210 protein-coding genes, 3 rRNA genes and 2 pseudogenes (2 of these 215 cut by a window edge) are annotated in these 226897 nt (G+C 70.0%); 135 read left to right on the top strand and 80 right to left on the bottom strand.

What is annotated here, in order from left to right; all coding sequences use genetic code 11:
• The 3 genes in view from OHS70_RS16295 to OHS70_RS16285 are tightly spaced (at most 38 nt apart) and all read right to left on the bottom strand, a layout consistent with a single transcriptional unit that may run on beyond the window.
• On the bottom strand, positions 1-440 hold the 5' portion of the coding sequence (locus OHS70_RS16295; protein WP_328398105.1) for a nuclear transport factor 2 family protein. Its footprint begins 7 nt before the window's first position; 440 of the gene's 447 nt are visible here — the first part of the coding sequence; it begins with the start codon at positions 438-440; its stop codon lies beyond the left edge, outside the window.
• Positions 437-1294: a dihydropteroate synthase gene (folP, locus tag OHS70_RS16290; RefSeq protein WP_328398104.1), complete on the bottom strand. Its 858-nt coding sequence runs from the start codon at positions 1292-1294 to the stop codon at positions 437-439. The genes OHS70_RS16295 and folP overlap by 4 nt, the downstream gene beginning before the upstream one ends.
• Before the next feature lie 38 nt (positions 1295-1332).
• On the bottom strand, positions 1333-3171 hold the full coding sequence (locus tag OHS70_RS16285; RefSeq protein ID WP_328398102.1) for a phosphatidylglycerol lysyltransferase domain-containing protein: 1839 nt from the start codon (positions 3169-3171) through the stop codon (positions 1333-1335).
• Positions 3172-3315: 144 nt separating this feature from the next.
• Here OHS70_RS16285 and OHS70_RS16280 point away from each other — a divergent pair, with 144 nt between their 5' ends.
• Positions 3316-4425, top strand: coding sequence for an alpha/beta hydrolase (locus OHS70_RS16280; protein WP_328398100.1), 1110 nt, complete (start codon positions 3316-3318; stop codon positions 4423-4425).
• On the opposite strand, the gene OHS70_RS16275 is transcribed toward OHS70_RS16280, so the two are convergent.
• Positions 4422-5594 carry an ABC transporter ATP-binding protein gene (locus OHS70_RS16275; RefSeq protein ID WP_328398098.1) on the bottom strand — a complete coding sequence of 391 codons (1173 nt, stop codon included), beginning with the start codon at positions 5592-5594 and terminating at the stop codon, positions 4422-4424. The two genes, OHS70_RS16280 and OHS70_RS16275, sit on opposite strands and share 4 nt — an antisense overlap.
• A gap of 185 nt (positions 5595-5779) precedes the next feature.
• Here OHS70_RS16275 and OHS70_RS16270 point away from each other — a divergent pair, with 185 nt between their 5' ends.
• From OHS70_RS16270 to OHS70_RS16255, 4 genes are all read left to right on the top strand, one after another.
• Positions 5780-6457, top strand: a complete 678-nt coding sequence (locus OHS70_RS16270; RefSeq protein WP_328398096.1) for an ABC transporter permease — start codon at positions 5780-5782, stop codon at positions 6455-6457.
• Positions 6457-7125 (top strand): ABC transporter permease, encoded by a 669-nt coding sequence (locus OHS70_RS16265; RefSeq protein ID WP_328398094.1) that lies wholly within the window; start codon positions 6457-6459, stop codon positions 7123-7125. Before OHS70_RS16270 ends, OHS70_RS16265 begins: the two co-directional genes overlap by 1 nt.
• A gap of 28 nt (positions 7126-7153) precedes the next feature.
• Entirely contained in the window at positions 7154-8134 is a 981-nt protein-coding gene (locus OHS70_RS16260) for an ABC transporter substrate-binding protein (RefSeq protein WP_328398092.1), read from the top strand.
• An 83-nt stretch (positions 8135-8217) separates the two neighbouring features.
• Complete coding sequence (locus tag OHS70_RS16255; RefSeq protein ID WP_328398090.1) at positions 8218-9216, top strand: hypothetical protein; 999 nt, start codon at positions 8218-8220, stop codon at positions 9214-9216.
• Between the two features lie 89 nt (positions 9217-9305).
• Here the strand turns inward: OHS70_RS16255 and OHS70_RS16250 are convergent, their stop codons facing one another.
• Together OHS70_RS16250 and OHS70_RS16245 are read right to left on the bottom strand one after the other, a co-directional pair.
• Complete coding sequence (locus OHS70_RS16250) at positions 9306-10448, bottom strand: NADH-quinone oxidoreductase subunit D (protein WP_328398089.1); 1143 nt, start codon at positions 10446-10448, stop codon at positions 9306-9308.
• A gap of 131 nt (positions 10449-10579) precedes the next feature.
• On the bottom strand, positions 10580-11530 hold the full coding sequence (locus OHS70_RS16245) for an SAM-dependent methyltransferase (RefSeq protein WP_328405663.1): 951 nt from the start codon (positions 11528-11530) through the stop codon (positions 10580-10582).
• A 99-nt stretch (positions 11531-11629) separates the two neighbouring features.
• Between OHS70_RS16245 and OHS70_RS16240 the strand changes: the two genes are divergently transcribed.
• Positions 11630-12829 carry a sensor histidine kinase gene (locus OHS70_RS16240; RefSeq protein WP_328398087.1) on the top strand — a complete coding sequence of 400 codons (1200 nt, stop codon included), beginning with the start codon at positions 11630-11632 and terminating at the stop codon, positions 12827-12829.
• A gap of 20 nt (positions 12830-12849) precedes the next feature.
• Positions 12850-13524: a response regulator transcription factor gene (locus OHS70_RS16235; protein ID WP_328398085.1), complete on the top strand. Its 675-nt coding sequence runs from the start codon at positions 12850-12852 to the stop codon at positions 13522-13524.
• A gap of 9 nt (positions 13525-13533) precedes the next feature.
• Here the strand turns inward: OHS70_RS16235 and OHS70_RS16230 are convergent, their stop codons facing one another.
• Together OHS70_RS16230 and OHS70_RS16225 are read right to left on the bottom strand one after the other, a co-directional pair.
• Positions 13534-14652, bottom strand: coding sequence for a DUF5937 family protein (locus OHS70_RS16230; RefSeq protein ID WP_328398083.1), 1119 nt, complete (start codon positions 14650-14652; stop codon positions 13534-13536).
• A 311-nt stretch (positions 14653-14963) separates the two neighbouring features.
• Positions 14964-16133: a threonine aldolase family protein gene (locus OHS70_RS16225; RefSeq protein ID WP_328398081.1), complete on the bottom strand. Its 1170-nt coding sequence runs from the start codon at positions 16131-16133 to the stop codon at positions 14964-14966.
• A 100-nt stretch (positions 16134-16233) separates the two neighbouring features.
• Here OHS70_RS16225 and OHS70_RS16220 point away from each other — a divergent pair, with 100 nt between their 5' ends.
• From OHS70_RS16220 to OHS70_RS16175, 10 genes are all read left to right on the top strand, one after another.
• On the top strand, positions 16234-17151 hold the full coding sequence (locus tag OHS70_RS16220; RefSeq protein ID WP_328398079.1) for a Rossmann-like and DUF2520 domain-containing protein: 918 nt from the start codon (positions 16234-16236) through the stop codon (positions 17149-17151).
• Positions 17151-18191 (top strand): pantoate--beta-alanine ligase, encoded by a 1041-nt coding sequence (gene panC, locus OHS70_RS16215; protein ID WP_328398077.1) that lies wholly within the window; start codon positions 17151-17153, stop codon positions 18189-18191. The genes OHS70_RS16220 and panC overlap by 1 nt, the downstream gene beginning before the upstream one ends.
• The gene (locus tag OHS70_RS16210; protein WP_328398075.1) at positions 18188-19924 is read left to right on the top strand and encodes an L-aspartate oxidase; all 1737 of its coding nucleotides are present in this window, start codon (positions 18188-18190) and stop codon (positions 19922-19924) included. The genes panC and OHS70_RS16210 overlap by 4 nt, the downstream gene beginning before the upstream one ends.
• A 2-nt stretch (positions 19925-19926) precedes the next feature.
• Positions 19927-20937: a carboxylating nicotinate-nucleotide diphosphorylase gene (gene nadC / locus OHS70_RS16205; protein ID WP_328398073.1), complete on the top strand. Its 1011-nt coding sequence runs from the start codon at positions 19927-19929 to the stop codon at positions 20935-20937.
• Complete coding sequence (locus tag OHS70_RS16200) at positions 20937-21734, top strand: type III pantothenate kinase (protein WP_328398071.1); 798 nt, start codon at positions 20937-20939, stop codon at positions 21732-21734. Before nadC ends, OHS70_RS16200 begins: the two co-directional genes overlap by 1 nt.
• A 551-nt stretch (positions 21735-22285) precedes the next feature.
• Positions 22286-22870, top strand: a complete 585-nt coding sequence (locus tag OHS70_RS16195) for a hypothetical protein (protein WP_328405661.1) — start codon at positions 22286-22288, stop codon at positions 22868-22870.
• Positions 22871-22884: 14 nt separating this feature from the next.
• Positions 22885-23058 carry a hypothetical protein gene (locus tag OHS70_RS16190; protein ID WP_328398069.1) on the top strand — a complete coding sequence of 58 codons (174 nt, stop codon included), beginning with the start codon at positions 22885-22887 and terminating at the stop codon, positions 23056-23058.
• 100 nt (positions 23059-23158) lie between these two features.
• Positions 23159-23602 (top strand): BlaI/MecI/CopY family transcriptional regulator, encoded by a 444-nt coding sequence (locus OHS70_RS16185; RefSeq protein WP_328405659.1) that lies wholly within the window; start codon positions 23159-23161, stop codon positions 23600-23602.
• A 9-nt stretch (positions 23603-23611) separates the two neighbouring features.
• Positions 23612-24133 carry an amino-acid N-acetyltransferase gene (locus OHS70_RS16180; RefSeq protein WP_328398067.1) on the top strand — a complete coding sequence of 174 codons (522 nt, stop codon included), beginning with the start codon at positions 23612-23614 and terminating at the stop codon, positions 24131-24133.
• 144 nt (positions 24134-24277) lie between these two features.
• The gene (locus OHS70_RS16175) at positions 24278-24613 is read left to right on the top strand and encodes a histone-like nucleoid-structuring protein Lsr2 (protein WP_328398065.1); all 336 of its coding nucleotides are present in this window, start codon (positions 24278-24280) and stop codon (positions 24611-24613) included.
• Here the strand turns inward: OHS70_RS16175 and OHS70_RS16170 are convergent.
• Positions 24592-25182, bottom strand: a complete 591-nt coding sequence (locus OHS70_RS16170) for an SCO3374 family protein (protein ID WP_328398063.1) — start codon at positions 25180-25182, stop codon at positions 24592-24594. The two genes, OHS70_RS16175 and OHS70_RS16170, sit on opposite strands and share 22 nt — an antisense overlap.
• Before the next feature lie 432 nt (positions 25183-25614).
• Here OHS70_RS16170 and OHS70_RS16165 point away from each other — a divergent pair, with 432 nt between their 5' ends.
• Positions 25615-28140 carry an ATP-dependent Clp protease ATP-binding subunit gene (locus tag OHS70_RS16165; protein ID WP_328398061.1) on the top strand — a complete coding sequence of 842 codons (2526 nt, stop codon included), beginning with the start codon at positions 25615-25617 and terminating at the stop codon, positions 28138-28140.
• Between the two features lie 137 nt (positions 28141-28277).
• Here the strand turns inward: OHS70_RS16165 and dacB are convergent, their stop codons facing one another.
• Entirely contained in the window at positions 28278-29876 is a 1599-nt protein-coding gene (gene dacB / locus OHS70_RS16160; protein ID WP_328398059.1) for a D-alanyl-D-alanine carboxypeptidase/D-alanyl-D-alanine endopeptidase, read from the bottom strand.
• 590 nt (positions 29877-30466) lie between these two features.
• Between dacB and OHS70_RS16155 the strand changes: the two genes are divergently transcribed.
• On the top strand, positions 30467-31168 hold the full coding sequence (locus tag OHS70_RS16155) for a M23 family metallopeptidase (RefSeq protein WP_328398057.1): 702 nt from the start codon (positions 30467-30469) through the stop codon (positions 31166-31168).
• Between the two features lie 81 nt (positions 31169-31249).
• Here OHS70_RS16155 and OHS70_RS16150 read toward each other — a convergent pair whose 3' ends face one another.
• Positions 31250-31822, bottom strand: a complete 573-nt coding sequence (locus OHS70_RS16150; RefSeq protein WP_328398055.1) for a TetR/AcrR family transcriptional regulator — start codon at positions 31820-31822, stop codon at positions 31250-31252.
• A 153-nt stretch (positions 31823-31975) separates the two neighbouring features.
• On the opposite strand from OHS70_RS16150, the gene OHS70_RS16145 reads away from it, so the two are divergent.
• Positions 31976-33562: an MDR family MFS transporter gene (locus tag OHS70_RS16145; RefSeq protein WP_443062609.1), complete on the top strand. Its 1587-nt coding sequence runs from the start codon at positions 31976-31978 to the stop codon at positions 33560-33562.
• Positions 33563-33670: 108 nt separating this feature from the next.
• On the opposite strand, the gene cseC is transcribed toward OHS70_RS16145, so the two are convergent.
• From cseC to OHS70_RS16120, 5 genes are all read right to left on the bottom strand, one after another.
• Positions 33671-34987, bottom strand: coding sequence for a two-component system sensor histidine kinase CseC (gene cseC, locus OHS70_RS16140; RefSeq protein WP_328398053.1), 1317 nt, complete (start codon positions 34985-34987; stop codon positions 33671-33673).
• 10 nt (positions 34988-34997) lie between these two features.
• Positions 34998-35702 carry a two-component system response regulator CseB gene (cseB, locus tag OHS70_RS16135; protein WP_328398051.1) on the bottom strand — a complete coding sequence of 235 codons (705 nt, stop codon included), beginning with the start codon at positions 35700-35702 and terminating at the stop codon, positions 34998-35000.
• Between the two features lie 10 nt (positions 35703-35712).
• Positions 35713-36390 carry a hypothetical protein gene (locus tag OHS70_RS16130; protein ID WP_328398049.1) on the bottom strand — a complete coding sequence of 226 codons (678 nt, stop codon included), beginning with the start codon at positions 36388-36390 and terminating at the stop codon, positions 35713-35715.
• Positions 36378-36944, bottom strand: coding sequence for a SigE family RNA polymerase sigma factor (locus OHS70_RS16125; protein WP_328398047.1), 567 nt, complete (start codon positions 36942-36944; stop codon positions 36378-36380). Before OHS70_RS16125 ends, OHS70_RS16130 begins: the two co-directional genes overlap by 13 nt.
• A gap of 171 nt (positions 36945-37115) precedes the next feature.
• Positions 37116-38030, bottom strand: coding sequence for an A/G-specific adenine glycosylase (locus OHS70_RS16120; protein ID WP_328398045.1), 915 nt, complete (start codon positions 38028-38030; stop codon positions 37116-37118).
• Between the two features lie 298 nt (positions 38031-38328).
• Between OHS70_RS16120 and OHS70_RS16115 the strand changes: the two genes are divergently transcribed.
• Positions 38329-39126: a hypothetical protein gene (locus OHS70_RS16115; RefSeq protein WP_328398043.1), complete on the top strand. Its 798-nt coding sequence runs from the start codon at positions 38329-38331 to the stop codon at positions 39124-39126.
• Between the two features lie 63 nt (positions 39127-39189).
• Here OHS70_RS16115 and disA read toward each other — a convergent pair whose 3' ends face one another.
• From disA to OHS70_RS16100, 3 genes are read right to left on the bottom strand one after another with little or no spacing between them, the layout of a single operon-like run.
• Positions 39190-40341, bottom strand: a complete 1152-nt coding sequence (gene disA / locus OHS70_RS16110; RefSeq protein WP_328398041.1) for a DNA integrity scanning diadenylate cyclase DisA — start codon at positions 40339-40341, stop codon at positions 39190-39192.
• 45 nt (positions 40342-40386) lie between these two features.
• Positions 40387-41829, bottom strand: coding sequence for a DNA repair protein RadA (gene radA, locus OHS70_RS16105; RefSeq protein ID WP_328398039.1), 1443 nt, complete (start codon positions 41827-41829; stop codon positions 40387-40389).
• Positions 41830-41886: 57 nt separating this feature from the next.
• On the bottom strand, positions 41887-42468 hold the full coding sequence (locus tag OHS70_RS16100; protein ID WP_328398037.1) for a dihydrofolate reductase family protein: 582 nt from the start codon (positions 42466-42468) through the stop codon (positions 41887-41889).
• A gap of 196 nt (positions 42469-42664) precedes the next feature.
• Between OHS70_RS16100 and OHS70_RS16095 the strand changes: the two genes are divergently transcribed.
• Entirely contained in the window at positions 42665-44353 is a 1689-nt protein-coding gene (locus tag OHS70_RS16095; RefSeq protein WP_328398035.1) for a BACON domain-containing protein, read from the top strand.
• Between the two features lie 27 nt (positions 44354-44380).
• Here OHS70_RS16095 and OHS70_RS16090 read toward each other — a convergent pair whose 3' ends face one another.
• Positions 44381-45211, bottom strand: a complete 831-nt coding sequence (locus OHS70_RS16090; protein WP_328398033.1) for a hypothetical protein — start codon at positions 45209-45211, stop codon at positions 44381-44383.
• Between the two features lie 40 nt (positions 45212-45251).
• Between OHS70_RS16090 and OHS70_RS16085 the strand changes: the two genes are divergently transcribed.
• The 4 genes from OHS70_RS16085 (at position 45252) to ilvD (ending at position 49750) form a co-directional block, all read left to right on the top strand.
• Entirely contained in the window at positions 45252-46184 is a 933-nt protein-coding gene (locus OHS70_RS16085) for a Ppx/GppA phosphatase family protein (protein WP_328398031.1), read from the top strand.
• A 23-nt stretch (positions 46185-46207) separates the two neighbouring features.
• Positions 46208-47038 (top strand): sugar phosphate isomerase/epimerase family protein, encoded by an 831-nt coding sequence (locus OHS70_RS16080; protein WP_328398029.1) that lies wholly within the window; start codon positions 46208-46210, stop codon positions 47036-47038.
• 34 nt (positions 47039-47072) lie between these two features.
• The gene (locus OHS70_RS16075) at positions 47073-47681 is read left to right on the top strand and encodes a TetR/AcrR family transcriptional regulator (RefSeq protein ID WP_328398027.1); all 609 of its coding nucleotides are present in this window, start codon (positions 47073-47075) and stop codon (positions 47679-47681) included.
• 218 nt (positions 47682-47899) lie between these two features.
• A complete protein-coding gene (gene ilvD, locus OHS70_RS16070; RefSeq protein ID WP_328398025.1) occupies positions 47900-49750 on the top strand; it encodes a dihydroxy-acid dehydratase in 1851 nt (616 codons plus the stop codon).
• Positions 49751-49832: 82 nt separating this feature from the next.
• Here the strand turns inward: ilvD and OHS70_RS16065 are convergent, their stop codons facing one another.
• Positions 49833-52013, bottom strand: coding sequence for a serine/threonine-protein kinase (locus tag OHS70_RS16065; RefSeq protein WP_328398023.1), 2181 nt, complete (start codon positions 52011-52013; stop codon positions 49833-49835).
• 129 nt (positions 52014-52142) lie between these two features.
• Here OHS70_RS16065 and OHS70_RS16060 point away from each other — a divergent pair, with 129 nt between their 5' ends.
• The 7 genes from OHS70_RS16060 to proC all read left to right on the top strand — a co-directional run bounded on the left by OHS70_RS16060 (position 52143) and on the right by proC (position 57777).
• Positions 52143-52466, top strand: coding sequence for a peptidase (locus OHS70_RS16060; RefSeq protein ID WP_328398021.1), 324 nt, complete (start codon positions 52143-52145; stop codon positions 52464-52466).
• 33 nt (positions 52467-52499) lie between these two features.
• Complete coding sequence (locus OHS70_RS16055) at positions 52500-53021, top strand: hypothetical protein (RefSeq protein WP_328398019.1); 522 nt, start codon at positions 52500-52502, stop codon at positions 53019-53021.
• A 24-nt stretch (positions 53022-53045) separates the two neighbouring features.
• Positions 53046-53855 (top strand): class I SAM-dependent methyltransferase, encoded by an 810-nt coding sequence (locus tag OHS70_RS16050; RefSeq protein WP_328398017.1) that lies wholly within the window; start codon positions 53046-53048, stop codon positions 53853-53855.
• Between the two features lie 51 nt (positions 53856-53906).
• A complete protein-coding gene (gene sigJ / locus OHS70_RS16045) occupies positions 53907-54809 on the top strand; it encodes an RNA polymerase sigma factor SigJ (protein ID WP_328398014.1) in 903 nt (300 codons plus the stop codon).
• A gap of 439 nt (positions 54810-55248) precedes the next feature.
• Positions 55249-56016, top strand: coding sequence for an ABC transporter ATP-binding protein (locus OHS70_RS16040; protein ID WP_328398012.1), 768 nt, complete (start codon positions 55249-55251; stop codon positions 56014-56016).
• Positions 56013-56750, top strand: a complete 738-nt coding sequence (locus OHS70_RS16035; protein ID WP_328398010.1) for an ABC transporter permease — start codon at positions 56013-56015, stop codon at positions 56748-56750. The genes OHS70_RS16040 and OHS70_RS16035 overlap by 4 nt, the downstream gene beginning before the upstream one ends.
• Positions 56751-56967: 217 nt before the next feature.
• Positions 56968-57777, top strand: a complete 810-nt coding sequence (gene proC, locus OHS70_RS16030; protein WP_328398008.1) for a pyrroline-5-carboxylate reductase — start codon at positions 56968-56970, stop codon at positions 57775-57777.
• An 82-nt stretch (positions 57778-57859) separates the two neighbouring features.
• On the opposite strand, the gene trpS is transcribed toward proC, so the two are convergent.
• Complete coding sequence (trpS, locus tag OHS70_RS16025) at positions 57860-58855, bottom strand: tryptophan--tRNA ligase (RefSeq protein WP_328398006.1); 996 nt, start codon at positions 58853-58855, stop codon at positions 57860-57862.
• Between the two features lie 820 nt (positions 58856-59675).
• Between trpS and OHS70_RS16020 the strand changes: the two genes are divergently transcribed.
• The 11 genes from OHS70_RS16020 to OHS70_RS15970 all read left to right on the top strand — a co-directional run bounded on the left by OHS70_RS16020 (position 59676) and on the right by OHS70_RS15970 (position 71980).
• Positions 59676-61201 (top strand): 16S ribosomal RNA (locus tag OHS70_RS16020).
• Positions 61202-61514: 313 nt separating this feature from the next.
• Positions 61515-64635, top strand: a 23S ribosomal RNA gene (locus OHS70_RS16015).
• A 98-nt stretch (positions 64636-64733) separates the two neighbouring features.
• Positions 64734-64850, top strand: a 5S ribosomal RNA gene (gene rrf / locus OHS70_RS16010).
• Together the 16S, 23S and 5S rRNA genes form the textbook arrangement of a ribosomal RNA operon.
• A gap of 67 nt (positions 64851-64917) precedes the next feature.
• A complete protein-coding gene (locus OHS70_RS16005; RefSeq protein ID WP_328398004.1) occupies positions 64918-65562 on the top strand; it encodes an HAD family hydrolase in 645 nt (214 codons plus the stop codon).
• A 56-nt stretch (positions 65563-65618) separates the two neighbouring features.
• Positions 65619-66881 carry an MFS transporter gene (locus tag OHS70_RS16000; RefSeq protein WP_328398002.1) on the top strand — a complete coding sequence of 421 codons (1263 nt, stop codon included), beginning with the start codon at positions 65619-65621 and terminating at the stop codon, positions 66879-66881.
• Complete coding sequence (locus OHS70_RS15995) at positions 66832-68010, top strand: acetoin utilization protein AcuC (RefSeq protein ID WP_328398000.1); 1179 nt, start codon at positions 66832-66834, stop codon at positions 68008-68010. Before OHS70_RS16000 ends, OHS70_RS15995 begins: the two co-directional genes overlap by 50 nt.
• A gap of 231 nt (positions 68011-68241) precedes the next feature.
• Positions 68242-69057, top strand: a complete 816-nt coding sequence (locus OHS70_RS15990; RefSeq protein WP_328397998.1) for a phosphatase — start codon at positions 68242-68244, stop codon at positions 69055-69057.
• A gap of 128 nt (positions 69058-69185) precedes the next feature.
• The gene (locus OHS70_RS15985) at positions 69186-69398 is read left to right on the top strand and encodes a helix-turn-helix domain-containing protein (RefSeq protein ID WP_014046653.1); all 213 of its coding nucleotides are present in this window, start codon (positions 69186-69188) and stop codon (positions 69396-69398) included.
• A 122-nt stretch (positions 69399-69520) separates the two neighbouring features.
• Positions 69521-69619 carry a 30S ribosomal protein bS22 gene (locus OHS70_RS15980; protein ID WP_003948845.1) on the top strand — a complete coding sequence of 33 codons (99 nt, stop codon included), beginning with the start codon at positions 69521-69523 and terminating at the stop codon, positions 69617-69619.
• Positions 69620-69763: 144 nt separating this feature from the next.
• A complete protein-coding gene (locus OHS70_RS15975) occupies positions 69764-70849 on the top strand; it encodes an NAD-dependent epimerase/dehydratase family protein (protein WP_328397995.1) in 1086 nt (361 codons plus the stop codon).
• A 15-nt stretch (positions 70850-70864) separates the two neighbouring features.
• The gene (locus OHS70_RS15970; protein ID WP_328397993.1) at positions 70865-71980 is read left to right on the top strand and encodes a lysophospholipid acyltransferase family protein; all 1116 of its coding nucleotides are present in this window, start codon (positions 70865-70867) and stop codon (positions 71978-71980) included.
• An 83-nt stretch (positions 71981-72063) separates the two neighbouring features.
• On the opposite strand, the gene OHS70_RS15965 is transcribed toward OHS70_RS15970, so the two are convergent.
• The 3 genes from OHS70_RS15965 to OHS70_RS15955 all read right to left on the bottom strand — a co-directional run bounded on the left by OHS70_RS15965 (position 72064) and on the right by OHS70_RS15955 (position 75660).
• Positions 72064-73245 carry a DUF5667 domain-containing protein gene (locus tag OHS70_RS15965; protein ID WP_328397991.1) on the bottom strand — a complete coding sequence of 394 codons (1182 nt, stop codon included), beginning with the start codon at positions 73243-73245 and terminating at the stop codon, positions 72064-72066.
• A 271-nt stretch (positions 73246-73516) separates the two neighbouring features.
• Positions 73517-74311, bottom strand: a complete 795-nt coding sequence (locus OHS70_RS15960) for an ECF subfamily RNA polymerase sigma factor, BldN family (protein WP_328397989.1) — start codon at positions 74309-74311, stop codon at positions 73517-73519.
• A gap of 404 nt (positions 74312-74715) precedes the next feature.
• A complete protein-coding gene (locus tag OHS70_RS15955) occupies positions 74716-75660 on the bottom strand; it encodes an HAD family hydrolase (protein WP_328397987.1) in 945 nt (314 codons plus the stop codon).
• 136 nt (positions 75661-75796) lie between these two features.
• Here OHS70_RS15955 and OHS70_RS15950 point away from each other — a divergent pair, with 136 nt between their 5' ends.
• The 6 genes from OHS70_RS15950 (at position 75797) to hemB (ending at position 82706) form a co-directional block, all read left to right on the top strand.
• The gene (locus OHS70_RS15950; RefSeq protein WP_328397985.1) at positions 75797-76072 is read left to right on the top strand and encodes a glutaredoxin family protein; all 276 of its coding nucleotides are present in this window, start codon (positions 75797-75799) and stop codon (positions 76070-76072) included.
• Positions 76073-76414: 342 nt separating this feature from the next.
• Positions 76415-77140: a redox-sensing transcriptional repressor Rex gene (locus OHS70_RS15945; protein WP_328397983.1), complete on the top strand. Its 726-nt coding sequence runs from the start codon at positions 76415-76417 to the stop codon at positions 77138-77140.
• Positions 77137-78804, top strand: a complete 1668-nt coding sequence (locus tag OHS70_RS15940) for a glutamyl-tRNA reductase (protein ID WP_328397981.1) — start codon at positions 77137-77139, stop codon at positions 78802-78804. The genes OHS70_RS15945 and OHS70_RS15940 overlap by 4 nt, the downstream gene beginning before the upstream one ends.
• Positions 78801-79760 carry a hydroxymethylbilane synthase gene (gene hemC, locus OHS70_RS15935; RefSeq protein ID WP_328397979.1) on the top strand — a complete coding sequence of 320 codons (960 nt, stop codon included), beginning with the start codon at positions 78801-78803 and terminating at the stop codon, positions 79758-79760. Before OHS70_RS15940 ends, hemC begins: the two co-directional genes overlap by 4 nt.
• Positions 79757-81421, top strand: a complete 1665-nt coding sequence (locus tag OHS70_RS15930) for a bifunctional uroporphyrinogen-III C-methyltransferase/uroporphyrinogen-III synthase (protein ID WP_328397977.1) — start codon at positions 79757-79759, stop codon at positions 81419-81421. The genes hemC and OHS70_RS15930 overlap by 4 nt, the downstream gene beginning before the upstream one ends.
• A 295-nt stretch (positions 81422-81716) precedes the next feature.
• The gene (gene hemB, locus OHS70_RS15925) at positions 81717-82706 is read left to right on the top strand and encodes a porphobilinogen synthase (RefSeq protein WP_328397975.1); all 990 of its coding nucleotides are present in this window, start codon (positions 81717-81719) and stop codon (positions 82704-82706) included.
• 323 nt (positions 82707-83029) lie between these two features.
• On the opposite strand, the gene OHS70_RS15920 is transcribed toward hemB, so the two are convergent.
• From OHS70_RS15920 to OHS70_RS15900, 5 genes are all read right to left on the bottom strand, one after another.
• A complete protein-coding gene (locus tag OHS70_RS15920) occupies positions 83030-85804 on the bottom strand; it encodes a hypothetical protein (protein ID WP_328397973.1) in 2775 nt (924 codons plus the stop codon).
• Positions 85805-85976: 172 nt separating this feature from the next.
• Positions 85977-86870: a glycoside hydrolase family 19 protein gene (locus OHS70_RS15915; protein ID WP_328397971.1), complete on the bottom strand. Its 894-nt coding sequence runs from the start codon at positions 86868-86870 to the stop codon at positions 85977-85979.
• A gap of 138 nt (positions 86871-87008) precedes the next feature.
• A complete protein-coding gene (locus tag OHS70_RS15910) occupies positions 87009-87410 on the bottom strand; it encodes a carboxylesterase family protein (RefSeq protein ID WP_328405655.1) in 402 nt (133 codons plus the stop codon).
• A 381-nt stretch (positions 87411-87791) separates the two neighbouring features.
• Complete coding sequence (locus OHS70_RS15905; RefSeq protein ID WP_328397969.1) at positions 87792-88028, bottom strand: DUF397 domain-containing protein; 237 nt, start codon at positions 88026-88028, stop codon at positions 87792-87794.
• Positions 88025-88789: a helix-turn-helix domain-containing protein gene (locus tag OHS70_RS15900; protein ID WP_328397967.1), complete on the bottom strand. Its 765-nt coding sequence runs from the start codon at positions 88787-88789 to the stop codon at positions 88025-88027. Before OHS70_RS15900 ends, OHS70_RS15905 begins: the two co-directional genes overlap by 4 nt.
• 173 nt (positions 88790-88962) lie before the next feature.
• On the opposite strand from OHS70_RS15900, the gene OHS70_RS15895 reads away from it, so the two are divergent.
• Positions 88963-89364 (top strand): ATP-binding protein, encoded by a 402-nt coding sequence (locus tag OHS70_RS15895; RefSeq protein WP_328397965.1) that lies wholly within the window; start codon positions 88963-88965, stop codon positions 89362-89364.
• Here the strand turns inward: OHS70_RS15895 and OHS70_RS15890 are convergent.
• Complete coding sequence (locus tag OHS70_RS15890; protein WP_328397963.1) at positions 89354-89989, bottom strand: hypothetical protein; 636 nt, start codon at positions 89987-89989, stop codon at positions 89354-89356. The genes OHS70_RS15895 and OHS70_RS15890 overlap by 11 nt on opposite strands.
• Before the next feature lie 156 nt (positions 89990-90145).
• Here OHS70_RS15890 and OHS70_RS15885 point away from each other — a divergent pair, with 156 nt between their 5' ends.
• A complete protein-coding gene (locus tag OHS70_RS15885; RefSeq protein WP_328397961.1) occupies positions 90146-90415 on the top strand; it encodes a DUF1876 domain-containing protein in 270 nt (89 codons plus the stop codon).
• Positions 90416-90427: 12 nt separating this feature from the next.
• Here the strand turns inward: OHS70_RS15885 and argS are convergent, their stop codons facing one another.
• A complete protein-coding gene (gene argS, locus OHS70_RS15880; RefSeq protein ID WP_328397959.1) occupies positions 90428-92197 on the bottom strand; it encodes an arginine--tRNA ligase in 1770 nt (589 codons plus the stop codon).
• 159 nt (positions 92198-92356) lie between these two features.
• Here argS and lysS point away from each other — a divergent pair, with 159 nt between their 5' ends.
• Entirely contained in the window at positions 92357-94093 is a 1737-nt protein-coding gene (lysS, locus tag OHS70_RS15875; RefSeq protein WP_328397957.1) for a lysine--tRNA ligase, read from the top strand.
• 263 nt (positions 94094-94356) lie between these two features.
• Here lysS and pdxR (OHS70_RS15870) read toward each other — a convergent pair whose 3' ends face one another.
• A complete protein-coding gene (gene pdxR / locus OHS70_RS15870) occupies positions 94357-95769 on the bottom strand; it encodes a MocR-like pyridoxine biosynthesis transcription factor PdxR (RefSeq protein ID WP_328397955.1) in 1413 nt (470 codons plus the stop codon).
• A gap of 359 nt (positions 95770-96128) precedes the next feature.
• Between pdxR (OHS70_RS15870) and OHS70_RS15865 the strand changes: the two genes are divergently transcribed.
• The 14 genes from OHS70_RS15865 (at position 96129) to OHS70_RS15800 (ending at position 111011) form a co-directional block, all read left to right on the top strand.
• Positions 96129-97670, top strand: coding sequence for an anthranilate synthase component I family protein (locus tag OHS70_RS15865; RefSeq protein ID WP_328397953.1), 1542 nt, complete (start codon positions 96129-96131; stop codon positions 97668-97670).
• 41 nt (positions 97671-97711) lie between these two features.
• A complete protein-coding gene (locus OHS70_RS15860; protein WP_328405653.1) occupies positions 97712-98314 on the top strand; it encodes an anthranilate synthase component II in 603 nt (200 codons plus the stop codon).
• A gap of 227 nt (positions 98315-98541) precedes the next feature.
• Entirely contained in the window at positions 98542-99963 is a 1422-nt protein-coding gene (locus OHS70_RS15855) for a phenylacetate--CoA ligase family protein (RefSeq protein WP_328397951.1), read from the top strand.
• The gene (locus OHS70_RS15850) at positions 99947-100600 is read left to right on the top strand and encodes a hypothetical protein (RefSeq protein WP_328397949.1); all 654 of its coding nucleotides are present in this window, start codon (positions 99947-99949) and stop codon (positions 100598-100600) included. The genes OHS70_RS15855 and OHS70_RS15850 overlap by 17 nt, the downstream gene beginning before the upstream one ends.
• A 38-nt stretch (positions 100601-100638) precedes the next feature.
• A complete protein-coding gene (locus tag OHS70_RS15845) occupies positions 100639-101928 on the top strand; it encodes an amidohydrolase family protein (protein ID WP_328397947.1) in 1290 nt (429 codons plus the stop codon).
• Positions 101928-103175 carry an MFS transporter gene (locus tag OHS70_RS15840; RefSeq protein ID WP_328397944.1) on the top strand — a complete coding sequence of 416 codons (1248 nt, stop codon included), beginning with the start codon at positions 101928-101930 and terminating at the stop codon, positions 103173-103175. The genes OHS70_RS15845 and OHS70_RS15840 overlap by 1 nt, the downstream gene beginning before the upstream one ends.
• Positions 103176-103360: 185 nt before the next feature.
• On the top strand, positions 103361-104131 hold the full coding sequence (locus OHS70_RS15835) for a B3/B4 domain-containing protein (protein ID WP_328397942.1): 771 nt from the start codon (positions 103361-103363) through the stop codon (positions 104129-104131).
• Between the two features lie 29 nt (positions 104132-104160).
• Positions 104161-105378 (top strand): ATP-grasp domain-containing protein, encoded by a 1218-nt coding sequence (locus OHS70_RS15830; protein WP_328397940.1) that lies wholly within the window; start codon positions 104161-104163, stop codon positions 105376-105378.
• The gene (locus OHS70_RS15825) at positions 105378-106688 is read left to right on the top strand and encodes an MDR family MFS transporter (protein WP_328397938.1); all 1311 of its coding nucleotides are present in this window, start codon (positions 105378-105380) and stop codon (positions 106686-106688) included. The genes OHS70_RS15830 and OHS70_RS15825 overlap by 1 nt, the downstream gene beginning before the upstream one ends.
• Before the next feature lies 1 nt (position 106689).
• On the top strand, positions 106690-107994 hold the full coding sequence (locus OHS70_RS15820) for a TrpB-like pyridoxal phosphate-dependent enzyme (RefSeq protein WP_328397936.1): 1305 nt from the start codon (positions 106690-106692) through the stop codon (positions 107992-107994).
• 87 nt (positions 107995-108081) lie between these two features.
• Entirely contained in the window at positions 108082-108774 is a 693-nt protein-coding gene (locus tag OHS70_RS15815) for a flavodoxin family protein (RefSeq protein ID WP_328397934.1), read from the top strand.
• 82 nt (positions 108775-108856) lie between these two features.
• Positions 108857-109234 (top strand): cupin domain-containing protein, encoded by a 378-nt coding sequence (locus OHS70_RS15810; protein ID WP_328397932.1) that lies wholly within the window; start codon positions 108857-108859, stop codon positions 109232-109234.
• Positions 109231-109548: a chorismate mutase gene (locus tag OHS70_RS15805; protein ID WP_328397930.1), complete on the top strand. Its 318-nt coding sequence runs from the start codon at positions 109231-109233 to the stop codon at positions 109546-109548. Before OHS70_RS15810 ends, OHS70_RS15805 begins: the two co-directional genes overlap by 4 nt.
• The gene (locus tag OHS70_RS15800; RefSeq protein WP_328397928.1) at positions 109545-111011 is read left to right on the top strand and encodes a UbiD family decarboxylase; all 1467 of its coding nucleotides are present in this window, start codon (positions 109545-109547) and stop codon (positions 111009-111011) included. The genes OHS70_RS15805 and OHS70_RS15800 overlap by 4 nt, the downstream gene beginning before the upstream one ends.
• Here OHS70_RS15800 and pdxR (OHS70_RS15795) read toward each other — a convergent pair.
• From pdxR (OHS70_RS15795) to OHS70_RS15780, 4 genes are all read right to left on the bottom strand, one after another.
• The gene (gene pdxR / locus OHS70_RS15795; RefSeq protein ID WP_328397926.1) at positions 110947-112467 is read right to left on the bottom strand and encodes a MocR-like pyridoxine biosynthesis transcription factor PdxR; all 1521 of its coding nucleotides are present in this window, start codon (positions 112465-112467) and stop codon (positions 110947-110949) included. The two genes, OHS70_RS15800 and pdxR (OHS70_RS15795), sit on opposite strands and share 65 nt — an antisense overlap.
• 15 nt (positions 112468-112482) lie before the next feature.
• Positions 112483-113817 carry a DUF2637 domain-containing protein gene (locus tag OHS70_RS15790; protein WP_328397924.1) on the bottom strand — a complete coding sequence of 445 codons (1335 nt, stop codon included), beginning with the start codon at positions 113815-113817 and terminating at the stop codon, positions 112483-112485.
• A 159-nt stretch (positions 113818-113976) separates the two neighbouring features.
• The gene (locus OHS70_RS15785; RefSeq protein ID WP_328397922.1) at positions 113977-114693 is read right to left on the bottom strand and encodes a DUF3558 family protein; all 717 of its coding nucleotides are present in this window, start codon (positions 114691-114693) and stop codon (positions 113977-113979) included.
• Positions 114694-114816: 123 nt separating this feature from the next.
• On the bottom strand, positions 114817-115698 hold the full coding sequence (locus tag OHS70_RS15780; protein ID WP_328397920.1) for a DUF3558 domain-containing protein: 882 nt from the start codon (positions 115696-115698) through the stop codon (positions 114817-114819).
• A 195-nt stretch (positions 115699-115893) separates the two neighbouring features.
• Between OHS70_RS15780 and OHS70_RS15775 the strand changes: the two genes are divergently transcribed.
• The 5 genes from OHS70_RS15775 (at position 115894) to OHS70_RS15755 (ending at position 121427) form a co-directional block, all read left to right on the top strand.
• Positions 115894-117087 (top strand): RtcB family protein, encoded by a 1194-nt coding sequence (locus tag OHS70_RS15775; protein ID WP_328397918.1) that lies wholly within the window; start codon positions 115894-115896, stop codon positions 117085-117087.
• Between the two features lie 664 nt (positions 117088-117751).
• Positions 117752-118903 (top strand): hypothetical protein, encoded by a 1152-nt coding sequence (locus OHS70_RS15770; RefSeq protein WP_328397916.1) that lies wholly within the window; start codon positions 117752-117754, stop codon positions 118901-118903.
• A gap of 155 nt (positions 118904-119058) precedes the next feature.
• Entirely contained in the window at positions 119059-119343 is a 285-nt protein-coding gene (locus tag OHS70_RS15765; RefSeq protein WP_328397914.1) for a hypothetical protein, read from the top strand.
• A gap of 488 nt (positions 119344-119831) precedes the next feature.
• Entirely contained in the window at positions 119832-120749 is a 918-nt protein-coding gene (locus OHS70_RS15760; protein WP_328397912.1) for a DUF2637 domain-containing protein, read from the top strand.
• Between the two features lie 249 nt (positions 120750-120998).
• Positions 120999-121427 (top strand): nuclear transport factor 2 family protein, encoded by a 429-nt coding sequence (locus OHS70_RS15755; protein ID WP_328397910.1) that lies wholly within the window; start codon positions 120999-121001, stop codon positions 121425-121427.
• On the opposite strand, the gene OHS70_RS15750 is transcribed toward OHS70_RS15755, so the two are convergent.
• The gene (locus tag OHS70_RS15750) at positions 121414-122334 is read right to left on the bottom strand and encodes an oxidoreductase (RefSeq protein WP_328397908.1); all 921 of its coding nucleotides are present in this window, start codon (positions 122332-122334) and stop codon (positions 121414-121416) included. The genes OHS70_RS15755 and OHS70_RS15750 overlap by 14 nt on opposite strands.
• Positions 122335-122412: 78 nt before the next feature.
• Between OHS70_RS15750 and OHS70_RS15745 the strand changes: the two genes are divergently transcribed.
• Positions 122413-123087 carry a helix-turn-helix transcriptional regulator gene (locus OHS70_RS15745; RefSeq protein WP_328397906.1) on the top strand — a complete coding sequence of 225 codons (675 nt, stop codon included), beginning with the start codon at positions 122413-122415 and terminating at the stop codon, positions 123085-123087.
• Positions 123088-123131: 44 nt separating this feature from the next.
• Here the strand turns inward: OHS70_RS15745 and OHS70_RS15740 are convergent, their stop codons facing one another.
• From OHS70_RS15740 to OHS70_RS15730, 3 genes are all read right to left on the bottom strand, one after another.
• Entirely contained in the window at positions 123132-123896 is a 765-nt protein-coding gene (locus OHS70_RS15740; protein ID WP_328397904.1) for an SDR family oxidoreductase, read from the bottom strand.
• 83 nt (positions 123897-123979) lie between these two features.
• Positions 123980-124327: a YnfA family protein gene (locus tag OHS70_RS15735; protein WP_328397902.1), complete on the bottom strand. Its 348-nt coding sequence runs from the start codon at positions 124325-124327 to the stop codon at positions 123980-123982.
• Positions 124328-124418: 91 nt separating this feature from the next.
• The gene (locus tag OHS70_RS15730) at positions 124419-125915 is read right to left on the bottom strand and encodes an FAD-dependent monooxygenase (protein WP_443062608.1); all 1497 of its coding nucleotides are present in this window, start codon (positions 125913-125915) and stop codon (positions 124419-124421) included.
• Positions 125916-126015: 100 nt separating this feature from the next.
• Between OHS70_RS15730 and OHS70_RS15725 the strand changes: the two genes are divergently transcribed.
• Both OHS70_RS15725 and OHS70_RS15720 read left to right on the top strand, forming a co-directional pair.
• The gene (locus tag OHS70_RS15725) at positions 126016-126591 is read left to right on the top strand and encodes a TetR/AcrR family transcriptional regulator (RefSeq protein WP_328397900.1); all 576 of its coding nucleotides are present in this window, start codon (positions 126016-126018) and stop codon (positions 126589-126591) included.
• Between the two features lie 97 nt (positions 126592-126688).
• Entirely contained in the window at positions 126689-127177 is a 489-nt protein-coding gene (locus tag OHS70_RS15720; RefSeq protein WP_328397898.1) for a MarR family winged helix-turn-helix transcriptional regulator, read from the top strand.
• Between the two features lie 44 nt (positions 127178-127221).
• Here OHS70_RS15720 and OHS70_RS15715 read toward each other — a convergent pair whose 3' ends face one another.
• The 4 genes from OHS70_RS15715 to OHS70_RS15700 form a co-directional block, all read right to left on the bottom strand.
• Positions 127222-127947 (bottom strand): Mut7-C RNAse domain-containing protein, encoded by a 726-nt coding sequence (locus tag OHS70_RS15715; protein WP_328397896.1) that lies wholly within the window; start codon positions 127945-127947, stop codon positions 127222-127224.
• Between the two features lie 104 nt (positions 127948-128051).
• Positions 128052-128891 carry an NAD(P)H-binding protein gene (locus OHS70_RS15710; RefSeq protein WP_328397894.1) on the bottom strand — a complete coding sequence of 280 codons (840 nt, stop codon included), beginning with the start codon at positions 128889-128891 and terminating at the stop codon, positions 128052-128054.
• Positions 128892-129000: 109 nt separating this feature from the next.
• The gene (locus OHS70_RS15705) at positions 129001-129525 is read right to left on the bottom strand and encodes a GNAT family N-acetyltransferase (RefSeq protein ID WP_328397892.1); all 525 of its coding nucleotides are present in this window, start codon (positions 129523-129525) and stop codon (positions 129001-129003) included.
• Between the two features lie 39 nt (positions 129526-129564).
• On the bottom strand, positions 129565-130392 hold the full coding sequence (locus OHS70_RS15700; RefSeq protein ID WP_328397890.1) for a helix-turn-helix domain-containing protein: 828 nt from the start codon (positions 130390-130392) through the stop codon (positions 129565-129567).
• A gap of 63 nt (positions 130393-130455) precedes the next feature.
• Here OHS70_RS15700 and OHS70_RS15695 point away from each other — a divergent pair, with 63 nt between their 5' ends.
• The 4 genes from OHS70_RS15695 (at position 130456) to OHS70_RS15680 (ending at position 133924) form a co-directional block, all read left to right on the top strand.
• A complete protein-coding gene (locus OHS70_RS15695) occupies positions 130456-131031 on the top strand; it encodes a TIGR03086 family metal-binding protein (protein ID WP_328397888.1) in 576 nt (191 codons plus the stop codon).
• 119 nt (positions 131032-131150) lie between these two features.
• Positions 131151-131921, top strand: a complete 771-nt coding sequence (locus OHS70_RS15690; protein WP_328397886.1) for an SDR family oxidoreductase — start codon at positions 131151-131153, stop codon at positions 131919-131921.
• Positions 131918-132985, top strand: a complete 1068-nt coding sequence (sigJ, locus tag OHS70_RS15685; protein WP_328397884.1) for an RNA polymerase sigma factor SigJ — start codon at positions 131918-131920, stop codon at positions 132983-132985. The genes OHS70_RS15690 and sigJ (OHS70_RS15685) overlap by 4 nt, the downstream gene beginning before the upstream one ends.
• A 63-nt stretch (positions 132986-133048) precedes the next feature.
• Complete coding sequence (locus tag OHS70_RS15680) at positions 133049-133924, top strand: glycosyltransferase family 2 protein (RefSeq protein ID WP_328397882.1); 876 nt, start codon at positions 133049-133051, stop codon at positions 133922-133924.
• Positions 133925-134017: 93 nt separating this feature from the next.
• On the opposite strand, the gene OHS70_RS15675 is transcribed toward OHS70_RS15680, so the two are convergent.
• A complete protein-coding gene (locus tag OHS70_RS15675; protein ID WP_328397880.1) occupies positions 134018-134533 on the bottom strand; it encodes a hypothetical protein in 516 nt (171 codons plus the stop codon).
• Positions 134534-135180: 647 nt separating this feature from the next.
• Positions 135181-135789: a TetR/AcrR family transcriptional regulator gene (locus tag OHS70_RS15670; RefSeq protein WP_328397878.1), complete on the bottom strand. Its 609-nt coding sequence runs from the start codon at positions 135787-135789 to the stop codon at positions 135181-135183.
• A 129-nt stretch (positions 135790-135918) separates the two neighbouring features.
• Here OHS70_RS15670 and OHS70_RS15665 point away from each other — a divergent pair, with 129 nt between their 5' ends.
• The 3 genes from OHS70_RS15665 (at position 135919) to OHS70_RS15655 (ending at position 138448) form a co-directional block, all read left to right on the top strand.
• The gene (locus OHS70_RS15665; protein WP_328397876.1) at positions 135919-136668 is read left to right on the top strand and encodes an SDR family NAD(P)-dependent oxidoreductase; all 750 of its coding nucleotides are present in this window, start codon (positions 135919-135921) and stop codon (positions 136666-136668) included.
• Positions 136669-136771: 103 nt separating this feature from the next.
• A complete protein-coding gene (locus OHS70_RS15660; RefSeq protein ID WP_328397874.1) occupies positions 136772-137470 on the top strand; it encodes a type 1 glutamine amidotransferase domain-containing protein in 699 nt (232 codons plus the stop codon).
• A gap of 327 nt (positions 137471-137797) precedes the next feature.
• On the top strand, positions 137798-138448 hold the full coding sequence (locus OHS70_RS15655) for a class I SAM-dependent methyltransferase (protein WP_328397872.1): 651 nt from the start codon (positions 137798-137800) through the stop codon (positions 138446-138448).
• Between the two features lie 193 nt (positions 138449-138641).
• On the opposite strand, the gene OHS70_RS15650 is transcribed toward OHS70_RS15655, so the two are convergent.
• Entirely contained in the window at positions 138642-139196 is a 555-nt protein-coding gene (locus OHS70_RS15650; RefSeq protein ID WP_328405648.1) for a hypothetical protein, read from the bottom strand.
• Between the two features lie 116 nt (positions 139197-139312).
• Between OHS70_RS15650 and hemL the strand changes: the two genes are divergently transcribed.
• The 8 genes from hemL (at position 139313) to OHS70_RS15610 (ending at position 147546) form a co-directional block, all read left to right on the top strand.
• Positions 139313-140638 (top strand): glutamate-1-semialdehyde 2,1-aminomutase, encoded by a 1326-nt coding sequence (hemL, locus tag OHS70_RS15645; RefSeq protein WP_328397870.1) that lies wholly within the window; start codon positions 139313-139315, stop codon positions 140636-140638.
• Entirely contained in the window at positions 140635-141309 is a 675-nt protein-coding gene (locus OHS70_RS15640; protein ID WP_328397868.1) for a histidine phosphatase family protein, read from the top strand. The genes hemL and OHS70_RS15640 overlap by 4 nt, the downstream gene beginning before the upstream one ends.
• A 157-nt stretch (positions 141310-141466) precedes the next feature.
• The gene (locus OHS70_RS15635) at positions 141467-142711 is read left to right on the top strand and encodes a hypothetical protein (RefSeq protein ID WP_328397866.1); all 1245 of its coding nucleotides are present in this window, start codon (positions 141467-141469) and stop codon (positions 142709-142711) included.
• A gap of 131 nt (positions 142712-142842) precedes the next feature.
• On the top strand, positions 142843-143442 hold the full coding sequence (locus OHS70_RS15630; protein ID WP_328397864.1) for a TlpA disulfide reductase family protein: 600 nt from the start codon (positions 142843-142845) through the stop codon (positions 143440-143442).
• Between the two features lie 4 nt (positions 143443-143446).
• Entirely contained in the window at positions 143447-144211 is a 765-nt protein-coding gene (locus OHS70_RS15625; RefSeq protein ID WP_328397862.1) for a cytochrome c biogenesis CcdA family protein, read from the top strand.
• 5 nt (positions 144212-144216) lie between these two features.
• Entirely contained in the window at positions 144217-145905 is a 1689-nt protein-coding gene (gene resB, locus OHS70_RS15620; RefSeq protein ID WP_328397860.1) for a cytochrome c biogenesis protein ResB, read from the top strand.
• Positions 145902-146990, top strand: a complete 1089-nt coding sequence (gene ccsB / locus OHS70_RS15615; RefSeq protein ID WP_328397858.1) for a c-type cytochrome biogenesis protein CcsB — start codon at positions 145902-145904, stop codon at positions 146988-146990. Before resB ends, ccsB begins: the two co-directional genes overlap by 4 nt.
• A 37-nt stretch (positions 146991-147027) precedes the next feature.
• Positions 147028-147546, top strand: coding sequence for an SRPBCC domain-containing protein (locus OHS70_RS15610; RefSeq protein ID WP_328397856.1), 519 nt, complete (start codon positions 147028-147030; stop codon positions 147544-147546).
• Here OHS70_RS15610 and OHS70_RS15605 read toward each other — a convergent pair.
• The 3 genes from OHS70_RS15605 to OHS70_RS15595 all read right to left on the bottom strand — a co-directional run bounded on the left by OHS70_RS15605 (position 147543) and on the right by OHS70_RS15595 (position 149739).
• Entirely contained in the window at positions 147543-148511 is a 969-nt protein-coding gene (locus OHS70_RS15605; protein ID WP_328397854.1) for an isopenicillin N synthase family dioxygenase, read from the bottom strand. The genes OHS70_RS15610 and OHS70_RS15605 overlap by 4 nt on opposite strands.
• A gap of 189 nt (positions 148512-148700) precedes the next feature.
• On the bottom strand, positions 148701-149156 hold the full coding sequence (locus OHS70_RS15600) for a nucleoside deaminase (RefSeq protein WP_328397852.1): 456 nt from the start codon (positions 149154-149156) through the stop codon (positions 148701-148703).
• Positions 149157-149349: 193 nt separating this feature from the next.
• Positions 149350-149739, bottom strand: coding sequence for a PLD nuclease N-terminal domain-containing protein (locus OHS70_RS15595; protein ID WP_328397851.1), 390 nt, complete (start codon positions 149737-149739; stop codon positions 149350-149352).
• Positions 149740-149828: 89 nt separating this feature from the next.
• Between OHS70_RS15595 and OHS70_RS15590 the strand changes: the two genes are divergently transcribed.
• Both OHS70_RS15590 and mqnP read left to right on the top strand, forming a co-directional pair.
• On the top strand, positions 149829-151280 hold the full coding sequence (locus OHS70_RS15590; protein ID WP_328397849.1) for a menaquinone biosynthesis decarboxylase: 1452 nt from the start codon (positions 149829-149831) through the stop codon (positions 151278-151280).
• Complete coding sequence (gene mqnP, locus OHS70_RS15585; protein ID WP_328397847.1) at positions 151277-152179, top strand: menaquinone biosynthesis prenyltransferase MqnP; 903 nt, start codon at positions 151277-151279, stop codon at positions 152177-152179. Before OHS70_RS15590 ends, mqnP begins: the two co-directional genes overlap by 4 nt.
• 14 nt (positions 152180-152193) lie before the next feature.
• Here the strand turns inward: mqnP and OHS70_RS15580 are convergent, their stop codons facing one another.
• Positions 152194-152790, bottom strand: coding sequence for a rhomboid family intramembrane serine protease (locus OHS70_RS15580; RefSeq protein ID WP_328397845.1), 597 nt, complete (start codon positions 152788-152790; stop codon positions 152194-152196).
• Between the two features lie 94 nt (positions 152791-152884).
• Here OHS70_RS15580 and OHS70_RS15575 point away from each other — a divergent pair, with 94 nt between their 5' ends.
• Positions 152885-153586, top strand: coding sequence for a UbiX family flavin prenyltransferase (locus OHS70_RS15575; protein WP_328397843.1), 702 nt, complete (start codon positions 152885-152887; stop codon positions 153584-153586).
• Here the strand turns inward: OHS70_RS15575 and OHS70_RS15570 are convergent.
• Positions 153583-153729, bottom strand: a complete 147-nt coding sequence (locus OHS70_RS15570) for a hypothetical protein (protein WP_328397841.1) — start codon at positions 153727-153729, stop codon at positions 153583-153585. The genes OHS70_RS15575 and OHS70_RS15570 overlap by 4 nt on opposite strands.
• 122 nt (positions 153730-153851) lie before the next feature.
• On the opposite strand from OHS70_RS15570, the gene OHS70_RS15565 reads away from it, so the two are divergent.
• The 5 genes from OHS70_RS15565 to OHS70_RS15545 all read left to right on the top strand — a co-directional run bounded on the left by OHS70_RS15565 (position 153852) and on the right by OHS70_RS15545 (position 158168).
• The gene (locus tag OHS70_RS15565) at positions 153852-154307 is read left to right on the top strand and encodes an Lrp/AsnC family transcriptional regulator (protein ID WP_328397839.1); all 456 of its coding nucleotides are present in this window, start codon (positions 153852-153854) and stop codon (positions 154305-154307) included.
• Positions 154308-154353: 46 nt separating this feature from the next.
• The gene (gene mqnE, locus OHS70_RS15560) at positions 154354-155532 is read left to right on the top strand and encodes an aminofutalosine synthase MqnE (protein WP_328397837.1); all 1179 of its coding nucleotides are present in this window, start codon (positions 154354-154356) and stop codon (positions 155530-155532) included.
• 77 nt (positions 155533-155609) lie between these two features.
• Positions 155610-156134, top strand: a complete 525-nt coding sequence (locus OHS70_RS15555; protein ID WP_328397835.1) for a GNAT family N-acetyltransferase — start codon at positions 155610-155612, stop codon at positions 156132-156134.
• Positions 156135-156209: 75 nt separating this feature from the next.
• Positions 156210-156506: a DUF4229 domain-containing protein gene (locus OHS70_RS15550; RefSeq protein ID WP_328397833.1), complete on the top strand. Its 297-nt coding sequence runs from the start codon at positions 156210-156212 to the stop codon at positions 156504-156506.
• 291 nt (positions 156507-156797) lie between these two features.
• A complete protein-coding gene (locus OHS70_RS15545; protein ID WP_328397831.1) occupies positions 156798-158168 on the top strand; it encodes a dicarboxylate/amino acid:cation symporter in 1371 nt (456 codons plus the stop codon).
• Positions 158169-158211: 43 nt separating this feature from the next.
• Here the strand turns inward: OHS70_RS15545 and OHS70_RS15540 are convergent, their stop codons facing one another.
• Positions 158212-159318, bottom strand: coding sequence for a glycosyltransferase (locus OHS70_RS15540; protein WP_328397829.1), 1107 nt, complete (start codon positions 159316-159318; stop codon positions 158212-158214).
• A gap of 1117 nt (positions 159319-160435) precedes the next feature.
• On the opposite strand from OHS70_RS15540, the gene OHS70_RS15535 reads away from it, so the two are divergent.
• Both OHS70_RS15535 and OHS70_RS15530 read left to right on the top strand, forming a co-directional pair.
• Positions 160436-160927, top strand: a complete 492-nt coding sequence (locus OHS70_RS15535) for a hypothetical protein (protein ID WP_328397827.1) — start codon at positions 160436-160438, stop codon at positions 160925-160927.
• A 263-nt stretch (positions 160928-161190) separates the two neighbouring features.
• Positions 161191-161853, top strand: coding sequence for a TetR/AcrR family transcriptional regulator (locus OHS70_RS15530; RefSeq protein ID WP_328397825.1), 663 nt, complete (start codon positions 161191-161193; stop codon positions 161851-161853).
• A gap of 493 nt (positions 161854-162346) precedes the next feature.
• Here OHS70_RS15530 and OHS70_RS15525 read toward each other — a convergent pair whose 3' ends face one another.
• The gene (locus OHS70_RS15525; protein ID WP_003967102.1) at positions 162347-162550 is read right to left on the bottom strand and encodes a cold-shock protein; all 204 of its coding nucleotides are present in this window, start codon (positions 162548-162550) and stop codon (positions 162347-162349) included.
• 306 nt (positions 162551-162856) lie between these two features.
• On the opposite strand from OHS70_RS15525, the gene OHS70_RS15520 reads away from it, so the two are divergent.
• The 9 genes from OHS70_RS15520 (at position 162857) to OHS70_RS15480 (ending at position 173684) form a co-directional block, all read left to right on the top strand.
• Entirely contained in the window at positions 162857-163738 is an 882-nt protein-coding gene (locus tag OHS70_RS15520) for a menaquinone biosynthetic enzyme MqnA/MqnD family protein (protein WP_328397823.1), read from the top strand.
• A gap of 126 nt (positions 163739-163864) precedes the next feature.
• Complete coding sequence (locus tag OHS70_RS15515; protein WP_328397821.1) at positions 163865-165580, top strand: serine/threonine-protein kinase; 1716 nt, start codon at positions 163865-163867, stop codon at positions 165578-165580.
• A 214-nt stretch (positions 165581-165794) separates the two neighbouring features.
• A complete protein-coding gene (locus tag OHS70_RS15510) occupies positions 165795-168089 on the top strand; it encodes a serine/threonine-protein kinase (protein ID WP_328397819.1) in 2295 nt (764 codons plus the stop codon).
• A 78-nt stretch (positions 168090-168167) separates the two neighbouring features.
• Positions 168168-168839 (top strand): hypothetical protein, encoded by a 672-nt coding sequence (locus OHS70_RS15505; RefSeq protein WP_328397817.1) that lies wholly within the window; start codon positions 168168-168170, stop codon positions 168837-168839.
• A 50-nt stretch (positions 168840-168889) separates the two neighbouring features.
• Positions 168890-170104, top strand: coding sequence for a cyclic dehypoxanthinyl futalosine synthase (mqnC, locus tag OHS70_RS15500; protein ID WP_328397815.1), 1215 nt, complete (start codon positions 168890-168892; stop codon positions 170102-170104).
• 7 nt (positions 170105-170111) lie between these two features.
• On the top strand, positions 170112-170753 hold the full coding sequence (locus OHS70_RS15495) for a hypothetical protein (protein ID WP_328397813.1): 642 nt from the start codon (positions 170112-170114) through the stop codon (positions 170751-170753).
• Between the two features lie 95 nt (positions 170754-170848).
• A complete protein-coding gene (locus OHS70_RS15490; protein ID WP_328397811.1) occupies positions 170849-172321 on the top strand; it encodes a hypothetical protein in 1473 nt (490 codons plus the stop codon).
• Positions 172318-173043, top strand: a complete 726-nt coding sequence (locus OHS70_RS15485) for a hypothetical protein (RefSeq protein WP_328397809.1) — start codon at positions 172318-172320, stop codon at positions 173041-173043. The genes OHS70_RS15490 and OHS70_RS15485 overlap by 4 nt, the downstream gene beginning before the upstream one ends.
• On the top strand, positions 173040-173684 hold the full coding sequence (locus OHS70_RS15480; RefSeq protein ID WP_328397807.1) for a hypothetical protein: 645 nt from the start codon (positions 173040-173042) through the stop codon (positions 173682-173684). Before OHS70_RS15485 ends, OHS70_RS15480 begins: the two co-directional genes overlap by 4 nt.
• On the opposite strand, the gene OHS70_RS15475 is transcribed toward OHS70_RS15480, so the two are convergent.
• The 3 genes from OHS70_RS15475 to OHS70_RS15465 form a co-directional block, all read right to left on the bottom strand.
• Positions 173614-173958 carry a LuxR family transcriptional regulator gene (locus tag OHS70_RS15475; protein WP_328397805.1) on the bottom strand — a complete coding sequence of 115 codons (345 nt, stop codon included), beginning with the start codon at positions 173956-173958 and terminating at the stop codon, positions 173614-173616. The genes OHS70_RS15480 and OHS70_RS15475 overlap by 71 nt on opposite strands.
• A 165-nt stretch (positions 173959-174123) precedes the next feature.
• Positions 174124-175077 (bottom strand): hypothetical protein, encoded by a 954-nt coding sequence (locus OHS70_RS15470; RefSeq protein WP_328397803.1) that lies wholly within the window; start codon positions 175075-175077, stop codon positions 174124-174126.
• A 7-nt stretch (positions 175078-175084) separates the two neighbouring features.
• Positions 175085-175504, bottom strand: coding sequence for a peptidase inhibitor family I36 protein (locus OHS70_RS15465; protein WP_328397801.1), 420 nt, complete (start codon positions 175502-175504; stop codon positions 175085-175087).
• Positions 175505-175666: 162 nt separating this feature from the next.
• On the opposite strand from OHS70_RS15465, the gene OHS70_RS15460 reads away from it, so the two are divergent.
• Complete coding sequence (locus tag OHS70_RS15460) at positions 175667-176158, top strand: hypothetical protein (protein WP_328406199.1); 492 nt, start codon at positions 175667-175669, stop codon at positions 176156-176158.
• Between the two features lie 66 nt (positions 176159-176224).
• Here OHS70_RS15460 and OHS70_RS15455 read toward each other — a convergent pair.
• Positions 176225-176512 (bottom strand): annotated as a pseudogene (locus OHS70_RS15455) (sigma factor); the annotation flags it as partial.
• A gap of 150 nt (positions 176513-176662) precedes the next feature.
• Here OHS70_RS15455 and OHS70_RS15450 point away from each other — a divergent pair.
• The 3 genes from OHS70_RS15450 to OHS70_RS15440 all read left to right on the top strand — a co-directional run bounded on the left by OHS70_RS15450 (position 176663) and on the right by OHS70_RS15440 (position 181048).
• The gene (locus OHS70_RS15450) at positions 176663-177358 is read left to right on the top strand and encodes a demethylmenaquinone methyltransferase (RefSeq protein ID WP_328397799.1); all 696 of its coding nucleotides are present in this window, start codon (positions 176663-176665) and stop codon (positions 177356-177358) included.
• Between the two features lie 34 nt (positions 177359-177392).
• Positions 177393-178304, top strand: coding sequence for a glutaminase (locus tag OHS70_RS15445; protein ID WP_328405646.1), 912 nt, complete (start codon positions 177393-177395; stop codon positions 178302-178304).
• A 122-nt stretch (positions 178305-178426) separates the two neighbouring features.
• A complete protein-coding gene (locus tag OHS70_RS15440) occupies positions 178427-181048 on the top strand; it encodes a zinc-ribbon domain-containing protein (protein WP_328397797.1) in 2622 nt (873 codons plus the stop codon).
• On the opposite strand, the gene OHS70_RS15435 is transcribed toward OHS70_RS15440, so the two are convergent.
• The gene (locus OHS70_RS15435; RefSeq protein WP_328397795.1) at positions 181035-181556 is read right to left on the bottom strand and encodes a GNAT family N-acetyltransferase; all 522 of its coding nucleotides are present in this window, start codon (positions 181554-181556) and stop codon (positions 181035-181037) included. The two genes, OHS70_RS15440 and OHS70_RS15435, sit on opposite strands and share 14 nt — an antisense overlap.
• Positions 181557-181659: 103 nt before the next feature.
• On the opposite strand from OHS70_RS15435, the gene OHS70_RS15430 reads away from it, so the two are divergent.
• Positions 181660-182946 carry a geranylgeranyl reductase family protein gene (locus OHS70_RS15430; RefSeq protein WP_328397793.1) on the top strand — a complete coding sequence of 429 codons (1287 nt, stop codon included), beginning with the start codon at positions 181660-181662 and terminating at the stop codon, positions 182944-182946.
• Positions 182947-182976: 30 nt separating this feature from the next.
• On the opposite strand, the gene OHS70_RS15425 is transcribed toward OHS70_RS15430, so the two are convergent.
• Positions 182977-183765, bottom strand: a complete 789-nt coding sequence (locus OHS70_RS15425; protein ID WP_328397791.1) for a DUF5984 family protein — start codon at positions 183763-183765, stop codon at positions 182977-182979.
• An 85-nt stretch (positions 183766-183850) separates the two neighbouring features.
• A complete protein-coding gene (locus OHS70_RS15420; RefSeq protein WP_328397789.1) occupies positions 183851-184648 on the bottom strand; it encodes a C40 family peptidase in 798 nt (265 codons plus the stop codon).
• Positions 184649-185353: 705 nt separating this feature from the next.
• Between OHS70_RS15420 and OHS70_RS15415 the strand changes: the two genes are divergently transcribed.
• From OHS70_RS15415 to nuoN, 14 genes are all read left to right on the top strand, one after another.
• Complete coding sequence (locus OHS70_RS15415) at positions 185354-185713, top strand: NADH-quinone oxidoreductase subunit A (RefSeq protein ID WP_003992243.1); 360 nt, start codon at positions 185354-185356, stop codon at positions 185711-185713.
• Between the two features lie 17 nt (positions 185714-185730).
• On the top strand, positions 185731-186285 hold the full coding sequence (locus OHS70_RS15410; protein WP_328397787.1) for a NuoB/complex I 20 kDa subunit family protein: 555 nt from the start codon (positions 185731-185733) through the stop codon (positions 186283-186285).
• Between the two features lie 118 nt (positions 186286-186403).
• Positions 186404-187132, top strand: coding sequence for an NADH-quinone oxidoreductase subunit C (locus OHS70_RS15405; protein ID WP_328397785.1), 729 nt, complete (start codon positions 186404-186406; stop codon positions 187130-187132).
• Positions 187129-188451, top strand: a complete 1323-nt coding sequence (locus OHS70_RS15400; RefSeq protein WP_328397783.1) for an NADH-quinone oxidoreductase subunit D — start codon at positions 187129-187131, stop codon at positions 188449-188451. The genes OHS70_RS15405 and OHS70_RS15400 overlap by 4 nt, the downstream gene beginning before the upstream one ends.
• A gap of 17 nt (positions 188452-188468) precedes the next feature.
• A complete protein-coding gene (nuoE, locus tag OHS70_RS15395; RefSeq protein WP_443062744.1) occupies positions 188469-189290 on the top strand; it encodes an NADH-quinone oxidoreductase subunit NuoE in 822 nt (273 codons plus the stop codon).
• A complete protein-coding gene (gene nuoF / locus OHS70_RS15390; protein ID WP_328397779.1) occupies positions 189290-190675 on the top strand; it encodes an NADH-quinone oxidoreductase subunit NuoF in 1386 nt (461 codons plus the stop codon). Before nuoE ends, nuoF begins: the two co-directional genes overlap by 1 nt.
• Positions 190672-193185 carry an NADH-quinone oxidoreductase subunit G gene (locus tag OHS70_RS15385; RefSeq protein ID WP_328397777.1) on the top strand — a complete coding sequence of 838 codons (2514 nt, stop codon included), beginning with the start codon at positions 190672-190674 and terminating at the stop codon, positions 193183-193185. The genes nuoF and OHS70_RS15385 overlap by 4 nt, the downstream gene beginning before the upstream one ends.
• A 124-nt stretch (positions 193186-193309) precedes the next feature.
• On the top strand, positions 193310-194707 hold the full coding sequence (gene nuoH, locus OHS70_RS15380) for an NADH-quinone oxidoreductase subunit NuoH (RefSeq protein ID WP_328397775.1): 1398 nt from the start codon (positions 193310-193312) through the stop codon (positions 194705-194707).
• Entirely contained in the window at positions 194682-195287 is a 606-nt protein-coding gene (gene nuoI / locus OHS70_RS15375; protein ID WP_328397773.1) for an NADH-quinone oxidoreductase subunit NuoI, read from the top strand. Before nuoH ends, nuoI begins: the two co-directional genes overlap by 26 nt.
• Complete coding sequence (locus OHS70_RS15370) at positions 195284-196108, top strand: NADH-quinone oxidoreductase subunit J (protein WP_328397771.1); 825 nt, start codon at positions 195284-195286, stop codon at positions 196106-196108. Before nuoI ends, OHS70_RS15370 begins: the two co-directional genes overlap by 4 nt.
• A complete protein-coding gene (nuoK, locus tag OHS70_RS15365; RefSeq protein ID WP_242329220.1) occupies positions 196105-196404 on the top strand; it encodes an NADH-quinone oxidoreductase subunit NuoK in 300 nt (99 codons plus the stop codon). Before OHS70_RS15370 ends, nuoK begins: the two co-directional genes overlap by 4 nt.
• Before the next feature lie 15 nt (positions 196405-196419).
• Positions 196420-198315: an NADH-quinone oxidoreductase subunit L gene (gene nuoL / locus OHS70_RS15360; protein ID WP_328397766.1), complete on the top strand. Its 1896-nt coding sequence runs from the start codon at positions 196420-196422 to the stop codon at positions 198313-198315.
• A 1-nt stretch (position 198316) separates the two neighbouring features.
• Positions 198317-199888 carry an NADH-quinone oxidoreductase subunit M gene (locus OHS70_RS15355; RefSeq protein ID WP_328397764.1) on the top strand — a complete coding sequence of 524 codons (1572 nt, stop codon included), beginning with the start codon at positions 198317-198319 and terminating at the stop codon, positions 199886-199888.
• On the top strand, positions 199885-201537 hold the full coding sequence (gene nuoN, locus OHS70_RS15350) for an NADH-quinone oxidoreductase subunit NuoN (protein WP_328397762.1): 1653 nt from the start codon (positions 199885-199887) through the stop codon (positions 201535-201537). Before OHS70_RS15355 ends, nuoN begins: the two co-directional genes overlap by 4 nt.
• Positions 201538-201607: 70 nt before the next feature.
• Here nuoN and OHS70_RS15345 read toward each other — a convergent pair whose 3' ends face one another.
• The 10 genes from OHS70_RS15345 to OHS70_RS15300 form a co-directional block, all read right to left on the bottom strand.
• Positions 201608-202231 (bottom strand): Uma2 family endonuclease, encoded by a 624-nt coding sequence (locus OHS70_RS15345; protein WP_328405644.1) that lies wholly within the window; start codon positions 202229-202231, stop codon positions 201608-201610.
• Between the two features lie 85 nt (positions 202232-202316).
• A complete protein-coding gene (locus OHS70_RS15340) occupies positions 202317-205022 on the bottom strand; it encodes a fumarate reductase/succinate dehydrogenase flavoprotein subunit (RefSeq protein ID WP_328397760.1) in 2706 nt (901 codons plus the stop codon).
• 14 nt (positions 205023-205036) lie between these two features.
• A complete protein-coding gene (locus OHS70_RS15335) occupies positions 205037-205807 on the bottom strand; it encodes an ABC transporter ATP-binding protein (RefSeq protein WP_328397758.1) in 771 nt (256 codons plus the stop codon).
• A gap of 190 nt (positions 205808-205997) precedes the next feature.
• Positions 205998-206855, bottom strand: coding sequence for an ABC transporter permease (locus OHS70_RS15330; protein ID WP_328397756.1), 858 nt, complete (start codon positions 206853-206855; stop codon positions 205998-206000).
• The gene (locus OHS70_RS15325; protein WP_328397754.1) at positions 206852-208201 is read right to left on the bottom strand and encodes an ABC transporter substrate-binding protein; all 1350 of its coding nucleotides are present in this window, start codon (positions 208199-208201) and stop codon (positions 206852-206854) included. Before OHS70_RS15325 ends, OHS70_RS15330 begins: the two co-directional genes overlap by 4 nt.
• Before the next feature lie 14 nt (positions 208202-208215).
• Complete coding sequence (locus OHS70_RS15320; RefSeq protein WP_328397752.1) at positions 208216-208443, bottom strand: 4Fe-4S dicluster domain-containing protein; 228 nt, start codon at positions 208441-208443, stop codon at positions 208216-208218.
• A gap of 52 nt (positions 208444-208495) precedes the next feature.
• Complete coding sequence (locus OHS70_RS15315; protein ID WP_328397750.1) at positions 208496-209266, bottom strand: GntR family transcriptional regulator; 771 nt, start codon at positions 209264-209266, stop codon at positions 208496-208498.
• 119 nt (positions 209267-209385) lie between these two features.
• On the bottom strand, positions 209386-209727 hold the full coding sequence (locus OHS70_RS15310) for a hypothetical protein (protein WP_328397748.1): 342 nt from the start codon (positions 209725-209727) through the stop codon (positions 209386-209388).
• On the bottom strand, positions 209724-210950 hold the full coding sequence (fahA, locus tag OHS70_RS15305; protein ID WP_328397746.1) for a fumarylacetoacetase: 1227 nt from the start codon (positions 210948-210950) through the stop codon (positions 209724-209726). Before fahA ends, OHS70_RS15310 begins: the two co-directional genes overlap by 4 nt.
• 94 nt (positions 210951-211044) lie before the next feature.
• Positions 211045-213063 carry a CocE/NonD family hydrolase gene (locus OHS70_RS15300; RefSeq protein ID WP_328397744.1) on the bottom strand — a complete coding sequence of 673 codons (2019 nt, stop codon included), beginning with the start codon at positions 213061-213063 and terminating at the stop codon, positions 211045-211047.
• 207 nt (positions 213064-213270) lie between these two features.
• On the opposite strand from OHS70_RS15300, the gene OHS70_RS15295 reads away from it, so the two are divergent.
• The 5 genes from OHS70_RS15295 to OHS70_RS15275 all read left to right on the top strand — a co-directional run bounded on the left by OHS70_RS15295 (position 213271) and on the right by OHS70_RS15275 (position 218785).
• Positions 213271-214281, top strand: coding sequence for a polyprenyl synthetase family protein (locus OHS70_RS15295; RefSeq protein ID WP_328397742.1), 1011 nt, complete (start codon positions 213271-213273; stop codon positions 214279-214281).
• Between the two features lie 184 nt (positions 214282-214465).
• Positions 214466-215479: a CHRD domain-containing protein gene (locus OHS70_RS15290; RefSeq protein ID WP_328397740.1), complete on the top strand. Its 1014-nt coding sequence runs from the start codon at positions 214466-214468 to the stop codon at positions 215477-215479.
• 179 nt (positions 215480-215658) lie between these two features.
• Positions 215659-216915 (top strand): LolA family protein, encoded by a 1257-nt coding sequence (locus OHS70_RS15285; RefSeq protein WP_328397738.1) that lies wholly within the window; start codon positions 215659-215661, stop codon positions 216913-216915.
• A gap of 78 nt (positions 216916-216993) precedes the next feature.
• Complete coding sequence (locus tag OHS70_RS15280; RefSeq protein WP_328397736.1) at positions 216994-217932, top strand: ABC transporter ATP-binding protein; 939 nt, start codon at positions 216994-216996, stop codon at positions 217930-217932.
• The gene (locus OHS70_RS15275) at positions 217919-218785 is read left to right on the top strand and encodes an ABC transporter permease (RefSeq protein WP_328397734.1); all 867 of its coding nucleotides are present in this window, start codon (positions 217919-217921) and stop codon (positions 218783-218785) included. Before OHS70_RS15280 ends, OHS70_RS15275 begins: the two co-directional genes overlap by 14 nt.
• On the opposite strand, the gene OHS70_RS15270 is transcribed toward OHS70_RS15275, so the two are convergent.
• From OHS70_RS15270 to OHS70_RS15260, 3 genes are all read right to left on the bottom strand, one after another.
• On the bottom strand, positions 218775-219341 hold the full coding sequence (locus OHS70_RS15270; protein WP_328397732.1) for a flavodoxin family protein: 567 nt from the start codon (positions 219339-219341) through the stop codon (positions 218775-218777). The two genes, OHS70_RS15275 and OHS70_RS15270, sit on opposite strands and share 11 nt — an antisense overlap.
• 114 nt (positions 219342-219455) lie before the next feature.
• Positions 219456-220781, bottom strand: a complete 1326-nt coding sequence (locus tag OHS70_RS15265) for a M28 family metallopeptidase (RefSeq protein WP_328397730.1) — start codon at positions 220779-220781, stop codon at positions 219456-219458.
• 223 nt (positions 220782-221004) lie between these two features.
• Entirely contained in the window at positions 221005-221454 is a 450-nt protein-coding gene (locus OHS70_RS15260) for a VOC family protein (protein ID WP_328397728.1), read from the bottom strand.
• A 51-nt stretch (positions 221455-221505) separates the two neighbouring features.
• On the opposite strand from OHS70_RS15260, the pseudogene OHS70_RS15255 reads away from it, so the two are divergent.
• Positions 221506-222009 (top strand): annotated as a pseudogene (locus OHS70_RS15255) (CGNR zinc finger domain-containing protein); the annotation flags it as partial.
• A gap of 117 nt (positions 222010-222126) precedes the next feature.
• Entirely contained in the window at positions 222127-222537 is a 411-nt protein-coding gene (locus tag OHS70_RS15250; protein ID WP_328405642.1) for an SRPBCC family protein, read from the top strand.
• A gap of 102 nt (positions 222538-222639) precedes the next feature.
• Here OHS70_RS15250 and OHS70_RS15245 read toward each other — a convergent pair whose 3' ends face one another.
• The 5 genes from OHS70_RS15245 to OHS70_RS15225 form a co-directional block, all read right to left on the bottom strand.
• Positions 222640-223497 (bottom strand): mechanosensitive ion channel family protein, encoded by an 858-nt coding sequence (locus tag OHS70_RS15245; protein WP_328397726.1) that lies wholly within the window; start codon positions 223495-223497, stop codon positions 222640-222642.
• A gap of 203 nt (positions 223498-223700) precedes the next feature.
• Complete coding sequence (gene rarD, locus OHS70_RS15240) at positions 223701-224729, bottom strand: EamA family transporter RarD (protein WP_328397724.1); 1029 nt, start codon at positions 224727-224729, stop codon at positions 223701-223703.
• Between the two features lie 59 nt (positions 224730-224788).
• Positions 224789-224977 (bottom strand): hypothetical protein, encoded by a 189-nt coding sequence (locus tag OHS70_RS15235; protein ID WP_328397722.1) that lies wholly within the window; start codon positions 224975-224977, stop codon positions 224789-224791.
• Positions 224978-225178: 201 nt separating this feature from the next.
• Positions 225179-226228, bottom strand: coding sequence for a 2-oxoacid:ferredoxin oxidoreductase subunit beta (locus OHS70_RS15230; protein ID WP_328397720.1), 1050 nt, complete (start codon positions 226226-226228; stop codon positions 225179-225181).
• Positions 226221-226897, bottom strand: partial view of a 2-oxoacid:acceptor oxidoreductase subunit alpha gene (locus OHS70_RS15225; protein ID WP_328397719.1) — the end only. 1261 nt of this gene lie beyond the right edge of the window; only the last 677 of its 1938 coding nucleotides appear in the window; its start codon lies beyond the right edge, outside the window — the gene reads right to left on this strand; the stop codon is at positions 226221-226223. Before OHS70_RS15225 ends, OHS70_RS15230 begins: the two co-directional genes overlap by 8 nt.

Raw genomic sequence — 226897 nt, 5'->3', positions numbered from 1 at the left:
GGCGTCTCGTCGTCTTCCTCGTCGTCGCTCTCGGTCAGCACCGGCGAGCCGTGGTGGGACCAGATCTTCCAGCCGTCGGATGTGCGGCGGAACACATTGGTGGCGACCACCAGCTGCCCGACGAGCGGCCCGAGCTCGCCGCCGTCCTCAGCGGGGCCGCCGCTGAGAATGTTCTCCGTGCAGGTGACCAGAGCGGTGTCACCGGCCACATTCACTTTGACGTCGGTGAGGAAGAACTGGATGTACTCCGTGTTCGCCATGATCAGCGCGTACGAGCGGAGGACCTCCCCACGGCCGGAGAGCACCGGCCAGCCCGGGTGGATGCAGGAGATGTCGTCGTCGAGCCAGAGTGTGGAGAGCTTCTCGAAGTCGCCGCGCTCCATGGTCTCGTAGAAGGCGGTGTTGGCCTCCTCGACCCGTTCGAGATCGGTACGGCTCACCGGGCGCCCTCGACGGCCCGCGCGACGCGGACCGCATCCGCGGTGGCCCGCACCTCGTGGACCCGTACCGCCCACGCACCTTCGTGCGCCGCGATGGCGGACACCGCGGCGGTCGCGGCGTCGCGCTCGCGGGCCGGCGGGGCAGCGCCCTCCTTGGCCAGGACATGCCCCAGGAACCGCTTGCGGGAGGCGGCCACCAGCACCGGGCGGCCCAGGGCGCGCAGCTCCGCGAGGTGGGCGACCAGGGCGAGGTCGTGCTCGGCATGCTTGGCGAAGCCGAGTCCGGGATCGATGACGATCCGCTCGGGCGCGATGCCGCCGTCGATGACCGCCTCCATGCGCCGGCGCAGCTCCGTGACGACCTCGGCGACCACGTCGCCGTACACCGCACGGCTGTTCATGTCCTCGCTGAACCCGCGCCAGTGCATCACGACGAACGGGGTGTCCAGGGCGGCCACCGCCGGAACCATCCGGGGGTCGGCGAGCCCGCCGCTGACGTCGTTGACCAGCGCCGCACCGGCCGCGACTGCCTGCTCGGCGACGCCGGCGCGCATTGTGTCGACCGACACGGTCACGCCCTCGGACGCGAGGCCCCGGACGACCGGGACGACCCTGCGCAGCTCCTCGTCCTCGTCGACGCGGGTGGCGCCGGGCCGGGTCGACTCGCCGCCGACGTCGACGAGGTCGGCGCCCTGGGCGACCAGGTCGAGACCGCGCTTGACGGCGGCCGTGGTGTCGAACCAGCGGCCCCCGTCGGAGAAGGAGTCGGGCGTCACATTGACGACTCCCATGACCGCACAGCGATCCCACTCGGGCATGCCGTCTGCCGTGCCACGTCCGCGCAACGTACTCATGTGCCCAGCCTAGGGGGTGCCTTTCGGATCCGGCCGGGTCACGCCGCGCGGACCTCGGGCTGCTCGTGATGGCGGGCGGGATGCGCGCAGGGACGGGGCAGCCGGTCAGGGCGGTGGCGGGTGAAGGGGCGCGGGAGCGAGACGTTCACGAAGCCCTCCGCCTGCATGGCGGCGAAGCCGATCCGCGGCAGGTCCCTGGTGTTGCGGAAGACCACGAAACGCGGTTCCCAGCGCGGCCGGAACTTGGCGTTGAACTTGTACAGCGACTCGATCTGGAACCAGCGCGAGAGGAAGACGAGCAGCCCGCGCCACAGCCGCAGCACCGGACCCGCGCCGATCTTCTCGCCGCGCGCCAGCGCCGAGCGGAACATCGCGAAGTTGAGGGAGACGCGCTCGACCTTCAGTGCGGGCGCGGCCTGCAGGGAGGCGACGATGAGGAGTTCGTTCATGCCGGGGTCGGCGGAGCGGTCGCGGCGCATCAGCTCCAGGGACATGCCGTCCACGCCCCACGGAACGAAATGGATGATCGCCTTCAGGTCGCCGTAGGGAGAGTCGGCATCGTTCGGCCCGGCCTTGTGGGCCGTGGCGATCACTGCCTCGCCGTCGGCCGGATCGCCTATGCGGCCCAGCGCCATGGAGAACCCGCGCTCGGTGTCGGTGCCGCGCCAGTCGGCCGCTGCCCGCCGGATGCGCTCCAGTTCGTCGTCGGTGAGGTCACGGACGCGCCGTACGCGGGTTTCGTAACCACCCCGCTCGATCCGCTTCACCATCTGGCGTACGTTTCGCATCGCGCGCCCGGCCAGGGAGAAATCCGCGACGTCCACCACCGCCTCGTCGCCGAGTTCCAGGGCGTCCAGGCCCGTCTCGCGGGTCCACACCTCGGCGCCGGTCTCCGAGCAGCCCATCACCGCCGGGGTCCAGGAGTGTGCCTTGGCCTCGTCCATGAACCGTTCGATGGCGCCGGGCCAGGCCTCGACGTCGCCGATCGGGTCACCGCTGGCGAGCATCACCGAGGAGACGACGCGGTAGCAGACGGCCGCCTTGCCGCTGGGGGAGAAGACGACGCCCTTGTCGCGGCGGAGAGCGAAGTGGCCGAGCGAGTCGCGGCCGCCGTGCACGGCCAGCAGGTCGCGCAGCCTGCGCTCGTCGTCCTCGGTGAGGCGCGCTGCGGGGTGTTCGGGCCGGAAGGCGAGATAGACGGTGGTGACCGCGGTCAGCAGACCGAGCGCGCCGAGCGAGTAGCCGACGGTCCAGGAGACGCGGTCCGCGTAGTCGACGGGGCCCTCGAAGCCGAAGAGCCCGTAGATGACGTGCTCGAGGCGGTCGGTCAGACCGGGGCTGCCGACGACCTTGCCGGGGTGGGCGCTGACGACGACCAGCCCCAGAGCGAGGGAACCGGCGCTCATCAGAACGAAGTTGGCGAGCGCGCGCCAGCGGCTGCGCGGGTCGGGCAGCGCGGCGAACTGGCCCCGGTGACGCAGCAGCAGGGCCAGCAGCGCGAGTGAGAGCAGCACACCGACGACGGAGTGCCGGTAGACGAACTGGGCAGCGGCTCCGGCCGGCAGCAGGATGACGGCGGCCCGCCAGGCGCGGCGCTTGTGGCGCTTGAGCCCGTGGGCGAGGAGCAGCAGCAGGACGCCGGCGCTGAGCGAGAGCGCCGCGGCGAACGGGCCGGTGGCACCGGGCAGCACCTCGGCGAACGCGTGCATGCGGCTGTGCCGGAACCGCGGGAAGACCCCGGCCGCCACGTCGACCAGGCCGACGAACGCGCAGGCTGTGCCCACCAGCGACGGCACCGCGTCGGGCCGGGGGCCGCGCAGCGCGCGACGCACCCGCGGAACCAATCCTGATTTGTCCCCATCTACCGTTGCAGACATCGCTTCCCGTGACTCCGCGAGAGATCCTGCGTCCAAGGCCTCAGATCGGTCGGCCCGGACGACGTGCGCTCTCTAGGACGGGAGTTCCACGGGGCGGGTTCATTCGTCCCCGGAATTTGTCGACGCAGAAGGCACACGCCACTCATGGGTCTGACCAGCAACAAAGTACTGGCCTTGGCCGTCCTGGCAGCGCTGCTGCTGTTCGTCGCCACGATCTGGTGGTGGCCGCGGCTCGCGCGCGGCGGGGTTCGAGCGGTCGCCGGCCGCGTCGGACTGCTGCTCGCCACGCAGCTGGCCCTGTTCGCGGTGATCGCCCTGACGGCCAACCGGGCCTTCCTCTTCTACGGTTCCTGGGCCGATCTCTTCGGCCAGAAACAGGAGCTCGGCGTGGTCGTGGACCATTCCGCCGACCGCTCGCACGTCAGGCTCGTCGCGAAGCAGCAGCCTGGGGTGCCCGGCGGTTCGCGGCCCGCGAAGGCGGGTCAGATCCACAAGGTCGTCATAGCGGGGAAGCAGTCGCGGATAGACAGCCCTGCCTACGTGTATCTGCCGCCGGAGTACTTCCAGGCGGAGCACCGCAAGAGCACCTTTCCGGCGGTCGTGGTCCTGACCGGCTATCCGGGAACCGCGGAGAACCTCCTCAAGGGGCTCAGATACCCGAAGACCGCGTTCGAGCTCGCCGCGGCCGGCCGGATGAGGCCGACGATTCTGGTGATGCTGCGTCCGACCGTGGCGCCGCCCCGGGACACCGAGTGCGTCGACGTCCCCGGCGGGCCGCAGACCGAGACGTTCTTCGCGAAGGATGTCCCGCAGGCCGTCTCCGGGACCTATCGGGTCGGCACCGCGGCGCGGAACTGGGGCTTCATCGGCAACTCCACCGGCGGTTACTGCGCCCTGAAGATCGCGCTGCACCATCCGGAGCGGTTCGCGGGGGGCGCCGGGCTCTCCGCGCACTACAAGGCGGCCGAGGACCCGACGACCGGTGATCTCTTCCAGGGCGACGACCAGGAGCGCAAGCGGGCGGACCTGCTGTGGAGCCTGGACCATGTGCCGCAGGGAAAGACGTCCTTCCTGGTCACCAGCTCACGGCAGGGCGAGCACAACCTCGGGGAGACCCTGGAGTTCATCAAGCGGGTGAAGGCGCCCGCGCGCGTCTCGTCGATCATGCTGGACAGCGGCGGGCACAACTACAACACCTGGCGCCGGGAGATCCCGCCGGCCCTGGAGTGGCTCAGCGGGAGGCTCCGCCCCTAAGCACCTGATGTGCGGACCGGGCCCTGGCCGATCGTCTCCAGCTCCACCTCGGTGCGGGGGATGTCGTGGGCGTCCGCGTCGATGGAGCGGCGCAGCGCCTCGTGCAGCCGGGCGGGCGTCAGGACACCGAGGAAGCGCCCCGTCTGCTCGCGGTCGATGACCGCGATCCAGCCCGCGTCGTGCTGCAGCATCGTCGAGAAGGCCTGCTTGAGCGAGGCGCCGACGGGCAGCCAGGCCTCCATGCGCCGCGCGTGTTCGCGTACCGACCCCTTGCCGGACGCGGCCTGATCGGCGGACAACCAGCCGTGCAGGGAGTCCTCGGCGTCCAGTACGACCGCCCATCGCGCGCCGCCGAGGTCGCGGGGCAGCGGGTCGTCGAGATGGACGACCGGCGGCTGCTCCAGATCGCCCTCCTCGATGGGGGTGACCGACAGGCGCTTCAGTCCGCGGTCCGCGCCGACGAAGTCGGCCACGTACTCGGTGGCCGGGGCGCCCAGCACGGCGGCCGGCGCGTCGAACTGCTCGATCCGCCCCTGGCCGTAGACAGCGATACGGTCCCCCAGCCGCACGGCCTCCTCGATGTCATGGGTGACGAAGAGGACCGTCTTGCGCACCTGTGCCTGGAGCCTCAGGAACTCGTTCTGCAGGTGCTCGCGCACCACCGGGTCGACCGCGCCGAACGGCTCGTCCATCAGCAGCACGGGCGGATCGGCCGCCAGTGCCCGGGCGACGCCCACACGCTGGCGCTGGCCGCCGGAGAGCTGCTCGGGGTAGCGGTCGCCGTAGACGGACGGGTCGAGGCCCACCAGGTCCAGGAGTTCGGCGGCACGCTCACGGCGCCGCGAGCGCTTCACGCCGAGGAGATGGGGGACGGTCGCCGTGTTCTCCAGGACCGTCTTGTGCGGGAAGAGGCCGACCTGCTGGATCACATAGCCGATACGGCGGCGCAGCTGGACCGGGTCGAGTGTGGAGATGTCCGCGCCGTCCACGAATATCCGCCCGCTGCTCGGTTCGATGAGACGGTTGACCATCTTCATCGTGGTCGTCTTGCCGCAGCCGGACGGTCCGACGAGCGTGACCAGTTCACCCGCGGCGACCTCGAACGAGAGGTCGTCGACGGCCGTGGTGCCGTCCGGGTAGCGCTTGGTGACATGCTCGAAACGGATCATGGCTCCCATTGTGGCGGTTGGTGGCGGGCCATGTGTGAAGGGCGTGTTGCCGGACTGCGAAGCTCCTCGGCGGTTGTCAGTGGCGGGGGTTAGGGTCGGTTTCGGTCGAACAGATCGCACGCGGCACATGCATCGAGCACACCGAGCACACTGAGCTCGTCGTTCCGGATCGGGGGGTGGGAACAGTGGCCGGACGGAACTGCCTGGTGGCGAACGACTGGATCTGCGGTGAGTACCTCCGCTCCCGCAGCGGGGAACTGATCGACGCGACGGTCCAGCATGTCTGGATCACGTCGGCATCGGTTCTGATCGGGCTGGTCGTGGCCTTCCCGCTCGCGTTGCTGGCGCGCAGCCGTCCACGGTTCGCCGGCCCCGTTCTGGGGCTGACGACCGTGCTCTACACGATTCCGTCGCTGGCGATGTTCTCGCTGCTGCTGCCCGTCTTCGGACTGTCCGCCGCGCTGGTGATCACGGGGCTTGTGCTGTATTCGCTGACGATCCTCGTGCGGAACATACTGGCGGGTCTTGAGGGGGTCCCGGACGAGGCACGTGAAGCCGCCCGCGGCATGGGGTACGGGCCGGGCAGGCTGCTGTGGGAGGTCGAGCTTCCGCTGGCCCTGCCGGCGCTGATGGCCGGCCTGCGGATCGCCACGGTCTCGACGGTCGCGCTCACCACGGTCGGTTCGATCGTCGGCCGCGGAGGCCTCGGCAATCTCATCGATGACGCGCTGCCGAGCTTCTTCAAGGCGCAGGTGCTGACCGCTTCGGTGCTCTGTGTGCTGCTGGCGGTCGCGGCCGATCTGCTGCTGCTCGGTGTGCAGCGTCTGCTCACGCCCTGGACCCGGATACGGGGGGCCCGCTGATGGGTGTACTGGCGCAGGCATGGACCTGGCTGACCACGGCCGCCAACTGGTCGGGGGAGAGCGGCGTCTGGCACCGCCTCGGCGAGCACCTGTACGTCAGCGGGGTCGCGCTCGCCCTGGCCTCGGCGATCGCCCTGCCTCTCGCGCTGTATCTGGGGCACATCGGCCGCGGCGGCGCCCTCGCCGTCAACATCTCGAACGTGGGACGGGCGATCCCCGTCTTCGCGGTGCTCGCCCTGTTCATGGTGTCGCCCCTGCGCAGCGCCGGGTACGTACCGACGATCATCGCGCTGGTGCTGTTCGCCGTGCCACCGCTGCTGACCAACGCGTATGTGGGGATGCGGGAGGTGGACCGCTCGGTGGTGGAGGCCGCGCGCGGCATGGGAATGGCGGGCGGGCAGCTCTTCGCCCGGGTCGAACTTCCCCTCGCCTACCCGATGGTGATGACCGGACTGCGGTCGGCCGCGGTCCAGGTCGTGGCGACCGCGACGATCGCGGCGATGGTCGGACAGGGTGGCCTCGGCCGGATCATCACCGCCGGCTTCAACACGTACAACACTCCGCAAGTGGTCGCGGGCGCCCTGCTCGTGGCCGTGCTCGCCCTCCTGGTGGAGGCCGTGCTGGTGGGGGTGGACCGCTTGTGCAGTCCCCTCCGGAAAACCGTGTGACGACTCACTCCCTTGGATGGTGAACCTGATGAGCAAGACCTCGCGCATCGCGGGTGCGGTTCTGGGCGTACTGGCCCTCACGGGCTCGCTCGCCGCATGCGGTGGCGACAGCCTGGAGAAGGAGAAGAGCGGCGGCTCGGCCTCCGCCGGCGGATCCGGGAAGAAGGGCACGCTCGTGGTGGGCGCCGCCGCCTTCACCGAGTCCAAGGTGCTGGCCGAGCTGTATGCGCAGCTGCTGGCCGACGCCGGCTACAGGACGTCGATCACCACGGTGAAGAACCGCGAGCTGTACGAGCCCTCCCTGGAGAAGGGCGAGATAGACGTCGTACCGGAATATGCCGCCACCGTCGCCGAATTTCTCAACGCGAAGGTGAACGGACCGAAGGCGCCGGAGGAGAAGCCGGTCGCCTCCAGCGATGTCACCGCCACCGTCGCGGGGCTGACCCAGCTTGCCGAGCCGCTCGGTCTCAAGGTGCTGCCCGCCGGTGAAGCGGTCGACCAGAACGCCTTCGCGGTCTCCAAGGAATTCGCCGGGAAGAACAAGCTCAAGACCCTCTCCGATCTCGGTGCCTCGAAGCTGAAGGTGAAGATCGCGGCAGGCGACGAGTGCGAGGTGCGCCCCTTCTGCGCGCCCGGCCTGAAGAAGACCTACGGCATCGACGTGTCGGGAATCGACCCCAAGGGTGTCGGAACGCCGCAGGCCAAGCAGGCGGTCAAGGACGGCGTGGACCAGCTGGTGCTGACCACCACCACCGACGCGACGCTGGAGAGTTTCGGTCTGGTGCTGCTGGAGGACGACAAGAAGCTCCAGAATGCGGACAACGTCCTTCCGCTTGTCAATGCCAGGGACGCCGGGGACAAGGAGATTGCCGACGTACTCGGCAAGCTCACCCAGGTGCTGACCACCGAGGACCTTGCCGAGCTGAACCGCAAGGTGGACGCGGAGCGCGCCAAGCCCGAGGACGCGGCGAAGGCATATCTGGAGTCGAAGGGGCTTCTCAAGAAGTAGGGCAGAGGCGGCCCGGCGTTCTCGACCAGAGATTTGCCGGGCCGACACCCCATTCGGCTTCTACGCACTGTAAATTTCTGGCCATGCCACGTGGACGCCACCGCCATTCCCCGCCCCTGCACAAGCTGCTGCCGCCCACCGCAGTCGCCGGAGCGTCGGTCCTGTGTGCCGCCGGCTCGTGGTTCATCGGCAACACCGTCGTCCTACGGACGCTGGTCGTCGCCGCCGCCGCGGCGGCCGTGACCGGCGCCGTTCTCATGCGCAGTTGGGACCGCAGCGCGGGCCGCCGCGTCGCCGAGCTCGAGCGCGGCCGCATCGCCGACGCCTGGCAGACCGAGGAGCGCATCGCCGAGCTCGAGGCGGACATCGAGGAGTCCCGCGAGCTGCGCACCAAACTCGACGCGAAGCTGCGCGCCAAGCGGGTCGAGCTCGCCGGGCTGCGTGGCGAACATGCCGCGCTGCTGCGCCGGTACGCGAACGCCGAGACCGAGCGGGCCAGCGCCCTCGAGGGCCGCAGGCAGCTCGCACTGGAGGCGGCCGCCCCGGCCAAGGAGCTGCCGCCCGCCGGCACCACACCGACGCCCTCCACCTATCTGCGCGCGGCCAAGGCCCTCGACGACCTGTCGCGCAACGCCGCGGCCCAGGAGGCCAGACGGACCGTCGAGGAGGCCAGGCGGCGCGATCTTGAGGAACGGGCCCGGGAGGCGGACGAGCCGCAGGGGAAGCACGCGGCGGGCGCCGGGGGCGGGCAGCTGCCTGCCCGCACGTCGTCCGCCCTCCCCGCCAGGCGTACCGTCCCGGCCGCCGCCGCGATCGTGCCGTACGGTCCGCAGCGCTCGCGCGTCAAGCGCCCCGAGGGCGGCTTCGACTTCTTCGGTACGGGCGCCGAGGCCCATGCCCAGAAGGCCATCGAGGCCGTGCAGAACGAGGATCTCGCCGATGTCGTCGGTGAGGAGGCGCTCGCGGCGGCGAATCCGCTGCCGAGCGGCCCCCGGGCGGTCGGCAAGGTCATCGACCTGACCGCGCACGACGAGACCGAGCAGATGGACGTCGCCGACCTGCGCAACGCGGTCAGCTCCTGAAGAGACAGCCGTACGAGCAAAGATCTACGGGCAAAGGTCCCGGGCAACCGCCCGGGACCTTTGCCCGTACCTGTGTCGCCAGGCGTCGATCACTTGTCGATGTCGCCGACGACGAAGAACAACGACCCCAGGATCGCCACCATGTCGGCGACCAGCGTCCCGGGCAGCAGCTCGGTGAGCGCCTGGATGTTGTTGTACGAGGCCGAGCGCAGCTTCAGGCGGTACGGGGTCTTCTCCCCCTTGGAGACCAGGTAGTAGCCGTTGATGCCGAGCGGGTTCTCGGTCCAGGCGTAGGTGTGGCCCTCGGGAGCCTTCAGGACCTTCGGCAGCCGCTGGTTGATGGGCCCCGGCGGCAGCTCCGCCAGTCGCTCGACGCAGGCGTCCGCGAGATCCAGCGCGTTGTGCGTCTGCTCCAGCAGGACCTCGAAGCGGGCCAGGCAGTCGCCGGCCGTGCGCGTGACGACCTTGAGGGTGTCCTGCAGCTCCCCGTACGCCAGATACGGCTCGTCGCGCCGCAGATCGAAGTCGACACCGGAGGCGCGGGCGATCGGGCCGCTGACGCCGTACGCGTGCACCGCCTCGGCCGACAGCACACCCACACCACGGGTCCGGCCGCGGAAGATCTCGTTCCCCAGCACCAGGCGGTCGTACACGTCCATCCGCGAGCGGACATCGGCCACAGCGTGCCGGGCGCGGCCGAGCCAGCCGGCCGGCAGGTCCTCCTTGAGCCCGCCGACCCGGTTGAACATGTAGTGCATCCGGCCGCCGGAGATCTCCTCCATGACGTGCTGGAGCTCTTCGCGCTCACGGAAGGCGTGGAACACCGGGGTGATTCCGCCCAGTTCGAGGGGGTACGACCCCAGGAACATCAGGTGGTTGAGGACCCGGTTCAGCTCGGCCAGCAGCGTACGGGTCCACACCGCGCGCTCAGGGACCTCCATGCCGAGCATCCGCTCGACGGCCATGACGACACCGAGCTCGTTCGAGAACGCGGACAGCCAGTCGTGCCGGTTGGCCAGCATCACGATCTGCCGGTAGTCGCGCGCCTCGAAGAGCTTCTCCGCGCCGCGGTGCATGTATCCGATGACCGGCTCGGCATGCTGGATACGCTCGCCGTCCAGGACGAGACGCAGCCGCAGCACACCGTGGGTGGAGGGGTGCTGGGGGCCGATGTTGAGCACCATGTCGGTGGTCTCCGCCGCGCCGCCGATGCCGACCGTCGTCTCCGTCATGCCCACCAGTCTGTCAGAGCCGCCCCTCCACCCCTCCTTCAGGCGGACGCCCTGGGCCCCTGGCGGACGAACTCCGGCAGGCCGGCGTGGAAGGCCTCCTCGAAGTCGCCGGTGTGGTCCCGGCGCCCGCCTCAGACCTGCTGCATCAGCCAGGTGAAGTCGCCGAGGCCGCCCCTCGCCGTCAGTTCCGCCGCCTCGCCCGCCGCCGCGAGGGCCCGCAGGTAAGCGGCCGGGTCGGACGACGCCAGCGCGAGCGCCGGCCGCCCGGCTGTCACGCCCAGGCCGCGCAGCGCCGTGCGCTGGTCCACCAGTTCCGCGCCCGGCAGTGCGCACGCGTCCAGCGCCACATGAGCGGTGATGTCGCAGCTGCCGTCAGGGACGGGGAGCACCTCCCGGCCGTCCCGGAAGCCGGTCAGCGTGCCGAACGGGGGCCGGCCGTCCTTGGTGTGCGCGTAGTCGACGGCGACCGCGAGCCCCGAGTCCAGCGTGGACACGGCCGCCGCCCACGCCGCATCGCGCGTCCGGCCGATCTCCGCGCGGGTGCCCGGTTCGGTCAGCGGCCACCAGCGCTCCAGCCACTCGGCGTCCGCGCCCGTGACCGGCTCGCCGAGCCGCTCCTCACCCGCGCGGTCCACCAGGACCCGGCGCACCACCCCGTCCGTGTCGGCCTCGGCGACGTCCACCGGCACGTTGTCCAGCCACTCGTTCGCGAACAGCAGCCCGTGCACCCCCGCCGGCGGTGCGTCCGTCCACTCGATGCGCGGGTCGAGCCCCGCGGGGCGGGCCGCCCGTTCGACCGCGTACGCACGCACCGCGAAGCCCGGCGGCAGGGCGGCCAGCACCCCCGTCACCAGTTCGCCGCGGCCCGCTCCGACGTCCACGAAGGCGGGCTCGTCGAGCGAGAGCGACTCGGCCGTGGTGACCAGCAGCCGGGCGACCGCCGCGGCGAACAGAGGGGAAGCGTGCACGGACGTACGGAAGTGGCCGGCAGGTCCCTCGGGCCGCAGATAGAAGCCCCCTGGCCCGTACAGCGCGGCCTGGGCCGCCTCCCGCCACCCGGCCGGCTGATCCGTGTCATCCATCACGTGCCCAAGTCTCCACCTTGCGGAGTACGCCCCCACGGCCCGGATCGCCCCTCCGGTTGACCCGAGCACCTATCTCCTTTCCCTACTCTGGGTTACGTGCAGCGCCTCTACGACTTCATCCGCAGACACCCGACGGGCGTCGACACCTTCTGGGCTGTCATGCTCTTCGGGTTCGGCATGCTGTGGGTACTGGAGGACCTGGAACGGGCCTGGAACCAGACAGCCGCGTCCGTCATCGTCCTGCTGCTGGGTCTGGTCGTGGCCCTGCGCCGCCTGATGCCGCAGAAGATGCTGGTCCTCGCGGCCGTCCTGGGGATCGCCCAGCTCGTGCTGGACGTCGGGGTCAATCCCGGCGACTTCGCGATGCTGGTGATCATCTATACGGTCGCGGCCCACGACGGACCACGCTGGGCCTCGCGGCTGGCACTGATCGGCGGGCTGTCCGCCGCATCCCTGGCCCAGATCCGCTGGCCCACCCACGGTGCCGAAACCGGCGAACGGGTGTTCCTCACCGTCATCATGAGCCTGCCGTTCGCGCTCGCCTGGGTGCTCGGCGACTCGATACGCACCCGGCGTGCGTACTTCGCCCAGCTCGAGGAGCGGGCCGGCCGGATGGAGGAGGAGCGCGCGGCCCAGGCGAAGGTCGCCGTGGCCGCCGAGCGAGCCCGTATCGCCCGCGAGCTCCACGACGTCGTCGCCCACAACGTCTCGGTGATGGTCGTCCAGGCCGACGGCGCCGCCTACGTCCTGGACGCCGCCCCCGACCAGGCCAAGCAGGCGCTGGAGACCATCTCGAGCACCGGCCGCCAGGCGCTCGCGGAGATGCGCAGGCTGCTCGGTGTGCTGCGCACCGGCGATGCCCCGGAGAGCGGCGAGTACGTACCCCAGCCCGATGTGCAGCAGATCGAGGATCTCGTCGAGCAGGTGCGCAGTGCGGGCCTGACCGTCGACTTCAAGATCGAGGGGACGCCGCGGCCTCTGCCCAGCGGCGTCGAACTCACCGCGTACCGCATCGTGCAGGAGGCGCTGACCAACACCCGCAAGCACGGCGGTCCGGAGGTCGGCGCGAGTGTGCGTCTGGTCTACTTCGACGACGGGCTCGGGCTGCTGGTCGAGGACGACGGCCGCGGATCGTCCCACGAGCTGTACGAGGACGGGGGCGCGGACGGCCGCGGCCACGGCCTGATCGGTATGCGGGAGCGCGTCGGCATGGTCGGCGGCACGCTGGACGCGGGGCCCCGGCCCGGTGGCGGCTTCCGGATCAGTGCCCTGCTCCCGCTCAAGCCGACCCACTAGAGATCGAGGACCCCACTGACATGTCCATCCGCGTGATGCTCGTCGACGACCAGGTGCTGCTGCGCACCGGATTCCGCATGGTGCTCGCCGCCCAGCCGGACATGGAGGTCGTCGCCGAGGCGGGCGACGGCGCGGAGGCGATCGAGAACCTGCGCTCCACGGCCGTGGACGTCGTGCTGATGGATGTCCGCATGCCTCGGCTGGACGGCGTGGAGGCGACCCGTCGCATCTGTGCGCAGCCGGACGCGCCGAAGGTGCTCATCCTCACCACCTTCGACCTGGACGAGTACGCCTTCTCCGGGCTGAAGGCCGGTGCCAGTGGGTTCCTGCTCAAGGATGTCCCGCCGGGCGAACTGCTGGGCGCCATCCGTTCGGTGCACAGCGGCGACGCGGTCGTCGCGCCGTCCACCACCCGCCGGCTGCTGGACCGCTTCTCACCGATGCTCCCCGCCTCCTCGAACGAACCGCGGCACAAGGAGCTGGAGAAGCTCACCGACCGCGAGCGCGAGGTGATGATGCTGGTCGCGCAGGGCCTGTCGAACGGCGAGATCGCGGCGCGACTGGTGCTCTCGGAGGCCACGGTCAAGACCCATGTGGGCCGCATCCTCACCAAGCTGAGCCTGCGGGACCGGGTCCAGGTGGTGGTGCTGGCGTACGAGACCGGGTTGGTACGGGCGGGCGGAGGGGCGGGCTGACCCGCAGCGCTAGCGGAGCACCGTTTCGAGGAAGTCGCTGCCGAGCCGCGCAACAGCGGCCACATCCAGCTGGTGCAGGACATAACGCCCGCGCCGCCGGGTGGAGATCAGTCCTGCCTTCTTCAGCACCCCCAGATGGCGCGAGACCTCGGGCGCCGTGATCCCGTACGCGTCCGCCAGCTCGCCCGTCGTGTGCGGGGCGCGGGCGAGATTACGGCACAGCCGCATGCGCATCGGGTGGGCGAGCGCCTCCATCCGCAGCTTCAGCAGCTCGACGGGGGCCGGGCCCGGCAACTCCGGCGAGCCGACCGGGTAGTGGATCACCGGCCGCCAGCCCGGCGCGTACACCACCATGAGATGCGGCCAGCCGAGGCTGGAGGGTATGAGCGTGAGCCCGGCGCCGACCGCCGGGTCGACGGCGGTCGTCCGGCCCTCCACCAGCTTGTCGACGCTGATCCTGGTCCGTGCCTCGTCCACCGTCAGCGCGGGGGAGACCGCGTGCAGCGCCTCGGCGAGGCCCTTGCGGCGCAACAGGTCCGTCTTGTGACGGGCGTCGGCGGCGAGCTGGGGGGCCACGCGGCGCCAGGTGTCGGCGAAGAAGGCATCGTCGCAGTCCTCGAACAGCCGCCGCAGCCAGGCGCGTACGGAAACCGGGTCGTCCAGCAGCTGCCGGGTGAAGTCCAGTTGGCGCGGGCCACGGGTGGCCGCGAGCTCGAGGACGCGCTCGCGGCGGGACGGATCGCCGAGGGCGGAGGGGCCGCCGGGCCCGTACGTCATCGCGCAGGTGAACTCCAGGGCGGCCGAGACGAACCGCTCGTCGTCCAGCAGGTCGAGCTGATCCAGCTCCTCGGCGAGCGTCGCGCCCGTGCGGCCGCCCCCGGCGGGCAGCCCCGCGAACGGCATGAACACGTCCGAGAAGGTGGACCGCCACAGGAAGTCGGCCTCGTGCAGCCGGTCGGCAAGATCCGGCTTGAGCGCGGCGGACGTCACGGTGGCCCAGCAGTGCAGCCCCGGATGATGCCCGGGCTCGGCGAGCGCGTGGAGCGCCACACCCAGCTCGGCGAGGGGCGAGATGTCGAAGACGATGCGCTCGGGGGGCAGCCCCGCGATGTCGATGCTTGCGCTCACGCCTCCATGATGCGGCCACTTCCGCGATGGCCCGCGCCCGTTTGACGGCCCTCGTCAATCGACACGACGGGGCGCGCGGCCTCGGCGCAGCGTGGCGTCATGAACGCCATGCACCAGCACCTGCTCGACAGCTACCGCGCCTCCCGTGCAGGCGTGCCGGCCCCACCGCTTCCGGGCCGTCACGACCGGGAGGCGATACGGGAGCTGTCGGCCGCCCTGAGGCGCCTTCTGCGCCCCGGGTGTAGGGCGGACCGGCGATGAGTCCTGGGGGCACACGCCTCCCACCAACCCGGCTCCGACCGGCCCGGCCGTCAGCCCAGCCGTGCCACGAACCCCGCCACCGCCTCGCGTACCTCCTCCGCCGACCACTGAAGCCCGTGCCCGTCCACCGTCATCTCCGTGACCGAGACGCCCGGCGGGCAGCCCTGCGAGTACCAGCGGCGGAACAGCGTCACGCCCGTCTCCTCCGCCTGCCTCAGCCCGGCCTCGTTCAGCACATCCGTGCCGTACGGCAGCCACACCTGGAACTGGTGGGTCTGCGGGACCGACGGATTGACGCGGAACCAGGCGGTGCCCGCCGCGCGGAAGGCCTCGTCGAGCGCACCCGCGACCATCTTCGCGTGGGCCACGTACAACGGCAGCCGCGGCAGCTCGCGTTCCAGACCGGCCAGCGCCGACAGCGCCGCCGGGTACTGCTGGAAGAGCTGCCCGCCGTACCGGTGACGCCACGCGCGCGCCTCCTCCGCCAGTGATGCGGGCCCCGCCAGTACCGCGCCCGACAGCCCGCCGAGGGACTTGTAGAAGGACACGTACACGCTGTCCGCGAGCGCGGCGATCTCGTGCAGGGGGCGGTCGAAGTGGGTGGCGCACTCCCACAGGCGGGCGCCGTCGAAGTGGACCACCGCGTCCCGTTCGCGCGCCGCCTCCACCACCGCCACCAGTTCGTCCCACGACGGCAGAACGAAACCGGCGTCCCGCAGCGGCAGTTCGAGCATCAGCGCGCCGAACGGCTCGTCGCACTCGAGCACCTCGTCGGCCGTCGGCAGGCGCGGCTCGCTCGTCGGGTGGATGGTGCGCAGCCCGCTCAGTACCGAGAACGCCGCCCGCTCGTGCACCTCGGGATGGGCCTGCGGGTGCACGGCGACCGTGGGGTTGCCGGTACGGGCCGCCCAGCAGCGCAGCGCCACCTGCTGTGCCATCGTCCCGGTGGGGAAGAACACCGCCGCCGGGAACCCGAGCAGCGCGGCCGTCCGCCGCTCCAGCTCGGCCACCACCCCGTCGCCGTAGGTGTCGACGGCCTCGTCGAGGTCGTATACGTCCGCGGCATCTGCCGTCAGTGCCGCGAGCCGTTCCCCGACGGAGCACTCGGCGGAGCTTCTCCACAGCACCCGCTGCGATGCCCGCCACGCGGCGAGCCTGCGGCGCCGTTCACTTTGTTCACTCTGCTCGGTCGTATCCGTCACGGTCCGATCATCACCCACAGCCTGTGGACAACTGCGGGGGGCCCGGAAACGCTGGCGTAGCATCGTGCACGAGAAATCGTCCGGTACCCCTGCGGACTGGAACGGAAGGCCCCGCCGCGTGAATGCCACAGCACCACAGGAACCGCTCGACCCGCGGGACCGCCCCGCCAGGCTGTCCGTGGGCGTGGTCGGAGCGGGCCGGGTCGGCCCGGCGCTGGCCGCCTCGCTGCAGCTCGCCGGGCACCGTCCGGTCGCCGTCTCGGGCGTCTCGAACGCGTCCGTGCGCAGGGCAGCCGCGCTGCTGCCCGACGTGCCGCTCGTGCCGCCCGCCGAAGTGCTCGCCCGCGCCGAGCTGGTGCTGCTGACCGTCCCCGACGACGCGCTGCCTGGTCTGGTGGAAGGACTCGTCGAGACCGGTGCCGTGCGGCCCGGCCAGCTGCTGGTGCACACCTCCGGCAGGTTCGGTGCCAAGGTGCTCGACCCGGCGACACGGGCCGGCGCGCTGCCGCTCGCACTGCACCCCGCGATGACGTTCACCGGGACCGCCGTGGACGTGCAGCGGCTGGCGGGCTGCTCCTTCGGGGTGACCGCGCCCGAGGAGCTGCGGCTGGCCGCCGAGGCCCTGGTCATCGAGATGGGCGGCGAGCCCGAGTGGATCGAGGAGGAGAGCCGTCCGCTCTACCACGCGGCGCTCGCCCTCGGCGCGAACCACCTCGTCACCCTGGTGGCCCAGTCGATGGAGCTGCTGCGTACGGCCGGGGTCACCGCCCCGGACCGGATGCTCGGCCCCCTCCTCGGTGCGGCGCTCGACAACGCCCTGCGTTCCGGGGACGCCGCCCTGACCGGACCGGTGGCCCGCGGCGACGCAGGCACGGTCGCGGTCCACGTCGCCGAGCTGCGCAAGCACGCCCCCGCTGCGGTCGCCGGCTATCTGGCGATGGCCCGCTCGACCGCCGACCGTGCGCTCGCGCACGGCATGCTCAAACCGGAGCTTGCCGAGGATCTGCTGGGCGTCCTCGCGGAGGGGGACCTGTGATGAGTGACAGGACGAGCGGCACGCCGGGCCGCAGGGACTTCGAACTGGTGCCGACCCGCGACGACCTGCACCGCGTCCTCGACCGCCACGCCGTCCCCGGCCGCACCGCCGTCGTCATGACCATGGGCGCCCTGCACGACGGCCACGCCACCTTGATCCGTACCGCCCGCGAACATGTGGGGGACAAGGGCTTCGTCGTCGTCACGGTGTTCGTCAACCCGCTCCAGTTCGGGGCAGGTGAAGACCTCGACCGCTACCCCCGCACTCTGGACGCCGACCTGAAGACGGCCGAACAGGCGGGCGCGGACGTGGTGTTCGCCCCCGCCGTGGACGAGGTGTACGAGGGCGGCGCGCCGCAGGTCCGGATCACCGCAGGCCCCATGGGCGAGCGGCTCGAAGGCGCCTGTCGCCCCGGCCATTTCGACGGCATGCTCACCGTCGTCGCCAAGCTGCTGCACCTGGCCCGCCCCGACGTCGCGCTGTTCGGGCAGAAGGACGCCCAGCAGCTCGCGCTGATCCGCCGGATGGTCCGCGACCTGAACTTCCCCGTGGAGATCGTCGGAGTGCCGACCGTCCGCGAGAGTGACGGTCTCGCGCTCTCCAGCCGCAACCGCTATCTCGCGCCGGCCGAGCGGGACACCGCGCTCGCTCTCTCCCGGGCCCTGTTCGCGGCCCGTGACCGGCTCGCCGCACAGGAGGCGCTGCACGCACGGGCCGAGTCCCTGCCCGCGTCCCAGTCCCGTGCCGCCGCGCTCTCCGCGCTCGGCGAGGCCCGCGCCGCGGCCGATGCGCACGCGGTCGCGCACGCTGTTCCGGCCGGCGGCGCCGACGCCGTACGGGCCGCCGCGCGCACCGTTCTCGACGAGGCCGCGAAGTCGCAGCCGCCGCTCGTGCTGGACTATCTGGCGCTCGTCGAACCGGCCACCTTCGCCGAGGTCCCCGACGGCCACACCGGGGAGGCGATCCTCGCCGTCGCCGCGAAAGTCGGCGCGACCCGCCTGATCGACAACATCCCCCTCACCTTCGGAGCCCACAAGTGACCGGAATACGGCTGAACGCCCCTGCCCCGGGGTGGGCCATCGAGGCCGACGTCGTCGTGGTCGGCTCGGGCGTCGCCGGCCTCACCGCCGCGCTGCGCTGCGCCGCCGCCGGGCTCAGCACGGTCGTGGTCACCAAGGCCCGTCTGGACGACGGCTCCACCCGCTGGGCGCAGGGGGGCATCGCCGCCGCGCTCGGCGAGGGCGACACCCCGGAGCAGCACCTGGACGACACCCTGGTCGCGGGCGCGGGACTGTGCGACGAGGAGGCCGTGCGCACGCTGGTCACCGAGGGGCCCGACGCCGTACGCCGCCTGATCGCCACCGGGGCGCTGTTCGACACCGACCCGGACTCCGGCGAGATAGAGCTGACGCGCGAGGGCGGCCACCACCGCCGCCGTATCGCGCACGCGGGCGGTGACGCGACGGGCGCGGAGATCTCCCGCGCACTGGTCGAGGCCGTACGCGACGCGGGTCTGCGCACGATCGAGAACGCCCTGGTCCTGGACCTGCTCATGGACGCCGACGGCCGTACGGCCGGCATCACGCTCCATGTCATGGGCGAGGGCCAGCACGACGGCGTCGGCGCGGTCCATGCCCCGACGGTGGTGCTTGCCACGGGCGGCATGGGGCAGGTCTTCTCGGCGACGACCAACCCCGCGGTGTCCACCGGGGACGGTGTGGCGCTCGCGCTGCGCGCCGGTGCGGAGGTCTCCGACCTCGAGTTCGTGCAGTTCCACCCGACGGTGCTGTTCCTCGGCACCGACAGCGAGGGCCAGCAGCCGCTGGTCTCCGAGGCGGTACGCGGCGAGGGCGCCCACCTCGTGGACGCCTCCGGCACCCGCTTCATGCTCGGGCAGCACGAGCTTGCCGAGCTGGCCCCCCGCGACATCGTCGCCAAGGGCATCATGCGCCGCATGCAGGAGCAGGGCGCCGACCACATGTATCTCGACGCCCGCCACTTCGGCGCCGAGATGTGGGAGCAGCGTTTCCCGACGATCCTCGCGGCCTGCCGGGCCCATGGCATCGACCCGGTGACCGACCCCGTCCCGGTCGCTCCCGCCGCGCACTACGCCTCCGGCGGCGTACGCACGGATCTGCACGGCCGCACCACCGTGCCCGGCCTGTACGCGTGCGGCGAGGTCGCCTGCACCGGCGTGCACGGGGCGAACCGGCTGGCCTCCAACTCGCTGCTCGAAGGTCTCGTCTTCGCCGAGCGGATCGCCGAGGACATCGCCGGGGCACCGCGTGAGGCGGGCCGCCCCGTGCTGCCCGAGACGCCGTCGCCGCTCCCGCTGATCGCGCCCGAGGCGCGGGCCGAGATCCAGCGGATCATGTCCCACGGAGCCGGTGTGCTGCGCTCCGCGGAGAGCCTCGCCGCCGCGTCCGCCGCGCTCGAAACCGTGCATCTGAACGCCGTACGGGCCACCAGGGAAGGGTCCGGCAAGACCGCCGAGCCGGGCGTCGAGTCCTGGGAGACCGCGAACCTGCTGTGCGTCGCCCGGGTGCTGACCGCCGCCGCCCTGCGCCGCGAGGAGACCCGAGGCTGCCACTGGCGCGAGGACCGCCCGCAGCGTGACGACGCGTCGTGGCGGCACCATCTGGTCGTCACGCTGACGCCGGAGCGCCGGCTGGTCGTCCGGCAGACCGAGGGCACCGCCTTCCCCCCGACATCGCGATCCACCGTCCCCGAGACCATCCCCCCGACCGTCCTCGACGCCCCCAGGGAGCCGTAACCGTGAGCACGCCCGATGAACGTCCGCGCCCCGTGGACGTACCGCTGATCCAGATCGGCGCCCCGGCCGGCGGCGGCTGCGGGGACGACTGCGGCTGCGCCGCCGGTGAGGAGGCGTACGAGTGCGGACTCGACCCCGCCCTCGCCGGGCTCCTCGCCGAGGCCGGTCTCGATCCCGTCCAGGTCGAGGACATCGCCCATCTCGCCATCGAGGAGGACCTCGACGGCGGTGTGGACGTCACCACGGTGGCCACCGTCCCGCAGGAAGCGGTCGCGACCGGCGACTTCACCGCCCGCGAGGCCGGTACGGTCGCGGGCCTGCACGTCGCCGAGGCGATCCTGTCGATCGTCTGCACCACCGAGTTCGAGGTGGAGCGGCACGTCGAGGACGGCGCGCGGGTCGAGGCCGGCCAGAAGCTGCTCTCCGTCACCGCGAACACCCGCGACCTCCTCACCGGCGAGCGCAGCGCGCTCAACATCCTGTGCCGGCTCTCCGGCATCGCCACCGCGACCCGCGCCTGGGCCGATGTGCTGGAGGGCACGGGCGCGAAGGTCCGGGACACCCGCAAGACCACGCCCGGCCTGCGCGCCCTGGAGAAGTACGCGGTGCGCTGCGGCGGCGGCGTCAACCACCGGATGTCGCTGTCCGACGCGGCACTGGTGAAGGACAACCACGTGGTGGCCGCGGGCGGCGTCGCCGAGGCCTTCAAGGCCGTACGGGACCGCTTCCCCGAACTGCCGATCGAGGTCGAGGTGGACACCCTGGACCAGGTCCGCGAGGTCCTGGACGCCGGCGCCGACCTGATCCTGCTGGACAACTTCACGCCTGCCGAGACCGCGGAGGCCGTCACGCTCGTCGCGGGCCGCGCCCTCCTTGAGTCCTCCGGCCGGCTCGGTCTCGACACCGCCCGCGCGTACGCGGAGACCGGCGTCGACTACCTCGCGGTGGGTGCCCTCACGCACTCCTCCCCGATCCTGGACATCGGCCTCGACCTGCGAGAGGTCCGGGCCTGATGCTGCTCACCATCGACGTCGGCAACACCCACACGGTGCTGGGGCTCTTCGACGGCGAGGAGATCGTCGAGCACTGGCGCATCTCCACCGACGCCCGGCGCACCGCCGACGAGCTGGCGGTCCTGCTGCAGGGCCTGATGGGCATGCACCCGCTGCTCGGGGTCGAACTGGGCGACGGTATCGACGGCATCGCCATCTGCTCCACGGTCCCCTCCGTGCTGCACGAGCTGCGCGAGGTCACCCGCCGTTACTACGGCGACGTTCCCGCCGTCCTGGTCGAGCCCGGCATCAAGACCGGCGTGCCGATCCTCATGGACAACCCCAAGGAGGTCGGCGCGGACCGCATCATCAACGCGGTTGCCGCGGTCGATCTGTACGGGGGCCCGGCGATCGTCGTCGACTTCGGCACCGCGACGACGTTCGACGCGGTGAGCGCGCGCGGGGAGTACGCGGGCGGGGTGATCGCGCCCGGCATCGAGATCTCCGTCGAGGCACTCGGTGTCAAGGGCGCCCAGCTGCGCAAGATCGAGCTGGCCCGGCCGCGCAGCGTGATCGGCAAGAACACGGTCGAGGCGATGCAGTCAGGCATCGTGTACGGGTTCGCGGGCCAGGTGGACGGGGTCGTCCAGCGGATGAAGCGCGAGCTGGCGGAGGACCCGGACGAGGTGACGGTGATCGCGACGGGAGGCCTGGCGCCGATGGTGCTGGGCGAGTCGTCGATGATCGACGAGCACGAGCCGTGGCTGACGCTGATCGGCCTGCGTCTGGTCTACGAACGCAACGTCTCCCGCCTCTGACCCTCCGGGGGACGCCTGCCTCTCGGGCGTGGCCCGGACGGTGCGCGCCGCGCGGCCGGGGCGGACCGCGTCTGTAGGGCTGATCCCGGCCCGTACGCGTGGCCGCTCCGGTGCGGGGCCTCGAGCGGGCGGTGCGGGACCGGGGGTACTCGCCGGGTCCGTGTGCGTGGCGCCCTCCGGGGCGCGCGGCCTCCCGGGCCGGGCCCGACCGTCCCGTGACCGGCGCGGCCTCTCCGGGGCACGTGTCCGGGACTGCTTTCCCGGGACTTGCTCCGCTCAGGGCCTACGACGCCGCCCGGAGACGACCCCTGCGCGTCCGAGTCCGGCCGTGCCCGTCACGCACCTGACCCGCAGGGGAAGCCCCTGGCACGGCCACCGGCCCGTGCCCTCCGTCCCCGGACCCGCGCCCGTGCAGGGTCACCCGGGGAAGTCATGCCCCGGCAAGGGCCACGCGTCGGCCCGGCGCGCCGGAGAAATGGGCGTTAAGCCGATTTTGTCCATGTAGCACGTATGGTCGGCACATGCCCACGCCATTCGGACCCCGTGGCGGCATGGCGTTCGGCGCAGAGGAGCTGCGTGTGCTCCGACGCGCCCTCGCAGCCGCCCTCCATCCCGTTCCTCTGGCCGACGAGGAGGTCAGGCAGTGTCTGCGCCTGGCCGACTCCGTCGACGAGGCTGCCCGTGAGGCCGGTCGCCTGCGTACGTTCCTCTTCGCGGACCTGGCCCGCTACCGCGCCGCGCTGCCCGGAGCGGCCGCCGGATACCTGGAGCTGCTCCAGGACGCCCTCGCCGCCGGCTACGACCCCCGTCCCGAGGATCTGGCGGCGCTGCGCACCCTGCGCGGCACACCGGCCGGCGCAGCCGTGCTGCGCCGGTGCCAGAGCCTCGCGGAGGAGTCCGTGCGGGCGCGGCTCGCGAGCCGGACACGTGAGGCCCCGGTTCCCGCTCCGGCCCGTGTACGCCTCCACGCGCTCCCCGGCGGCCGCGCCGCCGACGAGCAGAAGCCCAAGCCCGCACCGGCCCCCAAGCCCGCGCAGGATCCGCAGCCCAAACCGCCGCCGGTGCCCAAGCCGTCGGAGGTCTTTCCGCCCCGCCGTAAGCCCGTGCCCCCGCCGGAGCAGCTCGCCGCGGGATAGCTACTCTGGGAGCCATGGACTACGTATCCGCGCTCGTGCCCCCGGTGGTGATGGCCGCCTTCTTCATCGGCCTCGTCGTGACGATCGTCAAGAGCCAGGGCGGCCCGAACAAGGCCAAGGAGGACGCCGTCGTGGACGCGGCCCTCGCGGGCGCGGAGGCCGCCCGGCAGCCCCGTCGGGACACCTGACGCAACCACCCGTCCGAGGACGTACGGCATGCCCTTGCCGTACGTCCTTTTTGTTACGTCAATAGTCAGTCGTTACGAGATCTCCCACTATGGTGGCGATGTGCCCCGCCAATTGGGAGAGCTCGAAGACGCCGTCATGACACGCGTCTGGCAATGGAACCGGCCGGTCACGGTCCGGGAAGTCCTGGAAGACCTTCAGCAGGAACGGTCCATCGCCTACACCACCGTCATGACGGTAATGGACAATCTCCATCAGAAGGGCTGGGTGCGCAGGGAAGTCGAGGGCCGCGCCTATCGATATACCGCGGTCTCCACCCGCGCCGCCTACTCGGCAGCACTGATGAACGAAGCCTGGTCGCAGAGCGACAACCCCGCGGCCGCGCTTGTCGCCTTCTTCGGCATGATGTCCCCGGAACAGCGAGAGGCCCTGCAAGCCGCCGTCCGCATGGTCGAGGGCGACATCGGCGCCGACCCGGATGCCGCCGAGTCCGGCGGCACCGGGCAGGAGCAGGCCGACGAGGGCGGGGCGGACGCGGAGCGATAGCGTCCTTCCATGTCTTATGACGCGGCAAATGCCCTCACCGTCCGGCGGGCCAGGACCAGCGATGTGCCGGAGGTCCGCCGGCTCGTCGACCCGTACGTGAGTGAAGGCATCCTGCTCGACAAAGCGACGGTCACGCTTTACGAAGCCATCCAGGAGTTCTGGGTCGCGGAACGCGACGAGGACGCCCGTGTTGTCGGCTGCGGCGCTCTGCATGTCATGTGGGAAGACCTTGCCGAAGTGCGCACCCTTGCCGTGGATCCGGCCTTCAAGGGGACCGGCATCGGTCATCAGGTGCTGGACAAACTGCTGCGTACCGCCCGCTGGATCGGAGTCCGCAGGGTTTTCTGCCTCACCTTCGAAGTCGACTTCTTCGGCAAGCACGGCTTCGTCGAGATCGGGGAGGCGCCGGTCGAGTCGGATGTCTACAGCGAGCTGCTGCGTTCCTATGACGAGGGTGTCGCCGAGTTCCTCGGGCTCGAACGAGTGAAGCCGAACACCTTGGGCAACAGCCGGATGCTTCTGCACCTGTGATCACCCCGAGATGACGGAACCCTATGTCCGAATCGCGCACGTTTCCCGTCCTCTCGGGGTTCTGAACCTCTGCCAAGGGTTTGTGTTTTCCAGGGAAAAGCGGTTTCCTTTCCGCGTACTGCATTTTCGATGAAAGGAAATCCGGTGGCGCAGAAGGTTCAGGTCCTTCTTGTCGACGACCTCGACGGCGGCGAGGCGGACGAGACGGTGACGTTCGCTCTGGACGGCAAGACCTACGAGATCGACCTCACCACCGCCAATGCGGACAAGCTTCGTGGCCTGCTCGAGCCCTACGCCAAGAACGGCCGGCGTACCGGCGGCCGCGCTGCTGCCGGCCGCGGCAAGGGCCGCGCGGCTGCGGGCGGCAACAAGGACACTGCCGAAATCCGCGCGTGGGCCAAGGCGAACGGTTACAGCGTGAACGACCGCGGTCGCGTTCCCGCGGAGATCCGCGAGGCTTACGAGAAGGCCAACGGCTGAGTTTTCGTCCGTCGCGCATTCGTGCGCTGCGCACGCAGCAACCGGACCCGGTGGCACTCCGTCGCCGCCGCGTCCACCAGCCCTACGAGACCGGGGGCGCCCCCAATGCCCCCGAGTCCGGCGAAAGCCGGAAGCTGTGCCTCCCGTCCTGGTACGGGGGGCCGCAGCCATGCGGCGGCCTCGTAGGGGCAGGCATGTCCGGGCGGCGGCGGGGCGGTGATCCGCCCGCCGGTTCCGACGGCGGTGAGATCGAGTTCGACACCGCCCCACTCCAGCCAGTCGAGCAGGCCGGGCAGTTCCTCCGCGCTCCCCGCGGCCACCAGGAGCCACATGCGGGCCCCTCGGAGAGCGACGGGGCCTGACACCTCCGGACGGCCCAGCAGGGCGGCTCCGGCCTCGGCAGGCAGCTCCAGGGCGTCGAATCGCACCCCGGTCAGCAGCTGTACGGGGGTGCCCTCCGTCGTCGGCCAGCCGAGCTCACTCTCGTACCACTGCGCCGTGCCGAGCTCGCTGCGGCTCGCGCCGATGCCGTCGAGGGGCTTACGGGGAACCGGGACGGAGATGGTCATGCCTCCGGGAACTCGTCGGACACCTCCGGGGTTACGCAGAGTGGGCCAATGTGTGCGCAGCGTGTCCGGGGCGGGGGCCTTCCGGCGCATTCGAGGGCGCAAGGTTGTTCGCCCGTAGCGGAGGGAACCGGTGCGCGCCGCATGGACTGTCCGTGCTTACGGGTAAGACATTCCTAGTGGGGAGGGGCGACACGCTCGCAGGGCTGTCTCACGTTCGCCATCGGCGTACTCATGGCGAGGGTAACTGCCTGGCCTGCGGGAACATCGTCTCGCACCATCGGGTTGGAGCAGTTGTCGGCGTTCGGGGGTCAGGAGGCCACAGACGGGTGTCGGCAGTTGGAATGAGCGGTCCCCGCTTGCGGGACTAAGCTGCGGAAGGACAGGGAGGGGACCGACCCCTTACTGCCTGACCGCTCTGAGGAGCGATTAACGATGTTCGAGAGGTTCACCGACCGCGCGCGGCGGGTTGTCGTCCTGGCTCAGGAAGAAGCCCGGATGCTCAACCACAACTACATCGGCACCGAGCACATCCTCCTGGGCCTTATCCATGAGGGTGAGGGTGTCGCCGCTAAGGCCCTGGAGAGCCTCGGGATTTCGCTCGAGGCGGTCCGCCAGCAGGTGGAGGAGATCATCGGCCAGGGCCAGCAGGCCCCGTCCGGTCACATTCCCTTCACGCCCCGTGCCAAGAAGGTCCTGGAGCTGTCGCTCCGAGAGGCTCTTCAGCTGGGCCACAACTACATCGGCACCGAGCACATCCTGCTCGGCCTGATCCGCGAGGGTGAGGGCGTCGCCGCCCAGGTCCTCGTGAAGCTGGGCGCCGATCTCAACCGGGTGCGGCAGCAGGTCATCCAGCTGCTCTCCGGATACCAGGGCAAGGAAGCCGCCACGGCAGGCGGCCCGGCCGAGGGCACGCCCTCGACCTCGCTCGTCCTGGACCAGTTCGGCCGGAATCTCACCCAGGCCGCTCGTGAGTCCAAGCTCGACCCGGTCATCGGGCGCGAGAAGGAGATCGAGCGGGTCATGCAGGTGCTGTCCCGCCGTACGAAGAACAACCCCGTACTCATCGGCGAGCCGGGCGTCGGTAAGACGGCGGTCGTCGAAGGCCTGGCGCAGGCCATCGTCAAGGGCGAGGTGCCCGAGACCCTCAAGGACAAGCACCTCTACACCCTGGACCTCGGTGCGCTGGTCGCCGGCTCCCGCTACCGGGGTGACTTCGAGGAGCGCCTGAAGAAGGTCCTCAAGGAGATCCGCACCCGCGGCGACATCATCCTGTTCATCGACGAGCTCCACACCCTGGTGGGTGCGGGTGCCGCCGAGGGCGCGATCGACGCGGCCTCGATCCTCAAGCCGATGCTGGCGCGAGGCGAGCTGCAGACCATCGGCGCCACCACGCTGGACGAGTACCGCAAGCACCTGGAGAAGGACGCCGCGCTCGAGCGCCGCTTCCAGCCCATCCAGGTCGCGGAGCCGTCGCTGCCGCACACCATCGAGATCCTCAAGGGTCTGCGCGACCGCTACGAGGCCCACCATCGTGTCTCCATCACGGACGAGGCGCTGGTCCAGGCCGCGACCCTGGCCGACCGGTACATCTCGGACCGCTTCCTGCCGGACAAGGCGATCGACCTGATCGACGAGGCCGGCTCCCGGATGCGTATCCGCCGGATGACCGCGCCGCCGGACCTGCGCGAGTTCGACGAGAAGATCGCCGGTGTCCGCCGTGACAAGGAGTCCGCGATCGACTCGCAGGACTTCGAGAAGGCAGCTTCGCTCCGTGACAAGGAGAAGCAGCTGCTGGCCGCGAAGACCAAGCGCGAGAAGGAATGGAAGGCCGGCGACATGGACGTCGTCGCCGAGGTCGACGGCGAGCTGATCGCCGAGGTCCTGGCGACCGCCACCGGCATTCCGGTCTTCAAGCTGACCGAGGAGGAGTCCTCGCGTCTGCTGCGCATGGAGGACGAGCTCCACAAGCGCGTCATCGGGCAGAAGGACGCCATCAAGGCCCTTTCGCAGGCGATCCGCCGTACGCGAGCCGGCCTGAAGGACCCGAAGCGCCCCGGTGGCTCGTTCATCTTCGCCGGTCCGTCCGGTGTCGGTAAGACCGAGCTCTCCAAGACGCTCGCCGAATTCCTCTTCGGCGACGAGGACGCGCTGATCTCCCTCGACATGTCGGAGTTCAGCGAGAAGCACACGGTTTCCCGTCTCTTCGGTTCGCCCCCCGGATACGTGGGTTACGAAGAGGGCGGTCAGCTCACAGAGAAGGTGCGCCGCAAGCCGTTCTCCGTCGTCCTCTTCGACGAGGTGGAGAAGGCCCACCCCGATATCTTCAATTCCCTTCTGCAGATCCTGGAGGACGGTCGCCTGACCGACTCCCAGGGCCGCGTCGTGGACTTCAAGAACACGGTCATCATCATGACGACCAACCTCGGGACCCGGGACATCTCCAAGGGCTTCAACCTGGGCTTCGCCGCCCAGGGCGACGTCAAGACCGGATACGAGCGGATGAAGGCGAAGGTCAACGAAGAGCTCAAGCAGCACTTCCGGCCGGAGTTCCTCAACCGTGTCGACGACACGGTCGTCTTCCACCAGCTCACCGAGGAAGACATCATCCAGATCGTCGACCTGATGATCGCCAAGGTGGACGAGCGGCTCAAGGACCGCGACATGGGCATCGAGCTCAGCGCGGACGCCAAGTCGCTGCTCGCCAAGAAGGGCTACGACCCGGTCATGGGTGCCCGGCCGCTGCGCCGGACGATCCAGCGCGAGATCGAGGACATGCTGTCGGAGAAGATCCTCTTCGGCGAGCTGCGCCCCGGTCACATCGTGGTCGTGGACACCGAGGGCGAGGGTGAGGAGAAGAAGTTCACCTTCCGCGGCGAGGAGAAGTCGGCGCTGCCCGACGTCCCGCCGATCGAGCAGGCGGCCGGTGGTACCGGTCCGAACCTGTCGAAGGACGCGTAAGCGCCCGAAGGTCAACAGGGGCTGCCCCGGACCCGTACGGAAACGTACGGGCCGGGGCAGCCCCTTTCGGGTTCCCTGGCTTCTTCGGCCGCCGGTTCCTGGCTACCGCGACTGCGGCGGTGCGGCCTGCTGCCCGGTCAGCAGGGCACCGGCTTCTGCCAGGCGCATTCGAGATCCGCGGCGGGGGCAGGGGTGCGCGCGGTGCGCGGGGGAGCGGTGGTGATCGTGTTCTGGGCCGTCCGTGACGAGGCCAGAGTGACCACGATCGCGTCCTCGATGCTCTTCACCGAGGAGGCGATGTGGTTGTTGAGCACGATGCTGTAGACGAGCTCGCGGCCGGCGGCATCGGTGACAAAGCCCGACAGGGCCGAGGCACCGGTCAGTGAACCGGTCTTGGCGCGGGCGTTGAGGGCGGCCGGGGTGTTGCACATCCGGGACCGCAGTGTGCCTCCGACGGCGCGGTCGGGGTGACAGGCCACCGGGAGGGACGCGTACCAGTCGGCGAACCAGGGCGCGTCCCGGACGGAGAGCAGCAGGGCGGCCAGCTGCTCGGCCGGGAAGAGGTTCATCCGGGACAGACCGGAGCCGTCGACCTGGCGGAGTGTGCCGGTGGCGATGCCCTCCTTCCGCAGCCAGCTGTCGACGGCCGCGAGGCCCGCCGCCCACGTGCCGCGCCCCGAGGTCCTGTGGCCGATGGTCTTGGTCAGCGCCTCGGCGTGCATGTTGTTGGACAGCTTCATGAACGGCAGCATCAGCTCCTTGAGCGGCATGGAGCGGTGTGCGGCGAGCGACCTGGCCCCGGGCGGGGTGGGCAGTCCCAGGCGCGGACCGCCGAAGATCCGTACGCCGTGGGCGGCGAGGGCGTCCGAGAACACGGCGGCCGCGTAGCCGGTCGGCTCCCAGACGGCGATCCACTCCTTGGTGGCGTCCCCGCCGACGGGGACGTTCCCGCTGATGGTGATCGTGTTCGTGCCGTGCTGCCGTTCGACCGTGAGGGTGTCGGCCTGGCCTGCGGGGACGGTGGTGCCGCGGATGTCGAGGCGTACGTGGTCGGTGGGCGGGGTGAGCTTGACGGAGGGCCGTTCGCCCGGCCGCTCACCGGGTGTCGCCTCGACCACCACGGTTCCGGCGTCGTAGTCGGTGTCGGGCGCGACGGTGAGCGCCGAGATCTGGGCGGAGTAGTACGCGGACTCGTCGTCGGCGGCCCAGGAGCGGCCCAGCCGCTGGGTGTCGAAGAGGGTGTCGTCGGCGACGAGGCGGCCGGTGACGCGTGTGATGCCGGACGAGGCGAGGTCGGCCGCGAGTCGGTCGTAGTCCGCCGCGAGCATGGTCGGGTCGCCGCTGCCGCGCAGGTAGAGGTCGCCGACGAGTGTGGAGCCGTGGCGGCGGCCGGTGGTCAGGACGTCGGTGGTGTAGCGGTGCTCGGGGCCGAGCAGCGCCATGGCGGCGGCGGACGTCGCCAGTTTGGTGTTGGAGGCGGGCATCAGGCGGTCGGCCCCGTTCCGCTGGTAGAGGCGCTCCCCGGTGGTGGCGTCGGCGACGACGACGCCACTGGCCGCGCCGTCCATCCGGGGGTCGGCCAGGATCTTGTCGATCGCGCCCTTGAGGCCGCTGTCGGAGGGGCCGGCCCCGGCGGGTGAGCTCCAGGTGAGCGTGCAGGCGAGCGCGACGGCCAGGGGCCAGATCCAACCGCGGCGCCGAGAACGGTGGTTCGGACGAATCACGGGTCTCCTCATGGCTCAGGAGCATCCCGGACGGGTGGGCGCGCGGGAAGAACGTGCGCACGCCGTGTCCGGCCGGGCACGGAGAGCGGCACGGGCGCCGGAAGCCGGGCAGGCCGCGTGACCTGGAGCACAGGCCTTTCGCCGCCTCATGCCTGCGAGTTGGGTGACCTGGGGCACAAGAGCGGGCCGGTGGACAGTGACCTGCTGCACAACCGGACCGGCCCGCCCGTGACAAGGCGCACAGGGGTTTCAGGGCCTACTAATCGGGATAGTGCCTGCTCGGCGCCCTTGGCCGGGACCTTCGTGGCGCCCCGCGCCGGGACCTTCGACCCCCTGCCCTCCGACCCCGGTCGAGCCCGGGCGGCCAGCTCCTCTGTACTGGTCGGATGTGAGGCTAAACCACCCCGAGTGTCCGTATTTCAGCCTCTTTCTGAATCGGAGCAAAAGGGGCAAATGGGGTGTCAAGGGTCGGATTCCCGCAAGTCTCACTACGACGAGATGTCGTAGATGGGGGGTTTGAGTCGGGTTGGGAGTGCGGGTTACCAATGTGTGGCCAGCCCGGTGAGAGCGCCGGGTCCACGAATGCCCGGAGGTTCTCCCGTATGTCGAAGCGCACCGTGATCAACCGTCTCCGCCCGTCCGTCTTCCGTACCCGTGGCGCCGTCGTCGCCACCGGCATGGGCGCCGTGATGGTCGTCGGAGCGGGCGCGGGTGTCGCCTCCGCAAATGCGGGTACGGCGGCCACCATGACCCCCGCCGCTGCTGTCGCCGCCCAGGCCCAGGCTCAGGCCAAGGCCGCTGCCGCCAAGCAGGCCGCCGTGAAGAAGGCTGCGGTGGCGAAGGCCGCCGTCCAGGCCAAGAAGGGCAAGACCGCCAAGAAGTCGGCGGCCTGGGTGAAGCCGGTCAGCAAGTACACCCTGACCGCGAGCTACAACCAGGGTGGCGCCATGTGGTCCCACAAGCACTCCGGCCAGGACTTCGCCGTTCCGGTCGGCACCCCGGTCAAGGCCGCCGGTTCCGGCACCGTCGTCAAGGCCGGCCCGAACGGTGGCGGCGACGGCCCCGCGTACGGCAACGCCATCGTGATCAAGCACGGCAACGGCAAGTACTCGCAGTACGCCCACCTGTCGGCGGTCAACGTCGGTGTGGGTGCTCAGGTGAAGGCCGGCCAGCTCATAGCCAAGTCCGGCAACACCGGCAACTCGTCCGGCCCGCACCTGCACTTCGAGATCCGTACCACCCCGAACTACGGCTCGGCCCTGAACCCGATGGCCTTCCTGCGCTCCGCCGGCGTCCAGATCTGACGTACGGGCTCAGCTCCGGCATGCACACACGGGATGGCGTCGCACACAGCGTGCGACGCCATCTGACGTTCGCCCGGGCGGTCAGGCGTGATGGGCCTGGGTGATCAGGTCCAGGGCGACTTCGAGAACGGCTTCGCGCTTCTCCTCGGGGTCGCCCTCGACGTCTTTCAGGGCGAACATGGCCGCGTGCAGCGTGAAGAGCCCCGTGATGCAGCGGACCTGGTCGATCAGTTCCGCGTCCGGGTCCCTCAGCAGAGCGAGCATCGCGATCATGCGGTCCTTGAAGGACTCGCCGATGCTCAGCTCCCGCACCGTCGCCTGGTTCTCCTGCATGAAGCGGAAGAGCGGGGCGGCGTCGTTCAGCGCCGCGTTGTAGCGGCGCAGCACGTCCTTCTTGGTCTCCAGGGTGTGCGGCTGGGTCCGCCCCCACTCGATCAGTTCGTCGATCGGCCTGGTCAGGTCCTGGAAGAGGCTGATCAGGATGTCTTCCTTGGTCTTGAAGTGGTAGTACAGCGCCGCCTTGGTGACATCGAGGGCCGCGGCGATCTCGCGCAGCGACGTCTTCTCGTAACCCTGCTCGGCGAAAAGCTCCAGTGCGACGTCCTGGATGCGCTGGCGCGTGTCGCCCCGTCGTGGCTGCGGTGTGCTGGTCATGCTGCTCCCACTCCCCGGTCCCGCGAAACTTACTTGACGCCCGGCTAGTGACCGGTCTACCGTCCCCGAGTCTAGTCAACTAGCCGGGCGGCAAGTAAGTGTCGGGGAGTGGGGACGGCGATGGGTATAGCAAGAGGCCGGAAAGGGTCCAGCGTGGCGGCGGACGCCGTCCCGGACGGGGACACGCAGTCGCAGCCGGTGGCCGGGAGCCTGCCGGAGCCGCGCAGCGTGCGCGTCGTCGTCCTGGCGCTCATGATCGCGATGCTGCTCGCCATGCTCGACAACATGATCGTCGGCACCGCGATGCCGACCATCGTCGGCGAGCTCGGCGGCCTCGAGCATCTGTCCTGGGTGGTCACCGCCTACACCCTGGCCACCGCCGCCTCCACGCCGATCTGGGGCAAGCTCGGCGACATGTACGGCCGCAAGGGCATCTTCCTCATCTCGATCGTCATCTTCCTGATCGGTTCGGCGCTCAGCGGCATGGCCCAGGACATGGGGCAGCTGATCGGCTTCCGCGCCGTGCAGGGCCTCGGCGCCGGCGGCCTGATGGTCGGCGTGATGGCGATCATCGGTGACCTGGTGCCGCCGCGTGAACGGGGCAGGTACCAGGGCATGATGGCGGCCGTCATGGCCGTCGCCATGATCGGCGGACCGCTGGTCGGCGGCAGCATCACCGACCACTGGGGCTGGCGCTGGAGCTTCTACATCAACCTGCCGCTCGGCGCGGTCGCGCTTGCCATGATCACGACCGTCCTGCACCTGCCCAGGAAGGAGAAGGCGACCAGGCACGTCGACTACCTCGGCGCCGCGCTGCTGACCGTGGGCATCACCGCGATCGTGCTGGTCACCACCTGGGGCGGAACGGAGTACGCCTGGGACTCCGCCGTGATCATGGAGCTGACCGCCATCGGCGTGGCGTCGCTCACCGGCTTCCTCTTCGTCGAGCGCCGGGCGGCCGAGCCCCTGATGCCGCTGCACATCTTCCGCAGCCGCAACTTCTCGCTCATGTCCGTGATCGGCTTCCTCGCCGGCTTCGTGATGTTCGGTGCCGTGCTCTTCCTGCCGCTGTTCCAGCAGTCCGTGCAGGGCGCGTCGGCCACCAACTCCGGACTGCTCCTGCTGCCCATGCTGATGTCGATGCTGGTCGTGTCGATGTACGCGGGCCGGGTCACCACCAGCACCGGCAGGTACCGGATCTTCCCCATCGTGGGCGCCGGTCTGATCGTGGCCGGACTCTTCCTGCTCGCCCAGATGGACACCGGGACCTCGCGGCTGACCTCCGGGATCTACATGGCTGTGCTCGGCGCGGGCATGGGCTTCCTGATGCAGGTCACCATGCTCGTCGCACAGAACAGCGTCGAGCTGAAGGACATGGGCGTCGCCTCGTCGTCGGCCACCCTCTTCCGTACGCTCGGCAGCTCCTTCGGCGTCGCCATCATGGGCGCCCTGTTCACCGGCCGGGTCCAGGACGAGATGGCAGCGCGCGGCGGGGGACAGGCGACCGCGGGCTCCGCGCAGCTGGACGCCGCGAGCCTGGCGAAGCTGCCCGAGCCGGTCCGGGAGGCGTACGAGTTCGCCGTCGCGTCCGGTACGCACGCCGCCTTCCTGCTCGGCGCCGCCGTCGCGGTGATCGGCTTCATCGCCGCCTTCTTCGTCAAGGAGGTGCCGCTGCGCGGGACGGGCCCCTCACCCGCCGCGGACGAGCCGACCGAGGACAAGGCCGCCGCGAGCGTCTGACCGGGGAGCCTCCCGCCGGAACTCCCCGCCGTGCAGCGGCCGAGCGGTGGCCGGGCCCCCGACCCGGCCGCCGCTCGCCTTTGCCTTGCGCCGGCCGGTCCCTGTACGTCAGTCGGCCGGCATCATCGGGAAGCTGCCGGAGTTGGTGGGCGCATGCTCGGGCAGCCACAGCACGGCGATCGCGCCGCCGGACGCTCCCAGCGGCGTCGCCCCCGTGGGTGCGGCATTGCGGAACGTCAGCCGGGCCCCGAGCACCCGCGCCTGCCCCGCCGCGATCGTCAGCCCGAGCCCGTGCCCCGTACCGGCCCGGTCACTGGCCCCCGTACGGAACCGGCTGGGCCCCTCGCGCAGCAGGGCCTCCGGGAACCCCGGCCCGTGGTCCCGCACCCGCACCACGCGCCCCTCGACGGTGACCTCCACCGGCGCCCTGCCGTACTTGGCGGCGTTGGTCAGCAGATTCAGCAGTATCCGCTCGAGACGCCGGGGGTCGGTGTTGACCCAGGACTCGTGCACGACCTGGACCGACACCGCGGCGTCGAGTCTGGCGATCCGGCGCCGGACGAAGTCCCCCAGCTGGATCTCCTGCAGCTCCGCCCGCTCCGACGCACCGTCGAGCCGGGCCACCTCCAGCACGTCCTCGACCAGCGTGCGCATCGCCTGCGCCCGGTCCCGCACCAGCTCGGTGGGACGCCCCGGCGGCAGCAGCTCCGCCGCCGTGAGCAGCCCGGTCACAGGAGTGCGCAACTCGTGCGCGATGTCCGCGGTGACCCGGCGCTCCGCTTCGATGCGCTCGTTGAGCGCGTCGGTCAGCCGGTCGACCGCGCGGGCCAGATCGTCGGTCTCGTCGCGTACGACGCCGCCGATGGCGTCCCTGACCCGTACCTCGGTGTTGCCCTGGGCGACCTTGCCGGCCGCCGCCGCGGCCTTGCGCAGCCGCCGCGAGAGCTGGCCGCCGATCAGCACGCCGAGCGCGGAGCCGCCGAGCACCACCGAGAGTGAGCCGATGATCAGCGCCCGGTCGAGGTCCTTCATGACAGTGGCGCTGTTGCCGCCGAACTGACTGTGCAGCGAGAGCACATCGCCGTTGGCCAGCGGCACGGCCGCCCAGATCTCGGGGCTCCGGTCTCGGCCCTCGTCCACGTAGGTGCCGCGCCGGTTCTCCAGCATCAGCCGCTGGAGTTCCTCGGGTACCGCGGGATCGTTGATCTTGCTGTTGAAGCGCGGGTCCTTGTTCTTGGACGTCTCGTACCAGCGCTCGGCGAGCAGGACCCGGTCCATCTGCACATCGCGGGCGTTGTCCAGCATCGAGACACGGGCCGCGTTGTGCACGACCAGGCTCAGCGTCATGGCGATCAGCGCGCCGACGGCCGCGATCGCCACACTGATCTTCCAGCGGACGCCGGTGCGCAGAGCCATGCGTCTCATCGGCGGCGCCTCATGCCTTGAATTTGTAGCCGAAACCGCGGACCGTCTCGATCCGGTCCTGGCCGATCTTGATGCGCAGGCGCTGGACATGAACGTCCACGACCCGGGTGTCGCCGCCCCAGCCGTAGTCCCAGACGCGTTCCAGCAGCTTGTCGCGGGAGAGCACCGTGCCGGGCGCGGACGAGAACTCCAGCAGCAGCCGCATCTCCGTCGGCGTCAGCGCCACCGGCTCACCCGCCTTGCGCACCTCCATGCCCTCGGTGTCGATCTCCAGATCGCCGAAGGCCAGCGTGCCCTGCTGGTCCGCCTCGGCACGCGCTGCTTCGCCCGGGGCCGGCCCGCCCGCGTGCCCGAAGCGGCGCAGTACGGCGCGGATCCTGGCCACGAGCACCGCACCGTCGAACGGCTTGGTGACATAGTCGTCGGCCCCCGCCTCCAGGCCGAGGACGACATCGATCGAGTCGGCGCGCGCGGACAGCATGATCACGGGCACGGTCGACTCGTCCCGGATCCGGCGGCACAGGCTCACCCCGTCCAGGCCGGGCACCATCACATCGAGCAGCGCGATGTCCGGCCGGTCGGTCCGGAACGCCTCCAGGCCCTGGAGCCCGTCGGGCATGGCGGTCACCACGAAGCCGTCGCGCTCCAGCGCCAGCTGGGTGGCCTCGCGGATGACGTCGTCGTCCTCGACGAACAGGACATGGGTCTCGGCCACGCGGCTGCTCTCAGTTCTCACTCGGTAGGGGAAGGTCGGTGGGGAGTTCCTCTCCCTCACCGACCGATCTGCTGAATTCGTTGCGCACCCAGAACTGCCGGGTGAACTTGCCCGCCGACCAGCGGTAGGTGGTCACTTCCTCGGCGGACGGGTCGGCGACCGGGTCGCCCTTGTCGTACACCTGCCGGGTCACCACCAGGTCGCCGCGGTCGATCACCGCGTAGACGGACGGCTCCTCGAGGATGAAGACGTTCTCGTACGTCTTGCCGGTGCCGCGATAGACGTAGGTCCCCATGCCGACGGCATCGCCGCAGGTCATGACGTTGATGACGACATCGGGCGCGGTGCCTGCGGTGATCACCCCGTACGACGTGTCCACGGGGAACTGGTCCCCTGCGCACCGCTGCAGATCGGCCTTGACGCGGGCGCTGACCTTCGGGTCGTTCTTGAGCAACTGCACCGCGTCGACGGCCCCGGTGAACTCGTCCTTACCGCCGGGAGGCCCGAGCGGGGACGGGGTGGCCTTCGCGGCGGCCGAGGAGGGCACCACCCCTTCGTCCTGCACACCGGTGCCCCCGGTGGAACAGCCGGCCGCGAACAGGGCCGCGGCGACGAGCCCGGCCGTCGCCGCACCGCTTGTCGCCAGGGTCCTCCCGCCGCTTCCGGCTCCGTCAGTCAGGCCGCGCAACGCTCCTGCCCCCATCGCTCATCAATCCGCCGCAGCTCCCCGCGCTCCTGTGCACGCGCCTGAAGATCCCGGCTCTCCAGCTCCTGGCGGAGCCGGGCCAGGGCCCGGTGCAGCGTGCTCTTCACCGTACCGGCCGACATCCCCAGTGCGGCGGCGGTCTCCTCGGTGCTCATCTGCTCCCAGTGTCGCAGGACCACCACACTGCGCTGCTTGGGTGCCAGCACCTTCAGCACATCCATCAGCAGGGCACGGTCGGCCCGCTGCTCGCTGCCGTCCTCGACGCTCGCGTCGGGCAGCTGCTCGGTCGGGACCTCGTCGAGCTTGCGGGCACGCCACCACTCGGTGCGCGTATTGATCATCACGCGCCGAAGGTACGCGTCCGCAAGCGACTTGTCCGCTATTCCGTCCCAGCGGTGGTAGGTGCGCACCAGCGCGGTCTGGAGCAGGTCCTGCGCGTCGATCGGATCGGGGACCAGACGCCGGGCGCAGCGCAACAGCGCCTCCTGCCGTGTGCGTACGTACTCCTCGAACGCGAGCACCTCGCCGTGCGCCATTCCAACCGCCTCCGCCCCGTGACCAACACCGCAAACTCCTTGCGTCACAAGAAGCTACGGAGGCGTTGTCACCGAACTGTGCGAAGCAGCCGTCGGACGGCGCACGGCTATCCATCGGTTGTGTAACAGGACAGGTTTCGGGTGGGGTTGGTCAGGGGTAGAGATGAACGCTCAACTGTGCGGGAGCCGGTACAGACCACCTTCCAAGGGCTCGACCAGCCCGTCGGCGACCAGTCCGTCCAGGGCGCGCGCCCGCTGCACCGGCTCGTGCCACACCGTGTCCAGTGCGGACTGAGGCACCGGCACCACCGCCTCGCGGAGCACCGCCAGCAGCTTGCCGCGCACCTGGCGGTCCGTTCCCGCGTATGTCTGGCCGCGGCGCGCCGGACCCTCGTGCGCGGGCTTCCCGGCCAGCCGCCACGCACAGCGCGCGGAGATGGGACAGCGCGCGCAGTCCTCGTTCTTCGCGGTGCACACCAGAGCCCCGAGCTCCATCGACGCCGCCGCCCACCGTGCCGCGGTCGCCTCGTCCTCGGGGAGCAGCTCGCGGGCCAGCCTGCGCTCGGCGGCCGTCGTCGCGTTCGGCGGGTACTGGATGCCGCTCGCGGCACGGGCGAAGACCCGCCGGACGTTGGTGTCCAGGACCGCGTGCCGCTGTCCGTACGCGAAGGAGGCCACCGCCGCCGCGGTGTACTCGCCGATGCCCGGCAGCGCCAGCAGCTGCGCATGGTCGCTGGGTACGTCGCCGCCGTGCCGCTCCGTTATCGCCTGTGCGGCCCCGTGCAGCCGCAGGGCTCGCCGTGGATAGCCGAGCCGGCCCCAGGCGCGGACCGCCTCGCCGGGCGCCTCCGCAGCGAGGTCGGCGGGGCGCGGCCAGCGGGCGAGCCACTGTTCGTACACGGGGAGCACGCGGCTGACCGGGGTCTGCTGCAGCATGAACTCGCTGACCATCACGCCCCAGGCGCCGGCCTCGGGGCGACGCCAGGGCAGGTCGCGGGCGTGCTGGTCGAACCACGCGATGACAGGCGTGTGCAGGGAGGCCGGTGCGAGGGCGTCGGACGTCTGTGATGTGTGAGTGGCAGTCATGGCACATCGATCCTGGCACGTCCGGGCGACGGGGTGGTGCATACGCTCCGTGAGCGGGGCGGCCCCGGCTGTTCGGACATCGGACGCGGCCGGGTCCGGCGGTGACGCAGCGTGCCATTCGCGGCCCGTCGGTCACCCGTAGCGACCGGTCGGCGGCGACCGTGAAGAGAGCGGCGGGGATGTGCCACGGGTCGGCATCGACCGCCGGTGATCGACTGGGATGATGATCGGCAGAACTTGTCGACGAGGGCGGCGGGTGGGGCCGGAGTTGGCCCGGTTCTCTCGTAGAGTTCGCTCCGTGGGATCTCTGCGCAATCCGATCGGGCCGCTCCCCTCCTCCATCTACTGGCGACGGAGGGCTGTCGCGCTGTCGTTGACGGCACTGCTCGTTGTGCTGATCGTATGGGCCTTCAATTCCGGGGGAGACACCGGGAACACGAGCGGCAAGTCGGGCGACCGCGACCCGCGGCCCGCGCCCACCATCACGCCCGGGCCCGACCAGTCCGGACCCGCGATCAGTGAACAGCCGGGCGGCCGCGACGAGTCGGGGGATTCGGACGGATCGAACGGTGACGGCACAGGCGACGCCTCCAGCGGTACCGACGGCGGTACGGACGGCACGAACGGCGGCAACGGCACCGCTGGTGCGGGCGGCGGCGGTTCGGGCGGCCAGCAGGTCCCGGCCGGCTCCAGCCTGCCCGACTGCGCCCCGAGCGCGCTGAAGTTGACGCTGCGCAGCGTCGAGGTCTCGTACGCCCCCGATGAGAAGCCTGTCTTCCAGCTCGTCGTGACCAACTCGTCGGCCACGGCGTGCAAGGCGGACTTCGGGCCGAAGGCGGCGGTCTTCAAGGTCACCGGCAGCGACGACGAGGACGTCTGGGCCTCCGGAGACTGCCCGCGTACCTCTTCCGGCCGACTGCTGCGGGTTCCCCCGAAGGGGACGATCACGCACACCGTGGAGTGGGACCGCAAGCGGAGCGAGCCGCAGTGCGCGACCCCGTCCCCCGGGTCGGCAGGGCCGGGCACCTACCTGGTCGAGGTGACGTTCCCGGGCGTGAAGGTGCTGCCGGCATCGTTCCGTCTGGAGAAGGACTGAGCCGACCACCATGCGCGAGGGGGCTTCAGGACCGGGTCCTGAAGCCCCCTCGCGCATACGGTGTCAGACGTAGCGCTCCAGGATCGACGACTCGGCGAGCCGCGACAGCCCCTCCCGTACGCTGCGGGCCCGAGCCTCGCCGACGCCGTCCACGGCCTGCAGATCGTCCACGCTTGCCGCGAGCAGCTTCTGCAGTCCGCCGAAGTGCTCCACCAGCCGCTCGATGATGGCGCCGGGCAGCCGGGGCACCTTGGCCAGCAGCCGGTGGCCACGCGGCGAGACCGCGGAGTCGAGCGTCTCAGGAGAGCCGCTGTAGCCCAGCGCCCTGGCCACGACGGGCAGTTCGAGCAGTTCGGTGTGGGTCAGCGCGTCCAGCTCGGCGAGCGCCTCGTCGACCGTGCGCGAGCGCTGGGGGCCCCTCCCGGGCACAGCCCTGGGGGAGGTCGGCTCCGGCACGTAGTCGCGCACCACCAGATCGCGCTCCGGCTCCACACCCGCGATCAACTCGTCCAGCTGGAGCGAGAGAAGGCGGCCGTCGGTGCCCAGCTCCACCACGTACTCGGCGATCTCGGTGGCGATACGGCGCACCATCTCCAGGCGCTGCGCCACGGCCCCGACGTCCCGGACGGTGACCAGGTCCTCGATCTCCAGGGCCGAGAGGGTGCCGGCCACCTCGTCCAGACGGAGCTTGTAGCGCTCCAGGGTCGCCAGTGCCTGGTTGGCGCGGGACAGGATCGCGGCCGACTCCTCCAGCACCCGGCGCTCGCCGTCCACGTACAGCGCGATCAGCCGCATCGACTGCGACACCGACACCACGGGGAACCCGCACTGACGCGAGACCCGGTCCGCGGTGCGGTGGCGGGTGCCGGTCTCCTCGGTAGGGATGGACGCGTCCGGGACCAGCTGCACACCGGCCCGGTGGATCTTGGAGATGTCCTTGTCGAGGATGAGCGCTCCGTCCAGCTTGCACAGCTCGCGCAGCCGGGTCGCGGTGAACTCCACGTCCAGCACGAAGCCGCCGGTACACATCGACTCGACCGACTTGTCCATGCCGAGAACGATCAGACCTCCGGTGTTTCCCCGGAGGATGCGTTCCAGGCCGTCGCGCAGTGCGGTGCCCGGGGCGACCGCGCTCAGAGCGGCGCGGATCAGCGCTTCGTTGCCCGTGCCTGAGCCGGACTTCCCGGGTGCTGTTGCCCCGTCCTTGGCTGCCACTGCACTCCTCCGGCTCGTACGGGTGGGCGGAGACCAGGGCAAAGTCTACCGGCGCGCCTCGTCCTCCCGTGGGGCCTCTGCCCGCTCTCTGCGTCCGGCCCCGCCCGAGCCCTGCTGCCGCCCCCGCGGGAGCACCCGCAGCGCGTCCCCCATGTCCGCTACTTCCGTGACCTTCATACCGGACGGAACCTTGCCCGGATCGGACGGGACCAGCGCGTGGGTGAAGCCGAGCCGGTGTGCCTCGGCGAGCCGGCGCTGGACGCCCGTGACCCGTCTGACCTCGCCCGCAAGGCCCACCTCGCCGATCGCGACGAGGTTCTTCGGCAGTGGGGTGTCGCTGGCGGCCGACGCCAGGGCGAGCGCGATGGCGAGGTCGGCCGCGGGCTCGGAGAGCTTCACTCCGCCGACCGTCGCGCTGTAGATGTCTCGCTTGCCGAGCGCGCTGATCCGCCCGCGCTGCTCGAGCACGGCGAGCATCATCGACACGCGCGAGGTCTCCAGGCCGGAGGTGGTGCGCCGGGGCGAGGGGATCTGGGAGTCCACGGTCAGTGCCTGCACCTCGGCCACGAGCGGGCGGCGGCCTTCGAGCGTGACCGTCAGGCAGGTGCCGGGGACGGGCTCGTCGCGGCGGGTGAGGAAGAGCCCGGACGGGTCGGCGAGGCCGGTGATCCCCTCGTCGTGCAGCTCGAAGCAGCCGACCTCGTCGGTCGCCCCGTAGCGGTTCTTGACGCCGCGGACCAGCCGCAGCCGGGCGTGCCGGTCGCCCTCGAAGGAGAGCACCACATCGACCAGGTGCTCCAGCAGCCGCGGCCCGGCGATCGCACCGTCCTTGGTGACATGACCGACCAGCAGCGTGGACATGCCGCGCTCCTTGGAAGCACGGATCAGGGCTCCGGCGACCTCGCGGACCTGGGCCATGCCGCCCGGGGCGCCGTCGATCTCGGGGGACGCGACCGTCTGCACGGAGTCGAGGACGAGCAGGGACGGCTTGACCGCGTCCAAGTGGCCGAGCACCGCGGACAGATCGGTCTCGGCGGCGAGATACAGGTGGTCGTGCAGGGCCTTGATCCGGTCGGCGCGCAGCCGGACCTGGCTCGCTGACTCCTCGCCCGTCACATACAGCGTGCGGTGGGCCTCGCTCGCAGCCTTGGCCGCGACATCGAGCAGCAGCGTGGACTTGCCGACACCGGGCTCGCCCGCGAGCAGCACGACGGCGCCCGGCACCAGTCCGCCGCCGAGCACGCGGTCGAGCTCGTCCACACCGGTGGAGCGCGCGGTCGCCTGGCGGCCGTCGACCTGGCCGATGGGCAGCGCGGCGGTGGAGACGCGCCCCGCGGCAGTGGTGCGCACGGCGGGTGCGCCGTACTCCTCGACCGTCCCCCAGGCCTGGCACTCGGGGCAGCGGCCGAGCCACTTGGCGGTCGTCCAGCCGCATTCGGTGCAGCGGTAGGACGGCCGGTCCTTCGCGGATTTCGTACGGGCAGCCATGCGCAAACCGTAGCGGTGCCCACGGACAGCGCAGCCGCCCGGCCGCCGGAGCGGGCTTCAGCGCAGGACCACGAAGCGCAGATGTGTGACGTCCGCGGACTGGACCGACCAGGTCCGGCGCAGTTCCACCGGCCCGTCGACGCCGTCGAACAGCCGCTTTCCGGAGCCGAGCAGGACCGGCACCAAGGTGGTGTGGATCTCGTCGAGGAGGCCCGCGTTCAGCGCCTGCCGGGCGACGCTCGCGCCGTGCACACCGACGTCCAGAGCCCCGGCGGCTGCCTTCGCCTGCCGGACGGCTGCCTCGATACCGTCCGCGACGAAGGTGAACACGTCCGGGGCGGCCACGTCCCCGGGATCCGGCGGACGGTGGGTGAGGACGAAGCACGGCACCTTGCCGACCGGCCCGCCGTCGCCCCAGCCCCCCTCGCCCTCGCACACGTCGTACGAGTGCCGGCCCATGACGACGGCCCCGACATTGCGCACCATGTCGCCGAGTACCTGCTCGTCCGACTCCGTCATGTCGCACAGCCACCGGTGCAGCCGCTCGCCGCCCAGGCCCAGCGGGTTCGCACGGGTGTCCCCAGGCCCGGTGACGAACCCGTCCAGGGACATCGACATCCCCGAGATGACATTGCTCATGAAGAGTTGACCCCTTGGTGCCGCGGAACTCATCGGTCCCGCGCCCGGGAGACCGTCGGCAGCGAGCTCGGCCCCGTCACCCCGCGGCGGCGGAATTCCGCGTTCCTGCCCCGCACCGGAGGAAACGTTCACCCGTAGGGATTAAAAGTGTTCAAGGGGTGCGAACGGGATACGGCCCTGCGCCTACGGTCGCCGGGTGACGAGCAGCAGGCTGGAACCCCCGACGCACTCCACCGGCGCACACCGGGCGCACCGGCGCACGTCCCGTACCGCTTCCGGACGCCCGCCCGCCCGTTACGAGCCGTACCTGGACGGCCTGTTCACCTACTGCCTGTCCGTACTGTGCGACCACGACGCGGCCACCTCCGTCCTCGGCGATGTGCTCGCCGTCGCCGAGCGCCAGCACAGCCGCTGCCCCCGGGGCGAGGCCGAGCGGAAGGCATGGCTGTACGCGCTCGCCCGCTGGGCCTGCCGCCGCCGGATGGCCGAACAGCGGCGCAAGCGGCAGGGCGCGCACAGCGGCCGTCCTGCTGCCCCCGACCCGGCGACCACCGCGCCCGGCGTCCCGCCGCACACCGCCGAGCGCCGTCGCACCGAACTCGCGCTGCTGGCCTGGCCGGAAGCCGCCGGCACCACCCCCGAACAGCGCGAGGCACTCGAACTGGCCGTCCGCCACGGCCTCGCCGCCCGCGAGGTCGCGTCCGTCCTCGGCATGGACGTGGAATCGGCACGCGACCTGCTCGCCGGCGCGGCCTGCGAGGTGGAGCGCACCCGGGCCGCCCTGGCCGTCGTGGAGACCGGCGACTGCCCGTCCGTGGCGGGGCTCACCGGCGACCATCAGGTGCTGCTGTCCGCGACCCTGCGCCGGGAACTCGTACGCCACGTCGACGACTGCCCGCGTTGCCGCCGTGCAGCCGAGCGCGCGGGCGCGGTCGGGCCGTGGCCCGGCTCGGCCGCCGCCCCGGCCACGCTGCCCCTGGTCGAGGCGGGCCGGACCGCCGCGTACATGGCGATGCTGCATGTACCGCGGGGCCGTTCGGGCGGGCCGCGCTTCGGGCCCGGCGGCTTCCCGCTCGACCCCAAGGACCATGCGGCGCGGCGGGACCGGCTGCGGGCGCGTGCGGTGACCACGACCGTCGTGGCCGCGGTCGTGGCGGCACCGGTGCTGGCGCTCTGGGCCGCCTACCGGGGCGCGCCGCTGACCGGCGAGGCACATGAAGGGCCCGTCATCAGCGCCGGCGACCCGGACGCGGCGGGCGGCATGGAGAGCGATCCGTACGACCACTACGAGTACGCGGGGAACGCCAGCGCCGAGCCCGACCCGCGGTTCTCGGCCGGCCGCAGGTCACCGGACGTCTCGGTCGAGGTGATCAGCGCCGGGACGCCCCCGCCGCCGACCTCTCCCGGGCAGCCGGCCCCCGGCAGGCTGTCCGTCGAGGCACGGCCGGCCGGTGACAGCACCCGCATCACACTGACCGCGTCCGGCGGCTCCCCGGTCAGCTGGTCGGTCTGGACGGACGCGTCGTGGCTCTACGCGAGCCGTTCCTACGGCACGCTCCACCCTGGCGAAACGATCACGCTGTACGTCGTCGTCGACCACGACCGCGAGCCCTCGGGCCGCTGGCTCGCGCACATCGGCGTCGACCCGTCCGGCGCGGTGGTCGCCGTTCGCGGCCAAGGAGCCACGAACCCGCCGCCCACCCCGCCCGGCCCCGACCCGACGCCCCCGTCCAGCCCTCCGCCGGCCTCACAGGAGCCGGAGCCGACGCCGAGCGAGCCGTCGGGCCCGCCACCGTCCTCGCCCGCCCCCGACCCGTCGGACCCGGACCCGAGCCCGCCGACGGAGCCCGGGACGCCGGACCAGGGACCGCCGCCCGCGAACTGACGGGACCGTGGCCCGCGAACCGAACCGTCAGCGGTCCGCCGGATCCGCCGGGTGCGGCGCCACCAGCGGCAGCGAGGAGGCCAGGCGCGCCTCGCACAGCTCCACCAGCACGTCGTACGCGTCCTTGCCCATCAGCTCCGTCAGCTCCGGGCGGTAGGTCACGTACACCGGCTCCCCGGCGCCGTGCGCCGAGGTCGCCGACGTGCACCACCAGTGCAGGTCGTGACCACCCGGGCCCCAGCCCCGGCGGTCGTACTCCCCGATCGACACCTGGAGCACCCGTGTGTCGTCGGGCCGGTCGATCCAGTCGTACGTACGCCGCACCGGAAGCTGCCAGCACACGTCCGGCTTGGTCTCCAGCGGCTCACGGCCTTCCTGGAGCGCCAGGATGTGCAGCGCACAGCCGGCGCCCGCCGCGAAGCCCGGACGGTTCTGGAAGATGCACGAGCCCTCCCAGCGGCGGGTCTGCCGCTCGCCGTCGTCGTCCTTCTGCACCCAGCCGGTCCGCGTCCCCACGTCGTGGAACTCCCACAGCTCGGGAGTGAGCCGTGCGACGTTCTCGGCGACCCGTTTCTCGTCCTCCTCGTCGGAGAAGTGCGCCCCGAGCGTGCAGCAGCCGTCGTCCGCGCGCCCGGCCTGGATTCCCTGGCAGCCGCTGCCGAAGATGCATGTCCAGCGCGAGGTGAGCCACGTCAGATCGCAGCGGAAGACCTGTTCGTCGTCCGCAGGGTCAGGGAACTCCACCCACGCACGGGGGAAGTCGAGGCCCTTCTCGTCCTGCTCGGGGCCCTTCTCAGGGTGCTGGTTCTTCTTCGGGGCCGTGGCTTTGCCCGGCTTCGCCTTTTTCGTCTTTGGCACGCCACCAGCGTATGCGCGCCACCGCAGTAGCGTTCCGTCCATGAGACTCGGAGTCCTCGACATCGGTTCGAACACAGTTCACCTGCTGGTGGTGGACGCGCACCCCGGCGCCCGCCCGCAGCCCGCCCACTCGCACAAGGCCGATCTGCGCCTCGCCGAACTTCTCGACGAGAGCGGCGCCATCGGTCCGCACGGTGTCGACAGGCTGGTCAGCACCGTCCTCGACGCGTTGCAGGCCGCTGAGGACAAGGGCTGCGAGGAGGTGCTGCCCTTCGCGACCTCCGCGGTGCGCGAGGCCACCAACGCGGATGCGGTGCTCTCCCGGGTGAAGGCGGAGACCGGAGTCGATCTGACCGTGCTCACCGGTGAGGAGGAGGCTCGGCTCACGTTTCTCGCGGCCCGCCGATGGTTCGGCTGGTCGGCCGGAAAGCTGCTGGTCATCGACATCGGCGGCGGTTCGCTGGAGATCGCCTACGGCATCGACGAGGAACCCGACGCCGCCGTCTCGCTGCCGCTCGGAGCCGGCCGGCTGACCGCGTCGCTGCTTCCCGGGGATCCGCCCGACCCGCTGGACGTGAAGTCCCTGCGCCGCCATGTGCGCACCGAGATCGCCAGGACGGTCGGTGAATTCAGCCGCTTCGGCAGGCCGGACCACATCGTCGCCACCTCCAAGACCTTCAAGCAGCTGGCCCGGATCGCGGGCGCGGCGCGCTCCGCGGAGGGGCTCTACATCCAGCGCGTACTGAGTCGTGCGTCACTTGTGGACTGGGTGCCCAAGCTCTCCGCCATGACGGCCGAGCAGCGGGCGGGCCTGCCGGGCGTGTCCCCGGGCCGCGCCCGGCAGCTGCTGGCAGGAGCCCTTGTCGCCGAGGGCGCGATGGACCTCTTCGGGGCCGAGGAGCTGGAGATCTGCCCCTGGGCGCTGCGCGAAGGCGTCATCCTGCGGTGGCTCGACCATCTGCCGACGTCGTAGTCCCGGCCCTTAGGCTGTCTCCCGTGGCAGAACCAGTGGTGCGCATCCCGGATGCGAAGGTTGTCCTGTCGACGGCTTCTGTCTATCCGGAGTCGACGGCGACAGCCTTCGAGATCGCCGCGCGCCTCGGTTACGACGGCGTCGAGGTCATGGTGTGGACCGACCCCGTGAGTCAGGACATCGAGGCGCTGCGCCGGCTCTCCGACTATCACGAGGTGCCGATCCACGCCGTCCACGCGCCGTGCCTGCTGATCACCCAGCGGGTCTGGTCCACGGACCCCTGGGTGAAGCTGCAGCGGGCACAGGTGGCGGCACAGAAGCTGGGGGCGTCGACCGTCGTCGTGCATCCCCCGTTCCGCTGGCAGCGCCAGTACGCCCGCGACTTCGTGAGCGGCATCTGGCGGATGGCGAACGAGACGGACGTCCGGTTCGCCGTGGAGAACATGTATCCATGGCGCTACCGGGACCGCGAGATGCTCGCCTACGCCCCCGACTGGGACGTCACCAAAGAGGACTACCGGCACTTCACGATCGACCTGTCGCACACGGCCACGTCCCGTACGGACACCCTGGCCATGGTCGACCGGATGGGCGACCGGCTCGGGCACGTCCACCTCGCGGACGGCAAGGGCTCCGCGAAGGACGAGCACCTCGTGCCCGGCCGGGGCGACCAGCCGTGCGCCGAACTGCTGGAGAGGCTGGCCCGTACCGGATTCGACGGGCATGTCGTCATCGAGGTCAACACCCGGCGGGCCATGTCCGCCGCCGAACGCGAGGCCGACCTCGCCGAGGCGCTGGCCTTCACCCGGCTGCACCTGGCGTCGGCGAGTTCGTCGCACGTTCCCGGCTCATGACCGCACACGTGGTGCCGAAGGGTGGCGGGTCCCGGTGAACGACACGGCTCCGCGCCGGCGCGGCCGGCCCGCTCGTACCCAGGCGGCAGGGCCCGGCGCGCAGGAGCGGATTCTCGACGCGGCCCGCACCGAGTTCGCCGAGCGTGGCTACGACAAGACGACCATGCGTGGTATCGCCAAGGCCGCCGGGGTCGACGCGGCTCTCGTCCACCACTACTTCGGTACGAAGGACGACGTCTTCGCGGCCGCCATCGAGGTCTCCTTCGAGCCGACGCTGGTCGTCCCGCAGATCCTGGGTCAGGGCAAGGAGGGCATCGGCGAGCGGCTGGCCCGCTTCTTCATCGGTGTCTGGGAGAACCCGGCGACCAGGGCGCCGCTGCTCGCCATCATCCGCTCGGCCCTCACCCACGAGGCGGCGGCGAAGGTGCTGCGCGGCTTTGTGCTGCGGCGGCTGCTGGAGCGGGTGGCGGCGGAGCTGGACGTACCGGATCCGCAGTTCAGGGCGGAGCTGGCCGCGTCGCACATGGTGGGGATCGCGATCCTGCGCTATCTGATCGAGGTGGAGCCGCTGGCGTCGGCGGATCCCGAGGAGATCGTGGCGATGGTGGCCCCGACGCTCCAGCGGTATCTGACCGAACCCTGATCAAGCCCGATCCTGATCAAGCTTGGACCGGATCCCCGGGCCGGACCCGCGGTCCGGTCCGGGGCGAAGGGCGCCGGTCGGGCCAGGGTCCTGACCGGACCGCGCGCCGCACTGACCGAAAGCTGAGCGGCCCGTCCCGCAATTCGGACGCGCTGTCCAGATCTTGGAGCCGCGGCGTACGCTCGACACAGACCCATCTGTCTAAGGAGCGAGCGACGATGCCCGAGCTGAGGTCCCGCACTGTCACCCACGGCCGCAACATGGCGGGCGCCCGTGCCCTTATGCGGGCTTCGGGCGTAGCCAGCGCGGACATCGGCAAGCCGATCGTCGCGGTCGCCAACTCCTTCACCGAGTTCGTGCCGGGCCACACCCACCTGGCGCCGGTCGGCCGGATCGTCTCCGAGGCGATCCACGCGGCGGGCGCGGTGCCGCGCGAGTTCAACACCATCGCGGTCGACGACGGCATCGCGATGGGCCACGGCGGCATGCTGTACTCGCTGCCTTCGCGCGACCTGATCGCCGACTCGGTCGAGTACATGGTCGAGGCGCACTGCGCGGACGCGCTGATCTGCATCTCCAACTGCGACAAGATCACCCCTGGCATGCTGATGGCCGCGATGCGCCTGAACATCCCGACGGTCTTCGTCTCAGGTGGCCCCATGGAGGCGGGCAAGGCCACCCTGGTCGACGGCACCGTCCGCAAGCTCGACCTGATCAACGCCATCGCCGACGCGGTCAACGAGAACGTGTCGGACGAGGACATTCTCCGTATCGAGGAGAACGCCTGCCCGACGTGCGGCTCCTGTTCCGGCATGTTCACCGCCAACTCGATGAACTGCCTGACCGAGGCGATCGGCCTGTCCCTGCCGGGCAACGGCTCGGTGCTGGCCACCCACACCGCCCGCCGCGCCCTCTACGAGAACGCCGCCCGCACGGTCGTGGACATCACCAAGCGCTACTACGAGGGCGACGACGAGTCCGTCCTGCCGCGCTCCATCGCGACCCGCGCCGCGTTCGAGAACGCGATGGCCCTCGACATCGCCATGGGCGGCTCCACCAACACGATCCTGCACCTGCTCGCCGCCGCCCAGGAGGCCGAGCTGGACTACGACCTGAAGGACATCGACGAGGTCTCGCGCCGCGTCCCGTGCCTGGCCAAGGTCGCCCCGAACGTCGCTCCCGGCGGTACGTACTACATGGAGGACGTGCACCGCGCCGGCGGCATCCCCGCCATCCTCGGCGAGCTCTACCGGGCGGGCCTGCTCAACGAGGACGTCCACACCGTCCACTCGCCCGGCATCAAGGAATGGCTCGGCACGTGGGACGTGCGCGGCGGCTCCCCGTCCGAGGAGGCCGTGGAGCTGTGGCACGCGGCACCCGGCTGCAAGCGGTCGGCCGAGGCGTTCTCGCAGTCCGAGCGCTGGGAGACCCTCGACCTGGACGCGGCCGGCGGCTGCATCCGCGACTTCGAGCACGCGTACTCCAAGGACGGCGGCCTCGCCGTGCTGAGGGGCAACCTCGCAGAGGACGGCTGCGTCGTGAAGACCGCGGGCGTCGACGAGTCGATCTGGACCTTCGAAGGCCCCGCCGTCGTCTGCGAGTCGCAGGACGAGGCCGTAGACAAGATCCTCCGCAAGGAGATCAAGGAGGGCGACGTCGTCGTCATCCGGTACGAAGGTCCGCGCGGCGGCCCCGGTATGCAGGAGATGCTCTACCCGACGTCCTTCCTCAAGGGCCGCGGCCTCGGCAAGGCCTGCGCCCTGGTGACGGACGGCCGTTTCTCCGGCGGTACGTCGGGCCTGTCGATCGGCCACGCCTCCCCGGAGGCCGCGTCCGGCGGCACCATCGCGCTCGTCGAGGACGGCGACCGGATCCGCATCGACATCCCCGGCCGCTCGATCGAACTGCTCGTCGACGACGCCACGCTGGCGGCCCGCCGAGACGCCCTGGGCGGCGTGTACGCGCCGAAGAACCGCGAGCGCAAGGTCTCGGCCGCGCTGCGCGCGTACGCGGCGATGGCGACCAGCGCCGACAAGGGAGCCGTCCGGGACGTCTCCAGGCTGGGCTGACAACCCTGAGCCCCTGAGCGACGACGATGCCCGCCGGCCCCGAAGGGCGGCGGGCATCGTCGGCTCCGCAGGTCTCAGTGGCTCACCAGCGGGCGGGGTCCGCAGTGCGGACCGCGAAGACGGAGCCGTCCGGAGCGGTGGCGTAGACCCACGCGGCGGTGACCACCGGTGCGGCCAGCGTGGAGGCGAAGGTGTGCCGCCCGTCGTCCATCCGGGGCCTGGTCTGCCCCACGAGGCTGCCGCGCCTCGCGTCCACGGCGAGCAGCCGCCCGTCCCCGGCCGACACGAACACGCTGCCGCCGCCCGCGGTCGGAGGCGACAGATAGGTGACCCCGGTCTCCAGCCGCCAGAGCTGGGCATTCTTGGTCCGCGTGGTGTCCAGGGCGAGGAGCGAGCCCCCGAACCCGCTGATGTGGACGATGTCCCCTGCCACCGTCGCCTGCGCCTGGTCGACCGGCGCGGACAGCGGGATGCGGCGTACAGCCCGCTCCCCGCCGCCCGTCTCGAGCCGTACGACGGCATTGGTGAAGCCGTTCTTGTCGGAGACGAGCAGTGTCAGCGTTCCGTCCGTGAGCCCCACCGGGGTCAGCACCCCGGGCAGCCGCTTCTGCCACTGCTCGCCGCCGCGCACCGGGTCCACCGCCCGCACCAGCGTGGAGGTGCCGTCCCGTGACAGCGTGACGGCCACGACCGGCCCTTTCGCATCGCCGGGAGCCGAGAACCACTGGGCGCCCGGGCCGCCGTGCCGACGGCTCCAGCGCTCCTTGCCCGTGCCCGCGTCGACGGCGCGCACCAGCCCGCCGTCCGTCACCAGCAGGATGACGTCGCCCGCGTGCCGGACCGTCGCGTACGCGGAGACGTCGAGGTCCCAGAGCACCTTGCCGGACTCCGTGTCGAGCGCCTCCAGCAGACCGCCGCCGGAGGTGACGTACAGGAGACCGTCGTCGTGGACGGGCGGTGTGCCCTGGGCGGGCCCCGCGGGTTCGGCGGGCTCGGACCAGAGCGTCCGGCCGTCGGCCGGACGCAGGCGGGCCGCCTTGATTCCCGGTGCGGTGCAGAACAGCGCGGGTCCGCCCGCGGTGCAGAACGGTGTCCGGTTCTCGTCGTCGGAGCCCCGCATGGCAACGCTCCACGGCCGGAACTTCTGCACCGTGAGCCGGCCGGCAGGCCCGTTGCCGGGCGGGCGGTCGCCGGGATCGGCGCCCAGGACGACGATCCCGGCGGTGACCAGCACAGCCAGGGCAGCGCCGACAGCCGCCCACCGGAGCCGTCTGCGCCGCGACTTCCCCGATTCCGCCGGCTTCGCCTGCTCACGTACCTCGGGCGGCTCCGATCGGCCCGGTGCCGGGCCGGCGGGCTCCGCCCCGGCCACGCTCTCGCGCGGATCCGGCATCCGCGGTACGGGTATGTAGGCCTGGGTGTCGTACGACGTCGAGGGCGAGGACGCCCGCAGGGCCACCATCACCTCGTCGGGCGTCGGCCGGTCCGCCGGGTCCTTCGCCAGGCAGCGCCGCAGCAGCGGTTCGAGATCGGCGGGGACGCCCGCGAGATGGGGCTCGTTGTGGACGACCTGGTAGGCCACGATGTACGGGCTGTCCGAGCCGAACGGGCCGCGCCCTGTCGCCGCATGCACCAGCACCGCGCCCAGCGCGAACACATCGGCCGCGGGTCCGACTTCGCGCGGCCGCTGGAACTGCTCGGGCGCCATGAACGGCGGCGTACCGATCAGCTTGCCCGTCTCCGTGCGCAGATCGCTGTCGGAAGGGCGGGAGATGCCGAAGTCGATGACCTTGGGGCCGTCGGGCGCCAACAGCACATTGCTGGGTTTGAGATCGCGGTGCACCACACCGGCGCGATGGATGTCGCGCAGCGCCTCGGCGAGCCCCGCACCCGCCCGCCGCAACTCCTGCGCATCCAGCGGTCCGTTCCGCTTCACCCGCTCGGCGAGGGTCGGACCGTCGATGAACAGCGTGGCCATCCAGGGCCGTTCGGCTTCGGGGTCGGCGTCGACGACCGGTGCCGTGAACGCGCCGCTGACACGGCGGGCCGCCGCGACCTCCTGCCGGAAACGTGCCCTGAACTCCGTGTCCGAGGCATGCTCGGCATGAATGACCTTGACTGCGAGCCGCAACCCGGAGGCGGAGGTGGCCAGATGGACGATGCCCATGCCCCCGGTGCCCAGTACCGCCTCGAGGCGGTACTGCCCGGCATATTCCGGATGCTCCGCTTCCGGGAATGGCCCGGTGCTGCGCAGCGGCGGCATCTCCCCACCCCCGTCTGATGGTGCGCACGCGCGACGCTCGGAGCCTAGTCGATGATGCGTGCGGTTCAGCCATGGCTTGCTAGCCTGCGCGGCGAACGCCACACACTCATCGCAACGGGGGAGAGTCCGATGGCTGTTGACGAGGTACAGAACGCTGCCGACGGTGCCGGGACCCATGCCGCGGGCACGGCCGAGTCGCTGGGATCCAAGCGCTACCCGGTCGCGCCGGGCGTCCGGCTGAACGTGCGCACCGGCCCGGGCACCAACTACCAGCTGATCAGGGTGCTGCCGATCGGCGCCAGCGTCCCGATCAACTGCCAGAAGCCGGGCGAGTCCGTCACCGGGCCGTACGGCACCACCAACATCTGGGACTGCATCGGCAACGGCCAGTTCGTCTCGGACGCCTTCGTCCAGACGGGCAGTGACGGCTACGTCACGATCCGCTGCTCCTGAGCAAAGGGTGCCGCCCCGGGGATAATCGACCCCGTGAGCGAGCACAGCAGTCCTGACAACCGGCACGGCGGCGGCCCGGAGCCCGAGCCCATCCGATTCTTCGGCACGACCTGGGTCGGCCACGACGGGGGCTACGGCCTGCGCCGGGCCGGCGTCGCCGTCGGCTCACTGGCCGCGGCGTTCGGTGGCGCCTTCGTGCTGCGCTTCGCGTACGAGGGCCTCGCGGTCGCCAAGGTCGGCAGCTTCGTGAACGTGCTCGTCGTCGTCATGTTCGCGGTCTGCAGCGCCATCGCCTTCCGCAAGACCTGGGAGAGCTTCACCCGCCGCCCCTTGGGCTCCGCCGCCGAGGACTCGCTGCGCGGCCTCAAGGCGATCGGCTTCATCGGATCCCTGATCGCGTACTTCCTGCGCTCGCTCTCCGAGGCGCCCGGCGAGAAGCTGCGTCGCGAGGAGTACGAGACGGCTTGCGCACAGTACGCGAAGAAGCGCCGGGGCACCCGCTCGGGCAATCCCGCGGCCCGTCGGCCGAAGAACGGAAAGTCCGGGCGCAATTAGCCCGCTCCCCGTGAAGATGGGGCGATGACGGAGCCCGACACCGCCTCCCGCGAGGCCCGTGCGCTGCGTGCGCTCTCCTTCGACACGGCCGCGGCCCAGTACGACGCGGCCCGCCCCGGCTATCCGCCCGCCCTCTTCGATGCGATCGAGGAGATCACGGGCCACCCGCTCAAGGGCTGCCGTGCCGTGGACGTCGGCGCGGGCACCGGAATCGCCACCCGGCTGCTGCGCGACCGCGGCGCCGATGTCACCGCCGTGGAGCCCGGCCCCGGTATGGCGTCCCAGCTGCTCCGCTCGCTGCCCGGCGTCGCGCTGGTCCTGGGCAGCGGCGACGCCCTGCCTCTCGCCGATGCGAGCGCCGATCTGATCACCTACGCCCAGGCCTTTCACTGGACCGACCCGGAGCGTTCGGTGCCGGAGGCCATGCGGGTGCTGCGCCCCGGCGGCGCGCTGGCACTGTGGTGGAACGTCGCCGACCCGGACGTCCCTTGGATCGCCGCCCAGGACGAGCGGCTGCGCCGCCGCCTGAGCGGTGGGGCGCACGGCCGCCCGGGGCGCGCCAGGGAACTGCCGGACGGCATGGAGCGTCTGGATCGCCGGGTGCACTGGACCCGGCAGGTCGATGTCGAAACCCATCTCGCCAACCTCGGCAGCCACTCCGCATTCCTGGTGCTGGGCGAGCAGGCGGCAGCCGCCTTCCTGGAGCAGGAGCGTGCCGAACTGCTCAAAGTCTTCCCGGACGGGGTCGTCGAGGAGGCGTACGCCGTGGACCTCACTGTCACACTCCGGGCGCCCGATCCGTCCACGGTGCAGGAGCCGTCGTCCACGGTCTAGGGGCCCGGGACGACCACGGAGACACGCGCGCAGGGAGAAGGGGGTTCGAGCATGGCCGAGCCGGCCGTATTCGAGAAGCAGCGCAGCCGGCTGTGGGGCATCGCCTACCGCATCACCGGTTCCGTCGCGGACGCGGAGGACGCGGTGCAGGAGACCTGGCTGCGCTGGCAGTCGCTGCCCGACGGCGAGGCGGACGACCCCCGCGCGTATCTGACGGCCGTCGTGAGCCGTATCTGCTACGACCGGTTGGGCTCCGCCAGGGCGCGGCGCGAGTCGTACATCGGTACCTGGCTGCCCGAGCCTGTGGTCACGGACGCGGCGGGCGGCGGCGCGGCGCAAGGGCCACATGACCAAGAGGGCCGAGTCGCGCTGGACGACTCCGTGGGCGTTGCCCTGCTCACCGTGCTGGAACGGCTCACACCGGCCGAGCGCACCGCCTTCATCCTCCACGACGTCTTCGCCGTGCCGTTCCCCGAGATCGCCGACGTGGTGGGGCGCACACCCGACTCCGTACGGCAGCTGGCCTCGCACGCCCGCCGTCGCGTCCGGGCCGAGACCCCACGCCGTTCGGCCGACCGCGACGAACACCGCCGGACGGTCGAGGCGTTCCTCGCGGCCGTGACGGGCCGGGACTTCGAGGGGCTGCTCGAGCTCCTCGACCCCGAGGTCGTATGGCGCTCGGACGGCGGGGGCAAGGTCACGGCGGCCCGGCTGCCGATCCTCGGCGACGAGAAGGTCGCGAGGTTCACCCAGCGGATCACCCGCGAGTTCGAGCCGGAGACGATGCGTGTGCTCGTACGGGACGTCAACGGCGCCCCCGGCCTGGTCTTCGTCGATCCGGCGAGCGCGCAGGCCGTCGTCTTCGCCTTCACCGTGCACGAGGGACGCGTCACGGAGATCGACGCGGTCGTCAATCCGGACAAGCTGCGCCACCTGGACCTGGAGAGTCTGTGAGGCGACAGGCCGGGTGCGACGGGTAACCACCGTCGCACCCGGCCCCCGCGCGTCGTCCTCGGCGGCCTGCGGACGCGCGGGGGCGTGCCGAGAAGGGGCGCCCGGCCGAGAGCGCCGATGCCGTCGACGCGGGCGCCGTCGCCCGGGTGCCTCCATGGCGCCGAACACCGCACTCGCGGCGGATGCCGGCCTGTCGCCCGCCTCCGGGCACGGGCCGTATCGAGGGCGACGCCGGTCTGCGCTCCGTCCCCCCGCCCTGGGGCGTACGTGGCGGGCGATGCGGCCGTGGCCCACTCGCGCCTCGGCGATCCCCGTGACCCCGGGCCTGGGCCGACCTGTCTCCGGCCGCGTGCCGTACCGGGCAGGACATGCGCATCGTCTGGATCTGCGCACCCCGCATCCTTGACGCCCCCGTCGGCCCGGGAGCATTATTCATCGCATGATGAATTCCTCTGGCGTCGCCGTCCTGGCCCGCGGCCTCACCGTCGTACGAGGAGACCGCACAGTCCTGCGCGACCTCGACTTCACCGTCCACCCCGGCCGGATCACCGGCCTCCTCGGCCCTTCGGGCTGCGGCAAATCGACGCTGATGCGCTCGATCGTCGGCACCCAGGCCAAGGTCACCGGGACTCTGGAGGTCCTCGGCCGCCCCGCGGGCGACCCCGCACTGCGCAACCGCATCGGCTATGTCACCCAGGCGCCGTCCGTCTACGACGACCTCACCGTCCGCCAGAATCTCGACTACTTCGCCTCCGTCCTCCTGCCCGGCCGCAGCAACCGCGACATCCGCCACGACCACGTCACCCGCGCCATCGCCGACGTCGACCTCGTCTCCCACACCGACGTACTCGCCGGCCGGCTCTCCGGCGGCCAGCGCAGCCGCGTCTCCCTCGCCGTCGCCCTGCTCGGCACCCCCGAAGTACTCGTCCTCGACGAACCGACCGTCGGCCTCGACCCCGTGCTGCGCCGCGACCTGTGGAATCTCTTCCACCGGCTCGCCGACGAACACGGCACGACGCTTCTCGTCTCCTCCCACGTCATGGACGAGGCCGAACGCTGCCACCGGCTGATGCTCATGCGCGACGGCGAGATCCTCGCCGAGGACAGCCCGGACGACCTGCGCACACGCACCCGCTCCGAGACCGTCGAAGCGGCCTTCCTCCACCTGGTCGACGAGGCCAACGCCCTTCAGGAGAACGTCCGATGAGTTCCGCCCGCACCCTCGCCACCGCCGCCCGCGTGCTGCGCCAGCTGCGCCACGACCCGCGCTCCATCGCGCTGATGGTCTTCGTGCCGAGCTTGATGCTCTTCCTGCTGCGCTACGTCTTCGACGGCAGCCCGCAGACCTTCGACTCCATCGGTGCCTCGCTCCTCGGCATCTTCCCGCTCATCACGATGTTCCTGGTGGCCTCCATCGCCACCCTGCGCGAGCGCACCTCCGGCACCCTGGAGCGACTGCTCGCCATGCCGCTCGGCAAGGGCGACCTCATCGCCGGCTACGCCCTGGCCTTCGGTCTCGTCGCCATCGTCCAGTCCCTCCTCGCCACCGGCCTCGCGCTGTGGGCCCTGGGTCTCGACGTCATCGGCTCGACCTGGCTGCTCCTGCTCGTCGCACTCCTCGATGCGCTGCTCGGCACGGCCCTCGGCCTGTTCGTCTCCGCCTTCGCCGCCTCGGAGTTCCAGGCGGTCCAGTTCATGCCGGCCGTGATCTTCCCGCAGCTGCTGCTCTGCGGCCTGTTCATCGCCCGCGAGAACATGCAGCCGGTACTCGAGGCGATTTCGAACGTCCTGCCCATGTCGTACGCCGTCGACGCCATGAACGAGGTCCTCCACCACGCCGACGCGACCGCCGACTTCTTCCGCGACATCATGGTCGTCGCGGGATGTGCCGTCCTCGTCCTCGCTCTCGGCGCAGCCACCCTGCGCCGCCGCACCGCCTGAACGGACCTCGGTGCTCGCCTCCTCCCTCTCCTTCGCACCGACCGTGTCACCGATCGTCAACTGGTCGTAGAGCCAGGCCGCATCAGGCGACTGCACCCGGATGCGCACGATCCACCTGCGCCTCGGCCGTACCGCCCCTCGGACGCCACCGGCACGACCCCGCCCCCGGTGCGAGGATGTGAACGCACGCATCCCCACCGGCGAGGTGAACAGAGCCATGACCCAGACAGTCGCAGTCCTTGGTACGGGCAAGATCGGTGAAGCCCTGCTCAGCGGCATGATCCGCGCAGGCTGGCGCCCCGCCGACCTGCTGGTCACCACTCGCCGGACCGACCGGGCCGAAGAGCTCCGCACGCGCTACGGGGTCGAGCCCGTCTCCAACGCCGAGGCCGCCAAGCGCGCCGACACCCTGATTCTGGCGGTGAAGCCGCAGGACATGGGCAAGCTCCTCGACGAACTCGCCCCGCACCTCACCTCGGACCGGCTCGTCATCAGTGCCGCGGCCGGTATCACCTCCTCCTTCATCGAGGAGCGCCTCGCCGCCGGCACCCCCGTTGTCCGCGTCATGCCCAACACCCCCGTCCTCGTCGACGAGGGCATGTCCGTCATCTCCGCCGGCAGCCACGCCACCCATGAGCACGTCGAGCACACCGAGGAGATCTTCGGCGGCGTCGGCAAGACCCTCCGGGTTCCCGAGTCCCAGCAGGACGCGGCCACCGCCCTGTCCGGGTCGGGCCCGGCCTATTTCTACTTCCTCGTCGAGGCGATGACGGACGCCGGCATCCTCCTGGGCCTGCCGCGCGCGCAAGCCCATGACCTGATCGTCCAGGCCGCCATCGGCGCCGCCGTCATGCTCCGCGACAGCGGCGAGCACCCCGTGAAACTCCGTGAAGCAGTCACCTCCCCTGCAGGCACCACCATCAGCGCCATCCGCGAACTCGAGAACCACGGCGTACGGGCCGCACTGATCGCCGCGCTCGAAGCGGCCCGCGACCGCAGCCGCGAGCTGGCCTCCGGCAACGGCTGAGCCCACGAGCCGGAAAGAGCGGGGACGGTCCGCCGCCGTGACGCCCCGGCGGCGGGACAGCCCCTCTCTCCATCCGTGCGGCTCAGGCCGGCAGCAGACCGATCGCCCGATAGGCGGCGTCGACCGTCGGCCGGGCCATTTCCCTGGCCCGCTCGGCTCCCTTCCTCAGCACACTGTCGATGTGTCCCGGATCTGCGGCGAGCTCGGCGTGCCGCTCCCTGATCGGCCTCAGCAGCTCCACCACCGCCTCGGCCGTGTCCTTCTTCAGCGCTCCGTACGACTCATATACACCGGCCAGGTCCTTCGGGTTCCCTCCTTCACAGGCCGCCAGAATCTCCAGCAGATTCGCGATTCCGGGCCTCGTCACCCGGTCGTACTCGACCTCGCGGCCGCTGTCCGTGACCGCGCGCATGATCTTCTTGCGGACCACGTCGGCCTCGTCGAGAAGGTGGACGGTCCCGGGGCCCGACTCGTCCGACTTCCCCATCTTCGAGGTGGGGTCCTGCAGATTCATGACCCGCGCCGCCACCGGCGGATGCGTCGCCCGCGGCACGGTGAACGTGTGCCCGTACCGCTGGTTGAACCGCACGGCCAGATCCCGCGTCAGCTCCACATGCTGTGTCTGATCGTCACCGACGGGCACCTCGTCGGTCCGGTAGGCGAGAATGTCCGCCGCCATCAGCACCGGATACGTCAACAGCGACAGTCGCACGCTCTGCCCGGCCGCGCGCGCCCGCGTGCCCTTCTCCTTGTACTGGATCATGCGCCGCAGCTCGCCGTCCGTGGCCGTGCACTCCAGCAGGTAGGACAGACGCGCGTGCTCGTCCACATGACTCTGGACGAAGACGGTGCACAGCTGCGGGTCCAGCCCCGCCGCCAGCATGAGCGTCGCCGACTGCCGGCTGAGTCTGCGCACGCGCGCCGGATCGTGCTCGACGGTCAGCGCATGCAGATCGACGATGCTGAACAGCGCGTCGGACTGATGCTGGTCGACCCCGACCCACCGGCGCAGCGCGCCGAGGTAGTTGCCCAGGGTCAGATGCCCCGTCGGCTTGATCCCACTGAAGATCCGCGTCATCCCGCTCTCCGTCTTCTGGTCGAGCCGCCGCCGCAGCGGCCGGACTCCCGGAGGGGAGAAACGCGAACGGCCGCCGGGGCGGCGGCCGTTGAGTGCATGCGTAGGTGCCGGCCGCCGTCAGGCGGCCCACCACTGAAGGAAGCACGTACGCGTAGTCATGGGACCCAGGCTACTGCCAGGGAGCCCCGGGTTGACATCGGATACCGCCATCCGTAGTGTTCTCCGAGTTGTCCGACGTGAGCACCTGCTACGGCGGGTCCCCGGACAGCCATTCCGCAAGGCCCACTTCAAGCGAGCAACAGGCTCTTTTACGTCTGTCGCGCGTCTTTTCGTGCGCTCTTGCGAAATGAGGAATCCGCGTTCGAAGGAACGCACCTCGATTAGGTCGGGGGCATGGATTCCGCTAAAGTCTCACTCGTCGGAACGGCCCAACAGCCGGAAAGACAGCTCCCGCTGACTGGGAATCAGGCCCGAAAGGATCTGATAGAGTCGGACTCGCCGGAAAGGGAAACGCGAAAGCGTGGAACTGGAAAGCGCCCCGCCGGCCGGGAATCGGACACGAAAGAGTCTGATAGAGTCGGAAACGCAAGACCGAAGGGAAGCGCCCGGAGGAAAGCCCGAGAGGGTGAGTACAAAGGAAGCGTCCGTTCCTTGAGAACTCAACAGCGTGCCAAAAATCAACGCCAGATATGTTGATACCCCGTCCATCTTCGGATGGCAGGGTTCCTTTGTAGAAACACAGCGAGGACGCTGTGTGCGACGGGGACTATTCCTCCCTGTCGCACCGCTCTCGTGGTGTCGACCCGATTACGGGTAAACATTCATGGAGAGTTTGATCCTGGCTCAGGACGAACGCTGGCGGCGTGCTTAACACATGCAAGTCGAACGATGAAGCCCTTCGGGGTGGATTAGTGGCGAACGGGTGAGTAACACGTGGGCAATCTGCCCTTCACTCTGGGACAAGCCCTGGAAACGGGGTCTAATACCGGATAACACTGCGGGCCGCATGGTCTGCGGTTGAAAGCTCCGGCGGTGAAGGATGAGCCCGCGGCCTATCAGCTTGTTGGTGGGGTGATGGCCCACCAAGGCGACGACGGGTAGCCGGCCTGAGAGGGCGACCGGCCACACTGGGACTGAGACACGGCCCAGACTCCTACGGGAGGCAGCAGTGGGGAATATTGCACAATGGGCGAAAGCCTGATGCAGCGACGCCGCGTGAGGGATGACGGCCTTCGGGTTGTAAACCTCTTTCAGCAGGGAAGAAGCGAAAGTGACGGTACCTGCAGAAGAAGCGCCGGCTAACTACGTGCCAGCAGCCGCGGTAATACGTAGGGCGCAAGCGTTGTCCGGAATTATTGGGCGTAAAGAGCTCGTAGGCGGCTTGTCACGTCGGATGTGAAAGCCCGGGGCTTAACCCCGGGTCTGCATTCGATACGGGCAGGCTAGAGTGTGGTAGGGGAGATCGGAATTCCTGGTGTAGCGGTGAAATGCGCAGATATCAGGAGGAACACCGGTGGCGAAGGCGGATCTCTGGGCCATTACTGACGCTGAGGAGCGAAAGCGTGGGGAGCGAACAGGATTAGATACCCTGGTAGTCCACGCCGTAAACGTTGGGAACTAGGTGTTGGCGACATTCCACGTCGTCGGTGCCGCAGCTAACGCATTAAGTTCCCCGCCTGGGGAGTACGGCCGCAAGGCTAAAACTCAAAGGAATTGACGGGGGCCCGCACAAGCAGCGGAGCATGTGGCTTAATTCGACGCAACGCGAAGAACCTTACCAAGGCTTGACATATACCGGAAAGCATTAGAGATAGTGCCCCCCTTGTGGTCGGTATACAGGTGGTGCATGGCTGTCGTCAGCTCGTGTCGTGAGATGTTGGGTTAAGTCCCGCAACGAGCGCAACCCTTGTTCTGTGTTGCCAGCATGCCCTTCGGGGTGATGGGGACTCACAGGAGACCGCCGGGGTCAACTCGGAGGAAGGTGGGGACGACGTCAAGTCATCATGCCCCTTATGTCTTGGGCTGCACACGTGCTACAATGGCCGGTACAATGAGCTGCGATGCCGCGAGGCGGAGCGAATCTCAAAAAGCCGGTCTCAGTTCGGATTGGGGTCTGCAACTCGACCCCATGAAGTCGGAGTTGCTAGTAATCGCAGATCAGCATTGCTGCGGTGAATACGTTCCCGGGCCTTGTACACACCGCCCGTCACGTCACGAAAGTCGGTAACACCCGAAGCCGGTGGCCCAACCCCTTGTGGGAGGGAGCTGTCGAAGGTGGGACTGGCGATTGGGACGAAGTCGTAACAAGGTAGCCGTACCGGAAGGTGCGGCTGGATCACCTCCTTTCTAAGGAGCACTTCTTACCGGCCCTCGGGTCGGTCAGAGGCCAGGACATCGGCGAACGTCCGATGCTGGTTGCTCATGGGTGGAACGTTGATTATTCGGCACGATCGGTTTGATGGGTCATCAGTACTGCTCTTCGGGGCGTGGAACGTGGTCTGCATCAACGGGTCGTGCCTGGCGCGCTGTTGGGTGTCTGAGGGTACGGACTGCGGTCCCTATCTTCGCGATGCCGGCCCCGGTGAACTCGTCCTTTGTGGGCGGGGTGGCGGGTGGCTGGTCGTTGCTTGAGAACTGCACAGTGGACGCGAGCATCTGTGGCCAAGTTTTTAAGGGCGCACGGTGGATGCCTTGGCACCAGGAACCGATGAAGGACGTGGGAGGCCACGATAGTCCCCGGGGAGCCGTCAACCAGGCTTTGATCCGGGGGTTTCCGAATGGGGAAACCCGGCAGTCGTCATGGGCTGTCACCCGCTGCTGAACACATAGGCAGTGTGGAGGGAACGAGGGGAAGTGAAACATCTCAGTACCCTCAGGAAGAGAAAACAACCGTGATTCCGGGAGTAGTGGCGAGCGAAACCGGATGAGGCCAAACCTACGACGTGTGAGACCCGGCAGGGGTTGCGTCGTGGGGGTTGTGGGATCTCTCTTTTACGGTCTGCCGGCCGTGAGACGAGTCAGAAACCGTATGGATAGGCGAAGGACATGCGAAAGGTCCGGCGTAGAGGGTAAGACCCCCGTAGCTGAAATTCATGCGGCTCGTTTGAGAGACACCCAAGTAGCACGGGGCCCGAGAAATCCCGTGTGAATCTGGCGGGACCACCCGCTAAGCCTAAATATTCCCTGGTGACCGATAGCGGATAGTACCGTGAGGGAATGGTGAAAAGTACCGCGGGAGCGGAGTGAAATAGTACCTGAAACCGTGTGCCTACAAGCCGTGGGAGCGTCGGACACTTTTCGGAGTGTCTCGTGACTGCGTGCCTTTTGAAGAATGAGCCTGCGAGTTTGCGGTGTGTTGCGAGGTTAACCCGTGTGGGGAAGCCGTAGCGAAAGCGAGTCCGAACAGGGCGATTCAGTAGCGCGCTCAAGACCCGAAGCGGAGTGATCTAGCCATGGGCAGGTTGAAGCGGAGGTAAGACTTCGTGGAGGACCGAACCCACCAGGGTTGAAAACCTGGGGGATGACCTGTGGTTAGGGGTGAAAGGCCAATCAAACTCCGTGATAGCTGGTTCTCCCCGAAATGCATTTAGGTGCAGCGTCGTGTGTTTCTTGCCGGAGGTAGAGCACTGGATAGGCGATGGGCCCTACCGGGTTACTGACCTTAGCCAAACTCCGAATGCCGGTAAGTGAGAGCGCGGCAGTGAGACTGTGGGGGATAAGCTCCATGGTCGAGAGGGAAACAGCCCAGAGCATCGACTAAGGCCCCTAAGCGTACGCTAAGTGGGAAAGGATGTGGAGTCGCAGAGACAACCAGGAGGTTGGCTTAGAAGCAGCCACCCTTGAAAGAGTGCGTAATAGCTCACTGGTCAAGTGATTCCGCGCCGACAATGTAGCGGGGCTCAAGCGTACCGCCGAAGTCGTGTCATTGCAGTATGTACCCCCAACGGGGACTGTGATGGGTAGGGGAGCGTCGTGTGCCGGGTGAAGCAGCCGCGGAAGCGAGTTGTGGACGGTTCACGAGTGAGAATGCAGGCATGAGTAGCGATACACACGTGAGAAACGTGTGCGCCGATTGACTAAGGGTTCCTGGGTCAAGCTGATCTGCCCAGGGTAAGTCGGGACCTAAGGCGAGGCCGACAGGCGTAGTCGATGGACAACCGGTTGATATTCCGGTACCCGCTTTGAAACGCCCAATATCGAATCAGACGATGCTAAGGCCGTGAAGCCGCCCCTGATCTCTTCGGAGTGAGGGGGAGTGGTGGAGCCGCCGGCCCAGATCTGTAGTAGGTAAGCGATGGGGTGACGCAGGAAGGTAGTCCAGCCCGGGCGGTGGTTGTCCCGGGGTAAGGGTGTAGGGCGTTGTGTAGGCAAATCCGCACAACATGAGCCTGAGACCTGATGCCGAGCCGATTGTGGTGAAGTGGATGATCCTATGCTGTCGAGAAAAGCCTCTAGCGAGTTTCATGGCGGCCCGTACCCTAAACCGACTCAGGTGGTCAGGTAGAGAATACCGAGGCGTTCGGGTGAACTATGGTTAAGGAACTCGGCAAAATGCCCCCGTAACTTCGGGAGAAGGGGGGCCATCACCGGTGATGAGTCTTGCACTCTGAGCTGGGGGTGGCCGCAGAGACCAGCGAGAAGCGACTGTTTACTAAAAACACAGGTCCGTGCGAAGCCGTAAGGCGATGTATACGGACTGACGCCTGCCCGGTGCTGGAACGTTAAGGGGACCGGTTAGCTCTGTTTCGACAGGGCGAAGCTGAGAACTTAAGCGCCAGTAAACGGCGGTGGTAACTATAACCATCCTAAGGTAGCGAAATTCCTTGTCGGGTAAGTTCCGACCTGCACGAATGGCGTAACGACTTCTCGACTGTCTCAACCATAGGCCCGGTGAAATTGCACTACGAGTAAAGATGCTCGTTTCGCGCAGCAGGACGGAAAGACCCCGGGACCTTTACTACAGTTTGATATTGGTGTTCGGTTCGGCTTGTGTAGGATAGGTGGGAGACTTTGAAGCCTGGACGCCAGTTCAGGTGGAGTCGCCGTTGAAATACCACTCTGGTCGTGCTGGATGTCTAACCTGGGTCCGTGATCCGGATCAGGGACAGTGTCTGATGGGTAGTTTAACTGGGGCGGTTGCCTCCCAAAGGGTAACGGAGGCGCCCAAAGGTTCCCTCAGCCTGGTTGGCAATCAGGTGTTGAGTGTAAGTGCACAAGGGAGCTTGACTGTGAGACCGACGGGTCGAGCAGGGACGAAAGTCGGGACTAGTGATCCGGCGGTGGCTTGTGGAAGCGCCGTCGCTCAACGGATAAAAGGTACCCCGGGGATAACAGGCTGATCTTCCCCAAGAGTCCATATCGACGGGATGGTTTGGCACCTCGATGTCGGCTCGTCGCATCCTGGGGCTGGAGTCGGTCCCAAGGGTTGGGCTGTTCGCCCATTAAAGCGGTACGCGAGCTGGGTTTAGAACGTCGTGAGACAGTTCGGTCCCTATCCGCTGTGCGCGTAGGAGTCTTGAGAAGGGCTGTCCCTAGTACGAGAGGACCGGGACGGACGAACCTCTGGTGTGCCAGTTGTCCTGCCAAGGGCATGGCTGGTTGGCTACGTTCGGAAAGGATAACCGCTGAAAGCATCTAAGCGGGAAGCCTGCTTCGAGATGAGGACTCCCACCTCCTTGAGAGGGTAAGGCTCCCAGTAGACGACTGGGTTGATAGGCCGGATATGGAAGCCCAGTAATGGGTGGAGTTGACCGGTACTAATAGGCCGAGGGCTTGTCCTCAGTTGCTCGCGTCCACTGTGTCAGTTCTGAAGTAACGAACTCGCCAGACCCCCGTTTTACGGGTGTCGGCCGGCTGGAGTTCGACATCTTCATAGAGTTTCGGTGGTCATAGCGTCAGGGAAACGCCCGGTTACATTCCGAACCCGGAAGCTAAGCCTTTCAGCGCCGATGGTACTGCAGGGGGGACCCTGTGGGAGAGTAGGACGCCGCCGAACAATCTTTAGCCTCAACCCCCGGACCCTGTCCGGGGGTTGAGGCATTTTTGCGTTTAGGGTCAGGGGTATGCGCTATGACCTTGTCATCTTCGACAACGACGGTGTGCTCGTCGACAGCGAGCCCCTTGCCAACACCATCCTGGCCGGCTATCTCACCGAGCTCGGGCACCCCACGACGTACGAGGACTCCCTGCGGGACTACATGGGGTCCGCCGTGCACCGGGTGCATGACCTCGTGCGCGAGCGGACCGGGAAGGCTCTGCCCGACGACTTCGACGAGACGCTGCACGCTCGCGTCTTCGCCGCCTTCGAGCGGGAGTTGGTCGCCGTCGACGGGGTGACCGACGTCCTGGAGAAGCTGACCGCGGACGGGGTGCCGTACTGCGTGGCCTCGTCCGGGAGTCATGAGCGGATCCGCGTAGGGCACCGCAAGACCGGGCTTCACCGGTGGTTCGCCGAGGGCACCGTGTTCAGCGCGCAGGACGTGGGGCGGGGCAAGCCGGACCCCGACCTCTTCGTCCACGCCGCCGAGCGGATGGGCGTGGCACCGCAGCGATGCGTGGTCGTGGAGGACAGCCCCCTCGGTGTGCAGGCCGCGAGGGCGGCGGGGATGGATGTGTACGGGTTCACGGCCATGATGTCGGCGGACAAGCTGGAGGGGGCCTCGGGCTACTTCACCGCGATGACCGAGCTGCCGGCCCTGCTCGCTTGATCCACCCCCTGCAGCCATCTACCCACGGGTAGGGGCCGGGCCTACGCTGTGCGGCCATGACAGATGCGCGGTTGCGGCACGGGCGTGCCTCGTTGGCGTTGAGCTTCTTCGCGCAGGGGGTGGCCTTCGCTCTCCTTGTCACCCGTATCCCCGCCGTGCAGGACCGTTACGGCATATCCGACGGCCTGCTGCCGGTCTTCCTCGCGGCCGTGCCGATCCTCGCCGGGGTGTCGAGTGTCGTGACCGAGCGGCTGGTGCGGCGCCTCGCGCCCAGTGTGGTGCTGCGGTGGGCGCAGCCTGTGGTCATCCTTGGGCTGCTCGCGGTCGGAGCGGGCAGCGAGATGTGGGAGGTGGCCGTCGCCCTGGGCGTGTTCGGGCTGTCGGTCGGGGCCCTGGACGCGTCGATGAACATGCTCGGGGTCAGCCTTCAACGGGCGCACGGGCGCAGCATCATGCTCGGTTTTCATGCTGCGTACAGCCTCGGCGGGATCGCCGGAGCCTCTCTGGCCTGGGTGGGGGCGCACTGGGACCTGGCGCTGGTGATCTCGTATCTGCCGGTGATCGTGGTGCTGTTGCCGGTGGTGCTGGTGGGGAGCCGGTGGTACGTCGACGGGGAGGGGACAGAAGAACAGAGGCACGCGCGGGGTCAGGCGCCGGGGCGGTCCGACGCCGCCGCGAAGGCGGGTCCGGGCCGCGCGGACGGTGTCGCCTTCAAGCTGCTGCTGCCGCTCTGTCTGGTGATGACGTTCGCGTACATCGGGGACTCGACCGTTTCCAACTGGAGCGCGAAGTATCTGCAGGACGTCCTCGGGAGCTCGGAGGAACTGGCGACCGTTCCGTACAACGCCTACATGGTGACGACGCTGGTGGGCCGGGCCGTCGGGGACTTCGGGGTGCGGCGTTTCGGGGCGGTGGCGGTCGTCAGGTGTGGGGCGGTGCTGGCCGCGGCCGGGTTCGCGGTGGTGGCCGGCGCGTCCGGTGCCTGGGTGGGGATGCTCGGTTTCACGCTGCTGGGGTTCGGGCTGTGTGTGATCGTGCCGCAGACGTTCGCGGCGGCCGGCCGGCTGTTCCCGGGGGCGAGCGACGCGGCGGTGGCGCGGCTGAACGTATTCAATTACGTAGGGTTCCTGATCGGGTCTCCGTTGGTCGGGGCGCTCGGTGACACGTGGAGCTACCGCGGGGCGATGCTGGTGCCGATGGTGTTGGTGCTGGCGACGCTCGTGTACGCCCGCTCGTTCGCGGACGCGGGCGCCCGATACGGTGGCGGGCATGAGCGGCCGCGGGTTGTTGATGTGGGACGAGGCGGTAACGAAGTATGACTTCGGTAGCAGCCATCCGATGGATCCGGTGCGGCTTGCGCTGACCATGGGGTTGGTGCGGTCCTACGGGCTGGATCGCGCCATGACCGTGGTGGCGGCCAAGGCGGCCGGGGACTCGACGCTCCGGCTCGTGCATCGCGAGGACTATGTGGCGGCGGTGCGGGCGGCGTCGGCGGACCCGAGGTCGGCGGACCAGTCGTACGGACTCGGGACGCTCGACGATCCGGCGTTCGCGGGGATGCACGAGGCATCAGCGCTCATCGCCGGGCAGTCGGTAGGGGCCGCGGAAGCGGTGTGGCGTGGCGACGCGGCGCATGCGGTGAACTTCGCGGGCGGGCTGCACCACGCGATGCCCGGGTCGGCGGCGGGGTTCTGCATCTACAACGACGCGTCGCTGGCGATCGCGCGGCTGCTGGAGCTGGGTGCCGAGCGCGTCGCGTACGTGGATGTGGACGTGCATCACGGGGACGGCGTGCAGGCTGCCTTCTGGGACGATCCGCGGGTGCTGACGATCTCGCTGCACGAGCATCCGCGCATGCTGTTCCCAGGCACCGGCTGGCCCGAGGAGACCGGAGGGACCGGTGCGGCAGAGGGCAGCGCGGTCAATGTGGCGCTGCCGGCGGGAACGGGGGACGCGGGGTGGCTGCGGGCGTTCCACGCGGTGGTGCCCGAGCTGCTGGCGGACTTCCGTCCCCAGGTACTGGTGACGCAGCACGGGGCGGACACGCACTTCGAGGACCCGCTGGCCCATCTGGCGGTCTCACTGGATGCGCAGCGTGCGGTGCAGGAGGCGTGTCATGCCCTGGCGCACGAGCACGCGGACGGCGGGCGCTGGGTGGCGCTGGGCGGTGGCGGATACGCGGTGGTGGACGTGGTGCCGCGCTCGTGGACGCACCTGGTGGGAATCGCGGCGCATGAGCCGGTGGACCCGGAGTCGGTGATCCCGTCGTCATGGCGGGACGAGGTGTACGCGCGGACACGCCAGTTGGCGCCGGCTCGTATGACGGACGGGCGGGCTTCGGTGACGTGGCGGCCGTGGGAGGAGGGCTACGACCCGGCGGACCGTCTGGACCAGGCGGTGCTGGCGACGAGGCGGGCGGTGTTCCCGCTGAGAGGGTTGCTGGCGTAAACGTTCATCCGCCTGTCTCCCTTGCCAGACGGGTGATCCTCTGTGCGACGGGAGATCCCCCCGGGCCCCGGGCTCCATCCGGGTGATTCAGCCATGTGGGTGGTGGGGTGGCTCCGCGCCACACCGCGGACCCGGCGTCGCGCACCGGCATCGCCCCGAGCATTACGCCAACAGTGCGGCGTCTCCCGGCTTTTGCCGCGCGGGGTGAGGCGGTGCGCCAGCATCGGGAGCGTGGTGAGCAGGGGAGCGCTGAGGGCGCATCTGGTGGGCTTCGGGCTGGCGGGGGTCGTGGGTACGTCGCGCGAGACCAGTCTGCGCAGCTATCGCGCGTTCGCCGCCAGGGATCCGCGGGTCACCCTCGGGCTCGTTCCCGAATCGTCATGGGGAGAGCGGGAGTTGATCGCCCTCATGGCCGCCAGGTGCGGGGTGTCGGGAGATCCCGCGGATCGTGCCGGGGCCGACGTCATCGATCCCGAGCTGACGTTGTGTGCGCTCGACGCGTTCGCTGAGCGGCTGGCCGAGGTGGCCGGAGCGGGGGCGCCCGTCATGTTCGGGACCGGGCATCCGCATAGGCTGCTCGGGTTCTACGCCGGGCTGGCAGACGCTTTGTCGGCGGCGGGGTGTCCTGTACTCACTCCCGCGCAGGGGCGATGTGTCGACATAACGACCCGGTTCGGCGTACGTAAGTACAACCTGGAGTACGTAAGAGGTGTCGCGCTGCTGTGCGAGCCCGGGGGGAGGGAGAGCGGGCGCGAACTCGGGGCGCACAGCCATTCCCCGCTGCCGGTCAGGGTCGCCCTCCAGGCGGCCGCGGAGGACGGCGGGCCGTTTCCCGAGCTGCTCGTCGGGGATCACGGCTGGGTCTGCGGGGCAGGTCAGCTGGGGATCGGGGCGATCGGGCTGGCGGACACCGATGATCCCGCCCTCTTCGTGGGCGAGGCCGAGGGTCGGATTTCGGTCGTCGTTCCGGTTGATGACGCCGTACGGTCCGCTTACTACCGCCCGCTGACGCGCTATGTACTCAATCGAGCGTGTCTGTCACAGTAGGCCGCCGATCGCTGCTCCTCTTCCCCACTCGCATCACCCGCCCCTAGTCTGGGGAGTGAGCGCACAGCGACGTTGAGTCACCGGAGGGGAAGCCGGTGCGCGTCGGGTGCGGAAGGTACAGGTGGGTCATGGCTGCTGGCAGCGAGAGGCCTCTCAACGAGGTCAAGTTTCTTACGGTGGCAGAGGTTGCCTCTGTCATGCGAGTGTCGAAGATGACGGTGTACCGCTTGGTGCACAGCGGTCATCTGCCGGCGATCCGGGTGGGGAGGTCGTTCCGGGTGCCGGAGCAAGCGGTTCATGAGTATCTCCGCGAATCCTTCGTGGGGGTGGAATCCGCGTAATGAGGGGCCGACGATTCCCCTCGGATTACGTCCCTCACTCGGCGGCAGGTAGGCTAGGCCGACGTAGGTCGTGTGGGCCCAGACGCCCCGCACCGAGTGAAGAGAAGTGAGCGAGGGTAGTCGTGGGCTCTGTTATCAAGAAGCGGCGTAAGCGGATGGCCAAGAAGAAGCACCGCAAGCTGCTCAAGCGCACCCGCGTTCAGCGTCGCAACAAGAAGTAAGCGGCAGCTGTACGTGTTCTCGGCCCTTCCACCACCTGGTGGAAGGGCCGAGGTGCGTTTACGGCAAAAGTGCGCCCGGCGGTCATCACAGCGCAACACCGAAGCGCTACGGTGACGCACAGGACCTAGGGGAAGGCGCTGATCTTGGGAAAGGTCGTGCTCGTCACCGGGGTGGCCCGGCAGCTCGGGGGCCGTCTGGTGCGGCGTATCCAGCGGGATCCCGAGGTCGACCGGGTGATCGGGGTCGACGCGGTGGCGCCCGCGCACCACTTGGGCGGGGCCGAGTTCATTCGCGCGGACATCCGCCAGCCCGCGATAGGGCGTGTTCTGGCCGAGCACGTCGTCGACACGGTCGTGCACATGGATGTCACGGGTACGCCGCTCGGCGCAGGCGGTCGTACCACGGTCAAGGAGACCAATGTCATCGGCACCATGCAGCTGCTCGGTGCCTGCCAGAAGTCGCCCACCGTCAAGCGGCTCGTGATCAAGTCCAGTACGAGCGTGTACGGCTCCGCCCCGCGCGATCCGGCCGTCTTCACCGAGACCACGCCGCCCAAGTCGCTGCCGAGCGGCGGATTCGCCAAGGACGCGGTGGAGGTCGAGGGATATGTGCGCGGCTTCGCCCGGCGCCGCCCGGATGTCGCCGTGTGCGTACTGCGCTTCGCGAACATCCTGGGGCCGTGCGCGGACTCCCCGCTCGCCGAGTTCTTCGCTCTTCCGGTCATGCCGACCGTCTTCGGCTATGACCCGCGTCTGCAGTTCGTCCACGAGGACGATGTGATCGACGTGCTGCGGATCGCCCTGCACGAGCCGCGGCGCGGCACGCTGAACAGCGGCACGTTCAACGTCGCCGGGGAAGGGGTGCTGACGCTCTCGCAGTGCTCGCGCCGGCTGGGGCGGCCGACGCTGCCGGTGCTGCTGCCGGCGGTGACCTGGGTCGGCTCGGCGCTGCGTACGGTCGGCGTCACCGACTTCTCGCCCGAGCAGATCCGGCTGCTCACCCACGGCCGGGTGGTCAGTACGGTCCAGATGCGCGAGACACTCGGTTTCGTCCCGAAGTTCTCGACCGCGGAAACGTTTGCGGACTTCGCCCGCAGCCGGGCTCCGGGACTGCTCCCGCCCGAAGCGGTCTCCAGCGCCGTGGACCGGCTCGCAGCCGCGCTGCCGGGCGCGGACAGCGGTGGGCCTGCGGCCGTACAGACGACTCACAGCGCCGGACAAGCCAGGTAAGGAGCGCAGCCAACGATGGCGGACGCCAAGGTCATTCCGTTCGACGACGACCGTTCGCGCGGCGGGGCCCCCCGCCCGGCGCGGCGGCGCCCGGCGGGGGGCGGTCGCAGGAAGGCCGAACCCGCGGCCGTGGTGCGTGAGGCGCCGGTGAGCCCGCTGCCCGGGCAGTCGGGCGGCGGAGCGCCCTCCGGGACGCAGACGGACACTGAGGCCGGCAGGACCGCTGAGGAAGCCGCAGGGGGCGCCCCGGGTGCCGCAGCCCGGCAGGCCGCGCCGCGGTCGGCGGGCGCTGCCGGGTGGGACCGGCGGATCGCGGGCGGCCTGGCGTTCCTGCGCCGCCGGCTGACCGGTGACTACGAGGTCGACGAGTTCGGCTTCGACGAGGAGCTGACCGACCAGGTCCTGATGTCGCTGCTGCGGCCGGTGTACGAGAAATACTTCCGTGTCGAGGTGAAGGGCATCGAGAACATCCCGTCCGACGGCGGGGCACTGGTGGTGGCCAATCACTCGGGGACGCTGCCGCTGGACGGGCTGATGATGCAGGTGGCCGTCCACGACACCCATCCGGCGGGCCGTCATCTCCGGTTGCTCGCCGCGGATCTGGTGTTCATGCTGCCGGTGGTCAACGAGCTGGCCCGCAAGGCGGGACACACCCTGGCGTGTGCGGAGGACGCCGAGCGGCTGCTGCAGCGGGGTGAGGTCGTCGGGGTGATGCCGGAAGGCTTCAAGGGCATCGGGAAGCCGTTCAGCGAGCGCTACAAGCTTCAGCGCTTCGGGCGCGGCGGTTTCGTGTCGACCGCGCTGCGCGCGGGTGTGCCGATCGTGCCGTGCTCGATCGTCGGGGCGGAGGAGATCTACCCGATGCTCGGGAACGCGAAGACGCTGGCGCGGCTACTGGGGTTCCCGTACTTCCCGCTCACGCCGACGTTTCCGTGGCTGGGGCCACTCGGGGCGGTGCCGCTGCCGACGAAGTGGACGATCCAGTTCGGGGAGCCGATCGCGACGGACGGGTATCCGCCGGAGGCGGCGGAGGACCCGATGCTGATGTTCAATCTGACCGACCAGGTCCGGGAGCAGATTCAGCACACGCTGTACAAGCTGCTGGTGCAGCGCCGGTCCGTCTTCTTCTGAGCACATGTCCTTCTGAGCACATGCGTGTGGGTGGGCCCCGGCCGGGGCCCACCCACACGCATGTCCACGGACGCCTTGCGTCGCTACCCGTCGTCGTCGCCGTTGAGGCCGAGGCCCGGCAGGATGCCGGGCAGCAGCGGCGGGATGGTGATGTCCGGACCCGGCGCGGTGGACTGCCTGCCGGACGGGGACGGGCCGGTGCCCTGCGCCGGGGGATCGAGCAGATCGCCCGTGCCACCGCCGAGCAGTCCGTCACCCGAGGCCGAACTGGAGCCGGACGGCTGCGGCTTGCTGTCCTCGCCCGTGCGGCCGGCGGTGCTGTCCGGTGAGGACGGCGCCGTGCGGCTGCCGGGGCCCGCTGTGTGCCCGGAGCCCTGCGTGGTCCCGGGGCTCCGGGAGCCGCGGCCGCTGTCCGGCATGCGGGGCAGCAGCGACTCGAGCGGGCCGACCTGTTGGTCTATGGCGTCGAAGGCGTCGTTCACCTGTTTGCCGACATCGGTCAGCTGGGCGGGCAGGCGGTCGCGTAGTCCGTTCCACGTCTCCCGGTGCGAGCGGGAGAACGAATTGAGCGTGGCGATCGGGCCGAGCGAGCCGTCCCGTTCGTACGCCGCGGACAGCAGGCGGTGGCCCTCGCTGACGTCGTGGCCCATGCCGCCCAGCGTGCGGCGGACCTCGCCGAGGGATTCGTGGTCCATGTCGCCGGCGCGGGCACGCTCCATCAGCCGGCGGGCCTCGCTGAGACGGGTCGATGCCTGGTCGAGGTAGAGCTCGCCCCGGTCGGAGTCACCGTCCGCCAGGTTGAGTTTGAAGTCCTCCATGCCACGCTTCAGCCCGTACAGCGAGTCACCGGGAAGGGCGTCGGAACTGGCGGCGGCCACTCCCCCGAAGGCGCCCGCGGCGACACCGACGGTCAGTCCACCGGCCGCAAGTCCCTTCGACCACCGGGAGCGTGGTCGGAGCTTCCGGAGCGGGGCGGCCCGATGGGCGCCGCGGCCGTGGGCCCGCTGCTCGGGCACCGGAGGGCCCGAGGTTGTACCTCCCGCGGCGAACATCGCTTCCATGGCGGCCACGAGCTGGGCTCGCTGCACCACTTTGACCTCGGGGTCCAGCTCCGGCTTCGGCAGCTCGCCGAGGCCGTTCGCCAGGGCCAACAGCCGTCCGTGCTCGGTCGGTTCGACCGACTCGTCCGGCTGCTCAGGATCCTGATCTTCCAAGGCCTGGGCGAAGGCGTTCGCCCGCCGGTGCGCCGAAACGTTCGCGATCACTGGCGGCACCTCCTCTCGTCATGACGTTCGACTCCCCTGGGCGTCTGGAGGGTTGCACGCCTTGAGCGGATCCACACGAACGAGTGAGTGGAAGCGGACATGGCGTGTCCACAGGGAGCCTGCATCCCGCACAACGAGCGGCGCGGCACTTGGGTTACGCGCGAAAGATGATCGGACCAGTGAGTCATCGGGGCGTCACCGAATGTGAGTCGGGTAAGGGTCGACGGTGTGGGGGGCGACATACGGGGGTCGGGACAGGAGGGGAGGTGTCTCAGCGGGCGTCTTCGGGGAGGAGGCGGGCCAGTGTCCTGACGGCCCGGTACTGGAGGGTCTTGATCGCGCCCTCGTTCTTCCCCATCACCCTGGCCGTCTCGGCGACCGAGAGGCCCTGCAGGAAGCGCAGTGTCACGCACTCCTGCTGCTGGGGGTTGAGCTTGCGGACCGCTTCGAGCAGTGCGGCGTTGGAGAGCGATTCGAGGACGGAGTCCTCGGGGCTGCGCTCCACCTCGTTGGCGTCGAGCATCTCGCCGGTGGTCACTTCGAGCCGGAAACGGCTCGACTTGAAGTGGTCGGCGACCAGATTGCGGGCGATCGTCACCAGCCAGGCGCCGAAGTCGCGGCCCTGCCAGGTGAAGGTGGAGATGCGGCGCAGGGCACGCAGGAAGGTCTCGCTGGTGAGGTCCTCCGCCGTCGCCTTGCCGCCCACGCGGTAGTAGATGTAGCGGTAGACGGTGTCGCTGTACTGGTCGTAGAGCCGGCCGAAGGCCTCTGCCTCGCCCGCTTGCGCGCGCTCGACGAGGTCCATCATGCGGGCGCTGTCGCTGTCGGCGGTGGGCCTGCGGGCGGTGGTCGAGGCGCCCGAGGTGCTGCGGCTCCCGCGTCTGCCCACTGCGGCGCGACCGTCGGCCAGGGCGTAGCAGGGGGCGGCCGGGCCGTTGACGGCGAGGCCGGACGTGGCGATTGCAGGGACGGCGTACGCGGTGGGGACGAAGCCGCGCAAGTGGTCGAGGACCGCTGCGCGCAGCGTAGCCAGGCCCGAGGCGTCAACCCCGACGTGTGGGTACACGGGACTCCCAGAGGCAGAGCTTCCATCACGTGCAGTGCGGGACCGTTCACCCGTCGTGGGGACCGGTGGGGTCCGTCATGCGTCTGAGGAGAATAACGCTTCGTACAGGCAGTGCTACACCCAGTTGCTCAAATCGCCGTTTCCGTCGCTTCTGTTACGCCTGGATGACAGATCAAGTCGCACATTGTGAGCAGTTGTTGATCGAATTGGTTCGTGATCTGTCTTTTCGGGTGGTGGGTTGTGGCCGGGCGCCCGTAACAGGACTGGCCGGGGGCAGTCGTGGGCACCACCGGGGGATTGGCCGCCGACACGCGCGGGGAACAGGGGCGCCGGCCCGCAGTGGGCACAGGTGAAGGGGTACGCCGAACGGCGTCGCCCTGCCGGGTACGCCGGGGACGGGGGCGTCAGCGGCGGCGGCGGTGCAGGGCGACCGCGGCCGCGGTGCCACCGGCCAGCGCTCCCACACCTGCCGCGGCCGGGATGCCGACCTTGGCCGCCTTGCGGCCGGTCCGGTAGTCGCGCAGCCGCCAGTCCAGGGCCCGCGCGTGCTTGCGCAGCTTGGTGTCCGGGTTGATCGCGTACGGGTGCCCGACCAGCGAGAGCATCGGGATGTCGTTGTGGGAGTCGCTGTAGGCGGCGCACCGGCCGAGGTCCAGGCCCTCGGCGGTGGCCAGGGCGCGTACGGCCTCGGCCTTGGCGGGTCCATGCAGCGGCTCGCCCACCAGCTTGCCGGTGTAGACGCCGTCGACGGACTCGGCGACCGTGCCGAGCGCGCCGGTCAGCCCGAGGCGGCGGGCGATGATCGTGGCGGTCTCGACCGGTGCCGCGGTCACCAGCCAGACCTTCTGGCCCGCGTCGAGATGGGCCTGGGCGAGGGCGCGGGTGCCGGGCCAGATGCGGTCGGCCATGTACTCGTCGTAGATCTCCTCGCCGATGCTCATCAGCTCGGAGACGCGGTGGCCCTTGACGATGGACAGCGCGGACTCGCGCACGTCCTGCATGTGCTCCGGGTCCTCGACGCCGGCGAGCCGGAACCACGTCTGCTGCCAGGCGAAGCGGGCCAGTTCGCGGCGCTGGAAGAACTTCCGCTTGTACAGGCCGCGGCCGAAGTGGAAGATCGCGGCGCCCTGCATGACCGTGTTGTCGAGGTCGAAGAAGGCGGCGGCGCGGTCGTCCCCGGCGACGGGGAAGTCCGGTTCCGCGGCGGGCGCCATGCCGTCCTTCGCTGCGTCGAGAACCTCGTACGCCTGCGAGGACTTGCGGGCTGCCTCGGCTGCGGCTTCGCCTGCGAGCACGCTGCGTGCGGTGGCGGAGCTCCTACGGGGGGTGAGCCATCCCAGTGCGGCCATGACGTGAGCATAGCCAGTCACCCCCACACTTCCCGACGTGCCGGAAAGCGATGGCGTGAACAGTGCGCGACCTCCCTGTTAAACGGGCCGCCGGGGCAGGAACCGGAGTCGGCGCGGACGGGCGGAGAATGGGCGTATGAGTCCCCTGTTGCGGCGTACGAAGAAGAAGGCCGGTGAGCGCGTGGTCACGCTGATCGGGAAGCCCGGGTGTCACCTCTGTGACGACGCGCGGGTGGTGATCGAGGCGGTGTGCGCGCAGACGGGTGCTTCGTGGGAGGAGAAGGACATCACACAGGACGAGGAACTGCACCGCGCGTACTGGGAGCAGATCCCGGTGGTGCTGGTGGACGGCGAGCAGCACACCTTCTGGAAGGTGGACGCCGAGCGGCTGCGTCGCGCGCTGGGGGCGTAGCGCCGGCGGCGGTTAACATCATGGTCGTTTTGCTGGGTTTGCTCCGCCGGTCGCCGGGCTCTATCGGGACACGATGAGGACAGGGCACAGTAGGCGGATCCAGCGGTCTCGGGGGCGTCATCGTGAGGAGTGTGTACGGCTTTGCCCCCATCGGCTCTGCAACGGATCGGGGTGGCCCACGGTTCCGGAATCCGGTGTTCGGATTGCGTGACCCCGGTCACTTTGCTCGGACAAATGGGACACCATCTTTGTGCACGCGTTCACAAAGACATAGCCTGCATTCGACGGGGCGGTCTCGGAACATCTGGCCGCCTGCAGCCTCGCTCATCCCGCAGGAGCACCGTGGCAACTGGCCGAAATCACCGACCGGCGACCCGTAGCCGAGGAATCCCCGAGGCCACCGTCGCCCGGCTTCCGCTGTATCTGCGCGCACTCACCGCGCTGTCCGAGCGGTCCGTACCCACGGTCTCCTCCGAGGAGCTCGCGGCTGCCGCAGGCGTCAACTCCGCGAAGCTGCGCAAGGACTTCTCGTACCTCGGCTCCTACGGGACCCGTGGTGTCGGCTACGACGTCGAGTATCTCGTCTACCAGATCTCGCGTGAACTGGGGCTGACCCAGGACTGGCCGGTTGTGATCGTCGGTATCGGTAACCTCGGCGCCGCGCTGGCCAACTACGGTGGCTTCGCCTCGCGTGGATTCCGCGTCGCGGCGCTGATCGACGCCGACCCGGCAATGGCCGGAAAGCCCGTCGCGGGCATGCCCGTGCAACACAGCGACGACCTCGAGAAGATCATCAGTGACAACGGCGTGTCCATCGGCGTCATCGCGACGCCCGCGGGCGCGGCCCAGCAGGTGTGCGAGCGCCTGGTCGCCGCCGGAGTCACCTCCATCCTGAACTTCGCGCCGACCGTCCTGTCGGTGCCGGACGGCGTCGACGTGCGCAAGGTCGACCTCTCCATCGAGCTGCAGATCCTCGCCTTCCACGAGCAGCGGAAGGCCGGCGAGGAGGCCGAGGCCGCAGGCCGGAAGGGACCCGACGGGGACGTGCCCGCCGTGATGCCGGCATGAGTCTCCTGGTCGTCGGGCTGAGCCATCGCAGTGCGCCGGTGAGCGTGCTGGAGCGGGCCTCCCTGCCCTCGGACGCGCAGATCAAGCTGCTTCAGGACACCCTGGCCGCGGAGCCCGCCGCCGAGGCGGCGGTACTGGCCACCTGCAACCGCATCGAGCTGTACGCCGACGTGGACAAGTTCCACGCCGGTGTCGCCGAGCTGTCCACGCTGCTGGCCCAGCACAGCGGGGTGGGCCTCGAGGAGCTCACTCCGTATCTGTACGTGCACTACGAGGACCGGGCCGTCCACCATCTGTTCTCGGTGGCCTGCGGGCTCGACTCCATGGTGGTCGGCGAGGGACAGATCCTCGGGCAGATCAAGGACGCCCTGGCCCTCGGGCAGGAACTGCACACCGCCGGACGGCTGATCAACGACCTGTTCCAGCAGGCCCTGCGGGTCGGCAAGCGCGCGCACAGCGAGACCGGGATCGACCGTGCCGGGCAGTCGCTCGTCACCTTCGGTCTCGAGCAGCTCGCTGCGGGCGCGCCCGTCGAGACGTGGGCGGCCGGCAAGCGGGCGCTGGTCATCGGCGCGGGCTCGATGTCCTCGCTCGCCGCGACGACGCTTGCCCGCCTCGGCGTGTCGGAACTGGTCATCGCGAACCGGACCCAGGATCGCGCCGAGCGGCTGGCGGCTGCGCTGAGCGCGCCGGGCGGCGTGCGCGCCCATGCCGTGTCCATGGCGGACGTGGCCGAAGAGCTGACACGTGCCGATGTGGCCGTCTCGTGCACCGGTGCGACCGGGCTGGTCCTGACGGCACAGTCCGTCGCGACGGCGCTCGCGCAGCACGTCGTGCCGGGGGCGTCTTCCGGCGCCGACCTGAGGGCACCCGAAGGCAGCGTTGTCGCCCGGCTGGCCGCGGCCGCTGCGCGGGACGGGCGGGTCGCGGAGGTGCCGGGACGGGCAGAGGACACGGCCGGCTTCCCGGCCACGTCTGGTGAGGATGCTGCGGCCGGTGAAGGCGATGCCGCCGCCCGGCCGGGCGATGCCGAGGCGTGCCCTGTCGGACTGGACGACGGCGCCCTGGCACAGCACGGCGCCTGGGTCGACAACGCTTCCCGGGCCCCGCGGACCGACAGGAACCCGGTCACGGTGCACACCACCGGGCCCGTGCGGCTCGCGCTGCTCGACCTGGCCATGCCCCGCGACATCGATGCCGCCGTCCACCGTCTGGCCGGAGTGCGGCTCGTCGACATCGAGTCGCTGGCCGAGGCCTCCGCCGACGCGCCGATGGCCGCCGACGTGGACCAGGTGCGGAGCATCGTCGCCACCGAGGTGGCAGCCTTCGGCGCCGCACAGCGGGCCGCGCACATCACCCCGACCGTGGTCGCCCTGCGCACCATGGCCGCGGATGTCGTGGCCGGTGAGGTCGCGCGGCTCGAGGGCCGGCTGCCCGACCTGGACGACAAGCAGCGTGCCGAGATCACCCAGACCGTGCGCCGTGTCGTGGACAAGCTCCTGCACGCGCCGACCGTGCGGATCAAGCAGCTGGCCGGCGAACCCGGCGGTGCCGGCTACGCGGACGCGCTGCGGACACTCTTCGACCTCGACCCGGAGACGGTCGCTTCCGTCAGCCGGGCCGACCTGAATGACGCCGACGTCAAGAACCGAGGGCGAGTATGACCGAGAGGGCACTGAGGCTCGGGACCAGACGCAGCAAGCTGGCCATGGCCCAGTCCGGCCACGTGGCGGACGCGGTGCGCCGGGCGACCGGCCGGGCCGTCGAGCTCGTCGAGATCACCACGTACGGCGATGTCTCCCGCGAGCACCTCGCGCAGATCGGCGGCACCGGAGTGTTCGTCGTCGCGCTGCGCGAAGCGCTGCTGCGCGGCGAGGTCGACTTCGCCGTGCACTCGCTGAAGGACCTGCCGACCACGCAGCACGACGACCTCGTGCTGGCCGCGATCCCGAAGCGCGAGGACCCGCGCGACGTGCTGGTCGCGCGCGACGGTCTGACGCTGGACCGGCTGCCGCACGGCGCCCGCGTCGGCACCGGCTCGCCGCGCCGGATGGCACAGCTGAACGCGTACGCGCGTTCGCACGGGCTCGAGATCGAGACCGTGCCGATCCGCGGCAACATAGACACCCGCGTCGGCTATGTCCGAAACGGTGAGCTGGACGCGGTGGTTCTCGCCGCGGCCGGGCTCAGCCGGATCGGACGCACCGACGAGGTGACCGACTTCCTGTCGGTCGACTCCGTCCTGCCCGCCCCCGGCCAGGGGGCACTGGCAGTCGAGTGCACCGCAGCGAATGCGGACCTCGCCGCCGCGCTCGCCGAGCTCGACGACCCGCACACCCGGGTCGCCGTGACCGCCGAGCGTTCCCTGCTCGCCGCCCTGGAGGCCGGCTGCTCCGCACCTGTGGGTGCGCTGGCCGACCTTCTGGACGACGGCCAGGCTGTCACCGAAATGCGCCTGCGCGGCGTCGTCGGCACGACCGACGGCACGACGCTGGTGCAGCTGTCCACCACCGGTCCCGTACCCGCGTCGCACGACGAGGCCATAGCAGTCGGTCGCGAACTCGCGTCCGAGATGCTCGCCAAGGGTGCAGCCGGTCTTATGGGGGAGCGAGCACATTGAGCCCCACCGCCTCGAACCATCCAGCCCTTCCCGCACGCGGTCACGGGCATGTCACCTTCCTGGGGGCCGGTCCCGGCGACCCCGGTCTGCTGACCTTGCGCGCCGTGGAGGCGCTCGCATGCGCCGACGTGCTGATCGCCGAGCCTGATGTGCTCGACGTCGTACGCGGTCATGCGCGGGCGGGCGTAAGCACGCCTGAGCTGACGGTTGTTGACAGGTCGTCAACAACCGTCGGGATCCCGGTCCTCAGGGATGCGGCCAATCTTGTCATGGAGGCCGCGCGCTCCGGCAAGCGGGTCGTGCGTGCGGTGACCGGTGACCCGGGGCTGGACACCGACGCAGGTCAGGAGATGCTCGCCTGCGCCTCGGAGGGGATTCCCTTCGAGGTGGTGCCGGGTGTCGCCAACGCGGTCGGTGTGCCCGCGTACGCCGGTGTCCCGCTGCGCGACGCGCAGGGCGCGGACGTCCGGTTCGTCGATGCGCGCACGGCGAGCGACCGGTGCTGGACCGAGGTCGGTGCCAGCGACGGCACGGTCGTCGTGTCCACCACCCTGGACACGGTCGCCGCGGCGGCGGGTGAGCTGGTGACGGCCGGCCGCAAGCCCGACACCCCGATGACCGTCACGGTCGCCGGTACGACGACGCGGCAGCGCACGTGGACGGCGACGCTCGGCACGATCGCGCAGACGCTGAAGCAGGCGAAGGTGCTGCCGTCCCCGGACGGCCACCAGCCCGTCATAGCCGTGGTCGGTGAGCGCAGCGCCGCTGCTCAGCGCGACCAGCTCGCGTGGTTCGAGTCCAAGCCGCTGTTCGGCTGGAAGGTGCTCGTGCCGCGCACCAAGGAGCAGGCGGCGTCGCTCTCCGACCAACTCCGTTCCTACGGTGCCGTGCCGCACGAGGTGCCGACCATCGCGGTCGAGCCCCCGCGCACGCCGCAGCAGATGGAGCGTGCGGTCAAGGGGCTGGTGACCGGGCGTTACGAGTGGATCGCCTTCACCTCGGTCAACGCGGTCAAGGCGGTGCGCGAGAAGTTCGAGGAGTACGGGCTCGACGCCCGCGCCTTCGCCGGGATCAAGGTCGCGGCGGTGGGCGATCAGACCGCGGCGGCGCTGGTGGACTTCGGGGTCAAGCCGGACCTGGTGCCCAGCGGTGAGCAGTCCGCGGCGGGCCTGCTCGAGGACTGGCCGCCGTACGACCCCGTCTTCGACCCGATCGACCGGGTCTTCCTGCCGCGTGCGGACATCGCGACCGAGACGCTGGTGGCCGGGCTCATCGACCTGGGCTGGGAGGTCGACGACGTGACCGCGTACCGGACCGTGCGCGCGTCGCCGCCGCCGGCGGACACGCGTGAGGCGATCAAGGGCGGTGGCTTCGACGCCGTGCTCTTCACGTCGTCGTCGACCGTGCGGAACCTGGTGGGTATCGCCGGGAAGCCGCACAACGTGACGGTGATCGCCTGTATCGGCCCGGCGACCGCGAAGACGGCGGAGGAGCACGGTCTGCGGGTGGACGTGCTCTCGCCGGAGCCTTCGGTGCACAGGCTCGCGGAGGCGCTCGCGGAGTTCGGTGCGCGCAGGCGTGCGGCGGCCGTGGAGGCCGGGGAGCATGTGACGCGGCCGAGCGAGCGGCGGCCGGGTGGGCGGCGTCGCCGGACGACGTAGGTTGCGGGGCGCGTGAGCGCTGAAGGGGCGGGTGGGGGTCTTTTCCCCTACCCGCCCCTTCCCGTTACCGGGGCTCCGCCCCGGACCCCGCGCCTCAATCGCCGGCGGGGCTCCAAAGGAGCCCGTCCGGGGTCCGGGGGCTTGCCCCCGGTTACGGGATGGGGGCACCTCCCACGGCCGCCAGGCCGTAGGGGGAGGGCGGATGGGGAATCGCCCGCCGCAGGCGTTCCCCGCCGCATACGCCCCGACGCCCTGTCGGTAATTGCCCCCTCCGGACCGGCGTAGCGTGACACGTATGACTGCGTATGGATCCTTTCCCGGTGCGCGGCCCCGGCGGCTGCGGACCACTCCCGCCATGCGGCGCATGGTCGCCGAGACCCGGCTGCATCCGGCCGACCTGATCCTTCCCGCGTTCGTACGGGAAGGGATCAGCGAGCCGGTTCCCATCTCCGCGATGCCCGGCGTCGTGCAGCACACGCGCGACACCCTGCGCAAGGCGGCCGTCGAGGCCCGTGAGGCGGGTGTCGCCGGGATCATGCTCTTCGGGGTGCCGGACGACGCGAACAAGGACGCCCTCGGTACGGCGGGCACCGACCCGGACGGGATCCTCCAGGTCGCGATCCGCGACGTGAAGGCCGAGGTCGGCGACGAGCTCGTCATCATGTCCGACCTGTGTCTGGACGAGTACACGGATCACGGGCACTGCGGCGTTCTCGACGCGGACGGGCGGGTCGACAACGACGCGACCCTGGAGCGGTACGCCGAGATGGCCCAGGTCCAGGCGGACGCGGGCGTCCATGTGGTGGGTCCGAGCGGGATGATGGACGGCCAGGTCGGCGTCATCCGCGATGCGCTGGACACCATCGGCAAGGAGGACGTGGCGATCCTGGCCTACACGGCGAAGTACTCGTCCGCCTTCTACGGGCCCTTCCGCGAGGCCGTCGGTTCGTCCCTGCGCGGCGACCGCAAGACGTACCAGCAGGACCCGGCGAACCTCCGTGAGTCGATGCGGGAGCTGGCGCTGGACCTCGAAGAGGGCGCCGACATGGTGATGGTGAAGCCGGCCGGCCCCTATCTGGACGTCCTGGCGAAGGTCGCGGAGTCGGTGGACGTGCCGGTCGCGGCGTACCAGATCAGCGGCGAGTACGCGATGGTCGAGGCGGCGGCGGAGAAAGGCTGGATCGACCGGGACAAGGCGATCGCGGAGACGCTGCTCGGCATCAAGCGCGCCGGTGCGGACATGATCCTGACCTACTGGGCGACGGAGGTCGCGCGCGGGCTGTGAGGGCCGACATGAAAAGGCGGGCCACCCCGGTGGCCCGCTTTTCATGTCTCCTCTGTGCCGCGGCGGCCTGCGTGACCGTCGGAGCGGCCCGCGAGTGCGCTCCTGGATGCGCCCGCGGCGGTCCAGGCGGCAGGCGGGGGACGGCGTCGGGGCCCGCTGGTGGATCGTCGCCGCGCTCGTCCTGCCCAGGCGGGCGCCCGGTGCGCCCGTAGCACTCGCCGCAACGCGCTTCGCCCGCGAGGCGCCGGCCGACACACAGGGCATCGGCCGGCGCGACCCGGCGGGGGCTGGGGCGCTGCCCAGCTGCCGTGAGGCTCAGTGCCCTACGGCGCGTCGAGCACCGTGCCGGTCAGCGCCGGGCCGTGCGGCTCGCCTTCGTCGTCGGTGGGCTGGAGGCCCACGTACTCCTTCGGCTCGGCCACCTGGTCCCGGACCGTGGGGACGGTCACCTCCGCGCTGGTCTTCCCGGCCGGTATCGACACCCACAGGGAGGCGTGCTCCAGCTGTGACAGTGGGACCTCACCCTCGGGTACGTTGCCGATCATGTCGAGCAGCCACTGCCGGTCGACGTCCTTGGTGGACAGCTCGGGGCGGCCCGGGACGGGCACGAACCGCAGTGTCCTCGTCATCTCGACGTCGGCGGGTGCGGACAGGGAGACCCGCCATTTCAGCGGCTGCCCTTCGGTCACCTCGCCGGCGACCGGCTTCACGGTGATCTTGGGCATCGGGTCGTCGTTCTCGGCGGTGACGCCGCCGGAGTGCGAGCCGACGACGGTCCCTCGGACCGCCTTCACGAGCACATCGTGGGACTCGTCCCAGGCGTAGCGCTTGTTGCCCTTCACCTTCACCGTCACCTCGACGGTGCTGCTGCCGGGCCGTACCGTCACCAGCCGGTCCTTGCCCTTGCCCGTGCCCGGGTCCAGGACGTAGACCCGCACCGTGCCGCTGCCCTTGCCGGACACGCGTGCGGGCACCCGGTACGTGCGTTCGCCCGAGTTGCCCTCCTTGACCTTCAGACGGCCGAGGTCGACGCGGGTCAGCGGGGCCGCCTGTACGGCGGGGGTGCCCGGGTTCCAGGCCCAGGCGTCCATCAGCCAGGCCCGCCCGGAGCGGTTGCGCGGGGTCAGCTCCAGGGAGGCGACCCGGCGCAGGTCGAGGCCGGCGCGGGTGGCGGCGGTGAGCGGTACGCGCACCTCGCGCGCCCAGTAGGAGGCGGTGCGGTCGCTGCCGGGCAGGCCGTCCACCTTGACGCGGCCGAGGTTCGCCCGCTTGCCGGAGGCGTCGGTGACGGAGACGTCCAGCTGTGTTCCGGTGGAGTTCGGCGGCACGAACACGCGCAGCGCGAGGCTCTTGGCGCCCTTGGCGGAGAGCGGCTTCCCGGGGCGCACCTTCACCGCCGAGCCCGGCGCGGACCAGCGCAGTGCCACGGCGCGGCGGCCGGTCTCGCGTTGGGGCTGCCACTGCGCGAAGTGCGGCGAGGAGCCGCCGGCCTCCGCGTCAAGGCATGCGGTGCGCGGGTCGGGGTCGACCGCGGAGCACAGCCGTGCGCCGGTCACCTTCACCGAGCCGTCCGGCAGGAAGCCGGCGCCGCGGTTCGCGCCGACCGCGTGGGTCAGCACCCGCGCGGGGTCGGCGGAGGGGGCCCGGCGGCCCGAACCGTCGAGCAGCTCGCGCACCCGGTCGTCCCCGGCGACGAACAGCCGGGCCGCGGCGGCGATGTAGGTGGCGCCGGCCCGGTGCTGCTGGTCGGCGGTCAGCCGGGTCGCGGTGCCCGGCGAGCACACCGGGTCCGGCTGCTCGGGGTCGTGCCAGAAGTCGTCGTCGGCGGGCGCCTGGGCCTGGCCCGGCGTCCACTCGCTGTTGAAGTAGTTGTGGTTGGCGCCGACCATGTAGACCGCGCTGTGCAGGGCCTTGCCCCGGCTGACACCGCGGGTGCCGTCGGCGTACACCTGGCCCTGGAGGTCGGAGACATCGCCGTCGCAGCCCGGCAGGATCGTCAGCGACGGCACGTCCGGCACCGGGTTCTGGCCGAAGATCGTCGGTCCGATGAGCACGGTCCCGCGGATGTGCCAGCGCACCTTTCCGCGGTAGCCGTCCCGGTCGGCCGGGGGCGGGTAGAGGCTGTCCATGGAGGCGCGGTTGACGCCCTCGCCGCCGCGCGAGTGGCCGACGAGCAGGACGCGGGACAGGTCTGCCTTCGGCGCCTTGCGTACGGCAGCGGGTGCCGCGGCCGGCTTCGCGGACCAGTCGGCCCAGCGGGCCAGGTGCGTCCGCACCAGCGAGGAACGCGCCTGCGCGCCGCCGTCCTCGGCGTTCCCGTCCTGGCCGTTGATGCCGTTGGCGGAGATCGACACGGTCACGTAGCCCTGGGAGGCCAGCAGCTCCTGGTCGCGCAGATAGCCCCGGTGGCTCGGGATGGGCTTGGCGCCCTTGGCGCAGGGCCAGTCGATGTTCGGCTCATCGCTGCCCGGGACATAGCAGGTCGCGTGCCGGCCGTGCAGGAACAGCGCGATCGGACGCTTGCCGGTGGCGCCCTTCGGCGCCACGACGACGCCGCGCATCTCGACGGGTGCCGAGAAGCCGGGCAGGCGGACCGGGTCGAGCGTGTACTCGCCGCTGACCGTGCCGTAGGTGCCGGGCTTGCCCGGGTCGACGGAGCCCGCCGGGAGCTGGGCGGGCGGCTTGGCGGCGGGTGGCGCGGAACCCCTGTCCCGGGCGTCGGGGCCTTCCCGGTCCAGTCGCCGCCCGGCCGCCATCACCTCAAGGTTGGCCAGGTCGGCCGTTCGTGCCTCGTCGAGGGGCAGCCGGAAGGTGCGGCCGTCCTCGTCCGGCTCGGGTGCGCCGACCAGCTTGCCGTCGGCATGGAACTCCACGCGCGCGTCGCCTGCCGGCACCGGCTTCGGGGAGCGCCATTCCAGCGCGCTCTCGCCGTCGGTGTTCGTGATCCGCCAGCCGGGTGGCAGATCACCGTCGTTGTCCGCCGCGGCGGCGGGCCGGATGCCGGGTGGCTGCGTCTGGGCCTGTGCCACCGCCGGCGACACCCCCGCCACTGTGAGCACCGCTATCGCGGTGGCCCATATCCTCCGGGCACGTATCAACGGTCCCCTCCTCAACCCCGTGGTCCAGGCGCCCGGTTGGCCCGAATGCCCTCGACCCCGGAGGACGGGGAGAAGATCCCGCGGGTTGCCTGTGGATCTCGCCAACATGGTGCGGCCGCGGGCCCGGGGGAACGCCCCGGGGCCGCGGCCCGTTCATGAGCCCGCCGGGGCGTCAGCAGTAGAGGTTCCCGCCCGGGGCGACGCCCAGGATCTGCGTGAACTGCTGGTACTTGGAGACCCGGCTCTGGACCTGCGCCGGGTTCTTGCCGTCGCACTCCAGGGAGCCGTTGATCGAGCGGATGGTCTGTCCGAATCCGGCCTGGTTGACCATCGCGTTGTGCGGGGTCATCGTGCCGGGGCCGTTCTGGGTGTTCCAGTACCAGAGGCCGGTCTTCCAGGCCACGGCCGATTCGCGCTCCACCCGCCAGGGGTTGTTGAGAAGGTCGATGCCGAGGGCGTCGCCCGCCGCCTTGTAGTTGAAGTTCCAGCTGAGCTGGATCGGCCCGCGGCCGTAGTACGCGGCCTGGCCGGCCGGGCAGCCGTAGGACTGGCTCCAGTCGCAGTAGTGCGGGTAGTTGGCGGTGTTCTGCTCCACGACGTGGACCAGACCGCCGGTCTCGTGGCTGACGTTCGCGAGGAAGGCCGCGGCCTCCTGCTTCTTGACGGTGTCGCTGCCGGTGTTGGCGAAGCCCGGGTAGGCGCTCAGGGCCGCCGTGAGGCCGCTGTACGTGTAGAACGAATTCCGGCTCGGGAACATCTGGTTGAACTGTGCCTCGCTGACCACGAACCCGGAGGGGGACGGGTTCCCGCCGCCGCTACAGGTGTACGGGTCCCAGTACCAGGTGCTGATCGTCGGGTCGTAACCCGGGTTGTCGTGCTCGGCTATGTAGTACGAGCCGTTGTACCTGACAACGTTGCCAGTCGTGTACCAGGCGCCCTGCTGCCAGTTGGGGGCGGTGTCGCAGACGCCGGCGGCGGACGCGGCCGAGGCGGAAGGCATCAGTACGGCGGCCAGACCGGTGGCGACGAGGACCGCGACCAGCAGCGCCATGAGGCGGTTTCTCATGACTTCGTTCACTCCTTTGCACGACAACGGCCTTACCCGGAGCCATAGTTGGCTCCGGGCCGACCGCGGTGGGGGCTGTGTCCACACTCAAGCGTGCTGTCATGATCCAGTCAAGGTATAGACCAATGTGAGTCTTGGTCAGCCGAGAAGTTCCTTCCAGAACGGGTACTTGTGTCCACCCTCGAAGTCCGTCGGCCGCGACCCGGCGGACGACAGCGACCGCACATTCGGCGCTGCGGGGGTGTACGGCTTCCAGGCCGTCCGGCCGGTGCGGGCGAAGTCCGACCAGGTGTCGATCAATGAGGCGGACAGGGCCTGTTGGGCCGTGTTCAAGGGCTCGGCCCACCCCAGGTCGAACAGGTACGGCAGCTCGGCGAGATGCGGCGCTCCGACCGGGAAGCTCCCCCGGGGCAGATCCTTGAACCAGGGGTTCCCGGCCTCGGCGAACTCGTACGCGTACGTCTGCGTACGCGCCCCCAGCGCGCGGTTCGTGTCGACCGCCGTACGGCCCCAGAGCGCGTCGGTCATCGCTGCCGCCAGCGCCCGCCCGTGGGGCGGCGTACGGGACCCCCTGGAACACGCGCGCCGTCCCGGTGAGCGTGCCGCGGAGCGCCCCCTTGTCGGTGTGGGCGACAGGGGAGGCGGTCCGGTCAGGGGTGGACATGGCCGGGGCGGCCGCGGCGGCCGTGGCGGTGGTCACGGAGAGGGCGGCGATCGTGAGGACGAGTGTCGCTTTCGTCTTCAACATGCCCATGACGCTAGGGAGTTGAAGATCGCGCGGGCGGCCGGTCATCCCCCGATCCGGTGGTGGTGTCAGGTGCACCGTCGCCGATTGCTCAGTCCCACCAGAACGACCGGGCCCGGTTGCCCGGACGGCCATGCCGGGATCAGCAACTGCTCCGGCGGCCAAAGCTCTTGGTGTCAGGCGAGCGTGGCCGTGAAGTCGGACCAGGTGGCGGGGGCGAGGGTGAGCATGGGGCCGTCGGGGTTCTTGGAGTCCCGGACGTGGACGGCGGCGGGGTGGGCGGCGACCTCGACGCACGCGCCGCCCTCGTCGCTGCTGTAGCTCGACTTCCGCCAGGCATAAGCGACTTCGATGCACTCGCCACCCTCGCTGCCGCTGTAGCTGGACTTGAACCACTCAAGTGCAGTGCTCATTGCTCTCCTAGCAGCCGGTCCAACAGGCCCTTCGTTTCCTCGGGATTGAGGGCCTGCGTTCGCAGCATCGCATATTTCTGCGCCAGGATGCTGACCTCATTCGGGTCGGTGATGAGCTGGCTGCCGCGTTGCGTCTCGGTGTAGGCGAGGTGCTGGTGGTCCGGCGTTTCCATGAGGATGAATGGGCCTGCGAGCGCCGCGTGTGTATGTCGGCCGAGCGGCATGACCTGGAGTGTGATCCCGCGCAGGTCGGTGCAGGCGCGAAGATGCCGAAGGGTCTCCGCATAAATCTCATTGCCGCCGAGGCGGTCAAGGACGATCGCCTCGGAGATGATGAAGCAACTGGTCGGCGGCACCGCGCGGTGCAGGATGTCCTGCCGCTCGAGCCTGGTCGCCACTTGAACGTTGATCTCGTCCTCACTCAGGATGCGGACGTTGCTGCGGTAGACCGCCCGCGCGTACCTCTCTGTCTGCAACAGCCCCGGCAGCACCTGGTTCTCGAACCATGACAGAGCGATCGCCTCGCGCTCCAGGTCCATGTACTGCTCCGCCCACGCCGGGATCAGATCGATCTCCGGCATGTTCGCCACCGCCGTCCCCAGCGCCCCCTTCGTCTCCAGTACCCCGTCCAGCAGCTCCGCCAGATCCGGTTTCAGCGGGCGGCGGCCCTGTTCGATCGAGGCGACCGTCTCCGGGTGGACGCAGATCCGGTCGGCCAGTTCCCGCTGCGTGAGGGCGGCCGTCTCGCGGAACCGGGCCACCAGCGCGCCTACGAGCCTCATCGCCGACGCGTTCTTCCGCTGCCGCTTCCTGGGGTGCATGCCCGTTCAACTCCCCACCCTCGGACGTACGTCACGCCTGCCGCGCCCGTACGGAAATCCCGTACGGGTGCGCGCACTGCATCACGGTAGTCACCGTAAGTGACGCTCGTCTCATGGATGACGTGATGCAACAGCCGCTTCTCCGCGAGCGGCTCTACCGGCGTGAGCGCCGATCCGTGCCCGCTGCCCGGGAGTTCGTACGCGCGACGGCCGTCGACTGGGGCGTGGACGCCCGTCTGGACGACCTGCTCCTGTGTACGAGCGAGCTCGCGACCAATGCCCTCGTCCACGGGGTGCCGCCCGGACGCGGATACCGGGTGCGCATGTGGCTGCACGGGGACGGGACCCTCCGCCTGGAAGTGCACGACAGCGGTGACGGGCGGCCCGCCGTTCGCGAGCCCGACGAGGAGTCGGGGCGTGGGCTGCTGCTCGTCACCGCGCTCGCCGACAAGTGGGGTGTCGGCGGGCGCGCTCCCGGCAAGGTCGTGTGGTGCGAGTTCGGTGTCACGTCCTGAGCCGGACGGAGACGGCAAGGACCCAGTACATCTGGAGACTCGCGATCACCGCCGTCGTCCCCCAGCCGACCGCGCTGTAGAAGTCCGCCGGGTCGGTCCCGAAGAAGAGGGAGGGGACGAACGCGAGGTTGACGGCCGCGATGACGTACGCGGAGATGCCTGCCCAGCGCGGGAGTGCGGCGGTCCGCAGGATCAGGTGGCCCACCGCCGCGAGGAACAGCGCCGTGAGCACCCGGCCGACCGAGCCGTACAGCAGCGTCGCGGCATCGGCGAGCGGGCCCTCGGTGGTCGGGTCGACCGGCGTGCCGTCCGCGCCGAAGACCACGCCCGCCTGGAGAGCATGGGCGACGAGCGTGACGCCGACATACAGGAACGCCGCGGCGAAGGCGAGGGTGACCAGCCACTCGTACGCCGGACCCGAGGCCTGGCGCAGCAGCTGACGCAGACCGGAGAGGAAGACCAGGAGCGAGGCGCACACGAACAGGCTGAGCAGGATCCGGGCCAGGACGTTCGAGGCCGGCGGAGCCCCGGAGTGCAGGAAGTAGAGCGGCACCTCGACGAGCGTGAGCACCGCCGCCACCAGTCCGAACAGGCAGGTGGCGCGGCGCACTTGTGGCTGATTCATGCCGTCGACGGTAGGCAGCCGGGGTGGGGGCGCGGCAGCCGTTCAGGTACCGGGGTGCGGGTGTACCTGGGTGCACCCATGGGCGCCCCGGCCCGCCAGTGGTGATCTGTGCTCCGGCGGAGCACCCTGGAGAGGTACCGCTGGAGGTGATCCGCCATGCAGACACTCGTCGGATGGCACATCGAGATGGAGTTCCGGGAGGACGGCGACCGGACCAGGGCGGCCGCCATGGTGAGGCTGGGCGACGGCACGGAATACCGTGGCCACGGCAACGCGAATCGTCATCACTCCGACCAGCCCCAGCTGCTGGTCGGCGAGGAGATCGCAGGCGCACGCGCCTTGATGGACCTCGCCTCCCAGCTGCTGGAGAGGGCTCACGGGCAGATCGACTCGGCCTCGGGGAGGACGTCGCACCCGCTCGGGTGAGCCGTCCGGTCGCTAGAGGCGCTCCGGTGTCCTGATGCCGAGCAGTGCCATGCCCTGGTGGAGCGTGCGCGCCGTGAGGTCGACGAGGAACAGACGGTTCTCCCCGACGGCCTGCGGCGGCTCCGGCTTCACCACCGGGCACTGGTCGTAGAACGTCGTGAGAATCGACGCCAGCTGGTAGAGATAGGCCGCCAGCTTGTGCGGCTCGTAGGAGTCGGCGACCTCGGCCAGCATCTCCCCGAACTGGTCCAGGTGGAGGCTGAGCGCGCGCTCCGCCGGGGCCAGTTCGAGTTCCGGGTGGGCGGCCGGCTTGCGGTCGCCCGCTTTGCGCTTGATCGACTGGATACGGGCGTACGCGTACTGGAGGTACACGGACGTGTCGCCGTTGAGCGACACCATCTGGTCCAGGTCGAACTTGTAGTCGCGCACCGCTGACGTGGACAGGTCGGCGTACTTGACCGCGCCGATGCCCACGTGCCGCCCGTTCTCGACGACCTCCTGATCGCTGAGGCCCGCCTTCTCCTTCTTCTCGGCGACGACGGCCGTCGCCCGGTCGATGGCCTCGTCCAGCAGGTCCACCAGCCGCACCGTCTCGCCCTCACGGGTCTTGAACGGCTTCCCGTCCTTGCCCAGCACCGTGCCGAAGGCCAGCTGGACCGCCTTGACCTTGTCGTTCAGCCAGCCGGCCCGGCGTGCGGTCTCGAAGACCATCTTGAAGTGCAGCGACTGGCGGGCGTCCACCACGTACAGCAGGGTGTCGGCGCCGAGGTTCTGCACCCGGTCGCGGATCGCGGACAGGTCGGTGGCCGCGTAGCCGTAGCCGCCGTTGGACTTCTTGACGATCAGCGGAACGGGGTTGCCGTCCGGGCCCTTCACGTCGTCGAAGAACACGCACAGCGCGCCTTCGGAGCGCACGGCGACGCCGGTCTCCTCGAGGATGCGGCAGGTCTCGTCGAGCATGTCGTTGTACCCGGACTCGCCGACGACGTCGGCGTCGCGGATCTCCATGTCGAGCTTGTTGAAGACCGAGTAGAAGTAGATCTTCGACTCGTCCACGAACTTCTGCCACAGCGCCAGCGTCTCGGCGTCGCCGGACTGGAGGTCGACGACCCTGCGCCGCGCCCGCTCCTTGAACTCCTCGTCCGAGTCGAAGAACGCCCGCGAGGCCTTGTAGAGGCGGTTGAGGTTGGACATGGCCTCCTCGCCGGAGACCTCGCCCTCGCCCTTGTGGTCCAGCTCGTGAGGGTGCTCGATCAGGTACTGGATGAGCATGCCGAACTGGGTGCCCCAGTCGCCGATGTGGTGGCGCCGGACCACCTTCTCGCCGACGAACTCCAGGATCCGCACCATCGCGTCACCGATCACCGCGGAGCGGAGGTGGCCGACGTGCATCTCCTTCGCCACGTTCGGCTGGGCGTAGTCGATCACCGTCGTGCCGGCGTCCGGCGTGTACGGGACACCGAGGCGGTCGTCCGCGGCGCGGGCAGCGAGCGTCTCGACGATCGCCTGGTCGGTGATCGTGATGTTCAGGAAGCCGGGGCCCGAGACCTCGATGTCCTTCAGGACGTCGTTCGGTCCGATGGCATCGACGACCTTGGCCGCGAGCTCCCTGGGGTTGCCCTTGAGCTTCTTCGCCAGCGCGAGGATGCCGTTGGCCTGGAAGTCGGCCCGGTCGCTACGTCGCAGCAGCGGGTCGGCGGAGCCGGCCTCCGGCAGGGCTGCCGAAAGGGCGTCCGCGAGGCGCTGCTGCACGGTCGAAGCGAGGGAAGGGACCGAGGCCATGAGCTTCCGTTCCTGTCAGGGTTCGGTGAGCCGGTGCGTCACCGGGTCTATTTCGGTTGTCAAGTGTCCCATGGGCGAGCAACCTCTTTCTCCCCGCTTTCTGTCTGGGAGAATGGCTTACGCCAGCTTCGACAGAATCAAGATCAAGCATCCAAGGACGTGCCGACCGTGGCTCAGAGCAGCACCGAGACCGACTGGGTCTCCCGTTTCGCGGACGAGGTCATCGCCGAGTCGGAGCGACGTGCGTCTGGCAAACCGGTCGTCGTCGCCTCCGGACTCTCTCCGTCCGGCCCCATCCACCTGGGCAACCTCCGCGAGGTCATGACCCCGCATCTGGTCGCCGACGAGGTCCGGCGGCGTGGGTACGAGGTCCGGCACCTGATCTCGTGGGACGACTACGACCGCTACCGCAAGGTGCCGGAAGGGGTCGAGGGCGTCGACAAGTCCTGGGCCGAGCACATCGGCAAGCCGCTGACCGCGGTGCCCGCGCCGGCCGGTTCGGCGTATCCGAACTGGGCCGAGCACTTCAAGGCCGCGATGACCGCGTCACTGGCCGAACTGGGTGTCGAGTACGACGGCATCAGCCAGACCGAGCAGTACACGGCGGGTGCGTACCGCGAGCAGATCCTGCACGCGATGAAGCACCGGTCGAAGATCGACGCGATCCTCGATCAGTACCGCACGAAGCAGAAGCCCGGTGCGAAGAAGCAGCAGAAGCCGGCCGACGAGGCCGAGCTGGAGGCCGCGGAGGGCTCCGGCGCGGCGAGCGAGGACGACGGCAGCGGCGGCTCCGCCGGGTACTTTCCGTACAAGCCGTACTGCGGACAGTGCGAGAAGGACCTGACCACGGTCGTCTCGTACGACGACGAGACCACCGAGCTCGTCTACACCTGCACGGCGTGCGGCTTCGGCGAGACGGTACGGCTGAGCGAGTTCAATCGCGGCAAGCTGGTCTGGAAGGTCGACTGGCCGATGCGCTGGGCGTACGAAGGCGTGATCTTCGAGCCGAGCGGTGTCGACCACTCGTCGCCCGGTTCGTCCTTCGTGGTCGGCGGTCAGATCGTGCGTGAGGTGTTCGACGGCGTGCAGCCGATCGGCCCGATGTACGCGTTCGTGGGCATCAGCGGCATGGCCAAGATGTCGTCGTCGCGCGGCGGGGTGCCGACGCCGGCCGACGCGCTGAAGATCATGGAGGCGCCGCTGCTGCGCTGGCTGTACGCGCGCCGCAAGCCGAACCAGTCCTTCAAGATCGCCTTCGACCAGGAGATCCAGCGGCTGTACGACGAGTGGGACAAGCTCGAGTCCAAGGTTCAGGAAGGGTCCGCACTGCCCGCCGACGCCGCCGCGTACTCCCGCGCGGTGGGCACCGCCGCCGGTGAGCTCGCGCGCACGCCGCGCCCGCTGCCGTACCGCACGCTCGCGTCGGTCGTCGACATCACGGCAGGGCACGACGAGCAGACGATCCGGATTCTGAGCGACCTGGACCCGGAGAACCCGCTGACCTCACTGGACGAGGCCAGGCCGCGGCTCGGCTGCGCGGAGAACTGGATCACCACGCAGGTTCCCGCGGACCAGCGCACCCTGGTGCGCGAGGAGCCCGACACCGAGCTGCTCGCCTCGCTGGACGACGAGGGACGCGAGTCGCTGCGGCTCCTGCTGGAGGGACTGGACACGCACTGGTCCCTGGACGGTCTGACGACCCTGGTCTACGGCGTGCCGAAGGTGATGGCGGGTCTGGAGCCGGACGCCAAGCCGACACCGGAGCTGAAGGTGGCCCAGCGGTCCTTCTTCGCCCTGCTGTACCGGCTGCTGGTGAGCCGGGAGACCGGTCCGAGGCTGCCGACGCTGCTGCTGGCGGTGGGGGCGGACCGGGTGCGCAAGCTGCTGGCCGCGTGACCGGGCTGGGCTCCTGATCGTGGTGCGGCGTGTCGTGCCGTGTCGGCTGACGGAGTCCGGCGCAGCCGGTCGATGCCCGTGAGGCCCCCTGGGGCCGATCGGTGCGAGGGCGGCGTTGGGAAGGGGCCGGGTCCGAGGCTGCCGACGCTGCTGCCGGCGGTGGGGGCGGACCGGGTGCGCAAGCTGCTGGTTGTGCAGTTCCGCGGAACGGAGGGCTCTCACCCCGCTCGGGGTGAGAGCCCTCCGTCCGTTCCGGTCTGCTGTCAGTCGGGCGTCCGGCCGGTCACCTCCCGGTAGGCCGCCCCGAGTGCGGCGGTGCTCGCCTTGAGGCCCGGGCAGCCCACGGTGGCGTAGCTGACGACCAGCGCGGGTGGCCTTGTGCGGTCGTCCAGGGTGTAGAAGGTCCCTCCGCGGACCAGGACGGAGCGGGCGCGGGCGGACTGGACCAGAGCGGTCTCGTCGACGCCCGGCGGCAGCTCCACGTAGGCCTGCAGCCCGCTGTCTCCGCCGAGGACCCGGGCACCGGGCAAGTGGTGCGGGAGGAGTTCCCGGACGAGCTCGCGGCGTTTGCGGAACTCGACGCGCAGCTTGCGCTGATGACGATCATGGGCGCCTTCGGTGATGAAGCGGGCGAAGGCCAGCTGCTCGATGCCGGAGCAGCCGATGTCCCAGCCGACCCGCGCGCTCTCGACCGAGGCCATCAGCTCGGAAGGCGCGGCCATCCAGCCGAGGCGCAGGGCGGGGGCGAGGACCTTGCTCGCGCTGCCCGCGTAGACCACCCGGTCCGGGGCCAGGCTCTGCAGCGCGGGGATGCGTTCGGAACGGTTCAGATAGGCACTGTCGAAGTCGTCCTCGACCACATAGCCGTCCACGGCGCGGGCCCAGGAGATGAGGCGCTCACGGCGTTCCTGACTGAGCGGGACACCTGTCGGGAACTGGTTGGCGGGGGTCGTCAGCACGGCGCGGACGCCGCTCTCCTCCAGCCGGTCCACGCGCAGACCGTCCGCGTCCACCGGTATGCCCACCGGCCGTAAGCCCGCGCTGGTGATGAACTCCCGCTCGCCCGGGTGCCCGGGGTCCTCGACCCCCAGGGCATCGTGGCCCCGGTCGCGCAGCACCTTGCAGAGCAGCGCGAGTCCCTGGGCGAACCCTGCGGTGATCATGAGGTTCTGGGGCTGGGTGCGTACGCCCCGGACCCTTCCGAGATAGCCGACCAGTACATGACGGGTCAGCAGTACCCCGCTCGGCGGACCGTAGCCGAGCTCGGTGCGGCCCGCGTCGGTGAGTGCCGCGGCCACCGAGCGGATCCACTCCTGGCGGGGGAAGGTGGACACGTCCGAGCTGCCGGTACGTAAGTCCCATGTGGCGTCCGTGGGTTCCGGCTGTGGACTGGTCAGGACGGAACCGGCGCCCGGGTGGTCGCGGACGTTCTCCGCGACCACGGTGCCGGATCCGCGCCGGGCGACCAGGTACCCCTCGGCGGAAAGCTGTTCGTACGCCTCCACCACCACGCTTCGGGAGATCTCCAGATCGGCGGCGAGCTGGCGGCTCGAGGGAAGGCGGGAGCCGGAGGACAGGGTGCCGTCCTCGATCAGCCGGCGAAGGGATCCCTGCACCTGGGCACCGAGGGGGAGTTGTGCGTTGCGGTCGACGGTGAGGGAGAGGTGCCAGGGCAAGTGGTCTCCTTTCGCAGCCCGGAAGTGGTCTGGACCGGGAAGGTTTGCATTTGATGAGCTCGTTCCAGGCAGAGATTTCGCCAGCCTGTTCGTATGTGTGGCTCCGGCAAGGGGCCGGCTGTCTTCAGGCGAACGGTGCCTCCGGGGACGCCGCAACGGAGCGGTGGGGGGCATGGCGGGTCTGTGCAGCGGGTGCGGTGCACCCGCCAACGGGGTGGGGGATCCGGCGTCTTTGCCGGTTGTGCGGAGCTGTGTCCTGAGCACGGGGCACGCCGCAGCGTGCTCGTCCACCTGCCGTGCAAGTGGTCCAGGTGGACCGGAAAGGCTGTGTCGTCGTGTCCTTGCTGTCAGCACCGAGTATGCCCGCACCGCCGCCAGTGGACCTGGCGGCCGATCAGAACAAGTCCCCGCGGACCGGAGCCGTCCGGGTCCGTGTGACGGCCACCGAGCTCCCGCCGAGCGACCCGGTCCAGGTCTACGAAGCACTGGCCCAGGACCGGGCGCAGGGTGATGTGTATCTCTTCGAGAGCCTGGACGGTCCCGTCCAGGACCGGCACTCCGCCGTCGTCGGCTGGGGACGTCTCGCCGAACTCCGTCTCTACGCGGACCGGGTGGAGCTCACGGCGCCCGGCGAGCTGGGAACCGCCCTGGCCGATGTGATCTCCGCCGCGGGCGGCGAGCCGCCCCGGCCGCGGGGCGATGTGAGGGTGTGGGCGGCGCACGACTTCACGGCCGCATGGCCGCTGCTGCGCGCGGTCCAGAGCGCCTTCGCGCTCGACACCGAGGTGCCCGAGTCGACCTTCGCGTTCGGGTTCCTCACCACGCTGGCCTACGAGGCCGCCTGGGGCATGGAGGAACTGCCCCAGACGCAGCAGGAGTCGGATCTGCCGCGCTGCACCCTCACGCTCTTCTCGAACACCGTCTGGTACGACCTGCGCACCGGGGACGTGCGCCATCTCGTCGCGTCCGGTGCCCACTTGCCTGCGCCGGGCGGGTCTGTGCCGGACGTCCTGACCGCGGGCACAGGTGACGCCGGCACCCCGGTACCGCCCGAGGCGCCGACGCCCCGGTCGGTACGGGACAACGTGGACGAGCGGACCTTCACCGAGCGCGTCGAGCGCTGTCTGCGGCACATCGGAGTGGGCGACAGCTACCAGATCCAGATCGGCCACCGCATCGATGTGGAAACGGAACTGACGCCCTTCCAGGTCTATCAGCGGCTGCGGCACCGCAACCCGTCCCCGTACATGTATCTCGTGCCCTGGGCCGACCGGACCGTGATCGGGGCGAGCCCCGAACTCTTCATCCGGATCGAGAACGACCGGATCTCCATGCGCCCGATCGCCGGGACGGCTCCCCGGGCCGCGGACGAGGCCGAGGACGCTCGCCGGGTCACCGAGCTGCGCTCCAGCGCCAAGGAACAGGCCGAGCACATCATGCTCGTGGACCTGTGCCGAAACGACATCGGCCGGGTGTGCGTGCCCGGCACGCTCGCGGTGGACTCCATGATGGAGGTCGAGCCGTTCGCCTATGTCCACCATCTGGTCTCGACCGTGTCGGGGCAGGTCACCGACACCACGGACGTCTGGTCGGCGATCTGCGCCACGTTCCCTGCCGGGACCATGACCGGGGCGCCGAAAGTGCGCGCCATGGAGATCATCAACGACATCGAGGACGATCCGCGCGGCATCTACGCGGGCGCGCTCGGTCTGGTGGACGTACGCGGCTTCGCGATGCTCACGCTGTGCATCCGCACCACCGTCCACGACGGCGAGCGCTACACGACCCAGGCGTCGGCGGGTGTCGTCGCCGACTCCGTGCCCGCCGCCGAGTGGCGGGAGACGCTGGCCAAGATGAGCGCCACCTACTGGGCCCTGACCGGTGAGGAGCTGCTGCCGTGAGTGCCGCACAGTCCACGAACGACGCCACGTCCGAGAGCCCGCTGAACGTGCTGCTCGTCGACGCCTACGACAGTTTCAGTCACATCATCGACCAGTACCTGCGCACTCTCGGCGCCAGGACCGAGGTGGTGCGCTCCCGTACCCGTACCCCCGGCGAACTGCTGGACCTGCGTCCGGACGCGGTGGTGCTCGGCCCGGGGCCCGGTCACCCGGCCGACTCCGGCCATGTCGAGCTGGTGCACACCTTCGCGGGGCGCGTGCCGCTCCTCGGAGTCTGTCTCGGGCACCAGGCGATCGGCCTGGCCTACGGAGCCCGGATCGACGTCGCCGGAAACCTGATGCACGGCAAGACCAGCCTCGTGCAGCACGACGGCCGCGGCCTGTTCGACGGCGTCGCGCAGCCGCTGACCGTCACCCGCTACCACTCACTGATCGTCGACGAGGCCGTGGCGCCCGAGCTCGACGTCACCGCGGCGTCGCTCGACGACGGCTATGTGATGGGCGTGCGCCACCGCACCCTCGCCGTGGAGGGGGTGCAGTTCCACCCGGAGAGCGTGATGACCGAGCACGGGCTGCGGCTCTTCGGCAACTTCCTGGAGTCCGCGCGGCATCCACGCGTGCCTGCCGGCCTGCCCCGCCTGTAGGGGCGTCGTCACCGGTCCGGCCCCGTGCGGATCCACCGCGGCCGGACCGGCCGTCGCGCACGCCATGACGTTGCGCCGGACCTCGCCGACGGCATGCACCGGGAGCCACCGCCCCGGGACGCTCCGCGCGATCCCATCCGTACCGACCCGACCTCCGCGCTGCCCGACGCGTCCCGTCCGGCGTCCGGTCCGCGGCGCGCTCCATCACTCGAGAGGACCACCGTCACATGTGGCTGCCCACACACGGCCCCGCGGCCGAGTTCGCCGCGAGGTATCTCGACATCCACCGAGCCTTCTACGACCGCACGCTCACCCAGGACAGGCTCGACGGCTGGCGCGAGCGCCAGCTGCGCACCGTGCTCGACCAGGTCGCCGACGGTTCGCCCTTCTACGCACGGCACTTGAAGGACGTCGATCTGACGGCGGTGACGCACAACGATCTGACGTCGCTGCCCTTCACGACGAAGGCCGATCTCCGCAGTCAGATGCTCGACGTCCTCAGCCGTCCGCTGGCCGACGCCGTCTTCTTCTACGAGACCACCGGCACGACCGGGCCCGCGACCCCCTGCCCGCGCGACGAGCGCGAAGCCATCGCGAGCAACGCCCATGTCACCGAGTCCTGGGCGTCCATCTTCCGCCACCACTTCGGTGAGCACGCACCGCGCATCGGACTGATGGGCCCGACGGAGGTGCACTCCTTCGGTGACACCCTCGGCGACATCGCCCGCAACGTCGGCTCGATGAACGCCAAGATCTGGCCGTACTCACCGGTGATCGGGTTCGCCAAGGCCCTTCAGCTGATGCGGGACCTGGAGCTGGAGGTGATCTGCTGTACGCCCGGCGTCGCCCTCACCCTCGCCAAGGCGGCCGAGCACCACGGCTACGACCTGCGTCGCGACTTCTCCGTGAAACTGCTGCTGGTGACGGGGGAGATGTGCACGCCCGCCCTGGCACACAATCTGGAGAGTGTCTGGGGTGCCGAGGTCTACAACATCCTCTACGGCTCGCAGGAAGCTTTCGTCATCGCCACCGCCTGCCGCAACAAGCGCATGCACCTGTCGCAGACCAACTACCTGATCGAGGTGGTGGACCCGGACACCGGAGCGTCCCACGGGCCCCGCGGCAGCGGTGAGCTGACCGTGACGATGCTGGTGGACGGCGTGAAACCGCTCATCCGCTACCGCACAGGCGACGCCGTGACCATCGAGGAGTCCGACTGCGGATGCGAGATGCCGGGCGATCTCGTCCGGCTCGTCGGCCGCACCCTGGACCGGCTGCACCTCGGCGGGGAGCAGTTCACCGCCGGCCAGATCGAGACGGCCGTCATGACGGACGTCACCGGATCGGCCGGCTACCAGGTGGTCATCGAGAGCGACGCCGACGGGCGGGACCGGCTCACGGTCCGTCTCGAACTGCTGGGCGCTCTCGTCGAGAATCCGGACGTGATCGCCCAAGGCGTACGCGACCGGGCCGCCGCTGCCCTCGGCGTACCGGTCACGGTCGAACTCAGCGACGGACTCGACCCCATCGTGAGCACGGGCGCCTTCGTCAGCTGGAAGGCCGCCCGCATCGTCGACCGGCGCACCGAACCCGACCACGAGACCCAGGTCGCGCAGAAGATGGCGGTGAACCGTGGCTACGGGCGCTGACACCGCGACCCTGCCCTCGCAGTTCGCCGAGGCGTACAGCGCCCGCTGGAGCGAGCTGATCGATCGCTGGACCGAACAGCCGGGGGTCCTGCTCGGAACGCTCGGTCCGGCCGGCACATCGAGCCATCTGGCCGCCGAGTTCCTGGCCGGGCGGTACGGACTGACCATCGAGCTCTTCCCCACGTTCGACGACGTGCTGTCCGCGCTCATCGCCGAGAAGGTCGAGTTCGCCCTGGTGCCGAGCGCCTACCGGGGGCTGACCCGCTTCCACTGGCACCAGGACCTGCGGCTGCAGGCGTTCTTCCCGCAGGCCACGCCGCAATACGGCATCGCCGCGAGGAAGCAGGGCGAACTGCCCGCCGGTACCGGCCCGGTCACCGTCGCGGCGATGTGGGAGGTGCGCTGGATCTACGCCGAGATCGTGCCTCCCGCTCTCAGGGAGCGGGAAGTGCGCTGGGCCGACGCGGCCTCCACCCAGCATGCCGCCGAGATCCTGGCGGACGGCGGTGCCGACCTCGCGCTCACCAACGCACCCGGAATCGACCGCCATGGACTGCGCTGGGTGGCCGACCGTCCCGGCGCCGAGATCATCTGGACGCTCTTCGGCCACGCCCGTGATGCCGCCGCCGGCACCTGAACCTGCCCTCGCACAGCCGAGTAATGGAGATCGCTCTCGTGTTACGCAAGACCCTGCTGCACAACGCCACCGTCCAGGAGGGGCTGGGCACGGCCTCGTTGCCGCGCCGCAGCGTCCTGATCGACGGTGACCGGATCGCGGCCGTACTCCCCGCCGATCTGGCCCCGCTGCACTCGCCCGAGGTGGATGTCCTCGACCTGGACGGGCGCACCGTGATGCCCGGCATGACGCTCGGGCACACCCACATCGCCTATCTGAACATCCTCGACGGACGGGAGATGCTCTTCAAATACTCCGTCCCGGAGGTCACTCTGGCCGCTGCGGAGAACACCACGAGGCTGCTCGAGCTCGGTTACACCGCCTTCGTGGGGGCGGGCTCGGTCGCCGGGATCGACATGGCGCTGCGCCGGGCCGTCGACGCGGGGCGGCTGAAAGGTCCCCGGATCACGCCGTGCAGCCGTGACCTGATGGTGTCGGGACCGCCCGACCGCCGCAATCCCGAAGTCGGCAAGCGCATCCCGTCCGACCTGATGCGGCTGGCCGACACTCCGCAGGAGATGGCCGAGTACGTCGCCGGTGAGATCGCCCAGGGTGCGGAGATCGTCAAGGTCTTCTCCTCCGGGGACGACACGTTCCCCAACGGGCGCTCCCACGAACTGCTCTTCACCGCGGAGGAGCTGGTGATCGCCGCCCGGACGGCACATGAGCACGGGGCCCGGATCAGGGCCCACTCGCGCGGCCTCGACGGTATCCGCAACGCCATCGCCGCCGGGGTGGACGTCATCGACCACGCCACCTACGCGGACGACGCGGCCCTCGAGGCCATCGCGGAACGCGGCATCTTCGTCGTGCCCAGCCTCTATCAGCCGCACATGCTGCTGACCACCGGCACCGAGCACGGCAAGACACCGGAGTACCTGGAGACGCTGGAGTTCGAGGCCGAGATCGAGAACACCCTGCGGATCCTGCCGATCATGGCCGAGATGGGGGTGCCGATCGTGGCGGGCGACGACTTCGGCTTCGCCTGGACTCCCCATGGCAGCTACGCCAAGGAGCTCGAGTTGTACGTCACGATGGCCGGCATTCCGGCGCCGACCGTGCTGACCTGGGCCACCGCCAACGGCGCCCGGCTGGCCGGGCGGGGCGACGAGGCAGGAACCGTACAGTCCGGGCGCCTCGCCGATCTGGTGGTCACCGAGGGGGACCCCGCCGAGGACATCTCCGTGCTGAGCCGTCCCGACACGATCGAGATGGTGCTGCTCGGCGGGCGGACCGTCGCGGGCAGCGCGGACGCGTTCCGTGTGCGCACCCCGGCCGGAGCCGTGTGATGGCGGGCACGGACACGGGCGTGACGCCCGGCTCCAGGACACCCGTGCTGCCGGTGCTGGCCGTCGGCGCCTTCGCCATCGGCACCGACACCTTCGTGGTGGCGGGCGTGCTGCCGGAGGTGGCCAGTGACCTGCACGCGTCACTCGCCGACACCGGATGGGTGAGCACGGTCTTCGCCCTCACCTACGCCGTGCTCGCGCCGGTGCTGGGCGCGCTCACCGGCCGCCTCGAGCGGCGTGCCGTGCTGCTGATCTCGCTGACCGGCTTCGTGCTCGGCAATGCGGCCTCCGCGCTCGCCCCCACTCTGGGGCTGCTGCTGGCGGCCAGGATCGCCACCGCCGCGAGCGCCGCCCTCTACATTCCGGCCGCCTCCGCGACCGCGGGGTTCCTGGCCGCGCCGGAACGGCGCGGCCGGGCCCTGGCCGTGGTGCTCGGCGGGCTGTCCGCGGCCACCGTCGCGGGGGTGCCGTTCGGCACCTGGCTCGCCGCCGACGTGGACTGGCGGGCGACGTTCTGGATGCTCGCCGGTCTCGGTGCGGCATGCGCCGTGGCGGTGGCGCTCTGTCTGCCACAGGTACGCCTGCCGGGCGCACCGGGGCTCGCCGCACGGCTGGCTCCGGCACGCAACCTCCAGGTGCTGCTCACCGTGGTGACCACGCTGCTGTTCATGACGGGCGGCTATCTCGCCCTCACCTACATCGGCGCGGTGCTGGCCCCGGCGACCGGAGGGGACGGTACGACGCTGGCGCTGCTGCTCCTGGTCTTCGGCGTCACCGCGACGGCGGGCACCGTGCTGGGCGGCCGGGCCACCGACCGCTGGGGGGCGACACCTGTGCTCACCGTGGCGCTCGTCGGGCTCGCCGTGGTTCTGGGGACCCTGCCCTACAGCCGGGACGGTCAAGGCGGGGCGGTGATCGCCATGGCCCTGTGGGGACTTGCCGCGATGGCCACCCAACCCCCGCAGCAGCACAGGCTGTTCACGATCTCACCGGGCTCGGGCCCCTTGCTGCTCTCCTTGAACTCCTCGGCCACGTTCGCCGGGATCTCACTGGGCGGCTTTCTGGGCGGACAGCTGATCGCCCACGGTGGCGCGGACGGACTCGACACGCTCGGCCCGGCCGGAGCGGGGCTCGTCGTGCTGGCCGTGCTTCTGGCGCCGGCGGTGGCCCGTACGGCGAGAGGCGGCGCCGGCGCGGCAGGAAAGGGCGCAGCGGATGCGTCCCGGACCACGGCGGACCGGACCTGAACCGACCGACCGGACCCGACCTGACCGGCTGTCCCCTGGGGCGTAGCCGCCGGGGGCGCCGGGAGGATCCGGTGGCTCAAGTGGCCTTCCAAGATCGCTTGGAATTGGCCACAACCGGCGTCGTTCTCCTGCCTACTGTCGAACCGTCACAACCCGTCCTAGACCAGGCACTGGAAGGCGAATTCATGGAGCGGTCCACCCCCTTGGAGGGCAGTCTGACGGTCACGGTCGCCGAACGGCTGCTGGAGCGTGTGCCCGGCTACGTCCTGGGGCTGATCGCCGTCCCGGACATCGAGGTGGTGGCGGCCGCCCCCGCGGTGTCCGCCCTGCTCACCGAGGCCGAGGACAGCGTTCACAAGGAGACGCTCAGCAAGGCGGACGTCTCCGCGCTGCCGACGGTCGCCGCCTGGCGAGAGGCCTACCGGGTCTTCGACGTCAACCCCAACCGGTTCCCCTGCGCGGCCGAGTCGCTGCTGCGCCGGGTGGCCAAGGGCGACCGGCTGCCACGTATCAACTCCCTGGTGGATCTGTGCAACGCCGTCTCGCTGGCGGCCCGGCTGCCGGTGGCCTCGTGCGACGTGGGCGACATCGAGGGCGAGCTGTCCGTACGGCCCGCCGACGGCGACGAGATCTATCTGCCGCTCGGCGCGCCCGAGGCCCCCGAGCACCCGGAGCCGGGCGAGGTCGTCTACGCCGACGCCCGGGGCCGGGCGCACTCGCGCCGGTGGAACTGGCGGCAGAGCGACGTGATCAAGACGGATCGCGGACGGCGCCGGCTGCTGATCACCGTGGAAGCGGTGCACGACGGCGGCAGGACGGCGGTCGAGGCGGCCCTCGGACGGATCGCGGACGTGCTGGACGGGCTGACGCAGGGCCGGCAGGAGCCGGTCGTGCTGGACCGCGCCACGCCGTCCGGCGTCCTGTTCAGCCCATCGGTGACCCCGACGGCCCGCTGAGCAGCATCCATCCGCTGAAGGAGATCCCGATGAACAGCTCGATCCTCGTCGTCTACCGGCCCGAGGCAGGCCGCTACGCGGCACAGTTCCACAGCGTGGTCGCCGCCGCCACCGATCTCGGAGTGCAGACGGTGGTGCTGCTGCCGACGGGCTGGGAGGCGCCCGAGGCCGAAGACCTGCCCACGTACCAGGCGGACCTGGAGGACACCGCGTCCGTGCGCGCCGCCGTGGACCGCATCGTCACCGAGCACCGCATCGAGCGGATCTTCCCGCTCTTCGAAGGTGATGTCCTGGCGGCCAGCCGCTGCCGCCGCGACCATGGCATCCCCGGACTGACCCCGGACGAGGCGCTCAACTTCCGCGACAAGAACGTGATGCACCGCAGGGCCGAGGAGCTCGGCATCCGGGTGGCCCGCTCGGTGCGCCCCGACACCGTCGGCGCGGTGGCGGAGTTCGCCGAAGAGGTCGGCTACCCCGTCGTGATCAAGCCGTACGCGGGCTGGGCCTGCGGCAGCACCTACCGGGTGGACGGCCGCGAGGACCTGGACCGGGTCTGGCAGGAGATGGGCGACGACCGGCACGAGTACCGGGTCGAGGAGTTCGTCAGCGGAACCGAGTTCCATGTGGACTCGCTGCTGCAGAACGGCGAGGTCGTGTTCGAGCAGCTCTCCCAGTACACCTACTCCGTTCTCGAGTACCTCGACGAGCCGGGCGGGACGATCTCCCGCAAGCACAACCTCTCGCCCCGCGAGCAGCGGATTCTCGACCTCAACGGCGAGGTGCTGCGTGGCTTCGGGATGCGTACGGGGGTCTCGCATGCGGAGTTCTTCCTCCTGGACGACGGCGATGTGGTCTTCGGCGAGGCAGGTGCACGCGCCGGCGGCGGTTCGATCGTTCCCGCGATCGAGGCAGGCCGGGGCATCAATCTGGCCGGTGAGTGGTGCCGGCTGGAACTCGACGAGAACCACCGGCCGGCCGCCAGGACCGGTCCCGAGGTGGGCACCGAGTACCTGAGCTCCGCCAAGTACGGGCGGATCACGGACATCAGCACGCCCGAGGACCTCACGGCCCTGGAATCGGTGCTGGACGCCGATGTCTGGAAGAGCGTCGGTGACGTACTGGCCCCGCCCACCAGGTCCAACGACGTCCTGGGCTGGTACGTCTGCGAGGGCGCCGACTTCGAGGACGTACGGGCGCGCTTCAAGACGGTCCGGGACGCCTTCCACGTCGAAACCGTGCAGAACTGATGGCAACCGACGGGCCGGTAGGTGGGGGACCGACGTGGCTGACCCGGTTCAGAGCGCTGCCGCTCGCGCTGCGCGTGCTGTTCCTGGCCGCCTTCGTCAACCGGGCGGGAATGTTCGTCTTCCCGCTGCTCGCCGTGTATCTGGTGCGGGGCAAGGGGCTCAGCACCGCCGAGGCCGGGCTGCTGATCTCCGTCGGCAGCACCGGGCTGCTGGTGGGCAGCCTGCTCAGCGGGCCCTTCTGCGATCTGCGAGGCCGACGCCCGGCACTGGTCTGCGCGCTGCTGCTGAACGCGGCCGGCTATCTGGGACTCGCCACACTGGACGGTCCGCCGTGGACGTACGCGGTCCTGCTCTTCGCGGCCCTGGTCGGGATGGGCATGTTCGGCCCCGCGTCCAACACGCTGATCGCCGATCTGACCACGCCCGAGCAGCGGCCCTTCGCGTACACCGTCAGCTACATCGGCAACAACATGGGCATGGGCATCGGCCCGCTGCTCGGTGGTGTGGCGGCGGCCTACTCGTACCACGTCATGTTCGCCGGGAACATCGTCGCCGGGCTCCTGTGCGCTGCGCTCATCGTGGCGTGGGTCCCGCGCGACAGCAGGCGCGGTGCGCGGCGCACGGACGGTGACGCCGACGGGGCCGCCAGGACCGAAGGCAAGAGGGCCCGTTACAGCGCGCTCGGGCACGGGCATGTGCTCCTGCTCGTGCTGGTGTCCTTCTTCTACGTCGCGCCGCTGATCGGCCTCGAATACGCGCTGCCGCTGGCGGTGACCACCGTGCTGGACGAGTCGGCGGGCCTGGTCGGCGTCGTCTACACGATCAACAGCGTCATCGTCGTCTGCTTCGGCCTGATGGTCGAGAAGCGGATCCAGCAGTACAGCACCAAGGCGCTGCTGATCGTGGCCGGTCTGCTGTGGGCGCTGGGCCTCGCGGTGCTGTACTTCGCCTTCTCGCTGCCCGCGGTGCTGCTGTCCACCGTGGTGTGGACCCTCGGCGAGATCATCGCCTCCGTCGTCGTGCCCACCTATATCGCCGACCACGTCGACGAGCGCCGCGTCGGCAGCTTCATGGCGCTCAACGGATTCGTCCTGGGCGTGGCACGGCTGGTCGTACCGGTCGGACTGGGCGTCATCTGGCAGTCCCATGGCGACCGTCCGGTCTTCCTCACCCTGCTGATCACCCCCGTCGTGGGCATGGCCGCCTTTGCACTGCTGCGCGTGCGGAACGCGGCCGCCGCCCTCGACACCACGATCCAGACCTCCCCCACCGCACCATCTGCACCATCCGCATCACCTACAGGGAAGTGACATGACGCACACGAAGTTTCTGCTCCCCGAGGACAGCATCCCCACGACCTGGTACAACGTGGTTCCCGATCTGCCGGGCGGGCTTCCTCCGATGCTTCACCCCGGCACCAAGGAGCCCCTCACCGAGGCCGACCTCGAGCCGCTGTTCCCCGCCGAGCTGATAGCGCAGGAGTTCACCACCGCGCGCGAGGTGGACATCCCCGGCGCGGTTCTGGATGTCTACCGGCAGTGGCGGCCCGCCCCGCTGATCAGGGCCCGCCGGCTGGAGAAGGCGCTGGACACCCCGGCCCGTATCTACTTCAAGTACGAGGGTGTCAGCCCGGCCGGCAGCCACAAGCCCAATACGGCGGTGCCGCAGGCCTATTACAACAAGCAGGCCGGGGTGGAACGACTCACCACCGAGACCGGCGCCGGGCAGTGGGGCAGCTCCCTCGCACTCGCCTGTTCCTACTTCGGCCTCGCCTGCGAGGTCTACATGGTGAAGGTGAGCTATCAGCAGAAGCCGTACCGGCGCGGCCTGATGGAGACCTTCGGCGCGAGTGTCACCGCCAGCCCCAGCGAGCTCACCGAAGCCGGCCGCGCGGCGCTCGCCGCCGACCCCGATTCCACGGGCAGCCTGGGCCTGGCCATCTCCGAGGCGGTGGAGGCCGCACTGAACAGCGGCGGAAAGGCCAAGTACGCGCTGGGTTCGGTGCTCAACCATGTGCTGATGCACCAGACGATCATCGGCCAGGAGGCCCGGCTCCAGATGGAGCTGGCCGAGGACTACCCGGACATCGTCATCGGCGCCGCGGGTGGCGGCTCCAACTTCGGCGGACTGGCCCTGCCCTTCCTGCGCGAGCAGCTCGGCGGCGGCCGTTCGGTGCGCGCCATCGCCGTCGAACCGTCGTCCTGCCCCACGATGACCCAGGGCAGCTACGACTACGACTTCGGCGACACGGCGGGGCTCACCCCGCTGACCAAGATGCACACCCTCGGCCACGAGTTCGTGCCGCCGGGCATCCACGCCGGAGGTCTGCGCTACCACGGCATGGCGCCGATCATCAGCGCGCTCAAGGAAGCAGACCTGCTCGAGGCGCGCGCGGTCCCGCAGACCGCCTGCTTCGAGGCGGGTGTGACGTTTGCGCGCAACGAGGGCATCGTGCCGGCGCCCGAGTCCACGCATGCCGTACGGGTCGCCATCGACGAGGCGCTGCGGGCGAAGGAGGAAGGGGCCGAGCGGAGCATCCTGTTCACCCTCTCCGGGCACGGCCACTTCGACATGCAGGCCTACATCGACTACTTCGCAGGAAAGCTGCAGGACTGACCTTCAGGACCGACCGACCTGCAGTCAGCGGCGGGCCCTTCGGCGGCCCGCCTGTCGTGAACCGTGTACGGGGAGCGGGGGACAACAATGCAAGGAAATCGACCTTTCATACTGGGGATATCCGGTTCCGAACGGGCCGGGGGCAACACCGATCTGGCACTGGACCACGCGGGGGAGCTGGTGCGGTCGCGGGGTGCCGTGTTCCAGGCCATCCATCTGCGTGACCACCGGATCTCGCCGTGCAGCCCGTGCGGCGACTGCAACAGCCGGGCCGTCCCCTGCGAGCTGCGGGACGACATGCCGGGCATCGTCGAGCAGATGAAGCAGGCCGACGGGATCATCTACGCCGTGCCCGTGCACGGCTTCGGGCTGGCTCATCTGATGCAGATCTTCATCGAGCGCGCGGGCGTCGGCTATCTGCGCTTCGAGCGGCCACTGGCCAACAAGGTCGCGGGGATCATCGTGACCGGCCGGCGCTACAGCGACTCGTCCGTGCACAACCAGCTCGTGGACAACGTGCTGCTGAACCGCATGATCCTGGTGGGCAGCGGGTTCCCGGCCCTGCTGCGCAACACCTCGAGGGAGCCGGGCCTCAACGACGCCGAAGGTCTGGACGCCCTGGAGCGCATGGTCCACCGGATGATCGACATGGCCGAGCTGCTCAAGCGCCAGGCAGCGGTGACCGGCGAGCCGGTGTTGCCGCTGACCGACCGCAACGAACGCGTGGAACGCCGGCTCAACAGCGGCTCCTTGGGACCTGGGCTGTACGAGGCGTCGTGAGCGGGATGCCGCCGCGCGCCGTACCCGGTGATCCGCTTCTTGTGATCCGTACTCCGTGACACCCCTGGAGGGGAAACCGAGCATGACGACAGAGACGAATCGAACAACTCAGGCGGCCGAGGCCGCGATGCCCACCCTCGTCGGCATCGACTTCGACACGATCCCCTGGGAGAAATGGCACAAGCCCGGTGCCGACGGCCGGGTGAAGATCGCCTATACCCAGGGGCTGCGGATCCGGCTGATGGAACTGCCGGCGGGCTTCGACGAGAAGGAGTGGTGCACCCGCGGCCACCAGGGCTACGTGCTGCGGGGCGAGTTCACCATCCACTTCGACGACCGCTCCGTGCCGTGCCGGCCCGGCATGGGCTTCATCATCCCCGGAGAGGAGCGGCACCGCTCGCAGGGGTCCGACGCCGAGCCCACCGTCGTCTACGTGATCGATCAGGTGCCGGCGTCATGACCACCGTGGACAGCCCGATCGGTGAACTGCGGCTCACCATCGATGCCTTGGACCGGCAGATCGTGTCCTTGCTGGCGGAGCGGACCACCGTGGTACGCACCCTCACCGAGTACAAGCAGGACGAGGAGACCGTGCGCTCCCCGGGCCGGGTGGAGGAGGTCGTCGCCAAGGTGCGGGGGCTCGCCGAGGAGTTCGGAATGCCTCCAGGCATCGCCGAGGCGACCTACCGCACCCTCATCGGCGAACTGACCAGGCTTCAGCTGGACCGGCTCGCCGAGCGGCAGCAGAGCGCCCGGGAAGAGGCCCGCCCGTGACCCACCGCATCGCGGATCTGCGCACCACGCTCGCCGGGCTCGACTCGCTGCCCGGCGAGCTGGTGCGGGTGCGGGAGGAGGTCCCCGCCCGGTTCGGGGTCTCCGCCCGGTACGCCCAGTGGGCCGGGGCCCCCGCCCCGCCGCCCACCGGACCGGGCCCGGCCGTCCTGTTCGAGCGGGTCACCCCCGAGTCCGGCGCGGCGAGCGCCGTACTCATGGGGCTGTACGGGACGCGCCGCAGAGCCGCCGCCCTGCTGGGGCTCACCCCGGCGGCGCTGCCCTTCCGGCTGCTCGACGCGGTGGCCTCGCCGGTACCGGCGGTGCACGTCAACGGCGAGGCACGCTGGGCCAGGACCTCGTACGCTCCGGATCTGGCGAGCCTGCCCGTGCCGGTGCTCACCGACGAGGACGCCGGCCCCTATCTGACGCTCGGAGCGGTGCTGGCCACCGATCCGGAGACCGGCGTGCGGAATCTGTCGGTCCACCGCATGTGTGTCCAGGGGCCAGATCTGCTGACCATCTGGATGCTGCCCGGCCGCCATCTCGAGCGGGCGTACCTGGCGTCGCTGCGCCTCGGGAAGCCGCTGCCCGTCGCGATCCATCTCGGCCTCGCCCCCGCCATACTGCTCTCCTCCTGCTGCCCCACCTCGCTGGTCCCCGAGGAACTGGACGAACTGGCCGTGGCAGGCGCGCTCGGCGGTGCGCCGGTCGAGCTGATGCCCTGCCGCACGGTCGACGCCGACTGCATCGCGCACGCCGAGTACGTCCTGGAGGGCGAGCTGCTGGCGGACACACTGCCGGAGAACCCCTCGGGTACGGCGGCCATGCCGGAGTTCCTCGGTTACCGGGGCAGCGCCCACCCCGCGCTGCCGGTCATCCGGGTCACCGGCATCACGGCACGCCAGGGGGCCATACTCCAGTCCGTGTCGGGCCCTGGACACGAGCAGTCGATCCTGCTCGGCTTCGGGATGGAGGCCGCGGTGCTGGACCGGCTGCTGCGCCGCGGCGCCCCGGTCGTCGCGGTGCACTGCCACACCGCGGGCGGCGGCCAGCTGATGCTGGTCGTGCAGTGGCGGCACAAGCGCTCCGCCGAGGACGACGCACGGGTCCGCGAGGCGTGTCAGGCGATCCTGGCGGAGTTCCGGATGATCAAGCTCGTCGTCGCCGTGGACGAGGACGTGGATCTGGAGTCCGACCAGGACCTGTGGTGGGCGATGACCACCCGGCTCCAGGCGGACCGGGACGTGGTCGTACTGCCGGACCAGGAAGGCTTCCGTCTCGACCCCACCCAGGCCACGTCGTACTCCCCGACGCTCTCGGACGACGGCCGCACGGCGAAGGCCGTGTTCGACTGCACGGTGCCGTACGCCCACCGTGAGCGGTTCCGCCGGGTGGCGTTCACGCCGGCCGAGGAGCAGCCGTCTCCCGCACAGCGGCTGCCAGCAGGGCTACGCCTTCCGTGATGTGCGCGGTGGGCAGTGCCGCGTAGCCCATCAGGAACGTGGGCTCGGACGGCGGGTCCTGCACGTAGTACCCGGACGCCGGGTAGATGCGCACCCCGAGGCCGGCCGCCCGGTCGGCGATCCGGGCCTCGTCCCCGGCGGGCAGGCCGGGCAGGGTGACCATGACGTGCAGGCCCGCTGCCTCGCCGGAGATCCGCACCCCGGCGCCGAAATGCTCGTAGAGCGCTTCCAGGAGGCGGCGCCTGCGCTGCCGGTACAGCCTGGTCATCTTGCCGATGTGCCGGGCATAGGCACCGCAGGAGATGAAGTCGGCGAGTGCTTCCTGCTCCACGGTCGCCGTGAGCCGGTCGGTGATCCACTTGATGCCGAGAAAAGGCTGCACGAGGTGTCGCGGAAGGATCGCGTAACCGATGCGGAGGGAGGGGAACAGCGTCTTGCTGAAGCTGCCCACATACACGACGACGCCCCCGTGCCGGTCGGCGGCGAGAGCGGGCAGCCGGCTGTCGGAGAACGTGTACTCGTTGTGGTAGTCGTCCTCCAGGACGGTCGCCCCCCGCTCGTGCGCCCACTCCACGAGAGCACGCCGCCGCGACTCGGACATGACGCAGCCGGTCGGGAACTGGTGCGACGGCGTCACATAGACCAGCCGCACCCGGTCCGGGTCATGGCCGTGCGCCCGCACCTGGGCATCGATGTCACCGACCCGCAGCCCCTCCTCGTCCACCGGCACCGGCACCACCGCCGCCTGTGAGGAACCGAAGATCTGCCGCAGCACGGTGTGGCTGGGGTCCTCGATCACCACGACATCGTTCGGGGCGACCAGGGCCCGCACCAGGATGTCCATCGCCTGGGTCGCGCCGTTGGTGACCACGATGCTCTCGGGGGAGGCGGTCAGAGCGCGGCTCTGCCGCACCAGCGTGGCGATCTCCGTGCGCAGCGCGGGCGAGCCCTCCGCGAGCCCGTAACCGAGCGAGGTCGCGTCCGCCCTGCTCAGGGCGTCGGACAGGGACTGCCGCCAGCGGGCGACAGGGAAGCTGGCCAGCGCCGGTGTGCCGTGCCGGAAGTCGAGCGAGCCGCCGGAGCGGTGCATGGGCGGCGGCTCCCAGGGCTGCCACAGCGCGTGCCCCGTGTCGGTGGGCCTCGGCGGCTGCGGGGCGAGGGGGGCTCGGGAGAGGGGCCGCTCGGCCGGGACGGGTAACTCCTCCCGGGCCGCCACCTGGGTGCCGGAGCCGCGGCGCGCGGTGAGGACGCCGTTGGCGCGCAGCAGCTCGTAGGCCCTGAGCACGACGGTCCGTGACACGCCGAGCTGATGGGCGAGCTCGCGGGAGGGGGGCACGCTGTCCCCCGGGCGGAGCCGGCCGGAGCGCACCAGCGCAACGAACTGGTCGCACACCTGCTGTTGGAGGGGCAGGGCACTGTCCCGGTCCAGAACGATCAGCAGCTCGGTCGATCCCAACGCGGGTCCTTCCGGTTACGCGATGTGTTCGGACTCGAGGTCAGCCTGGTGGCGGGCCTTGAACTCCGGGTACAGGCGGCGCAGCAGTGAGGAGCTCCGGGGGTGGCGTATGCCGTGCCCGTCGGCGAGGTGTATCTCGAACTGTTCGACCTTGGGGTAGTCGCCGTACTGGTCGACGTACGTCCTGAAATGGGGGTACGCCAGCTCGGAGAACTCCTTGTCCTCGGAGGTGAAGGCCGGGGCCGGGGCCGGGACGGGATCGGGCTGCGGCTGCTGCACCGGTTCCGTGTACTGCGCGACGTACTCGTCGGCGTACTGCTCCTGGTACGGCTCCTGTTCCGTACGGGGGCCGGGGACCACACCGGCGCCGAGCGGGCGTGTGCGGCCCGGACCGGCCGGCACGGGGACCGGGACAAAACCCTGTTCCTCGACGTACATCGGGTCGTAGCCGCTCTCGTACGCGTCCTGGGGAGCATGGGCGGCGGCGAACCAGGGGCTCTCGTGGGAGCCCACGCCCGCGTGCTGCTCGGCCTGATCGTCGAACTGGGCCTCGGGGAGGGCCAGTGCCGGGTCCGCCCCGCGCTGATGCTGCGGCTGCTGATGGGCGGCGCGCGGCAGCTCCGGCTGCTGCTCGACGACCGGGGAGGGCGGGAGCAGCATGGGCTCGACGCCGGCGGCCGCCAGGCCTGCCGCGGCCGTGTCCGCCAGGGGGACGCCGTACTTCGCCAGTCGCAGGGGCATCAGCGCCTCCACCGGGGCCTTGCGCCGCCAGGCCCGGCCGAAGCGCGCCTGGAGACGCGCCTGGTAGATCAGCCGGTCCTGCTCGAGCTTGATCACCTGCTCATAGCTGCGCAGCTCCCACAGCTTCATCCGGCGCCACAGCCTGAAGGTGGGGATCGGCGACAGCAGCCAGCGGGTGAGGCGCACACCCTCCATGTGCTTGTCGGCCGTGATGTCGGCTATTCGGCCGACCGCATGCCGGGCCGCCTCGACGGCGACGACGAACAGCACCGGGATCACTGCGTGCATGCCGACGCCCAGCGGGTCGGGCCAGGCCGCTGCGCCGTTGAACGCGATGGTCGCGAAGGTCAGCAGCCAGGCCGTCTGGCGCAGCAGCGGGAACGGGATCCGCATCCACGTCAGCAGCAGGTCCAGCGCCAGCAGCACACAGATGCCCGCGTCGATGCCGATCGGGAAGACGAGGGAGAACGAGCCGAAGCCCTTCTTCTCCGCAAGCTCGCGCACGGCGGCGTACGAGCCGGCGAAGCCGATCCCGGCGATGACCAAGGCTCCGGCGACGACGACACCGATCAGTACGCGGTGCGTGCGTGTCAGCTGCATCGCGGCCATCCGCGACCCCCTTCCGTGCTCGAATCCAGCGGGCAAAGCCTGGCACATGCCTGCGGAGCGCGTCCCTCCGGGCTCCAGGGTGTTCGGGGGAGGGGCGGCGCGGGCTGTGCCGAGGGGCCGGGGCCGGGCCGGCCCCGGCCGCCGACGGCGGTGTGCTTCCTATTTGTTGGCGGTGGTGACCGAGGTCACCGCTTCCTTCGCCGCCTTGAGCGCGTCCTTCGTCAGGTCGGCGGTCGAGGGGTTCTTCGCGCCGGCGTAACCGGTGCCGTTGTAGGTGAGCACGACGACGCCGTTCGCGGTGCGGGCCACGACCGTCGCGTAGCTGAAGTCCTCGCCCGTCTTCCTCAGCTTGTAGTTGACCGTGGTCGCCTCGTCGCCGATACCGGGCGCCACAGCCGTCTTCACTTCCTTGGCCCCCTCGGTCGCCTTCGCCCTGGATATCTCCTTGCCGTACTGCTCCGTGGCGCGCTGCTCGCCGCTGAGGGCGATGGAGGCGTCGGAGTCGTAGCGGTAGAAGGAGACGTCCAGCCAGCGGTACTGGGAGCCCTTGACGCCGTTGTCGTCCAGGCCGTTCCACGAGCAGTTGCCGCGGCTCGAGACGTCCGAGGACTTGCCGGCCGTGCCCGACTTGGACTTCGTGCCCGGAACCAGGTCAGTGATCGTCTTCGTGGCGATCGAGGAGCAGGGGTTCGGCAGCTTGGCGAACTTGGCGGGCGCGACCGTCGGCGACTTCTTCGCCGACGGGGAGGAGCCGGAGGAGGACGAGTCCGAGCCCCCCTTGCTGTCGGAGTCCGACGAGCAGCCGGCGACGACGAGCATCACCGGGACGGCTGCGCAGGCGAGTATGCGGGTGAGTCGCGTGGCTGAACGGTGCATGGTTCCTTCAGTCGATCTGGGGCTGGGTTCGTCCGGTCGGCGAGGCCACCGTACGCGCAGACGGGCCATCGGCGGGCGGCCTGTGGACAACCGGTCCGGCGGAACGGGCCGGCGGTGTGCGGCTCAGTCGTTGAACTGCTCAGCCAGCCCGCGGGCCAGACTCTGCGCCTTTTCCTGCAGTTCCTTGCTGTCCGGCACCTCGGTCGTACGGGCCGGCTGCTCGACGTAGACGATGGTGACGATCACATTCGATGTGCGGAAGACCACGCTCACGCTGCGGCGCTGGGCGGTGGATCCGGCCCGGCCGAGCACATCGTCGAGGAAGGCGGCGTTGCCGAGTCCCTCGAGCATGCGCGGCTCCAGACCCGTGGCGCTCCCGGCGCTCCCGGACGGAGTGGCGGTCGGGGTGCCGTCCGGGTCGCCGGAGCCCGGCGTCCGCGATGCCGTGGCCTCGGACGGGGTGCCCACGGGGCCGTCCCCCTTCGCGTCGTCGCTCGCGGGCGGAGCGGCGGCCCCGGCCGTGGCGGACGGGGTCTGCTCCCCTTCCCCCGGTGCGGCGGCGAGGGGCACGGAGGTCGCTGCCTGCTTCTTCGCGAAGACCTCGAGGGCGCGGTCGTCGTCGCTGACCGCCGGGTCGTAGGAGACCACACGCTCGAAGTCCACCCGGAGCTGGTGCGAGGCATCCGGCGCCTCGCCCTTCCAGCTGCACGCGACCCGGCGGTCGGTGTCATAGGTGACGGCCGCGGTTCCGCGCAGCACCGCCTGCTGCTGCTCCTCGGGGAGCGTGACGACTCCGGGCAGCAGGTTCTTGAGAGTCGACGCCTCGACGGAACGGCAGGGCTCGGGGAGCGTGCGGTACTTGCCGGGCGGCGCCGCGGGGGAGGCGGTGCTGCCCTGCTTGGCCGCCGCGTCGGAGCCGTCGCTGCCGGTGCCGGCGGTGCAGCCGGTGACGAGCGCCGCGAGCAGCGCCGCCGCCAGGCCGGGTACGTACGCCTTTCGTTGCACGTCACAGGCTCCCTTCTGTTGCGTGTGCGCCGCGTGTCGGCGCGGGCCGCGGGGGAAAAACGGTTGCCGCCCGAAGGCGGCCGGTGGACACAATGTGTATCGCACGCACCGCTGTGGATGCCGGGCCGCCGAGGCTTTCGCGGATATCAGGCAGGGCTTTTGCGTTATCTGTGTTTTCGGGGGAATCGGGGAGTTATGTCGTATGTAGAGGTACCGGGAGCCAAGGTCCCGATCCGGATGTGGACAGATCCGGCGACGGTCGAGGATGTGGCGATGCAGCAGCTGCAGAACGTCGCCACGCTGCCCTGGATCAAGGGCCTCGCCGTCATGCCGGACGTCCACTACGGCAAGGGCGCGACGGTCGGCTCGGTGATCGCGATGCACGGGGCGGTCTGCCCGGCGGCGGTCGGTGTGGACATCGGCTGCGGCATGTCGGCGGTGAAGACGTCGCTGACGGCGAACGATCTCCCTGGCGACCTCTCCAGGCTCCGTTCCAAGATCGAGCGGGCGATCCCGGTGGGCCGCGGCATGCACGACGACATGGTGGATCCGGGCCGGATCTACGGATTCGCGCACGCGGGCTGGGGTGACCTGTGGGAGCGGTTCGACGGGGTGGCCGACGCGGTCAAGTTCCGCCGGGAGCGGGCGACCAAGCAGATGGGAACGCTCGGAGCCGGAAACCACTTCATCGAGTTCTGCCTCGACGAGTCGGGGTCGGTCTGGCTGATGCTGCACTCCGGGTCGCGGAACATCGGCAAGGAGCTCGCCGACCACCACATCGGCGAGGCCCAGAAGCTGCCGCACAACCAGGGTCTGGTCGACCGTGACCTTGCCGTCTTCATCGCGGACACTCCGCAGATGGCGGCGTACCGCAACGACCTGTTCTGGGCCCAGGAGTACGCGAAGTACAACCGCGCGGTGATGATGGGGCTCTTCCAGGAAGTGGTCCGCAAGGAGTTCCGGAAGGCGAAGGTGACCTTCGATCCGGTCATCTCCTGCCATCACAACTATGTGAGTGAAGAGCGCTACGAGGGGATGGATCTGCTGGTCACCCGGAAGGGAGCCATCAGCGCAGGCTCGGGGGAGTGGGGGATCATCCCCGGCTCCATGGGTACGGAGTCGTACATCGTCCGTGGTCTGGGCAACCCCAAGTCGTTCAACTCTGCCTCGCACGGTGCCGGTCGGAGGATGAGCCGGAACGCTGCGAAGCGGAAATTCTCCACGAAGGACCTGGAGGACCAGACACGGGGCGTGGAGTGCCGCAAGGACTCCGGAGTCGTGGACGAGATCCCGGCCGCGTACAAGCCGATCAGCCAGGTGATCGACCAGCAGAAGGACCTCGTACAGGTCGTCGCCAAGATCAAGCAGGTCATCTGTGTGAAGGGCTGACGTCCAGCACTCCACGTGATCGACAGGCCCCGGACTCTGCGTCCGGGGCTTTGCGGTCCAACGCGTCGTCTCGATTGGCTCAGCTGAACCCCGAAATGCGGCTGCCAGGGGACTGGGCCGTGCCTGCAACAGGTGACGCCCAGATGCAGACAGTCCTGAGCGCTCTCTGGTCCGCAGCAGATGTACAGGGATGCTCTGGGTACAGCGACCGTGAGCCTCGGGAGCAGGATCCTGTGCCGTGCACGGTTGCCTCCCTGTCCGAGCACGGTCGCCTTCACGGTCAGGTCCGGCTGCCGACGGGCCGGCTGGCCGTGTGTGGTTGCCTGGCGATCCGCGGCGGGGATGAACGCAGCGACTGGCTCGACTTCGACGTGCCCGTAGGAGCACTGGTGAAGGCGGGCAGATATCGCTTCCTGAAAACGGCCACCCGGCACTCAAGGGTGACCCCAGTCCTGCTCACTGAACGTCCCCAGGTACAGGCGAGCTGACCGGCGCTCGGACGCCACAGCGGAGGGGGCAGCCGATAGCCGGCCACGTCCAGGGGGCGGGTCGAGCAGCGCGGCCTTGGGAACACAACCTTCCAGCCGCCCGGCCGGTCTGGGTACGTTGAGCCGATCTTCGGATCTTCGCTCCTCGCCCCTGTCAGGCCGACCCCAGGACTCCCGTGAGACACACCGTCGCCGAATCCCTGCGCGCCGCGTCGCTCGGCTGCGCCACCGTCGCCGTCGTCCTCTGCTTGGTCTACAACCGGGCCGACGGCGCCCGCTGGGACGTCCTGGCCGCGCTCGCCGCGGGGGCGTTCTGCATCGGCGCGTGGTCCCTGATGACCCGTCAGGCCCCGCCGCCCGGCCCGCCGGTGCCCGCCCCCGAGCCGATGGAGGCGCTGCCGTCCGTACTGTCCCGCAACCCGGTCGACTGGTACCTGCTGGCGGGCATGCTGCTGGTCGCGGTCGCTCCCTGGGCCGTGTTCCGCCACGCCGCCTACCGCGAGGTCGACATCGCCGTCGTGATCCTTCTCGCGCTGCCGCTGTGCGCCTGGATCGCGATGGTCTCCTTGCTGACGGTGAAGCATCTGATCGTCCGGAGACTCCCCGAGCCGCACCGGCTGCTGGCCCAGGACGCGAAGGCGGGCCGGGTGGTGGCCGTCCGCTTCGAGTCCGCGGGCAGCGTGTGGATGCGGATCGTGCCCGAGGACAGCACCAAACTCGTCGATCCGCCGCTGGAGCACGCTCAGCACCTGAAGGTCCGGGACGCCAAGGGCAAGTGGTACGGCGTTCACGGGCTGCTTCACCAGGGCTTGACCGGCCCGGACCACGCCCGCAAGCAGCTCGCCGTGTTCGGTCCCCGGTTCGAGGGGCGTCACGTCTGGATCCTCTGGCCGGAGCGGTGGGAGCCCGTCCTGGCGGTGGCCCGGCGGCGCGGCCACCCGGCCTACCCGGTGGCTGTGATCGCCGACACCGGTGAGATGGTCTGGGGCTACGCGGCGCTCGACTACACCGATCGCTATCTGACCGACCCGGCTAACCTGCGCGCTACCACCCCCGGTCTGCGGGCCCGGCCGGTACGCCCACGCCCGTACTTCCGCGCGGCTGTGCACGGCCGGATGCTGCTGCGGCTCGCCGTCGCGGCGGCCACGCTGGTCCCCGTGCTGCTGGGCGCCGTGTCGGGCGGCGTCAGCGCGCTGCTCGGCCTGGTCGCCGCGGTCGCGGTGATGGACGCGCCGGGCGCCGCCCTGCGCGGCAACACCACGGTGCCGGACCCGTCGCGGTGGGACGTCCCGCCGGTGGAGGACTTCCGTACCCGGGCCGCCTCATAGGACGTGAGGCCACGAGCGGCCCTGGCCGATACTGCAGCATGCGATGCGTTCGAGCGGCGCACAGGCGGGGACGTGGGCGACTTCTACGAGGTGTGGGACCGGTACCGGGCCTCGCGTCGCAGCCAAGAGTCCCCGGCCGATATGGGGGGACTTCGATGGGCCTCGCGGCTGGCCAACCCGAAGATCGGCTGGGGTTCGGCTGGCTGACCTTCTGCGCGTTCGACCTCGGGCGTTTCGAGCTGCCGGTCGCGATCTGCGCGCTGGTGTGGACGCTCGTCGCGCTGTTTGTGCTGGTGGCACCCCGGGAGGCGCTCGTCTCCGTCGTGATCGTGGTCGGTCTGCTCCTCGTGGGCGGGCTGTTCTTCCTCGTCATGCTGAAATTCGACCGCCAGGCGCTGGAGACCGAGCCCGGGGAAGCGCGTGCCTTCGACGAGAGGTGACCGTGTCGTTGCTGCATCCGGTGGCGGTCGTGACGATGCGGAAGCAGGTCATTGGTGTGAAGGGATGACCAGGCCGCGTGGATTGTTGTGGATGATTCGTCGCAAGAACCGATAAAATTGCACGAAAATCACCCATCCAGCGCAATGTTGTCACCTGGATGCCGCACACCAGGGCTAACACCGGAGTCGTTGTTGGAGAGTGACGAAAACACAATCCCCACCCGCGGTTTCACCATGGCGCGTGGCCGGCACCCGCGCGGCCTGGTCGGGAAATTGGACTTTGTCCCCCGCCTCCCCTGAGTGTGCAGCGGAAGGCAACGCAACGCTCCACTACGAGGACCAGCGAATCGAGCTGAGGTACTCCTCCTCGGTGCTGGCGGACTTTCTGGCGGTGATCGGTCAGATCGAGGCGGAGTTCCATCGGCGGTCGGGCGCAACGCGGCCCTGGTACGCCACGAACAGCGACGATTGGGCGGGGCAAAGCGTCCATGTATGACGAGTACGGCTATGGTTCAGCGGCTGCTCACCCCGATGTGATCGGCCGGGCAGGGTGGGCGGACCCCTATCTCACGTCCAACGAGGTCTCGCTGGGCGGCTATCAGACGATGACTCCCCTTACCCCGGAGATCCTTGACGAGCCGTGGGATCCGGCGGTCGAACTTGAACAAATGCTGCAGACCAACGCGTGGCAGGAGTTCGGCACAGTTCCTCCGGCACCGGACGGCGACCCGCTCGCACGGCCGAACGAGATCACCACCGAACTGCCCTTCGCGCGGCTCTCCTCCCGCGGTCACCGGCGGCGGGCCCCCGCGCGGAAGTCCAGGTTCACGCTGGTCCAGACGGCGAGCTTCTGCCTTGCCACGCTGGGTGCGGTCGTCGTCTCCATGGTGAGCGTCTTCGGGGGCATGGTCGCCCTGGATCCGCTGCGCCACATCGCCGCGCCGCGCATGGCCGAGGGGCTGGCCGGCTGGTGGCCGCTGCTGGTCTACGGGCCCTGGCTGGTTGCTTCGCTCTCCATCCTGCGTGCCTCGCTCCACCAGCGCCGTGTCGTGCACTCGTGGTCGGTCGTGCTGTTCTTCTCCACGCTCACCACCGTGCTGTGCGTGGCGCATGCTCCGCGGACGCTCACCGACGCGGCAGCGGCTGCGCTGCCTCCCCTCGCGGCTCTGGCCTGCTTCCAGCAGTTGGTCAGGCAGATCACCTTGACCCGGCCGCCTCGCCAGGCTGCCGCGCGCCATCGCACTGCCGCGTCCTCTTCCGCTCGGCCCTCGTCCCACGAGCAGGGCAGCAACTCGTCCCACGAGCAGGGAAGCAAAGGGACGTGGACGCAGAGCTCGATGTTCCCGTTCGGCGGCGCCGCACGTGGCGAACAAGGACCTGTGAGAAATGTGTTTCCCCCGCAGTAGCGGACTTCGCCGCTTCTCGGCCCCGGCCAAGGGCATGGAGGAGCAGACGCGAGGCGCGGCGTGGAGCGCACAGGGAAGGCCCCGGACCGGGGCCTTCCGGCTGTGGTGATCGGGCCGGGTGGCGAACAGATCGATCTTGGTCTTGGTGTGGACCCTTGGTGGCCGACCCCTTCCTTCTCCGCGGCGGATCCCGCATCATACTCAAGAAAGTGACTAGTCTTTTTCTTGAGTATCAGAGAGGGGTCCGTCATGACGACGACCGCTGACCGCTTTCGCGCCGCCGTGGAGAAGGGCGACCTGGGCGCTCTGGACGACCTGTTCACCGAGGACATCCGCTTCTACAGCCCGGTGAAGTTCACCCCCTTCGAGGGCAAGGCCATGGTGCTGGGACTCTTCGGGGTGCTGCTGCGCACCTTCGAGGACTTCCGGTACATCGGGGAGTTCGACGGCACCGCCGGGACCAGCGCCGACGGCGCCGAGGCGCCGTCGGCCGTCCTGCTGTTCCGCACCACTGTGAACGGCAAGCAGATCCACGGCATCGATCTTCTGCACTTTGCGGGCGACGAAACGGGCCGGATCAAGGAGTTCACGGTGATGGTCCGCCCGCTGTCCGCCGTGCAGGCTCTGAGCGACGCGGTGCTGGCGGGGCTGGTCGCCGACGGGCTCATCGCCGGCTGATCGAGTCCAGTTCGGCAAGGTCCTCGGCGTGGAGGCGGAGGGTGCCCGCCGCCACGTTCTCCTCGAGGTGTGCCGGTGAGGAAGTGCCGGGAATGAGCAGCACGGTCGGGGACAGGGACAGGAGCCCCGCGAGCATGACCTGGACAGGTGTCGCCCCGTGCCGGTCGGCGATGCCCTGGAGCCGCCTGGTCTCCGCGATGCCCAGGCCGCCGAGCGGGAAGTAGGGCACGAAGGCGATGCCCTTGTCGGCGCAGATGCCGACCATGGCGGCGCCGGGACGGGTCACCAGGTTGAACTGGTTCTGCACCGCGACCACGGGTGCGATCTGCTCCGCCTCGGCGAGGTGATCGGGGCGGACGTTGCTGAGACCGAGATGCCGGATGAGGCCCTGCTCGCGCAGCGCCGCGAGGGCGCCGAACTGCTCGGAGAGCGATTCGACGCTCGGCAGACGGCGCAGATAGACAAGGTCGAGGTGGTCCCGTCCGAGTTCGCGCAGATTCCGGTGGACGGCGGCTTTCAGCTCGGTCGGGCTGGCGGGCGACATCCATTCGCCTTCGGGGGTGCGGCCGGGGCCGACCTTGGTGGCGATCACCAGGTCGTCGGCGTAGGGGTGCAGAGCGGTGCGGATCAGCGCGTTGGCCGAGAGGTGCTTGTAGAAGTAGAAAGCCGCGGTGTCGATGTGGTTCACACCCAGCTCGACCGCCCGGCGCAGGACGGCGACGGCCCGGTCGGGGTCGCCGGCCGGGCCGTCCCAGTCCGGTGCCGGCAACCGCATCGCGCCGAAGCCCATCCTGGCGACCTTCAAGTCGTCGCCGAGGTGCCAGAGTCCGGCGTGGGCGGCGTGAGTCCCGGAGATGCCGGCGGTGGTTGTCGTGGTGGTCGCATCAGTCATGTCGTTCGTGGCCATGCCGAGATCCTGCGGGCAGTCGGCACGATCGGCGGAGGACTGGCACCTTGCTGCCAGTTGACCGAGACTGGACGGACGATGACCACTGATCAGATCGTGACCCTGCGGGGTGAGGGGGAACTGGTTCGCCGGGCAGGGCATCTGTTCGGCGCTGCCCGTCAGGAGTTCCTGTGCGCGGCAGCCGACCTGGTGACCTGGTCGGCCGGGGTGAACGCCGCTTTTGCCGAGGGCTACCGGCCCTCGCTGGTCATGGGTCTGTCGATGCGCAAGATCTACACCCCACGGGCGCTGGCCGACGACGACTCCGAGCGCCGGCTGGTCAGGATCGCCGGCTCCGGAGCCCAGGTGCGGATCTCCACCGCACCCCTCGCCCGCGAGGCGATCATCATCGACCGGCGGATCGCGATCCTCGCCGGGGCAGAGGCCGGTGGGGTGCGGACGTACTCGGTGGTGCGGTCCCCCGATGTCGTCCACGGTGTCCGGGCGCTGTTCGGTGTGGCCTGGGAGACCGCGACGGATCTGGCCGAGTACCGGCGTCTGCGGGCCTCGCCCCCGCCCGAACTGAACGAGCAGGCCCGGGACATCCTGCGGATGCTCAGCGCCGGGCACACCGACGAGACCGCGTCACGTCATCTGGGTATGTCTCTGCGGACCTACCGCAGACGGGTCGCCGAGTTGATGACGCTGCTCGGCGCCACGTCACGGTTCCAGGCGGGGCTGCGGGCACGGGAGTTCGACGCCGGGAGCCGGTGAAGTCAGTGAAGGTGCCGGCCGGGTGGAGGCGATCCGGCCGTCCGTCACGGTGCGCGGTGCACCTTGGAGTTGGAGGCCTGGGCGCGAGGCCGCACCACGAGAAGGTCGATGTTGACGTGGGAGGGGCGGGTGATCGCCCAGGTGATGACGTCGGCCACGTCGTCGGCGGTCAGCGGATCGGCCACGCCCTCGTAGACCTTGGCGGCCTTCTCGGTGTCGCCGCGGAAGCGGGTGGTGGCGAACTCCTCGGTCTTGACCATGCCGGGAGCGATCTCGATCACCCGGACCGGGCTGCCGACGATCTCCAGGCGCAGGGTCTCGGCAAGCACGTGGGCGCCGTGCTTCGCGGCGACGTAGCCGGCGCCGCCCTCGTAGGTGGAGAGCCCGGCGGTGGAGGAGAGGACCACGACCGTGCCGTCTCCGCTCGCGGTGAGCGCGGGGAGCAGGGCCTGGGTGAGGTTGAGCGTGCCGATGACGTTGGTCTCGTACATCTGCCGCCAGTCGGCCGGGTCGCCGGTGGCGACGGGGTCGGCGCCGATGGCGCCGCCCGCGTTGTTCACCAGGGCGTCGACGCGGTCCAACGATGCGGCGAAAGCGTCGACCGCGGGCCGGTCGGTGACATCGAGCGCATGCGCGGTGGCCTGACGGCCCGCTGCGGTGAGCTCGGCGGCGAGGGCCTCGACACGGTCCTTGCGGCGAGCGGTGAGTACGACGTGGAAACCGGCACCGGCGAGCTGTCGGGCGGTGGCCGCACCGATGCCGCTGCTGGCTCCGGTGATGACCGCGACGGGGGTCCCAGCGGCTGTCATGTCGCAACTCCTCGAGCGTGTGATCGATCCACGCCCAGGATAGGCCGGACCGCGGACCGGATGCCGCGGTGTCCATGAGTGGATCAGCGTCCGCGAGGGGCGTACATGATCACTGCCATGCCCGCGAGGCAGATCAGCGCGCCGATGACGTCCCAGCGGTCGGGCCGGTAGCCGTCCGCGACCATGCCCCAGGCGATCGAGCCCGCCACGAAGACTCCGCCGTACGCGGCGAGGATGCGGCCGAACTCGCCTTCCGGCTGGAGCGTGGCCACGAAGCCGTAGAGGCCGAGGGCGATCACGCCCGCGCCGATCCAGATCCAGCCGCGTCCGCCGCCGTCGCTGCCCCGCACGCCCTGCCAGACGAGCCATGCGCCGCCGATCTCGAACAGCGCGGCCAGGACGAACAGGGCGACAGAGCGGGCGATGAGCATGGGTACACCCTGGCACGCAGGCTGCGGGGAACTCGCCGGGGCTGACACCCGGTCAGTCGCACCGGGACCGGGGCGACCGCCAGGTGACCGGTCAGCGGCCGTCCGGGCGGACGGGACCTGACCGACCGCTCAGCCGGCCGTCCGCCCAGGCGATGTAGCCGTCGGGACGGATCAGGAGCGCGGTGCGCCTGTCCGTGGCCCAGTGCGCCCGTATGACAGGGCCGGGCGCGGGCGGGGCGGCAGGGTCTTCGCCGGGCGCGGCCACCAGCACGAAACCCCCCTTGCGCAGCAGCTCGTACAGCCTGCCCTCGACGAGTTGGAGGTCGGGGGCGCGCCGGCCTGTGAGGGGGTGGGAGCCGCGCGGAGCGGCGTACGAGATGCCGATGCCGGTGATCATGCCCATGGCCTTCGTGGCGGCCGGGCGGATCAGGTTCAGGAAGTGCGAGGCCAGGGCGCGGACGGCGCGCTGGAGCGGGGTGTGAGCCATCGCGAGACGCACGATCGCGCCACTGCTGCGGAGCACCGTCGCGCCGACCGGATGGCGCTCCGCCTGGTAGGTGTCCAGCAGGGCGTCGGGGTCGGGGGCGTGGCCCTGGATCGCGCAGGACAGCTTCCAGGACAGGTTCGCCGCGTCCTGCAGGCCGGTGTTCATCCCCTGGCCGCCGGCCGGGGAGTGCACATGCGCGGCGTCTCCCGCGAGGAAGACCCGGCCGGTGCGGTACGAGGGAACCTGGCGCTCGTCACTGTGGAAGCGGGAGATCCAGCGTGCGTCGTGCATGCCGTGGTCGGTGCCGAGGGCGAGGCGGGCGATGTCGCGCATTTCGTCGAGATCGACGGGCTCGCTGTCGGGGACCTGGCGCTTGCGGTTCCACCCCATGACCCGGTACCAGCCGTCGCCGAAGGGGGCGATGAACGCGAACGCGTCCCCCGTGCCGTTGACCGCCAGCACGTCGTCGGGCTCGTCCGTGAGCCGGACGTCGGCGAGCACGATGGAGCGGATCACCGACTCCCCGGGGAAGGGCAGGCCGAGGGCCGTGCGCACAGAGCTGCGCACGCCGTCCGCGCCGACGACATAGCGGGCCCGCACCGTGGACCGCACGCCCTGCGCGTCCTGGACGTGGACCGCGACCGTGCCGGGGTCGGAGGTCTGGTCGAGGCCGGTCAGCTCCGTGCCGTAACGGAAATGGACGCCGGCGTCGACCGCGCGGCGCTCGAGCAGTCGCTCCACCTCGTACTGCGGGGTGATCAGGAGGAAGGGGAAGCGGGTCGGCAGACGGGACAGATCCAGGGAGAGCCGCCGGAACAGTCGCAGGCGGGTGATGGAGGTGCCGCGCTGCACGAGCTCGTCTGCGAGTCCGCGGGCGTCGAGCAGCTCCAGCGTGCGGGCGTGCACGCCGAAGGCGCGCGTGATGTTGCTGGTCTCGCGTGGGCGGCGCTCCAGCACGGTGACCGGGACGCCCGCCGCCGCGAGGTCGCCGGCGAGCAGCATTCCGGTCGGGCCCGCGCCCACGACGACGACGTCCGCAGCCATGGTGCCGGTGCGGTCCGTGCCGTCCCCGCCATCGCTGGTGCCGGGCGTGCCGTCCATGTCTGCCTCCCGAAGTCAACGCTCGTTGGTCAACGCTTGTAGGCAAATGTAGGCCGGGGGTGGCTGGCATGTCAACGGGCGTTGGCCTACAGTTGTTGGCATGACGATGGAAGCCTCAGGCGGACCGCGCCGCTCCGATACGACCAAGGCCGCGATCCTCGAAGCCGCCCGCGAGCGTTTCGCCGCCGACGGATACGAGCGCGCGACCATCCGCGCCATCGCCCGCGACGCGGGCATCGATCCCTCGATGGTCATGCGCTACTACGGGAACAAGGAGGGGCTGTTCGCCGCCGCCTCCGAATTCGACCTCCGGCTGCCGGAGTTGCGTGCGCTGCCCGCGAAGCACATAGGTGCGGTGCTCGTCTCCCACTTCCTGGACCGGTGGGAGCAGGACGAGGTGCTGACGGCGTTGCTGCGGGCGAGTGTCACCAATGCGGCAGCTGCCGAGCGGGCCCACGAGATATTCAGGGAGCAGCTGGGCCCGGTCGCCGCGGGCGTGTGTCCGGACCCCGCGCAGGCCCCGCGCCGGGCCGCGCTCGCTGCCTCGCAGATCCTCGGCATGGCGCTGGCCCGTTATGTCCTGCGCTTTCCGCCCGCCGTGGAGATGTCACGCGAGGAAGTGGTCCGCTGGCTCGCCCCCACGGTGCAGCGCTATCTGACCGAGGTGCAGCCCTAGAGACAGGTCCGACAGGGCAGGTCGTGGCGCGGCCGTGCCAGGCCGACGGGGTCGCGGCCGCGCCGGTGCAACAGGCTCTGCGCCGTACACTCTCTGCATGACGCAGGAGAGTTCGGCGCCGCGTGACAGGCTGATGAACGAGATGTTCGCCGCCTCGCGGCGGTACATGGCCTCGTACGCCCTTTTCAACCAGGCCCTCGCCGACCATCTGCAGCTGCACCCCACCGATCTGCAGTGCCTGAACCTGCTGGGGCTGGAAGACCGGCCCGTCACCACCGGGCGTATTGCCGAGTTGACCGGGCTCACCACCGGTTCGGCCACGCGGCTCGTCGACCGGCTCGAGCGCGCCGGGTACGTCACGCGCGAGCGGGACGCCCATGACCGCCGGCGGGTGCTGGTGTCGCTGGTGCCCGAGCGGATGGCGGAGTTCGGCGCGCTGTGGGAGCGGGTCGGCGGCCCGTGGGCCGCCATGTTCGATGCGTACAGCGACGACGAGATCGCCCTGCTCACCGCGCACATGCGGCGCACCGTAGAGGTGAGTGCGGGCCAGGTCGAGCGGCTGCGCGGCGGCGGGTTCGACGCGTAGCCGCAAGCTGCGCGGGTGGTGCGCACGGGCGGCAGGGACGGGCCTCAGGGGCCGGCGGTGCGCAGCGCGTCCGCGACGATCGCCTCCAGGCGGGCGTGGTGTGCCCCGCGCCAGTACACGCGCTCGCATGCGGTGCACTGGGCGAACACGTCGTACGACCGCTGGGTGCCCTGCTGGAGCTGCTCCTGCACCGAGTCCTTGTCGGCCTCCGTCAGCTTCCCGTTGCACGCGGTGCAGCGGGTCCATGGCGCGAGTGCGGGCGCGAACCGCTCGAGCACGTCCCGCAGTTGGTCGTCCGGCCGGTCGCTGTAGATGTACGCGCCCGCCCAGATCTCGCGGCGGCGCAGCAGCCCCCGGTCACGTGAGAGCAGCACCCGCCGCTCCTTCGCCGAGAGCGCGGCCAGTGCGGGATCGCCGATGTCCTCGTTCTCGTACGCCGCATCGACGCCGAGCAGCCGCAGACGGCGGGCCAGCGTGCCGAGATGGACGTCGAGGAGAAAGCGGAGCGGTGCGCCGGGGACCTGCTGTGGCCGCTCGACACCGCACACCTCGACATGCTCGCCCGCGCGCGGGATGTGGGAGACGGGGACATGGCGGCCGTCGACCAGCAGCCGGCCCGCCTCGGTGAGCGGGACGCCGAGCGATTCGACGACATGGCCGAGCGTCGAGGAGCCGTCGGTGACCACGGCCGTACGCCCCTGACGGCGCTCCGAGGTGACGAAAAGGCGCAGCTCGGGTGCGACGCTGAGGGAGATCTCCGGTCCGTTCACAGAGTAAGCATGTCATCGTGCGGTGGCTGTCAGCCAGGTGTTTCCGGCGGCTGCGGGCGAGCCCCCGATGCGGCTTTGGGGCCCGTGCGGCGCCATGGGCGGCGTCAGGCGCGGAAGGCTTCCGCGTGTTCCTCCGCCCATGCCGTGAAGCTGCGGGGCGGGCGGCCCGTCAACTGCTCGAGAGTGCCGGTCAGGTGCGCGGGCGAACCGTCCGTCGAAGCCCAGTAGTCGAGCAGCGCCTCGGCGAACTCGTTCGGCAGATAGGCGGATACGGAGGCCCGCCAGGCGTCGCGGCTCACCGCGCGGACGGCGATGCCGCGGCCCGCGACGCGCTCCAGGATCGCGATCTGCTCGGCGAAGGTGAGCGACTGTGGACCTGTCAGGTGGTAGGTCCCGCCGCGCAGCTCCGGCCTGGTCAGGACAGCGACGGCGGCCTCCGCGAGATCACGCTCATGGACAGGGTCGCCGTAACTGCCCGGATAGGGCAGCTCGATGACGCCGGCGGACCGCAGTGCCCGCGCCCACTGCCGGGCGTTGCCCGCGAATGCTCCGGGCCGCAGGACGGTCGTCGTGACGGGTGCGGCCGCCAGCGCCTGCTCGACCGCGAGATGGGACGCGGCGATCGGGCTGTCCGCGGCGTCGGGGTCCAGAACCGAACTGGAGGAGAGCAGCACGATGTGCTCGACGCCCGCCGAGGCCGCCTGTTCGGCGAAGGCCCCGATGTGCGAGGGCTCGGCATAGAGGAAGACCGAGGTGACGGAGTCGAGGGCGGCCGCGAAGGTCGAGGGCTCGTCGAGAGCGCACCGCACGGACTCGACGCCCGGGGGCACGGTGAGCTTGTCGGGGCTGCGGGACCCGGCCCGGACGCTCAGGCCCTGCTCGTGCAGGAGCGTGAGGAGGGTGGAGCCGACGGTGCCGCGGCTTCCGGTGACGAGGATCGGCATGGCGGAATCCTTGGGCTGGAGGAAAAGTATGACGTGACACAGAAGCTGCGTGACGCAGATAAATATCCGTGAAAATGGGCCCGCTCGTCAAGCGGGCCCCATGCGACGCTCAGAACGGCCCGAGGTCGATGCGCCAGTCGTGGGACCGGAGCGGCTGCCCGGGCGGGTACTCGAAGTCGCACTCGCCGACCAGCGTGAAGCCCGCCTTCCGGCACACCGCGTTGGACGGGCCGTTGTCCACGGACGGGAAAGCGTGCAGGAAGCGGTGCTTGCGCGCCGCCCTGGCCTGCTCGACCGCAGCGAGCGTGCCGGCGGTCGCGATGCCCCGCCCCTGGAAGCCGGGCAGCACGCTCCAGCCCGTCTCGTAGACCTGCCGGCCGTTCCAGGTGTTCTCCCAGAAACCGACTGTCCCGGCCGCCCGCCCGTCGGCCTCGCAGACGATGCGGAACATCCGGCCCCGGCCGGTGCGGTCCGCGCTCAGGTCCACGTACCGCCGATGCCGTAGGACCAGCTGCTCATCGGTCTCCGGGCCGCCCAGGTGGTCCATCAACTCAGATGCGTTCGCCGCGCGGAGAAGGTCGAAGTCGTCCTCGGACCACGGCTCGATGTGGATCGTCGATGCGTTCTTGCCCATGCGTCGCACTGTAGGCCGGGCTCTGACAGCGCACGCGGACTACGCGGCGCCCGCCCGGGCGTACGCGGTCGGCGGCACGCCCACCGTCGCCGTGAAGTCCCGTACGAGATGGGCCTGATCGCTGTACCCGAGTTCGGCCGCCAGCGCTGCCCAGTCGAGTCCGCAGCCGCCGTTGTCGCCGTACTCCGCGCGGTCCAGCGCCTCATGGATGCGGTAGCGCAGGATCACCCACTTCGGGCCCACGCCGACGTACGTCGCGAACAGACGCTGCAGCGAGCGGGCCGACACCCCTTCCGCGGCGGCGAGTTCGGCGACGCGCCGCACCGAGCGGTCGGAGCGGACCTCTTCCACCAGCTCCATGGCGTGCAATGCGTGCGGGTCGGGCTGCGGAGCCAGACCCAGCAGGAACGCGTCCAGGGCCGCCACTCGGGCGTCCTGCTGATCCGGCAGTACGACCGCGTCCACGGCGCTCTGCCCGGCGCCGGTCACGACGTCCGCGAGCGGCACCCGCCGGCCTGTCCACTCGGACACCGGCCACTTCGGGGCGAACGGCCGGAAGCCGCCGGGCCGGAACATGACTCCGCACACCCGGCCGAGCCCAGTCAGCTTCTGGGTGAACAGCTCCAGCCCGATCCCCGCGACCTCGGCCCAGGCAGGCTCGTCGCCGAAGCGCTGGAACACCATGTTCACGCAGGGGTGGGGCACGACATGCGAGGCGTAGGGCTCGGTCAGATCCCAGTCGATGAGCCAGTAGTGCTCGAGATACGGACGCAGCTCGGGGGCGGGCTCGCAGCGGCGGAAGTCGACGCGCGCGAAGAGCTCGCGGGCTTCGACTATGCCTTGGGTGTCAGTGCGCGGCCCCGCCATGCCGGGGATCCTACGTCGCGTTTCTTCAAGACGCACAGGGGTGCGCCGCCCTACGGTCGGCGCATGACGAACAGCATCAGTGACCTGCTCCGATCGGCGGCCGATCAGGCCGTTCCGATCGTGCGGGGTATTACCGACGACCACCTCGCCGACCCGACGCCGTGCGCCGAGTACGACGTGCGCCAGCTGACCGATCACCTCATGCAGGTTGTGATCAACTTCCAGGCGCTCGCGGCGAAACAGCATCCGGACTTCGGCGTGGAGCCGCACTTCGTCGAGGGCGGCGGCGACTGGCGGGCCCGGTTCGCTGCGGAGACCGCCGCCCTCGTCTCGGCGTGGGCGGCGCCCGGGGCCGAGGAAGGCTCGTCGGGAAAGATGGGTCTGCCCGCGCGGACGGTCGGCAAGATGGTGCTGGGCGATCTGACCGTGCATGCGTGGGATCTGGCCCGTGCCACCGGTCAGGAGTTCACACCGGACCCGGTCGTCGTCGCCGAGGTCTGGCCGGCGCTCGCCGAGCTGGCGCCGAAGGCCCGCGAGGGCGGGGTGTTCGCCGAACCGGTGACCGTGGGCACGGAGGTGTCCGACTTCGACCGTGTGCTGGCGCTGACCGGCCGCGACCCGCAGTGGAGGGCTTCCTAGAGGATGCGTGCAGGCCCGTGGCTCGGGGGCCGGTCCGGAGCTCGGGGCGGTCGCGGTGGGTACGTACGTGTGGCGGAGCCCGGATGTCACACAGCCGTGGGCTGTGTCGTCCTGAAGGTATGAGGATCGCCATCGCTGGAGGAACGGGAACGCTCGGCCGGGAGACCGCGGAGGAGCTGCGCGGACGCGGGCACGACGTACGGGTGCTCAGCCGGCACGCACCGGAGTACCGGGTCGATCTGACCACCGGGGACGGGCTGGCCGAGGCGCTCGAGGGCTGCGACGCCGTCGTCGACGCGAGCAACAGCCGGTCGCCCAAGCAAGCCGAACAGATCCTGGTGGAAGGCTCGCGGCGGCTGCTCGCGGCCGAGGAGTCCGCGGGGGTGGGCCATCACGTCTGTGTGTCCATCGTGGGCTGTGACCAGTTGCCGCTCGGCTACTACCGGTCCAAGGCGGAGCAGGAACGTGTGGTGGAAAGCGCACGGGTGCCGTGGACGGTGGTGCGCGCCACGCAGTTCCATGAGCTGCTGGCCATGGGCTTCGCCGCGGTCGGCAGGACGCGGGTGCTGCCGGTGCCCCGGGCGCGGCTGCAGACGGTGGCGTGCGCGGAGGTGGCGCGCGTGGTCGCCGACGTCGTCGAGAGCGGGCCGCGGCGCGGACGTGTGGAGGTGACCGGCCCCGAGACGGCCGACCTGCGCGTACTCGCCCGCCGCTGGCGCGCGATCACGGGGCGCAAGGCGCTGGTCGTTCCGCTGGCCCTGCCGGGGGCTCTGGGGCGCGCGCTACGGTCGGGTGTGGCGACGTCCGACCGTGCGGATGTCCGCGGCACGGTGCGCTTCGACGACTGGCTCCGCGCGCAGACCACGACGGGCAAGGCGAACGGACAATGAGCGGCCGACCCTGGGACGAGAGCGCCTGTGACGACCGCGTCCGCGACGAGGGGACCAGCGACGAGCGGCCCGTCGGAGAGCGCGTCCGCGACGACCCTGCGCGCGGCGAGCGGTCCGGCGAGGAGGCCGTCCGCGAGGACCGGGTGCGTGACGAGGAGGCCGATGAGGAGGCCGCCCGTGACCACCGTGCCCTTGCCGAGGCGTTCGAGCGGGAGCGGGCGCGCCTGGTGCGCGTGGCGTACGCCACCACGGGGTCCGTCGCCGAGGCCGAGGACTGCGTACAGGAGGCCTGGCTCCGGCTGCGCGGGCTCGACGACCCCGGTGCGATCCGGGATCTGCGGGCCTGGCTGACCACCACCGTGGGGCGCTTGGCTCTTGACACGCTCGGGAGTGCGCGCGTGCGGCGCGAGCGGTATGTCGGGACCTGGCTGCCCGAGCCGCTCGTCGAGGCCGCCCCCGCCGACGACCCCGCCGAGCGCGTCACGCTCGACGAGTCCGTCAGCATGGCGCTGCTCGTCGTGCTGGAGCAGCTGTCGCCCGCTCAGCGCACCGCGTTTCTGCTCCACGATGTTTTCGGGGTGCCCTTCGACGAGGTCGCCGACGTCGTCGGGCGTACCCCCGCCGCCGTACGCCAACTCGCTGCCCGCGCACGGCGGGACGTCGAGCTCGGGCGGCCCCGATTCCCGCCCACCATCGGCCAACAGCGTGAAATCGCCGAGGCGTTCGCCGACGCCTGTCAGGGCGGTGACCTGGAAGGACTTGTCGCCCTGCTTGATCCCGACGTCCGGCTGCGGGGTGACGGCGGTGGCAAGGTGAGTGCGGTGCGCCACATCGAGCGCGGCGCCGGGCATGTCGCCAGGCTGCTGATCGGCTTCACCAGGCGCCCGCTGCGGCAGCTGCGGATCGCCCAGGTCAACGGCGCGCCGGGGCTCGTCGTCAGCGGTGCGGACGGCAATCTGTCGGTGGTCGCCTTCACGGTGGACGCCGGCCGGATCACCGACATCGACGTCGTACGCAACCCTGACAAGCTCACTGCCGTACATCTGCTGGACGAATCCCGTTAAGCTCCCGGGTCACGGATCGCCGGGGAACCGGCGGCCGAGCAGTCGACCGATGGAGATGTGGACGTGACCCGATCCCGCGTGGGTGTGGCCGTGCTGACGATGGGCACGCGCCCCGCCGAACTGCGTGCCCTGCTCGACTCCGTGGCTGCGCAGGATCATCCCGCGACCCGGGTCGTCGTCGTCTCCAACGGTGCCCCACTGCCCGAACTCCCCTCGCACGTCACGGGAGTCGAACTGCCGGAGAACCTCGGTGTGTCCGGCGGCCGCAATGTGGCGATGGAGCGGCTGAGGGAGTTCGGCGACGTCGACATCCTCGTCGACCTGGACGACGACGGCCTGCTCATCGCCCCCGACGTCTTCAGCCGGCTCGCCGACATGTACGCCGCGGACCCCGCGCTCGGCATCGTCAGCTTCCGGATCGCGGACGAGACCGGATTCACCCAGCGGCGCCACATCCCGCGCATCGGCTCCGGCGACCCGATGCGCGGCGGCCATGTGACGACCTTCCTCGGCGGCGGGCACGCTCTGTCGATGTCCATGCTCGAGCGGGTCGGCGGCTGGCCGGAGGACTTCTTCTTCACGCACGAGGAGACCGATCTCGCCTGGCGTGCGCTGGACGACGGATGGAAGATCCTTTACGCACCCGAGCTGGTGCTGCAGCATCCGCGCACCGCGCCGACCCGGCACGGCGTCTACTACCGGATGACCGCACGCAACCGTGTCTGGCTGGCGAAGCGGAATCTTCCCGCCCCTCTCGTCCCGGTGTACCTCGGTGCCTGGACCGCGCTCACGCTGGCGCGTACCCGGTCGGCGCCGGGGCTGCGTGCCTGGTTCAGCGGCTTCGCGGAAGGGGTGCGTACGCCGTGCGGTCAGCGTCGGCCGATGCGCTGGAGCACCGTGTGGCTGATGGCCCGTCTGGGCCGCCCCCCGGTGGTCTGAGCACGCCGACGGCGTCGAACGTCGCCGGACACGGCCGCCGTGCCCGAGAACGCGCCCGCCCGGGGACCGGGCGGGCGCGCAGCGGTCGGTCCGTCAGAACGCTCTGAGGTAGTACATGGTGCGGAACCCGCCGCTGGTCGAGCAGGACAGGGTGTTCTGCGTGCTGGTGTACGTGAAGCCCGGCGGGACCGTGCACGCCCACAGGCCCGTCCGGGGCGCGCGCAGGTAGTACATGGTGCGGAACCCGCCGCTGGTCGAGCAGCTCAGCGTGTTCTGGGTGTTGCTGTAGGTGTAGCCGGGCATCGTGGTGCATGCCCACAGGCCGTCCGCGGGCGGCTGCACGTAGTACATGGTGCGGAACCCGCCGCTGGTCGAGCAGGACAGGGTGTTCTGGGTGCTGGTGTACGTGTAGCCGGGCGGGATCGTGCAGGACCAGAAGCCGGCGGCGGCGGACTCCTCGGCCGGGGCCGCCGCCGGGGCGTTGTCCGCCGCACGGGGCAGCGGGGCCGCGGGCGCGGCCGACGCGGTGGCCGGGGCGAGGGCCGTGCCCAGCATGACGGCCGCGGTGCCGGCGCCGAGCAGTAAGGACCGGAGTTTCGATCGCAGCATGGGAAAGCACTCCTGAGTTGGTCGTCCGAAGGGCAGAACCAACGGGTGGGGGGCCAACCGGGGTCTGTCCCGTGCCCCGGCCGCCGTAGAGCGCGCGCTGGGATGCTCGCAGGAGCACCGCCCACCGGCAAGGGCGCCCCTCGGCGCCGCCGTCGAGGACCGGCCGTTCAGCGAGGGGGCATTGACCTGCGGTGTTGTCCCGGGCACGGCCGCGTTGCGGCACAGGGCCCTGTAGGGCAAGTCGGCTCATGTCCGAAAGGCGCGCCGGAGAGCGACAGTCCGGATGCGACGGCGACGAGAGCGGGGGCGTGCCAGGTGGCCGGAAGGGGCAAGGTGCCGGCCTCGGGAGCTCCTTGCCGAGGTCGGCGTCGAGAGCCGGCGGCGACCGGGTGAGGGATCCCACAAGAGGGTCGATCGGTGGCGCGCGGACGCCAGGAGGGTTATCTTCGAGAGGTAGAACGACCGGTCTTCCTGCCTCTGGAAGGATGGCGTATCGGCCTTCCCGGCTGGGCCGCCTCCAGGCGGAGAGCTGCCATAGGTCGCCGGTGTACATCGAAGAGAGATCAAAGGGTTCCATGAAGCCAATCCGCGCCCCGGCCCGGCCGGGCCCCCGCGCAGAGCCGCCGCTTCACGCGGTCCCGACGGGGTCAGCCTCCCGATCGGATCAGCCGGGCCGCGTCCAGCAGGGTCTTGTGGGCGGCCGTCGAGTCGTCCAGGTAGCCGGCTGCCATCGCGCCGTCGTACAGCATCAGCAGTGCACCGGCGGCCGACTCCGGGTCGGTGTGGCCGAGCCGGGTGAGCAGTTCCTGGAAGAGGCTGCGGATCCAGTCCCGATGGGACGTCACCAGGCCGCGGACCGGGTGGTCGGCGTCCGGGTACTCGGCGGCCGCGTTCATGAACGGCGATCCGCGAAATCCGCGCTCGCGGGCGTGTTCGGAGATCGCCTCGAAGATCAGGTCGATCGCCTTCGCGGGCGGGTGCGCGGCGGCCAGCGGTTCGGCCACTTCCTTGTAATAGGCGTCCTTGGTCAGCAGATAGGCCACGACCAGGTCGTCCTTGGAGGCGAAGTGCCGGTAGAAGGTCGCTTTCGTCACCCCGGCCTCGGCGATCAGCCGCTCCACGCCGATCGCGCGTACGCCCTCGTAATAGAACAAACGTGACGCGGCCCGGACCAGGCGTTCGCGGGGCGGCAGCTCACCGTCCTCCTTGGTCCCTCGACGCGTCGTGTCGGTGGTCTTCTGCCCGCTGATGCTCACTTCCCCATTGTGCCTTTGGCCCGGTCCTGAGCGGCCTGCGCCCCCATACGGCTCCCACCAAGAGGGCCATCTCCCCATATCCAGTACGGCCCGAGCAACGTGGCCGTTTCTCATCGAAAGGCTTGAACCATGACTCGTCTTGAAGGAACCGTCGCCCTGGTCACCGGGGCTTCCAGCGGTATCGGCCACGCCACAGCTCTTGAGCTTGCTCGCGAAGGCGCCTCCGTGGCCCTGGTCGGCCGGCGCGAGGACCGGCTCACCGACCTGGCCGCGGAGATATCCAAGGCCGGCGGGAAGGCCCTCGTCGTGCCCGCCGACATAACCGATGCCCAGATGGCCGCGGAAGCGGTCGAGCGGACCGTCGAGGGCTTGGGCCGCCTGGACACTTTGGTCAACAACGCCGGCCTCATGCTGCTCGGGCCTGCCCCCGGCACGGACCTGAACGACTGGCGGCGCATGATCGACATCAACCTCATGGGCCTGATGTACACCACTCACGCGGCCGTACCCCACCTGGTCAAGGCAGCCGCCGAGGAGCCGCGGCAGGTCGCCGACATCGGCTCGCTCGCCGGCCGCAACGCCTACGCCATGTCCGCCGTGTACAGCGCCACCAAGTTCGGCGTCGGTGCCTTCAGCGAGTCGCTGCGGCAGGAACTGGCACGCCAGCACGTCCGCGTGTCCGTCATTGAGCCGGGCAGCGTCGACACCGAACTGCGCACGCACAATCCGGCCGTCGTCCAGCAGTACATCGCCGCCTCCCTGGGCGACATCGAGCGGCTGCAGGGCCAGGACATCGCCGACACCGTCGGCTACATCGTCACCCGCCCCCGGCACGTGGCCGTCGCCGAGCTGCTCGTACGCCCCACCGAGCAGGTTTGAGCACCATCCCTGTGGCCAACTCCTGGCCCAGGGCGTTCCGGCGGGCGTTCTGCCGCACCTGGTCCCGAATGTGTCGTTGGCCCGCAAAGGAGACGTGGGAGAAATGAGACGGAAAAAGATTCTGGCAGTGGTGACCAATCAGGCCACCTACGGGGCGAGCAAGCACCGGACCGGCCTGTGGCTGGGCGAACTCGTCCATTTCTACGACAAGGCTGTGAAGGACGGCCACACCGTGGATGTGGTCAGCCCGGCGGGCGGCGAGGTGCCACTCGACCCTCGAAGCCTCGGCCGCTTGTTCGCCGACCGGACGGTTCGCAGCTATCTCGCCGACCCGGCCTTCATGGCCGCCCTGAAAGCCACGGCGTCTGTTGCCGACGCAGATCCGGACGACTACTCCACGATCTTCTTCACAGGTGGGCACGGCACTATGTGGGACTTTCCCGACAGCGCTGAACTGCACCGAAAAACCCAGGCCATCTACGCCGGCGGCGGCATCGTCTCATCGGTCTGCCATGGTGCCTGCGCCCTCATCAACCTGCAGGACGCCGAAGGGAATCCGCTCGTTCGGAACCGCACCGTGACAGGCTTCGCGACGGTCGAGGAAAGACTGGCCGGCGTGAAGAGCAGGGTGCCGTTCCTCCTGGAGGACGAGTTGCGCGCGAAGGGAGCCAAGTATGTGCGCTCCACTGTCCCGATGACGCCGCATGCCGTGCGTGACGGCCGCCTGATCACGGGCCAGAACCCGGTGTCCACCAAGGCCGTCAGCGACTTGATTCTCGGCGCCTTGGCTGAGTTCGAGTAACCAGTACGGAACCTGGGGCGCCCGCATCTGCGGGGGCGCACAAGAAGCTGTCCTGACCCACGAATCCAGACCGGTGTCCACGAGGTCCACGGCTGCGCTGGACGCCACCAGGCCATGGACCGGGTGGTCGGCGTCCGGGTACTCGGCGGCCGCGTTCATGAACGGCGACGGGTAGAAGATGCCGCGCCCTCCACGGCCGGCGTCGCACTTCCAGCCCTTCCGCCCTCAGCAGTGCCGGCCCTTGCGCCGTCAACGGGACCCCACCGCACATTGCCCCTGCACGCCGACACGGTCGACCACCCGCACACCCCGACAAGGGCATCCGACATGACCACCAGCACCGCGCACCGCACAGCCCGGCATTGCCGTCTCTGCAAGCCCCCACAGGAGCAGAACGACTACACCCTGTTCCTGCGGCAGTGGGTCCGAGCACCGGCCCGTATGGGGGCCATCGCTCCCAGCTCGCGGCACCTGGCCGAGGCGGTCTGCGCCCCGGTGCCCGAGCGCGGCGAGCCCGTCGTGGTGGAGCTGGGTGCCGGCACCGGACCGTTCACCGCCGAGATCCAGCGCCGGCTCGGCGGCCGCGGCCGCCACCTGGCCGTCGAGATCGATCCACTCCTCGCTCAGCGCCTGCGCCACCGCCACCCGGGGGCGGAGGTGATCCAGCGTGACGCCGTGCACCTGCGTCACCTGCTGGACGAGCGCAGCATCGAGAGAGCCGATGTGGTGGTCAGCGGCCTGCCCTGGGCACTCTTTCCCTACGCCGCCCAACACCAGCTGATGGACGCGACAGCCGCGGTGCTCGCCCCGGCGGGTGCCTTCACCGCGTTCACCTACCTCCACGCCGTTCCCCTCACCCCCGCCCGTCGGTTCCGGGAGCTGCTGGCCGACCGGTTCGAAGAAGTCGTCCCCAGCCGCGCCGTATGGCGCAACACACCCCCGGCCTTCGTCCTCCACGCCCGCAGACCCCGCCCGTAACCCCCTCTTCCGTCGTGGTCGGCGCTCTCCGGAGAGGCCGAGGCCGAGGCCGGGCGATCAAGGGTGGGTGCGTCGCTGGTCGGGGTCGGGTGCCCTCAGCTGGACCGATGTGCCCCGGCCGCCTGACGGCTCGTTCCGGCACATGACGAGGGCGGGGCCCGAAAACCCCGCCCGAAACCAGCGAAACCCCAGCTCAGGGCCACACCAGGCAATAAGGCTGATGCCCCGCCTCATGCAGACGATGGCTGAAATCCTGCCATTCGTGCAGCAGCTGATAGACGTTGAACGCGTCCCGCGGCCCGCCCCGGTCCGGGACCGTCGACCAGATGAAGGCAGCCGCGCCCACCGACTCCTCGCCGATGCCGCGTAGCGGGTCGACGACCGTCATGGGCAGCTTGACCACCGCGTAGTCGGGGTGCAGGACCACCAGCTCCAGCGGCGGAACCTTGTGCAGCGGCATGCCCTGAATGCCGGTGAGCACCATCGCGGCTATGGTCTCCGGCTTGATCTTGGTGAACATTCCGCCCATGCCGAGCTCGTCGCCGCCGAGCTCCTCGGGGCGCATGGAGATCGGCACCCTGGCGGCTGTGGCTCCGTCGGGCGCGCCGAAGTATTTGTAGGTCACCCCCACACGGCCGCTCCTGATCTCCGCGGGCCCATCCGCGTCGCCGCGCCGGTGCTTCCCCCGCCGGGCAGGCTCAGGACCCAGGTCGTCAGTCCCCTCGCCCACTCCGCCACCGCGATGCATATCTCCACCCGACCATTCGCAGCCCCCGCCGCGCAACCCGATCATCGTGACAGTGACCTCCCCCACGCCCGAGTGGTGAAACACCCGACCGCGAGATCGTCCGGGGCTCTGACACCATGGATTCCGTGAGCTTTCCCTATGACGCCCCAGTTTCGCAGACGCTTTTCGACCGCGCGTCCCTTGTGACGCCCGGCGGCGTGAACTCTCCCGTCCGTGCTTTCCGCGCCGTGGGCGGTACGCCCCGGTTCATGGTGTCGGGCACTGGTCCGTACCTCACCGACGCCGACGGGCGCGAGTATGTCGATCTCGTCTGCTCGTGGGGGCCCATGATCCTCGGGCACGCGCACCCGGCCGTCATCGAGGCGGTCCAGGCGGCGGTCGCCCGCGGCACGTCCTTCGGTACGCCCGGTGAGGGCGAGGTCGCCCTGGCCGAGGAGATCGTGGCCCGGATCGAACCGGTCGAGCAGGTTCGGCTGGTTTCGAGCGGCACCGAAGCGACGATGTCCGCGATCAGACTGGCTCGTGGCTTCACCGGCCGGGCCAAGGTCGTGAAGTTCGCCGGCTGCTACCACGGGCATGTCGATGCCCTGCTCGCCGCCGCGGGCTCGGGGGTGGCCACCTTCGCGCTCCCGGACACCCCCGGGGTCACGGGCGCCCAGGCCGGCGACACCATCGTGCTGCCGTACAACGACCTGGAGGCCGTGCACGCCGCCTTCGCGGCGCACCCCGGCGAGATCGCCTGTGTGATCACCGAGGCGTCGCCCGGCAACATGGGCGTGGTCCCGCCGCTGCCCGGTTTCAACGAAGGGCTCAGGGCCGCCTGTGAGAAGAACGGCGCGCTGTACATCTCCGACGAGGTGATGACCGGTTTCCGTACCTCCAGGGCCGGCTGGTACGGGATCGACGGCGTGAAGCCCGACCTGATGACCTTCGGCAAGGTCATGGGCGGGGGCTTCCCGGCCGCCGCGTTCGGTGGCCGCAGGGACGTCATGGCGCATCTCGCCCCGGCCGGTCCCGTCTACCAGGCGGGCACGCTGTCCGGTAACCCGGTGGCCACCGCCGCGGGCCTCGCGCAGCTACGCCTGCTCGACGACGCCGCGTACGAGAAGGTCGACAAGGTCTCGCAGGAGATCCAGGGCCTGGTGACGGACGCGCTCACCGAGGAGGGCGTGGCGCACCGGCTGCAGACGGCGAGCAACATGTTCTCGGTGTTCTTCACGGGTGAGGAGGTGCGCACCTACGAGGACGCCAAGAAGCAGGAGGCCTTCCGGTTCAACGCGTTCTTCCACTCGATGCTCTCCGACGGCGTGTACCTGCCGCCGTCCGCCTTCGAGTCGTGGTTCGTCTCCACGGCCCACGACGAGCGTGCGATCGAGCGGATCGCAGCGGCGCTGCCTGCCGCCGCCCGTGCCGCCGCCGGGGCGAGCGAGGTGTCCGCATGAGCGAGATCACCGTCGTCCACCTGGTGCGCCACGGCGAGGTGGAGAACCCCGACGGCGTGCTCTACGGCCGCCGCGCCGGCTATCACCTCTCGGAGCTCGGGCGGCAGATGGCCGACCGGGTCGCCGAGCATCTTGCGGGCCGTGACATCGCGCACGTCGTAGCCTCCCCGCTGGAGCGCGCCCAGGAGACGGCCACGCCGGTCGCCAAGGCGCACGGGCTGACCCTCGACACGGACGAGCGGCTGATCGAGGCGGGCAACGTCTTCGAGGGCAAGACCTTCGGCGTCGGCGACGGCGCACTGCGCAGGCCGGCCAACTGGAAGCATCTGACCAACCCGTTCCGCCCGTCGTGGGGCGAGCCGTACGTGGAGCAGGTCGTGCGGATGATGGGGGCGCTGGCCGCGGCCCGGGACGCCGCCCGCGGGCATGAGGCGGTGTGCGTCAGCCACCAGCTCCCGATCTGGATCGTGCGCAGCTTCGTGGAGCGCCGCCGCCTGTGGCACGACCCGCGCCGCAGGCAGTGCACACTCGCCTCGCTCACGACCTTCACGTACCAGGGCGACAGGATCGTCTCCGTCGGTTACTCGGAGCCGGCGCGCGATCTTGTTCCGGCGCATCTTCTCGCAGGTGCCAAACCCGTGAAGGGTAAGGCCAAGGCATTCGGCGCCTAGTTGTTCATGGTCGGTTAAGAGCTGATCAGAAAAATACGCATCCGCTCCAGGAACCTTTGTGTTCCTATCCTCATCTCAACCGGTGTCGGACATACTCCGGCACCGGCTTTGAGGGCTCTCCCGGACCAGAAGAGAGCACGGGGGTGGGGGCGGCGAGATGCGCGAGATCAGTCGAAGGGGTCTGCTCGGGGCGGGGCTCGGGGCCGCGGCCGCCATCGGGGCGGCCGGCTGCGGTTACGTCGGTGCCGAGCCGGGACAGAGCGGGCCGGCGGGCGGCGGCGACCCGGGCAAGGACGGCAAGCCGTCCCCCTCCAAGAGCGAAGGCCGGCTGATCGGGGACGGTTCCACCTCCGACACCGGAAAGCAGCCGCACCAGCCGAAGCGGCCCGAACCGCTCGAACCGGGCCAGACGCCCCCGCAATTCGTCATCTTTTCCTGGGACGGCGCAGGCGAAGTCGGCAACGGTCTCTTCCCGCGATTCCTCGAACTGGCCAAGAACCACGACGCGGCGATGACGTTCTTCCTCTCCGGCATCTATCTCCTGCCCGAGTCGAAGAAGACGCTCTACAAGCCGCCGAACAACGGCATCGGCGCGTCCGACATCGGCTATCTCACCGACGACCACATCAAGGACACGCTGAAGTACATACGCCAGGCATGGCTGGACGGCCATGAGATAGGTACCCACTTCAACGGGCATTTCTGTGCCGGTTCCGGATCGGTCGGCAACTGGTCGTCCGCGGACTGGCGCAACGAGACGGAACAGGCTGTGTCGTTCGTCACCCAGTGGCGTACCAACAGCGGCTGGCGCGACATCGATCCGCTGCCCTTCGACTACCGCAAGGAACTCGTCGGCGCGCGCACTCCCTGTCTGCTCGGCCAGGACAAGCTGCTGCCCATGGCCAAGCAGCTCGGCTGGCGCTACGACGCGAGTTCGCCCGGCGGCCGCCAGGTGTGGCCCGACAAGAAGATGGAGATCTGGGACCTGCCGCTGCAGCAGATCCCGTTCCCCGGGCATTCCTTCGAGGTTCTCTCGATGGACTACAACATCCTCGCCAACCAGTCGCGCAATTCGACCAACGGCGTACCCGCGAACTATCCGCGCTGGAAGAAGCAGGCCACCGAGGCCTATCTCAACGGGTTCCAGCGGGCCTACGACACCAATCGCGCGCCCCTGTTCATAGGCAACCACTTCGAGCAGTGGAACGGCGGTATCTACATGGATGCCGTGGAGGAAGCGATCAAGAGCATGGCCGGCAAGCCGGACGTACGGCTGGTGTCCTTCCGGCAGTTCTGCGACTGGCTCGATGTCCAGGACCCGCAGGTGCTCGCCAAGCTCCGCACACTCGAGGTCGGCCAGGCCCCGGCGGGCGGCTGGAACACCTTCTTCAACGCTGCCTGACACGCAGCGGTCTTGTGGTGGACCTGTCCCGGAGGCGTGGTGGGTTGCCCTCCGCGCCGGGTTTCCTCAGCATCTGCGGGCATCGAGGGGGGTGCGGAAGATCCCCGGCAGGGCCATGCGAAACTTTTCACATGAGCCTAAGCCGTGCCCCTCGCGCCGCCCTGCTGACCACCCTGGTCGCCGTCGGCGCGCTCACGTTGTCGGCCTGTGGCGACGGCGGGAAGTCGGGCGGCGGCGGTGACACGAACTTCGTCACCAACACCGGCGGCATCGACACCGTCGCCAAGGGGAAGCGCGTGGCGCCGAACAAGCTCGCCGGGGAGACCCTGGACGGCAAGCAGCTCGACGTCGCCGACTTCAAGGGCAAGGTCGTCGTACTGAACGTCTGGGGATCGTGGTGCGGGCCCTGCCGTGCCGAAGCGGCGTATTTCGCCAAGGTCGCCAAGGAGACCAAGGACAAGGGCGTCCAATTCGTCGGGATCAACACACGGGACACCGAGAAGGGCCCGGCGATCGCCTTCGAGAAGGATTACGGTGTCGGCTATCCGAGTCTGTACGACCCGATCGGAAAGCTCCTCGTCAACGGCTTCCCCAGGGGCAGCCTCAATCCTCAGTCCGTTCCGACCACGATCGTCCTCGACCGCGAGGGAAAGATGGCGGCGCGGTCGCTGAAGGAGCTCGACGACGAGGGACTCCGCAAGATGCTCGACCCGCTGATCGCGGAGAAGTGATCCTGTGGAAGTTCTCGCCGCGGCGCCCGGCGTGACCGAGACGGTGCGCGACGGGGCACTGGTGCTCGCGCTGCCCATCGCTTTGCTCGGCGGCCTCGTCTCGTTCTTCTCGCCCTGCGTACTGCCGCTGGTGCCCGGCTACCTCTCCTACGTCACCGGGGTCAGCGGGACCGACCTGGCGGACGCCCGGCGCGGCCGGATGGTCAGCGGCGCGTCCCTCTTCGTTCTCGGCTTCACGGTCGTGTTCGTCTCCGGCGGCGCCCTGTTCGGCTACTTCGGCAACACCCTCCTCGGACACCGGGAGATCATCTCCAGAGTCCTCGGTGTGCTGATGATCCTGCTGGGCGTGTTCTTCATGGGCCTGATGCCCTGGCTCACCCAGCGCGAATTCCGCTTCCACATGCGGCCCGCGACCGGACTGGTCGGTGCCCCGCTGCTGGGTGCCCTGTTCGGCGTCGGCTGGGTGCCGTGCGTCGGACCCACCCTCGCGGCAGTGAACGGGCTGGCTCTCAGCGAGGCGAGCGCGGGCCGCGGGGCCGTACTCTCGGTCGCGTACTGCCTGGGGCTCGGCCTCCCGTTCATCGCCGCCGCGGTGGCCTTCCGCAAGGCGCTCGGCGCGTTCGGCTGGGTCAAGCGGCATTACGTCTGGGTGATCCGGATCGGCGGCGGCATGATGATCGCGACCGGTCTGCTGCTGCTCACAGGTGCGTGGGACAGCCTTGTGCAGGAGATGCAGGGCTGGGCACAAGGCTTCCAGGTGGGGATCTGAGTTCGATGAGCAAGACCGAAGCGGCAGAGCAGCAGGACCTCGGCGCGGCCGGGGCCCAGTTGTCCACCGCGCCCGGCGAGGACAAGGACGGCATCGGAGGTCCGGCCCTCGGAGTCATCGGCTGGGCACGGTGGTTCTGGCGCCAGCTGACGTCCATGCGGGTCGCGCTGATCCTGCTGTTCCTGCTCTCCCTGGGCGCGATCCCGGGTTCTCTCATCCCGCAGAACAGCGTGGACGAGCTGAAGGTACAGGCGTTCAAGGAGCGGCACGACGTCCTCGCGCCGGTCTACGAGAAACTCCAGTTCTTCGACGTCTACAGCTCGGTGTGGTTCTCGGCGATCTACATCCTGCTGTTCGTCTCCCTCATCGGCTGCATCGTCCCGCGCAGCTGGCAGTTCGTCGGGCAGCTGCGCGGCCGGCCGCCGGGCGCGCCCAAGCGGCTGACCCGGCTGCCCGCGTACACCACCTGGCGCACCCAGGCCGAGCCCGAGCAGGTCCGCGAGGCGGCGCTCGTGATGCTGAAGAAGCGCCGCTTCCGCGCGGATGCGGCCGGTGACGCGGTTGCCGCCGAAAAGGGCTATCTGCGCGAAGCGGGCAATCTGGTCTTCCATGTCGCCCTGATCGTGATGCTGGTGGCGTTCGCCAGTGGCCAGCTGTTCAAGTCCGAAGGCGGCAAACTCGTCGTCGAGGGCGACGGTTTCTCCAACGTGCTTCCGATGTACGACGACTTCAAGTCCGGCTCCCTGTTCACGCCGGACGAACTGGTGCCGTTCAGTTTCAAGCTCGACAGCTTCACCGGTACGTACGCCAAGAGCAGGCCGCAGCGCGGCACCCCGCGCACCTTCGAGGCCGCCGTCACCTGGTCGAAGGGCACCGGCCCCGACCGCAGGTCCGTCATCGAGGTCAACAAGCCGCTGGTCGTCGACGGCACCAAGGTCTATCTGCTGTCGCACGGCTACGCCCCGGTCGTCACGGTCCGGGACGGCAAGGGCAAGGTCGTCTTCAGCGGCGCGGTGCCGCTGCTTCCGATCGACAACAACGTCACGTCGACCGGTGCCATCAAGGTGATGGACGGCTACCGCGACAAGAACGGCACGAGGGACCAGCTCGGCTTCCAGGCCTTCTTCGTGCCGACCTTCGCCGGCGCGGGCAACGGCAACATGTTCTCGCAGTTCCCGGGCCTGGAGTATCCGGTGCTCGCGCTCACCGGCTACCACGGCAGCCTCGGCGTCGACGCGGGACTTCCACAGAACGTGTACCAGCTCGACACCCGCAAGATGAAGCAGTTCAAGGACCCCAGCGGGGAGATCCTCAAGGCGCGCCTGCTGCCCGGCGAGACCATGAAGCTCCCGGACGGCGCCGGCTCCATCACCTTCGAGAACGAGGTGAAGGAGTGGGCGAGCTTCCAGATCTCGCAGCAGCCGGGCAACGGCTGGGCGCTGGCCGGCGCGATCGCCGCCATCGCCGGACTCGTCGGCTCGCTGTTCATCCAGCGCCGCCGGATCTGGGTGCGGGCGGTGCGCGGCGAGGACGGGGTCACCGTCGTGGAGATGGCGGGCCTCGGCCGGAGCGAGTCGGCGAAGCTTCCCGAAGAGCTGGCCGACCTGGCCGCCACCCTGCACGCGCAGGCGCCGACCGCGCCTGAACCAGTCGATGTACCCGCCGATGTTCCTGCCGAAGGGGCTGAGAAGTGACTCTCGCCGCCGCAACCAACGAGAATCTGGCGCAGATCAGCAATTACCTGATCTATTCGTCGATGGCCGTCTACACGCTGGCCTTTCTCGCGCACATCGCCGAGTGGATCTTCGGCAGCCGCAGCAAGGTGGCTCGTACCGCGGCCGCGCTGACCGCACCCGCGGGCGCGGCACAGCCCGCCGCCCCCGCGGTCCAGGTGAGGAGCGCGGGCGGTACCACCGTTCTGGACAAGCCGAAGGTGATCACGCGCGCCGTGAGCGGCACCCGTGACGTGCCCGACGGCCCCGGCGCGCACGGCGGCACCGAGAAGGGCGATCTGTACGGCCGGATCGCGGTGTCCCTGACCGTGCTCGCCTTCCTGCTGGAGGCGGGCGGCGTGCTCACCCGCGCCCTGTCGGTGCAGCGCGCGCCCTGGGGCAACATGTACGAGTTCTCCACGACCTTCTCGACGGTCGCGGTCGGTGTGTACCTGGCGCTGCTGCTGGCCAGGAAGAACGTCCGCTGGGCCGGACTGCCGCTGATCACCACCGTGCTGCTGGACCTCGGCTTCGCCGTCACCTACCTGTACACGGAGAGCGACCAGCTCGTTCCCGCCCTCGACTCGTACTGGCTGTGGATCCACGTCTCCACCGCGATCTTCTGCGGCGCGGTCTTCTACCTGGGCGCGGTCGGCGCCGCGCTCTACCTGTTCCGTGACTCCTACGAGCGCAAGCTGACGCTCGGCGGCAAGCCCGGCCGCTTCGCCACCTCGGTCATGGAGCGGCTGCCGGCGGCTGCCTCGCTCGACAAGTTCTCCTACCGCGTCAATGCGGCCGTCTTCCCGCTGTGGACGTTCACGATCATCGCGGGCGCGATCTGGGCGGGCGACGCCTGGGGCCGCTACTGGGGCTGGGACGCCAAGGAGGTCTGGTCGTTCATCACCTGGGTCGCGTACGCCGCGTATCTGCACGCCCGCGCGACCGCCGGCTGGAAGGGCCGCAAGGCCGCGTACATCGCGCTGGTCGCGTTCCTCTGCTTCCTGTGGAACTACTACGGCGTGAACATGTTCGTGAACAGCCTGCACTCGTACGCGGGCGTCGAGTGAGGTAGCGCTCACGCCTCGGGGGGGCGACGCTTGAGTCATGAGTCAGGCGATCCCCCAGGGAACCAGTGAGACCCGGGAAGACGGCACTCACCTCATGCGGTTCGAGCTGCGGCTGCCGCATCCGGTGATACGGGTATGGGCCGCCGTCGCCACCCCCGAAGGCCTGCCGACCTGGCTCTGCGCCGCCGACCCGCTCGAACCGAGAATCGGCGGCGCGGTTGTCCTGCGCTGGCTGAACGCCGACGCGGACGGCCGCCACACCGTCGCCGAAGGAACCGTCACCGCCTGGGACATGGAACGGGTGGCCGAGTACACGGTCACCGTGCACGGCCGGATCCGCTTCCACCTCGAACCGCAGGGCGAGGACGGCACCGTACTGCGCTTCACCAACGAGCTCGGGTGCACAAAGGACGTGCTTCTCGACTGTCTGGCCGGCTGGCACAACCACTTCGAACTGCTCGCCGACGCGCTCGGCGGGAAGCCGACCACGGACTGGTCGACCTGGACGCCCGAGCGCTGGGAGCAGCTGCGGGAGTCCTACGCCAAAGGGGCCTAGGAACCGCCCCGCGGCACCGAGATCGAATCCAGCTTGGCCCGCAGATACGCGTGCGAGTCCACCGGAGCGTAGGCGACCTGCCCCTTGGGCGCCGGAAGCGGCCTGACCACCGTGCCCGGATCGCACTCGTAGAAGTAGACCAGCGACATCAGCTCCTCGGACGGCTCGTCCGCGGGCGGCGGCAGCACCCGGTGGCGGCCGGACCGCCAGCGGTCGCCCGTCCAGCGCGCCATCAGATCCCCGATGTTGACGGTGAGGGCAGCCGGGTCGTACGGCGCGTCCTGCCAGCCGTCGTCGTCCGTGAACACCTGCAGCCCGCCGCGGCCGGCCTCGCGGTCCAGGACCGTGACGGTGCCGAAGTCGGTGTGCGGGCCGATCCGGAACTGGCCCGGCTGCGGCGTGCCCAGCGCGTGTCTGCTCGGGTACCAGTTGATGTTGAAACCCCAGGTCGAGTGGCCGGTGTGCCGGGTGAAGAAGGACTCCGGCTCGCCGAGTGCGGCGCCGAGCAGTTCGAGCAGCCGGTCCGACAGCACCCGCATCTGCGCGACGTACTCCGTGACGGCGGCCCTGAGCGCGGGTACCTCGTCCGGCCATGTGTTGGGCAGGAACCACTCCGCGTCGACCGCCGGGTCACCGGTCGGCTCGTCGGCCGCGAAGGACAGCGACTCCTTGAGGTCCGGCGGGGTCTCGACGCCTTCCGCGTAGGCGTTGGCCTCCGCGCCGGGGCCCAGCCAGCCGCGCTCGCCGACCCGTACCTCGTACCGCTCCTTCACGGCGGCCGGCAGCCCGAAGAACTCACGCGCGGCCGAACGGATCCGCCGGCGCAGGGCATCGTCGACGCCGTGCCCGGTGACCAGCAGGAACCCGGCCGACTGGAGGGCCAGGTCGACGACCTGGGCGGTCCGGGCGCGGGCCGCGGGGTCCGCGGTGAACCAAGGGCGCAGATCGATGGTGGGGATGGTCACCCCTCAACTCTCCAGCGCCCGGATCTGTCGGGCAAGGAACCCCGCGCCGGACGCCGCTTCGGGGCCCGGTCGGCGGTCCGTCCCGGAGGTGATCGGTCCTCTCCGGGACCGCAGGACGGTCGCCGGTGACCGTCACGCCGCCGCGCCGCCCCGGCCAGGTCACGGGACGTCCAGGAGGCTGACGGCAGGTCAGCCGTCCTCGCCGATGTCCTCGTTCCAGAGCTCGGGCCGGGCCGCGATGAAGTCGCGCATCATCGCCGTGCACTCGGGGTCGTCCAGCACCACGGTCTCCACGCCGTGTCCGGCCAGCCAGTCGATGCCGCCGTGGAATGTCGCGGCCTCGCCGACCACCACCCGGGAGATGCCGAACTGCCGCACCAGACCGCTGCAGTACCAGCACGGTGAGAGGGTGGTCACCATGGTCGTACCCCGGTACGACCGCTGCCGGCCGGCGGCGCGGAAGGCCGAGGTCTCCGCGTGCATGGACGGATCGCCGTCCTGGACGCGGCGGTTGCGGCCGCGTCCCAGGAGCGTGCCGTCCGCGCCGTACAGAGCGGCGCCGATCGGGATGCCGCCTTGGGCGAGCCCCGCCCTGGCCTCCTCGACGGCTGTCGCCAGCCATTGCTCGTACGTGCTGTGCGCCATGGGTTCGCTCCGTCCGGTGCATGCCGTCGGCAGGGCGTCCCACTGCCTCGTGGACCGCTCGCGTGCTCCGCCCGTAGCGTCGCAGGCGCGGCGTCCGGCACGGGGCAGCGACTTCACGTGGCGCCGCGCGTGGCGCCGTCCGGGGCGGGACCTGTCTGCCGGGACCGTTCCCGGCCCTCCGGAAGGCGGCCGGTCAGGACTTTTCGGAGTCGTCGCCCTGCTCGCGCTTCTTGAGCTCTTCCTCGCGGCGGCGCAGATCGGCCTCCCAGTCCTTGAGGAGGGACTCGTCCTTCTTGTTCTCCTCCTTGAGCGACTTCAGGAAGTCGGGGTTGTCGTCCGGTGCGACCCACTCCATGCGGTGGTTGCGGTGCCACTCGGAGGGCGTGCGGCCACCGGCCGGGGCGCGCCGCATCTTGCCGGCGGCGAACCAGACGATGGGCCCGACGATCCAGAAAAGCAGGATGATGATGACCCAGACCACCTTGGGAAGGTGCTTGGCCTCATCCTCGGGGGTGTTGAGGCAGTCGATGAACGCGTAGATCGTCAACGCCAGCGGCAGGATGTACAGCAATGCCCTGAACATGTGCGACAGCCCCCTGGAAGCAACGTGCAGGCCGTGTTCCACGGCCCCGGTGACGGCCCCAGGGTAACGGGTGACAGATACTTGGCCCTATGGCTTACGACGATCTTCGCTCCCTGCTCCGGGCATTGGAGCGCGACGGCGACCTGAAGCGCATCAAGGCCGAAGTGGACCCCTTTCTGGAGGTCGGGGAGATCGTCGACCGGGTGAACAAGGCGGGTGGCCCGGCCCTGTTGTTCGAGAACGTCAAGGGCTCCGCGATGCCGCTGGCGATGAACGTCTTCGGCACCGACCGGCGGCTGCTGAAGGCGCTCGGCCTGACGTCGTACGCGGAGATCAGCGACAAGATCGGCGGGCTGCTCAAGCCGGAGCTGCCGCACGGGTTCGTCGGGGTGCGCGAGGCGTTCGGCAAGCTCGGCTCGATGGTGCACGTGCCGCCGAAGAAGGTGAAGGACGCGCCCGTGCAGGAGGTGGTCCTGCACGGCGACGACGTCGATCTGGACCGGCTGCCCGCGCTGTTCACCTGGCCCGAGGACGGCGGATCCTTCTTCAACCTGGGTCTCACCCACACCAAGCACCCGGAGACGGGGGTCAGGAACCTCGGCCTCTACCGGCTCCAGCGTCATGACAAACGCACCATCGGTATGCACTGGCAGATCCACAAGGACAGCCGCAACCACTATGCCGTCGCCGCCAAGAAGGGGGAGCGGCTGCCGGTCGCGATCGCCTTCGGCTGCCCGCCGGCCGTCACCTACGCCTCGACCGCGCCGCTGCCGGGCGACATCGACGAGTATCTGTTCGCCGGGTTCGTCGCGGGCAAGCGGATCGAGATGGTCGACTGCAAGACGGTCCCGCTGCAGGTCCCGGCGAATGCCGAGGTGGTGCTGGAGGGCTGGCTGGAGCCGGGCGAGATGCTGCCGGAGGGCCCGTTCGGCGACCACACCGGCTTCTACACGCCACAGGAGCCGTTCCCGGCGCTGACGATCGACTGCGTCACGATGCGGCGGCGCCCGCTGCTCCAGTCGATCGTGGTGGGCCGCCCGCCGACCGAGGACGGTCCGCTGGGCCGGGCCACGGAGCGCTTCTTCCTGCCCCTGCTCAAGATCATCGTTCCGGACATCGTGGACTACCACCTGCCGGAGTCGGGCGGCTTCCACAACTGCGCGATCGTCTCGATCGACAAGAAGTACCCGAAGCACGCGCAGAAGGTCATGCACGCGATCTGGGGTGCGCACATGATGTCGCTGACCAAGCTGATCGTGGTCGTGGACGCGGACTGCGACGTCCACGATCTGCACGAAGTCTCCTGGCGCGCGCTGGGCAACACGGACTACGCCCGAGACCTGACGGTTGTGGAGGGCCCGGTGGACCATCTCGACCACGCCTCGTACCAGCAGTTCTGGGGCGGCAAGGCGGGCATCGACGCCACGAAGAAGCTCCCCGAGGAGGGGTACACCCGGGACGGCGGCTGGCCGGACATGGTCGAGTCGGACCCACAGACGGCGGCGAAGGTGGACCGTCGCTGGAAGGAGTACGGGCTGTGACCTCCACCGCCGCGGCCGTACCGCAGCCCGGACGCACCAAGGCCTTCCTGCGCCTGGTGATGATCGAGCACTCGGTCTTCGCGCTGCCCTTCGCGTACATCGCCGCCCTGACCGCGATGTTCCAGGCCGACCGGAGCGTGCGCTGGTGGACGCTGCTCCTCGTCACCGTCTGCATGGTGGGCCTGCGGACCTTCGCCATGGCCGCCAACCGGATCATCGACCGGGAGATCGACGCCCGTAACCCGCGCACGGCCGGACGCGAACTGGTCACCGGTGCCGTCTCCGTCAAGTCCGCCTGGACCGGGGCCGGGATCGCGCTGGCGATCTTTCTCGGCGCGGCGGCGCTGCTGAACCCGCTGTGCCTGGCACTGGCCCCTGTCGCGGTGATCCCGATGGTGGTCTACCCGTACGGCAAGCGGTTCACGGACTACCCGCACGCCATCCTCGGTCTGGCCCAGGCCATGGGTCCGGTCGGCGCGTGGATCGCGGTCACCGGGGAGTGGTCGTGGGACGCGGTGATCCTTGGACTTGCGGTCGGCGTCTGGATCGGCGGTTTCGACCTGATCTTCGCCTGCCAGGACGTCCAGGCGGACCGTGCCCACGGCGTGAAGTCGGTGCCGGCCCGCTTCGGCATCCCGGCGGCGCTGTACGGGGCCCGGGCCGCTCACGCCGTGACGATGGCGCTGCTGGTCTGGTACGCGCTCGCCACGGACGCGGGCCTGTTCCTGTGGCTGGGCCTGGCGATCGTTTCGGTGGCCTTCCTCTACGAGCACACGATCGTGAAGCCGCACGACCTGTCCCGCCTGAACAGGGCGTTCTTCACGGTCAACGGGTTCATCGGCATCGCGCTCTTCGTGTGCGCTCTGCTCGATCTGCTGGTGCGCGGTCTGACCGTCTAGGTCCTGTCCCGGTGTCAGCCCGCCGGCGAGGGGCAGGTGCGCCGCCGGAAGGCGAATGCCGCCCCTACTCCACCCAGCAGGCCGAAGAGGTGGGCCTGCCAGCTGATGCCCGCGTCGGTGGGCAGCACGCCCCACAGGATCGAGCCGTAGAGCGCCGCGATCACCAGGCCGACCACCACGTCCACGGCGTCGCGGTCCACGAAGCCGCGGACCACCACATAGCCGAAGAGGCCGAAGACGACGCCCGACGCGCCCAGTGAGACGGTGTCGCCGGGGGAGGTCAGCCAGACTCCCAGACCGGCGGCCAGGATGATCATGGCGACAACACCGGCGAAGCGGCGTATGCCGCGCAGCGCCGCGAGGAAGCCGAGTACGAGCAACGGGACCGTGTTGGCGGCGACATGGCCGAAACCGTCGTGGAGGAAGGCGGAAGGCACGATGTCCCGCAGCTCGCTCAGGTCGCGAGGAGTGACCCCGTACGGATCGAGGGCATGGCCGGTCGCGATGTCGATGGCCTCCAACGCCCAGAGCAGCGCCACCCAGGCCACCATCACCATGCCGGCCGTCTTGGCCCGCTCGGTCCCGCTCCGTTCGAGCTGCGTGTCTGCCATGACGGTCCCCCTGAGGTGATGCGCTTTCCCTCCCCCTCAACGTCCGGGGCACCTTACTCGGTTCCGGCCATCGGAGGCCGGATAGGCTCACCGTGTGGAGCCGCAGGAAGAGAACAGTCGCCGGCCGTGGGTCGTGGGAGTCTCCGGTGCTTCCGGCACCCCGTACGCCGCCGCCGTGCTGCGCGGGCTGATCGCCGCCGGTGAGAGCGTGGACCTTGTCGTCAGCCGGGCCTCCCGGCTCACTCTCCTGGACGAGACCGGCATCGCGTTCCGTGACGCCCACTGGCGCGACGACCTGCGGAACTGGCTGGCGCGGGGCGCCGACGGGAAGCCCGACACGTTCGCCGTTGATGTCGACGGCGTACGGCACTGGGCCGCGGGGGATCTCGCCGCCGGGCCGTCATCGGGGTCGTACCCCGTCAAGGGGATGCTGATCGTGCCCGCGTCCACCGCCTGTGTGGCGGGTGTGGCGCTGGGGCTCTCCAAGGATCTGTTGCAGCGGGCCGCCGGAGTGACCCTCAAGGAGCGGCGGAAGCTGGTCGTCGCCGTGCGGGAGACCCCGCTGAACGGGCAGACGCTGAAGCATCTGGTGACACTGGACGAGGCGGGCGCCGTGGTGCTGCCCGCCTCGCCGGCGTTCTACGCGGGGGCGACACACATCCAGGACCTGGTGGACTTCGTCGCGGGGCGGGTGCTCGATGCGGCAGGGGTCCCGCACCGGCTGTACCGCCGTTGGGAAGGAGAGCTGCGGGGGAACCTCCCGGCGGAGCGAGGGGGAGGTTCCGGAGGCGATTAGCGCTTCTTGGCGAGACGCGGCCGGCGCGTCCTGTCGACCCGGCGGGCGGCTTCCGGGTGGTGAGCACGCGAGCGGTTGGCCAGCTCCTGCAGCTGTCGCATGTGGGCGTAGGCCATCTCGATCGTGTACACGATGAGTGTCATCTCCTGTATTGATCTGTATGGATCGTCTGATCGTTTGAATGATTCGCAGGGTGTCGACCCTGCATGCCTTAGATTCTACACGTAAACTTGCGGTATCGCTGAATAATGGAAGGCTCAGGCATATGGACGCCGTGGATAGGCAGCTCATCCAGGCCCTGCGTGAGAACGGCAGGGCTTCCTACGCCGAACTCGGCCGGCTCGTCGGGCTCTCCGGCCCCTCCGTCACCGACCGCATCAACCGCCTCGAGGCCGCAGGCGTCATCACCGGCTACCGCGCCACCGTCGACGCCGCGTCGCTGGGCCTCGGCGTCACGGCCCTGATCGGTATCTCGCTCTCCGACGCCGCCGACCACGAGGACGTGGCGCGACGGCTGCGCGACCTCGCCGAGATCGAGGACTGCTGGTTCATCGCGGGCGACGACTCGTACATGCTCAAGGTTCGGGCGAACGACGTCGACGGGCTCGAGAAGACGATCCGCCGGCTCTCGGGGACCCGCGGGGTGTCCCGTACGCGGACGACGATCGTGCTCTCCACCAAGTGGGAGAACCGGGTCGGCGAACTGCCTGAGGAGAGCTAGGGATACGGTGGGCGGAGCCTGTTACGAGACACATGGGAGGCGGCCGATGACTGCATCTGTCCAGGATGTGGGCCTCAAGCGCGAGCTGGAGGAGAAGGTCCGGGCCGGTGAGCGGCTGACCCGCGAGGACGGCATCGCCCTCTACGAGTCGGACGACCTGGCGTGGCTGGGAGGTCTCGCCCACGAGGTGCGCACCCGTAAGAACGGCGACGTCGTGCACTTCAACGTCAACCGTCACCTCAACATGACGAACGTGTGCACCGCTTCGTGCGCGTACTGCTCCTTCCAGCGCAAGCCGGGCGAGAAGGACGCGTACACGATGCGTATCGAGGAGGCCGTCCGCCTCGCCAAGACGATGGAGAACGAGAACCTCACCGAGCTGCACATCGTCAACGGGCTCCACCCCAACCTGCCCTGGCGCTATTACCCGCGCTCGCTGTCCGAGCTCAAGAAGGCCCTCCCGAACGTCTCTCTGAAGGCCTTCACCGCCACCGAGATCCACCACTTCGAGACCATCTCCGGGCTCTCGGCCTCCGAGATCCTCGACGAGCTGATCGAGGCCGGTCTCGAGTCGCTGACCGGCGGCGGCGCGGAGATCTTCGACTGGGAGGTGCGGCAGCACATCGTCGACCACCGCACCCACTGGGAGGACTGGTCGCGCATCCACCGCCTCGCGCACGAGAAGGGCCTCAAGACCCCGTGCACGATGCTCTACGGGCACATCGAGGAGCCCCGCCACCGCGTCGACCACGTACTGCGGCTGCGTGAACTGCAGGACGAGACCGGCGGCTTCCAGGTCTTCATCCCGCTGCGCTACCAGCACGACTTCGTCGACATGCAGGACGGCAAGGTCCGCAACCGGCTCCAGGCGCGCACCAGCATGGCGACCGGGGCCGAGGCGCTCAAGACCTTCGCCGTCTCGCGGCTGCTGTTCGACAACGTCCAGCACGTCAAGGTCTTCTGGGTGATGCACGGCGTCCAGACCGCACAGCTGGCGCTGCAGCACGGCGCGGACGACATGGACGGGTCGGTCGTGGAGTACAAGATCACGCACGACGCGGACAACTACGGCACGCCGAACAAGCTCACCCGCGACGATCTGCTCGACCTGATCCGCGACGCCGGCTTCCGCCCGGTGGAGCGCAACACCCGGTACGAGATCATCCGCGAGTACCCCGGCCCCGACGCCGACCGGCGCGAGTCGCCGCAGCCCATGCGTATCTGAGGCGGCGCGGCGATGCGCCGTCTCGACCGGCGGAACCCCGGTGCATGCCGGGGTTTCCGTTTCCTACGATCGGCGCCATGGCCCTCACCTTCGAACTGGACCCCCGCGGCGGGCCCGCGCTCGGCCGCGGCGTCCTCGCCCTGTGGACCGATGTCTCCAACGCGGGCGGCGCCGTCGGCTTCGTGCCGCCGGTCACCGCGGACGACATCAGGCCTCAGTGGCGGCAGCATCTGACGGCCATGGCCGAGGGCCGCATGCGGCTGCTCGTCGGTTACGACGAGCACGGCGAGGTGGCCGCCACCGCGTTCCTCGCGCTCAACGCGCACCGGCTGATGACCCACTGGGTCTGGCTCTACACGGTGATGGTCCACCCGCGGCACCAGGGCAAGGGGTACGGGCGCGATCTGATGGCCGCGGCGGCCGACGCGGCGCGCGGTCTCGACGGCATCGAAGCGATACGGCTCACCTGTCGCGGCGGTACCGGCACCGACCGGTTCTACGCCTCCTGCGGCTACAAGGAGGTCGGGCGGGTGCCCGGCGCGATCCGCGTCGCCGAGGGCGACGACCGGGACGACATCATGATGCTGCTGCCCCTGAACTGATCCACCTGAGTTGATCCATTGGCGGCATGCTTCACTGGACGGGCACGTCTGTCGTTTGCAGAGAGAAGGCCCGCCGTGTCCGCTGGAAAGACGAGCGCCGCACTCAAGTACACCGCCATGCGGCTCGCGATCTTCGTCGGCTGCTTCGTCGTCGTGGCCGGCCTGGTGCAGTACGGCATCCTGCCCAAGGGGCTCGGCGAGTCGAACTTCGTCTGGGTCCTCCTGCTCGCCCTCGTCCTGTCCGCGCCGCTCAGCTTCGTGCTGCTGCGCAAGCAGCGTGACGCCATGTCCGAGCAGATCGTGACCAAGGTCGACAAGGCCAAGGCCCGGCTGGAGGCCAACCGCACCCAGGAGGACGCCGCCTCCCAGTAAGGGGGACGGGCCGGGGCCGACAGCCCCAAAGGGTGGCTTTGAGGTTCTCAAAGTTCAAGTGTTAACGTGTCGGCGTGAAGACAGCAGCGCGCCCTGACGACGCCGCGAGCATCCCGCTCGTGGCGCGCCTGCATGTCGATCTGTGCCGCTGTATGTCCGCGGTCTGTTGCCGCTAGGGCTTGTCCCTGGGTTCGACCCGGCATCACACAGCGGCGCCACGCGGTCTCGCGCACCGGACGCCGCACCCCCATCCCCCTTCAGTGCCCTTTCACGCCCTTCTGGAGTGCGTCCGTGTCCGCGAACACCGCGTCCGCCCCTGCCGGAAAGCCGTCCGGCTCCGGCTCCCGCATACCGAGGTTCCCCATACCGAGGATCCCCTTCTGGGCCCAGATCGTCGCCGGTCTGGCGCTCGGCGTCCTGCTCGGCTGGCTCGCCCGCGGCCAGGACATCGCCTGGCTGAAGGACACCCTCGACCAGGTCGGCTCGATCTTCGTCCAGCTGCTGAAGCTGGCCGTCGCGCCACTCGTCTTCTTCGCGATCCTGGTGTCGATCACCAATCTGCGTAAGGTCAACAACGCAGCGAGGCTGGCCGGCCGCACCCTCCTCTGGTTCATGATCACATCGCTGATCGCGGTCGCCATCGGCCTGGTCATCGGCCTGGTCACCGACCCCGGCGCGGGCACCGGCCTCACGCCGAAGGACGGCAAGCTGCCGGAGGGCTCCGGCTCCTGGATCGACTTCCTCACCGGCATCGTCCCGACGGACGTCATCACGCCCTTCACCGAGCTGAACGTCCTTCAGATCGTCTTCATGGCCGTCGTCGCCGGTATCGCCGCCCTGGGGCTCGGCGACCGGGCCAAGCCGATCCTCGCCCTGAGCGAGTCCGTCCTGGAACTGCTGCAGAGGGCCCTGTGGTGGGTCATCCGCCTGGCGCCGCTGGGCACCGTCGGCCTCATCGGCTTCGCCATCGCGGACTACGGCTGGAACCTGATCGGCAAGTACGCGACCTTCACCGCCGACGTCTACATCGGCTGCGCCCTGGTGCTGTTCGGCGTCTACCCGCTGCTGCTCGCGACCGTCGCCAAGGTCAACCCGCTGCAGTTCTTCAAGGGGGCCTGGCCCGCCATCCAGCTGGCCTTCGTCTCCCGCTCGTCGGTCGGCACGATGCCGGTCACGGTCAAGGTCACCGAGCGCCTCGGCGTTCCGAAGAACTACACGAGCTTCGCCGTGCCGTTCGGGGCCACCACCAAGATGGACGGCTGTGCCGCGATCTACCCGGCGCTCGCCGCGATCTTCATCGCGCAGATCTTCGATGTGCAGCTGGGCGTCCAGGACTACCTGCTGATCGCCTTTGTCTCGGTCGTCGGCTCCGCCGCCACCGCGGGCCTGACCGGTGCGACGGTCATGCTGACGCTGACCCTCTCCACCCTGGGCCTGCCGCTGGAGGGCGTCGGTCTGCTGATGGCGATCGACCCCGTCCTGGACATGATCCGGACCGCGACGAACGTGGCCGGCCAGGCTCTGGTGCCCGTGCTCGTCGCGGCCCGCGAGGAGATCCTCGACCGTGATGCGTACAACGCCGCCACCTCCTCGCCGATCGACGGCGCGGATGCGTACGAGGCGGTGGCCGACGCGAAGCCGGCCGTAGCGGTCGCCGCATAGGGCGGAGTGACGGCGCAGGCCGGCCGGTCGTGGGTCTCTCCCGTCAGCGGGGGAGACCCACGACCGTTTCGGTCCTCGGGGCGGCAGGCCCCAGCCGCTGCACCGCGTATCCACGGTTGATCCGCGTCTGCTTCCGGTACTCCTCCGGCAGGTCGGGCATCGCCAGCAGGCGGTCGCAGGCCTGAAGTGAGGTCTCGTACTCGCCCACCCAGTACGCCGTGATCGAGAACTCGAACAGCATGCCCCAGCGGTACACCCAGGGCTGGATGAACAGCAGGTCGTCCGGCTGCCGGCGGTGCAGGCCCGCGGCGGCGAAGGCGTGCGCGGAGCGATGGCGGCCCATGCGGCGCAGGCGGGACGCGAGTTCGTAGCAGGCTTCGAGGCGGTCCGGGCGGAATTCCCAGGCGCGGGACAAAGAGTCCATGGCGGCGGGCCAGTCGTCGGACTCGGCCTGGAGGATGCCGACCTGGAGGAGCGAGTAGTAGACCTCCTCGGCCCAGCCGCCCATGCCCGCCCGGCGTTCGTAGAGGTCGATCGCCTCCGCGGTGCTGCCCATGTCGCGCAGGGTCTGGGCGAGGTAGAACACCGTGCGGGTGTTGGACGGGTCGCGTTCGAGCTCGGCGCTCAGCAGGCGCTGGTCGCGTTCGAACTTGTCGTGGCGGGAGCCGCCGTCATGGTGGTCCTCGATGACGAGCGCGTCGAGGTTCTCCTGGGTCTCGCGCCGGTCGGCCGTGAGGTACTCGTGCGTGACGCCCTCGTATCGCCAGGGGAGCGATCCGCGGACCAGGCGCCGGATGCGGTACTCGGTCGCACCCTCGTGGCGCAGCATGTACGCGTCAGCCCTGAGGCGGGGCAGTGGGGCGTCCTGGCGGAGCACCAGGTCGGCGTCGAGGAGCAGCAGGTAGTCGGCCTTGCCGCGGGCGTGGCGGAGATTCAGGCTCCGGTTGTGGCCGAAGTTGACCCACGGCTCCTCGTGCAGCTCGCCCGGGATGCCCTTGAGCGCGTTGCGGATCAGCTCCTGGGTTCCGTCGGTCGAGCCGGTGTCGGAGATCACCCAGGTGTCCACCAGGGGTAGTGCGGACGCGAGGCATCGCTCGATGACTTTCGATTCGTTCTTGACGATCATGCACAGGCACACAGACGGTTTCACGGCATCACCAATCCGGCGGGTCGGTCCGGCGGTGACCCTATGCAGCGGACCTACCGGCCCGGGGACGGCACGCCGACGGCCTTTTCACGTTCGCTGCCGTGTACGCACCCATTGGTGTTTGCCTCATAGTCCATTGCGTTGATAACTCCGCAAGTTTCTCAAGCCGTTGCGTCTGCGAACCGATGATGCCGAGGGAAGCTCGAACTCGCTTCCGGAGAGTCACTCGAACTGGTTCAAGAAGGAGCAGTGTATGAGTCCTGAATACAGGACCAAGTCCCCTCTGGGCCCGCTTCCAGGGCGACGCGCTTGGCTGACCGGCGGAACGATCGCGTCGCTCGCGCTCGTGCTCACAGGGATTGCCAGCCCCACGATCGCCGCTGCGCAGGGCGCCCCGGCGGCCGCCGACGTTGCCGTGACCAGCCCGTCGGACAGGGACAAGGACAAGTGCGTCGTCGCCAGGCCGGGGCCCAGGGCGGCGGAGGCCTTGCCGCAGGACAGGGACAAGGACAAGGGCGAGAAGTGCAAGGTGGGCCCCACAGGTCCCACCGGTCCGACGGGTCCGCAGGGTGACACCGGCGACACCGGCGACACCGGCGACACCGGCGACACGGGTCCGACCGGGCCTACGGGTCCGCAGGGTGACCAGGGTGACACCGGTGACACGGGCCCGACCGGGCCGCAGGGTGACCCGGGTGACACGGGTCCGACCGGTCCGACGGGTCCGACGGGTCCGACGGGTGCGACGGGTGAAACGGGTCCGACGGGTCCGACGGGTCCGACGGGTGCGACGGGTGAAACGGGTCCGACGGGTCCGACGGGTGCGACGGGTGAAACGGGTCCGACGGGTCCGACGGGGCCGACCGGTCCGACGGGTCCGACGGGTGACACGGGTCCGACCGGCCCGACGGGTGAAACGGGTCCGACCGGTCCGACGGGTCCGACGGGTCCGACGGGTGACACGGGTCCGACCGGACCGACGGGTGAAACGGGTCCGACCGGCCCGACGGGTGACACGGGTCCGACCGGCCCGACGGGTGAAACGGGTCCGACCGGTCCGACGGGTCCGACGGGTCCGACGGGTGACACGGGTCCGACCGGACCGACGGGTGAAACGGGTGTGACGGGTGCGACCGGTCCGACGGGTCCGACGGGTCCGACGGGTCCGACGGGTCCGACGGGTCCGACGGGTCCGACGGGTCCGACGGGTCCGACGGGTCCGACCGGGCACTGCCACGACACCGACTCGTTCACCTTCGTCACCGGCCGTGAGCACGTCGCCGTGGTCAACGACGACGGGGCGTTCATCAAGGACGAGGCCGATGGCCCGGTGTGGGAGGACCTCGACGACGCCAACAACCCGCTCTTCCCCGCGGACTCCTGCAGCGTCGACATCTCGGTGGACGGGCTTGACGCGTGGGTCAGAGTGGTCGCCCCGGACGGAAGTCTGTGGGAGACACACGGAGACGTTGTCGTTGACGACATCACCTGGGACGAACCCTGGGTTGCGGTTCCGCCGGCAGGAGGACCGCCGCTCGCCTTCGGTGCGAGCGAGTTCAGCGGTGCTCTGGGCGCGCTGAATTCCCTCCCGAGGAGCATGAAGCGTTCCTGACCCGGTCGGGATCGTGACGACGCGTGCTGTGCCCGTTCCGCGGGTGCAGCACGCGTCTTCGTGTTCGGCGGTCCCGGGGCGCCCGCTGCGCAGGGCCAGGTTCCCGAGGCTCTGCCAGGTCGTGGGCGGCGCCGGCGCCTGCCGCCGCCCCCTGTGCACCGAGGCGGTGCTCGCTGCGGCCGCTCACCGCACCGCGCTACGGTCGCCGTGAAGGGGGACCGTAGGCTTACCGCCGAGTAAGGGTGTGGGGGAGGATCTCTGACATGGATGCTGTGAAGGGCGCGAAGGCCAAGCGCATGCCGCGCGCCGTGCGTGAGCAGCAGATGATGGACGCCGCAGTGCAGACCTTCGGGCAACGGGGCTACCGGGCGGCGTCGATGGACGAGATCGCCGAGCTGGCCGGGGTGTCCAAGCCGCTGGTCTATCTGTACCTGAACTCCAAGGAAGAGCTCTTCACCGCCTGCATCCGGCGCGAGGCGAAGGCGCTCACGGAGGCCGTGCAGGCGGCCATCCAGCCGGAGCTGCCGGCCGACGAGCAGATGTGGGCGGGGCTGGAGGCGTTCTTCCGGCACACCGCCGAGAATCCGGACGGCTGGTCCGTGCTGCACCGCCAGGCCCGTACCCACGGCGAGCCGTTCGCCGCCGAGGTCACCAGGATGCGGGAGGAGATCGCCGACTTCGTGACCGGTCTCATCGGTGCCGCCGCCCGCCAGGGCGTGCCCCGGGCCTCGCGCCGGGGAGCCGATTTGGCCGACCGCGACATGGCCGGCCTCGCCCAGGCGCTGGTGGGCGCCGCCGAGTCGCTCGCCGGGTGGGCGAACGAGACCGGCGGGGTCTCGGCCAAGGAGGCCGCGGGCATGATGATGAACTTCGCCTGGACGGGTCTGGGCGGCCTCATGCGCGGTGAGCGCTGGTCCCACCGCTGACACCACCGGCGGGATGGATGCGGCCGCCGGCGCCGCGCAGCCGGAAGACCGTGCCGGTCGCGGTTCTGCGGGCCGCGTAGGCGATGTCGGCCGGGGACAGTTCGGGCGCCTTGCACTCCGCCTCGGCGGCTGCCGCCGGTCCGCCTGCCCGCTCCGCATCCGCCAGGGGCGATCCATGGGCGCGCCCGGGTCACGAAGCCCCGCCGGCCGCCGGTCAGCCGCAGCCGACAGTTCCCGTCCGACACCACGGGTGGAGACGTGGGAGCGGGGCGTCGCACTCCGGCGCTTCCGTCACGCCCCGCGGTGCTGTGGCAGCACAACGAGTCCGCGTGTGGCGGACCTGGCTGTCGTCCAGGGCGCGCCACAGCGGCATCGGTGGCGGTCACTCGGGTGAGCCTCCGGGGAAAGGCAGGAGCCCCGTTCCGTACGAAACCGTACGGAACGGGGCTCCTTGGGTACTGCTAAGTCGTGCGCGATCGCCGACCCAGGCAACTTAGGCCGGGGTGACGTTCTCCGCCTGCGGGCCCTTCGGACCCTGAGTGACGTCGAAGTTCACGACCTGGTTCTCCTCGAGGGAGCGGAACCCGGACGCGTTGATCGCGGAGTAGTGGACGAAGACATCCGGGCCGCCGCCGTCCTGGGCGATGAAGCCGAAGCCCTTTTCAGCGTTGAACCACTTGACGGTTCCGGTAGCCATAAGCCCTCCTTGGGCCAAAGGGTTGCCCTGCTCCAGAACCTGCAAGAAGTCTGAAAACTACAAAAGCCTGCGGGTTACATGCTCCGCAGGCTCTGTACTGCAAGGGAAACCAAACTGCAACTTGCGTCGAGCCTAGCACGCAGCGTGTGCGAAGCGGTAGAGGGAAAGATCACGTCACCCGGATGTTTGACTCGATCTTGATGTGTTGACAGTCCGCGGCGAGGAACCGCAGCTCGGACGGGGGGCGCGGGCGGATCGCCGAGCCCCGGCGGCGTCGTCGGTATGTCGCAGGTCTAGCCTCGCGCTGTGGACAGCCTTGGAGAAAGCACAGCAACCGCAACCGATCACCGTCGCAGTCGGCCACGTGTGGGACACATCCAGTTCCTGAACTGTTTGCCTCTTTACTGGGGGCTGGCCAGAACCGGAACTCTTCTCGATCTCGAGCTCACCAAGGACACCCCGGAGAAGCTCAGCGAGCAGCTCGTGAACGGCGAACTCGACATCGCGCCGATCACCCTTGTGGAATTCCTGCGCAATGCGGATCGGCTGGTCGCTTTTCCCGACCTGGCCGTCGGCTGCGACGGTCCGGTGATGTCCTGTGTGATCGTCTCGCAGCTGCCGCTGGAACGGCTCGACGGTGCCCGGGTGGCGCTCGGTTCGACCTCCCGTACCTCCGTACGGCTCGCCCAGCTGCTGCTCGCTGAGCAGTACAAGGTGGAGCCCGACTACTACACCTGCCCGCCCGACCTCGGGCTGATGATGCAGGAGGCGGAAGCGGCCGTCCTGATCGGCGACGCCGCGCTGCGTGCCTCGCTGCACGACGCGCCGCGCCTCGGCCTCCATGTCCATGACCTCGGGCAGATGTGGAAGCAGTGGACCGGGCTGCCGTTCGTGTTCGCGGTGTGGGCGGCGCGCAAGGACTACCTGGCGCGGGAGCCCCTCGTCGTACGCAAGGTGCACGAGGCGTTTCTCGCCTCCCGGGACCTGTCCCTCGAGGAGGTCACCAAGGTCGCCGAACAGGCCGCGCGCTGGGAGGCGTTCGACGCCGAGCTGCTGGAGCGCTACTTCACGACACTGGACTTCCGGTTCGGTGCGCAGCAGCTCGCCGGTGTGCGGGAATTCGCGCGGCGGACCGGGCCGACGACCGGATTCCCTGCCGATGTCGTGGTGCATCTGCTCGACGGCTGAGTTCCTGGTGTGCTGCCGGCTGTGTCCTTCGCCCGCTGTCGACCGTGTCCTTCGCGTGCTGCGCACCGGGCCGGGCCGCCCCTAGGCTGAGCTCTCGTAATCGGCAGCGCGACCGGGGGAGTTCGAATGCAGCCGCTGGATCCGGGTGAGCCGAGGAGTATCGGTGCCTACCGGCTGCTCGGCAGGCTGGGCGCGGGCGGCATGGGCCGCGTCTACCTCGGCCGCAGCACCGGCGGCCGTACCGTCGCGGTGAAGGTCGTCCACCCTCACTACGCGCTCGACGAGGAGTTCCGGGCCCGGTTCCGGCGCGAGGTGGCCGCGGCGCGGCGCGTCGGCGGCGAATGGACCGCGCCGGTGCTGGACGCCGATCCGGACGCCGCCACGCCCTGGGTGGTCACCGGGTACGTCGCCGGACCGTCGCTGTCCCAGGCGGTCGCCGAGCACGGCGCGCTTCCTGATGCGGTGGTACGGGCGCTGGGCGCCGGACTTGCGCAGGCCCTCGTGGCGGTCCATGCCCTGGACCTGGTGCACCGGGACGTGAAGCCGTCCAATGTACTGCTGACCCTGGAGGGCCCGAGGCTGATCGACTTCGGGATCGCCCGGGCCACGGACAGCACGGCCTCGCTCACCTCGACCGGTGTCTCGGTGGGTTCTCCCGGCTACATGTCCCCGGAGCAGATCCTCGGCAAGGGCATCACCGGTGCGGCGGACGTCTTCTCGCTGGGCGCCGTCCTGGCGTACGCGGCAACGGGCGAAGCCCCCTTCCCGGGTGACTCGTCGGCCGCGCTGCTCTACCAGGTGGTGCACGGAGAGCCGGAACTGGGCGCGCTGGAAGGCGGGTTGCGGGAGCTCGTGGCGGCGTGCCTCGCCAAGGACCCGGCGGCGCGCCCGACGCCCGACGAGATCGTGACCCGGCTGGCTCCGGACGGGACGGTGGCGCTGATCACTGCGGGCCGGCTGCCGGGGCCGCTGGTCGAGCAGATCAGCCGGGCGGCCGTGGAACTGCTGAACCTGGAGGCGCGGCCGGTACCCGACCCGGTGGTGTCCGGGCCGGTGGCGTTCAGCAGCCCGGCGATCGGCGTCTTCGGGCCGCCGGTCGAGCCGCAACCGGGGCCGCACGTGGCGCAGCCGGCACCGCGGCCGTCCGCACCGCGGCCGTCGGCCGGCCCGGAGGTGCCGCCGGCACGCACACCGCAGACCGGTACCGGCTCCGGGCGGGGCACCGGGTTCTCCGTATCGGCGAGCGCCGCCCCGGACCCGGGCACGGGCGGAGCCCGCCGGAGCCGGCGCATCAGCTGCACGGTGGCGCTGACCGTCGCGGGCGCACTCGCCGCGGTGACGCTCGGCACCGGAATGCTGCGCGATCTGTGGCGCGGAGGTGACGCGGACAGAGGCAGCGACGTGGCGGTGGAGCCGCCCGGGTCGACCGGGCCTGCCCCCACCCGCAGCGGCTCTTCGTCCACCGCGCCCAGGCTGGTCGACGCGGTTCCCGCGGCGTTCGTCGGCACCTGGCAGGGGGAGATCACCCAGGACAACGGTCTCTCAGGAGGCCTGCTCACCGCAGTGATCACCAAGGGCAAGAAGGGTGAGAACGTCGTCCGCACCTCCGTGACACTCGGCCCGCTCGAATGCAACGGTGTGGGGGAGCTCGCCTCCGGGACGGAACGGGAGCTGCGTGTCACGGAGAGGACGGATCCGGACCGACCGCCGTCGCCGCTGTGCACAAGCGGCACCACGACGGTGACGTACACACTCGCCAAGGGCGGGACCCTGCGCTACCGGTCCCAGGAGGACGCCGCGGGCAACCCGTACGCGACGCTGGTGAAGAAGCCGACGGGCTGAGGCAGTTGCCGTGGTGCGGGTGGCCCCCGGCGATGACCGTTCTCACCCCGCGGCTGCGAGGCGTCGGACGTCACTGAGGGCTGTGTGGCCCGTGCCGCGCAGGGGCTCCGCAGCATCGGCGAACGATACCCAGCGGCCCCCGTGACCCCCTGCACCTCTACTGTGGGCCGAAGTCACAGGAATTCGGAAGCGCAAACGCTCGGGGGATGCGGACATGGAACCGCTGCAGTCGGACGATCCACAGGAGTTGGGCACCTACCGGCTGCTGGCGCGGCTCGGTGCGGGTGGCATGGGGCGCGTGTACCTCGCCCGCTCGCCCGGGGGACGTACGGTCGCGGTGAAGGTGGTCCGTCCCGACCTGGCGGCGGATCAGAGTTTCCGGCAGCGTTTCCGGCACGAGGTCGACATCGCGAAGGCGGTCTCCGGACGCCACACCGCCCCGGTCGTCGATGCTGACCCGGAGGCCCCGTTGCCGTGGCTCGCCACGTCGTACGTCCTGGGCCCCGATCTCACCGATGTCGTCTCCGTGCACGGTGCGTTGCCCGAGCACACGGTGCGTGCGCTCGGTGCCGGGCTCGCCGCCGCTCTGCAGGAGATTCATGCGGCCGGTCTGATCCACCGCGACCTCAAGCCGTCGAACGTACTGCTCGCCCCCGACGGGCCCCGCGTCATCGATTTCGGCATCGCGCGGGCCGTGGACGGAAGCCGTATGACACAGACGGGAGTTGTGGTCGGTTCGCCCGGCTACATGCCTCCGGAGCAGGCGCTGGGGCAGGATCTCGGCCCGGCGGGCGATGTCTTCTCGCTCGGCGCGGTGCTGGCCTTCGCCGCCACGGGGCGCAATGTGTTCGGCGAGCTGGCACCGGCGGCCATGCTCTACCAGGTGGTCCACGCGGAGCCCGATCTCGCCGGGGTTCCGCAGCAGCTGACCGGCCTGATACGGGCGTGCCTCGCCAAGGACCCGGCTGCCCGGCCGGCCCCGGCGGAGATCCTGCGGTCCCTGGCTCCGGAGGGTACGGGCCGCATTCTGGCGGACTGGCTTCCCTCAGCGGTCTCGTCGACGATCGCGACCCATGCCGCCGGCATCCTGGACCTGGAGACTCCGGCCCACGGGAGCACGCCGGCAACACCGCCCGCCGCTGCGCCGTCCCAGGCAGGTCCCGGCCGTACCCCGACGACGCTGGACACCCCGGGCCCGGGCGCAACGGCAGGTGCTTCACGGACCGCGGGCTCATCGCTCGTCGGCACGGTGCGGATCGGTGACCCGACGACTGCCGTGCCGTCCCGCCGCCGATTCCTCGGCCTGGCAGCGGGTGGCGCCGCAGGCGTGGCACTGGCGGGCGGGGGTGCGGCCTGGTGGCTGGCCGGGGACCGTGACCGGTCCGCGGCAAAGAACACCACGGACAAGGACGGCCGCAAGAGCCGGGAGCCGGAGCCGGAGGTCTTCACCACCCCGCCGAACGGTGTTGCCCCGCAGCCCCTCTGGCACAAGCAGGCGCCAGGTCTCTCCCGCCACTACGACGTTCCGCCACAGGCGTTCGGTGACCTCTTCCTGGTGCTCGGGGGGACCACGTCCGCGTACGACGTCAGGACGGGCAGGCAGAAGTGGTCCCGGAAGGAGATCTCCGGCCCCGCGGACACCATGACCGTGTCCGGCAACACCCTCTTCCTGCCCGGCGGGGACTACGACGGGACGATCGTCGGCTACGACATCCGCACGGGCAAGGAGCACTGGCGTGCCCAGCTCGGCGGAAAGATGACCACGGGCGTCCAGGTCGCGGCCGTCGACGGCAGACGGATCTATGTGATCGCCGATCTCGACCACAGCGACCCGGCCAGGAGCCTCAACGCCATCGCGGCGGTCGACATCGCAAGCCGCAAGGTGGTCTGGCGGGAGCAGCGCGACGAGGGGACCCAGGACAAGGTGGCGCTCACCGTGGGAGGGGGCTACCTGGTCTACGCACACGGCTCGATCGCCGACGAGCGGTACAACCTCACCGTGCGCAGCGCCGCCACCGGCAGGCAGGTGTGGAACCGCAGGATCGCCGACGACGAGGTGCAGCCCACCCTCTTCGGCGGGAAGGTGTACCTCGGGGGCGACGAGCGGCTGCTGGCCGTGGACCTGAAGTCCGGCCGGGACAGCTGGTCCCTGTCCGCCGATGGGCGGCGGGGCTTCCAGCGGCCCTCGATTCTCGACGGCGTGCTGTACGCCATGGATTACGAGAGCGGTGTCTGGGCCGTCGACCCCACGTCCGGCAGGAGGATCTGGCGGAACGAGGACATGGGCCGCCGTCCCTTCGGCGACCGGATCGTGCGCGCCGCCGACTCCCTCTACATCGGTTCGTTCTTCGAACACGGCGGTGTCTACGCTTTCGACGCGAAGACCGGCACCCTGCGGTGGACGTACAACGACGGGGTCGAGGCCGACAGCGAATGGCAGATCGCCCGTGCCGGCAACCGGATCCTGGTGGCCCACGAGGACCATCTGTACGCGCTGCCGGCCGTCTAGGAATCGGCGACCGCGCAGGAATCGGCGGCCGCACGGCCGTCCGCCACGCTCACCAAGGGTGCTGACTGAACTGTGGACATGACCCAGAACAAACCGGCGGCGGGCCAGGAGCTGCCGCCGCCTCCGACCCGGGCGCAGATCCGGAGGAACTCACTGATGTGGGCGCTCCTCGTCCCCGGGCTGCTCACCCTCGCAAGCCTCGCCGCCCAGTACCCGTTCGGGACAGCGGTCGGTGTGGTCCTCGGGCTCGGAACCCTGGCGGTGACCCCCGTGCTGCTCGGCGGCCGCTGGCACCGGTCGGGTGCCGCGACGCTCGCCTGCGTGTGCGGCTTCGCGCTGATGTTCTTCGCGGGCCCGGGGCTCTACGAGCTGTACATGAAGCGGCTCGGCGAACCCGTCCCCGCGATGGTCTCCGCGACAGAGGAGAAGGAGGAGGTGCTGCACTGCCGGGTGGTCGAGATCGAGAGCCGGACCGTGCACGACGTGTCGCAGCAGCAGAACTGCTTCGGACACATCCGGATGCTCCAGCGTGTGACGCTGCACGTCGACCCGCTGGGCCTGCTGGAGCCGCGGCTTCCGGACGGTCCGGACCAGGAAGGAACCACGCGGCTGACGCTGCTGATCGGCGCCGGTCTGTTCGGCGCGACGAGCGGTGCGGTCCTCTGTGCCGGACTGCGCAGGCGTTCCTCGGCGACGGCGAGCCAGGCGGGTGCGGGAGGCGCAGCCGAGTCGCCCGGGGCCGTGGCGTAGCCTGGATCGGTCCGTAGATCCACAGCAGAACCGCCGAAGGGTGACGCCCGGTGACCGAGAAGGCCGACCTTACGACCGTTGATGTCGCAGCCGTCCTGGACCGTGCCGCCGCAGGCGGACGGATCACGCCCGAGGAGGCGCTCGAGCTGTACCGGTCCGCGCCCCTGCACGCCCTGGGCGCGGCCGCGGACACCGTGCGGCGCCGGCGGTACGCGGGTACGGAGCACATCGCGACGTACATCATCGAGCGCAACATCAACTACACCAACGTGTGTGTCACGGCGTGCAAGTTCTGCGCCTTCTACGCCCCGCCGAAGGACACAGCCAAGGGCTGGACGCGCGACCTGGACGACATCCTGCGCCGGTGCGCCGAGACCGTCGAGCTCGGCGGGACGCAGATCATGTTCCAGGGCGGCCATCACCCGGACTTCGGCGTCGAGTACTACGAGAAGCACTTCGCCGCCATCAAGAAGGACTTCCCGCAGCTGGTGATCCACTCGCTTGGTGCCTCCGAGGTCGAGCACATGGCCCGGATCTCCAAGGTCTCCGTCGAGGAGGCCATCACCCGGATCCACCGGGCCGGTCTCGACTCCTTCGCGGGCGCCGGCGCCGAGCTGCTGCCCGAGCGGCCGCGCAAGGCGATCGCCCCGCTCAAGGAGTCGGGTGAGCGGTGGCTGGAGATCATGGAGATCGCGCACGGCCTGGGTGTCGAGTCCACCTCCACGATGCTGATGGGCACGGGCGAGACCAACGCCGAGCGCATCGAGCATCTGCGGATGATCCGTGAGGTGCAGGACCGTACGGGCGGCTTCCGCGCGTTCATCCCGTACACGTACCAGCCCGAGAACAACCACCTCAAGGGCCGTACGCAGGCGACGATGTTCGAGTACCTGCGGATGATCGCGATCGCGCGGCTCTTCCTGGACAACGTCGCCCACATCCAGGGCTCGTGGCTGACCACGGGCAAGGAGATCGGTCAGCTGTCGCTGCACTACGGCGCGGACGACCTCGGCTCGATCATGCTGGAGGAGAACGTGGTCTCCTCGGCGGGGGCCAAGCACCGCTCCAACCTCCTCGAGATCATCGACATGATCCGCAAGGCCGACCGGGTCCCGGCGCAGCGCACGACGACGTACGAGCACCTCGTCGTGCACGACGACCCGGCGAACGACCCGGTCGACGAGCGGGTCGCCTCGCACATCTCGTCCACGGCGATCGCGGGCGGCACGGCGCATCCCGAACTGAAGCTGCTCGCCTCCAACTGAGGTCGTTTTGCTGACGATTCACGTCGCGGACCGGGTCTTCTGCGGACGCGACGAGGCAGAGGCCGTCGCCGTGGACGCCGGGCTGATCATCGCCGTGGGCACGTACGAGGCGATGGTCGCGGCGCGCCCACAGGCGCGGGTACGGCGCTGGCCCGGGCTGCTGATGCCCGGTCTGCGGCACCCGCAGGCCGTGGCCCTGCTGGAGGCGGCCTACCACCCCGATCCGCGCGAGGCCGACGAGCTCGGCACCGAACCCCTCACGGGCGGCGCTCTGGCGGCGCTGGCGATGGACGACGCGCGCTGGGGTGCGAGCGCCCGGCGCGGGCTGCAGCGGCTGCTCGGGCACGGAGTGACCGCGGTCGACGGGCCGTTCGTACGGCCGGCGGTACGGACGGCGGTCGCCCGGTCGGGGCTGCGGGTGCGCGCACCACGAAATCCTGGGCCGCGCGAGACGTTGTCGCTCGATCCCTTCGTGGGCTTCCCGCTCCGTGTGCTGATCGACGGATACCTCACCGCCGGCAGGCCTGCGGACTTCGCCGTCTTCGACGTTCCGGTGGACGAACTCCCGGCCCGTGCGCTGCGGCTGAGCGGTGCGGGCAGTTGCGTCGCGACGGTGCTCGGCGGCCGGCTGGTCTTCCGGCGGCGGTGAACGGGGCCGCTCCACTTGCCTGTTGACGGTCCGCCTGGCGGGGAAGAGTGCCGACGACTGTCGCCGACAGGTGCACCACTAGGGTTGACGACCACATGACGGGAGGGTCTGATGTGGCGTACGTGATACGAGTGGCGGGTGCTGCTCTCGGTCTGCTGACGGCGGCCGCGGCCTCCGGCCTCACCGGGACGGCCGGTGCCGCGCACGCCGCCGAACGTCCGCCCACACGTGCCGACATCGCCGCCGAGGCGCTGCGCAAGGACTCCGTCTACATCAGCCCGCACATCGACCCGAGCGCGCTGGGTCCGAAGGACATCGAGCGCATCCGGGCGGCGGCCGGAAAGGTGGAGGCCGACGGTACGCCCGTCTACGTATCCGTCAGCCCGGTGTGGGACGGCGACGGCAGCGGAGAGTTCGGCGTCGCGTATCTCGCGCTGCTGCACGACCGGCTCGGCAAGGACGGCGTCTATCTCCATGTCGCCCAGGACGGCGATGCGCGCCTGCGCGAGTACGGCGCCCCGGCGTCCGGTGGCCGTGACTCGGACATCGAGAGCAAGGTCCAGGACTGGAGTGACGACGAGAGCGCCTCGCTCGCCGACATCGCCGTCGTCGCGCTCGACGGGCTGCGCACCGGCCAAGTGCCGCGCAACAGGAACCGGATCGCGGAGGAGCGGGCCCACCGGGGCCCCGAGTACCGGGCGGAGAAGGCGGCTTTGTGGGTCGGGTCGGCCGGTGCGGCCGCAGTGGCCGCGCTCATGCTGCTGCACCGCTTCACGGACGTGCCGCTGTGGCCGAGGCGCAGGCGCACGCCGCAGCCGCTGCCCGATGTCGACTGGAGTTCCGCCCCGGCTCTTCCGGACCACTCGTACGACACGCTCCACGACCTGGCCAAGCGTCGCACGGACGCCCTGAAGGACGCGGTGGTGGCGGCGGAGTCTGCCGGGCTGAAGACGGCGGGCTCGCTCGCCGACGAGGCCTGGGACCTCGCCGACGACCTGGTGATCTCCTCGCTGCCGCTGACGCTCGAACCCGACCCGGAGATCGTCGCCGAGAAGGGTCTGGCCTTCTGGGAGGAGCGGCTGGCGCTGGTGCAGGGCATCGATCTGCCCGACCTTCTCGCCGCGATCGAGGTGAGCAGGACCGGCATGCTGGCGCTCGCCGCCCAGCGCGACGGGGTGCCGCTGACCGTCGAACCGCCCTGCTGTCACAACCCGTTGCACGAGCGCGGGACCGCCCGCACCCCGTGGACCCGCGACGACGGCGAGGTCACGGAGATCGCCGTCTGCCCCGCGTGCGCCGAGCACGGACCCGATCCGCTGCTGGTGGCGACGGAGGAGGGGATGGTGCCGTACTACGAGTCCGAGTACACGAACGCGATGTGGTCGGTGACCAGGTACGGAGCCACATCGCCCGACTGGTCTCCGGAGGACCTGATCGAGTTCCTGGGGAGGTGGGCCGAGGAGTTCGACGACGACGAGCCGGACGAGGAGCCGGACGACGCCCGGGATCAGGGCCCCGCCCCAACCGCCGCACCAGGCACCGACCACCAAGGGGAGGCCCGCTCATGAGAAGGACGGCAGGGCTTGTGCTGGCCGCCGCCGCACTGCTCGGCGTCGGCGCATCCGCCCCCTACGACCCGGTCGAGCGGGCTGCCGCCGCGCTGCGCGAACGGCCCGTGTACGTCGATCCCGACCTCGGCTACCTCCTCACGCCCGAGGACCGGACGAAGGTCGAGGACGGGCTGAGGAAACTCGATGCCCCCGTGTTCCTCGCGGTGCTGCCCGGCGTGCCCCAGGGCTACATCAACGCACCCCGCAACCGCCTGCTCGCCGAGCGGACGGGCCGGGACGGCGCGTACATCCTGGTCACCGACCGCGGCTGCTTCGGCGTCAACACCCAGACGCTGCCCAAGAAGGACCCTTTGGAGATCCCGCAGCAGTGCGAGGCCACCAGCGCCGCGATCCGCGATCTCACGCTCGACTACGCGCGGGCCGCCGACCGGCTCGCCGATGCCCCGCCGGGCAAGCTGAGCGGCCCGACCACCTGGAACGAGCCGGCCTCCGACGACGGCACCGACGAGAGCGCGAGCGAGCACCCCGACGACCGGCTGTCCCTCGGCGACTGGGCCAGGATCTCGGCCGTGCTGATTCCGGGCGCGCTTGTCGGAGCGTATGTGCTGAGGCCCCTGGTGCTGCTGGTGGTCCGGCTCGTACGCCGCCGTCCCCAGCCCACCCGTAAGGCCCGGCGGGCCATGGCCGAACTCGACGCCCGGCTGGAGGGAGTCCGATGACCGCCGTACGCCGTGTCTCTGTGCTGGTACCGCTGCTGCTGATCGCCGCCTTGGCGGGCGCGGCGCCCGCAGGTGCCGCCGATCGGCCCGACCGGGCCCGGATGATCGCCGAGCGGCTCGCCGAGGACCCCGTCTACGTCGACGCGGAGAGTGCGGGGCAGCTCGCCGCGTCGGTGCAGCAGCGCATGCGCAGGCAGATCCGCGGTTCCAAGGTACCTGTCTTCGTCGTCGTCGCCCGCAGCAACTTCGACTCGCGGGACCCGTACGAAGGCGATCCCGAGATCCTGCTGTCCTTCGTCCACGACCGGCTGCGTCGCGACGGCGTCTATGTCGCGGCGAGCGAGGACGGTGACCAGCCGGTCTCCCAGGAGTACGGCGTCGACCGCGACGCTGCCACCGCCGAACTGCTGGGCGAGTACGACGAGCCGCTCGACGTCTCGCTGCCGCGCTTCGTGGACGCGGTCGTCTCGGGGACGGCCGAGGAGCAGTACGACGAGGAGAACGGCTGGACCGACGACGAGGCCGAGGACAAGAACACGATGTCCGGGCGGACCGCACTCGGCATCGTCGTCACGATCGTCGTCGTGTTCGGCGGCCTGGCCGTGTACCGCCTGCGCAAGGGGCCCGGATTCCGCGCGTAGCGGCGTCCAGGTCCCGCAGCGCCGCCAGCAGGCACAACTGGAGCCGGGACACGTCTCCCAGCTTCCTGCGCATGTTGGCGACATGGAACTTCACGGTGCGCACGGAGATGTGCAGTGATGCCGCGAGTTCCTCGTTCGACGGAGCGGTGTGCAGCCGGGCGAACAGCATGACTTCCTGGCCGGTGAAGTCGGCGATCCGCTCCGCCGCGCTCCGTAAAGCGTGCGCGTCGTCCCGTCCCGCTATGTACGCGGTCCATGTGTGCGTATCCGGCATCCGCCCCCCAGCCCTGGATTGGATCAGTCGCGCCGCGTAATCATACGATCACCATGACGTACGGGCTGGACGGTTTTCGGGCAAACAACGGGACGGCGAATTCCGGCTGTTGGGCTGTCCGCCTGCTTTCCGTTTTCGTGTGCGCGGCCTGTTCGCCTGTGCGGCCTATTCGCCGACGAGCGACGCGGCGAGTCGGAGCCGTTCCTCGCCCTGTTTACGGACGAGTTCGAGTGTCTCCGCGTGCTCGTCGACGAGCTGACGCTGGTACGCGGATTCCACCGCGTATGTGACGCCGACAAGATTCACTCGCTGCTTGCAGGCGACATCGGCCTTTGCCGCGGTGACAGCCCGTGGACTCGACAATTCCGCCTCGTCGAGCCCAAGTTGTTCCGGTACCTCGGCCGGATTGCTCACCGAGAATCCGCTCTCCTTCATGCACGCCGCCCATGTGCCGAATGCGGCCCGCACCCGCGAATCCTCACGGGAGCGCGTCTCGGCCTCGGCGGTGAGCTCGAAGACGAAGAGCAGATCGACGCTGTCCGGCGTCGGCGCGTACAGCTTGAGATACGACTCGCGCAGACAGCCGCCGATCGGGATCGCCCTGCCGTTGACCTTGACGTCGCCGGGGCGGCGGTCGGCCTCCTGCTGGCTCTTGGGAACGTCCTCGGGCCGCAGGTCCGCCGCCCCGTGCAGGGCCAGCATGCCGCTCTCGCTCAGCTCCGGCTGCGACGGCGGCCGCCTGGTGGCCCCGGGGCGGGGCGGCGGCGCATAGCCGTAGCGTGCGGCGGTCTGTGCGTCCGAGATCCCGTAGCGGCGGGCTCCTGCCTGACCGTGCGGTGCGCCGCCGAGGCCGGACGGTGCGCGGAAGGTGAAGCCGTAGCGCGCCATGCAGCGGCTGATCAGCATCTGCTGGGCCAGGCCGAGCTGCTCCTGGTCGGCCTCGCTGCGGTCGTAGGCGCTCAGCGGGAAACGGAGGTCCTGGGTGCGCAGCACGGTGGGCGTCGAGGTCACGACCGGCTCGCGGTGCGTGGCGCCGCCCCCGCCGCCGCAGCCGCCGAGTGGCACGGTGAGCAGCATGAGCACGGCGGGGGCGAGACGGCGGAGGGCGGACACGGGCATCGGCGGATCAGCTGCCGCACCGGCCCCAGTGATGGGACGAGATCTTGTTCTTGAACGTGCTGGAGGCATTGCCGATGTGACCTGCGGGGAGCGCGCCGTACGAGCCGCCCCAGTCGGTGTTCGTGTACACACACCACTGGAGCAGGGAGCGGTTCCAGTACGACTCGGTGTTGTCCTCGACCTCGTCGCCCGTACCGGTGCAGCTTCCCTTGAACTCGTTGTTGTCGAGCGTCCTGTCATCGGTGAACGAGTCATGGACGCAGCCCGTGCGGCCGGCCGAGTAGTACAGACCGAACTCGTTCGCCTCCAGTCTTCCGTCCTGGTTGGCGGCCAGCGCCGTGCCTCCCGTGGCGAAGGCCAGTCCGCCGGCCGCCGAGAACGCTGCGGCGAGGGTGGTCAGACGGCGTCCGAGCGACGGCTTGCTCATGCTCCACATCCTTGCGTCGGTTTGTTGCTCGACGGTCAACGGCAGAGCAGTGAAACAAGCCGTCCGGCGGTGCGTCTACTGTCCTCGGGGGCAGTAGACGCACCTGTGTTCGAGGTCTTAACTTCGCCTGGAGTTCCCTCAGTTGCTCTCGGGAGTACCTTGATGCCCCTCGCCTCACCGCGGCACTGCGCCGCGGCTGTCCTGCTGCTGACCGCTCTCACCGGGTGCGGGGGTCCGGGCGAACCCGACGCGGAGAAGTCGCCGCCGCAGAGCAGGGAGGACGCGGCCCGCTACCGGTGCCTGGAAGAGAACGGCATCGCTCTGACGAGGTCCGAGGCGGGCCATTTGCGGGTTGACAAGGACAAGATGAAGGAGCCCGACCTGCTGAAGGCCCAGGACGCCTGCAAGCACCTGCTGTCCGGGGAGGACCGGCAGGTCGACGAGGAGACGCTGGCGTCGGCCCGGAAGACCAGCGAGTGCATCCGCAAGAACGGCTTCCCCGGCTACCCGGACCCCGACCCGACCACCGGTGAGCTCGAGATGACCCCCGAGCTCACCAAGGCCGTGAAGAACCACGACCCGAAGCTGATCGCCGCGCACGACACCTGCGTCGGCCCCCGTGTCACCGAGGGCGGCCCGGTGGCCGGCGGATGACCACCCGCGAGGACTCCGCAGTGCCTCGCCGTGGCCGCGTCCGCGCGCCCCCTGTGCCGTACGGCCGCCGGCCGCCCTTGACAGGGCCGGCACATCGGCACTGCGGTGGGCCGGCAGATCGCGCAGTCTGCGGCGTCGCTCGGCCAGAAAGGTCCGGGTCAGCACGGTCCTCGCGTACGCGTCGGGACGGTCGGCGGCGACCCGGCGCCAGTGCTGGAACAGGTTGGCAAGGGTGGTCCGAGTGAGATCGCTCGCCGTATCGGCGTTGCCGCACAACAGGTACGCCGTCCGGTACGGCTTGCGCCGGCTCGACCGGGCGAATGCCTCGAAGCCGTGCTCGCTGCGGGGTGGCATCGGCCCTCCCCTCCGATCGTGCTGATCGCGGCAGTCATGAGCGCCCGCGCGCGGAAAAGGTTGCATCCGGATCCGGCGGCGGGGCCGGGCTCCGCGCGCCGACCGGCCCTGGTCGGCTGCCGAGACCGGCCGGGCTGCACAATGGGGGGCGTGACCCGAGCAACCCTGGACAAGCAGCCGCACGAAGTCGCCTCGATGTTCGACGACGTGGCGGCGAACTACGACCTCACCAACGACGTGCTCTCGCTCGGCCAGGACCGGCGGTGGCGCAAGGAGGTCGCCAAGGCGGTGGACGCCCGCCCGGCGCAGAAGATCCTCGATCTGGCCGCCGGCACCGGTACCTCGTCACTGCCGTTCACCAGGACCGGTGCATATGTCGTGCCGTGCGACTTTTCGCTCGGCATGCTGCGTGAGGGCAAGAAGCGCAACCCGTGGCTGCCGCTCACCGCGGGCGATGCGACGAGGCTGCCGTTCCGCGACGGCGTCTTCGACGCCGTGACCATCTCCTTCGGGCTGCGCAACGTGCAGGACACGGACGCGGCGCTGCGCGAGCTGTTCCGGGTGACCAGGCCGGGCGGGCGCGTCGTCATCTGCGAGTTCTCGCACCCGACGTGGAATCCGTTCCGGGTCGTGTACGAGGAGTACCTGATGCGGGCCCTGCCGCCGGTGGCCCGGGCCGTGTCGTCCAACCCGGACGCGTACGTCTATCTCGCCGAGTCCATCCAGTCGTGGCCCGAGCAGGCGGAACTCGCCGGGCTGCTGCAGAAGGCGGGCTGGACCCAGGTCGCCTGGCGCAATCTGACCGGCGGCGTGGTCGCGCTGCACCGCGGCACCAAGCCCCTCTAGGCAGACCGCGGTGGAGAGCTCGGCGGCACTCGCCGTGGACTACCAGGCGCTCCTGGAGCAGATCGCCGCCGACGTGGCACCGCTGGCCGGCAGCGGGACGCCCGCGGAGTACATCCCCGCCCTCGCCGCCGTCGATCCCCGCCGCTTCGGCATGGCCGTCGCGGATCTGAACGGAACGGTGTACGGGGTCGGGGACTGGCGGCACCCCTTCTCCACCCAGTCGATCACCAAGGTGTTCACCCTCGCCCTGGCTCTCGCCAGCGGCGGCGACAGTCTCTGGGAGCGCGTCGGCCGCGAACCGTCGGGCAACCCGTTCAACTCCCTGGTGCAGCTGGAGTACGAGAACGGCATCCCGCGCAATCCGTTCATCAACGCGGGCGCACTCGTCGTCACGGACGCCCTGCAGAGCCTGACCGGCGACGCGAGCAGCGAGCTCCTCGACTTCCTGCGGCAGGAGAGCGGCAACCCCGACCTGGCGTTCGACCCGAAGGTCGCCGAGTCCGAGTCCGCCTACGGCGACCGCAACGCCGCTCTGGCCCACTTCATGGCCTCGTACGGCAACATCGCCAACCCGGTGCCCACCCTCCTCGACCACTACTTCTGGCAGTGCTCGATCGAGATGAGCTGTGCGGATCTGACGCTCGCGGCCCGGTTCCTGGCCCGGCACGGGCTGCGCGCCGACGGCTCCCGGCTGCTGACCCGCAGCGAGGCCAAGCAGATCAACGCCGTGATGCTCACCTGCGGTACGTACGACGCGGCCGGCGACTTCGCCTACCGGGTCGGGCTGCCGGGCAAGAGCGGCGTGGGCGGCGGCATCGTGGCGGTGGTGCCGGGGCGCTGCACCCTGTGTGTGTGGAGCCCCGGCCTCGACGCACGGGGCAACTCGGTGGCGGGGGTGGCGGCGCTGGACCGCTTCACGACGCTGACCGGCCTGTCGGTGTTCTGACCTGCGACCCATCTCCCGTGCCGGAAAGGCAAGTTGACGGGAACCGGTGGACGGGGAAGATGAGTCAGTTGTTTACGGCTTCCTTATCTCGCTGCCCCCGCCTGCCACTTCGGAGTCCACCTATGGCGTCGTACTGCCCGCACTGCGGCAACCCGTCCCCGGACGAGGCACGCTTCTGCATGAAGTGCGGTCGCGAGCGACTGCCGGAGCCCGCGGCGCCACCGCCGGTTCCCCCGTCCGCGCCCGCCGTCCCGTCCGCGCCGCCCCCGTCGTACGCCGCACCGCCCGCGTATGCGCCGGGGCCGGTGCAGCCTTCCCCGGTCGGGGAGTTCATCGGCCGGGTCCTCCGCGGTGACTGGCTGAGCGCGGCCAAGGCGACGATCTGGCCGGCCGGGCTGCTGCTCGTGCTCGCGGCCGTGCTCGCCCTTCCCACGTACGGGCAGGACGACGACGTCGTCGTCGGCTGGAGCGACCGGATGAGGATCGCCCTCGCGATGCTGCTGCAGGGCGTCGGCGGAGGCATCGAGCTGGCGGCGGCGGATACTTCGCCGTACGGCCCGGGCGGCTACCCGGGCGGCGGCTACTCAGGCTCCGACTACTCCGGCTCCGGCACGGAGTCGATCGGCCAGGGCGTGGTGTCCTTCTCCCTGGTGCCGATGACGGTGACCGTGCTGTTCGTGGCGGCACTGTTCGTGGGCGCCAGGATGCTGCGCGGACGCGGCGAGGGCCTGGAAGCTGCCGTACGGATGTCGCTGCTGGTCACCGGCGAGGTACTCGTCCTCGGCCTGTTCGCCCAGCCCGAGGTCCAGGGTGTCGCGATCTCCTCGGCGCCGTTGCTCGCCGCGCTCGGGGCGCTCGCCATCTCCCTTGCGGTGAGCACGGGTGCGCTGCAGCGCGATCGGCTCGCCGCGTGGACGGGACAGCGGCCGGGAGCCCGGTCGGCGGTGCGCGCACTGGGCACGGCGGTGCGCGCGCTCGGTGTGGTGCTGGCGCTGTGTTCGCTGACCGGGTTCGTCCTGTACGCCAATGCCGATGACGTCGACGGTCAGGCGCTGCTGATCGCCCTGCCGATCCTGCCCAACATCGGCTTCGCGGTGCTCGGCCTGAGCTGGGGCGCGCCCGTCGACTACGCCATCGACGGGCAGCACTTCAGCGTGCTCGGGTCCGGTGCGGGGCACGGCAGCTTCGGACCCGGCGAGATCTCCGACGTGTGGGGCGGCGGCGCGGTGGCCGGGGCGCTGGCCCTCGGCACGGTGTGTGCACTGGTCATCGGCGTCCTCGCGGCCCGCCGCTCGGCCGACCGGCGGGAGCAGGTGCTGGCCGGGGCGTTCGCTCTGGGACTGATCCTGCTGGGCGCGGGCCTCGGCGGGCTCTCCGTCGAACTCGGGGGCGGTGTCCGGGACTTCGGGTCGCCCGGCAGCTCCGAGCTCGCGCCGAGCGTCCCGGACGTGCTGTTGTTCGGTCTGCTGTGGGTGGGCGGGGCGACGCTGCTGGGCCCGTACGCGCTGCGGCTGACGGGCGGCCACCCCGCTCCGCCGGTACACGGCCCCGGCCAGGCATGGTCGCCGGGAGTGCCGACGCCGCCGTTCGCGTCGCCGGCCGGTCCCGCTGCATCGGGGCTCCCCACGCCTGCGGGCGCGGCCGAAGCGCAGGCCCCGGCGGTGGCTCCGGACTCCGTACCCATGGCGCCTGCCGGGCCCGGGGCGGCCGCGACTCCCGCCGTGCCCGAGGCACAGGCCGGGTCGCCCGCGCTGCCCGGGGCAGGCGTCCCGGCACCTGCTGGAACGCCGACCGGACCGGCTGCACCTGGGATGCCGGCCGCGCCCGCGGGCCCGGCGACGGCGTCAGACCCCGGGATCCTTCCGGGTGCGGCCGAACCCGGTCCCACGGCGCAGCCGTACGGCGCGCATCCCCAGGTCGAGGCCCAGCCGCCCGGTACGCCGTACGCGGCTCCCGACCCGTACGCCGTCGCCGCCGCGCAGACCGCCACCGCGCACGTCGCCCCGGCCCCGGACGCCGAGGCCGGCAACGGCCGGCGTCGGAAGGTCCTCGTCTGGACGGCAACCCTCGTCGCAGCGTTCGTCGTCGGCGGCGGTGCCACGGCCGGTCTGCTGCTGTTCCAGGACAAGAAGGACGACACCACCGTGTCCCAGCCGTCCCAGGAGGCCGACAACAAGGCCCGGGCGACCCGGTCCCCCTCGCCTTCCCCTTCCGGATCCGCTTCCGCCTCCCCGTCCCCGTCCCCGTCCGCATCTGCGTCCCCTTCCGCGACCCAGGCGGACGACGGCCCGCTGCCCGCCGGAATGGTGCTCAAGCAGGACCCGGCGGGCTTCACGGTTGCGGTGATGGACGGCTGGACGCGCCGGCAGGCCGGCAGCCAGGTCTTCTACGAGGCGCCGACCGGCGGCGACTACCTCCAGATCGGCGTCATCAAGGACACCCCCATGACGTCGTACGAGAACCTCGTGGGCCTGGAGAAGAAGCACCTGGAGACCCCGGAGACCCGGTACGAGCGCAAGCAGCTGACCGAGAACACCTATCAGGACCGGCCGGGTGCGCTCTGGGAGTTCGTCCACGTCCCTGAGCCGGAGGAGGGCGCGCTCCAGCGGCACGTCATCGACCAGGCGTTCGTCGCCCCCGACGGCACGGAGTACGCGATCCTCGCCGCCGGCCGCGCCGACCGCTGGGACGCCGACAAGGACGTGGTGTTCTCCACCGCCCTCAGGACGTTCAGGATCGACTGAGGTCCAGCCGGAAGCAGTACCCCTTCCGCCCGGAATCAGGCGTCGCGAAGGTCTCGACGACCTCCATGCCGAGCCGCCGGGTCACGGCGATGGACCGCTCGTTGCGAGCGTCGATCATCGAGAACACCCGCTCCACCCCCGCCGCCCGTACCCGCTCCAGCGTGGCACGGGCGGCGGCCGTCGCGTATCCCTTGCCCCACGCCGCCCGGGCGAGCCGCCAGCCGATCTCGATCTCGCCGTACGGCCCGAAGCCCTCGTGCGGCCACGGCTGCGCGCCGGTGAAGCCGATGACCTCTCCGTCCTCGTCCAGCAGGGTCCACAGGCAGAAACCACGCTCCGCGTCGTGCCGCCGCTGGCGCGCCGTCAGCTCCTCGTACACGGACAGTTCCGCCGTGGCGCCGCCATGGAACTCCATGACGTCGGGGTCGTCGAAGACCCGGTGCCACGCCAGGGCGTCCTCATCGGTGGGCACACGCAGCTGTACGACGGGGAGCGGCCTGCTGCTCATAGACGGAGCCCTTCAGTCGGCTGATCAGTACGCCCCCATAGACTGCACACGTCCTGTGCCGTTCGGTACGCAATATCGAATCGAATCCTCGGGAGAACCCGCCGTGACCGAAGCCCTCTCCGAGCACACTGCCGATGTGATCGTCGTCGGGGCAGGCCCGGCCGGCTCCACCACCGCGTACTACCTGGCCAAGGCAGGCCTCGACGTCCTGCTCCTCGAGAAGACCGCGTTCCCGCGCGAGAAGGTCTGCGGCGACGGGCTCACCCCGCGCGCCACCAAGCAGCTCGTCGCCATGGGCATCGACATCTCGGAGGAGGCCGGCTGGCTCCGCAACAAGGGTCTGCGGATCATCGGCGGCGGTGTCCGGCTCCAGCTGGACTGGCCGGATCTCGCCTCGTACCCGGACTACGGACTGGTCCGCAAGCGGGACGACTTCGACGAGCAGCTGGCCCGGCAGGCACAGAAGGCGGGTGCGCGGCTGTACGAGCGCTGCAACGTCGGCGCGCCGATCGTCGACGACCGCACCGGGCACATCACGGGTGTCGAGGCGAAGCTCGGCGAGGACAAGACCCCGGTCACCTTCCACGCCCCACTGGTCGTCGCGGCCGACGGCAACTCCTCGCGCATCTCACTGGCGATGGGCCTGCACCGCCGCGAGGACCGCCCCATGGGCGTCGCCGTCCGCACCTACTTCACCTCTCCCCGCCACGACGACGACTACCTGGAGTCCTGGCTGGAGCTGTGGGACCGCCGCGGTCCGGGCGAGGACCGGCTGCTGCCCGGCTACGGCTGGGTCTTCGGCATGGGCGACGGCACGTCGAACGTCGGCCTCGGCGTGCTGAACACCTCCTCGTCCTTCAAGGAGCTGGACTGGCGCGAGATCCTCAAGGCCTGGTGCGCCTCGATGCCCGAGGACTGGGGGTACACGCCGGAGAACATGACCGGCCCGATCCGCGGCGCCGCCCTTCCGATGGCGTTCAACCGGCAGCCCCACTACACCCGGGGCCTGCTTCTGGTCGGTGACGCGGGCGGCCTGGTCAACCCGTTCAACGGCGAGGGCATCGCGTACGCGATGGAGTCCGGCCAGATCGTCGCGGACGTCATCGTCCAGGCGCACGCCCGCGCGACGGAGGCCCAGCGCGAACTGGCCCTGCACCGCTACCCGAAGATCCTCAAGGACACGTACGGCGGCTACTACACGCTCGGCCGCGCCTTCGTGAAGATCATCGGCAGCCCGAAGGTCATGAAGATCGCGACGCAGCGCGGTCTGACGCACCCGACGCTGATGAAGTTCACGCTGAAGATGCTGGCCAATCTGACGGACCCGACGGGCGGCGACGCGATGGACCGCATCATCAACGGCTTGTCGAAGGTGGCCCCCAAGGCGTGATGGCCGGCCCACGTCGCACGGGGCCTCGGGTCACGAGGATCCGGGCGCGGGGCCGGCCCCGGCGGCGAGGAGTTCACGGGCTCCGGCCCTGATCACGTCCCAGTCCGTGTCGCACTCGCGCGCCCGCGCCTGCTGCAGCCTCCCCGCTCGCTCTTGCTGTTCACGGCGGAGATGCCGCAGGTCCAGGCCGACACCGGGAGGCGGGCCCGCGGCCTCCAGTGCGGTGATGCGTTCGTCCATCGCGGCGAGCAGCGCGCGGTCGAACTCGGCCACGGCGGCGACGAACGACCTCGTCGGCACGGTGGCGGTGCCTTCCGGAGGCCCCGCGAACTCGATCTCGGAGTCAGAGCGGTGTTGCCAGGAGACGGTGACGGCATCGTCGCCGTCGATGATCGTCCGCCACCACCGGATGTGCGGCGCGTTCCGCAGGGGACCCATGTACATCGAGCGGTCGGAATGCCACAGCCCTGCCGCCTCCGCCTCCGGTGTGTTCTCGCGGGACGGCCAGTCGCCAAGATCCGCGGCCACGAAGCCGACGAGATCTTCCGGTACCGGCTCCAGCACCTCCGGGAGCATCTCGATCACGTCCTCCCAGAGCCGGACGACGTAGTACGCGGCATAGGGGGACGTCGCCGTCCCACCGCCCTCCTCGCCGGCCCACCTGTGCAGCGTGCGCTCCGAGTAGCGCAGCAGCTCGTGACCGCCCGCCTCGATCCAGTACCACCCCTCCGTCAGCGCGAACCAGTGGAGGGAAGGGTCATCGCCGCCCCACGGCTGGATGCCGGCGACCGGGCGGAGGTCGAATCGGAAACGGATCATCAGGGCAGTGTGGCAGGCGGATGCGCGAAAGGCCGTCGCTCCCCTCGGGGAGCGACGGCCTTCGGCACAGTTGCGTGGTGCGGTGTCAGAGGACCCGGACCGCGCCCGTCGCCGGGTAGCCCGAGAGGTCCTGGATCACGACACCCTTGCCCGGGTTCGCGGCGTCCAGGTACTGGCCGTTACCGATGTAGACACCCGTGTGGTACGCGGAACCCGCGCTGCCCCAGTACAGGATGTCGCCGACCTGGAGGTTGGAGGTGCCCACCTGGGTGCCCGCGACCGACTGGTCCTGCGAGACGCGCGGCAGGTCGACACCGACGGTGCGGAACGCGGCCTGGACCAGGGAGGAGCAGTCCCAGGCGTTCGGGCCGGTGGCGCCCATGATGTACGCGTCGCCGAGCTGCGCCTTGAGGAAGGCCACGACGGTGGCTGCCGAGCCGCTCGCGGGCGCGGAGCTGCCGGAGCTCGGCGCGGAGAGCGTCGTGCGCTCCGCGGTGCGGGAGGCACGCTCCTCCGCCGCTTCTGCCGCGCGCGCCTTGGCCTCTGCCTTCTCCTTGGCCTCCGCCTTGCGGTCCGCCTCGGCCTTGGCCTTCTTGGCGGCCTTCGCGGCCTTGGCCGCGGCGGCGTCCTCGTGGGCCTGCAGCTGGAGGTCGAGCGCGACCTGCTGCGTGGCCTCCGCGGACTTCTCCACCGCGGCGGAGATCTCGGAGGTGAGAACGGGGATCTCGATGGTCTCGGTCACCGGGTCGGCGTTCGCCGGCCCGGCAGCACCGGCCACCGCGATGGTGCCGAGGAAGCCACCGGCAACTCCGGCGCGGATCGCCATCGTCGAGGCGCTCCGGCGGGGTTTCCGGTGGCTGGGTATGTGAGCGGTACGGGACATGAGGACAACCGCTATCAGGGGTTGGCGGTTCCCTTCAAGAAACGTGTGTTGCGCCACAGTTACGGGCGGAACCTCTGAATCCGCCTTCCAGCGGCCCTTATTGACGCCGTAACGGACAAAACCGGCACACGCGATCAGGGCCGTGATCATGTGCTTTAAATAAAAGGTCCGGATTGCCCCGCACTTACCACCGCTTCGCACCGTTGGCCAAGCCCGCTTTTATCGCGATCCGATAACGGGTGACGCAGGTCACAGAATGGTCAACGTGCGGGGGGTGCGAGGACTTCGTGAACGTGTGCACGCGCCATCCCTCTGTCCACCCCTGTCCAAGGCGTCCCACTGTCGAGTGAACGAGCGTCCACTATCACCCGATGCGGTCCATCGCCAATTTGCCCGAGCGTGCCGCCCCTTGATAGTGCGCAACCCCTCCGACCAGCGGTAACGCCTCCAGATGTCACATCTGGTGACCGCCCGGGCGCTTCGCGTATGTAGATCACCGCTCATCCGACTTCATGATCGTTCGTGGGGTGGTGGAGATCACAAACGAGATGCCTGACCCCGTGTCGCAGATCACAGACCGGCAGGCATAGGATGCGGAGCAGTCGGGCTTGTGAACTGCCTCACATAGGAGCGATCTTCGCGGGGCGGCGAGGCGCATGCCCGGTGCGGTCCAACGGTCAAGGACGACTGGAAGGAGCGGGGAGGGTGAATGCTTACGCGCCCATCCTTGTGCTCGGCGCCCTCGGGGCAGGGTTTGCGATCTTCTCCGTGGTCATGGCCACGCTTATCGGCCCAAAGCGGTACAACAGGGCGAAACTTGAAGCGTACGAGTGCGGCATCGAGCCCACCCCTACGCCGGCCGGAGGTGGCCGCTTCCCCATCAAGTACTACCTGACGGCGATGCTCTTCATCGTCTTCGACATCGAGATCGTCTTCCTCTATCCCTGGGCCGTCACCTTCGACGCCCTGGGGATCTTCGGGCTCGTGGAGATGCTGCTCTTCGTGCTCACCGTCTTCGTCGCCTACGCGTATGTATGGCGGCGCGGCGGCCTGGAATGGGACTGAGGGGCTGAGGGGCACCAATGGGAATCGAAGAGAAGCTGCCGAGCGGCTTCCTGCTGACCACCGTCGAACAGGCCTCGGGCTGGGTGCGCAAGTCATCCGTCTTCCCGGCCACCTTCGGCCTCGCCTGCTGCGCCATCGAGATGATGACGACCGGCGCCGGACGGTACGACCTGGCCCGCTTCGGTATGGAGGTCTTCCGCGGCTCGCCGCGCCAGGCCGACCTGATGATCGTGGCCGGCCGGGTGAGCCAGAAGATGGCGCCCGTCCTGCGCCAGGTCTACGACCAGATGCCCAATCCCAAGTGGGTGATCTCCATGGGCGTTTGCGCATCTTCGGGTGGAATGTTCAACAATTACGCGATTGTGCAGGGTGTCGATCACATTGTGCCCGTCGACATCTATTTGCCGGGCTGCCCGCCGCGCCCGGAGATGCTGATGGACGCGATTCTCAAGCTCCACCAGAAGATCCAGAACTCCAAGCTCGGTGTGAACGCGGAGGAAGCGGCCCGAGAGGCGGAGGAAGCGGCGCTCAAGGCGCTCCCGACGATCGAGATGAAGGGGCTGCTCCGGTGAGCGGCGCACGCGCGGCCGCCGGGCCGCAGACGATGACGAAAGCCGCACCTCTGAGCCGCGCGGGCGGAGGGGGCGCCTCCCAGGCGCCGGCCCTGGGGGAGAACAGGGGGATTCAGCGATGACGGATCAGCCGAATCCGGAGAAGGAGCTCTCCGAGCAGAACCTCCCGGGGCAGCGTGGCGAGCACGGCGAGGAGATCCGCGTCCAGCGCGGCATGTTCGGTGCCGGCAACGGAGGGGATACGTCCGGCTACGGCGGGCTCGTGCGCTCCGTACGCCTGCCGGGCCCCGCGAGCCGCCCCTACGGCGGTTGGTTCGACGAGGTCGCCGACGAACTCGAGGGTGCCCTGGAAGAGCAGGGCCTCGTTCCCGAGAACGCGATCGAGAAGACCGTCGTCGACCGCGGCGAGCTCACCTTCCACATCGAGCGCGAGCACCTGCTCCAGGTCGCGCGGACCCTGCGCGACGACCCGGCGCTCCGCTTCGAGCTCTGCACCGGCGTCAGCGGCGTCCACTACCTGCAGGACAAGGGCCGCGAGCTGCACGCCGTCTACCATCTGCGCTCGCTCACGCACGGCCGGCTGATCCGGCTCGAGGTCTCGGCCCCGGACAGCGACCCGCACATCCCGTCCCTGGTGTCCGTCTATCCGACCAACGACTGGCACGAGCGCGAGACGTACGACTTCTTCGGACTCGTCTTCGACGGCCACCCCGCCCTCACCCGGATCATGATGCCGGACGACTGGCAGGGCTTCCCGCAGCGCAAGGACTACCCCCTCGGCGGCATCGCCGTCGAGTACAAGGGCGCCCAGATCCCGGCTCCGGACCAGCGGAGGTCGTACTCGTGAGCACATCACCGGCATCGCCCCGCGAGACCACCGAGGGGACCGTATATACGGTCACCGGTGGCGACTGGGACGAGATCGTCCAGTCCGCGGCCAAGGCCGACGACGAGCGGATCGTCGTCAACATGGGTCCGCAGCACCCCTCCACCCACGGAGTGCTCCGCCTGATCCTGGAGATCGACGGTGAGACGGTCACCGAGGCCCGCTGCGGCATCGGCTATCTGCACACCGGCATCGAGAAGAACCTCGAGTACCGGACCTGGACCCAGGGCACCACGTTCGTCACGCGCATGGACTACCTGACACCGTTCTTCAACGAGGCGGCGTACTGCCTGGGCGTGGAGAAGCTGCTCGGCATCGAGGACCAGATCCCGGACCGGGCGACGATCATCCGGGTCCTGCTGATGGAGCTCAACCGGCTCTCCTCGCACCTGGTGTGCATCGCCACCGGCGGTATGGAGCTGGGCGCCACCACGATCATGATCTACGGATTCCGGGACCGCGAAATGATCCTGGACATCTACGAGCTGATCACCGGTCTGCGGATGAACCACGCGTTCATCAGGCCGGGCGGACTCGCCCAGGACCTGCCGCCGGGCGCTGTCGACCAGCTCCGCGAGTTCGTGAAGACGATGAAGAAGAACATGCCGGAGTACGACAAGCTCGCCACCGGCAACCCGATCTTCAAGGCCCGCATGCAGGACATCGGGTACCTGGACCTGACCGGCTGCATGGCGCTCGGCGCGACCGGACCGATCCTGCGTTCCGCGGGCCTCGCCCACGATCTGCGCAAGACCGACCCGTACTGCGGCTACGAGACATACGACTTCGACGTCCCTACCGCCGACACCTGTGACGCGTACGGCCGCTTCCTGGTCCGCCTGGAGGAGATGCGGCAGTCGCTGCGGATCGTCGAGCAGTGCCTGGACCGGCTCGCGCCGGGCCCGGTGATGGTCGCCGACAAGAAGATCGCCTGGCCTGCCCAGCTCGCGCTCGGTCCCGACGGCCTCGGCAACTCCCTCGACCACATCAAGAAGATCATGGGCACCTCCATGGAGGCCCTGATCCACCACTTCAAGCTGGTGACCGAGGGCTTCCGGGTCCCGGCCGGGCAGACGTACACGGCGGTCGAGTCGCCCAAGGGCGAGCTGGGTGTCCATGTCGTCTCCGACGGCGGCACCCGCCCCTACCGGGTCCACTTCCGGGACCCGTCGTTCACCAATCTGCAGGCCATGGCGGCCATGTGCGAAGGCGGCCAGGTCGCCGACGTGATCGTCGCGGTCGCGTCCATCGACCCCGTGATGGGAGGCGTCGACCGATGACGGACGTATCGCTGGGCATGCCGCAGCTTCCTGCCCCCGACTTCCCGGCAGAGGTACGCGCCAGGCTCGAGGCGGACGCGAAGGAAGTGATCGGCCGCTACCCCGACAGCCGGTCCGCGCTGCTGCCGCTGCTGCACCTCGTGCAGTCCGAGGAGGGCTACGTCTCGCGCACGGGCATCCGCTTCTGCGCCGAGATGCTGGACCTGACCACCGCCGAGGTCACCGCGGTCGTCACCTTCTACACGATGTACCGGCGCAAGCCGTCGGGCGAGTACCAGGTGGGGGTCTGCACCAACACGCTGTGCGCGGTGATGGGCGGCGACGCCATCTTCGACGAGCTCAAGGAGCACCTCGGCGTCGGCAACAACGGGACGACCGAGGACGGCAAGATCACGCTCGAGCACATCGAGTGCAACGCGGCCTGCGACTTCGCGCCGGTGGTGATGGTCAACTGGGAGTTCTTCGACAACCAGACGCCCGATTCCGCCAAGCGGCTCGTGGACGACCTGCGGACCGGTGAGCAGGTCACCCCCACCCGCGGCGCGCCCCTGTGCACGTACAAGGAGACCGCCCGCATCCTGGCCGGCTTCCCCGACGAGCGCCCCGGCGCCGTCGAGTCGACCGGCGGAGCGGGACCCGCGTCGCTGATCGGACTGCGCCTGGCCAAGGGCGAGCTGTCGGCCGCCCGGGTCGTCGCCCAGCGCAGCGAGGTCCGCCACGAGACGCCGCCGCACGATCCGTCGCCGGCCGAGCACCTCAGCTCCCACGACGCGCCGCAGCAGACATCCGCGTCCGACCCGGAGCACCCGGCCGGACCCGCAGCAGAGGAGGGGGAGTGATGACCTTGTCGACCGAGTACGGTGGCACCTCCCAGCCCGAGGCCGGGGGAGAGAGCAGCCCGGAGAAGCTCCTCGCGCCGGTCCTCTCCGCCTTCTGGGACGCCCCGGAGAGCTGGACCCTTCAGACGTACGAGCGGCACGAAGGCTACAAGGGCCTGCGCAAGGCGCTCGGGATGACGCCCGACGACCTGATCGCCTACGTCAAGGACTCGGGGCTCCGCGGCCGCGGCGGCGCCGGCTTCCCCACCGGAATGAAGTGGCAGTTCATTCCGCAGGGCGACGGCAAGCCGCACTACCTCGTCGTCAACGCCGACGAGTCGGAGCCGGGGACCTGCAAGGACATCCCCCTCCTGTTCGCCAATCCGCACTCCCTCATCGAGGGAATCGTGATCGCCTGCTACGCGATCCGCTCCAGCCACGCCTTCATCTATCTGCGCGGTGAGGTCGTCCCCGTACTGCGGCGGCTGCACGAGGCCGTGCGCGAGGCATACGAGGCGGGCTACCTCGGGAAGAACATCCTGGGCAGCGGACTCGACCTCGAGCTCACCGTGCACGCGGGTGCGGGCGCGTACATCTGCGGTGAGGAGACGGCGCTGCTGGACTCCCTGGAAGGCCGCCGCGGCCAGCCCCGGCTGCGACCCCCCTTCCCCGCGGTCGCCGGTCTGTACGCGTGCCCCACTGTGGTGAACAACGTCGAGTCCATCGCGTCCGTTCCCGCGATCCTCAACAAGGGCAAGGACTGGTTCAAGTCGATGGGCAGCGAGAAGTCCCCGGGCTTCACGCTCTACTCGCTCAGCGGTCATGTCGCGGGCCCCGGCCAGTACGAGGCCCCGCTCGGCATCACCCTGCGCCAGCTGCTCGACATGAGCGGCGGGATGCGCCCCGGCCACCGGCTGAAGTTCTGGACGCCGGGCGGCTCGTCGACCCCGATGTTCACCGACGAGCACCTCGATGTCCCGCTGGACTACGAGGGCGTGGGCGCGGCCGGTTCGATGCTCGGCACCAAGGCGCTGCAGTGCTTCGACGAGACGACCTGCGTGGTGCGGGCCGTCACCCGGTGGACCGAGTTCTACGCCCACGAGTCCTGCGGCAAGTGCACCCCCTGCCGCGAAGGCACGTACTGGCTCGTGCAGTTGCTGCGCGACATCGAGGCGGGCAAGGGCGTCATGTCCGACCTCGACAAGCTGAACGACATCGCCGACAACATCAACGGCAAGTCCTTCTGCGCACTCGGCGACGGCGCGGCCTCGCCGATCTTCTCCTCGCTCAAGTACTTCCGTGAGGAGTACGAGCGGCACATCACGGGGCGGGGATGCCCCTTCGACCCCGCGAAGTCCACGGTGTGGGCCGACCGGCCCGCCACCACCACGGAGGTGAACGCATGACAGTCACCACGAGCGCTCCCTCCGGGGGCGGCGAGGCCGCGGTTCCGCCCGAGGACCTGGTCTCCCTCACGATCGACGGCATCGAGATCTCCGTCCCCAAGGGGACGCTGGTCATCCGGGCCGCCGAGCAGCTCGGCATCGAGATCCCACGGTTCTGCGACCACCCCCTCCTCGACCCGGCCGGCGCCTGCCGCCAGTGCATCGTCGAGGTGGAGGGCCAGCGCAAGCCGATGGCGTCCTGCACCATCACCTGCACCGACGGCATGGTCGTCAGGTCGCAGCTCACCTCGCCCGCCGCCGAGAAGGCGCAGAAGGGCGTGATGGAGCTGCTGCTGATCAACCATCCGCTGGACTGCCCGGTGTGCGACAAGGGCGGCGAGTGCCCGCTGCAGAACCAGGCCGTCTCGCACGGCCAGGCCGAGTCCCGCTTCGAGGGAAAGAAGCGGACGTACGAGAAGCCGGTCAACATCTCCACCCAGGTGCTGCTGGACCGGGAGCGGTGTGTGCTGTGCGCGCGCTGCACCCGGTTCTCCAACCAGGTGGCGGGCGACCCGATGATCGAACTGATCGAGCGGGGCGCGCTGCAGCAGGTCGGCACCGGCGAGGGCGACCCGTTCCAGTCGTACTTCTCCGGGAACACCATCCAGATCTGCCCGGTCGGCGCGCTGACTTCGGCCGCGTACCGGTTCCGCTCCCGCCCCTTCGACCTGGTCTCCTCGCCGAGCGTGTGCGAGCACTGCGCCGGCGGCTGTGCGACCCGTACCGACCACCGGCGCGGAAAGGTCATGCGGCGCCTCGCGGCCGAGGACCCGGAGGTCAACGAGGAGTGGCTGTGCGACAAGGGCCGTTTCGGCTTCCGCTACGCGCAGAAGCCGGACCGGCTGACCACTCCGCTCGTGCGCAACAACGGGACCGGTGAGCTGGAGCCGGCGAGCTGGCCCGAGGCGCTCGAGGCGGCGGCCCGCGGGCTCGGTGCCGCCCGCGGCCGGGCCGGAGTGCTCACCGGCGGCCGGCTGACCGTCGAGGACTCCTACGCCTACGCCAAGTTCGCGCGGGTCGCCCTCGACACCAACGACATCGACTTCCGCGCGCGTGTGCACAGCAGCGAGGAGGCAGACTTCCTGGCCGCCAGGGTCGCCGGCCGCGGCCTCGACCTGGACCGCAGCGGGGTCACGTACAGCGTCCTGGAGAAGGCCCCGGCGGTGCTGCTCGCCGGGTTCGAGTCCGAGGAGGAGGCTCCCGGCGTGTTCCTGCGGCTGCGCAAGGCGCACCGCAAGCACGGCCAGCGCACCTTCTCCCTCGCCACGCACGCGACGCGCGGTCTGCTCAAGGCCGGTGGCACGCTGCTGCCCGCAGCCCCCGGCACCGAGACCGAGTGGCTGGACGCGCTTGCCTCCGGTGTCGGACTCGACGAGGACGGCGCCAGGGCGGCCGAGGCGCTGCGCGGCGACGGCGCGGTGATCGTGGTCGGTGAGCGGCTCGCGGCCGTTCCCGGCGGACTCACCGCCGCCGTACGGATCGCGAGCGCCACCGGCGCCCGGCTGGTGTGGATCCCGCGGCGGGCCGGTGAGCGCGGGGCCGTCGAGGCGGGCGCGCTGCCGTCGCTGCTGCCCGGCGGCCGGCCGGCCACCGACCCGCGGGCCCGCGAGGAGACGGCCGAGGCCTGGCGGGTACGCGAACTCCCTCACCGCTACGGCCGCGACACCGGCCAGATCGTCGAGGCCGCGGCCACCGGCGAGCTGGCGGCGCTGCTGGTCGCCGGCGTCGAGATCGCCGATCTGCCCGACCCGGCGCGCGCCCGCGAGGCGCTCGACGCGGTGGGCTTCCTGGTCTCGCTGGAGCTGCGGCCGAGCGAGGTCACCGAGCGGGCGGACGTCGTCTTCCCGGTGGCGGCCGTCGCCGAGAAGCCGGGCACCTTCCTCAACTGGGAAGGCAGGGCGCGGCTGTTCGAGGCGGCGCTCAAGCCCGAGCAGATGACACGGCGCCTCGCGCCGGCGGACGCGCGGGTGCTGCACATGCTCGCCGACGCGCTCGATGTCGCCTTCGGGCTGCCGGACCTCAAGGCCGTGCGAACGGAGATGGACCGGCTCGGCCGGTGGGACGGCCCGCGGGCCACCGATCCGATGGAGTCCGCCCGACCGCTGCCCCGCCCGGGCGAGGGGGAGGCGGTGCTCGCCGGTCACCGGATGCTGCTCGACCAGGGCCTGCTGCAGCAGGGCGACGAGGCGCTGGCCGGCACCCGGCACGCCGCCGTGGCCCGGCTGTCCGCGAGCACCGCGGCCGCCACGGGCGTCAAGGACGGCGATGTGCTGGAGGTTTCGGGTCCGGCCGGCGTGGTCCGGCTGCCGCTCCAGGTGAGCGAGATGCCCGATCAGGTGGTGTGGCTGCCGCTGAACTCCACCGGTGGCGGCGTGGCCGCCGACACCGGGGCGATGCCGGGCCAACTGGTCCGTATCGGTCCGGCCGCGGAGCCGGAGGCCGTCGAGGCGGCACCGGAGGTGGCGTCGTGACCGTCCGAGTCTCCCGTCGACCGGGGCCCGTGCCCAGGCCTGGAACCACCTCGCCGAGCGGGCTCCCGGCCCGCGCCGTTCTGCCGGGCGCTGCACCGGCCGCCCCCGTATCGGAGGTGTGCGCATGATCGCGCCGGCTCATGTCGCCGAAGTCCAGAGCAGTGTTCTCGCACTCGAGGACCTGTCGATGTTCGGGCGCGACCCGTGGTGGCTGGTCGCCGTCAAGGCCGTGTTCTGCTTCGCCTTCCTGATGGTCACCGTGCTGTTCTCCATCGTGTGGGAGCGCAAGGTGGTGGCCTGGATGCAGCTGCGCATCGGTCCCAACCGGCACGGCCCCTGGGGCATGCTCCAGTCGCTGGCCGACGGCATCAAGCTGATGCTCAAGGAAGACGTGATCGTCAAGCGGGCGGACAAGGTCGTCTATGTCCTCGCCCCGATCATCGCCGCCATCCCGGCGTTCATGGCGATCGCCGTGATCCCGTTCGGACCGGCCGGCGACGAGGTCTCGATCTTCGGGCAGCGCACCACGATGCAGCTCACCGACCTGCCGATCGCGATGCTCTACATCCTGGCGGTCGCCTCGGTCGGCATCTACGGCATCGTGCTGGCGGGCTGGTCGTCGGGCTCGACGTATCCGCTGCTCGGCGGATTGCGCAGCTGTGCGCAGATGATCTCCTACGAGATCGCGATGGGCGCGGCGTTCGCCTCGGTCTTCCTCTACTCCGGGTCGATGTCGACGTCGGCGATCGTGGAGGCGCAGGCGGACCGCTGGTACATCGTGCTGCTGCCGGTCTCCTTCATCATCTACGTCGTCACCATGGTCGGCGAGACCAACCGGGCTCCGTTCGACATGCCGGAGTCCGAGGGCGACCTGGTCGGCGGCTTCAACACCGAGTACAGCTCCATCAAGTTCGCGATGTTCATGCTGGCCGAGTACGTCAACATGGTCACCGTCTCCGCCGTCTCGGTCACCCTGTTCCTGGGCGGCTGGCGGGCCCCGTACCCGATCTCCACCTTCTGGGAGGGCGCGAACCACGGCTGGTGGCCGATGCTCTGGTTCGTCATCAAGGTCCAGCTGCTGCTCTTCTTCTTCATCTGGCTGCGCGGCACCCTGCCCCGGGTCCGTTACGACCAGCTGATGAAGCTCGGCTGGAAGGTCCTGATCCCGGTCTCGGTGGTCTGGCTGATGCTGGTGGCGACCGTGCGGGCGCTGCGCAACGAGAACTACGACTTCCAGCAGATCGTGCTGTACGTCGGAGGCGCCGTGATCGCGGTCCTGTTGCTCTCCTTCGTCGCGGACATGTTCCGAGGCAAGAAGGAGAAGGCCGCCGAGGCCGCGAAGCCGGAGCCCGCCGCGTTCGACCCGATGGCGGGCGGCTTCCCCGTACCGCCGTTGCCCGGGCAGGAGTTGCCGCCGGTGCCGCGCAGGCGTCCGCGCGGTGAGCGCGAGCTGATTGTCAGTGGCGGACCCAATACTGACAGTGATGGTCCTCGTGATGGAAAGGAGGCTGACGGTGTCTGAGGAATCCGAGAGCACGTTCCAGAATCCGGTTGCCGGCTTCGGCGTGACCTTCAAGGCCATGTTCAAGAAGCGGCTGACCGAGCAGTACCCGGAGCAGCAGAAGGTGACGGCGCCGCGCTTCCACGGCCGGCACCAGCTGAACCGTCATCCCGACGGACTGGAGAAGTGCATCGGCTGCGAGCTGTGCGCCTGGGCCTGTCCGGCGGACGCGATCTATGTGGAGGGCGCGGACAACACCGACGAGGAGCGCTACTCCCCGGGCGAGCGGTACGGCCGCGTCTACCAGATCAACTACGCCCGCTGCATTCTGTGCGGACTGTGCATCGAGGCCTGCCCGACGCGCGCGCTGACGATGACGAACGACTTCGAGCTCGCCGACAGCAGCCGCGAGAACCTCATCTACACCAAGGAGCAGCTGCTCGCCGGTCTGGACGAGGGCATGGTCGACTCGCCGCACGCGATCTACCCCGGCACGGACGAGCAGGACTACTACCGGGGGCTGGTCACCGAAGCCGCGCCCGGCACGGTCCAGCAGGTCGCCGTCTCCAAGGGTGAGAAGGGCGAGGAGGTGGACGCATGAACGCCCTTGCCGCATCGGCCACTTCGACGGGCGAGGCCGTCCAGTTCTGGGTGCTGGGGGTGGTCGCCGTCCTGGGAGCGCTGGGCACGATCCTCATGAAGCGGGCCGTGCACAGTGCGCTGTGCCTGGCCGGGACCATGATCATTCTGGCGGTGTTCTACCTCGCCAACGGGGCGTACTTCCTCGGGGTCGTCCAGATCATCGTCTACACCGGCGCGATCATGATGCTGTTCCTCTTCGTCGTCATGCTGGTCGGCGTCACCGCCGCCGACTCGCTCAAGGAGACGCTGAAGGGCCAGCGCTGGCTGGCCGCGCTCTGCGGGCTGGGCTTCGGTGTGCTGCTCATCGCCGGTATCGCCAACGCCTCCCTGAAGACCTTCAACGGCCTGGGCGTCGCCAACAGCGCGAGCGGGGGCAATGTCGAGGGCCTGGCCCGGCTCATCTTCACCAAGTACGTCTTCGCCTTCGAGATCACCGGCGCGCTGCTGATCACCGCGGCCGTCGGCGCCATGGTGCTCACCCACCGGGAGCGCACCGAGCGGGCCAAGACCCAGCGCGAGCTGTCCGAGCAGCGCGTACGGGAAGGCAAGCACCTGCCGCCGCTGCCCGCCCCCGGCGTCTACGCCCGGCACAACGCGGTGGACATCGCCGGTCTGCTGCCGGACGGCACCCCGTCCCAGCTCACCGTGAGCAAGACGCTGCGCGAGCGCGGCCAGATCCGTGATGTGTCGACCGATGCGCTCAACGACCTCAAGGCGCTGGAACAGCGCTCCGAGGAGCGGCTCGGACGGGACCGGGACGAAGAGGAGGCCAAGCGGTGAATCCGGTCAACTACCTCTATCTCGCCGCCCTGCTGTTCACCATCGGCGCGGCGGGAGTTCTGATCCGGCGGAACGCGATCGTGGTGTTCATGTGTGTCGAGCTGATGCTCAACGCGTGCAACCTCGCGTTCGTCGCCTTCTCCCGGATGCACGGCAATCTCGACGGCCAGATCATCGCGTTCTTCACGATGGTGGTCGCCGCCGCGGAGGTCGTGGTCGGGCTCGCGATCATCGTGCTGCTGTTCCGGTCCCGCCATTCGGCCTCGGTCGACGACGCCAGCCTGATGAAGCTGTAAGGGGTCGGGAGAATCGTGGAGAACCTCATTGCGCTGCTCGTCGCGGCGCCTCTGCTCGGAGCGGTGGTCCTGCTGTGCGGCGGACGCCGGCTCGACCGCGCCGGCCACTGGCTCGGCACCCTGTTCGCCGCCGTGTCGTTCGTCATCGCCGTCGTGCTCTTCGCCGACATGCTCGGCAGGCCCGGCGACGACCGGACCCTGACCCAGCAGCTGTACAGCTGGATCCCGGTCGAGGGCTTCCAGGCGGACGTCGCCTTCCAGCTCGACCAGCTGTCGATGACCTTCGCCCTGCTGATCACCGGTGTCGGCTCGCTCATCCATCTGTACTCGGTCGGGTACATGGAGCACGACGAGCGCCGCCGCCGCTTCTTCGGTTATCTGAACCTGTTCCTCGCGGCGATGCTGCTGCTGGTCCTCGCCGACAACTACCTGCTGCTGTACGTCGGCTGGGAAGGCGTGGGCCTCGCCTCGTACCTGCTCATCGGCTTCTGGCAGCACAAGCCCAGCGCGGCCACCGCGGCGAAGAAGGCCTTCCTGGTCAACCGCGTCGGCGACATGGGGCTGTCGATCGCCATCATGCTGATGTTCACCACGTTCGGGACCTTCGCCTTCGGGCCGGTCCTCGGGGCCGTGGGGGAGACCGGCGAGGGCACGCTGACGGCCATCGCCCTGATGCTGCTGCTGGCCGCCTGCGGCAAGTCCGCCCAGGTGCCGCTGCAGTCCTGGCTCGGCGACGCGATGGAGGGCCCGACCCCGGTCTCGGCCCTCATCCACGCCGCGACCATGGTGACCGCCGGTGTCTATCTGATCGTCCGCTCCGGCGCGATCTTCAACGCGTCACCCGACGCACAGCTCGTCGTCACCGTCGTCGGCGCGGTCACGCTCCTCTTCGGTGCGATCGTCGGTTGCGCGAAGGACGACATCAAGAAGGCGCTCGCCGGTTCGACGATGTCGCAGATCGGCTACATGATCCTGGCCGCGGGCCTCGGCCCCATCGGATACGCCTTCGCGATCATGCACCTGGTGACGCACGGCTTCTTCAAGGCCGGTCTCTTCCTCGGCGCCGGTTCGGTCATGCACGGCATGAACGACGAGGTCGACATGAGGAAGTACGGCGGCCTGAGGAAGTACATGCCGATCACCTTCGTCACCTTCGGGCTCGGCTATCTGGCGATCATCGGCTTCCCGGGTCTGTCCGGCTTCTTCTCCAAGGACAAGATCATCGAGGCGGCGTTCGCCAAGGGGGGCACCGAGGGCTGGATCCTCGGCGCGGTCACCCTGCTCGGTGCCGCGATCACCGCGTACTACATGACGCGCGTGATGCTGATGACCTTCTTCGGTGAGCAGCGCTGGCAGGCCGACGAAAAGGGCGACATGCCGCATCCGCACGAGTCACCGAGGACGATGACGGTGCCGATGATCGTGCTGGCCTTCGGATCGGTCTTCGCGGGCGGGCTGTTCTCCTTCCACGAGTCGTTCGTGAAGTGGCTGGAGCCGGTGACGAGCTTCGATCACGGGCACCCGCCGATCGGCGCGGGTGCGATCACCACCGCGACCGTCGCGGTGATGGTCGTCGGCGTCGCTCTCGCCTACGCGCAGTACGGACGCCGGCCGGTGCCGGTCATCGCCCCGCGCGGCTCGTGGCCCACCCGGGCCGCCCGCCGCGACCTGTACCAGGACGACTTCAACCATGTGGTCCTGGTCCGCGGCGGCGAGCACCTCACCCGCTCCCTTGTCTATGTCGACCACACCCTGGTCGACGGAGTCGTCAACGGCACGGCCGCCACGGTCGGCGGGCTCTCGGGCCGGCTGCGCAAGCTGCAGAACGGCTACGCCCGCAGTTACGCGGTCTCGATGTTCGGCGGTACGGCGATCCTGATCGCCGCGACCCTGCTGATGAGGGCGGTCTGATATGTCGTTCCCGATTCTGACGGCCACAGCGCTGCTGCCCGCGGTCGGTGCGATCGCCACGGCGGCCGTGCCCGCCGCGCGGCGGGCGGCCGCCAAGTGGCTGGCGCTGCTGGTCTCGCTCGCCACCCTGGTGCTCGCCGCCATCGTGTTCGTACGGTTCGAGCCCGGCGGCGAGCGCTATCAGCTCACCGAATCGCATGCCTGGATCAAGGACTTCGGGGTCCGCTACGAGCTGGGTGTGGATGGCATCGGGGTGGCGCTGATCGCGCTGACCGCGCTGCTCATCCCGTTCATCATCCTGGCCGGCTGGCACGACGCCGACCCTCTGGAGACGAAGTCGTCGCGCTGGCGGCCGACCCAGGGCTTCTTCGCCCTGATCCTGATGGTCGAGGCGATGGTGATCCTCTCCTTCGAGGCCACCGACGTCTTCCTCTTCTACATTCTGTTCGAAGCCATGCTCATCCCGATGTACTTCCTCATCGGCGGCTTCGGCGACCGGGCGCACGCGGGCACCGACGAGAACGCGGCGGCCCAGCGGTCCTACGCCGCCGTGAAGTTCCTGCTGTACAACCTGGTCGGCGGGCTGATCATGCTGGCCGCCGTCATCGGGCTCTATGTCGTCGCGGGGAGCTTCTCGCTCACCGAGATCGCCGAGGCCCGGGCGTCCGGCTCGCTGGAGATGGCGACCACCACCGAGCGGCTGCTCTTCCTCGGCTTCTTCTTCGCCTTCGCGATCAAGGCGCCGCTGTGGCCACTGCACACCTGGCTGCCCAACGCCATGGGCGAGGCGACCGCGCCGGTCGCCGTGCTGATCACGGCCGTCGTCGACAAGGTCGGCACGTTCGCGATGCTGCGCTTCTGTCTCCAGCTCTTCCCGGAGGCGTCGACGTGGGCCACGCCGGTCATCGTGGTGCTGGCGCTGATCAGCATCGTCTACGGCGCACTGCTCGCGGTCGGCCAGCGCGACATCAAGCGCCTGGTCGCGTATGCCTCGATCTCGCACTTCGGCTTCATCGTGCTCGGCATCTTCGCGATGACCAGCCAGGGCCAGTCCGGGGCGACGCTGTACATGGTCAACCACGGGATCTCGACCGCCGCGCTGATGCTGGTGGCCGGCTTCCTGATCTCGCGGCGCGGCTCCCGGCTCATCGCCGACTACGGCGGTGTGCAGAAGGTCGCCCCGGTGCTCGCGGGCACGTTCCTGATCGGCGGTCTGGCCACTCTCTCGCTGCCGGGCCTCGCGCCCTTCGTCAGTGAATTCCTGGTCCTGGTCGGCACGTTCGCGCGTTATCCGGTCGCCGGCATCATCGCCACCTCCGGCATTGTGCTCGCCGCGCTCTACACCCTCGTCCTGTACCAGCGGACGATGACGGGCCCGGTGAAGCCCGAGGTGAGCAAGATGCCGGACCTCAGGCCCCGTGAACTGGTGGTGGTCGCTCCGCTGATCGCGCTGCTGCTCTTCCTTGGTGTGTTCCCGAAGCCGCTGACGGAGATCGTCAACCCGGCGGTGGAGTACACGATGTCCGACGTCCAGAAGAAGGACCCCCAGCCCGAGGTGGAGGCGGCCAAGTGAGCGCTACAGCTGTCCACAGCCTGTGGACGACGGCGGCGGTCGAGCCGATCGGCAAGATCCCCGCGCCCCACATCGAGTACGCCCAATTGGCACCCGCGCTGATCGTGGTCGGTGCCGCCATCCTGGGCGTGCTCGTGGAAGCCTTTGTCCCGCGCAAGGCGCGGTACTGGACCCAGGTGTTCCTGACCGTCGTCTCCCTCGCCGCCGCGTTCGCCGCTGTCGTGGCTCTCGCGGCCGGCGGATACGCCACGACCAAGGCCGGCATCGCGGCGATGGGCGCGATCGCGGTCGACGGGCCGGCCCTGTTCCTGCAGGGCACGATCCTGCTGGCCTCGCTGGTCGCGGTCTTCACCTTCGCCGAGCGCCGGCTCGATCCGGTGGCCCACGGCAAGCACGTCGACTCGTTCGCCGCGCAGGCCGCGTCGGTACCCGGCAGCGACGGTGAAAAGGCCGCGGTCAAGGCCGGGTTCACCACCACCGAGGTGTTCCCGCTGGCACTGTTCGCGATCACCGGCATGCTGGTCCTCCCGGCGGCCAACGATCTGCTGACGCTCTTCATCGCGCTGGAGGTCTTCTCGCTCCCGCTCTACCTCCTGTGCGCGCTGGCCCGCCGCAAGCGGCTGATGTCGCAGGAGGCCGCGGTGAAGTACTTCCTGCTGGGCGCCTTCTCCTCCGCGTTCCTGCTCTTCGGCATCGCGCTGATGTACGGCTACGCGGGTTCGGTGTCGTACGCGCAGATCGCCGATGTCGTCGACGGCAGCGTCCGCACCATCGACCCGGCGCTCGCCGACACCATGGGCAACGACGTGCTGCTGTTGATCGGCGGCGCGATGATCCTCACGGGTCTGCTGTTCAAGGTCGGTGCGGTGCCGTTCCACATGTGGACGCCGGACGTCTACCAGGGGGCGCCGACCCCGGTCACCGGCTTCATGGCCGCGGCCACCAAGGTCGCCGCGTTCGGTGCGCTGCTGCGGCTGCTGTATGTGGTGCTGCCGGGCCTGAGCTGGGACTGGCGCCCGGTCATGTGGGCCGTCGCCATCGTCACGATGCTGGGCGGTTCGATCGTCGCCATCACCCAGACCGACATCAAGCGGCTGCTCGCCTACTCCTCGATCGCGCACGCCGGCTTCATCCTCGCCGGCGTCATCGCGACCACGCCCGAGGGCATCTCGTCCGTCCTGTTCTATCTGCTCGCCTACTCGTTCGTGACGATCGGCGCCTTCGCCGTCGTCACCCTGGTCCGCGACGCGGGCGGCGAGGCGACGCACCTGTCCAAGTGGGCCGGGCTCGGGCGTCGGTCACCGCTGGTGGCCGCTGTGTTCGCGGTGTTCCTGCTCGCCTTCGCCGGCATTCCGCTGACCTCCGGTTTCACCGGAAAGTTCGCGGTCTTCACGGCGGCGGCGGAGGGCGGCGCGGGCGCGCTGGTCGTGGTCGGTGTGATCTCGTCCGCGATCGCCGCGTTCTTCTACATCCGGGTCATCGTGCTGATGTTCTTCAGCGAGCCCAAGCCGGAGGGCCCCACGGTCGCAGTCCCGTCGCCGCTGACGATGACGACGATCGGCGTCGGCGTCGCGGTGACGCTGGTGCTGGGTGTGGCGCCGCAGTACTTCCTGGACCTGGCGAGCCAGGCGGGAGTGTTCGTGCGATAGCGGTGCATGTCCGCACCGAAGGTCCGGCGCCTCCTCGGGGGAGGGGCCGGACCTTCGGTGTGCCCGGGCGTTACTGCTCGGGGGCCTTGCGACTGCGCTTCGCCGTGATCGCGGTGAGGTCGAGGTCGACCGGGAAGGGAGCGTCCGCCTTCAGACGGTCGTGGAAGATGCCGGTGGGCGTGTACGTGCCGGTGTTCGGCTCCAGTTCGAAGACGTACACGACGGCCTTGCCCTCGCGGTTCTCCACCCGCCAGTAGTGCGGAATCTTGGCCCGGGCGTACTTCACGGGCTTGGTCTCCCGGTCCCGGGTCAGCGACTCGGGTGAGACGACCTCGATCGCCAGCAGTACCGCCTGCGCCGGGAACCGTGTCTGCTCCGGGTCCTGGATCACGTGCTCGGGCACGACGATCACATCCGGCTCGGGGCGGTTCTGCCGGTCCACGTCGATGGTGAACTCGCGCACGACCTCGAAGTCCTCGGGCGCCACGGACTGCAGCTGCCACTTGAAGAAGTCCACGGTGCGCTCGTGGAAAAGGGTCTGCGGACTCACGAAGACGAGGCTCCCGTCGATCAGCTCCGTGTGCGGAGGCAGGTCCGGAAGCCTGTCCAGGTCGTCAGCGGTCCAGCCGCCCAAGGGCGGGACAGGCCAGCGCGGTCCCTGATCCTGCTCCTGGGTCTCGGGGTCGACGCTCATCAGTGCTCCCATGCGACGGAGTCTCGCGGGCCCGTCCAGCGTATCGGGCGCAAAGGGATCAACACCCCACGTACGTGTGTACGCATCACCTGGTGTTGACCCGGCCCGCGTACGCCCGGACATCCGCGTCCGGGTCGTGGACCGCCGAGGCCAGGGCGGCCCGGGCGTCCTCGGAGGAGGTGTGCCGGAGCAGGGCCAGCACCGCAGCCTTGCGCACATCGGCGTTGGCGTCGCCGAGCGCCTTGGCCAGGGCGGGAACCGCCAGGCCGGCGGTCGCGCCGAGGGCGGTGGCCGCCCCGGCACGGACCTGCCAGGCCGCGTCCCCCAGTGCTGTCACTGCCGCCTCCGCGAGCTCCGGGGGGCACCCCGTGGTGCCGAGAGCCTCGAAGGCGGCCGCGCGCACAAGGACGTCGTCGTCGCGGACCAAGAGCGTGAGCGGTGCGAGCACGCGCGGGTCGGTCACCGCCGCCAGGCCCTTCGCCGTCGCGACGCGGACCTCGCGGGCGGGGTCGGCCACGGCCGCCTCCAGCGCCTCGACGGCGTCGACCGAGACCAGGGCACGGACCGCCGCGATCCGCACGCCGATGTCCGGGTCGCCGAGGACGGGCGAGTATGCGGCGGGACCGGCCAGCTTCAGGGCGCGCAGGACATCCAGTGCGGCCGTACGGACCGCCGGGTCACCGGACGACAGGGCTGCGACGAGCGGCTCCCGCAGTGCCGGCTCCGGCGGCAGCGTCTCCACCAGCTCGCGCAGCGATTCCCCTGCCGCTGCCCGCACCCCCATGTCCGGGTCCGCCAGCGCGGCGGCCAGTGCGGGTCCGGTGCCGTCCGGGGTGGTCTCCGTGAGCGTGGCGACCGCCGCCCGGCGGACCGCCGGGTCAGGGTCCGCCAAATAGGGGGCGAGCACGGCGAGTTCAGGCTGCTCGTCGGCGAGGGACACCAGCTCCAGGATGCGCGGGGAGGCGGTCGCGGCCTGCGCCTCGGCACGTACGGGCGCGGCGATACGGGATCCGGTCGGCGCGACCTCACGCGGGCCTGCCGTCGCGACCTGCTCGAGCCGGACCTCGCCGAGATGCCGGGACGGGCCGCCCACCGGCGTGAACTCGTCGACCGGGACGAGGTAGGGGGCCACCGGGCGGGCGGTGAACTCCATCGCGCCGGAGGGGGACTTGTGCAGATCGAGGTGGTGCAGCCAGCCCTCGTCGTCACGCTGCGGATGGTCCGTGCGCTCGTGGTACAGGCCCCAGCGCGACTCCGTCCGCGCCAGCGACGAACGCGCCGCCATCTCGGCGCAGTCCCGGATGAAGCTCACCTCCGCGCAGCGCATCAGCTCGTGCGCGGTTGTGGCACCCATCTCCGCGATCTCGGTGCGCATCCGCTCGAAGTGCTCCACTGCGAGGGACAGCCGGGATCCCGACTTGGGGGGTGCCACATAGTCGTTCACGAAGCGGCGGAGCTTGTACTCGACCTGGGGCTGCGGCGGTCCGTCCGGGTGGCGCAGCGGCCGGTAGACCAGCTCGTGGGCCTCGCGCAGCTGGCCGGGCGGCAACTCGCCCTCGTACGGGCGGTACCGGGCCGCGTCCTCGCCCGCGAGATCGCCGAAGACGAAGGCCCCGATCATGTAGTTGTGCGGTACGCAGGCCAGGTCCCCCGCGGCGTACAGGCGGGGCACGGTGGTGCGGGCATGGTCGTCGACCCGGACGCCCGACGCCGAATGGCCCCCGCACAGGCCGATCTCCGAGATGTGCATCTCGATGTCATGGGTGCGGTAGTCGTGCCCGCGGCCCGCATGGAACGTGCCGCGCGTGGGCCGTTCCGTGGTGTGCAGAATCCCCTCCAGCGAAGCGACCGACTCCTCCGGCAGATGGCTCAGCTTCAGATAGACCGGGCCGCGCTCCGAAGCCAGCTCCTCGGCGAACTCGGCCATCATCTGGCCGGACCAGTAGTCCGAGTCGACGAAGCGTTCACCGTGCCGGTTGACCTGGTACGCGCCGAAGGGGTTGGCGACATAGGCGCACGCCGGGCCGTTGTAGTCCTTGATCAGCGGGTTGATCTGGAAGCACTCGATACCGGTGAGCTCGGCACCCGCGTGGTACGCCATGGCGTAGCCGTCGCCGGCGTTGGTGGGGTTCTCGTAGGTGCCGTAGAGATAGCCGGACGCGGGCAGGCCGAGCCGTCCGGCAGCGCCCGTCGCGAGGATCACGGCACCCGCCCGGACGGTCACGAACTGCCCGGTGCGGGTGTTGAACCCGGCCGCGCCCACCGCCCTGCCGTCCGCCGTGAGCACACGCACCGGCATCACCCGGTTCTCGATCCGGATGCGCTCGCGCATCTCACGGCGGCGCAGCTGCCGGTAGAGGACCTTCTTGACGTCCTTGCCCTCGGGCATGGGCAGCACGTACGAGCCCGAGCGGTGCACCTGGCGGACCGCGTACTCGCCGTGCTCGTCCTTCTCGAACTTCACTCCGTACGACTCCAGGCGCCGCACCATCGCGAAGCCGCGGGTCGCGGTCTGGCGGACCGTGGACTGGTCGACGATGCCGTCGTTGGCGCGGGTGATCTCGGCGACGTAGTCGTCCGGTTCGGCCCGGCCCGGGATGACGGCGTTGTTGACGCCGTCCATGCCCATGGCGAGCGCGCCGGAGTGCCGTACGTGCGCCTTCTCCAGCAGGAGGACGTTCGCGCCGTGTTCGGCTGCGGTCAAGGCGGCCATGGTCCCGGCCGTACCGCCACCGATGACGAGGACGTCGCAGGAGAGCTCGTCCGCGTCCGCGAGGGAGGGGATGTCCATGGGTTTGCTGCCTCTCAGGTACCGAGGGATTCGAGGACGGTGCGGCGCACGGCGACCGTGGCGGGGTCGCCATGGGCCTCGCGGTCGCGCGGGCGGGGTACGTCGAGGACACGGCCGGTGCCGAGGAGCGCGATGCGATCGGCGAGGAAGAGCGCCTCGTCCACGTCGTGCGTGACAAAGACGACGGTGGCGCCGGTACCGCGCAACACATCGACCAGCAACTGCTGCATGCCGGCCCGGGTCTGGGCGTCCAGCGCCCCGAACGGCTCGTCCATCAGCACGGCCCGCGGCTCACCCGCGAGGGCGCGGGCGAGCTGGACGCGCTGGCGCTGGCCGCCGGAGATCTTGTGCGGGAACTTCGTCCCGTGCCCGGCGAGGCCGACCCGCTCCAGCCACTTCTCGGCGACGGCCCGCCGCGTGGGGCGTGCGACGCCCCTGATGGCGAGGGGCAGTTCGACGTTGGCGCGCACGGTGCGCCACGGCAGAAGAGCATCGTCCTGGAAGACGAGCGCGCGGTCGGCACGGGGGGCGGTGATGGGCTCACCGTCCTGCGCGACCTCGCCCCCGAGGGGCGGGAGCAGCCCGGCGAGGGTGCGGAGCAGGGTGGACTTGCCGCATCCGGACGGTCCGACGACGGTGAGGATCTCACCCGGTACGACATCGAGATCGACCCCGTCGAGAACGTGGGCGCCGGGCCGCCCGAGCCGTGCTCCGCGCAGGGTGAGCCGGGTGCCGCGGGGTGGGGCGGGGGTGGGGGCGAGTGTGGTTTCGGGGGGTGTGGTCATGGTTACGCCTCCTTGGGGGAGTGTCCTCAATCGCCGGACGGGCTGCTTTTGCCGGATGCGCCGACAAAATGCAGCCCCGCCGGCGTTTGAGGCGCGAGGTCTGGGGCGGAGCCCCAGTTCGGGATGGGTACCTCCCACGGCCGCCAGGCTGTAGGGGGAGAGCGGGTAGGGAACACGCCCGCCGCAGGCGCTACGCACCTGCCCGCACCCGCTTGCGCGCCGCCGACGCCTCGCGACGTGGCGCAACCCGCGCCCCCGACCGGACCGGTCGTGTCGCCGGGGCCGACTCCGTACGCGGCAGCCATCGCGTCAGCCGACGGCCCAGCAGCTCCACCGCCGTCGACGTCAGCCACCCCAGCAGGCCGATCGTCGCCATCCCGACGAACACGCCGGGGTAGTCCACGACCGTGTAGTCCTGCCAGGTCCGGTAACCCACCCCGTACTCGCCGGAGATCATCTCCGCCGAGATCACGCAGATCCACGAGACGCCGATGCCCACCGACAGCCCGCCGAAGATGCCCGGCAGTGCCCCCGGCAGCACCACCGAACCGAGGACGCGCCACCGGCCGCCGCCGAGGGTGCGGACCGCTTCCTCCCAGACCGGGGTCAGCGCGCGCACCGCGTGCCGCGTGGAGACCATGACCGGGAAGAACGCCGCGGTGAAGGTGATGAAGACGATGCCCTGCTCGTTGCTCGGGAAGAGCAGGATCGCCACCGGCACCAGCGCGATCGCGGGGATGGGCCGCAGCACTTCGAGCACCGGGCCCACCAGGTCCGCCGCGAGCCGCGACCGGGCGATCGCCGTGCCGACGGCCACACCCGCGACCGACGCCAGCGTGAAGCCGGTGACGATACGGGTGAGGCTGTCGGTGAGGTCCTGCCAGTACGTGTCGCTGCCGGCGCGCTGACCGAAGGTGCGGGCGATGTCCGTGACCGTCGGGAACTGCTCGAAGCGCAGCCACAGATTGACGTCCAGCGCGGTCAGCAGCTGCCACAGCCCGAGCGCGCCCGCCAGGGACAGGACCCGCAGCGCGTGCCGGGCGGTCATGACGCCCGCTCGAGCGCTTCGGTGTACGGGACGGTCCGCGCGCCCGTGTGCCCTGAGAGGTACTCGGCCGCCGCGGCCGGGGTCACGAAGGGCAGCAGCTTCTTACCGTCGAGGACCCACACCGCCTTGTCCGCGAACCACAGCGTGCCCGTCGTGGTGTCCGGGACGTACGCGGCACGCACCTTGTCGGGTCCGGCGGCGATGCGGCCGAGCAGCGCGGCGGGGGAGTCGAAGGACGTGGTGGTCCCGTCCTTGAGCCAGATCTCGGCGCGGGCCGCGGCCGGCCTGGTGGCAAGGGCCTTGTCGTAGCCGGAGCCGTACGCCCGCTTGATGTACTGGTCGTCGACGAAGCCGTCCACGTCCACCGCGCCCACCAGCTTCGCCGACTTCAGCACCGGCACGTCCTGCTTCAGCGCCGACACCAGCTTCTGCTTGACCGACGGGTCGAAGGTGGAGATGCCGTTCGCGCCGTTGTAGAGGTAGACCACCTCGGCCGGCAGGCCGGTCGCCTTCGCCACCGACTCGGCGGCCGCCACCGGCTTCTCGTGCAGATAGTCCGTGGCCCTGATCTGTGCGCGCAGGAAGTCCTCCAGCACCGCCGGGCGCTTCTCGGCGAAGTCCTCGCGCACGGTGACTCCGTGGAACGTCGGCAGGTTCAGCGCGGCCCCGTCGTACAGGGCCTTGGCCCGGCCCTGGAAGGCGAGCAGACCCGGCCAGGCCACGAACTGCGAGAGCGCGTCGGCGCTGCCGGACTGGAGCGCCGACGCCCCCACCGCGGGCTGCTGGTTGAGCTTGCGGATGTCCTTCTGCGGATCGATGCCGGCCCGTTGCAGGGCTCGTACGAGCGTGCCGTCGGCCGCCGAGCCGACGCTTGTCGAGACCTTCTTGCCGCGCAGGTCCTTCAGCTCGGCCAGCTTCGAATCGGGGGGCGTGACAATGGTGTTGAGGCCGCCGCGCAGGTTGTAGCCGGTCACGGCGACCAGCCGCGTCGGCCGGTTCAGCTGCTTGCCGCGGGCGGCGTTGAGCAGCAGCGGGAAGTCGCCCATCGAGCCGATGTCGATCTTTCCGGCGGTCATCTGCGCGGTGATCGGCGCGCCCGTGGCGTAGTCCTGCCACTCGACCTTGTACGTGGTGCCGTCCTTGGCGCCGCGCTTCTTGAGCTCCTCCTCGAAGTAGCCGAGGGAGCGCAGCAGCGTGCCCGCCGTGACGGTGTTGATGGTCTTGGACTGGTAGCCGACGGTCACCGTGACCGTGCGGGAGCCGTCGGCGTCCGCGTCGCCGCCGCAGCCGGTCACGGGGAGCAGCGCCGCGGCGGTGACGAGCAGGGCAATGGTCTTGCGTGACATGGGAGCGGGGCCTCTCAGCGGAGCAGATAGGGCATGTTGACCGTGACCGCGCCGGTGGGACAGCGGGCGGCGCACGGGCCGCAGTACCAGCACTCGTCGACGTGCATGTAGGCCTTGCCGTTGTCCTGGTTGATGGCCAGGGAGTCGAGCGGGCACATGTCGACGCACAGCGTGCAGCCGTCGATGCACTTCGACTCGTCGATGGTCACGGGCACGTCGGCCCGCTGGGGCGCCAAAGGCATGGCTGTCTCCAGTAAGGGGGGTACGCAGGGAGGTCGGGGTCGTCGGGAGGGGTCAGCAGGACCGGTGCAGCAGGCCGCTCATCGTGATGCGGTCGCCGCGGAAGCGGATGAACTCAAGGTCGACCGGCCGGCCGTCGGCGAGATGAGTGAGCCGTTCCAGCATCAGCACGGCAGCGCCGCGCGGCGCCTGGAGCACGGCGGCGGAGTGCGCGTCGGCGTTGACGGCCTCCAGTGTGATCTCCGCGGTGCCGAGCGGCTGTCCGGTCAGGGTTTCGAGGAGCCGGAAGACATCGGTGTTCTCCAGGTCGCAGCCGATCAGGTCGGCGCCGATGTCCATGGGGACGTAGGTGAGGTCGAGGGAGAGCGGCAGTCCGCCCAGCAGGCGCAGCCGTTCGATGCAGAGCACGTCGGCGTGGACCGGGAGTCGCAGACGCCGGGCCACGGGTGCGGGCGCGGTGACGGGGCCGACGGTACGGACTTCGTTGGTGACGTCGCCGTGTTCGTGCAGGGTCTCGGCGAGGCCCTGCAGCCGGTTGAGGCCGTGCGGATACTTCTCGGACACCACGACCGTGCCGACCCCCGGCTGCCGTTCGATCAGTCCTTCCGTGCGCAGCAGGTCGAGCGCCTGCCTGACGGTGTTGCGCGAGACCCGGTACTCCTCGCCGATCGCGCCCTCCAGCGGCAGGACGCCGCCGGGGAACCCGCCCGTGCGCACCTGGTGGCGCAGCAGGTCGGCGAGCTGCCGCGCCTGGTCCGCGCGCAGCCGTCGCCGGCGGGCGGCGGCGAGGGGCACGGTGTGCTCGCGGAGGCGTTCGGCTGGCATGCGGTGGACCATACCGATGCTTTCCGCACAATGGTGTTGCCGCAGTATTGCGCCACCTGAGGCCCCGACAGTGAGGGCCTGACCTGCGTGTTTGTCGATCGGCGGCGAAGATCTGCCACTCAGTTGCGGCCCGGGGCCCCGCTCGTGCCACGGCTCGTGTCCGCGCCGGGGTACGGCGACGGCGGCAGGCCGCGCGCGCCGTCCTGGCAGCCGTTCATCCAGTCCGCCGTGGGCGGGAAGGGCTCCACCCCGTCGGTCTCCGCGTGCTCGCCGCACTCCGCGTCCGCTCCGGCCAGGTCGTCCTGGGAGGACGGGGTGCCCACGTGGCCGTCCGGGATCTCGTCGCGGCCGTAGCGATAGCCGTCCTCGTACTGCTCCGCCGGGCTCGGTGCGGCCGAGCAGCCGGCGAGGAGCAGCACGAGTGACGCGGCGGCGACGAGATCCCGGACGCCGCGGGTCATGCCGAGGGGGCGATCCGGCCGGTCACCTCGCCGAGGCCGACGCGGACACCGTCCGGGCCGGGTGCCCAGGCGGTCATGGTCACCACGTCGCCGTCCTCGAGGAACGTGCGCTTGCCGTCGGGGAGTTCGAGGGCGTCGCGGCCGTTCCAGGTGAGTTCGAGCAGCGAGCCGCGCTGGTGGACCTCCGGGCCGCTCACGGTGCCGGAGCCGAACACGTCGCCGGTGCGCAGCGAGGCGCCGTTGACCGTCATATGGGCGAGCTGCTGGGCAGCCGTCCAGTACATGGTGGCGAACGGCGGCTCGGCGACCACCTGGCCGTTGATCGACACCGTGATGCGCACGTCGAAGCCGCCCGGCTCCTCGTCGGCCGAGTCGTCGAGATACGGCAGCAGATCGACGTCGCGTGCGGGCGGGGCGGTGCGGGCGGCGTCCAGGGCCTCCAGCGGGGTCACCCACGCGGAGACGGACGTGGCGAAGGACTTGCCGAGGAAGGGGCCGAGCGGCACGTACTCCCAGGCCTGGATGTCGCGCGCCGACCAGTCGTTGAGCAGGAACAGCCCGAAGACGTGGTCGCGGAAGTCCCCGAGAGCGACCGGCCGGCCCCGCTCGGAGGGGGTTCCGACGACGAAGCCGACCTCCGCCTCGATGTCGAGCTTCACGGACGGGCCGAAGAGGGGAGCGGCGTCGGCCGGGGTCTTGCGCTGCCCGGCGGGGCGCGCCACGTCCGTGCCGGAGACGACGATCGTGCCGGACCTGCCGTGGTAACCGATCGGCAGATGCTTCCAGTTGGGGGTGAGCGCGTCGCCGTCCGGGCGGAAGATCCGGCCGACATTGGTCGCGTGGTGCTCGCTCGCGTAGAAGTCGACGTAGTCGGCGACCTCGTACGGGAGGTGCAGGGTCACCGCGTCCAGCGGGTGCAGCAGCGGCTCGATGTCGGGCCGGTGCGCGGGGACGCTGACCCAGGCGGTCAGCGCGCGCCGCACATCGCGCCAGGCGGTGCGGCCCGCCGCCAGCAGCGGGTTGAGGGACGGCTGCGCCAGCAGCGCGGCGTAGGGGGAGCCGAGAGCGTGGGCGGCCGCCCCGGCGTCCAGTACATGACTGCCGATGCGGACGCCGAGCCTGCGGCGCTCCGGCTCGTCGGCCGTGGTGAAGACGCCGTACGGCAGGTTGTGCGGGCCGAAGGGATCGCCCTCGGCCAGATCGAGCGGGCTCTGCTCGGGCATCGGTGCTTGCCTCGCTTTCCACGGGTGTGGGTGACACGTTACGGGGACGCCGCCCCGCCGCGGCACCGTGCCTGCCCGCTGCCCGACGGCGTGGTCATCCCCCGAGGCGGGGGATGCGCTTCTCCCAGGTGCGGTGGAAGACGATCTCCGTGCCGTGCCGGCACACCACCTCGTCGCTGGTACGGAAGGAGACGGCGTCGCAGCTCATCTCGGAGCGGATCTCGATCCGTACGTCCCACGACAGCTCGGGCCGGTGCAGCCGGACCGTCCACCGGGTCCTGGCACGGGCGGACAGCGGGTCGTCCTCGTGGATCGTGTAGGTCTCCAGGGCCTGTTCGGTGAGCTCCAGACCGTCCGGGAACACCTGCGTGCCGCGCGGGCACGGATCGCACTCCATGCGCCATTCGCCTTCGGCGACGTCCCGGGTCACCAGCAGCGGGGGCGGCTGCGCGTCGAGGGTGGCCGGGACGCTCACCCCGAGAGGTTCGGCGTGCTCGGGTTCGTCGAAGGTGATCGTGTCCGCGGTCGGCTCGCGTACGGGCAGTTCGAGGCGGGAGCCGTCCGGGTCGAGGGTGAAGCCCGCCGCACCGGCGCGTGGCCAGATCCAGGGCCAGTACGCCGAGGAGACGGCAAGCCGGATGCGGTGTCCGGGCGGGAACCCGTGACCCATGGCGCCCAGTTCGAAGCTCACCTCCTCGGTCGATCCCGGCGGCCATTTCACGGCCCGGTCCCGGCCGTGGCGGGCGGCGAGATCGAGGACGCCACGGCTGACGAGGGTGGCGGCTCCGTCGGGGGCGATGTCGCAGATCCGGGCGACGGCCTGGCCGTACGGCACGTCCAGGCGCAGCCGCAGCGTGACCCGCGGGCGGCCCAGCACCTCGATCGCCTCGTCGCCGACCGGGAACTCGAAACACGCCGACCGGGCGTCCTCGGAGCGCTGGTCCGGCGGCAGATCGGCGTCCTGCCCGAGCGGGCGGAACCGGCCCGCGTCCATGCCGGTGTGCTGCGGCGAGTCGACGACGACGGGCGGGCCGCCGAGCGCGTAGGGAACGACGGCGGTGCGGGGTGACGGCCAGGCGTCGTCGCTCACCCAGCGGCCCGTCGGCGGCTCGGTGTAGGCGGTCGCGGGCGGATGCGCTCCCCCGATCCACGAGCGCAGCAGCGGCTCGGCCGGCCCACCGGTGCCCCCCGCGGCGGCGGAGCCGTCGGAATCACCCTTCAGCCAGCGGTCCCACCAGCGCAGCGTCTCCTGCAGGAACCCGATCGCCGGCCCCGGCGGCAGGCCGCTGTCCGGGTACTCGTGCGGCCAGGGGCCGATCAGCCCGCGTACGCGCTCCGGCGGCAGTTGCCCGACGAGCCGCAGCACGGTGTCGCGGTACGGATCGTGCCAGCCGCCCACCGCCAGTACCGCCGCCTCGACGGCCCCGTGGTCCCCGCCCCCCGAGGCGTGCTGCCAGTGCTGGTCGCGGAGCTGATGGCTCAGCCAGGTGTGTACAGGAGGGGAGAGGGCCTCCAGCCGCTGGAGCCACTGCGTGCGCCATGCGTCCCCGGCGAACCGCGGGTCCGGCGGGCGGGCCGCGTCGGCGAGCAGAGCGGCGTTCCCGGCGTGCAGTCCGGCGGCGGTCACCGCGCCGCCCAGGAAGATCCCGTCGTTGTCGTACGGGTCGTCCGTCGCGCAGACCGTGACGACGGCCCGCAGCGCCTTCGGCGTCAGCGCGGCGATGCGCAGTGCGCTGCGGCCGCCGCGGCCGATCCCGAACATGCCGACCCGGCCGTTGCACCAGGGCTGCCGGGCCAGCCACCCGACCACCTCGGCCCCGTCGACGATCTCCGTCGCGTCGCGCGCGTCGCCGGGCAGGCCCTCGCTGTTTCCGTGTCCGCGCACATCGACCCTGATGGAGGCGTAGCCGTGGCCCGCGTACCAGGGGTGGCGCTGGGCGTCGCGGGCGGCGCTGGTGTCGGACAGCCGGTCCGGGGCGTATTCGAGCAGAGCGGGCACCGGCTCGTCGGTGACGGGGCGCCACAAGCGGGCGTACAGCTCGATGCCGTCCGGAAGGGGGATGCGGAGATCCGTGTGGACCGTCTCGTAGGGGAACTCGGTGCGGATGCGCATGGCGACCTCGGCGGCAGTGCTGACCGGTGTCCGGACCACGGGTCAGGACAGATGAGCCAGTCCTGGCCATATAGCCAGATCACGAACATACCGGGGGAGGCGGGAAGGCGCTCATGGTGATCGAAAGGCGACCGGATACGCTGACTTGAGTGATGACAGCGACACATCGACAATCCGTGTGATCGTCAGCAGACAGGAGTACCCCTCGTGACCGTCGTCGGGCCGTTCGGGCTGAGCGTGCGGGACCAGGCTCTTGAGGCCGATGTCCAGACCGGGTTGTCTGCTGTCGAGGCGGGACTGCTCGATGCCACCAAGAGCGAGGTGCCGTTCATCACGGATGCCGCGCAGCACCTGGTGAAGGCCGGGGGCAAGCGGTTCCGTCCGCTGCTGGTGATGCTGGCCGCCCGGTTCGGGGACCCGTACGCGCCGGGCGTGGTGCCCTCGGCGGTCGTCGTCGAGCTCACCCACCTCGCCACGCTGTACCACGACGACGTCATGGACGAGGCGGATGTGCGCCGCGGTGTGCCCAGCGCCAACGCCCGCTGGGGCAACTCGGTCGCGGTCCTGACCGGCGACTTCCTGTTCGCCCGGGCCTCGCACATCCTGGCCGACCTGGGCCCGGAGGCCGTACGCATCCAGGCGGTGGCGTTCGAGCGCCTGGTCACCGGACAGATCCTGGAGACCGCGGGGCCGCGTGACGGCCGTGCTCCGGTGGAGCACTACCTCGACGTCATGGCCGGCAAGACCGGCTCCCTGGTCGCTGTTTCGTGCCGTTTCGGCGCGATGATGTCGGGTGCCGACGAGCGGGTCGTGGGGGTGCTCACCCAGTACGGCGAACGGCTCGGTGTCGCCTTCCAGCTCGCCGACGACGTGCTCGACATCGCGTCCGACTCGCACGAGTCCGGCAAGACGCCGGGCACGGATCTGCGCGAGGGCATTCCGACGCTGCCGGTGCTGCTGGTGCGCGCGCAGGCCGAGGAGCACGGGCTGCCCGAGGACCTGGAGCTCGTCGAACTGCTCGACGGGGATCTGACGGACGATGCCCGGCACGCCGAGGCGCTGGCCAGGCTGCGGGTGCACCCGGCGCTCGAGCAGGCGAGGCGGGACACCGTGCGGTACGCGGAGGAGGCGCGGGCGCTGCTCGCACCGCTGCCCGACTGCGCCGCGAAGGCCGCGCTGGAGGAGCTCTGCGACGCGGTCGTCCACCGCGCGGGCTGACGTACTCGCGGTAACTCCATCACTGGTTCACCTGCTGTACACCTTGCGGCGGAGCTTCGCATTCCCTTTCTGAATCTGTGACGCAGGTCACAAAGTTGGATTGAGTCCAATCTGAGATCCGCTCCGTACTCATGCCCAGAAGCTGACGCAGAGGGCGTCAGCATCGGTACGGGGAGATTTACTGATGAAGCGCACCAAGACCATCCTTGTCGGTACAACCGCTGTCGCCGCCGCCGCCGGCGTGGCCCTCGCCGTGCTGCCGGCCTTCGCGGCCGACGGCAAGGACTCCGCCCGGCAGGCCGCCCACGGGGACCGCGGCTCTGGCGTGACCGTCCAGAGCGGCGCCGGCGCGGGTGCGTCCGGCAAGGACGCGGCGTTCTTCGTGGCGAGCCTGAACGGCGCCAACGAGGTTCCGGTGCAGCAGGGCCCCGCCGTCGGTGACCGCGACGGCGCGGCGCTCGAGTTCGTGAAGGTGCAGGGGGACAAGGTGTCGGTCGCGGTGAAGTTCCGCGGCACCGGCAAGCCGACCGCTCTCCACATCCACCAGGGTGCGAAGGGCACGAACGGAGGCATCAAGATCGACTTCACCGAGCTGCTCGCCAAGGGCAGCACCAAGGCCAAGGGCTGGTCGGGCGCCGTGCGCGGCACCGTCAGGGTCAAGGACAGGGCCGTGCTCGCCGCGTTCACGGGCGACCCGAACGGCTTCTACGCCAATCTGCACACCGCCGAGTTCCCGGGCGGCGCCGTCCGCGGCCAGTTCCACAAGGTCACGAGCTCCATCCGGTTCGACAAGGCTCTCGGCTTCCAGGCATCCGTCGTCAAGGGCAAGCAGATCTACGAGTGCAAGAAGGGCGCGGACGGCACGTACTCCTTCCAGCAGCGCGATGTCCGCGCCGTGCTCGGCGGGAACATCGCCCACTCCTTCGTCGCACCCAACTCCGGTACGCCGCAGTGGATCGCCCCTGACCACAGCGCCGTCACCGGTGCCGTGATCAGCAAGACGCCGAACGGCGCCACGAACATCCCCGAGCTGGACCTGAAGGCCACCCAGTCCGGCAAGAAGCGGGGGCTGTTCGCCCACACCCAGGAGATCCTCCGGCTGAACACGGTGGGCGGCGTCGCCCCGGCCGGCAGCTGTGCCAAGGGCACGATCGCCGGCGTCCCGTACGGCGCCGACTACGTCTTCGTCCAGAAGTAGCAGCCGCCGTCCGGCGCGTCATGGGCGCGGCGCATCCCCTACTGGTCGGGGGAGGCGCCGCGCCTTTTCGTCATACCGGAGCAGTACGCCAAGTTGCGCCCGCGGTCTGACGCTTCCGCCCTCCCGATTTGGTCAGATGAATACACGACGCCTGACCAACCACGGAGGCAGGGCACACCATGGCACCGAACGACAGCGCACAGACCACCGAAGAGGCCAAGGACCTCGGAGCGGGACGCCGCAGGGCCGCCCGCTACTTCGTCCCGGTCGCGGTGGCCGGAGTGGCGGCGGCGACCATCGGGCTGGTCCCGGCGCTCGCTGCCTCCGGTGACCCCGATCTGCCGGACATCACCGCGCAGGAACTCATCGAGAAGATCGCCGCGTCGGACACCCAGCAGCTCTCCGGCACGGTGAAGATCACCACGGACCTCGGTCTGCCCTCCCTGGCCGGCCTCGCGGGCCTGGACGCCGGCTCGTTCGCCCCCGAGGGCGGCAAGGGCGAGGGGGACGGGTCGGCCGCGTCCCCCGAGGCCAAGCTGACGCAGCTCGCGTCCGGCACCCACACGCTGCGGATCGCGGCCGACGGACCGGACCGGCAGAAGCTCTCCATCCTGGAGGACTCGGCCGAGTACAGCCTGATCCACAACGGGGACGACGTGTGGGGCTACGACAGCGCCACGAACGAGGTCTTCCACGCCGAGGACGACGGCCGGGGCGAGCGGCACGGCAAGAAGGAGGCCCCGGCGGGGGACCTGCCCACCACGCCCAAGGAGTTCGCCGACGAGGCGCTGAAGGCCGCGGGCGACACCACCTCCGTGACCGTCGGCGGTACGGCGCAGGTGGCCGGCCGCGACGCCTACAAGCTGGTCATCAAGCCCAAGCAGCAAGGCTCGACGGTCGGCGCGGTCACCGTCGCGGTCGACGCCGAGACCGGCACCCCGCTGAAGTTCACGCTCTCGCCGAGCAGCGGCGGCAAGGCCGTGATCGACGCCGGCTTCACCAAGGTCGACTTCTCCCGGCCGGCCGCGTCCACCTTCGACTTCACCCCGCCCAAGGGGGCGAAGGTGACCGAGGCGGAGGAGCTCGAGGAGATCGAGGGTGACAAGGGGCAGGCAACCCCCGACGCGTTCAAGGGCCTTGAGAACCTTGCCGGGCCGAACGTCATCGGCGAGGGCTGGACCTCGATCGCCAAGATCGAGGCGCCGGGAGCCGAGGACTTCGAGGGCGACCGGAAGGGCGGCGCGAAGGACGGCGATGTGCCGCCGGAGGCACAGCAGTTCCTGGACTCGCTGGGCGACAAGGTCACCGGTAAGTTCGGCTCGGGCACGGTCTTCTCGACCCGCCTCGTCAACGCCCTGATGACCGAGGACGGCACGATGTACGTCGGTGCCGTCACCAAGGACGCGCTCGTGAAGGCCGCGAACGAAGACAAGTAGCAGCAGAGTCAAGGGCTTTCGCCCCGCCGTACGCTCGGGGTACGGCGGGGCGGAAGGCTGACCGGGCAAGGGAGCGCAATGACGGCCGTCATCGAGACGCACGGGCTGACCAAGCGGTACGGGGGCGGGCAGTTGGCCGTCGACCGCCTCGATCTGCGCGTGCCCGGCGGCAGCGTCTTCGGCTTCCTCGGCCCCAACGGCTCCGGCAAGACCACCACCATCCGGATGCTGATGGGCCTCATCGAACCGACCGCGGGCCGCGCCGAGGTCCTGGGCAGCCCGGTGCCGCGCTCGGTGCGGAAAGTACTTCCACAGGTGGGCGCCCTGATCGAAGGTCCGGCGCTGTACGGGTTCCTGAGCGGCCGGGACAACCTGGTGCGCTACGACTGTGCCGACCCGACCGCCGATCCCCGCACCCGCCGGACGCGGGTGGCGGCCGCGCTGGACCGGGTGGGTCTGTCCGCCGCGGCCGGCAAGAAGGCGAAGGCGTACTCGCTGGGGATGAAACAGCGCCTGGGGCTCGCCGCCGCGCTGCTGCAGCCCAGGAAGCTGCTGGTCCTGGACGAGCCGACCAACGGACTCGATCCGCAGGGCATGCGGGAGATCCGTTCCCTCGTGCGGGAGCTCGCCGCCGACGGCACCACCGTGTTCCTCTCCTCGCATCTGCTCGACGAGATCGAGCAGGTGTGCACGCACGCCGCGGTGATGGCCCAGGGGCGGCTGATCACCCAGGGCCCGGTGGCCGAACTCGCGGCAGGGGCGCGGGGCCGGCTGGCGGTCCTCACGCCCGACCCCGCGGACGCCGCGAGAGTGCTCAAGGAGCAGGGCGTGACCGAGGTGCGCGTGGACGGGGAGAACGTGACCGGCGAGCTGCCCGACCAGGACACGGAAACGGCCGCGATCAATGCCGCGCTGGTGCGGGACGGTGTACGGGTGCGGGGGTTCGGCCTCGAGCGCGCCTCGCTCGAGGACGCGTTCGTCGCGCTGACCGGAGAGGGATTCGATGTCGCAGGCTGAAGCGGCCGCCGTCAGCCCGTTGTGGACGCTCGGGCTGCTGCGTTCCGAGCTGTCCCTGACCTTCCGCCGGTGGCGCACGCTCGCGCTGCTGGGTGTGCTGGCCGCCGTACCCGTGCTGATCGGTATCGCCGTGAAGATCGAGACAGGCGACGGCGGGTCGGCCGGCGGTGGCGGTGGCGGCGGTCCGGCGTTCATCAGCCAGATCACCAACAACGGCCTGTTCCTGGTCTTCGCCGCCCTCGCCGCGACCCTGCCGCTCTTTCTGCCCATGGCGGTCGGCGTCGTCGCGGGCGACGCGATCGCGGGCGAGGCGAACGCCGGCACCCTGCGCTATCTGCTGGTCGCCCCGGCCGGACGTACTCGGCTGCTGCTCGCCAAGTACACCGCCGTCTGCGCCTTCTGCCTGGTGGCGACCCTGGTGGTGGCGGGGTCCGCGCTCACCGTCGGGGCGCTGCTCTTCCCGCTCGGCGAGGTCACCACGATCTCCGGCACCACGATCTCTTTCGGCGAGGGCCTGGCCCGTGCCGTCGCGATCGCGGTCGTCGTGGCCGCCTCGCTGATCGGCTTCGCGGCGCTCGGTCTGTTCGTCTCCACCCTCACCGGCAGCGGTATCGCGGCGATGGCCACGACGGTGGGGCTGCTGATCACCGTGCAGATCCTCAACACGATCCCGCAGCTGCACGCGATCCAGCCGTACCTCTTCCCGCACTACTGGCTGTCCTTCGCGGACCTGATGCGGGAGCCGCTGTACGGGGAAGAGGTGCTGAGGAACCTCGGTCTCCAGGGGCTGTACGCGGCGGTGTTCGGGTCGGCGGCGTGGGCGCGCTTCACCGCCAAGGACATCACCGCGTGACGGTCACCGACCGGAAGAACTCCTTGGCCTCGGTCAGGGCCTGCTCGTCGTGGTGGATGTCCCCAGGGCGGGTGCCGTTGCCGAGCAGCACTCCGCCCCACTGCATCTTCAGGTACGCGGCGGTGTTGCGCAGCGTACCGACCAGCGGATCGGCCACCGACCGGTCGGCGTCGGCCAGCGTGCTGACGCCCCACAGGGTGCGTCCGGCCATACGCGGCTTGAAGTCCACGCCGGGGACCCGCATCCAGCCCGACCAGTGGTCGAGATACCGCTTGGTGGAGGTGGAGACGGAGTACCAGTACAGCGGCGAGGCGATGACCAGGTCGGTCGCGTCCAGGGTGGCGTCCAGCAGGGTCGCTGCATGCCCGGTGGGCGCGGGGTAGCCGCTGTCGTCGTCATGGCGCCGGTCCACGAAGTCGGGCAGCGGATGGGCGGTCAGGTCCAGCCAGCGCTGGTCGGCACCGGCGGGCAGCTGCTCGGCGGCCAGCCTGGCCAGCGCCTCGGTGTTGCCGTCGGCACGGCTGCTGCCGAGCAGGAACAGGAACCTGCGGTTCATGGAGATCTCCCCCCTCGTCGTACGTGACTGCATGCGTGTGCAGTATATGCACACGCATGCAGTCGATGGGGGGTGGCAGTCCTCGCCCGTCCGGGAGACCTGGACGGTGTGCCTCTAGAAGGTGAGCTTCCAGCTGTCGATGTAGCCCGTGTCGTACTGGGCCACGTCCTGGACGCGCAGCTTCCAGTCGCCGTTGGCCACCTCGCTCGAGGCGTTCACCGTGTAGGTGGCGATGACGTTGTCGGCGGAGTCGCTGCCGCTGGAGTTCTTCAGCCGGTACGCGGTGCCGTCGGGCGCGACCAGGTCGACGACCAGGTCACCACGCCAGGTGTGCTTGATGTCGACGCCGACCTTGAGGGTGGCCGGGGCGTTGCCCGTGCGGCCGGTGACGGCCGCGGTGGAGGTGACGGCCGTGCCGTTGTCCGGGATGCTCACGTCGGCCGTGTTCTCGTACACGTCACCCGGCGGGACCGTCGTTCCGGCCGACAGGGTCCAGATCGCGTGGGCGACCGCGTCGCTGTTGCGGTCAAGGGCGGTGTCGTTGATGTTCGACGTGCTGTCGCAGGACGAGTGGTAGCAGCGGTCGAAGGCCTGCCCGGCCGTACCGCCCCACTTCTGGGCCTGGGCGCTGGACTTCGTGCGGCTCGCACCGGTGAACAGTCCGCCGACGGGTATGCCCACGTTCTTGAAGGACGCGTGGTCGGAGCGCCCGTCGCCCTCGGTCTCGATCTCGGTGGAGACGCCGATGCCGGCGAAGTAGTCCTTGAAGGTCTGCTCGATCGTCGGGTCGTCGTCGTAGACGAAGTAGCCCGGGTTCGGTGAGCCGATCATGTCGAAGTTCAGATAGCCCGAGATCTTCGAACGCTCGGCGGACGGCAGGTTGTTGACGTAGTACTTCGAGCCGATCAGTCCGAGCTCCTCCGCGCCCCACCAGCCGAAGCGCAGATGCTTCGTCGGCTGCAGCTGGGCGCGGGAGACGGCGAGCGCGGTCTCCAGTACGGCGGCGGACCCCGACCCGTTGTCGTTGATGCCCGCACCGGAGGTGACGGAGTCGAGGTGCGCTCCGGCCATCAGCGTCTGGTTGACGTCACCGCCGGGCCAGTCGGCGATCAGGTTGTACCCGGTGGCGCCGCTGGAGGTGAACTGCTGGACGGTGGTGGTGAATCCGGCCGCGTCCAGCTTGGCCTTCACATGGTCCAGCGATGCCTTGTACCCGGTCCGGCCGTGCGCCCGGTTGCCGCCGTTGGCGGTGGCGATCGACTGGAGCTGGGTGAGATGCGCCTTGACGTTGGCGAGCGGTATGTCGGGTGCGGCGAGCGCGTCCGCGGGTGCGGCCGGCTGGGCCGGTGCGGCGCCGGCGGCCGGCGCGACGGACGCGAGCAGCCCGGCCAGGGCGAATGCTGCGGCAGCGACGGCGCGTCTTGGAACGGAGAGGTTCATGTGGGGGCTCCGGATTCCGTACGGGGATGGGACGGAACGTGCAGGACGCCCCGGGGTGGCGGATCCCGGGGCGCTGGAGCTGTGATGCGCTGTGCGTGCTGAATGGTGAGCGAGATGCTGACGCACCGTCAAGAGCGTAAATCGGTCAGTGGCGTTCGATACGCGAACGCCACTGACCGGTCGTTGTGGGCCGTCGGGCCGCTCGCCCGCCCCGGCGAAAGCCCTACTGCACGCAGAACTCGTTGCCCTCGGGGTCCGCCATGACCACCCACTCGCCGCCCGGCTCCTTCACCTCCCGCAGGGCCGTGGCCCCGAGGGTCTCCAGGCGGGCCGTCTCCGCCGGCCGGCTGCCCGGGGCCGAGTGCAGGTCGATATGGAGGCGGTTCTTCACGGTCTTCGGTTCCGGGACGCGCTGGAACAGGATGCGGCGGCCCAGGCCCATACCGCTCTGCGGGTCGTAGGGGTCGTCCGGATGGCGGACGGCGACCAGATCGCGCCAGGCACGGCGGCCGTGCGATTCCACCGTGGCCTCGGGCGGTGCCGCCCCGTCCGCGAGGAGCTGGTCGATCAGGGCGCTGTTGTCCTCGACGAGATAGCCGAGGGCCCCGGCCCAGAAGTCGGCCTGGGCGTGCGGTTCCGCCGCGTCGATCACGAGCTTCCAGTGCAATGTCATGGAAACCATTTATAGTGGTTACAGTAGGAGGTCGCATTGGACACGCCCGGAATGGTCCTGCACACGCCGGAGGGCCGCCCGCACCACTTCGACCCCGGAGCCCTGTGCCTGGAGCTGCTGACGACCGGGGGGCCCGGGGCGTTCGCACGGTACGAAGTGCTGGGGGAGCCGGCCGGCCTGTACGACTGGGTGGCGGCCAGCCGGCTGCCGGGCGGGCTGGACCTGACCGTCGCGGAGGCGGACCTGGCGGCCGTACGCGAGGTGCGCAACGCGCTGTTCCGGATGACCGCGGACCGGGCCCACGCCCGCGACCTCGACCCGGCCGATCTGGCAGCCGTCAACGAGGCGGCGGCGAAGGCCCCGCTCGTGGCACGTGTCGCCGCGGACGGTTCCTGGCAGTGGGCCCCCGGCGCGACCGTGGAGCAGTTGCTGTCGACCGTCGCGCGCGACGCGGTCGACCTCTTCACCGGCCCGTATGCGCGCCGCATCCGCGAATGCGGCGCGCACGACTGCTTTCTGCTGTTCGTCGATACGTCGCGCCCCGGCCGCCGCCGCTGGTGCGCGATGGAACGGTGCGGCAACCGCAGCAAGGTGCGGACCCACCGCGCACGCCGGGCCGACAGCGACAGCGACACCGGAACCGGCACCGAATTCGGGGAACGGAGAAGCCCCATGAACAGCAAGCCTGTCGGGCTGACCCAGGACGCCGGCTGGGAGATCGGTGTGTCCCGTACCCTCCCGCTGCCGCCGTCCGCCGTATGGGACTTCATCGCGAGTCCCGAGGGCGTCGCGCTCTGGCTCGGCGAGGGTGTCGAGCTGCCGACGGCGACGGGGGAGTCCTACAGGACGGCCGACGGTGTCTCGGGCGAGATCCGCAGCTACCGCCCCGGTGACCGGATCCGGCTGACGTACGGCACGACCGTCGTCCAGGTCGCGGTCTCCGCCGGGCGCTCCGCGTCCGGGGAGCGGGCCGTGCTCCGCTTCCACCAGGAGCATCTCGCGAACGCGGACGAGCGCGAGCGCCGCAGGGCCCACTGGCAGGCGGTGGCGGCCGAGGTCAAGGAAGCGCTCGGGGTCGTCTGAAGCGGGCGGCGGACGTCATTCCCGGGTGCCGGTCGGCCCCGTCCGCCGGCCCGTCCGCGAGGGCGGCCCGATCGGCGCCGGTCCCCGGCCTCCGGCCCGCGCTCACATGGGATCGCGGCCGTCCCCCAGAACCGGGGGCTCTTCGTCGCCCCGTCCCTCCTCGCCCCCGGTGCCGGGCTCCCGGTCCGCCGCCCGAGGCGGGCGTTCGCGATCGTACGGCGGCTGCCGCGCCGCCGGTCCGGCGCGGCCTCGTTCGTAGGGTGGCCCGGTGACCCGGCCACGGCCCGCCTCCGACTCGGCGATCGCCAGCCACCGCTCCCAGCGGTGCCGCATCGGCTGGATCAGCCCGCCGCCCACCCCCACGATCACCACGCCCGCGATCGTGGCGAGCACCGCGATGAGTACCGGGCCGGTGACGGAGGTCGCGATCTCGGCCTGACCGAGCGCCGCGATCACCCCGAGGCCCACGACGAAGGCCCAGGCCGCGGTCCCCAGGGTCCTGGCGTACGAGGCGTTGCCCAGCGCTCCGGTGACGATGTCGCGCACGGCCCGGGCGATGGCCATGGCCACGACGACGATGACGCAGGCGACGATCGCCTTGGGCAGCCAGGCGACGATCGCGTCGATCATGTCGCTGACCGGGTTGGGCCCGAAGACCCCGAAGCCGAGCTGCAGAGCCATGAGCAGGATCGCGTAACGGACGATCCTGACGATGATCCCGGTCGCGTCGTACCGGGATCCTTCGAGTGTCCGGGCGACACCACTGCGTTCGGAGAGCTTCTCGAAGCCGACGCGGCGCAGCAGCCGGTCCGCGACCTTGGAGATCATCTTGGCCACGAACCAGCCGATGAGCAGGATGAGCAGGAACGCGATGAACTTCGGAATGAACCGGGCCACCGCGGACCACGCCTCGGTGATCCCCTGGCCGAAGTCGATCGACAGTGCGAGGGGTTGCGACATGGCGCCGGCGCTCCACTCCACGGCGGCCTCGGTCCGGGTGACCGGGGCCTGCTCCTCCGGTCGTAGCACCGGTATCGGGGCCCGGCCTGCGTGCGCGGGGGGCACTGAGCCGTTGGGGTGGTGAATGGGGCCCGAGGGGAGCGCCGGAAGGAACCCGGTGCCCGAGCCGGCGCAACCGGCCCCACCGGGAGGCCGAGCGGCCCTCAGCCCGTGGTCTCGGCCTGCGGCTCCGGGCGCGTCACCGCACCGGTCGTGGAAGCAACTGCCGCGCCGGCGACCGCACCGGGCCCGTCCGCACTCGCCCCGGCCGCCTCCGCCTGCGCGGCCAGCCGCAGGGCCTTCGCCTTCGTACGCCGCGCCGTGCGCAGCGCGTCCCAGGTCAGACAGGTCAGCGCCAGCCACACCAGCGCGAACCCGGCCCACCGCTCCGGCGGCATCGCCTCACGGAAGTACACGACGCCCAGCAGGAACTGGAAGACCGGCGCCAGATACTGCAGCAGCCCCAGCGTGGACAGCGGCACCCGGATCGCCGCCGCACCGAAGCAGACCAGCGGCACGGCCGTCACCACACCCGTCGCGACGAGCAGCGCGGCATGGCCCGTGCCGTGGAGGCCGAAGGTGGCCGAGCCGTCCGCGGTCAGCCAGACCAGGAAGGCGAGTGCCGGTAGGAACTGGATCGCGGTCTCGGCGGCCAGTGACTCGAGTCCGCCGATGTTGACCTTCTTCTTGACCAGACCGTACGTGGCGAAGGAGAAGGCGAGCGTGAGCGAGATCCACGGCAGCCGGCCGTAGCCGATCGCCAGCACCAGCACGGCCGCGCAGCCGATGCCGACCGCCGCCCACTGCACCGGGCGCAGGCGTTCCCCCAGCAGCAGGACGCCCATGGCGATGGTGACCAGCGGGTTGATGAAGTAGCCGAGTGACGCCTCGACGACCTGGCCCGCATTGACGGCCCAGATGTAGACGCCCCAGTTGACGGTGATCACGGCCGCGGCGACGGCGATGAGCCCGAGCTTGCGCGGCCGGCGCAGCAGGTCGCGGATCCAGCCCCACCGCTTGAGGGCCAGCAGCGTGATGCCGACGACCACCAGTGACCACACCATCCGGTGGGCGAGGATCTCCACCGCGCCGGAAGGCTTCAGCAGGGGCCAGAAGAGCGGGACCAGACCCCACATGCCGTAGGCGCCGATCCCGTACAACAGCCCTGTTCGCTGCTCGTTCTGCGGCTTCACTGACCCTCCTACCGTGCGCGCGTCACCTCGAAGAAGGTACGCCGCACACAGGGCCGATGTCATGCCCGTATCGCCATACGGTCATGACGGATCTTGTCGGGGCGTGCGAGTGACGCCGTCGCGGGCGCGGCGGCCGGTACGCGGGTGAGCGCGACGGTCCGGCCCGTGGCCGGGCTCGGCAAGGAGGCCGCCGAGCAGGTGTGGGGGCCGGCGGCCGGACGGAACAGCGCATGGAGGGAACAGTGCATGGAGGGAACAGTGCATGGAGGGAACAGTGCATGGAGGGAACAGTGCATGGAGGGAACAGTGCATGGAGGGAACAGCGCATGGAGGGAACAGCGCAACGAGGGATAGCGCGTGGGCGCGGTTCAGGCCGCGCGCACCGCCTGAGACGAGACGAAGGCCAGGAACGCCGACCGTTCCTGACCTTCGGGCGGAATCACGCGGCGTCAGCCGACGACGGTCCAGGTGTCGTTGCCCGCGAGAAGCGCGGCCAGGTCGCCCTTGCCGTTCTGCTCGATGGCCAGGTCGAGCTGGTCGGCCATCAGGGTGTCGTAGACCGGCCGCTCGACGCTGCGGAAGACGCCGATGGGCGTCTGGTGCAGGGTGTCAGGGTCGGCCAGGCGGGAGAGTGCGAACGCCGTCGTCGGGGAGGCGCTGTGGGCGTCGTGGACCAGGATCCGCGACTCGTTCTCGGGCGTCACCTGCACCACCTTGAGGTCGCCGGTCCGTTCGTCGCGCAGGACGCCCTTGCCGCCCTCGGAGCCGAAACGGATCGGCTGTCCATGCTCCAGGCGGACCACGGCGTTCTCGGCCTGCTCCTTGTCCTTGAGGATCTCGAAGGCGCCGTCGTTGAAGATGTTGCAGTTCTGGTAGATCTCCACCAGCGCGGTGCCCTGGTGGTCGGCTGCCTGGCGCAGCACCTCGGTGAGGTGCTTGCGGTCGGAGTCGACGGTCCGGGCCACGAACGACGCCTCGGCGCCGAGAGCGAGCGAGACCGGGTTGAAGGGAGCGTCGAGCGAACCCATGGGCGTCGACTTGGTGATCTTGCCGAGCTCGGACGTGGGGCTGTACTGGCCCTTGGTGAGGCCGTAGATCCGGTTGTTGAACAGCAGGATCTTCAGGTTCACATTGCGGCGCAGGGCGTGGATGAGGTGGTTGCCGCCGATGGAGAGCGCGTCGCCGTCGCCGGTGACGACCCAGACGGACAGGTCGCGGCGCGAGGAGGCGAGGCCGGTCGCGATGGCGGGGGCGCGGCCGTGGATGGAGTGCATCCCGTACGTGTTCATGTAGTACGGGAAGCGGGAGGAGCAGCCGATGCCTGAGACGAAGACGATGTTCTCCTTCGCCAGGCCGAGCTCGGGCATGAACCCCTGCACGGCGGCGAGGATCGCGTAGTCACCGCAGCCGGGGCACCAGCGCACTTCCTGGTCGGACTTGAAGTCCTTCATGGACTGCTTGGCCTCGGCCTTGGGCACCAGCGAGAGCGCCTCAGTCATTGATGGCCTCCTTGAGGGCCGAGGCGAGCTGCTCGGCCTTGAACGGCATGCCGTTGACCTGGTTGTACGAGTGAGCGTCGACCAGATACCTCGCCCGGATCAGGGTGGCGAGCTGGCCGAGGTTCATCTCGGGCACTACTACCTTCTCGTAACGCCCCAGAACGTCTCCGAGATTCCTCGGGAACGGGTTGAGGTGGCGTAGATGGGCCTGGGCGATGGGGATGCCGGCCTGGCGCAGCCGGCGCACGGCGGCCGTGATCGGCCCGTACGTCGAACCCCATCCGAGGACCAGGGTCGTGGCGCCCGCCGGATCGTCGACCTCCAGGTCCGGGACCTGGATGCCGTCGATCTTGGCCTGCCGGGTACGGACCATCAGGTCGTGGTTGGCCGGGTCGTAGGAGATGTTCCCCGAGCCGTCCTGCTTCTCGATGCCGCCGATACGGTGCTCCAGCCCCGGTGTGCCGGGCACCGCCCAGGGGCGGGCACGGGTCTGGGGATCGCGCTTGTACGGCCAGAACACCTCGGTGCCGTCGGCCAGTGTGTGGTTGGGGCCGGTCGCGAACTGCACCCGCAGATCAGGTAGTTCGTCGATGTCCGGGATCCGCCACGGCTCGGAGCCGTTGGCGAGGTAGCCGTCGGAGAGCAGGAAGACCGGGGTGCGGTAGGCCA

The sequence above is a fragment of the Streptomyces sp. NBC_00390 genome (genome assembly GCF_036057275.1).
In the GTDB taxonomy this organism is placed as follows: Bacteria; Actinomycetota; Actinomycetes; order Streptomycetales; family Streptomycetaceae; genus Streptomyces.
Note: the sequence above shows the minus strand (reverse complement) of the source record. Positions and strands in the feature narration are given on the sequence as shown.

What these genes read in the sequence shown, in the direction of transcription:
- folP (WP_328398104.1), bottom strand. Translation starts at nt 1,294, where the DNA reads ATGAGTACGTTGCGCGGACGTGGCACGGCAGACGGCATGCCCGAGTGG.
- OHS70_RS16285 (WP_328398102.1), bottom strand. Translation starts at nt 3,171, where the DNA reads ATGTCTGCAACGGTAGATGGGGACAAATCAGGATTGGTTCCGCGGGTG.
- OHS70_RS16280 (WP_328398100.1), top strand. Translation starts at nt 3,316, where the DNA reads ATGGGTCTGACCAGCAACAAAGTACTGGCCTTGGCCGTCCTGGCAGCG.
- OHS70_RS16275 (WP_328398098.1), bottom strand. Translation starts at nt 5,594, where the DNA reads ATGATCCGTTTCGAGCATGTCACCAAGCGCTACCCGGACGGCACCACG.
- OHS70_RS16265 (WP_328398094.1), top strand. Translation starts at nt 6,457, where the DNA reads ATGGGTGTACTGGCGCAGGCATGGACCTGGCTGACCACGGCCGCCAAC.
- OHS70_RS16260 (WP_328398092.1), top strand. Translation starts at nt 7,154, where the DNA reads ATGAGCAAGACCTCGCGCATCGCGGGTGCGGTTCTGGGCGTACTGGCC.
- OHS70_RS16255 (WP_328398090.1), top strand. Translation starts at nt 8,218, where the DNA reads ATGCCACGTGGACGCCACCGCCATTCCCCGCCCCTGCACAAGCTGCTG.
- OHS70_RS16250 (WP_328398089.1), bottom strand. Translation starts at nt 10,448, where the DNA reads ATGACGGAGACGACGGTCGGCATCGGCGGCGCGGCGGAGACCACCGAC.
- OHS70_RS16245 (WP_328405663.1), bottom strand. Translation starts at nt 11,530, where the DNA reads ATGGATGACACGGATCAGCCGGCCGGGTGGCGGGAGGCGGCCCAGGCC.
- OHS70_RS16235 (WP_328398085.1), top strand. Translation starts at nt 12,850, where the DNA reads ATGTCCATCCGCGTGATGCTCGTCGACGACCAGGTGCTGCTGCGCACC.
- panC (WP_328398077.1), top strand. Translation starts at nt 17,151, where the DNA reads ATGAGTGACAGGACGAGCGGCACGCCGGGCCGCAGGGACTTCGAACTG.
- OHS70_RS16200 (WP_328398071.1), top strand. Translation starts at nt 20,937, where the DNA reads ATGCTGCTCACCATCGACGTCGGCAACACCCACACGGTGCTGGGGCTC.
- OHS70_RS16195 (WP_328405661.1), top strand. Translation starts at nt 22,286, where the DNA reads ATGGCGTTCGGCGCAGAGGAGCTGCGTGTGCTCCGACGCGCCCTCGCA.
- OHS70_RS16190 (WP_328398069.1), top strand. Translation starts at nt 22,885, where the DNA reads ATGGACTACGTATCCGCGCTCGTGCCCCCGGTGGTGATGGCCGCCTTC.
- OHS70_RS16180 (WP_328398067.1), top strand. Translation starts at nt 23,612, where the DNA reads ATGTCTTATGACGCGGCAAATGCCCTCACCGTCCGGCGGGCCAGGACC.
- OHS70_RS16170 (WP_328398063.1), bottom strand. Translation starts at nt 25,182, where the DNA reads ATGACCATCTCCGTCCCGGTTCCCCGTAAGCCCCTCGACGGCATCGGC.
- OHS70_RS16165 (WP_328398061.1), top strand. Translation starts at nt 25,615, where the DNA reads ATGTTCGAGAGGTTCACCGACCGCGCGCGGCGGGTTGTCGTCCTGGCT.
- dacB (WP_328398059.1), bottom strand. Translation starts at nt 29,876, where the DNA reads ATGAGGAGACCCGTGATTCGTCCGAACCACCGTTCTCGGCGCCGCGGT.
- OHS70_RS16155 (WP_328398057.1), top strand. Translation starts at nt 30,467, where the DNA reads ATGTCGAAGCGCACCGTGATCAACCGTCTCCGCCCGTCCGTCTTCCGT.
- OHS70_RS16150 (WP_328398055.1), bottom strand. Translation starts at nt 31,822, where the DNA reads ATGACCAGCACACCGCAGCCACGACGGGGCGACACGCGCCAGCGCATC.
- cseC (WP_328398053.1), bottom strand. Translation starts at nt 34,987, where the DNA reads ATGAGACGCATGGCTCTGCGCACCGGCGTCCGCTGGAAGATCAGTGTG.
- OHS70_RS16125 (WP_328398047.1), bottom strand. Translation starts at nt 36,944, where the DNA reads ATGGCGCACGGCGAGGTGCTCGCGTTCGAGGAGTACGTACGCACACGG.
- OHS70_RS16120 (WP_328398045.1), bottom strand. Translation starts at nt 38,030, where the DNA reads ATGACTGCCACTCACACATCACAGACGTCCGACGCCCTCGCACCGGCC.
- radA (WP_328398039.1), bottom strand. Translation starts at nt 41,829, where the DNA reads ATGGCTGCCCGTACGAAATCCGCGAAGGACCGGCCGTCCTACCGCTGC.
- OHS70_RS16100 (WP_328398037.1), bottom strand. Translation starts at nt 42,468, where the DNA reads ATGAGCAATGTCATCTCGGGGATGTCGATGTCCCTGGACGGGTTCGTC.
- OHS70_RS16085 (WP_328398031.1), top strand. Translation starts at nt 45,252, where the DNA reads ATGAGACTCGGAGTCCTCGACATCGGTTCGAACACAGTTCACCTGCTG.
- ilvD (WP_328398025.1), top strand. Translation starts at nt 47,900, where the DNA reads ATGCCCGAGCTGAGGTCCCGCACTGTCACCCACGGCCGCAACATGGCG.
- OHS70_RS16065 (WP_328398023.1), bottom strand. Translation starts at nt 52,013, where the DNA reads ATGCCGCCGCTGCGCAGCACCGGGCCATTCCCGGAAGCGGAGCATCCG.
- OHS70_RS16060 (WP_328398021.1), top strand. Translation starts at nt 52,143, where the DNA reads ATGGCTGTTGACGAGGTACAGAACGCTGCCGACGGTGCCGGGACCCAT.
- OHS70_RS16050 (WP_328398017.1), top strand. Translation starts at nt 53,046, where the DNA reads ATGACGGAGCCCGACACCGCCTCCCGCGAGGCCCGTGCGCTGCGTGCG.
- sigJ (WP_328398014.1), top strand. Translation starts at nt 53,907, where the DNA reads ATGGCCGAGCCGGCCGTATTCGAGAAGCAGCGCAGCCGGCTGTGGGGC.
- OHS70_RS16040 (WP_328398012.1), top strand. Translation starts at nt 55,249, where the DNA reads ATGATGAATTCCTCTGGCGTCGCCGTCCTGGCCCGCGGCCTCACCGTC.
- OHS70_RS16035 (WP_328398010.1), top strand. Translation starts at nt 56,013, where the DNA reads ATGAGTTCCGCCCGCACCCTCGCCACCGCCGCCCGCGTGCTGCGCCAG.
- proC (WP_328398008.1), top strand. Translation starts at nt 56,968, where the DNA reads ATGACCCAGACAGTCGCAGTCCTTGGTACGGGCAAGATCGGTGAAGCC.
- trpS (WP_328398006.1), bottom strand. Translation starts at nt 58,855, where the DNA reads ATGACGCGGATCTTCAGTGGGATCAAGCCGACGGGGCATCTGACCCTG.
- OHS70_RS16005 (WP_328398004.1), top strand. Translation starts at nt 64,918, where the DNA reads ATGCGCTATGACCTTGTCATCTTCGACAACGACGGTGTGCTCGTCGAC.
- OHS70_RS16000 (WP_328398002.1), top strand. Translation starts at nt 65,619, where the DNA reads ATGACAGATGCGCGGTTGCGGCACGGGCGTGCCTCGTTGGCGTTGAGC.
- OHS70_RS15995 (WP_328398000.1), top strand. Translation starts at nt 66,832, where the DNA reads ATGAGCGGCCGCGGGTTGTTGATGTGGGACGAGGCGGTAACGAAGTAT.
- OHS70_RS15985 (WP_014046653.1), top strand. Translation starts at nt 69,186, where the DNA reads ATGGCTGCTGGCAGCGAGAGGCCTCTCAACGAGGTCAAGTTTCTTACG.
- OHS70_RS15970 (WP_328397993.1), top strand. Translation starts at nt 70,865, where the DNA reads ATGGCGGACGCCAAGGTCATTCCGTTCGACGACGACCGTTCGCGCGGC.
- OHS70_RS15955 (WP_328397987.1), bottom strand. Translation starts at nt 75,660, where the DNA reads ATGGCCGCACTGGGATGGCTCACCCCCCGTAGGAGCTCCGCCACCGCA.
- OHS70_RS15950 (WP_328397985.1), top strand. Translation starts at nt 75,797, where the DNA reads ATGAGTCCCCTGTTGCGGCGTACGAAGAAGAAGGCCGGTGAGCGCGTG.
- OHS70_RS15940 (WP_328397981.1), top strand. Translation starts at nt 77,137, where the DNA reads ATGAGTCTCCTGGTCGTCGGGCTGAGCCATCGCAGTGCGCCGGTGAGC.
- hemC (WP_328397979.1), top strand. Translation starts at nt 78,801, where the DNA reads ATGACCGAGAGGGCACTGAGGCTCGGGACCAGACGCAGCAAGCTGGCC.
- hemB (WP_328397975.1), top strand. Translation starts at nt 81,717, where the DNA reads ATGACTGCGTATGGATCCTTTCCCGGTGCGCGGCCCCGGCGGCTGCGG.
- OHS70_RS15915 (WP_328397971.1), bottom strand. Translation starts at nt 86,870, where the DNA reads ATGAGAAACCGCCTCATGGCGCTGCTGGTCGCGGTCCTCGTCGCCACC.
- OHS70_RS15905 (WP_328397969.1), bottom strand. Translation starts at nt 88,028, where the DNA reads ATGAGCACTGCACTTGAGTGGTTCAAGTCCAGCTACAGCGGCAGCGAG.
- OHS70_RS15895 (WP_328397965.1), top strand. Translation starts at nt 88,963, where the DNA reads ATGGATGACGTGATGCAACAGCCGCTTCTCCGCGAGCGGCTCTACCGG.
- OHS70_RS15890 (WP_328397963.1), bottom strand. Translation starts at nt 89,989, where the DNA reads ATGAATCAGCCACAAGTGCGCCGCGCCACCTGCCTGTTCGGACTGGTG.
- OHS70_RS15885 (WP_328397961.1), top strand. Translation starts at nt 90,146, where the DNA reads ATGCAGACACTCGTCGGATGGCACATCGAGATGGAGTTCCGGGAGGAC.
- argS (WP_328397959.1), bottom strand. Translation starts at nt 92,197, where the DNA reads ATGGCCTCGGTCCCTTCCCTCGCTTCGACCGTGCAGCAGCGCCTCGCG.
- OHS70_RS15865 (WP_328397953.1), top strand. Translation starts at nt 96,129, where the DNA reads ATGCCCGCACCGCCGCCAGTGGACCTGGCGGCCGATCAGAACAAGTCC.
- OHS70_RS15855 (WP_328397951.1), top strand. Translation starts at nt 98,542, where the DNA reads ATGTGGCTGCCCACACACGGCCCCGCGGCCGAGTTCGCCGCGAGGTAT.
- OHS70_RS15840 (WP_328397944.1), top strand. Translation starts at nt 101,928, where the DNA reads ATGGCGGGCACGGACACGGGCGTGACGCCCGGCTCCAGGACACCCGTG.
- OHS70_RS15835 (WP_328397942.1), top strand. Translation starts at nt 103,361, where the DNA reads ATGGAGCGGTCCACCCCCTTGGAGGGCAGTCTGACGGTCACGGTCGCC.
- OHS70_RS15830 (WP_328397940.1), top strand. Translation starts at nt 104,161, where the DNA reads ATGAACAGCTCGATCCTCGTCGTCTACCGGCCCGAGGCAGGCCGCTAC.
- OHS70_RS15825 (WP_328397938.1), top strand. Translation starts at nt 105,378, where the DNA reads ATGGCAACCGACGGGCCGGTAGGTGGGGGACCGACGTGGCTGACCCGG.
- OHS70_RS15820 (WP_328397936.1), top strand. Translation starts at nt 106,690, where the DNA reads ATGACGCACACGAAGTTTCTGCTCCCCGAGGACAGCATCCCCACGACC.
- OHS70_RS15815 (WP_328397934.1), top strand. Translation starts at nt 108,082, where the DNA reads ATGCAAGGAAATCGACCTTTCATACTGGGGATATCCGGTTCCGAACGG.
- OHS70_RS15810 (WP_328397932.1), top strand. Translation starts at nt 108,857, where the DNA reads ATGACGACAGAGACGAATCGAACAACTCAGGCGGCCGAGGCCGCGATG.
- OHS70_RS15805 (WP_328397930.1), top strand. Translation starts at nt 109,231, where the DNA reads ATGACCACCGTGGACAGCCCGATCGGTGAACTGCGGCTCACCATCGAT.
- OHS70_RS15790 (WP_328397924.1), bottom strand. Translation starts at nt 113,817, where the DNA reads ATGGCCGCGATGCAGCTGACACGCACGCACCGCGTACTGATCGGTGTC.
- OHS70_RS15785 (WP_328397922.1), bottom strand. Translation starts at nt 114,693, where the DNA reads ATGCACCGTTCAGCCACGCGACTCACCCGCATACTCGCCTGCGCAGCC.
- OHS70_RS15775 (WP_328397918.1), top strand. Translation starts at nt 115,894, where the DNA reads ATGTCGTATGTAGAGGTACCGGGAGCCAAGGTCCCGATCCGGATGTGG.
- OHS70_RS15765 (WP_328397914.1), top strand. Translation starts at nt 119,059, where the DNA reads ATGGGCCTCGCGGCTGGCCAACCCGAAGATCGGCTGGGGTTCGGCTGG.
- OHS70_RS15760 (WP_328397912.1), top strand. Translation starts at nt 119,832, where the DNA reads ATGTATGACGAGTACGGCTATGGTTCAGCGGCTGCTCACCCCGATGTG.
- OHS70_RS15755 (WP_328397910.1), top strand. Translation starts at nt 120,999, where the DNA reads ATGACGACGACCGCTGACCGCTTTCGCGCCGCCGTGGAGAAGGGCGAC.
- OHS70_RS15750 (WP_328397908.1), bottom strand. Translation starts at nt 122,334, where the DNA reads ATGGCCACGAACGACATGACTGATGCGACCACCACGACAACCACCGCC.
- OHS70_RS15745 (WP_328397906.1), top strand. Translation starts at nt 122,413, where the DNA reads ATGACCACTGATCAGATCGTGACCCTGCGGGGTGAGGGGGAACTGGTT.
- OHS70_RS15740 (WP_328397904.1), bottom strand. Translation starts at nt 123,896, where the DNA reads ATGACAGCCGCTGGGACCCCCGTCGCGGTCATCACCGGAGCCAGCAGC.
- OHS70_RS15735 (WP_328397902.1), bottom strand. Translation starts at nt 124,327, where the DNA reads ATGCTCATCGCCCGCTCTGTCGCCCTGTTCGTCCTGGCCGCGCTGTTC.
- OHS70_RS15730 (WP_443062608.1), bottom strand. Translation starts at nt 125,915, where the DNA reads ATGGACGGCACGCCCGGCACCAGCGATGGCGGGGACGGCACGGACCGC.
- OHS70_RS15725 (WP_328397900.1), top strand. Translation starts at nt 126,016, where the DNA reads ATGACGATGGAAGCCTCAGGCGGACCGCGCCGCTCCGATACGACCAAG.
- OHS70_RS15720 (WP_328397898.1), top strand. Translation starts at nt 126,689, where the DNA reads ATGACGCAGGAGAGTTCGGCGCCGCGTGACAGGCTGATGAACGAGATG.
- OHS70_RS15710 (WP_328397894.1), bottom strand. Translation starts at nt 128,891, where the DNA reads ATGCCGATCCTCGTCACCGGAAGCCGCGGCACCGTCGGCTCCACCCTC.
- OHS70_RS15705 (WP_328397892.1), bottom strand. Translation starts at nt 129,525, where the DNA reads ATGGGCAAGAACGCATCGACGATCCACATCGAGCCGTGGTCCGAGGAC.
- OHS70_RS15700 (WP_328397890.1), bottom strand. Translation starts at nt 130,392, where the DNA reads ATGGCGGGGCCGCGCACTGACACCCAAGGCATAGTCGAAGCCCGCGAG.
- OHS70_RS15695 (WP_328397888.1), top strand. Translation starts at nt 130,456, where the DNA reads ATGACGAACAGCATCAGTGACCTGCTCCGATCGGCGGCCGATCAGGCC.
- OHS70_RS15690 (WP_328397886.1), top strand. Translation starts at nt 131,151, where the DNA reads ATGAGGATCGCCATCGCTGGAGGAACGGGAACGCTCGGCCGGGAGACC.
- sigJ (WP_328397884.1), top strand. Translation starts at nt 131,918, where the DNA reads ATGAGCGGCCGACCCTGGGACGAGAGCGCCTGTGACGACCGCGTCCGC.
- OHS70_RS15675 (WP_328397880.1), bottom strand. Translation starts at nt 134,533, where the DNA reads ATGCTGCGATCGAAACTCCGGTCCTTACTGCTCGGCGCCGGCACCGCG.
- OHS70_RS15665 (WP_328397876.1), top strand. Translation starts at nt 135,919, where the DNA reads ATGACTCGTCTTGAAGGAACCGTCGCCCTGGTCACCGGGGCTTCCAGC.
- OHS70_RS15660 (WP_328397874.1), top strand. Translation starts at nt 136,772, where the DNA reads ATGAGACGGAAAAAGATTCTGGCAGTGGTGACCAATCAGGCCACCTAC.
- OHS70_RS15655 (WP_328397872.1), top strand. Translation starts at nt 137,798, where the DNA reads ATGACCACCAGCACCGCGCACCGCACAGCCCGGCATTGCCGTCTCTGC.
- OHS70_RS15650 (WP_328405648.1), bottom strand. Translation starts at nt 139,196, where the DNA reads ATGCATCGCGGTGGCGGAGTGGGCGAGGGGACTGACGACCTGGGTCCT.
- hemL (WP_328397870.1), top strand. Translation starts at nt 139,313, where the DNA reads ATGGATTCCGTGAGCTTTCCCTATGACGCCCCAGTTTCGCAGACGCTT.
- OHS70_RS15640 (WP_328397868.1), top strand. Translation starts at nt 140,635, where the DNA reads ATGAGCGAGATCACCGTCGTCCACCTGGTGCGCCACGGCGAGGTGGAG.
- OHS70_RS15635 (WP_328397866.1), top strand. Translation starts at nt 141,467, where the DNA reads ATGCGCGAGATCAGTCGAAGGGGTCTGCTCGGGGCGGGGCTCGGGGCC.
- OHS70_RS15630 (WP_328397864.1), top strand. Translation starts at nt 142,843, where the DNA reads ATGAGCCTAAGCCGTGCCCCTCGCGCCGCCCTGCTGACCACCCTGGTC.
- resB (WP_328397860.1), top strand. Translation starts at nt 144,217, where the DNA reads ATGAGCAAGACCGAAGCGGCAGAGCAGCAGGACCTCGGCGCGGCCGGG.
- OHS70_RS15610 (WP_328397856.1), top strand. Translation starts at nt 147,028, where the DNA reads ATGAGTCAGGCGATCCCCCAGGGAACCAGTGAGACCCGGGAAGACGGC.
- OHS70_RS15600 (WP_328397852.1), bottom strand. Translation starts at nt 149,156, where the DNA reads ATGGCGCACAGCACGTACGAGCAATGGCTGGCGACAGCCGTCGAGGAG.
- OHS70_RS15595 (WP_328397851.1), bottom strand. Translation starts at nt 149,739, where the DNA reads ATGTTCAGGGCATTGCTGTACATCCTGCCGCTGGCGTTGACGATCTAC.
- OHS70_RS15590 (WP_328397849.1), top strand. Translation starts at nt 149,829, where the DNA reads ATGGCTTACGACGATCTTCGCTCCCTGCTCCGGGCATTGGAGCGCGAC.
- OHS70_RS15580 (WP_328397845.1), bottom strand. Translation starts at nt 152,790, where the DNA reads ATGGCAGACACGCAGCTCGAACGGAGCGGGACCGAGCGGGCCAAGACG.
- OHS70_RS15570 (WP_328397841.1), bottom strand. Translation starts at nt 153,729, where the DNA reads ATGACACTCATCGTGTACACGATCGAGATGGCCTACGCCCACATGCGA.
- OHS70_RS15565 (WP_328397839.1), top strand. Translation starts at nt 153,852, where the DNA reads ATGGACGCCGTGGATAGGCAGCTCATCCAGGCCCTGCGTGAGAACGGC.
- mqnE (WP_328397837.1), top strand. Translation starts at nt 154,354, where the DNA reads ATGACTGCATCTGTCCAGGATGTGGGCCTCAAGCGCGAGCTGGAGGAG.
- OHS70_RS15555 (WP_328397835.1), top strand. Translation starts at nt 155,610, where the DNA reads ATGGCCCTCACCTTCGAACTGGACCCCCGCGGCGGGCCCGCGCTCGGC.
- OHS70_RS15530 (WP_328397825.1), top strand. Translation starts at nt 161,191, where the DNA reads ATGGATGCTGTGAAGGGCGCGAAGGCCAAGCGCATGCCGCGCGCCGTG.
- OHS70_RS15525 (WP_003967102.1), bottom strand. Translation starts at nt 162,550, where the DNA reads ATGGCTACCGGAACCGTCAAGTGGTTCAACGCTGAAAAGGGCTTCGGC.
- OHS70_RS15515 (WP_328397821.1), top strand. Translation starts at nt 163,865, where the DNA reads ATGCAGCCGCTGGATCCGGGTGAGCCGAGGAGTATCGGTGCCTACCGG.
- OHS70_RS15510 (WP_328397819.1), top strand. Translation starts at nt 165,795, where the DNA reads ATGGAACCGCTGCAGTCGGACGATCCACAGGAGTTGGGCACCTACCGG.
- OHS70_RS15505 (WP_328397817.1), top strand. Translation starts at nt 168,168, where the DNA reads ATGACCCAGAACAAACCGGCGGCGGGCCAGGAGCTGCCGCCGCCTCCG.
- OHS70_RS15490 (WP_328397811.1), top strand. Translation starts at nt 170,849, where the DNA reads ATGACGGGAGGGTCTGATGTGGCGTACGTGATACGAGTGGCGGGTGCT.
- OHS70_RS15485 (WP_328397809.1), top strand. Translation starts at nt 172,318, where the DNA reads ATGAGAAGGACGGCAGGGCTTGTGCTGGCCGCCGCCGCACTGCTCGGC.
- OHS70_RS15480 (WP_328397807.1), top strand. Translation starts at nt 173,040, where the DNA reads ATGACCGCCGTACGCCGTGTCTCTGTGCTGGTACCGCTGCTGCTGATC.
- OHS70_RS15475 (WP_328397805.1), bottom strand. Translation starts at nt 173,958, where the DNA reads ATGCCGGATACGCACACATGGACCGCGTACATAGCGGGACGGGACGAC.
- OHS70_RS15470 (WP_328397803.1), bottom strand. Translation starts at nt 175,077, where the DNA reads ATGCCCGTGTCCGCCCTCCGCCGTCTCGCCCCCGCCGTGCTCATGCTG.
- OHS70_RS15465 (WP_328397801.1), bottom strand. Translation starts at nt 175,504, where the DNA reads ATGAGCAAGCCGTCGCTCGGACGCCGTCTGACCACCCTCGCCGCAGCG.
- OHS70_RS15460 (WP_328406199.1), top strand. Translation starts at nt 175,667, where the DNA reads ATGCCCCTCGCCTCACCGCGGCACTGCGCCGCGGCTGTCCTGCTGCTG.
- OHS70_RS15440 (WP_328397797.1), top strand. Translation starts at nt 178,427, where the DNA reads ATGGCGTCGTACTGCCCGCACTGCGGCAACCCGTCCCCGGACGAGGCA.
- OHS70_RS15435 (WP_328397795.1), bottom strand. Translation starts at nt 181,556, where the DNA reads ATGAGCAGCAGGCCGCTCCCCGTCGTACAGCTGCGTGTGCCCACCGAT.
- OHS70_RS15425 (WP_328397791.1), bottom strand. Translation starts at nt 183,765, where the DNA reads ATGATCCGTTTCCGATTCGACCTCCGCCCGGTCGCCGGCATCCAGCCG.
- OHS70_RS15420 (WP_328397789.1), bottom strand. Translation starts at nt 184,648, where the DNA reads ATGTCCCGTACCGCTCACATACCCAGCCACCGGAAACCCCGCCGGAGC.
- OHS70_RS15410 (WP_328397787.1), top strand. Translation starts at nt 185,731, where the DNA reads ATGGGAATCGAAGAGAAGCTGCCGAGCGGCTTCCTGCTGACCACCGTC.
- OHS70_RS15405 (WP_328397785.1), top strand. Translation starts at nt 186,404, where the DNA reads ATGACGGATCAGCCGAATCCGGAGAAGGAGCTCTCCGAGCAGAACCTC.
- nuoE (WP_443062744.1), top strand. Translation starts at nt 188,469, where the DNA reads ATGCCGCAGCTTCCTGCCCCCGACTTCCCGGCAGAGGTACGCGCCAGG.
- nuoF (WP_328397779.1), top strand. Translation starts at nt 189,290, where the DNA reads ATGACCTTGTCGACCGAGTACGGTGGCACCTCCCAGCCCGAGGCCGGG.
- OHS70_RS15385 (WP_328397777.1), top strand. Translation starts at nt 190,672, where the DNA reads ATGACAGTCACCACGAGCGCTCCCTCCGGGGGCGGCGAGGCCGCGGTT.
- nuoH (WP_328397775.1), top strand. Translation starts at nt 193,310, where the DNA reads ATGATCGCGCCGGCTCATGTCGCCGAAGTCCAGAGCAGTGTTCTCGCA.
- nuoI (WP_328397773.1), top strand. Translation starts at nt 194,682, where the DNA reads ATGGAAAGGAGGCTGACGGTGTCTGAGGAATCCGAGAGCACGTTCCAG.
- OHS70_RS15370 (WP_328397771.1), top strand. Translation starts at nt 195,284, where the DNA reads ATGAACGCCCTTGCCGCATCGGCCACTTCGACGGGCGAGGCCGTCCAG.
- OHS70_RS15355 (WP_328397764.1), top strand. Translation starts at nt 198,317, where the DNA reads ATGTCGTTCCCGATTCTGACGGCCACAGCGCTGCTGCCCGCGGTCGGT.
- OHS70_RS15345 (WP_328405644.1), bottom strand. Translation starts at nt 202,231, where the DNA reads ATGAGCGTCGACCCCGAGACCCAGGAGCAGGATCAGGGACCGCGCTGG.
- OHS70_RS15340 (WP_328397760.1), bottom strand. Translation starts at nt 205,022, where the DNA reads ATGGACATCCCCTCCCTCGCGGACGCGGACGAGCTCTCCTGCGACGTC.
- OHS70_RS15335 (WP_328397758.1), bottom strand. Translation starts at nt 205,807, where the DNA reads ATGACCACACCCCCCGAAACCACACTCGCCCCCACCCCCGCCCCACCC.
- OHS70_RS15330 (WP_328397756.1), bottom strand. Translation starts at nt 206,855, where the DNA reads ATGACCGCCCGGCACGCGCTGCGGGTCCTGTCCCTGGCGGGCGCGCTC.
- OHS70_RS15325 (WP_328397754.1), bottom strand. Translation starts at nt 208,201, where the DNA reads ATGTCACGCAAGACCATTGCCCTGCTCGTCACCGCCGCGGCGCTGCTC.
- OHS70_RS15320 (WP_328397752.1), bottom strand. Translation starts at nt 208,443, where the DNA reads ATGCCTTTGGCGCCCCAGCGGGCCGACGTGCCCGTGACCATCGACGAG.
- OHS70_RS15315 (WP_328397750.1), bottom strand. Translation starts at nt 209,266, where the DNA reads ATGCCAGCCGAACGCCTCCGCGAGCACACCGTGCCCCTCGCCGCCGCC.
- OHS70_RS15310 (WP_328397748.1), bottom strand. Translation starts at nt 209,727, where the DNA reads ATGACCCGCGGCGTCCGGGATCTCGTCGCCGCCGCGTCACTCGTGCTG.
- fahA (WP_328397746.1), bottom strand. Translation starts at nt 210,950, where the DNA reads ATGCCCGAGCAGAGCCCGCTCGATCTGGCCGAGGGCGATCCCTTCGGC.
- OHS70_RS15300 (WP_328397744.1), bottom strand. Translation starts at nt 213,063, where the DNA reads ATGCGCATCCGCACCGAGTTCCCCTACGAGACGGTCCACACGGATCTC.
- OHS70_RS15290 (WP_328397740.1), top strand. Translation starts at nt 214,466, where the DNA reads ATGAAGCGCACCAAGACCATCCTTGTCGGTACAACCGCTGTCGCCGCC.
- OHS70_RS15285 (WP_328397738.1), top strand. Translation starts at nt 215,659, where the DNA reads ATGGCACCGAACGACAGCGCACAGACCACCGAAGAGGCCAAGGACCTC.
- OHS70_RS15280 (WP_328397736.1), top strand. Translation starts at nt 216,994, where the DNA reads ATGACGGCCGTCATCGAGACGCACGGGCTGACCAAGCGGTACGGGGGC.
- OHS70_RS15275 (WP_328397734.1), top strand. Translation starts at nt 217,919, where the DNA reads ATGTCGCAGGCTGAAGCGGCCGCCGTCAGCCCGTTGTGGACGCTCGGG.
- OHS70_RS15270 (WP_328397732.1), bottom strand. Translation starts at nt 219,341, where the DNA reads ATGAACCGCAGGTTCCTGTTCCTGCTCGGCAGCAGCCGTGCCGACGGC.
- OHS70_RS15265 (WP_328397730.1), bottom strand. Translation starts at nt 220,781, where the DNA reads ATGAACCTCTCCGTTCCAAGACGCGCCGTCGCTGCCGCAGCATTCGCC.
- OHS70_RS15260 (WP_328397728.1), bottom strand. Translation starts at nt 221,454, where the DNA reads ATGACATTGCACTGGAAGCTCGTGATCGACGCGGCGGAACCGCACGCC.
- OHS70_RS15250 (WP_328405642.1), top strand. Translation starts at nt 222,127, where the DNA reads ATGAACAGCAAGCCTGTCGGGCTGACCCAGGACGCCGGCTGGGAGATC.
- OHS70_RS15245 (WP_328397726.1), bottom strand. Translation starts at nt 223,497, where the DNA reads ATGTCGCAACCCCTCGCACTGTCGATCGACTTCGGCCAGGGGATCACC.
- OHS70_RS15235 (WP_328397722.1), bottom strand. Translation starts at nt 224,977, where the DNA reads ATGCACTGTTCCCTCCATGCGCTGTTCCGTCCGGCCGCCGGCCCCCAC.
- OHS70_RS15230 (WP_328397720.1), bottom strand. Translation starts at nt 226,228, where the DNA reads ATGACTGAGGCGCTCTCGCTGGTGCCCAAGGCCGAGGCCAAGCAGTCC.